Source organism: Leptospiraceae bacterium (genome assembly GCA_016708435.1).
Taxonomy (GTDB): Bacteria; Spirochaetota; Leptospiria; order Leptospirales; family Leptospiraceae; genus UBA2033.
The window spans coordinates 1-183,524 of the sequence record JADJFV010000038.1; the positions used below are offsets into that span (position 1 = coordinate 1).

At 36.1% G+C, this 183,524-nt stretch carries 154 protein-coding genes and 2 pseudogenes; 82 read left to right on the top strand and 74 right to left on the bottom strand.

Annotated features, from left to right (window positions below):
* Nucleotides 1-1,010 precede the first annotated feature (1,010 nt).
* From IPH52_27940 to IPH52_27955, 4 genes are all read left to right on the top strand, one after another.
* The gene (locus IPH52_27940) at nt 1,011-1,280 is read left to right on the top strand and encodes a TonB-dependent receptor plug domain-containing protein (GenBank protein MBK7058813.1); all 270 of its coding nucleotides are present in this window, start codon (nt 1,011-1,013) and stop codon (nt 1,278-1,280) included.
* Nucleotides 1,281-1,509: 229 nt separating this feature from the next.
* The gene (locus IPH52_27945) at nt 1,510-1,659 is read left to right on the top strand and encodes a hypothetical protein (protein ID MBK7058814.1); all 150 of its coding nucleotides are present in this window, start codon (nt 1,510-1,512) and stop codon (nt 1,657-1,659) included.
* A gap of 91 nt (nt 1,660-1,750) precedes the next feature.
* Entirely contained in the window at nt 1,751-2,110 is a 360-nt protein-coding gene (locus IPH52_27950; GenBank protein ID MBK7058815.1) for a hypothetical protein, read from the top strand.
* 38 nt (nt 2,111-2,148) lie between these two features.
* Nucleotides 2,149-3,084, top strand: coding sequence for a TonB-dependent receptor (locus IPH52_27955; protein MBK7058816.1), 936 nt, complete (start codon nt 2,149-2,151; stop codon nt 3,082-3,084).
* Between the two features lie 3 nt (nt 3,085-3,087).
* Here the strand turns inward: IPH52_27955 and IPH52_27960 are convergent, their stop codons facing one another.
* The 3 genes from IPH52_27960 to IPH52_27970 all read right to left on the bottom strand — a co-directional run bounded on the left by IPH52_27960 (nt 3,088) and on the right by IPH52_27970 (nt 7,835).
* A complete protein-coding gene (locus tag IPH52_27960) occupies nt 3,088-6,270 on the bottom strand; it encodes a PAS domain S-box protein (protein MBK7058817.1) in 3,183 nt (1,060 codons plus the stop codon).
* A gap of 177 nt (nt 6,271-6,447) precedes the next feature.
* Complete coding sequence (locus IPH52_27965) at nt 6,448-7,011, bottom strand: HAMP domain-containing histidine kinase (GenBank protein MBK7058818.1); 564 nt, start codon at nt 7,009-7,011, stop codon at nt 6,448-6,450.
* 47 nt (nt 7,012-7,058) lie between these two features.
* The gene (locus tag IPH52_27970; protein MBK7058819.1) at nt 7,059-7,835 is read right to left on the bottom strand and encodes a hypothetical protein; all 777 of its coding nucleotides are present in this window, start codon (nt 7,833-7,835) and stop codon (nt 7,059-7,061) included.
* Between the two features lie 317 nt (nt 7,836-8,152).
* Here IPH52_27970 and IPH52_27975 point away from each other — a divergent pair, with 317 nt between their 5' ends.
* Nucleotides 8,153-9,445 carry a lipid A deacylase LpxR family protein gene (locus IPH52_27975; GenBank protein MBK7058820.1) on the top strand — a complete coding sequence of 431 codons (1,293 nt, stop codon included), beginning with the start codon at nt 8,153-8,155 and terminating at the stop codon, nt 9,443-9,445.
* A gap of 205 nt (nt 9,446-9,650) precedes the next feature.
* Here IPH52_27975 and IPH52_27980 read toward each other — a convergent pair whose 3' ends face one another.
* From IPH52_27980 to IPH52_27995, 4 genes are all read right to left on the bottom strand, one after another.
* Nucleotides 9,651-10,745, bottom strand: coding sequence for a hypothetical protein (locus IPH52_27980; GenBank protein ID MBK7058821.1), 1,095 nt, complete (start codon nt 10,743-10,745; stop codon nt 9,651-9,653).
* Between the two features lie 173 nt (nt 10,746-10,918).
* Nucleotides 10,919-11,929, bottom strand: a complete 1,011-nt coding sequence (locus IPH52_27985; GenBank protein MBK7058822.1) for an LLM class flavin-dependent oxidoreductase — start codon at nt 11,927-11,929, stop codon at nt 10,919-10,921.
* A gap of 48 nt (nt 11,930-11,977) precedes the next feature.
* A complete protein-coding gene (locus IPH52_27990) occupies nt 11,978-12,562 on the bottom strand; it encodes a DUF4256 domain-containing protein (protein MBK7058823.1) in 585 nt (194 codons plus the stop codon).
* A 77-nt stretch (nt 12,563-12,639) separates the two neighbouring features.
* Complete coding sequence (locus IPH52_27995) at nt 12,640-13,749, bottom strand: hypothetical protein (protein ID MBK7058824.1); 1,110 nt, start codon at nt 13,747-13,749, stop codon at nt 12,640-12,642.
* A 434-nt stretch (nt 13,750-14,183) separates the two neighbouring features.
* On the opposite strand from IPH52_27995, the gene IPH52_28000 reads away from it, so the two are divergent.
* Nucleotides 14,184-15,866, top strand: coding sequence for a hypothetical protein (locus IPH52_28000; protein MBK7058825.1), 1,683 nt, complete (start codon nt 14,184-14,186; stop codon nt 15,864-15,866).
* Between the two features lie 56 nt (nt 15,867-15,922).
* Here IPH52_28000 and IPH52_28005 read toward each other — a convergent pair whose 3' ends face one another.
* The 3 genes from IPH52_28005 to IPH52_28015 are packed head-to-tail and all read right to left on the bottom strand — an operon-like array spanning nt 15,923 to nt 17,162.
* On the bottom strand, nt 15,923-16,486 hold the full coding sequence (locus IPH52_28005) for an SET domain-containing protein (GenBank protein MBK7058826.1): 564 nt from the start codon (nt 16,484-16,486) through the stop codon (nt 15,923-15,925).
* Nucleotides 16,487-16,513: 27 nt separating this feature from the next.
* Nucleotides 16,514-16,930, bottom strand: coding sequence for a methylglyoxal synthase (locus IPH52_28010; GenBank protein MBK7058827.1), 417 nt, complete (start codon nt 16,928-16,930; stop codon nt 16,514-16,516).
* A gap of 55 nt (nt 16,931-16,985) precedes the next feature.
* A complete protein-coding gene (locus IPH52_28015; protein ID MBK7058828.1) occupies nt 16,986-17,162 on the bottom strand; it encodes a hypothetical protein in 177 nt (58 codons plus the stop codon).
* A 419-nt stretch (nt 17,163-17,581) separates the two neighbouring features.
* Here IPH52_28015 and IPH52_28020 point away from each other — a divergent pair, with 419 nt between their 5' ends.
* The 3 genes from IPH52_28020 (at nt 17,582) to IPH52_28030 (ending at nt 19,468) form a co-directional block, all read left to right on the top strand.
* Nucleotides 17,582-18,100 carry a DUF1564 family protein gene (locus tag IPH52_28020; GenBank protein ID MBK7058829.1) on the top strand — a complete coding sequence of 173 codons (519 nt, stop codon included), beginning with the start codon at nt 17,582-17,584 and terminating at the stop codon, nt 18,098-18,100.
* A 119-nt stretch (nt 18,101-18,219) separates the two neighbouring features.
* Nucleotides 18,220-18,747, top strand: coding sequence for a dihydrofolate reductase (locus tag IPH52_28025; GenBank protein MBK7058830.1), 528 nt, complete (start codon nt 18,220-18,222; stop codon nt 18,745-18,747).
* A gap of 88 nt (nt 18,748-18,835) precedes the next feature.
* Nucleotides 18,836-19,468: a hypothetical protein gene (locus tag IPH52_28030; protein ID MBK7058831.1), complete on the top strand. Its 633-nt coding sequence runs from the start codon at nt 18,836-18,838 to the stop codon at nt 19,466-19,468.
* 5 nt (nt 19,469-19,473) lie between these two features.
* Here IPH52_28030 and IPH52_28035 read toward each other — a convergent pair whose 3' ends face one another.
* The 4 genes from IPH52_28035 to crcB form a co-directional block, all read right to left on the bottom strand.
* On the bottom strand, nt 19,474-20,565 hold the full coding sequence (locus tag IPH52_28035; GenBank protein MBK7058832.1) for a hypothetical protein: 1,092 nt from the start codon (nt 20,563-20,565) through the stop codon (nt 19,474-19,476).
* A gap of 432 nt (nt 20,566-20,997) precedes the next feature.
* Nucleotides 20,998-21,225 carry a hypothetical protein gene (locus tag IPH52_28040; GenBank protein ID MBK7058833.1) on the bottom strand — a complete coding sequence of 76 codons (228 nt, stop codon included), beginning with the start codon at nt 21,223-21,225 and terminating at the stop codon, nt 20,998-21,000.
* A 32-nt stretch (nt 21,226-21,257) separates the two neighbouring features.
* The gene (locus IPH52_28045) at nt 21,258-22,400 is read right to left on the bottom strand and encodes an MFS transporter (GenBank protein ID MBK7058834.1); all 1,143 of its coding nucleotides are present in this window, start codon (nt 22,398-22,400) and stop codon (nt 21,258-21,260) included.
* Between the two features lie 14 nt (nt 22,401-22,414).
* The gene (gene crcB / locus IPH52_28050; GenBank protein ID MBK7058835.1) at nt 22,415-22,786 is read right to left on the bottom strand and encodes a fluoride efflux transporter CrcB; all 372 of its coding nucleotides are present in this window, start codon (nt 22,784-22,786) and stop codon (nt 22,415-22,417) included.
* Nucleotides 22,787-22,864: 78 nt separating this feature from the next.
* On the opposite strand from crcB, the gene IPH52_28055 reads away from it, so the two are divergent.
* The 3 genes from IPH52_28055 (at nt 22,865) to IPH52_28065 (ending at nt 26,880) form a co-directional block, all read left to right on the top strand.
* The gene (locus IPH52_28055) at nt 22,865-23,161 is read left to right on the top strand and encodes a hypothetical protein (GenBank protein MBK7058836.1); all 297 of its coding nucleotides are present in this window, start codon (nt 22,865-22,867) and stop codon (nt 23,159-23,161) included.
* 8 nt (nt 23,162-23,169) lie between these two features.
* Entirely contained in the window at nt 23,170-26,127 is a 2,958-nt protein-coding gene (locus tag IPH52_28060) for an amino acid adenylation domain-containing protein (GenBank protein ID MBK7058837.1), read from the top strand.
* Nucleotides 26,128-26,367: 240 nt separating this feature from the next.
* Nucleotides 26,368-26,880, top strand: a complete 513-nt coding sequence (locus IPH52_28065) for a DUF1564 family protein (GenBank protein MBK7058838.1) — start codon at nt 26,368-26,370, stop codon at nt 26,878-26,880.
* A 170-nt stretch (nt 26,881-27,050) separates the two neighbouring features.
* Here the strand turns inward: IPH52_28065 and IPH52_28070 are convergent, their stop codons facing one another.
* Nucleotides 27,051-27,356, bottom strand: a complete 306-nt coding sequence (locus IPH52_28070) for a hypothetical protein (protein MBK7058839.1) — start codon at nt 27,354-27,356, stop codon at nt 27,051-27,053.
* 3 nt (nt 27,357-27,359) lie between these two features.
* The gene (locus tag IPH52_28075; protein MBK7058840.1) at nt 27,360-28,274 is read right to left on the bottom strand and encodes a DUF4349 domain-containing protein; all 915 of its coding nucleotides are present in this window, start codon (nt 28,272-28,274) and stop codon (nt 27,360-27,362) included.
* Between the two features lie 115 nt (nt 28,275-28,389).
* Here IPH52_28075 and IPH52_28080 point away from each other — a divergent pair, with 115 nt between their 5' ends.
* The gene (locus IPH52_28080) at nt 28,390-29,562 is read left to right on the top strand and encodes a HAMP domain-containing histidine kinase (GenBank protein MBK7058841.1); all 1,173 of its coding nucleotides are present in this window, start codon (nt 28,390-28,392) and stop codon (nt 29,560-29,562) included.
* Nucleotides 29,559-30,548: a response regulator gene (locus IPH52_28085; GenBank protein ID MBK7058842.1), complete on the top strand. Its 990-nt coding sequence runs from the start codon at nt 29,559-29,561 to the stop codon at nt 30,546-30,548. The genes IPH52_28080 and IPH52_28085 overlap by 4 nt, the downstream gene beginning before the upstream one ends.
* Before the next feature lie 2 nt (nt 30,549-30,550).
* On the opposite strand, the gene IPH52_28090 is transcribed toward IPH52_28085, so the two are convergent.
* The gene (locus IPH52_28090) at nt 30,551-32,299 is read right to left on the bottom strand and encodes a portal protein (protein ID MBK7058843.1); all 1,749 of its coding nucleotides are present in this window, start codon (nt 32,297-32,299) and stop codon (nt 30,551-30,553) included.
* 215 nt (nt 32,300-32,514) lie between these two features.
* On the opposite strand from IPH52_28090, the gene IPH52_28095 reads away from it, so the two are divergent.
* Nucleotides 32,515-33,453: a hypothetical protein gene (locus tag IPH52_28095; GenBank protein ID MBK7058844.1), complete on the top strand. Its 939-nt coding sequence runs from the start codon at nt 32,515-32,517 to the stop codon at nt 33,451-33,453.
* A 159-nt stretch (nt 33,454-33,612) separates the two neighbouring features.
* Here IPH52_28095 and IPH52_28100 read toward each other — a convergent pair whose 3' ends face one another.
* The 5 genes from IPH52_28100 to IPH52_28120 form a co-directional block, all read right to left on the bottom strand.
* Complete coding sequence (locus IPH52_28100; protein MBK7058845.1) at nt 33,613-34,392, bottom strand: hypothetical protein; 780 nt, start codon at nt 34,390-34,392, stop codon at nt 33,613-33,615.
* Nucleotides 34,374-35,258, bottom strand: coding sequence for a hypothetical protein (locus tag IPH52_28105; protein MBK7058846.1), 885 nt, complete (start codon nt 35,256-35,258; stop codon nt 34,374-34,376). Before IPH52_28105 ends, IPH52_28100 begins: the two co-directional genes overlap by 19 nt.
* Complete coding sequence (locus tag IPH52_28110) at nt 35,242-36,492, bottom strand: MFS transporter (GenBank protein ID MBK7058847.1); 1,251 nt, start codon at nt 36,490-36,492, stop codon at nt 35,242-35,244. The genes IPH52_28105 and IPH52_28110 overlap by 17 nt, the downstream gene beginning before the upstream one ends.
* Nucleotides 36,492-38,933, bottom strand: a complete 2,442-nt coding sequence (locus tag IPH52_28115; protein MBK7058848.1) for a transglycosylase domain-containing protein — start codon at nt 38,931-38,933, stop codon at nt 36,492-36,494. Before IPH52_28115 ends, IPH52_28110 begins: the two co-directional genes overlap by 1 nt.
* A gap of 64 nt (nt 38,934-38,997) precedes the next feature.
* Nucleotides 38,998-39,135 (bottom strand): hypothetical protein, encoded by a 138-nt coding sequence (locus tag IPH52_28120; protein MBK7058849.1) that lies wholly within the window; start codon nt 39,133-39,135, stop codon nt 38,998-39,000.
* A gap of 129 nt (nt 39,136-39,264) precedes the next feature.
* Here IPH52_28120 and IPH52_28125 point away from each other — a divergent pair, with 129 nt between their 5' ends.
* The 4 genes from IPH52_28125 (at nt 39,265) to IPH52_28140 (ending at nt 46,415) form a co-directional block, all read left to right on the top strand.
* The gene (locus IPH52_28125) at nt 39,265-41,481 is read left to right on the top strand and encodes a caspase family protein (GenBank protein MBK7058850.1); all 2,217 of its coding nucleotides are present in this window, start codon (nt 39,265-39,267) and stop codon (nt 41,479-41,481) included.
* Nucleotides 41,482-41,660: 179 nt separating this feature from the next.
* On the top strand, nt 41,661-43,439 hold the full coding sequence (locus IPH52_28130) for a hypothetical protein (GenBank protein MBK7058851.1): 1,779 nt from the start codon (nt 41,661-41,663) through the stop codon (nt 43,437-43,439).
* Between the two features lie 305 nt (nt 43,440-43,744).
* Complete coding sequence (gene eat / locus IPH52_28135) at nt 43,745-45,055, top strand: ethanolamine permease (protein ID MBK7058852.1); 1,311 nt, start codon at nt 43,745-43,747, stop codon at nt 45,053-45,055.
* Nucleotides 45,048-46,415: an ethanolamine ammonia-lyase subunit EutB gene (locus tag IPH52_28140; GenBank protein ID MBK7058853.1), complete on the top strand. Its 1,368-nt coding sequence runs from the start codon at nt 45,048-45,050 to the stop codon at nt 46,413-46,415. The genes eat and IPH52_28140 overlap by 8 nt, the downstream gene beginning before the upstream one ends.
* Here the strand turns inward: IPH52_28140 and IPH52_28145 are convergent.
* Complete coding sequence (locus IPH52_28145) at nt 46,412-46,894, bottom strand: peptidylprolyl isomerase (GenBank protein MBK7058854.1); 483 nt, start codon at nt 46,892-46,894, stop codon at nt 46,412-46,414. The two genes, IPH52_28140 and IPH52_28145, sit on opposite strands and share 4 nt — an antisense overlap.
* 148 nt (nt 46,895-47,042) lie before the next feature.
* Here IPH52_28145 and eutC point away from each other — a divergent pair, with 148 nt between their 5' ends.
* Nucleotides 47,043-47,789 carry an ethanolamine ammonia-lyase subunit EutC gene (gene eutC, locus IPH52_28150; protein MBK7058855.1) on the top strand — a complete coding sequence of 249 codons (747 nt, stop codon included), beginning with the start codon at nt 47,043-47,045 and terminating at the stop codon, nt 47,787-47,789.
* A 231-nt stretch (nt 47,790-48,020) separates the two neighbouring features.
* Here eutC and IPH52_28155 read toward each other — a convergent pair whose 3' ends face one another.
* The 14 genes from IPH52_28155 to IPH52_28220 all read right to left on the bottom strand — a co-directional run bounded on the left by IPH52_28155 (nt 48,021) and on the right by IPH52_28220 (nt 69,445).
* Entirely contained in the window at nt 48,021-49,016 is a 996-nt protein-coding gene (locus IPH52_28155) for an NAD(P)-dependent alcohol dehydrogenase (GenBank protein ID MBK7058856.1), read from the bottom strand.
* 75 nt (nt 49,017-49,091) lie between these two features.
* Nucleotides 49,092-54,851, bottom strand: a complete 5,760-nt coding sequence (locus IPH52_28160) for an AAA family ATPase (GenBank protein ID MBK7058857.1) — start codon at nt 54,849-54,851, stop codon at nt 49,092-49,094.
* Nucleotides 54,852-54,869: 18 nt separating this feature from the next.
* Nucleotides 54,870-55,607 (bottom strand): MotA/TolQ/ExbB proton channel family protein, encoded by a 738-nt coding sequence (locus tag IPH52_28165; GenBank protein ID MBK7058858.1) that lies wholly within the window; start codon nt 55,605-55,607, stop codon nt 54,870-54,872.
* The gene (locus IPH52_28170) at nt 55,607-57,808 is read right to left on the bottom strand and encodes a hypothetical protein (GenBank protein ID MBK7058859.1); all 2,202 of its coding nucleotides are present in this window, start codon (nt 57,806-57,808) and stop codon (nt 55,607-55,609) included. Before IPH52_28170 ends, IPH52_28165 begins: the two co-directional genes overlap by 1 nt.
* 285 nt (nt 57,809-58,093) lie before the next feature.
* Nucleotides 58,094-59,650, bottom strand: a complete 1,557-nt coding sequence (locus tag IPH52_28175; protein ID MBK7058860.1) for a hypothetical protein — start codon at nt 59,648-59,650, stop codon at nt 58,094-58,096.
* Nucleotides 59,647-59,826 (bottom strand): hypothetical protein, encoded by a 180-nt coding sequence (locus IPH52_28180; protein MBK7058861.1) that lies wholly within the window; start codon nt 59,824-59,826, stop codon nt 59,647-59,649. The genes IPH52_28175 and IPH52_28180 overlap by 4 nt, the downstream gene beginning before the upstream one ends.
* Entirely contained in the window at nt 59,823-61,139 is a 1,317-nt protein-coding gene (locus IPH52_28185) for a hypothetical protein (GenBank protein ID MBK7058862.1), read from the bottom strand. The genes IPH52_28180 and IPH52_28185 overlap by 4 nt, the downstream gene beginning before the upstream one ends.
* Complete coding sequence (locus IPH52_28190) at nt 61,133-64,189, bottom strand: hypothetical protein (GenBank protein MBK7058863.1); 3,057 nt, start codon at nt 64,187-64,189, stop codon at nt 61,133-61,135. Before IPH52_28190 ends, IPH52_28185 begins: the two co-directional genes overlap by 7 nt.
* A gap of 153 nt (nt 64,190-64,342) precedes the next feature.
* Nucleotides 64,343-64,963 carry a hypothetical protein gene (locus tag IPH52_28195; GenBank protein MBK7058864.1) on the bottom strand — a complete coding sequence of 207 codons (621 nt, stop codon included), beginning with the start codon at nt 64,961-64,963 and terminating at the stop codon, nt 64,343-64,345.
* A gap of 90 nt (nt 64,964-65,053) precedes the next feature.
* Nucleotides 65,054-65,620, bottom strand: a complete 567-nt coding sequence (locus IPH52_28200; protein ID MBK7058865.1) for a SpoIIE family protein phosphatase — start codon at nt 65,618-65,620, stop codon at nt 65,054-65,056.
* A 62-nt stretch (nt 65,621-65,682) separates the two neighbouring features.
* On the bottom strand, nt 65,683-66,072 hold the full coding sequence (locus IPH52_28205; GenBank protein MBK7058866.1) for a hypothetical protein: 390 nt from the start codon (nt 66,070-66,072) through the stop codon (nt 65,683-65,685).
* On the bottom strand, nt 66,009-66,815 hold the full coding sequence (locus IPH52_28210; GenBank protein ID MBK7058867.1) for a GAF domain-containing protein: 807 nt from the start codon (nt 66,813-66,815) through the stop codon (nt 66,009-66,011). The genes IPH52_28205 and IPH52_28210 overlap by 64 nt, the downstream gene beginning before the upstream one ends.
* 399 nt (nt 66,816-67,214) lie before the next feature.
* Entirely contained in the window at nt 67,215-68,654 is a 1,440-nt protein-coding gene (locus IPH52_28215) for a hypothetical protein (protein ID MBK7058868.1), read from the bottom strand.
* Nucleotides 68,655-68,857: 203 nt separating this feature from the next.
* Nucleotides 68,858-69,445, bottom strand: a complete 588-nt coding sequence (locus tag IPH52_28220; protein ID MBK7058869.1) for a PH domain-containing protein — start codon at nt 69,443-69,445, stop codon at nt 68,858-68,860.
* A gap of 279 nt (nt 69,446-69,724) precedes the next feature.
* Here IPH52_28220 and IPH52_28225 point away from each other — a divergent pair, with 279 nt between their 5' ends.
* From IPH52_28225 to IPH52_28275, 11 genes and pseudogenes are all read left to right on the top strand, one after another.
* Nucleotides 69,725-70,072 carry a winged helix-turn-helix transcriptional regulator gene (locus IPH52_28225; protein MBK7058870.1) on the top strand — a complete coding sequence of 116 codons (348 nt, stop codon included), beginning with the start codon at nt 69,725-69,727 and terminating at the stop codon, nt 70,070-70,072.
* A 10-nt stretch (nt 70,073-70,082) separates the two neighbouring features.
* Nucleotides 70,083-70,496, top strand: coding sequence for an arsenate reductase ArsC (locus IPH52_28230; protein ID MBK7058871.1), 414 nt, complete (start codon nt 70,083-70,085; stop codon nt 70,494-70,496).
* A 1-nt stretch (nt 70,497) separates the two neighbouring features.
* Nucleotides 70,498-71,539, top strand: a pseudogene (gene arsB, locus IPH52_28235) (ACR3 family arsenite efflux transporter).
* A 1-nt stretch (nt 71,540) separates the two neighbouring features.
* The gene (locus IPH52_28240) at nt 71,541-71,774 is read left to right on the top strand and encodes a TM0996/MTH895 family glutaredoxin-like protein (GenBank protein MBK7058872.1); all 234 of its coding nucleotides are present in this window, start codon (nt 71,541-71,543) and stop codon (nt 71,772-71,774) included.
* Nucleotides 71,775-71,786: 12 nt separating this feature from the next.
* Nucleotides 71,787-72,272 (top strand): rhodanese-like domain-containing protein, encoded by a 486-nt coding sequence (locus tag IPH52_28245; GenBank protein ID MBK7058873.1) that lies wholly within the window; start codon nt 71,787-71,789, stop codon nt 72,270-72,272.
* A gap of 27 nt (nt 72,273-72,299) precedes the next feature.
* A complete protein-coding gene (locus tag IPH52_28250; GenBank protein MBK7058874.1) occupies nt 72,300-73,277 on the top strand; it encodes a permease in 978 nt (325 codons plus the stop codon).
* Between the two features lie 129 nt (nt 73,278-73,406).
* On the top strand, nt 73,407-74,738 hold the full coding sequence (locus tag IPH52_28255; protein MBK7058875.1) for an FAD-dependent oxidoreductase: 1,332 nt from the start codon (nt 73,407-73,409) through the stop codon (nt 74,736-74,738).
* Entirely contained in the window at nt 74,735-75,385 is a 651-nt protein-coding gene (locus IPH52_28260; protein MBK7058876.1) for a methyltransferase domain-containing protein, read from the top strand. The genes IPH52_28255 and IPH52_28260 overlap by 4 nt, the downstream gene beginning before the upstream one ends.
* 166 nt (nt 75,386-75,551) lie before the next feature.
* A complete protein-coding gene (locus tag IPH52_28265; GenBank protein ID MBK7058877.1) occupies nt 75,552-76,904 on the top strand; it encodes a radical SAM protein in 1,353 nt (450 codons plus the stop codon).
* Entirely contained in the window at nt 76,904-77,473 is a 570-nt protein-coding gene (locus IPH52_28270; protein MBK7058878.1) for a carboxymuconolactone decarboxylase family protein, read from the top strand. Before IPH52_28265 ends, IPH52_28270 begins: the two co-directional genes overlap by 1 nt.
* Nucleotides 77,474-77,533: 60 nt before the next feature.
* Nucleotides 77,534-78,793 (top strand): 1-acyl-sn-glycerol-3-phosphate acyltransferase, encoded by a 1,260-nt coding sequence (locus IPH52_28275; GenBank protein MBK7058879.1) that lies wholly within the window; start codon nt 77,534-77,536, stop codon nt 78,791-78,793.
* Nucleotides 78,794-78,824: 31 nt separating this feature from the next.
* On the opposite strand, the gene IPH52_28280 is transcribed toward IPH52_28275, so the two are convergent.
* Nucleotides 78,825-79,193 (bottom strand): hypothetical protein, encoded by a 369-nt coding sequence (locus IPH52_28280; protein MBK7058880.1) that lies wholly within the window; start codon nt 79,191-79,193, stop codon nt 78,825-78,827.
* 59 nt (nt 79,194-79,252) lie between these two features.
* Entirely contained in the window at nt 79,253-81,427 is a 2,175-nt protein-coding gene (locus IPH52_28285; GenBank protein MBK7058881.1) for a Cache 3/Cache 2 fusion domain-containing protein, read from the bottom strand.
* 273 nt (nt 81,428-81,700) lie between these two features.
* On the opposite strand from IPH52_28285, the gene IPH52_28290 reads away from it, so the two are divergent.
* Nucleotides 81,701-85,051 (top strand): ABC transporter substrate-binding protein, encoded by a 3,351-nt coding sequence (locus IPH52_28290; protein ID MBK7058882.1) that lies wholly within the window; start codon nt 81,701-81,703, stop codon nt 85,049-85,051.
* Nucleotides 85,052-85,284: 233 nt separating this feature from the next.
* On the opposite strand, the gene IPH52_28295 is transcribed toward IPH52_28290, so the two are convergent.
* Nucleotides 85,285-86,913 carry an alpha-glucosidase gene (locus tag IPH52_28295; protein MBK7058883.1) on the bottom strand — a complete coding sequence of 543 codons (1,629 nt, stop codon included), beginning with the start codon at nt 86,911-86,913 and terminating at the stop codon, nt 85,285-85,287.
* 395 nt (nt 86,914-87,308) lie between these two features.
* On the opposite strand from IPH52_28295, the gene IPH52_28300 reads away from it, so the two are divergent.
* On the top strand, nt 87,309-88,469 hold the full coding sequence (locus tag IPH52_28300; protein MBK7058884.1) for a metallophosphoesterase: 1,161 nt from the start codon (nt 87,309-87,311) through the stop codon (nt 88,467-88,469).
* On the opposite strand, the gene IPH52_28305 is transcribed toward IPH52_28300, so the two are convergent.
* Nucleotides 88,466-89,095, bottom strand: coding sequence for a hypothetical protein (locus tag IPH52_28305; GenBank protein MBK7058885.1), 630 nt, complete (start codon nt 89,093-89,095; stop codon nt 88,466-88,468). The two genes, IPH52_28300 and IPH52_28305, sit on opposite strands and share 4 nt — an antisense overlap.
* A 436-nt stretch (nt 89,096-89,531) precedes the next feature.
* On the opposite strand from IPH52_28305, the gene lexA reads away from it, so the two are divergent.
* The 5 genes from lexA (at nt 89,532) to IPH52_28330 (ending at nt 93,771) form a co-directional block, all read left to right on the top strand.
* Entirely contained in the window at nt 89,532-90,140 is a 609-nt protein-coding gene (lexA, locus tag IPH52_28310; GenBank protein MBK7058886.1) for a transcriptional repressor LexA, read from the top strand.
* 83 nt (nt 90,141-90,223) lie between these two features.
* A complete protein-coding gene (locus IPH52_28315) occupies nt 90,224-90,514 on the top strand; it encodes a hypothetical protein (GenBank protein ID MBK7058887.1) in 291 nt (96 codons plus the stop codon).
* Nucleotides 90,511-91,905: a S41 family peptidase gene (locus tag IPH52_28320; GenBank protein ID MBK7058888.1), complete on the top strand. Its 1,395-nt coding sequence runs from the start codon at nt 90,511-90,513 to the stop codon at nt 91,903-91,905. The genes IPH52_28315 and IPH52_28320 overlap by 4 nt, the downstream gene beginning before the upstream one ends.
* Nucleotides 91,906-92,913, top strand: coding sequence for a tRNA (adenosine(37)-N6)-threonylcarbamoyltransferase complex transferase subunit TsaD (tsaD, locus tag IPH52_28325; protein ID MBK7058889.1), 1,008 nt, complete (start codon nt 91,906-91,908; stop codon nt 92,911-92,913).
* An 87-nt stretch (nt 92,914-93,000) separates the two neighbouring features.
* The gene (locus IPH52_28330) at nt 93,001-93,771 is read left to right on the top strand and encodes a CDP-alcohol phosphatidyltransferase family protein (protein MBK7058890.1); all 771 of its coding nucleotides are present in this window, start codon (nt 93,001-93,003) and stop codon (nt 93,769-93,771) included.
* Nucleotides 93,772-93,780: 9 nt separating this feature from the next.
* On the opposite strand, the gene IPH52_28335 is transcribed toward IPH52_28330, so the two are convergent.
* The 5 genes from IPH52_28335 to IPH52_28355 are packed head-to-tail and all read right to left on the bottom strand — an operon-like array spanning nt 93,781 to nt 98,882.
* Nucleotides 93,781-94,227, bottom strand: a complete 447-nt coding sequence (locus IPH52_28335) for an OmpA family protein (GenBank protein MBK7058891.1) — start codon at nt 94,225-94,227, stop codon at nt 93,781-93,783.
* A gap of 30 nt (nt 94,228-94,257) precedes the next feature.
* Nucleotides 94,258-95,787 (bottom strand): hypothetical protein, encoded by a 1,530-nt coding sequence (locus tag IPH52_28340; GenBank protein ID MBK7058892.1) that lies wholly within the window; start codon nt 95,785-95,787, stop codon nt 94,258-94,260.
* Nucleotides 95,788-95,790: 3 nt separating this feature from the next.
* Nucleotides 95,791-96,633, bottom strand: coding sequence for an amino acid ABC transporter substrate-binding protein (locus tag IPH52_28345; protein ID MBK7058893.1), 843 nt, complete (start codon nt 96,631-96,633; stop codon nt 95,791-95,793).
* 14 nt (nt 96,634-96,647) lie between these two features.
* Nucleotides 96,648-97,925 (bottom strand): hypothetical protein, encoded by a 1,278-nt coding sequence (locus IPH52_28350; protein MBK7058894.1) that lies wholly within the window; start codon nt 97,923-97,925, stop codon nt 96,648-96,650.
* A 3-nt stretch (nt 97,926-97,928) separates the two neighbouring features.
* Entirely contained in the window at nt 97,929-98,882 is a 954-nt protein-coding gene (locus IPH52_28355; GenBank protein MBK7058895.1) for a hypothetical protein, read from the bottom strand.
* A gap of 126 nt (nt 98,883-99,008) precedes the next feature.
* Between IPH52_28355 and IPH52_28360 the strand changes: the two genes are divergently transcribed.
* Nucleotides 99,009-99,695, top strand: a complete 687-nt coding sequence (locus IPH52_28360) for an ABC transporter ATP-binding protein (protein MBK7058896.1) — start codon at nt 99,009-99,011, stop codon at nt 99,693-99,695.
* Here the strand turns inward: IPH52_28360 and IPH52_28365 are convergent.
* From IPH52_28365 to IPH52_28375, 3 genes are all read right to left on the bottom strand, one after another.
* Complete coding sequence (locus IPH52_28365; GenBank protein ID MBK7058897.1) at nt 99,692-100,390, bottom strand: TrkA family potassium uptake protein; 699 nt, start codon at nt 100,388-100,390, stop codon at nt 99,692-99,694. The two genes, IPH52_28360 and IPH52_28365, sit on opposite strands and share 4 nt — an antisense overlap.
* Before the next feature lie 6 nt (nt 100,391-100,396).
* A complete protein-coding gene (locus tag IPH52_28370) occupies nt 100,397-103,690 on the bottom strand; it encodes an ankyrin repeat domain-containing protein (protein MBK7058898.1) in 3,294 nt (1,097 codons plus the stop codon).
* A 101-nt stretch (nt 103,691-103,791) separates the two neighbouring features.
* Nucleotides 103,792-105,363, bottom strand: coding sequence for an NAD(P)/FAD-dependent oxidoreductase (locus tag IPH52_28375; protein ID MBK7058899.1), 1,572 nt, complete (start codon nt 105,361-105,363; stop codon nt 103,792-103,794).
* Nucleotides 105,364-105,662: 299 nt separating this feature from the next.
* On the opposite strand from IPH52_28375, the gene IPH52_28380 reads away from it, so the two are divergent.
* Entirely contained in the window at nt 105,663-106,217 is a 555-nt protein-coding gene (locus IPH52_28380; GenBank protein MBK7058900.1) for a DUF1566 domain-containing protein, read from the top strand.
* On the opposite strand, the gene IPH52_28385 is transcribed toward IPH52_28380, so the two are convergent.
* Nucleotides 106,214-107,305, bottom strand: a complete 1,092-nt coding sequence (locus IPH52_28385) for an AraC family transcriptional regulator (GenBank protein MBK7058901.1) — start codon at nt 107,303-107,305, stop codon at nt 106,214-106,216. The two genes, IPH52_28380 and IPH52_28385, sit on opposite strands and share 4 nt — an antisense overlap.
* A 281-nt stretch (nt 107,306-107,586) precedes the next feature.
* Between IPH52_28385 and IPH52_28390 the strand changes: the two genes are divergently transcribed.
* A complete protein-coding gene (locus tag IPH52_28390; protein MBK7058902.1) occupies nt 107,587-108,435 on the top strand; it encodes a metal-dependent hydrolase in 849 nt (282 codons plus the stop codon).
* A gap of 94 nt (nt 108,436-108,529) precedes the next feature.
* On the opposite strand, the gene IPH52_28395 is transcribed toward IPH52_28390, so the two are convergent.
* From IPH52_28395 to IPH52_28405, 3 genes are all read right to left on the bottom strand, one after another.
* The gene (locus IPH52_28395; GenBank protein ID MBK7058903.1) at nt 108,530-110,509 is read right to left on the bottom strand and encodes a PAS domain-containing sensor histidine kinase; all 1,980 of its coding nucleotides are present in this window, start codon (nt 110,507-110,509) and stop codon (nt 108,530-108,532) included.
* Nucleotides 110,510-110,603: 94 nt separating this feature from the next.
* The gene (locus tag IPH52_28400; GenBank protein MBK7058904.1) at nt 110,604-112,226 is read right to left on the bottom strand and encodes a PAS domain-containing sensor histidine kinase; all 1,623 of its coding nucleotides are present in this window, start codon (nt 112,224-112,226) and stop codon (nt 110,604-110,606) included.
* Nucleotides 112,227-112,748: 522 nt separating this feature from the next.
* Nucleotides 112,749-114,662, bottom strand: coding sequence for a PAS domain-containing sensor histidine kinase (locus IPH52_28405; protein ID MBK7058905.1), 1,914 nt, complete (start codon nt 114,660-114,662; stop codon nt 112,749-112,751).
* Between the two features lie 323 nt (nt 114,663-114,985).
* On the opposite strand from IPH52_28405, the gene IPH52_28410 reads away from it, so the two are divergent.
* A complete protein-coding gene (locus IPH52_28410) occupies nt 114,986-115,321 on the top strand; it encodes an RNA-binding protein (GenBank protein MBK7058906.1) in 336 nt (111 codons plus the stop codon).
* Between the two features lie 314 nt (nt 115,322-115,635).
* Here the strand turns inward: IPH52_28410 and IPH52_28415 are convergent, their stop codons facing one another.
* The 6 genes from IPH52_28415 to IPH52_28440 form a co-directional block, all read right to left on the bottom strand.
* Nucleotides 115,636-116,574, bottom strand: a complete 939-nt coding sequence (locus tag IPH52_28415) for an SDR family oxidoreductase (GenBank protein MBK7058907.1) — start codon at nt 116,572-116,574, stop codon at nt 115,636-115,638.
* Nucleotides 116,567-117,421, bottom strand: a complete 855-nt coding sequence (locus tag IPH52_28420; GenBank protein ID MBK7058908.1) for a M50 family metallopeptidase — start codon at nt 117,419-117,421, stop codon at nt 116,567-116,569. Before IPH52_28420 ends, IPH52_28415 begins: the two co-directional genes overlap by 8 nt.
* A gap of 1 nt (nt 117,422) precedes the next feature.
* Nucleotides 117,423-117,887 (bottom strand): hypothetical protein, encoded by a 465-nt coding sequence (locus IPH52_28425; GenBank protein MBK7058909.1) that lies wholly within the window; start codon nt 117,885-117,887, stop codon nt 117,423-117,425.
* Complete coding sequence (locus IPH52_28430) at nt 117,880-118,947, bottom strand: hypothetical protein (protein MBK7058910.1); 1,068 nt, start codon at nt 118,945-118,947, stop codon at nt 117,880-117,882. Before IPH52_28430 ends, IPH52_28425 begins: the two co-directional genes overlap by 8 nt.
* 2 nt (nt 118,948-118,949) lie before the next feature.
* Nucleotides 118,950-120,713, bottom strand: coding sequence for a transglycosylase domain-containing protein (locus IPH52_28435; protein ID MBK7058911.1), 1,764 nt, complete (start codon nt 120,711-120,713; stop codon nt 118,950-118,952).
* A 125-nt stretch (nt 120,714-120,838) separates the two neighbouring features.
* Nucleotides 120,839-121,540, bottom strand: a complete 702-nt coding sequence (locus tag IPH52_28440) for a hypothetical protein (GenBank protein ID MBK7058912.1) — start codon at nt 121,538-121,540, stop codon at nt 120,839-120,841.
* Between the two features lie 163 nt (nt 121,541-121,703).
* Between IPH52_28440 and IPH52_28445 the strand changes: the two genes are divergently transcribed.
* Nucleotides 121,704-122,309 (top strand): hypothetical protein, encoded by a 606-nt coding sequence (locus IPH52_28445; GenBank protein MBK7058913.1) that lies wholly within the window; start codon nt 121,704-121,706, stop codon nt 122,307-122,309.
* A 37-nt stretch (nt 122,310-122,346) separates the two neighbouring features.
* On the opposite strand, the gene IPH52_28450 is transcribed toward IPH52_28445, so the two are convergent.
* Together IPH52_28450 and IPH52_28455 are read right to left on the bottom strand one after the other, a co-directional pair.
* Nucleotides 122,347-122,811, bottom strand: coding sequence for a hypothetical protein (locus IPH52_28450; protein MBK7058914.1), 465 nt, complete (start codon nt 122,809-122,811; stop codon nt 122,347-122,349).
* A gap of 89 nt (nt 122,812-122,900) precedes the next feature.
* A complete protein-coding gene (locus IPH52_28455; GenBank protein ID MBK7058915.1) occupies nt 122,901-124,361 on the bottom strand; it encodes a C1 family peptidase in 1,461 nt (486 codons plus the stop codon).
* 596 nt (nt 124,362-124,957) lie between these two features.
* Here IPH52_28455 and IPH52_28460 point away from each other — a divergent pair.
* The 25 genes and pseudogenes from IPH52_28460 (at nt 124,958) to IPH52_28580 (ending at nt 156,724) form a co-directional block, all read left to right on the top strand.
* Complete coding sequence (locus tag IPH52_28460) at nt 124,958-126,349, top strand: DEAD/DEAH box helicase (protein ID MBK7058916.1); 1,392 nt, start codon at nt 124,958-124,960, stop codon at nt 126,347-126,349.
* Between the two features lie 569 nt (nt 126,350-126,918).
* Nucleotides 126,919-127,203 carry a co-chaperone GroES gene (locus tag IPH52_28465; GenBank protein ID MBK7058917.1) on the top strand — a complete coding sequence of 95 codons (285 nt, stop codon included), beginning with the start codon at nt 126,919-126,921 and terminating at the stop codon, nt 127,201-127,203.
* Between the two features lie 14 nt (nt 127,204-127,217).
* The gene (groL, locus tag IPH52_28470; GenBank protein ID MBK7058918.1) at nt 127,218-128,870 is read left to right on the top strand and encodes a chaperonin GroEL; all 1,653 of its coding nucleotides are present in this window, start codon (nt 127,218-127,220) and stop codon (nt 128,868-128,870) included.
* Between the two features lie 224 nt (nt 128,871-129,094).
* Entirely contained in the window at nt 129,095-129,304 is a 210-nt protein-coding gene (locus IPH52_28475; GenBank protein MBK7058919.1) for a hypothetical protein, read from the top strand.
* A gap of 286 nt (nt 129,305-129,590) precedes the next feature.
* Nucleotides 129,591-130,184, top strand: a complete 594-nt coding sequence (brxE, locus tag IPH52_28480) for a BREX-6 system BrxE protein (protein ID MBK7058920.1) — start codon at nt 129,591-129,593, stop codon at nt 130,182-130,184.
* A complete protein-coding gene (locus IPH52_28485; protein MBK7058921.1) occupies nt 130,177-130,935 on the top strand; it encodes a hypothetical protein in 759 nt (252 codons plus the stop codon). The genes brxE and IPH52_28485 overlap by 8 nt, the downstream gene beginning before the upstream one ends.
* Complete coding sequence (locus IPH52_28490; protein ID MBK7058922.1) at nt 130,932-131,258, top strand: hypothetical protein; 327 nt, start codon at nt 130,932-130,934, stop codon at nt 131,256-131,258. Before IPH52_28485 ends, IPH52_28490 begins: the two co-directional genes overlap by 4 nt.
* The gene (locus IPH52_28495; protein MBK7058923.1) at nt 131,255-131,548 is read left to right on the top strand and encodes a DUF1788 domain-containing protein; all 294 of its coding nucleotides are present in this window, start codon (nt 131,255-131,257) and stop codon (nt 131,546-131,548) included. Before IPH52_28490 ends, IPH52_28495 begins: the two co-directional genes overlap by 4 nt.
* A 543-nt stretch (nt 131,549-132,091) precedes the next feature.
* Nucleotides 132,092-135,154 (top strand): annotated as a pseudogene (gene brxC, locus IPH52_28500) (BREX system P-loop protein BrxC).
* A gap of 317 nt (nt 135,155-135,471) precedes the next feature.
* A complete protein-coding gene (locus tag IPH52_28505; GenBank protein MBK7058924.1) occupies nt 135,472-137,151 on the top strand; it encodes a hypothetical protein in 1,680 nt (559 codons plus the stop codon).
* A gap of 132 nt (nt 137,152-137,283) precedes the next feature.
* The gene (locus IPH52_28510; protein ID MBK7058925.1) at nt 137,284-138,171 is read left to right on the top strand and encodes a hypothetical protein; all 888 of its coding nucleotides are present in this window, start codon (nt 137,284-137,286) and stop codon (nt 138,169-138,171) included.
* 1,134 nt (nt 138,172-139,305) lie between these two features.
* A complete protein-coding gene (locus tag IPH52_28515) occupies nt 139,306-139,632 on the top strand; it encodes a GIY-YIG nuclease family protein (protein ID MBK7058926.1) in 327 nt (108 codons plus the stop codon).
* Nucleotides 139,633-139,761: 129 nt separating this feature from the next.
* Nucleotides 139,762-140,856 carry a DUF1016 family protein gene (locus IPH52_28520; protein ID MBK7058927.1) on the top strand — a complete coding sequence of 365 codons (1,095 nt, stop codon included), beginning with the start codon at nt 139,762-139,764 and terminating at the stop codon, nt 140,854-140,856.
* Nucleotides 140,846-142,450 (top strand): hypothetical protein, encoded by a 1,605-nt coding sequence (locus tag IPH52_28525; GenBank protein MBK7058928.1) that lies wholly within the window; start codon nt 140,846-140,848, stop codon nt 142,448-142,450. Before IPH52_28520 ends, IPH52_28525 begins: the two co-directional genes overlap by 11 nt.
* A 59-nt stretch (nt 142,451-142,509) precedes the next feature.
* A complete protein-coding gene (locus IPH52_28530; protein ID MBK7058929.1) occupies nt 142,510-142,704 on the top strand; it encodes a hypothetical protein in 195 nt (64 codons plus the stop codon).
* Nucleotides 142,683-144,329 (top strand): PglZ domain-containing protein, encoded by a 1,647-nt coding sequence (locus IPH52_28535; GenBank protein ID MBK7058930.1) that lies wholly within the window; start codon nt 142,683-142,685, stop codon nt 144,327-144,329. Before IPH52_28530 ends, IPH52_28535 begins: the two co-directional genes overlap by 22 nt.
* A 369-nt stretch (nt 144,330-144,698) precedes the next feature.
* Entirely contained in the window at nt 144,699-145,256 is a 558-nt protein-coding gene (locus IPH52_28540) for a hypothetical protein (protein ID MBK7058931.1), read from the top strand.
* Nucleotides 145,253-145,420: a hypothetical protein gene (locus IPH52_28545; protein ID MBK7058932.1), complete on the top strand. Its 168-nt coding sequence runs from the start codon at nt 145,253-145,255 to the stop codon at nt 145,418-145,420. The genes IPH52_28540 and IPH52_28545 overlap by 4 nt, the downstream gene beginning before the upstream one ends.
* A 1-nt stretch (nt 145,421) precedes the next feature.
* The gene (locus IPH52_28550; protein MBK7058933.1) at nt 145,422-145,625 is read left to right on the top strand and encodes a DUF2791 family P-loop domain-containing protein; all 204 of its coding nucleotides are present in this window, start codon (nt 145,422-145,424) and stop codon (nt 145,623-145,625) included.
* On the top strand, nt 145,603-146,727 hold the full coding sequence (brxD, locus tag IPH52_28555; GenBank protein MBK7058934.1) for a BREX system ATP-binding protein BrxD: 1,125 nt from the start codon (nt 145,603-145,605) through the stop codon (nt 146,725-146,727). Before IPH52_28550 ends, brxD begins: the two co-directional genes overlap by 23 nt.
* On the top strand, nt 146,727-148,835 hold the full coding sequence (locus IPH52_28560) for a DEAD/DEAH box helicase (GenBank protein MBK7058935.1): 2,109 nt from the start codon (nt 146,727-146,729) through the stop codon (nt 148,833-148,835). The genes brxD and IPH52_28560 overlap by 1 nt, the downstream gene beginning before the upstream one ends.
* A 6-nt stretch (nt 148,836-148,841) precedes the next feature.
* Nucleotides 148,842-149,930, top strand: coding sequence for a thermonuclease family protein (locus IPH52_28565; GenBank protein MBK7058936.1), 1,089 nt, complete (start codon nt 148,842-148,844; stop codon nt 149,928-149,930).
* Nucleotides 149,931-151,168: 1,238 nt separating this feature from the next.
* A complete protein-coding gene (locus IPH52_28570) occupies nt 151,169-151,636 on the top strand; it encodes a protein kinase (GenBank protein ID MBK7058937.1) in 468 nt (155 codons plus the stop codon).
* A 507-nt stretch (nt 151,637-152,143) separates the two neighbouring features.
* Complete coding sequence (locus IPH52_28575) at nt 152,144-153,289, top strand: AAA family ATPase (GenBank protein ID MBK7058938.1); 1,146 nt, start codon at nt 152,144-152,146, stop codon at nt 153,287-153,289.
* Between the two features lie 390 nt (nt 153,290-153,679).
* Nucleotides 153,680-156,724 carry a response regulator gene (locus IPH52_28580; protein MBK7058939.1) on the top strand — a complete coding sequence of 1,015 codons (3,045 nt, stop codon included), beginning with the start codon at nt 153,680-153,682 and terminating at the stop codon, nt 156,722-156,724.
* Nucleotides 156,725-156,897: 173 nt separating this feature from the next.
* Here IPH52_28580 and IPH52_28585 read toward each other — a convergent pair whose 3' ends face one another.
* The 3 genes from IPH52_28585 to IPH52_28595 are packed head-to-tail and all read right to left on the bottom strand — an operon-like array spanning nt 156,898 to nt 162,245.
* Nucleotides 156,898-158,082 (bottom strand): hypothetical protein, encoded by a 1,185-nt coding sequence (locus tag IPH52_28585; protein ID MBK7058940.1) that lies wholly within the window; start codon nt 158,080-158,082, stop codon nt 156,898-156,900.
* Nucleotides 158,054-160,564, bottom strand: coding sequence for a hypothetical protein (locus IPH52_28590; GenBank protein MBK7058941.1), 2,511 nt, complete (start codon nt 160,562-160,564; stop codon nt 158,054-158,056). The genes IPH52_28585 and IPH52_28590 overlap by 29 nt, the downstream gene beginning before the upstream one ends.
* Nucleotides 160,557-162,245, bottom strand: coding sequence for an AAA family ATPase (locus IPH52_28595; GenBank protein MBK7058942.1), 1,689 nt, complete (start codon nt 162,243-162,245; stop codon nt 160,557-160,559). Before IPH52_28595 ends, IPH52_28590 begins: the two co-directional genes overlap by 8 nt.
* A gap of 651 nt (nt 162,246-162,896) precedes the next feature.
* Here IPH52_28595 and IPH52_28600 point away from each other — a divergent pair.
* The 7 genes from IPH52_28600 to IPH52_28630 all read left to right on the top strand — a co-directional run bounded on the left by IPH52_28600 (nt 162,897) and on the right by IPH52_28630 (nt 168,873).
* Nucleotides 162,897-163,811, top strand: a complete 915-nt coding sequence (locus tag IPH52_28600) for a hypothetical protein (protein MBK7058943.1) — start codon at nt 162,897-162,899, stop codon at nt 163,809-163,811.
* A 167-nt stretch (nt 163,812-163,978) separates the two neighbouring features.
* Complete coding sequence (locus tag IPH52_28605; protein MBK7058944.1) at nt 163,979-164,863, top strand: diguanylate cyclase; 885 nt, start codon at nt 163,979-163,981, stop codon at nt 164,861-164,863.
* 292 nt (nt 164,864-165,155) lie between these two features.
* Nucleotides 165,156-166,394: a response regulator gene (locus tag IPH52_28610; protein ID MBK7058945.1), complete on the top strand. Its 1,239-nt coding sequence runs from the start codon at nt 165,156-165,158 to the stop codon at nt 166,392-166,394.
* 87 nt (nt 166,395-166,481) lie between these two features.
* A complete protein-coding gene (locus IPH52_28615) occupies nt 166,482-167,120 on the top strand; it encodes a PAS domain S-box protein (GenBank protein MBK7058946.1) in 639 nt (212 codons plus the stop codon).
* A 5-nt stretch (nt 167,121-167,125) separates the two neighbouring features.
* Nucleotides 167,126-167,680 carry a HAMP domain-containing histidine kinase gene (locus IPH52_28620; protein MBK7058947.1) on the top strand — a complete coding sequence of 185 codons (555 nt, stop codon included), beginning with the start codon at nt 167,126-167,128 and terminating at the stop codon, nt 167,678-167,680.
* Nucleotides 167,681-167,900: 220 nt separating this feature from the next.
* A complete protein-coding gene (locus tag IPH52_28625) occupies nt 167,901-168,191 on the top strand; it encodes a hypothetical protein (protein ID MBK7058948.1) in 291 nt (96 codons plus the stop codon).
* The gene (locus IPH52_28630; GenBank protein MBK7058949.1) at nt 168,181-168,873 is read left to right on the top strand and encodes a transposase; all 693 of its coding nucleotides are present in this window, start codon (nt 168,181-168,183) and stop codon (nt 168,871-168,873) included. The genes IPH52_28625 and IPH52_28630 overlap by 11 nt, the downstream gene beginning before the upstream one ends.
* A 94-nt stretch (nt 168,874-168,967) precedes the next feature.
* On the opposite strand, the gene IPH52_28635 is transcribed toward IPH52_28630, so the two are convergent.
* The 6 genes from IPH52_28635 to IPH52_28660 form a co-directional block, all read right to left on the bottom strand.
* A complete protein-coding gene (locus IPH52_28635) occupies nt 168,968-169,570 on the bottom strand; it encodes a class I SAM-dependent methyltransferase (GenBank protein MBK7058950.1) in 603 nt (200 codons plus the stop codon).
* A 106-nt stretch (nt 169,571-169,676) separates the two neighbouring features.
* Complete coding sequence (locus tag IPH52_28640) at nt 169,677-170,060, bottom strand: hypothetical protein (protein ID MBK7058951.1); 384 nt, start codon at nt 170,058-170,060, stop codon at nt 169,677-169,679.
* 17 nt (nt 170,061-170,077) lie between these two features.
* Complete coding sequence (locus IPH52_28645) at nt 170,078-170,926, bottom strand: DegT/DnrJ/EryC1/StrS aminotransferase family protein (GenBank protein ID MBK7058952.1); 849 nt, start codon at nt 170,924-170,926, stop codon at nt 170,078-170,080.
* 5 nt (nt 170,927-170,931) lie between these two features.
* Entirely contained in the window at nt 170,932-172,407 is a 1,476-nt protein-coding gene (locus IPH52_28650; protein MBK7058953.1) for a hypothetical protein, read from the bottom strand.
* 7 nt (nt 172,408-172,414) lie between these two features.
* The gene (locus tag IPH52_28655) at nt 172,415-172,870 is read right to left on the bottom strand and encodes an acyltransferase (GenBank protein MBK7058954.1); all 456 of its coding nucleotides are present in this window, start codon (nt 172,868-172,870) and stop codon (nt 172,415-172,417) included.
* Between the two features lie 185 nt (nt 172,871-173,055).
* Nucleotides 173,056-173,466, bottom strand: a complete 411-nt coding sequence (locus IPH52_28660) for a hypothetical protein (protein ID MBK7058955.1) — start codon at nt 173,464-173,466, stop codon at nt 173,056-173,058.
* A 370-nt stretch (nt 173,467-173,836) separates the two neighbouring features.
* Between IPH52_28660 and IPH52_28665 the strand changes: the two genes are divergently transcribed.
* Both IPH52_28665 and IPH52_28670 read left to right on the top strand, forming a co-directional pair.
* Nucleotides 173,837-174,772 (top strand): hypothetical protein, encoded by a 936-nt coding sequence (locus IPH52_28665; protein MBK7058956.1) that lies wholly within the window; start codon nt 173,837-173,839, stop codon nt 174,770-174,772.
* 469 nt (nt 174,773-175,241) lie between these two features.
* A complete protein-coding gene (locus tag IPH52_28670) occupies nt 175,242-175,622 on the top strand; it encodes a TIGR04452 family lipoprotein (GenBank protein ID MBK7058957.1) in 381 nt (126 codons plus the stop codon).
* Nucleotides 175,623-175,731: 109 nt separating this feature from the next.
* Here IPH52_28670 and IPH52_28675 read toward each other — a convergent pair whose 3' ends face one another.
* The gene (locus tag IPH52_28675) at nt 175,732-176,253 is read right to left on the bottom strand and encodes a hypothetical protein (GenBank protein ID MBK7058958.1); all 522 of its coding nucleotides are present in this window, start codon (nt 176,251-176,253) and stop codon (nt 175,732-175,734) included.
* 141 nt (nt 176,254-176,394) lie between these two features.
* Nucleotides 176,395-177,240 (bottom strand): hypothetical protein, encoded by an 846-nt coding sequence (locus tag IPH52_28680; protein MBK7058959.1) that lies wholly within the window; start codon nt 177,238-177,240, stop codon nt 176,395-176,397.
* Nucleotides 177,241-177,630: 390 nt separating this feature from the next.
* Here IPH52_28680 and IPH52_28685 point away from each other — a divergent pair, with 390 nt between their 5' ends.
* A complete protein-coding gene (locus IPH52_28685) occupies nt 177,631-177,819 on the top strand; it encodes a Cache 3/Cache 2 fusion domain-containing protein (GenBank protein ID MBK7058960.1) in 189 nt (62 codons plus the stop codon).
* 70 nt (nt 177,820-177,889) lie between these two features.
* Here the strand turns inward: IPH52_28685 and IPH52_28690 are convergent, their stop codons facing one another.
* Together IPH52_28690 and IPH52_28695 are read right to left on the bottom strand one after the other, a co-directional pair.
* A complete protein-coding gene (locus IPH52_28690) occupies nt 177,890-178,651 on the bottom strand; it encodes a class I SAM-dependent methyltransferase (GenBank protein MBK7058961.1) in 762 nt (253 codons plus the stop codon).
* Between the two features lie 64 nt (nt 178,652-178,715).
* Complete coding sequence (locus IPH52_28695) at nt 178,716-179,525, bottom strand: hypothetical protein (GenBank protein MBK7058962.1); 810 nt, start codon at nt 179,523-179,525, stop codon at nt 178,716-178,718.
* 292 nt (nt 179,526-179,817) lie between these two features.
* On the opposite strand from IPH52_28695, the gene IPH52_28700 reads away from it, so the two are divergent.
* From IPH52_28700 to IPH52_28715, 4 genes are all read left to right on the top strand, one after another.
* Entirely contained in the window at nt 179,818-180,639 is an 822-nt protein-coding gene (locus IPH52_28700) for a phage portal protein (GenBank protein MBK7058963.1), read from the top strand.
* Nucleotides 180,640-180,663: 24 nt separating this feature from the next.
* Nucleotides 180,664-181,920: a hypothetical protein gene (locus IPH52_28705; protein ID MBK7058964.1), complete on the top strand. Its 1,257-nt coding sequence runs from the start codon at nt 180,664-180,666 to the stop codon at nt 181,918-181,920.
* A 9-nt stretch (nt 181,921-181,929) separates the two neighbouring features.
* Nucleotides 181,930-182,388, top strand: a complete 459-nt coding sequence (locus IPH52_28710; GenBank protein MBK7058965.1) for a hypothetical protein — start codon at nt 181,930-181,932, stop codon at nt 182,386-182,388.
* Nucleotides 182,385-183,524: metal-dependent hydrolase (locus tag IPH52_28715; protein ID MBK7058966.1), on the top strand; the 1,140-nt coding region annotated here is incomplete at its 3' end. The genes IPH52_28710 and IPH52_28715, both read left to right, overlap by 4 nt.

Sequence of the window (183,524 nt, forward strand, 5' to 3'; positions counted from 1 at the left end):
TTGGTCAAGGAAAAAGGTTCGGGTTTATGAATAAATTTTCTTTTCGTTTGCGGTTTATTTCCATTGCTTTTGTTCTTTCCTTCCGCAGTTGTCCGTTACTTTGCAACCAAAAGAAGTAAATTTTTGATTGATATCTTTTATACGATTGTACATATTAATTGTAGATAAAATGCAATGCTTCTTGCGTTATCAATTACAATTTAATGGATAGCTTCTTCTGTCCAAGAATGCAATCGAATAGAACAACTTCTATTATCTGCATATACACTATTATTGTCAGCAAATACTCAAGCGTTTCTAAAATGGCAGTAATTTCATATTATCCGTTTCCACTGTGAAAAGCATGTTAGCGCCTCGCTATGCATTTGCATTCTTCTTAGTCCAATTTTTAAATCTTGTAGATTTATAGAAACATGCTTGACGAATTTTTCTTCTTCTCTAAATTTTATCCATGAAAAAATCTTTAACCGAATTCTCTTATTTATTGTAATGGAAATAAATTTACTTTTATCAGGACTCACCGAATGAACACAGCCGAAATTATTCCTTTTTTTTTTGTATTCTTTTTACTCTATCCATTTTTCTCAGACAAGAAATTCTGATAAACTTTTCACACCTAAAGAGGAATTGAATAGAGAAATTGAAGAACTAAAGCAAGAAAAGAAAAGACTAGAAGAGGAAATTCGAAATCTAGATAAGGCAAAGGAAAAGAATTTACTTCCAAAAGAATCTACTTTTCAAATACAGATAAAACATATATGAAGAAGATTTCTTTAAATTGAAGACAACATTGTAATCACAGCTTCTAGAAAGTTCAGAAAGTTTCGAAGCTCCGCTTCCGTCTACGTAATTACAGATAAACAAATTCGTGCGAGAGGATAAGAACATTAGTTTATGCATTTGCGCTATGATGCCCGCTTTTGATTTTCAAATATACTTATGGCGTTTACCCTGAACTCATTCATCAGCGGATTAGTTGGAGAGAATAATCGAAACTCTGGTCTATGTAGATGGGGTTCGATAATAATATTAATGAAAATGAAGTGCTAGCAGGCACTATTCGTTTTCCGCTGAATAACGTCGCTAGAATTGAAATTGTTTCCGGTCCAGCTTCTGCTCTTTACGGTGCCAATGCTTTTAATGGAATTATCAATATCATCACTAAAGATGGAAAGACTCATCCAGGAAATCACGTTGATTTCACTTATGGAGGGTGGGAAAAAAATTTAGCAAATCCAGGATACCCGACAGCTTTTCTGCTAGAGGCAATTCAGGTGTAAACGCGTGATATACAATACAGTGTAGGTGATATTATTATAAAACTGATGGACCTAATTTTTCTAATACAGGAAGACTTGATAAGCCAGGATTCGAAAATAGAGCCAATCAAAATGATATGAATTATTTTACAGAAACAAAGGCTTGTGGTGGTGTTTGTAACCAGAATGCAAATGCAATTGGCAATTGGTGGTCTCCTACTTACAATAATTCGAAGAGGATACTTATAATTTGTCGGCAAAGTTTAGTAAAGGTGGATTTCGTTTTCAAACAGTGAATTGGCAATACCAGCAGGGCAGGGGACATTTGGAAACGGGACAGAGCAAATTGATAGCAACCAAAGAGGATTGGATACAGGAAAATTTGATTCTAGAAATTTAGCTCGACTATATGGAATCATAAAAGACCCAAAAACATTGGAACAGGAGGTTTTCATTGGGTCTCACTGGGATTTTAAAATAATAGTGTAACAGTGGGTTACCTCCATAAGTTCTCTGAGAAGCTCAATTTAGACAGTGAGCTTGTTACCCGCTCTACGCAAATTTTAAGTTCAAGCAATGAATTCTATCCAAATTCAACAGACACCTCTGCCTACTATCGTCCGAACGATGTATCTCCCTGCTGCTGGTGCAAAGGCTATTCGTGGCGCATCTGTTTACTCAAGACCGATAATAACTATCAGCTTGAAGAGAAGCTTCAATACAATCAATCTGATAAACTTTCCACTACGGCTGGTTTAGTAGTCAGACAATTTATTACTCCAAAAGATTATAACAGCTATGAAACGATTTACCTACAATACCTATTCTGGTTATATACAACAAATCTATAAACCTGTTGAAAAAATCGTAATCACAGCCGGAGTCAGACATGATATTTCAACAACCTACGGTAATGCAAACAAATCCAAGGCTTAGTTTTATCTTTAAGCCTAATAGTGATTTGACGCTAAAATTTTTATTCGGAACAGGGTTTAGAGAGCCTTCTGCAAAAGAGCTTTTTACCCAAACTGCTCAGAGAAAACCAAACCCTGCGCTTCGACCGGAACTCATGAGAGCACATGAAATCGGTGTCGGCTATCGCTTCTTTAAGAAGTATTATGTTTCTGGACAGGGATATTATAATAGAGTTACGAATTTGATTTTGGAGTTTGCTACGACTGATACAACTACTTTGAATGGAATTGTCCCCAAGAATCCCTGGCAGCAATATCAGAATTTAGGAATTGCGAGAATCTATGGATTTGAACTAGAGACTAATCTGCATTTGCTTGACCAATTACAGTTTTTTTTAAATTACACTTATACAAAAGGAGAATATGATAGGTTACCCTCTACACTTCAAACCTCACCGGCTACGACTGGAAGAGTTGGAGACAATCCAATCGAAGATTTAAATATGAGCGCCTTTAGGCAAGCAACCGTTACCCCCCAAACACCGAATGGACTTAATACTGTTCCTCGCTCAGGGCAAATTCCGAATATTGCGCCTCATAAAGTAAATCTAGGATTCACCCTGTTACCTTTTCCGAACCTTTCAATCTACACTGGCATAAATTATGTAGATATTAGACGTACCGTTTCAACTGACCCTGTGCGAACTGTGAAAGGATACGCAATGCTAAAATTAAATATTCGCTATGAAAATTTTATCTATGAAGGTCTGTATCTTCAACTTCATGTGAATAATTTGTTCAATGAACAATTCTATGATCCCGGAATTCGCTCTGCGACAGGTACATACTATCCGACCATGCATCCATTAGAGAAACGTAATATATGGTTTACGGTTGGCTATACATTTTAGAATTTACTTTTTAGGAAACTCAATTATAAACTTAGTCCCGACATTGACAGTGCTTTCCATTTTTATTTTACCGCCTAACGATTCGATTTGAGATTTAATTAAAAATAGTCCAAATCCTTTACCTTCTGGATGATTATGAAACTTCTGGTAAAGACCGAATAGCCTTTCTTTATGACGATTCACATCTACTCCAATTCCGTTATCAGTGAATGTGAGCAATAAATTATCTGCGGAGGATTTTGTATAGAGTGAAATAATTAGAGTTCTATCAGGGGCACGAAATTTGATTGAGTTTGTAAATAGATTCATAAGAATGCTTTCCAAGTAGGTTCGATTGAAATAGATGGTAGGAGTCCTATCAAAGTGAATTTCTATTACCGGTTGCGTTTCAATGAGTAAATCATTGATTTGACTGAGCACATCTTCAACCATATCTGAAAGATTTATCTCTTCCTGACTAATGGATGGTTGACTGCGAATAACAATAATTTTCTGCAAATCATTCATTGTTTTATTCAGCGCATTTGTAGATTGACCAAACCCATTGAGTATTTGCTTTAAATATTCATCCTCAATTTTAAAATCCTCGATTAGACTTAACAGTCCTAGTAGATTTGATAAAGGTGCTCGTAAATTATGAGAAATAATAAAGGAAAATTGGAGCAAATCATTGTTATTCTTTGTGAGTTCCAAGATTAGCTGCTCTTTTTCTTTATGCTCCAAATCTCTTTGTCTTTCGAGAAGTTTTCTTTCTGTTATATTCCTATGTGCAATGACAGCTCCCTTTTCTATTCCTGAGATAGGAGTTACATGCATTAGAAACCAACGCTCTTCTTCTGGTGAATGACAAGGATATTCCATGTTAAATTCTTCTAATGAGCCATTCATGACTGAGAGGATTCCTTGATTTGCCGCTTTAGCATCACTATTATCTGACGCACTGCTGCATACGTCGATATAATTTATACCTATGAAGTTTTCAGTTGTGCCATTCTCCAAAGCGAACTTTTTCCAAGCAGCGTTTACCGCTATTATGACGCCGTCAGAATTAATAACTACCATATGAGAGGAAAGTGAATTGAATACACTACTGCTCAACGCATTGCTTTTTATAAATTCGTCCTGACTCTTTTTTAATTCTTGTTCAGCAATTTTACGCGAGGTAATGTTTTTTGCAAAGCAAGCAACTCCTGTTATTTCATTTTCATGCCAAATAGGATTTAAAGCAACATCCATCCAATATGCGTTTAAATTTTCTGTTTCAGGAAAATAGAGTTCATGCTTTTGCGACTCTCCTGATAACGCTTTAGTATATAAACCAGACCAGAAATCAATTTCTTCTGAAGAAAATATTTTGGGACTTAATACACTGTCACCCTGTGTAATTGTGATTCCAAAGTATTTTTTTGTTCTTTGCACAAAAGAGTCATTAGCTGCAATGAGTCTATAATCTTTTCCTACACTCCAAATCAAATCCTCTGTGCTATTGATAAGTGCCACTTTTTCCCTGTGCTCAAATGCTTTTTGTTTTTCTAAGAATTTTCGCTTTGTTATATTACGATGAATGAGAACAACTCCATTTTCTGAGCCATACATTGGGACAACATGCAAAGCAAACCATCGCTCTTTTGTTCGTGAGTGACATGGGTATTCCATAGTGAAGTCAGAGAAAATGCCTTTCATTACTGAAAGGATACCAGCGTTAGCCACTCCAAAGTTATTTCCAATTGGATAATTGGGAATATTGGCGCATACTTCTAAATAGCTTCTACCTATAAAATTACCATTCACATCAAATTCTTTGTTTTCTTCTGCAAAATGTCTCCATGCAGCATTAACTAAAATAAGTATCCCCTGTGAGTCAATTACTGCAATTTGTTCAGACAGGGAATCTAAAACACTTGCATTAAAGGAAACGCTTTGAGCTAAAATTTCTGCTTGCGTTTTTCTGATTTTCTCTTCTATCTTTTTTTGCTCGGTAATATTTGAATGCGCTATCACTACACCTTTTTTTATGCCTGAGGTGGGTGTAACACTCATACGAAACCATCGCTCTGTGGTAGGTGAGTTACAAGGATAATCCATCGCAAACTCGGGTAAGGTTCCATTCATTACAGAGAGGATTCCTTTGTAAGCCGCATCTCCTTCGTTTACATTTGGATAATCGGAAGCTTTATTGCATATGTCAAGATAGTTAGACCCAATATACCAGTGGGTATTGTGATTTGCCCCGTTTTCTTCTGCAAACCGTCTCCAAGCAGCATTAACAGAAATAATATATCCATTTTCATCTAAGATAGCTATGTGCTCGGAGAGAGAATCAAATACACTTATATTTAAAGCGCGGCTACGGGATAACGCTTCTTCACTTTGCTTTAATTTTTCACGCAAAGCCAGATTTTCTGTAATATCGTAAGAACTCGCAAGGAAGCGAGGCTCTTCTCCTTCGCTTGTTAGCTTTCTTGAAATAGAAAGCGCATACTTTCGTTTGCCTACTTTAGGAATATCAATTTCGTATTGCTGTCCATGAGAAAATCCATACGAATACACTTCATTAATCGCATAGTTAGATACTTCTGCAACCTCTCTGGGTAAAATATCGGATACTTTTTTGCCAAGGAATTGTTCGGGAGCAGCAGCTAATCTCTCTGGTTGAAGGGTATGATAATCATACAAAACACCGCTGAGTCCGACTTCAAATAATAAATCTGGAATCTCCTCTATCGTTTTTTTTGGGCTGATCTCTGCATTAGACTCTAGTTCGTTACTTTCGGATAATGCGCGTAATACTGTGATACCTAATCGATACCAGTTTTCTTTTTGAATGTAATTATTGGAGCCTGCTCGAATGACGGATACAATTGCCTCTTCCTTCAATGATTTTCCCCAAACTAGAAATGGGATATCTGGAATTTGTTTCCTTGCTATCTTTATCGCGGCTAACGCATTAAAATGAGGCAAATTATAATTAAATAAAACTAAGTCAGGCTTAAAGGAGGTAAGTGATTTTAAGAAAGTTTTTTCGGTTTCTACTCTTTGAAAACGAGTATGGGGTAAACAATGACGAATCTCACGTTCCGCAAAGTCAGCGTCTAGAAATCTATCTTCCACAATCAAAATACGTGTTTTCATACTCGTAATTTCCTCACCTAACAATGGTTTATCCTGTTTAATAAAAATTGCCATTGTTTTTATGTATATTCTTTTTTTTAAATGCAGTTATATAAAAAAATCGTGACTATCTAAGTTTTCCGACACACTGGTAGGTTTGAATAGAAAAGCGCGAGATATAGTGTCTTGCGAGAGAATGAAAATTATTTTCATTAATTCTTTTTTCTTAGATGAGTAGAATCATTGAATTGCTTAAGTCATATCTTCTTCGTAAGGAAAGGTTACTATGAATTTGCTGCCAGCATTTGGAATGCTTTCTACGGAAATTGTTCCTTTATTAAGATGAATAAAATCTTTGCATAGAATGAGTCCAAGACCGGATCCGCTTTCTCCTTGCGTTCCTTTGGTAGATTTATTGCTATTATTCGCAAAAAGGTTAGTTAAAAAATCTCTTTGAATACCTATGCCATTATCCGCTACAATGATTTCGATAAAATTTCCTTTTGTGCTTATAAGAACTTGAATCTCTCCACCTTCCTTGGTAAATTTAATAGCGTTGGAGATTAAATTTCTGAAGATAGTTTCAATCATCTTCTCATCTAGGAATACAAAGTAATTTCTCTCACACTGAAGAGAGAGTGAAATTTTTTTAGTTTTTGCACCTGCTCGTAAGAGATCAAAAACACTTCTTATCAATTCATTGATATCAAAGCGAGATGGTTCATAGTTGAGATTCCCTTTTTGTGATTTTGCCCAGAGTAATAAGTTTTCTAAAAGAAGATATGCCTGCCTTGCGGATGCATTGATGAAATTCAAATTTTCAATTAGATTCTTTGTTGAACCTTGTTCATATTCTAATTCTATTAGTTCAGAAAGCCCAGAACTCCATTGAATGGTCCACGTAGATCGTGACCAATAATGGAAAAGAATTTGTCCTTTGTTTGGTTTGCAATTCTTAGATTGTCAGCCGTTTCTAGTAATGTTGCATTGCTATTTTCTAAATCAATTCTTTGTTGTTTTATAATTCGATCTTGCTGGAAGCGTCTAATAGAGTTATTCCACATGATAATTGTTAAGAACATTCCTATTCCAATGAAAGTAAAACCGTTCGCACGATTCGACAATAGTATGTCTGGATTATTTTGGGATAAAGATAAAGCAAAGAAAAATAATAAATAGGCAATGATAAAAATTGGAAAGGAGATAATTGGCTTAATTAGCACGGTCATCGGAATTAAAATACAAATGAGTAAGAAGGGGGTAATGGCAGATGTTACAAGCTGATCTAGCACAGTAATGGAAACACCGAAAACAATTGCCATAAAAAAAACAGAATAAAGTAAGAACTGTATTACCTCTTTCCTGAAATTATTGTTTCGTTTGTGGTAATTAAAAATAGATCCGATTGCGATAAAAAAAATCATTAGGAATAGATGCGAGAGGATAATTCCTATTCGCCAAAGGTATTCAATTTCTTTATTCGGGTCAAGATTAAGATAGAAAAGAATGATATGAAATAAATTTACAGGAATCCAAAAAATGGACATTACAGAAATATATTGAACGTTGCGATCAAATACTTCATTTGCTATAATGCTTTCATTTAGCTCGGATTTCTTAAAAAAAGTAAACCATTTCATCTTGAATATTTAGATAAAACTCCTTCACACACTCCACAGTATCGAAGCAGTGGCATTTAGAAACAAATTTCTTGTCAATGCTGTCTTATTTTTCAAAAACAGGATTGTATTCAATTCGATAAAGATTTTTTTTAGACAGGATTCACAAGATTTACAGGATGGATAATCTCGAAACCCAATTTAGCTTATGTCTGTCGCAAATGATATAGCGAATTAGTTCACCTTAGGTTCCCGAAATGCAATGCTCAGCTAAGTACTGGATTTGAATTGATATACACCTTGCCTTTTATATCAGCAGATTTAGTTTAGACAGGAAAATGCTAATTAGCTCCCAAAATAGATTTATTATTAGACTTTTATTTATAACAAGTCTCTTACTTTTTTACGTCTCCGCCATATTTGCCAATGATATGGAGAACGAAAAGAAATCTTCTAAACAAATACTTAGACTTACATGGGAAAATGATGTCTTCTTGTTAACAGATCGTGAATATACAAATGGAATTCGAATGGAATATGGTGTATATAAAAAATGGTATACTCCTTCTAGCTTTGCTCTAAATGGATTAACATCAATTATCCCCTATCTAGCCAATCCAAGTTATCACTACTCAGGAATTTCTGGACTCCAAACCTTACAGACTCCAACGAATCTAAGCCGCTCTGATATTGTTTATGGAGAAAGACCCTATAGTAGTTTGGGGCTAGCAGCAAGCAGTTCCACTGTTTGGTGGAGCAAAAGTTCTTTAGGATTGGAATTTGGTTTAGGCAAGATTGGTTCTGATGTGCAAGGCAAAAGCATTCAAACAATCATTCATAAACTTATACAGGCACCGATTCCGCAAGGCTGGAATAGTCAGATTCCAAATCGAAATGGTTTTCAGATTAATATGGATCATAAGTATTTTTGGAAGAAAGAAATTGGGTGGCAAACAGGTGTTAAACTCGGAACCTTTGATACATCACTCACAATCGGTCCTGTGTTTCGATGGGGAAAAATTTCTAGTCCTGTCTCTCATGGAACTTTATTAAATGATTCAAGTCCGATTTATCCTACGGAAGAATCGGAAATGTATTTTTGGATAAGACCACAGGTTAAATATCAATCGTTAAACACAACCTTGCAAGGCACAGGGAAGGGGCTTCCAGATTCAAGTAATCTAAATGAGTTAAGCAACTTGGTTTCTCAAACACAGCCGAACTCGTTAATCGGAAGTCCGTTGTATTCCCAAGTCAATGAAGATAGAGATGCAAATTCTATGACAAGATTTTTAGTCTATGAAGAATTATTACACCAAGAAACTTCTAAGGGATTGAATTATTTAATCTTCAATTCTGTTTTTAATGGAGGAGCTCCCATTGATTCAGGTGCGAAATCATTGATTCTTTATGATATATCAAATCACAATTTGAACCGAGCAGATTACCAATTCTTGGATTATTTTATTCTTGATACTCTATCAAGAAGTGAAACTAAAACACAAAATATTTTCTCTAAATACATTGCCTATCAATATCTATTTCGAAATGAACCGGATAATAAAAATAGCCTCGCGTTGGCTTCTGCATTACTAATAAACGAAAAGATGGAAATCAAAGATATGGAGTAGAACTAAAACATTTACAAGGAAAAATAGCAACAGGGTTTTTGTATAATAATTCAGATTGGTATTTTCAAATTGCAGCAGAAGTCTCAACTTTAGAATACAAAGCGGCTAATTCTGTATTGCCGTATTATCGCTACGCAAGTTTACAAATGGGAAAGAAGTTTTAGTTAAACGCGTTATAACTTTATTTAGAAGTAGCAACTTTGTATCAAGGGCAAGTAAACTGAAAATTCTTTGAGCCATATATTGTTTCCCATGCTGTTTTCTTTTCACTGTGAAAAACCCATTGAATTTCTTTTGCGTCAACTCTAGACTTGAGGCCATCTATGATTTGCCCCACCTTAGCAATATAGTCAGCACTATAATCCCTTGTATTAAGCATTATATTGGTAGCATAGAAATTTCCTTTCGCATAGGTTCCATTTTTAATTCCGTCGGAAATTCTAGTAATTGTTGCAATATGGTCTGCTGCAGTCGAGGTAGATGTAACTACGTTTTCACATCCACCGCCTATAAAAGTTAAGTTCTTAGATGGATCATGTGTGTAAAATTCGGATTTGGATTTTGGTTTCCAGGCACCGTATGTTTTGTCATCTGCTGTATGATTTGAACTGCCTGCTAAAACTAATGTAGTAAATTTTTTGGAATAACTCGTATTAACCCTTCCTGTTAAACTGTTCTGCATTGTTTCCCAGTCAGTTGCATTTCCAGCGGTAGCATTGTATGTAAATCCTCCAATATTGTCTGAAGGAGTTACTCCTAATAGAGTTATACGATATGCTACATCCGCATAATTCTCATTAGACTCATGTGCGTGCGCATCAACCTCGAAACCTTTATCTTCTTTGATATATCTAAGAAGATTTTTATTATTTGTATTGCTCATAACGCTTGCAGTATCATAGAGCTTTATTGCGTTTAAAAATCGCCAATCGGATTCGTAATTTAATTTTGCACCTTTAGAATAGATTGTATCTACCATAGACTTTGTCAGACTACGATAGGTGGAGTAAATTGTGCCTGGCACTGTGTCGTATATTGGATCTGGAATGCCCTCTTCACTATGAGTCGTAATGCTTACATATAAATAAGGATTTGTAGTAGTCGTTGTTGTCGTTGCCTTAGTTGAAAGTAAACCATAGACTACCAATAATTTATTCCCATTATCTTGATTTGTTTTCGCACAATTAAAAAGAAGAATACTTAGAAGGAATTGTCCAAGAACAAAGTAGCCGTTAACTTTTATAAGTGAATAAAAGTTAGATTTAAAAATTACACGAAGTATCAAAAACAAGTTTTTCATAGATACCTTTTTTAATATTTAAAAAATCGGATTCAACTAATTTATAATTATTGGAATTAAAAAAGTAGAAAAAAATTTAACTCCTTTTATTCTAAAGATAACCTATAATAAAAATAAATGTAATCCTGACTCGTGTGTCAAATTAGACTTTGTTCTTGCAAGCATTTCCCGATTTACTTTTCTAATTTGAAAAAATCTGCAATTAACTCATAAGAATGAATCTTTGCATCGTTGTCATAAACATAAGAGGCTACCATGAGTTCATCGACTTGAGTCTCATCTAAAAAGGATTCTAGATTTTTCTTGATTGTTTCTGGGCTTCCGATAAAACTATATTTCATCATTTGTAAGACAGTTTGTTTTTCGAACTCTTTCCAGGCAGTATCCATGTTTGCAATCGGAGGCTGAAGCGGTTTACGCTCATTAGTCACAATTCCCAATGCTAATCGATAAAAAGAACTCGCCAGAAATTTTGCTTCTTCGTCTGTATCGGCTGCTATTATATTTATACAGGCTAAGCTGTAAGGTTTTTGCAGTTGATCGGAAATCGTAAATCGCTGACGATATAATCTGAGAGCTTCGTGCAAATGAGTAGGAGCAAAATGACTCGCAAAGGCAAATGGCAAACCTAACATTCCAGCTAATTGTGCGCTATATGTGCTAGAGCCCAAAAGCCAAATAGGAACTTGTGTTCCTTCTCCGGGTATAGCGCGAACTTTTTGATTTTCTCCTCTTGGAGCAAGATAGGATTGTAATTCCATTACATCCTGTGGAAATCCATCTACAGAAGATTCTAAATTTCTACGAAGTGCAAAAGAAGTTTTTTGATCTGTGCCGGGAGCCCTTCCTAAACCAAGATCAATTCTTCCCGGGTATAAAGACTCCAATGTTCCAAATTGCTCTGCAATTACAAGGGGCGCGTGGTTAGGCAACATTACCCCACCGGACCCAACTCGAATTCGAGAAGTATTGCCTGCAATGTATCCAATCAAAACAGAAGTAGCAGAGCTTGCAATATTTTCCATATTATGATGCTCAGCAAACCAGTAGCGGTTAAAACCGAGTTGCTCCACACGCCTTGCCACTGCTAAACTTTTTTTAAAAGAATCTGTTGGTTTATCACCTTCTACAATTGTTGCAAGGTCAAGCACACTAACTGGAATTTCATTTAATTGTTTTTTCATTTTTTAAATACTCTTTCCTTAAGAGCGGCTAATAGTTCGTTTACGAGTTCATACTCTTAGTAAGCCTCGAAAGCCGCGAGCGGCATAATAAGATTCTGCGCCGTTATGATAGACGAATACTGTATTGTAACGACGATCGCAGAAGAGAGCACCACCGAGTTTTCTAATCTCAGAAGGTGTTTTTATCCAACTAGATGTTTTTAAATCGAAATTTCCTAGTTTTTGTAATTCGCGGTATTCTTCTTCTGTTAAAATTGCAATCCCCATTGCATCAGCCATATCAGTGGCGTTATTCTTTGGTTTATTTTCTTTTCTTGACTCAAGAGCTTCGCGGTCATAACATACACTTCTACGGTCTTTAGGACTTTCCGCTGAACAATCATAAAAAATGTATTCTTCTGTTTTTTTATCGTAACTGACAACATCGGGTTCACCGCCGGTTCTTTCCATTTCGTTTAGTGACCACAGCTTATCCGTATTAGCCTCTAATTTAGATTGGATTTTATTCCATTCCAAATTGGCAGTGTTGGCGTTTCGTTTCTTATTTTTTTCAAAACGGGTTTTTAATATATTGAGTAAATCTTCTTGTTGTTTCGGCGATAATTTCTTTGTATTACTCTTTAGCTTGTTCATACTTTTCCTATATGCTATTTCTTTACTAGTGCGTCAAGCCCATAATCGCCAAAATTTTCTATATAGGAATTTCTTTCTCACTTCTTTTTAATTCGAGTCTTTAATACTTTTACAATGGACTTATAGGATTCGATGGTAATGGGATCGGCTGAGTTTTTAATAGCGATTTCATATTCAGCAATTGCTTTTGCGTTTTCCGGTGGTTCCATTTCAGTATAAACATTTCCGATTACCGAATGGTAGTAAGCTTTGTCATAAGAACTTGTTGAATAAGAAATGGCACGCTCATAAATTTTAACAATCTCATTTAAATCTAAATCGTTTTTTGTGCGCATACTATTTGCGAGCGTATTACAATAACTAGCCTTATTGTAAGGATTAGAAGTTGATTCAATCGCCTTCTCGATGTAATCCACTCCTTTATTAAAATCTTCTTGTTTGAATTCTCTATAGGTATTAAAATAAAAATTCCCTAAAATGGAATAAATATAGGATTGTGTTTCTGAATCAGGTGTTAACTCTAATGCCTTGCTTTGATACTGTATAAATTTTTCTTCTGTATTATAATACAAATTTGCAAGGGAAGTATAATAATTTGCCTTATCTGTGTCATTCTCTGATATTTCAATCGCTTTCAAAAGATATTTTTCTGCTTCCGGATAATTGGGATAATCCTTAGCTGCGTAGAGATTTGCTAGATAAGAGTAATAGAGCGATTTATTGTAATTACTCTCTGTTGATTCAATTGCCTTTAAATAGTATTTTTTTACGTTTGCTCGATTGGTTGGTTTAATATAACTATGAACATTGGCTAACGCTGCATAATAATACCATTTATTCTTAGATAGAGCCACTGATTTTTTTAAATAGAAAATTGCTTTAGTTAAATCCTCATATACATAAGAGTTCAGATAAAGAATAGAGATTTGATTGTAAATATCAGCTTGTTTTTCTTTGTCTTTTTCTGTTTGAAGTTGAACGAGCAATCTCTTTCTCTCAATCTCTGGATTATTCGTATTAGCCGGAGTCTGTGCTATGTTTGACTTTTTTCTTTTCGTAAGCTTTGTGTGATTGTATTTGGAGAAAACTTTTGTGGTTTTCTTGTCTTTACTCTTTACCCTGGGTCTCGCTTCTAGTATGCCAAACATTACAAAAATGAGTAGAGCACTGATGAATTTATAAATCATATTTTCCCCTTTTCCTCTTACGAGCAAAGCAATCTATTAAACAAACTTATTTTTACAAGAAATAAATGATTTAATATCGGAGACATAACAAAGAAAATAAGAGGTAAAATCAAAACTACTCTAAGGATAACTCGGATTTAAGGATAGGTGTGTGTTGTCGACACAATAACCTTAACAGAGCTATGAACTGAATTTGATCTGCCTTTGAATTTAATCACAGCCAAATCGAACCAAAATCGAACCCAAATCGAAGGCAGACCGAAGGCAGGAAGCAAATAGGCAAGACAAACCACATCTTTTATCAGTGTTCATCCGTGTCCATCGGTGATAATCTTTAAATCATCCCCGTTTTTAAAAATATCCTCCACTTTTATTGAATAAGATTGCAAGGAAAATGACCGATTCTAATAGTAGATTGTAATTATTGGTATAGTATGAAAATTAAAAACCTTATTCTTCCCGCATCCTTTTTCGTGGCGTTTCTTAACCTGTTCTTCTCAGTGGTGACTATTTTTATTAGTTTTGTTTCCTATCAGAATTCGGAACGGATACTGAATTCGGAAATTCCGCTTTTTAATAGTGCCTGGGCAATTCTATTAGAAGATACTAAGATTACGGACAATGCAATTTTCTTTTCTTATGCAGGCGAGGCACAATACAAAGAAAACTATGATAACCATGTAAAGCTTTTAGAAAAAGAATTAGACTACAGCATGAAAAATTCTGGAACGCAAGAGAAAAAGATCTTTGAGAACGTGTCTTCTGTAAACGACGCACTTATTGACTTGGAAACTAAAATGTTTGACCAAGGGGCTAAGGGCAAATTGACCGAAGCGCAAGCAATCCTAAAAGCGCAAGATTACAATCAAAACAAGAAAATCTATTCAGAAGCTGTAAAAAAATTCTTTGAAAGCCAACAGGGAAGACTCTCTGATACATTAAAAAAACAAATTTCTAATTCTAGACTTTTATTCTATTCTGCTTTTGTGCTTTCCCTACTTGGACTCAGTGCGACAATCTTCATTATCCTCTGGCTGTCCAAGGGTGTAATTAAGCCATTAGAAAAAGCGGCAGAATATTCTGGCGGAATTTCAGAGGGAAATCTAACTGTTGCGATTGAAGCGAAAGGCAAGGGGGAATTTGCCGATCTATTCCGCTCTATCGGTGGACTTGTTACAAAATTCCATCAGGTATTAGAAGGAATTTTCCTTGCATCAGAGGATGTAAAATCTTCTTCGATGAATATGAAAATTGCAGTTGTAATGATGCGAGATGACTTAGAAAAGCAAACTGCTGGCTCAGAAGCGATCGCAAAAAAGATCTTTGAAATTGTAAATGCAAGTAATAGTATTACAGTGATGACGTCGGAACAAAGCAATAAGATTGAACAAATGCTTTCTAAACTAAGAGATCAATCCGCTCTAGTGCAAAATCTTGGAGATAAGACTAAGATTACAACAAGAGATACAGGAATTATTTCGAACGAACTCGATCAGGGAAAGACTTCTCTTAATACATTGAACGAAAGAATGCAGGAGATTTATAATACCACCGGTCAAATCACAGAAGTGGTTTCTATCATCAATACAATTGCAGACCAGACCAATCTTCTTGCGCTTAACGCATCGATTGAAGCGGCGAGAGCGGGAAATGAAGGAAAGGGTTTCGCAGTAGTCGCCGCAGAAGTATCTCGCCTTGCCGATCAAACAGCAGGAAGCACAAAGTCTATTAAAGATATTGTTAAAAAGAACTCTTCTCTCGTGAAAGCAGGGATGGATGGACTAGTTGAATTAACATCTATGTTCGATATGATTTTAGAGCGGGTAAAAGGAATAAACCTTAAGACCAATGATGTGAAGGGTTTGATTGAAGAATACAGTCAATTGACTTCTCATTTAGAAGTGACCATTCAAAATGTAAAAACTATTTCGTCTGAAATATTTAAGTCAACAGATGAACATTTAAAAGCAATTTCTACGATATCAGAAACAGCGAATACGATTAGTAAAGTGACCTTGCAAAACTTTACAAGACTAGATGCATTGTCGGATGATTCTAAATTCCTGGAAACAGTCTCTGAGGATTTAAAGAAACAAGTAAGCTTCTTTAAGCTTTAAGATTGTGCAGCAATTTATATTGATAATGAAATTGCTGCGACAATTGAGAGAAGATTTTAATCTTCAAATGTAAATTTTTCACCGGTTTTTAATTTGATACCTGATTTTTCCATGAAGAATCTTTGCACATCAGGGAACTCCATGAAGTGATAATTGTAAATGCCTCCGTAACTAACGTATAATTCTTCGCCTTTCTTTATATCGCGTGTCGCATAGAGACGAATGTATGGATCTTCACAATGCTTAAGAAAATGAACGTTTTGAATTTTGGTTGGTTTGCCATTTATCTTAGATGGAGCAAAATTAACTTTAGAACCATAGTGCTCTCTATTTCCGTCAATGTAAGGGAAGTTTGGTTCGTTTGCACATTCAGGCATTGTGAACATATACCAATGCTCGCTTTTTTCATGAAGAGCATTGTATTCTTTACGAGTAATTTTTTTGCCTTCGTAATGAGTTACCATTGTGTCTTTGGGTATATCTTTAGCGGCAAACAGTCCCATGCCGGCACCAGGGATATGAGATGGTTTGATAACGACGTATTCGTTATCTTCGATGCTTTTAATACTAGTTGTAGTGCAAGCATTGATGACAAGTAGTAGAGTGAGAAAAAGTTTCATTGAAATTTCCTTAAAGTTTTAATTGAGTTAGTTTGCATTCTCGCTTGGTCGATTGTCATAATCTTCATCTAAAAGATGAGAAGAAATTAAAAAGTCAGCAGTCGAGCGATTGCAAGCCATAGGAATATTATACAAAACGGCAATTCTAAGTAACGCTTTTACATCAGGATCATGTGGTTGAGCAGATAAAGGATCCCAGAAAAAAATCATGATATCAATTCCGCCATCAACAATCTTGGCTCCTATCTGTTGATCACCACCGAGAGGTCCTGAAATAAAACGATGAACAGGAAGACCTGCACTCTCAGCAATAATTTTACCTGTAGTGCCTGTAGCGGATAAGAAGTGTTTGGCGAGAGTTCCTTTGTTGAATGTAACCCAATCTAAAAGGTCTTTCTTTTTGTTATCGTGGGCAACGAGAACTATACGTTTTGTTTTTTCCATAGAATCAGACTTGGCTGATTCTATGGATTGTCAACTGTTTTGCTTTGAGGTTAGGCTAAATTTCTAAGCGGTAAGTATTCTTGTTTAGAAGTTTGTTTCCTTTTACTTCTGTGGTGTTTAAAAGTTTTCCTTCGATATTGTAATTGTAAACGGCACGAAGCATTTCTCCGTTATTCAAGGTTCCTTTTGTGAGGATAATATTTTTTCCGTCAGAACGATATTCATAATTCACGCCTTTTACCTTTCGTTTATGGAAGTGAAACTGGAATAAGAAACTTGCATGAGCCCGGGATAGGCTTTGCCATTTTCAAGATTATGCTGAATGTTTTCAAAAAAGTTTCTTGTATTGCCAGTATTCAAAAATCAGAACTTATCGAACCCGTTCGACCGGGGGGGGGGAAGGGTGGGGAGGGAAATTAAGGAGGGGATGGGAGTGTTGGTGGTGGGAGGTGGCTTTCTTGTCACCGGGAAGTGCAAAAGAAAGTGTTACTAGAAATAGGAATATTAGTTTTTTTGTTCATACTAATTTTCCTCCATGGTTCTTGCTTCAAATTTTAGATTTGAAAGGGAAAGTTTCAAAAAAAATGCGCAAAAGTGTAATTTGGCTCAGAAAATCTGCACAAGAAATTAAGTTCCTGTGCTAATACTTTTATGAGAACAAAAATTTTTTCTCCTAAAGAACGTGTCAACGACTGGAAAGAGTATCCTGAAAAGTCAACTCGGTCTACCCTATTGATCCCGGCCTGTTACATGAAACTCTTCCATAAAAGGTTGAAGGCTAATAAGCATAATCCTACGGAATATCTTTCTTATTTGCTTGAGAGTTATAGAATATTGATAAGAAATGGAGAAATTCCAGTTTACGGAAAATTAGAGACTGGTTACCAAGAAGAAGGATTGAAACTACAAAGGGTTGATTTTATTCCCAGAGGAGAAGATTGGGCGGAGATGAAATGTCTAAAAGCTTTTTTGAATCGAAGCATGACTTGGATTTTTGTCTACCTTCTAGTTTTAGATTCTTTAGATATTAAGAAGAATTTACCGGAAAAGTTCGTTGACTTCGTAGTTCCGAAGAAGGCGCATTTGCGGTTAATGGTTATTATCCTTTTATCAAGGAAAAGGAAATTATATCGAAGAATCTTGCGACATACACGGGATCGAACTAGGTAAAAAGGTTTTGATAAAAAACTAATTTCCAGACCAAAAGATTTCTACTAATTCTGTGATTTAACTATTATCTATTTACAGAACATAACCGATGATAATCCATAAATAAAAAGGGGAAGTATATGAAGTTTTCTGTTTTTATGGCTACCAGTTTAGACGGGTATATCGCAAAAAAGAATGGCGACATTAATTGGTTGATGGAAGCGGGTAATCCTGATGATCCGGAAGATTATGGTTACGCAAAATTCATTTCAACAATAGACTGCATTATAATGGGTCGAAATACCTATGAAAAAGTCTTGTCTTTTCCTGAATGGCCTTACGAAAAGCAAGTTATCGTTCTTTCCAAAACACTTAGAGATACTCCTGAAAAGATTCAGAGTAGGGTTGAGCTTTTTAATGGTAGTGTCGATGAACTGGTAGTGAGGCTAACAAATAGTAATCACTCTCATATTTATGTTGATGGAGGAAAAACAATTCAATCTTTTCTCGAAAAAGGGTATATTAGCGATTTAACTTTGACGCGTATTCCGATTCTATTAGGAGATGGATTACCGCTATTTGGCGCTTTACCAAAGGAATTGAAACTACGTCATATAGTGACAAAATCTTTTCCTTCCGGCTTTGTTCAATCTACTTATGAAATTTAGCTTTTATCTGTGAATATGTCCATTTTTAAAAAGAAAATAGTATTCATTTTACAGTGAAATAATTGTATTGAGATTTAGGTATACTAACTTGAATGTTCAAAGCTGGGGAATTTTTAAATTTGTCGAGACTATTTTTTTACTTGGAATCTTGATTAACTTATTTTCGTATATCATAAGATTTATTATCATTTATCGTAACGATCATGCGAAAATATTCTTTCGCACTTTAAAGGAAGGCTTTTCAAGGAAGCTACTTCTGCGAAATAGCCTAAATCTATCTTTACTTTTAACGTCTTTTTCTGTATTCTGGTATATGCTAAAAATAAGTGGTAGTTTAAAAATCCTTTCCATTAATGAGGCATATAGGCATAATTCGCTCATAACGATATATATTCTGTTTGCATCCATTCTACTCTTAGTCTATAGTATTGTATTATCTATTAAAAACGTATTAAAAATAAAAGAGCTAACACCAGCACTTGGTTATTTATCCTTTTGGAATTCGACGGATAATCTATTTAATGCGCTAGGTGGTGGAGTTGTATTTAAGCCTTTCACGGATATGAGCACTTCTTTCCGGAAATATTTAATAGAAACAAAACTTTCTGAGGTTCTTGTAAGTGCGCTTTTACTTGTGATTTTAGAATATGCTTATAAAATCTTACTCGTTCTAGCATTGCTATATTTGATTCAAGGTAAGATTCTATACCAATGGATTTGAAACACTTAAAGTTTTTTCATCTCTGTGACAAAAGATTTATACATTTCCTTTTCTTTTAAATCCCAACTAATTAATCCAAAAGCAGTTTCTGGATTCCATCGAGAATATTCAGGACCTTTAAAATCTGTCAAGACCCAGAAATAGCAATCGATTCTTTTGCCGATAGAATGCAGATAAATCTCTTTATAAAGAGCACCAATTTCTGTTTGAGTGATTTTTAGCCACAAGGGGCAAACACCGATTTCACTTATGATAAAAGGTTTTCTAACTGCTCTGTATTTGTGCATAAAGGAATCTATGACGCCGGCAATCGTCGGAAAATAGACATTAGCCGGTTTCTTAGCAAAATAGCAAATTGGATCGTAAGGATGAAAGTTATAAATATCAATGTATTGATCAATTCCTGCATCTATACAATCTTGGATGTAATTGATTCTTTGAAATGGGGCTATTACTCGTAAGTCATCGCCCATAAGTCCACCAAATACTGTTTGATTCTTCGGATTTATTTTTTTTATAATAGGGGCAGCAGCAGCGGCTAATTGCACGTATTCAATTGGTTCGGGATTTCTTATCCAAAAACGAAGAGTGTTTGGTTCGTTCCAAATTTCCCAAGTAGTAATGTGTTTTTTATAACGCTCTGCATTTTTCTCGCAGAATGCTTTGTAATCATCTAGAGTATCAATAGGAGATTTAAAACGAAGAGATGGAATCATACAATTGATAAAATTTCCGGGGACAAGACCTGTTAGAAGACCAAGAATTTTAATATCAGCGTTGCGAAGCTCCTCTACGAAAAAATCCATAACGGTATCTGGAATGATTTCATAATAATTAAATTCCAACCGAACCCATTCTACTCTAAGCTCTTGCAGATAATGGATGTATGTCCGTAAAGAATTTTCATCTTGATGTTTCAATACAACATTAATACCTAGCCCGGGAAATTTTTTTATTCCTATCGGTTGTTCTATTGGAGATGAAATTACTTTCTTTGTAGTTTTACTTTTTGTGGGTTTGGCAATCGCTTTGGTTTTCGATATAATTCGTGATTTAGTTGAAGGTTTTTTATTTGCTTTTTTTGAACTAGGCTTCATAACGATAAGTTTTTTATTGGCTAGTTTAAATTCTATAATTTTTTTTAAAAAAACGAAAAGACTTGTCTATGGATTTTTTTTAGAACTCTTATCTCTTATCATTATTGGAATTGATCTAGGCACGTTAAATAATTTGGCTTCCATGTCCCAAAGAGGTATTGGTAGGTTTCGCAGCATGAGAGAGACTGTCGACTCATATTCATAGAACCGCCTCTATACTTAGCATCATAGGGGACGGACAAATTCTGATTGGTAGAAAATTATGTTGAAATGAGGGGCTGTCTTCTATCATGTTATTTATGGTCAGTGTATGTATTGGAAATTCATCAAAGTTACAAGTTACTCTTTCGAAAGTTCTCTTCTATGAGATTATTTATAATGATTGTATCTCTTAATTTGACAATATTCTCGTTCGAAAGGGAAATTAAAAAATCATTCGATTTTGTAGGCAATCTCTGCACCTTTAGCGGTTAATACGAGTTCGTCTCCGACTTGTTGCATTAGCCCGTAACCCATGAGAGCATGCCAGGCATTTCGAATTTCTATTACATCGAGTCCCCAGCTTTTAATTGCATCCATAACAACTCGTTTATGCAGTTTGCTGCCTGCCTGAACATTATTTTCTTTGAAAATATTTAAAATTCTTTCCGCTGTATTCATAGAATTAGAAGTATTTTTTAAATCGATTTCTGTCATTCTTTAATTTTGGTGAAGTAAATTGAAACCAGGAAAACGCCAAAGCCAACCATGTAAAATAAACTTTCTGCTCCTAGATTCATCCAAATAAGTCCCGCTAAAGAACTTGCTATTAGCGCAGAAATACTATTTAGTCCAGAATAAAGCCCGATAGCGGAAGCAGACTCTTTGGGGCAAATATTTGTTATCCAAGCTTTGGAAATTCCTTCTGTGCTGGCTGCGAAAATTCCATAAAGGGAAAACAAGAATAAATAAAAGTAAAAATTCCCACCGTGACCCATACCTAGATATACAAGGCTAAATAAAATTAAACCAATAATAAAAGCCTTCTTTAAACCAATTTTGTCTCCCAGATAACCCATTGGATAAGAAAAGACAGCGTAGACTAAATTGTAAAAAATATAGACAAGAACAATTTGTGTATCAGAAATGCCTATTTCCTTTAGCCGCAGAAGTAAAAAAACATCAGAGCTATTTAAGAGGCTAAATAGAAGTAGCCCCAGTATTAGGTTTTTGTATTCTACCGGGCTCGTCGTGAAGAAATTCCAAAGAGAAGATTTTACTGTGCGCTTAGAAGAATCTTTTGCCTTTTCCTTTATAAAAAAGGTAAATGTAATTGCAATGGCTCCTGGGAAGAAGGCGAATAGAAATAAACCTTTGTAATTTTGTGGGAAGAAGTATAGGTAAATAAGCGCTAGACTCGGACCTACACAAGCACCAAAAGTATCCATTCCCCGATGAAATCCGAAAACTTTTCCTTTGTTTTCTTTTGTGGATTCGTCAGACAGAAGGGCGTCCCTGGCTCCGGTTCGAATTCCTTTACCTAATCTGTCGGCAGATCGAATTATGAATACCCATAGAGGCAAATTCCATGTAACCAGAAGAGGCTTTGATATGGCGCTTATCGCATATCCTATCTGAACAAATGGTAGTCGCTTTCCATAAGAATCTGAAAGTCTACCAAAGTAGCCTTTGCTTAATCCGGCTAAGGCTTCTGCAATTCCTTCTAAGATTCCAATGAATAAAACTGAAAATCCTATACTTTGCAAGTAAATTGGTAAGATTGGATAAAGCATTTCGGATGCAATATCTGTGAATAGACTTACCAGTGAGAGTATCCAGACGGAGCGGGTAATCATGATTAATTCCTCACTTATAAATACTTTGCAATGAGGTAACCAGAAGTTACCGCTACTAAGCAAAGACTTAAATTTAAAAATACATTTAGAATGGCAGAAATGAATTTCGCCTGTAAAAAGAGAGTCATAGTTTCAAGGCTAAAGGAAGAAAACGTAGTGAAGCCGCCTAGAAAGCCTATGAAAATTAATTGCCGAAAAATTGGAATTGAATCGAGGCGATGTTCATTAATAGAAAATAAAATTCCAATTATGCAAGATCCGATAACATTTACGGCTAGAGTTCCATGAGGAAAATGAATTCCGAAAATTTGATTCACAAGGTTGGATAAAAAAAAACGAGTGACACTACCTAGTCCACCCCCTAAAAAAACAAATAGATATTGCATGAATTGGATTCTCTTAGCCGAATACAATATTAGGCAATATTTTTTTTAAAATATTGAGCAAAGAGAGGAATCATCGCATTGAAGAAAATTAAAGTTGAAGGAGAAGTGAAAACCTTTGTCGCAAAGATGCAAAGGGGTTTATCAAAAGGCAAGCTTGCGGGTATCGTATTTTTTGAAGAGGAGACTGATGCGCTAGTTGTAAGATTTGAAAAATTTGGGACGAGTAAGATTTATTATAAGGTAACCAAAGCGGAAACAGGATTTGTTGCAAATTTTTTGAAGGAGAATATTGCCTTTACCCACGGAATTTTTCGCATTGATGTCGAAAAACAATTAGTAGAAATGATGCGTCGCTTCGGCGCTGAGGTTGAGTGAAATAGAAATTGCAGGAAAATTTTAAATTTGAAAGCTTTTTAGATGAATTAGAAAAAGGAATTATTAAATCACCTACTTCAATAGCGATATCTTCTGAATCAGAAAGAATTTCGTATGCTGAGCTAAATCGGAGAGTAATTAGTATTAGCTGTTACTTGAGAGATTCCGGTATTAAAAATGGAGATATAGTAATCCTTTGGATGGAAAAATCCCCTGAATATATTGAATGTCTTTTAGCTGTATGGGCAGTGGGAGCTGTTTTTCTACCATTGGATAGAAAGACTCCGATTGCGAGAGTGGAATGGATTTGTAAGGATGCAAACGCAAAGTTGATCATTATGGATAATGATAATTATGCGTCAAATCTTACTTGTTTTAATTTAATGGTAACAACGACCAAATTCTTGACCGAGCAAAGAAATACGAGTGTATTGAATGATTTCAGTTCGATGCAAAAAAAATACAAAGTTCAAAGTGATGACGTTGCGTATATTATATATACTTCGGGCTCGACTGGAAATCCGAAAGGAGTAGTCGTAACACACGAGGGGATTGTTAATTTTTTAAAAGAGCAAATCAAAGTATTTCAGGTGAATTCAAAGAGTAGGATATTACAGTATTTATCGATTGGATTTGATGCTTCGATTTCAGAGATAGGTATATCTCTATTATCCGGTGCGGAGGTTAGAATCGAATCGGATTTAAAAATCAAAGATACGGCAGGATTAATTAATGCTTTAGAAAAAGAACAGATAACACATATTTGTCTTCCACCTTCTCTATTGCCGGTTCTCGATATAGATAGAATTCCGAGTAGTTTAGAAACAATTATTATCGGTGGTGAAGTATGTCCTCTAGAGACGGTCAGAGAATGGGCAAGTAAAGTTAGAATTGTCAATGTATATGGTCCGACGGAGGCAACCGTTTGCTCTAGTCTTATCGTTTGCGAGCCTAATTGGAGTAAGCCGCTGATTGGTTATCCTATACCGAATCGGGAATTATTTATTTTAGATGAAGATTTAAAAGAAGCAAAGCAAGGAGAGTTATATCTAAGTGGGGTAGGTCTTGCAAAAGAGTATTTGCATCAAGAAAAGTTGACAGAGGAGAAGTTCTTACTTCTAAATGGAAAGCGACTTTATAAAACAGGGGATCGGGTAGTTTCTCATGGTAGGAATGAAATTGAGTTTATCGGGAGAATGGATCGACAGTTTAAGCTGAGAGGAAACTTGATTGAACCTTGTGAAGTTGAACGACTATTAGCCGCACTTCCGAGGATAAGCTTTGCTTATGTGATGAAACAGAAATTGAAAAGGGATATATTGGTTGCGTATATAGTTTTAAAAAATGAAACACCCATTGAGAGAAAAGAAATTTCCGCAATTAAGAATTATTTAAAAAAAGAGCTACCCTATTGGATGGTGCCAGAGCGCTTTGTTATACTGAACGAAATCCCACTCAATATGAATGAAAAATTGGATTTAAAAAGCTTTCCTCCTTTAGATATGTCACGTCCGTCCTATTTGCCTGAAATTAAAAGACCGATTACAGATAAGGAGCGCATACTTTGTATTATCTTCGAAAAATTGCTTTGCGTTGAGCCAATTGGTATTGATGATGATTTTTTTTTGTTAGGAGGAGATTCTATCTCGATGCTTTCGCTTTACGCTGAGTGTAGTTTAATTGGAATTACCCTCTCAGGAGATAAATTTATTCAAAAACCAACTGTGGCTGGAATTCTTGAAATGAACAAGACAGAAAAATTGGAAACAACAAGTGTGACGTTTCTGGAAAAAGAAGTAAGGCTAAAGGAAGAGTTAAATAACTTGATTCGGAATTCGAATAAAAAACAGACCAGATGTTCTAAAATTTTATTGACTGGCGCGACTGGATTTTTGGGATCAAGAATTTTGTTTGAATTGAGTCAGGATTTTGAAGCTAAGATATATTGTGTTGTAAGAAATAGTTCGGGCTTGAATCCTAAGACAAAAATTGAATCTATTCTTACCCGGCAGGGTGTTGGGATAAAGAATTGGGACAATGTTTACTTTATGGAAGGAGATATTTCAGAACCAAGACTTGGACTGTCGAGTGAGGATTGGAATTTTCTTACAATAAATATTGATTCAGTGTTTCATTTTGCAGCGGAGGTTAATCTTATTATGCCGTATGAGGAACTTAAAAAGGTTAACGTAAACGGAACTTTTGAAATACTGAAGTTTTGCCTCACGGGAAATTATAAGTTTTTGCACTATGCATCGACTCTTTCTGTATTTGTATCCTCTGACGATACAAGGGAAAAATTTTATGAAGAAGATCAATTGAATTCCATGAAAGAAGTTTATGGAGGTTATGCGCAATCAAAGTGGGTGAGTGAAAAAATAATCCATAATGCTATGCAAGAAGGCTACGAGTCGGTTAATATATATAGATTTGGATTGATAACAGGTGATTCAAAGACGGGGTTTGGAAAGACGGATGATTTTCTTATTCGGTTTTTAAAATCTCTTGCAAATCTAAATAAATTTCCAAAGATAAAATCAGAGACAATGAAAGTTGACATTACTCCGATTGACTTCGCGGCTAAGTCTTGTATTGCGTTATCGCACAGTGCGGCAAATAAGCATATATTTCATATTGCGAATCCAAAATCCCTTACGTTCGATCAGTTGTTGAATATTCTAAGAGAGTATGGGATTAGCCTTGATGAAGTTTCTATTGAGGACTACTTTGAAATTTGTAAGTCTCTAGGTGAAGAGGATTCTTATTTGTATCTATCGATTTCTCGTGGGTTGGTTCAGAGAGATGAGTTTACTCCTATTCGTACGCTCGATTTATTCCAGGCTACTGGAGTTCAATTTGATTTTGCAAATACATCTAAATCGATTCCTGATTATTTTAATAAATGTCCTGTGGCTGATAGGAATTTGATTTTTAAGTATTTGGATCAATTGGGAATTCAAGCCTAACTTAACAATTATTTCTGACAATGATTGGGCGCCTCATGGCATAATAAAGATTATGCGCAACTTAAATTTAATTTGCTGCCTTGTTTCGAATAATGCCATGACCCGGCTCGCCCTTTTACTCGCGTGAAGATGCTCGTAACCGGTTGATCCGTGGCGCATAGGAGTCGTTAAATTTTTACGTTTGCTAAAAAAAAATCATTCTTTGCGCACCAAAATGGATTTTCTGAGCCTAGTAATAGTATGAGAACTTTTATAGAAAAAAAGCAATTCAATTCCTGTAAAGATCTCAACGAACCTTCAACTAGATCTTCGTTGCTGATTCCTGCACGCAATATGAGTCTTTTCCTTGAAAAAGTGGAGAGTCATGGAGGAAGCGTTGCTCTGTATCTTTCGCACCTTTTACGACGCTATCGCTTTTTGATACAGAACGGATGTTTAGAAAAACATCCATTTGTAAAAACTGGATATCAGCAAAAACAGCAGGGTTTGAGACGTGTGGACTTCGTTCCACTCGCAGTAGATTGGGCTGAACTAAAATGTCTTAGGGCATTTTTAAATCGAAGCATGACTTGGATTTTTGTGTCTTTACTATTAATTGACTCTCTAGATTTGGATAAAAATCTCCCAGAAAAATACCTCGAATTCGTAGTTCCGAAAAAATCGTATGTGCGGCTAATGGTAAATGCCACACTTTCCAGGAAAAGGGCTTATTATGATAGATTTTTACAAATGACGAGGGATCGAACGGGGTAAATAGTAATTATCCTTAGCACAAAATCCGACAAAAACTATTGCTATTTCTTTTTCACATGAGAGCTGCGCTCGCGATGGGAGTGGCTTGGTTCTGATTGCCAAGGCTTCTCATTCTTGGCAATCAGAACGGAACCCACGGACAGCGCAGTCGGCTCACCTACGGCAAATACTCATTTTTCTCTATGAAAGTTGCCGAAGCGCCCAGAAATACCTTTTGAGTTTGGATGTTTTCTTTTATAACGTAGAGATTTTCCGACTCCAAAAAGGCTTATTATAATCCAAAAACTTTCAATAATCACGGAGGAAAGATTCCAATTATAAAAAAGGGAATAAAGAATTAACATCGCCCCAACTAAATTTATAACTGAGTAGGATAGAGAGTTCGCTTTAATTCTTTCTAATTGTAGCAGCACATAGGAAATGAGAATAAGGAAAACACCTATTAGACCGATCACATCATGTATGTCGTCAATCATATATTATTCCAGGTATTTCTTGAGCAAGTCAGGAAATATTTTTAATTTTTCAAGGATGAGGATAAATAGAAATATACCCATAGCGGCAAATACGAATAAAACCATTAGTAGCAGATAATACTTGATAGTCCATTCGAGTGCTACCTTAAATCGATGCAGAAAAATTGTGAGCCAAGATTTCTTTGCTTGTCCTGATTCTGATAACGAAAATTTAATGGTGCAAAATTCATTTTCTGTGTCGAATTCTCCGAGCTTCACTCCTAGCTTTTGAATTGACTCTTCCACTTCTAAAATTTTATTTTCCAAATTTATCAGTTCATCAATTTTTCCTCCCTTACCTTTGAAAGAGATGAGAGCAGTTCTTGTTTTTTCCAATGATTCCCTTTGTGCATTCAAATCACTGTATTCGTTTGTCTTATCGGTTTTATTTACTTGTATCGATTCTAGTCTTCCGATTTTTTTAATTTCTAAAATCATTTCGTCAAACTTATCGGGATTAACCCCTATCCCTAGATTCAAATGTCTTTTTCCTTCGAGTCCTGAACTTTCTTCGTATTGAATTAGCGCTTTAAAATTCTTGATTAACTCTCTCGTATTCTTTTCTTCTTTTTCAAATTCATTCGTGCTAGATGCCAGCGAGCCGACTTTTTCATATTTCTGATCGAAACTTTTCGTCTGAGCGGGTAATGTCAAACTTTGATTCTCTGTCTTGTAAAATTTCTTTTCACTCGCATAATTCTTCCTGATTAACTCAAACCCATTCTGCGTATTAAAACTCTGACCAGGTGTTTGCCTGACTGCATCATCAGAATATTCTACATACCCATATATTAGCCGCAGAGAAAATAAGCCTGCGAATGAAATTAGAAAATAGAGAAATATTTTTTTAAATTTAGTTTTTAGAAATTCCTTTTCCATAGCCCCAACCTAGTTTTTATTTTGTAAGATTCATTATCGTAACTCCTATGGAATCGGCTATAAAAAATCTAAATTATTTCGTTGAAAAACTTATACACCAATAAACATTAGGAGTATGCTGCCTCAAAATGCAAACTCAGGCGTTCAATTGACATTCAGCTCTCTCGCTGACGAAAAAATTAAAGAGCTCCAAGCTATCATCGATGGAATTACAGAACCGTTGATTCTAATTGATCAAAATTTCGACATCAAGCGCGTGAACCAAGCCACTTTGAGTTTTACAAATGAAGCGGGTTACAGAGATTTAACCAAGCAAAAATGCTACACTAAACTGTATGGACGAGAAAATATTTGTCCTTACTGTCCATTCCTTTCTCATAAAATGGAGCACTCCGATTTTTCAGATGTATTCGATGTAAAATCAAATCCTATTCCAGAAATTAAACGAGAAGTTCTCTTTAAATACGATGGAAAAAATCAAAATCTGAATCTTTCTTTTTTTCCACTCATCGACAAAGACGGAGCCATTTATTCTTTCGTTGAAAAAATTAGTAACATCACAAAGATCAAAGAAAAGGAAGAAGAAAATCTTCGCATGAGAAATCTCGCTTCTCTAGGTATTATGATTTCTGGTGTCGCTCATGAGTTGAACAATCCATTAACGGGCATTAGCCTCACTGTGCAAAATTTAGTAAACAATCTTTCTCATTTTGCTCCGGAGCTAATACTCAATCGCCTCGACCTAATTCAAAAAGACCTTGCTCGAGCAGCTCTCATTGTATCTGACATTATCAGTTTTGCAAAGCCCGAGCGTTCTAAATATACGTTAGCCGATCTAGTAGAGGTTATTTATAAAGCAAAAGAAACAGTTCAGAGACTCTATCCTGATTTATCTAAAAATGTTACTTGGGAAATCAATGCTGATGATGAATATATTTTCTATTTCAATCCATTTAAAATCGAACGTCTCTTTTTAAACTTATTTAGAAATTCTCTTCAGGCTTTTGACTATACTAAGGGCTACATCCGAGTAGACGTTAAGAAGAAAAAAAATTCTACCATCGTCACAATTGAAGACAATGCTGGAGGTATTCCTGAAAATGTTCTCGATAAAATATTTGATCCCTTTTATTCCAATCGTAAAGAAGGCAGTGGCACTGGATTAGGACTATCCATTTGTCACTCTATTGTTAAAGATCACAACGGTAAGATCAATGTAAAATCTTCCGATGATCGAACTAAGTTTTCCATCTCAATCCCAACTATTAAATCACAGACAAGAAAATGAAAAAAATATTAATCGTAGAAGACATCCACTCCATTAGAACCGCTATCAAAGATGTATTAGCCATTGAATACTCTGCATTTGATGCTAAAAATTATTCCGAAGCCGTTGAAATTCTGAAATCTGAAAAGATAGACCTTTTGATTACTGACATCAAGATGCCAGGCAAATCCGGTCTCGATCTAATTCGTCATGTTAGAGAGCACTATCCCGAAACTCTTTATACTCTTATCACTGCCTATAACATCAACGATTATATCAAGTTTGCTAAAGATTACGGAGTATGGAATATTATCCCCAAGTATTCTTTTTTGGATTTACAATTCATCTCCGTTATGGTTAACAAGCTATTAACCGGTGATATTTTTGGCGTCGAAAAATATTTTGACAAAGATCTAATCATCAATGATAAAAATACAGTTGGTAAATTTGAAACTCCTCCACCCAAAGGAATAGTATTTAAAACAATCAAGTCAGACAAAGAACGAGAGTTTTTATCCAATCGCATAGGAAAATTCCTAATTGAAAAAGGTGCTCCCAAAATAATCAATCAAGTCATCGAGGAACTAACGTCTAACGCTATGATTCGTGCCCCCCGCGATGAAAAAGGAAAATCAAAATACCAACTAGAACTTCCAGCACGCGATCTACTGATTAGTGATGAAAAAATTGAGCTCTCCGAGAGCGACTATTTCGAAATAGGTTACGGAACTTACAATAAAACATTTATCATTGTTACCCGCGATAAATTTGGCTCACTCAAGAAAGAAGAAATTTTAAACCGACTCGATAGACATATAAACGTCGATGAAACTACAGGACTTCCTCCCGGCATAAGCGACTCTCACGGGCGCGGACTCTATATTTGCCGCGAAGTCTCTGATAGTATTATTTTTAATATCGAAAAAGGAGTCCGCACGGAAGTAATTACCTTCTTAGATAACAATGAGAATAAGTCCTATAAGTCGCTTTCGATTTATGAAAAATGAAATTAGCCTACTACCACATACTCGACTGGGTAACTGTAATTATACGCTTTTGTCTTTGGTGCAAATGCAACTAAGATTGTAAGAATTCCTACTCGTCCCATAAACATCACAACGGAAATTACAATTTTACTCAGGTCGGAGAGACTCGGTGTGATTCCTCTTGTCAGACCTACAGTTCCGAAAGCAGACACTACTTCGTAACAAATATCTAGAAATGGAAATGGCTCTACTAGTATCATCGAAAAAATTGCGATAAAAATAATGAACAGAGACAAAACAATAGTAGCCGACGCACGCGAAATAGAAGCAGGAGAAATCGTTCTATTAAATATATCCAATCGGTTTCTTCCTCTAACTAAGTCTACTATATGTAAGGCGCTAACTGCAAATGTGCTCGTCTTGATTCCTCCTCCCGTTGAATTCGGCGAAGCTCCAATCCACATGAGTAGGAAAGAGAAGAATACCATTGGCACACCCATCTTTGCAATATCAAGAGTGTTAAATCCTGCTGTTCTTGAAGTAACTGAGTAAAAAATGGAATGAAAAATTCTCTCTGACCATGGTAGATTTTTGAGAGTATAGTTTGTTTCCAGGAAATAATAAGCAATAGCCCCTAGAAAGAAGAAAAGAATACTTACAATGATTACTAATTTAGTCGAAACAGAGAGCTTGATATGACTTGCATCGGGAGTAAATATTTTTTTTGAAATTTCGCTTACGACTGGAAAGCCAAGCCCTCCGAAAATAATTAAAACCATAATTGTCGTGAGATAGATTTTTCCTTCTATAAAAAAAGTTTCTGCTAGCCCATTTGGAAAAAGAGAGAATCCTGCGTTACAAAATGCAGAAATAGAATGAAATATCGAGAAGAAAATTTTCTCCATTCCATTTAACTTTGCTTGATTCGGTAAATAATTATACAGAAGTTGTGCTCCCACGGCTTCTATGATAAGAGTCTGAATTGCGATATGCCGGATAATCTTTTTTACTCTCCCGATTGCCTCTTCACTCAGCAAATCTTTCATAAGTAATTTATCATTTACCGAAGCCTGTCCAGCTAAAAAAATTGAGAAGAAAGTCGTCAGAGTAATAAGCCCTAGTCCTCCGACTTGAATTAAAAATAAAACTATCACTTGACCCATCGTAGTAAAGGAATCAAATATATTAATCGTAGAAAGCCCGGTTACACAAGTAGCACTTACAACTGTGAAGATAATATCAATTAACCGTAAATCAACCTTTTGTGATTTGGGTAAAGAAAGTAGGAGTGTTCCAATGATTCCAATCGATGCAAAGCTAAAGAAAAAAATACGGGAAGGATTTAGTTTTTTTAAATTATAGATTCTAGTATTTCGAACAAGTCTTGCCATATTTGAAAAAATTAGAAAAATCTGATTGATCGACAAGAAAAGGAGTGCTGTGTCCTTTGTTCCAAATTCACCTAAGTGCAGATAATTGACAATATCCTGTTCAAAAATTTTCTGTAACAACACCAGTGCTACTACCATTAGTTCAGGCTTGTGATTTTTTATATAGACAGGATATTCTTCTGTAGTAAAGATAAAGCCGATGATCTCGTAGAGTAATAGATAATTAATTGCAAATGAGTTTACAATCCAAATATAATTTCCCCATTCACGACTATAATAAAAACCATATTCGATTGTTAAAGTTGAAATAGACAAAAGCCCACAAAGAGCAAAGAGTGCGCGACTAACGTTTCTTGTGTAAATAAAATGAAATCCGTGGATTAAAGTTTTTATTTCTATGAGTTTTGCTACGATCTGATGCAACCAAACGAGAGCTTCTCTTTTTTTCCTATTTTTATTCCAAAGCATAAACGATTTACCTTAGCTTCTAATTTCATCTTCATCTAAATTAAATTGCATTTAGAATGAAATTAATTTTTCGTTTGAAGAAAAAATAATATACATCTAAGATTAATTTTATATATTCTTTAATCGCAATGGAAAACCAGATTTTAGAACAAACGCCTGATGAGGAAGACTTTTCCATTGAACTCGTTCGAGCTCAAATACATGGCGTTAATTCAACCCGAAACTTTTTAGCAAACCTTCCTGCAGAAGATTTTTTTGATCTCATAGAAAAGAATCAATCTTTTCAGTCCTTTCAACAATGGATGAACTATTACCTCTGGCTATTTCGAAGTGATCAAGAATTTCAGCAGATTATAAGTCATCCTAAGTTTCCTACAAAATTTTTACTTCAATTCATTTACTTTTCTCTTGGAAAATGGATTTCAGCCGATAACGAGCCCGATGAATTTTTTATGGAAATTGCAAATCTTTTTTCTCCTGAGAAATGCCTTCAGATTTTGATCGAAGAAAAAGTTGCCGATCTGGATGTAAATCTCGCTCTCGCTTTGATTTCCAATTTAGATGAGAGTGGAATTAATTATTATTTCGAAAGAACTGGAAATCGAGATGATGAGACAAATTTTTTCTACGATTTGTTTAGTGAACTCGAAGACTCAATGATAAAATCTTTTTTCATTAAGAATCCAGAACTCTATACACATATTCTTCAAATGTTTAAGAAAGAGAAAGATAAATCAGAAGAACATCGCATAAAGTTCGAGAGGTTTGTCGAAAAGTTTAAAGTAGATTTGGAGATAATCGATCTTACCCTCGATATAAAAGAAAAAGTAATACGTAAATTTGACATGGAGAAGGAAAAGACTTTACCATGTAGTCAAAGAGATTTAAAACGTCTCGTTGGAATTATTAATGCGCTCAAAGATAACAAAAGTGCGATAGATATAGTTCAAATCCTTTATCGACAAAAGACAATTATTGATCGAGAAGAGAAGGAACTAATAAGAAGCATCCTTACCGATGATTATCTGCGCAATATGATTAATGTTTCTGAAAATGTAAAATTGTAGTTGAAATCTTCTGATACGGATTTTCGGATAGGCACATAGAATTTGTCAAGGTGAGCCTGTCGAATCCATGACTTTATTGAGAAAGGTCGCCCGTCGACAGGCTCAGGATGACAATTAAAGTGCATAAATTATTACATTACAATTTCTTATCGCTTTAAATTAAAAGTCCTTACTACCGATCACAAAAGAGAAGTTGAAATTGGATTGGTTTTTATAAAATTGGCTTTGGTCTGAGTGCGGCAAATTGGCATTATTTTCTTTTTTATTTTTCATGTATTCGTCATAGGCATTTATATCAGAAATCATATTTGCAGCAGAAAATCCTCCCGCACACAAAACCGCAAACGCAAATCCCTGAGTCGTCTTCAAAAAATTTACATCTCCGCTGGCTCTTCCGACTAATATTGTTATACCTACAGATAAAGCTGCCGCAAATGGAAACGTTGTCAAGAAGATAATCTCCATTCTCCGTCCTCTCGTTTCTACATATGGCTCAATGTCGCGATTCATAAACTGTCGTTTCTTTTCTTTATTAATCTTATCTTTTTCTCTTTGTCTCGCGATTGCCTCTGGATTTATTTTTCCAGTAATTGGATCTATGGGCAAATTACTAATTTGCGGTTGCATCGGATTTTGAGATTGGTCGTTGGTTCTGCGAATTGAATTTTGTTGTCCCTGCATTAAGCTACTCAAATCGGGTTGTCTTTGCACATTCTTTGGAGTTACGAGTGCAGGTTTCTGAAATTTGGGAGGGAGATCATACTCTTTATAATTACCATCACCTGCTGCGTCCCCGCCTTTTTGATTTTTCATATTATAGTCGTAAGTGTCGTAAAAATCTCCTCTCTGAGCAAAAACTGGAAAGGTAAGAATTAGAATTAAAAAAAATTTATACATGTAATTAACTTTGATTAGCCTCACTAATTCAGAATTTTCCATCTCATATTTCCAGAAGGGGAAGTCCCTCTTTCAAATGAGTGTTTACTCAGCCAGAAAATAAAATTTCTTTTTGTGATCTCTGTTATTGCTCCGTCCCCGTGAATGATTTCTAAAATTTCATAGAAATGGGAAAAATGTGACAATGCTTTTTCGTAAGATACGGAAAGAAAACGAATCGCAAGCGTTAGATATTCAATGTATACAGGCTCATAAATTTTGCCTAATGTCCAATGAGGTTGTGAAATTTTTAAGTTTTGCTTGATTGGTTCAATGATATGCGAGTAGTCAATTTCATCAAATAGTTCTGAGTAGTTACGCGGTCTATCGGTATTAACCGCTTCCGTTTCAGAAAAGAATAATCCTTTGTCAAAGGTTTGCACTTCGAAATCTATAATCTCTCCATTAGCGCGGATTACATTTTTGATAGGAATAATTCGAGTAGAAAAATAAATTCTATCCGTTTCAATGGCGGGGTGTTTTACTTGCGAAGCGGATACTTTTATTTTATCTCTCAAGCTACCGCCGAGATAAGCTGCATCAATCTTGAATATATAAAGATAATTATGCCCACGGATGGAAATTTCTCTAACCAGTGAAATTTTACCTGATTCCCGCTTGGGCTTTTGTATTGGAAGCACGCTACAATTTACCATTGCTTCTGGAATGAAATTTGATAGAATTTGTAAATAAGGATAAATGTCGTTTTCTGTTAAATCGGTATTGGAAATAGCGGGTAATGTGTATTCTGCGTTCAGTAGAATATAAGGTGAATGCAGATTATCCACAAAAATAGTCAGCGGAGAATTTTTTCCATTTAGTCCTTTTAGGAATAAATTCATTTCTTTAAGACTATTTGTTTGAATCATTCTCTACATCCTTAAAATTCAGTTTTCTCAAAAGTGGCGCCCTCATTGCAATGAAAGAGACAATTACTAGGGTCATCGCTCCACCAAAAACAACAGAAGGAATTGCGCCCATAAATTTTGCAGTCACACCTGATTCAAATGCACCGAGTTCATTAGAAGAGCCAATGAAAATACTATTCACCGAAGCTACTCGTCCGCGCATATTTTCAGGAGTAAATGTCTGCATGATAGTCGAGCGCAAAACAACGCTTACACTATCAAAGACTCCGCTGAGAGCAAGTAAAAAAATGGATAAGTAAAAATAAGAGGATAAACCAAATAAAATCATACTCATTCCGAATCCCGCAACAGCTACAAGTAGTATTATTCCAGAATTTTCTTTAGGAGGTTTATAGGCTAATAGCATCGCCATGAGAGAAGCACCAAATGCGGGGCTTGCTCGTAAAATTCCTAATCCTTCCGGTCCGACTTGTAAGACTTCTTTTGCAAAGACGGGGAGCAAAGCGACAGCACCACCAAATAAAACTGCAAACATATCAAGGCTCATCGCCGCAAGCATTACTTGATTGGAAAAAACAAATTTGAATCCTGAGAACAGGCTTTCAAAAATTGATTCGCCGTGTTTTTTCTCTGGAATTGGCTTTGGTAAAATTCTAGAATAAAAAAGAATAGCGGCTAATAGCAAACAAGCATCTACCGAATAAGCAAGCTTAGCCCCTTCGAATCCATAGAGTAGTCCTCCTAGTGCAGGGCCACAAACTGCTGCCACTTGCCATGCGATACTATTCCACGCGGAAGAATTTGGATACATATGCTTGGGAACTAATTGAGCCATAAACGCTGAGAGAGATGGATTTAAAAATCCTCTTGCGATTCCACTTAGAAATATAACTGCATATATGGGATAAACAGAATTAGCCGGTAAGTTTAAAAGAGAGGTGCTGAGAACAAGTAGACAGATAGAACATAAAAAAAGAACAGTGTAACAGATTAATACTATTTTCTTTCTATCTTTTCTGTCTGCTATATGTCCTGCAAATAAAGACACTGAGATTGATGGGATAATCTCGAATAGCCCGACAAGTCCGAGAGCGAGGGGGTCGCCTGTTTTATCAAAAACTTGCCAGGCAACAACTACAGCCTGAACTTGAATTCCAACAACTGCTAAAAACCTTGCAACTACAAAGTTTCGAAAGTCCAGAATTCGAAGGACTGCATAGTTATTGTCTTTCATTAATCCGCTTTAATCTTAAATGGTTTTTTATTCTTATTAATTTCTTCGTCAGTGATTTTGTATTCATCCTGTAGAAATTCTCTAAAGTCAATCGCCTTATCGTGATCTCTATCTCCATCACATTGTCTATTCCATGGCACCGAGCGCATAACGCCATTTACCACTGCAGGTTTTAGATAGAGCGCACCACCCATTGGACAAACTCCGGGCTTCGGTGAAAGACCATTATGCGCACACACTCCACCGGCTGCAACTCCTTCAGGCATTGGATCAGTTCCATCGGGAAGTTTGAATTGCGGATACTCTCTTGTATCATACCATCTTGCATAAATTCTAGCCCATACTGGAACAGCGGTCAAGGCAGCAGTCATACCCGGACCAAGTGAGATGGAGTTTTTATCATAGCCCATCCAGAACACGGAACTGAGCTTTGGATCAAATCCACAATACCAAACGTTTGTAAAAGAACTTGTCGATCCAGTCTTTCCACCGGATACTCCATCGTATTTTGCTTCTCTGAGGGCACTCGTTGGAGTACCACCGTCGGCTACTCCTTGTAGCATCCTTCTTACAATCCAAGCTGTGCTCTCTGGAATTACTTGGATTGTGCCGTTAGCTGCTTTAGCTGCGAGTTCTTTTTGAATAATTACTTCTTTGTTAAAAATGACAGAGCCAGTTTGATTTTTTACATAGCGAACAGAAAAAGGAATTACATCTCGTCCTTTATTTGAGATAATAGAATATCCAAGTGCCATTTCATATGGAGTCAATTCCGCTACACCCAAAGCGAGAGTAGGGTTGTCCGGAAAACGACGCTTATTCGCTTTGGTAAGTTTTGACGCAAAATCAATAATAGCCTCTGCTCCTACTTTAAAGAAGATTTGCACGGATACAATATTGAGTGATAGCGCCAAAGCTCTGTAAGCCGGAACCATACCTTTGAAATCGCCTGTAGAATCTTCCGGCGCCCAGCCATGTCCGTCATCGTTCATCGTAGTAAGTGGTGCATCCATAATTCCTGTTCCACTTGAAATGACTCGCTCATTAATAGCTGCGCCATATACAAAAGGCTTAAAAGAAGAGCCAGTTTGTCGTCTTGCCTGCATCGCACGATTGAATTGATTTTTAGGAGTAAACTTTGAACCACCAACCATGGTTTGGATATAACCAGTTCCCGGCTCGATTGTAATGAATGCGCCTTCTACGTGAAGATTTTTTGTAAATACAGCCGTGCGTTTTCTAAATTCACCAACTGCCGCCGCTTCGTTTTCGATTGGAGTAAGTGCAGTCAAAATATCCATCGCATCACTGAGTTCATTTTCTAGAGTAGAACGGTAATTAGCCGCTTCATCGAACTTGCTAATTTCCATTGGAGCAACAGGGAAAATACTTCCGAGTAATCCGTATAAGCCTACAAGTTGTCCATCCACTCCCGCTTTAAAAGAATTACTTAAACCAAAAGAGGTTTTGTCATAATGAGTCAGTGCTTTTTTTACTTCGTCTTCTGCGATTTCTTGTTTGCGCAAATCGAGTGTGGTATATACCTTTAAGCCGCCGGTGTAAACTAAGTCTTCTCCCAAATCAGCAAGAAGTTGTTTACGCACATGCTCGGTAAAATAAGGAGCGCGGTCGAGTTTGGTTCCCCAAGTCGAGCGAGAAGGAGACTGGGTAATCACGATTGGCCAGTATCTCTGCCAGAATTCGTCGTGCATTGCCTGAATGCTTTCTTTTTTGAGATAACCATTTTCTGACATGAGGCGAAGTATTGTTAGATGCGCTTTCTTAGCGATGTTTGGATTTTTATAAGGAGAGTATTGAACAGGAGCTTTGGGAAGTCTCGCAAGCATTGCCGCTTCTGCCACATCTAAGTCTTGCACATCTTTCGAAAAATAAACAGTCGAAGCAGTGGATAATCCCGTTGAGCCGTGACCTAAGTAAACCAGGTTAAAATAAATTTCTAAAATTTCTTCTTTCGAATATTCTTGCTCGATTTGTAAAGTAAGAAGTGCTTCGATAAATTTACGAGTGAAACTTTTCTTAGAATTTTTCAAAATTGCTTTCGACAATTGTTGCGTAATCGTAGATCCACCCTGCTTGACTTTCAAGTGGATAAGATTGATAAACCCCGCGCGAATGATAGCTTTGAAATCAATACCAAAGTGATTGTAAAAATTATTATCTTCGACAGAAATAAAGGCATGAATGACGTGAGGCGGAATATCCTGAAAGCGAAGTAGCTCCTGGCGATGGCGATAAAGCTCTGCAAACGGAACTCCGTTCAAATCATAGAGCTTCGTCGGAGTCGTCGGCAAATAAGTAGCAAGCTTTGTTAGCTCTTCGCCCCTATCCACCTCCGACAAAATATATCCAAAAAATCCACCCGAAAGTAGTGCCCCGATGAGCAGTATAATAACAGAAGTTTTAATGCTTTTCGTATTCATATTCTTCCATTTTTCAAAATGGGAAAGACTAGGCTAGAAATTTTTAGGGTGAGGAATTGGAAGATTACCACGGATGAACACGGATTGGGAATGGTTTTACCCCAGTCACCTCGAACTGCCCCATCGTGAGAGGTCTATCTTGCTTAAAACTATCGTAGTATTGCCAGATAGATTTCTCACATCCGCCTATTTGCTTAGTCATAAATCTAGTCGCCAAGCGACGTTCGAAATGACAGTTAAAATAAATTATTACCACTCGCCAGCGCGCTCGAAATAGCAGATTCAGGAATCACTCTTGACATTTCTTTTATCGAAAATGCTTAGTGTGCGTATGAAGAATTTCAAACTTTTCCTAAAGTTCCTTTCCGTTATTGTATTTGTATTTTTACAACAGAATCCGTATCACGCAGACGATGAAAAATCAAAGCCTTGGCACGAAAAAAAACGTTATGTTTTTTTGGTTGGGATTAACAAATACAAAAATACAACCGAATTAAAATACGCGGTGAAAGATTCGAGAGAGATGTATAAACTTTTTTCGCAAGTTGGGCATTTTGATAAAATATTTATGCTGAATGATATAGATGGAAAAGTTATTGTCACAAAAGGAAAAGAAGAATCACGGGATATGCAGTATTTGCCGACGAAGGCAAATATTGAAGCGACTTACAAATCAATTCTTGCAGAGAAGCCAGATACGCTTGTATTTTATTATTCAGGACACGGATTTATTGATGGGAAGGATGATAAAAATTCTATCGCGCCGATGGATGTGGAAGTGGAGTTTGTAAAAGAGAAAGCAGTTGCCAAAAATGGAATCGTGCTAACGGAAATGGCAAATGGTTTTAAAACAGAAGCAGAGAAAGCAAAAGAAGCGGATAAAGGCAAATCTGAAATCGATCAAGTGATATTTTTAATTGATGCCTGTCGCAGTCCTTTGCCGAAAGCAGATGCAGAAGAAGCACCAACGCAAAATAAAAAAGAATTAGGCAAAGACGATAAGACAAAAGCGGCAAATTCTGGTAAGCCTGAACCAAGTAAAGAAATCGCAAAAGAAATTCCAAAAGAAGAGCCGACCAAAGAACTTATTTCCTTTCAAAACTATGGAGAAGAAATTCCGCAGATTGTAAAGGATGCAAAGGGAGTTGTGATTCTAATTGGAACTTCTCCGAATGAATCTTCTTTAGAAGATGAATCCATTGAAAGTGGAAAGTTTACCTACTATATGCGTAAGGCAATCTCTGGCGGAATACAAGACGAAACCCCTGCTGAGTATGTAACCCTTGAGAGTTTAGAATTATTTGTAAAAAAGAAATTTGATTTAGAGCAATTAGAGTATGAAAAAGTTGAAAGGGAACGCGGGAATGGCGAAATATCGCAGAGCAAACCCAAACAAGCTGTTTACAAGGTGTCAACTCAGAGAGGATTCACAGGAGATTTTTTAATCACCTACGGACGACCACCGGAATCAGAAGTGCGAGTAGAGCGCCGTGGGTATATGGACACAAGCGAAGAACGACCAGTAGCCGCTAAAGTTTTATTCAACAAAAACAAGGAGCGCTACGATTTAAAATTCTTTGCGAAGAGTAAAGACACCGGAAAATACTATCCCGAAAGTCTAGAAGGAATTTCTAGAATGAAATATGCTTTTGATAGAAATAAAATGGGAGACTTGCAAGGCTTTACAGCAGAGCAATACAACTACAACGAAGAGCCTGTTTATACACATGGACTTGAGCTTGACGAAGAAAATGGTTGGGAGTTTACTTCTCTTTATCCGCTCACAGAAGAAGATAAAAAAGACAAAGACAAAAAGAGAATCCGTTTCCAGAGGCAGAAGTTTGACTTCAATGGGAACAATATTTTACAGGAATACTTCGACGACAAAGGAAAACCAGTCGCGATTGGAAGTGCAGAGATTACGAAAACAATTCGAGCCTGGGATTATAACGGCGAAAAGACTCTCGAAGAATTCTACAATGCCAAGGGAGAACTCACAAACAACGAATACGGTTACGCCCGTTATACCGCAAGCTACTTAGGAAAAGGAAAACCGGTCTCCGAAGAATACTTTGGCTCCGACGGAAAGCTTTCCGGCAATCAAACAGGAATTGCTCGAAAAACATTTACCTATGACCCTAGGTATAAGCTTGTTAGCCAACAAAACTTTGATAAAGAAGGAAAACGCATCGGCGACAAAGACGAAGTAGCCGTTACGAATTATACTTATAACGATGCTTGTGTGAATCGGATTTGGAATCTAGAATCATCTAAGGAAATATACCAAGAATCTGACGACAAAGCCAAATCAGAACTAACCGAAAAATTCAAACGCAAAGAAGCCTACGCTGACTGCATCGAAACAGAAGTCTATCTAGACAAATCAGAAAAGTCTAAAGCAAGACCAAGTGGAATTGCCAAGAAAGAAAACCAATTCAACGACAAGGGACTAAAGAAACTAGAACAATACTTCCGCCATGACGAACGCCCTGGCACAAAGGAGGAATCTTCCGCACAGTCTATACCTACGACGACAAAGATCGAGTAACCGCTAAAAAGTATTTCGGAGAAACAAGAAATACAACTCTAGACCCTGTTCCTGTTACAGATGAAAGGGGAATCCATGAATACCGTTACCAATATGGAACCACCGGTGGAGGCAAATACCAATTTGGCTACAAGAAGGAATTATTAGAGCGCGTTACTTATTATGGAGTTGACGGCAAATTGGTATCTACCGCTGAAGGGATTTCGATTGAAGAGCATTTGTTTACTTATAATCGGGAGAGGAAGGATTATGAGGAATCGATTGTGCATTATTTAGATGAGAAGGAAGACCTTGTAAAGGGGAATAAAAGCAATTCGAAGTTTTCTATAAATGATAAAAATGGAAATATAGTTTTGAAAGAATTTTTTGGACAAGATGGAAAGTGGAAAGGAGATCACTGGGGCATTGCACGATATGTGTATAAATATGATGAAAAAGGGAATAAACTATTACAAGAAACGTATGGAACGGATGGAAAATTAGAAGTGTACGGCGATGCGCGTATTGCGCGATATGTATTTAAATATGATGAAAAAGGAAATATAATATTAGAAGAAACTTATAGAGCAGATGGAATATTGAAAGACTATATTAGCACCAAATATGACGAAAAGAGAAACGAAATATTACGAGAGCTTTATAATGCAGAAGGAAAGTTATTTTATAAATATATGTATAAATATGATGAAAAAGGGAATAAAGTATTAGAAGAAACTTATGGAGAAGATGCAAAGTTAAGAATTAAATTTGTGTATAAATATGATGAAAAAGGAAATAAACTACTAGAAGAAGCTTATAGAGAAGATGGAAAATTATTTTTTAAATACGTATATGATGAAAAAGGAAATAAACTGCTAGAAGAAATTTATAGAGAAGATGGAAAGTTAATAGATAAATATGTGCAGAAATATGATGAAAAAGGGAATAAACTATTACAAGAAACTTATGGAGAAGATGGAAATATAAAAGAACGATTATCATTAGTGTATAAATATGATGAAAAAGGAAAAAAAGTATTGGAAGAAACTTATGGAACAGATGGAAATCTAAAAGAACGATTCGTGTATAAATATAACGAAAAAGAAAAAAAAGTATTAGAAGAAACTTATGGAACAGACGGAAATCTAAAAGAACGATTCGTGTATAAATATAATGAAAAAGAAAATATGTTATCAAAAGAAACGTATGGAGCAGACGAAAAGTTAATAGATAAATATTTGTATAAATATGATGAAAAAGGAAATAAAGTATTAGAAGAAACTTATGGAGCTGATGGAAAGTTAAAAGAAAAATTTACCGTCGAGGTTGTGTATAGAGATGATGAAGAAGGAAATAATTTAGCAACGGGATACATCGACAGTGTTGCACGATATGTTTATAAATACGATGAAAAAGGAAATAAAATCTTAGAAGAACAGTATAGAGCTGATGGAAAGACAAAGTACGAATATCTAGATAATAATACTGCACGTGTGGAAATAGAAAAAGAATTTAGTGAAGAGTGGAAGCAAATCCATACTAGCCTCTTAGATGCTTTGAAAGAAAAGGAATTTAATAAAGAACTATCTACTATAGAAAAACAAATTTCTGTTTGGAAAAAAGAATATCGACATCTACCTAACTTAGAAAAAAAGCTAACAGACTCTCTCGGACAAGAAAAGGGTAAGAAGCTCTTCAATGAATATAATGACTTCGTAAAAAAATTCACCAAAGAACTCGAAAACTGCACATTACGCAAAGTATCCTACCGATACGATGGAACGTTAGCCGAAAGAAAAGAGCGCTTCGACAGATACCACCCGTTAACCACTGAGAAGCCCGATGCTAACGGAGTGCTTGAGTCGCCTGAGTATCATCTCTATTTTCCAAATCCCCGCGGGCAGTTCGAGAAGAGACTTCTTCATTTGAAGCTCGACAGGTTCTATCGTCCGGTGGGCTTGGAGTTTGAGAAGAGGTAGATATTACCTATTCCTAATTTTGGATTACTGGTTTTTTTTAAGTGTGGGTTATGCGTGTTTGCCGGAATGACCTAACCCCACATCTGTCAGATGTTGTCTGGCTATTATGGATTAGCCACTTCCGGCGAAGGCGCTGGGTTTGCGACTAAGCAAACGGGTGGAAAGGGAAGGTGCTACTTCAGAGTATTCTACGCTACGGCAGAGTGTGGGGTTAGGTCAAAAAGTCCCCCAACAACTAAAAAATCCCATTTTTTTTCTACTTGCATCACAATCCCTGATTCGAAAATCTCTCAACTGAGGTCGCTATGAGCAAATTAGAACGAAATCTGGGTCCGTTTTTACTTTGGGGACTCGGTGTGGGATATGTAATTTCGGGAATGTATTTTGGATGGAATTTAGGACTGCCAAAAGGCGGAAGTCTTGGATTTGCGATTGCGACATTTTTTGTAATGATTATGTATATCGCGTTTACGTTTAGTTATACGGAGCTTGCCTGTGCGATTCCGAAAGCCGGTGGTGCGTTTGACTACGCAAACTTGACATTAAATCATCATCTCGGGTATATTGCGGGTGTCGCACAGATTATCGAATTTGTATTTGCCCCTCCTGCCATTGCAGCGGCTATTGGTGCTTATTTCCATATTTTCTTTCCTGCTATTCCTGTTCTTACAATTGCCATTTTCGCCTATTTGGTATTTACCGCTCTTAACATTTCGGGCGTAAAGACTGCTGCTTCTTTTGAGTTGGTCGTAACGATTTTTGCAGTTGTCGAATTGCTTATATTTGCCGGTATCACCCTTCCTCATTTTCAATATTCTAATCTGGAAAAAAATCCTCTGCCCAATGGGATTGCAGGAATTTTTGCTTCGATTCCATTTGCTATTTGGTTTTTTTTAGCCATTGAAGGAGTTGCCAATGTTGCCGAGGAGGTTATCAATCCACAAAAAAACATTTTGATAGGATTTGGTTTTGCTTTACTGACACTTGTTATTCTTTGTATTCTCACTTTTATTTCTTCGGTTGGAGTCAGTGGTTGGGAAAGCATTGTTTACCCCGAAGGCTCTAGGGAAATGTCAGATTCTCCTCTTCCGCTTGCACTTTCTTTTATTGTAGGAAAAGACTCAGCTCTTTATCATATGCTGATTACAATCGGATTATTCGGATTAGTCGCATCTTTTCATGGAATCATTCTTGCATCCGGTAGAGCGACCTATGAATTCGCAAGAGTGGGTTATGCACCGAAGCCACTCGGAGTAATTAGTCCAAAGTTTCATACACCGGCTAATGCCTTGTTAGCCAATACTGGAATTGGAATTCTCGCCCTTCTTACAGGAAAAACTTCTGAGATTATTACACTTGCCTGCTTTGGTGCTCTTACACTGTATATCATTTCAATGTTTGCTCTTCTTTATTTGCATAAAAATCATCCGCATATCAAAGGGTCTTTTAAGGTTCCATTTTTTCCAGTCACACCAATCGTTGCACTCATTCTTGCCTTTATTTCCATTGTATCCCTTTTTGTTTTTAATTTTACGATTGGGATTTTCTATATTATAATTTTAAGTATTGCTTATTCTTATTTCTACTTTTATTTGAGAGGAAGGAACCATGTATAAAACAGTCGTTAGTCGAAAGACCTACCAATTTAAAAATCTAAAAGTATTAATGGCGAAAGCTACTCCTCTTCGTTCGGGAGATATTTTAGCAGGTGTTGCGGCTAACACACAAGAAGAAAGAGTGGCAGCACAAATGGCACTTGCGGAAGTTCCCCTCAAGCGTTTTTTGGAAGAGGAATTAATTCCTTATGAAAAAGATGAGGTCACAAGATTAATTTTGGATTCTCATAACAAAGAAGCATTTCAACCAATTGCCAATTTGACCGTTGGAGAATTTCGCGAGTATTTGCTTTCGGAAAATACTACTACAGAGATTTTACAGAGAATCAAAGATGGAATTACTCCTGAAATGACTGCTGCGGTTTCTAAGATTATGCGCAACCAGGACTTGATTTCTGTTTCCAAAAAATGCGAAGTCATTACTAAGTTTAGAAATACAATTGGACTTCACGGAAGGCTTTCTACAAGACTACAACCCAATCATCCAACAGACGATTTAAAAGGAATTGCAGCAAGTTTAATTGATGGACTTCTTCTAGGTAGTGGGGACGCCGTGATTGGAATTAACCCTGCTACGGATAATGTCCATAATGCGATAGAGCTTTTGAAAATGCTAGATGGAGTCAGAGAAAAATACAAAATTCCGACTCAGTCTTGCGTATTAACCCATGTAACAAATACAATCGAAGCCATTCAAAAAAAAGCACCCGTTGACTTGGTATTTCAATCAATCGGTGGAACGGAAAAAACAAATTCTAGTTTTGGGGTAAATCTTAATTTGCTCGGGGAAGCCTACGAGGCAGGACTATCGCTTAAGCGTGGAACAGTCGGAAATAACTTAATGTATTTTGAAACAGGGCAGGGGAGTTCTCTTTCGGCTAATGCTAATTATTCTCTAGACCAACAAACCTGTGAGGTGCGAGCCTATGCAGTGGCAAGAAAATTTAATCCGCTCCTAGTAAACACAGTAGTTGGGTTTATTGGACCGGAATACTTATACAACGGCAAACAGATAATACGCGCTGGACTAGAAGATCATTTTTGTGGGAAGCTACTTGGACTTCCTATGGGCTGTGATATTTGTTATACCAACCACGCAGAAGCAGATCAGGATGATATGGATACGCTACTAACTCTACTCGGAGTTGCCGGGTGCACCTTTATAATGGGAATTCCGGGAGCGGATGACATTATGCTAAATTATCAGAGCACTTCGTTTCATGATGCGTTATACGCAAGGCAAGCTTTGGGATTAAAGCCAGCTCCTGAATTTGAAGACTGGCTTTTGAAAATGCAAATCTTAGACGAGAAAATGATTCCCCGCTCTAAGACTACTGCTAAGCTATTAGCAGAATTTTAATGGTGGTGTCCACCTTCTCCATGAACATGACCGTGGTCTAGTTCTTCCTGGCTAGCGTCACGAATGCTTTTGATTGTTACATCAAAGTTAAGTGTTTCGCCGCTTAAAGGATGGTTTGCGTCAATTTGAACTTCATTTTCTTCAATGGAGGTAATAGTGACTATGCGCACTTCCCCGCCCATGTTTGCCTGTAACTGCATTCCCACTTCTAGGTTTGGAATTTGAGCAAAGTGTTTACTTGGAATTAGCTGCACGAGGTTCTCATCGAAATTGCCATAAGCTTTTTCGGGAGGAATAACGGCGTTAAACGTATCGCCGACTGATTTTCCTTCTAGAATTTCTTCAAGACCTGGAATAAGATTTCCGATTCCTTGAATGTAAACGAGTGGCTCTTGACCAACAGATGAGTCAATGATTTCGCCATCTGTATTTTTTAATGTATAGTCGATTGCAACGACTTTGTTTTTAGAAATAACCATAAAATATCCTTTCTCCACAAAAGATAGAAAGGAATCCTTGTCTTAGGTGGGTTTTTAATTCTTTATTTTTACAAAAAAATAGGATAAGGAATCTGTCATTCTCTTTTTAAATCTTGCCAACTAGATTATCCTCTCGGATGTTTAATTTATGAAGAAAGAAACTCCTCTGTCGAAGAATTTAGATCCATGGGTAAAGCTGAAACAATTCACCTCGGCTCGCATTGGGATTGGACGAAGTGGAGTTGCTGTTCCGACTGCGGAATTACTTGCGTTTCAAATGGCTCATGCTCAGGCAAGGGACGCAGTGTTGACGAAGATTGATTTTAAAAAAATTATAAGTTTTTTAAAAAAAGAAAAAATCTCTACGATTGAATTAGATAGCGCCTGTGCTAATCGTGAAAATTATCTTACTCGACCTGACCTCGGTCGGATTCTTTCTGAAAATTCCAAAACTAAAATGAAAACGAATGCAAAGACAAATAGTAAATCAAAAGTCTCTCATTCAATTTCTCTTATTGTAGTGGATGGATTGTCGAGTGCTGCCATTGAAAAAAATATCATTCCCTTATTTAATATTCTAATACCGGAGCTTCGCAAACGCAAGTTTAATATTGCGCCTATCGCTCTTGTCAAAAACGGTAGAGTTGCCATTGGAGATGAAATTTCTTTTGTGCAGAAAACAGACATTTGCCTCGTTTTAATTGGAGAGCGTCCCGGTTTAAGTTCTCCTGATAGTTTAGGAGTATATCTAACATACAAAACAAAACCTAAAACCACAGACGAGAGACGCAATTGTATTTCGAACATCCGAGAAGGTGGTATGGATTATCCATTAGCCACTACAAAAATTCTCTACCTCATAGAAGAATCTTTGCGAAAAAAATCTCCGGTGTAAATTTAAAAGATAGTGCAATAGCATCAGGAGACATTAAAAAAATTACCACCGATGAACACGGATGAACACAGATGGGTTTGCGACGGTCATTTCGAACTTCGTTATACGATTGGGTTTGGCACTTAATGTTAAGATTGAAGTGAGAAATCTATCTTGCTTAACACTATCGTTTTATTGCAAAATAGATTTCTCACGCTTACGCTGATGAAGCTGTTCGAAATGACAGCTTTTTTAAAACTCCAGAACCGCTCTATAGCGAACCTTGTTCGCGCGCACTTTGGAGATGGCTTCGTTTGCGCGAGTAGATGGAAATTTTTCGATGACTGGGGCTATTTTGTGTTTGGCGGCAATTTCTAACATTTCGTTAATCATTGCTCTTCCCCCGATCGGACTTCCCATAATGCGCAGGCGTTTATTTAAAAGCATTCCTACGTGAACGTTTGAAAGAGTGCTTGGTGGCACACCTACAAAAGTTAATGTTCCATCAGAATCTAAAAGGCTTAGAAAACGAGGCCAGTCTAGATCATTGTGGGTAGTGTTTAATATAATGTTTAGTTTATTCTTTGTGCTTTTAGGAGTTCCTACAACTACTTCGCTTGCTCCATTTTCTAGCGCAAACTTTTCTTTATCCGGACTGGTTGTAAAAACAGTTACGCGGTTACCTAGTTTTGCCGCAAACTGAACTGCCAGGTGACCGAGTCCGCCTATGCCGATGATTCCAATGTTTTGTCCAGATGTCATACCTGCATAGCGAAGTGCGGAGTATACAGTTATGCCGGCACAGAGAAGTGGTGAGGCTACAGCTGATTCTAGTTCATCTGGAATTTTAAAGCAGAAGCGACTGTCTATTTGAACATGGCTTCCAAATCCACCATGACGTCCTACAATTGTGCCTTTGTTTTTACTGCAAAGGTTTTCGTTTCCGCGCAGGCAATCCTTACATTCCATGCAAGCTCCGGATTGCCAACCAATTCCAACTCGATCTCCAACTTTCATGTGGCTAACAAGAGAACCCACTTCTGTGATCACTCCAACAACTTCGTGACCGGGGACAAGCGGATACTTTGCTATTGCCCAATCATTGTCAATCATGTGAATATCACTATGGCAAATTCCGCAGGTATGAACTTTGACTATACAGTCATTCTCGGAAAGGGAAACACTTTCGTAACTAAAATCTTTTAGCTCTGCTTGTTTTTCTAATGCGGCTAATGCTTGTATTTTCATAAATACCTCTATATAAAAAAGTAATAACTTCTATTCAGTATTTTATTAACAAACTAATTTACAATAAAAATATTGTTATACCGATTTAATCAGGATATCAGCCATTATCTGCTCCAATATTTTTGCTTTTCTATTCAATGGGTTTATCGCTAGAACTTCAAGGATAAGACTATTGGCTCTTGGAAAATTCTTTACTCTCATAAGGGCAACGATGAGTCTAAATAAGTTTCGTCTACCTGCCGGAGAGCGAAGTTTGATTAGTTCAGCATAATGAATGAATCTATCATAATTTTTCAATTTAAATAGAAGTAAAGATAGCTGCAAAAGATTTTTCTTATCGAGCGGTTGCAGCTCGATTAATTCCTCATAGGTTTTAATCAATGCTGGATAATCTTTGTTTGTCTTTTGAAATTCTAACTTTTCTTCTAACTGATTTAACAATATGAGAAATTCTTTTTCTTCTTTTTGCCTGTCTTCTTCTTTTATAAATTCTAATTCCTTAAAGCTAACACGTAACAGGGATAAATCGTCATTTAACTCACCTTTAGTTTTAATAGATAGAGAAATTTCTTTTAGATTTCCGTTGCCGGCTTCTACAGATTCTAAGAATAAATCTTCATCAAAATTTAGCACTTCTAATCCATTCTCATCTCGATCAATAATGATATCGTCTCTCCCATCTGATCCAATGATTAATACGTCACCCGCTAACATTTGAAATAAGGAAATTTGAATAGGGGAGTTAATTCCCTGTATCCCCATCTTTCTATATTTGCGTCCAACCTTTTCAATAAACTTAGCTTTCTTATTTCTATAAAGAGTAATCTTCGGATGTTCCACGTTTATAAAATATAGAACTCCATTTTCTTCGTCTAGTAGACCTAGAACGAGCGATATAAGCATATAGCCATCGAAGCTTTCAAATATTCTTTGCATTTCAAGAAAGCTATTCTTTATCCATTTTTCCGGGTAGAGATGTTCTCCTAAAGAGATGGAATGTGTTCTTTGTAAAATTGATTTGAAAACAGAGCCTAATACTAATATGCCGCCGGCTCCTTGAATCGATTTCCCCATAGCGTCTGCGTTTAGAACTACAATATAAGAACGGTTATTTAAAAAAATTCGATCTGTAGTGCAAAGATCCCCACCAATTTCTAATTCTTTGTTTTTAAAAATAAATTTCTTTTTTTGTTCGATTAAAAATTCAATTTGAACTGCATCAGTTTGAATATTATTCTTGCCAAGCGGTTCAATGAGAAGGGATGTTAAAAAATAATCTGCATCTTGCTTTTCTTTTAGAACTTGCACTTCCTTTAGCGCATGATTTAGATTAGCCGTTCGTTCTTCTACCTTAGCTTCTAGGTTTGCATACAATTCGGAATTCTCTATAGAAATGGCAATTTGAGTTGAAAGAATGCTCAAAACTTCCAATCTTTCTTTTGTGAATGCGTCTACCGTATAATTGTTTTCAAGATAGATTATTCCAATTAAACTGTCATGTCTCAATACCGGATAACACAGAATAGACTTTGGATTCCACTTTCTGAGATAAGGATCATTGATAAATAAATCTTCCTTACTTGCATCTCGAAGAACGATGTGTTTTTTTACTCTCTTTACATAGTTAATCAATGAGTAGGGAACTATATCTGGATTTACAAAGGCTTTTCCTAAAGCTGAGTTGGTGTTTGAAACTTCAATTTCTTCTTCGGCTGAATTTCCATTGGCAAGAATGAAAAAATCATCATTGTGAATTTTTATAAAAAGACCTTTCTCTGCTCCCGCATTTTCAAATAAAATTCGCATAATTTTTTTTAAAAGTTTTTCAAGAACAATTTCTTCTGCGAGTGCTTGGGATGCCTTGATGACAGCATTCAGATCAAGCAAACTTACTGGATGGGTAAACTTTGCTCGAGCGTCCATGGCGTTATCCGACAAATCACTATTAACCTTTCTACGATTTGTTTTTGGAAATAAATCTGGATATTTTTTTTCGATTTGATTCACTTTTTCAACTGAACCCCAACGACTGTATAGATAGTGGGCTTCCATCATATAGCTTCGCATAATTTTAGTTTTTCCCAAATGCATATAAAGATTCGCACAGAGTTCATTTGCGATAGCTTCCATATGCAGAAACTCATTCTTATGTGCTTCTGCGATTGCTTCATCGTATAATTTACTGGCTCGCCAGAAATGTCCACTTAGTCTAGCTAGCTCTGCTTCTACTAAAAGATATTTGTGAAGAAAATTTTCAGAGCAAAACTTACTCCAAGCTTTCATTTGCTTTTGGTATGCTTTGACTTTGGTAATGTATTGCTCTTTTTCTATAGGATCAGCATTTGTGGATAACGCGCATAATGTGAGGGAGGCATACAAATTGTATTCGCAGACAGTGTAAGTGCCCGTTGCGTACTCTAGGTATTTTTCTGCTCGCATGACTTGATTGTAAGCATCTTCATAATTCTCTTGAAGAAAAAAAATTAACATTCGAAGTGTCTTGAATATAAAGACAGTAATATAGTTATGATTTTCTTTCCATTCCAGTAGAAATTTTTGAGCATATTCGTTGATAACCTCTAGCTCCATCTTGTCTTCAGGGCTAGTTGTCATTTCCATCAGTACAATTCTTACTGCATTGATGGTATCTTTACCAATACTACTCTTTGCCTGCTTGCACAAAAGCATATGTTTTGGAATTGTATCATTTAAAATGCTCAAAAGATTTTTGCTAGTAAAGAATAAATTAATTATATTAAAAACCAAACTATAACTTAGATGTTGTAATTCTCCAGATTCTTTACCCACCTCTAAGCATTTGCGATTTAACTCGGCTGCGTTTTTTAAATGCTCTCTAAAGGGCAGAGTAAAATTAGCTACGACGCTTGCCGTCTTAGTAATTTCTGATTTGTTCTGATGCTTTTCAGCAATTTTTAATGCTAGAATAGCGAAAGCATGACCCGTCTTATAATCGTTGAATATAGATCCTAAAATGATACCATAACCTGAGAGGCTGTAAGCTTGATCTGATATTCCATTTTCCAGAATTGAATTCACTGATTTTAGGACAATGTATGTCCAGAGTTCTGAATTATATAGATAAGCCGCTGGCATTAAATTGGACATAATTTCTAAAGCTAGCTTCTTACTTTCATCTTTCATTTCCGGAGCGGATAATAATGATTCCACGGAATGCCTTCTTCGATAATGCTCTATTTTCTTAAATTCTTTTTCGGTAAAGGAAGAAATATCTTTTGTTGGGAGGATAATATCGAAATACTTCATCGCTTCCATTCCTGCATGAATGGCTTTTTCGAAATTTGAAACGGTAGTATAATAATTAATAAGAAGGCGATAGGAGTGCATAACTTCAGACAAATCATGAGTATGCTTTAAGAAGATGGAAATACTTTCTTCCATTTTTTCAAATTGAACATTTAGATAGTATAATTCAGTCAACTCTCTATAGACTTGTTTGGTTAATGAAAAAATTTCATTCCATGGATCGGAAAATTTATCAACTTGGCTTAGGGCTTGGTTTAAATAGTGAAGGGATAATTCGTATGCCGTTGATAATTTTGCTTTCTTCGATGCATTTAGGTTTAATGTGATTAACCGCTCTCGTTCAATTGGGTCCATTATTTTTTCTGATCCAATATTTAAGTGATTTGTTAAATCAAATAAAATATCATCTGAATAATTTTCTCCCCACATAATTCGTCCGATTGTAAGCTGTAAATTTTTATTTTCTTCTTCTTCCAATAATTCGTAGGCTGCCTGTTGAATCCTATCATGCTGAAATTGGTAGACTATAAGTTTTGCTTGATCTGGTTTTAAACTATTTAGTGAAAATTGATTCAATCTTTGAATCGAAGACTCTGGAAGATAGATGAAATCTTCTCGTATAAGTTCTTTTAGAGAATCCATTGTTTCTTGATAAGATTGATTGCGGATAATACTTAGTATCCATAAATCAAACGTAGAGCCAATACAAGCTGCCATTTTTAAAATATCCTGTGATTTGCTTGATTGACGCTTGATTTTGCTAATCAGAAGATCTATAATATTTTCAGAAATATTTGTATGTTTTATTTTCTCTAAGTCCCAAAGCCATTTTCCTTTTTCATGATTGGGATAAATTATTTTCTCACGTGAAAGGTCCTTCAATAATTCATTGACGAAAAATGGATTGCCAGCAGTTTTATTTAAAATAAGTTCAGAAAGATTTTTTACTTCCTCCTCGTTTGCGAAAAGGCAATCCATTAGTAATTGATTTATATCGTTTGCTTTTAGTTCTTTTAGTCGAATTGTGATTGGGTAAATTTTTTCTTTTTTCAAAGAATCAATCATATCTAGAAATGAGTGGTTTTGCGAGTCCTCGCTAGTTCTAAAACTCAGGATAATGAATATATACCGTAGCGAAGTATCAGACATTAAGTTCTTAATCATTTGAAGAGAAGCTGTATCTATCCATTGCAGATCATCTAAAAATAAAATTAGGGGATGATTCAGTGTGCAAAATACTCGAATGAAACTCTGAAACACTGAATAAAAGCGAGTGGCATTTTCCTGTGAGTCTAATGCGGCTACGCTTTGTTGTGCGCCAATGATTAATTCTAATTGTGGGATTACATCGACTACAATTTTTGCATTGCTTCCGAGTTGAGATACAATTCTACGTCGCCAGTTTTCAATTTCTTCTGAAGTCTCGGTAAGTAAAATTTGAATCAAATTAGAAAATGCCTTGATCAATCCACTGAACGGTAAACTCTTAGTAAACTGTTCATATTCTCCAGAAATAAAATACCCTCTTGCCTCAGAAATTGGTTTGTAGATTTCTTTTACTAAGGCGGACTTTCCGATACCGGCTGCACCTGTTATAACGGATAATTGTGGTTTTCCGTGCTGATACATATGATAAAACGTATCAACCAAGGATTTGATTTCATTTTGTCTTCCATACAACTTTTGAGGAATGTGGAACTCTGAGGAAAAATCTTTTTTGCCCACAATGAATTCATCCGTATTGTATTGGTTAGAACTAATCCATTCTAAATCATATAAGATTCCATAAGAGCTTTGATATCTTGTCTCTGGATCCTTCGAAAGTAATTTTAGTATAATTTTTGAAAGATCTTCCGGTATACTACTTTCAATGTTAGTAGGAGCTAATGGTTCTTTTGCGATATGACTGTAAATCATATCCATTGGATCATTTGCAGAAAAAGGTGGTTTACCGGTTAGTAAGTGATAGAAGGTTGCCCCGAGAGAATAGTAATCAGATCGGGTATCGGTCTGTCTGTTTATGCGACCAGTTTGTTCCGGTGAAACATAGGCGAGGCTACCATCTATTATTTCCTTGGTCTTTGAACTTGGGAATGCAGTATCAACTTCTAAGCTCGAGCCAAAATCTATAATTTCTACTTCACCCGTCTGTGGGTCATATAAAATGTTGGAAGGTTTAATGTCTCGATGAATGATTTTATTTTCATGAATCTTTTCTAATGCGGTTACGGCTGATTTTGCGATTTTATAAAAAGTATACAAAGGAATTTTACCTTTGATGCTTGTCTCTAGATTGTTTCCCTCTGAATTTTCGAAGACGAGAGTGTATTTGTTTTTAAACTTTCCTAATCCAATTACTTCAGCTATTCCTTTTATAGATTTAAGCTTTTCTAAAATTCGAAATTCATTTTGAAGTCGATTCAGTTCCACCTCGGTTGGATGCTCTGTGTTCAATACTTTGAGAATTACTCTTTGTTTATTTTGATCCTCTGCCCTGAAAATGGTATGTTTTGGACCTTCGAAAATAGTCTCAAGGATTGTAAAATCCATTGGTTGCATAAGAAGGAATTATTGATCCATAAAAGGGGACATTCTCTCTAGCATAATACGCTTATTATCCCCTGCTTGAATTGAAAGCAAACCACGGATAACAGCCTGTCTCCTCTCATGCTCGGTTCTTGAATAAGCTTTCACTTTGTTTGCTATTGGTAAAAAAACTAAGTTGGCAAAACCAATTCCATAGAAGGTAGCGATGAATGCAGTTGCAATTCCTTCTCCGAGAGCAGCCGTTCCTGCGCCTAGATTTTCTAATACGTGAACAAGACCCATTACAGTTCCGATAATTCCAATCGTTGGACAAAACCCGCCGGCAGTTTCGAGAATTTTAGAAGAATTCATTTCGACTTCTTGTTTTTGCTCAGACCATTCAAATAAAATATCTTCGACGGTAGAAGGATCTGTTCCATCTACAATCAAGCGAAGACCTTTCTGCGCTAGTTCATTGTCGATTTCTTCGATTTCATCTTCTAAGGACAAAAGTCCATCTCTTCGCGTTTTTTCTAATAGCTTGACGAATAATTCCATGAAGTCTAATTTCTTACTTTGATTAAAAATCAATTTGAGGATAACAAGCATTGCCTGTATTTGCGTAACAGAAAAACTTGCGATCGTTGCTCCTAGAGTGCCACCTAGTATTAAGATAATGGCGGATAATTTGAAGAAAGCGCCAATATGTGCTCCTTCTAAAAGAATTGCAATAATGACGGACAGAAATGCTAGAAATATTCCTAAGTAAGTAGTAAGTATCATTCAACGCTCCTAGGGATGAAATTTGGATTAACGGCAGGATTAACATGAACCCTGTAAGTGCTTTCTTTTAAAGAGACTAAGTCTGCTAGAAGTTTTTGCCAGATGACAGAACCGTTGTTTTTTCTTGACTCGGTCATAATAATTTCTTCGGCTTCTCTAATATTTGAAAATTGTAGATAGATTTTTGCTTTTTCGATTTTTAGATTTTTCAATTCTTCTGCATGAGCTTCCGGATTCTTTGCGTAAAAATCAATGAGCTCATTGATTCTATCGAGAGCTTCTTCTTTTTTGTTTAGACTGAGTAACATCGGATAGAGTCGTTTTATAATTTGCTCTTTGTATTTATTTTTAGTTAGTAGAATTTTCATGACAGGTATTTGTTCTTTCTCAGTCGTTATGCGCAATAGAGAATTGTATCCTGTATCTAGTAGGCTATCATCAGCTACATGAAAGCGAAATGCCAGGTTTGCCATTTGAACAGATCTATCGAAGTCGCCTATCCTGTAATAATATTCAGCATAAGTCTTGTAAGAGTTGTAGAATTTATTTCGATAAGAAATTGCTGTTTCGTTTAAAGTTCCACTCGAATAGTTAATTAGATTGGCAAGTGTATCCGCAATATCATCGTTAGCTTCAAGTCCGCGCAGTCTAGTTTCTACATGTTGGATTTCCCAACTCAAACTCTCAGACCGACTTTCTTTCTCTGTCTTGAGTAGAGGAATTGAATTCTTTGGAAAATAGATTCTAAAAAGTGGATACTCAATCGAATCAAATTCAATTAGATGATTTGTAAGGTGTCTCGAATTTTTATCTTGAAAAATAATGAACGGATAACCATTCTTATTCAGATGATACAAATAAGTCAAAGTAATTTCTAAGTTATCACCAAGTCCTAGAATAATTGTTTTATTTCTAAATGTATTCTTTTTAGGAAGTGTTTCCTGGTTTTTAAAAGGAAGGTTTACATTAAAAAAAACAAAGTTTTCTTCATTTAGACCAATCGAATTTAAAAGATAGGGAATTGGTCTTAGATTCTCGGTTTTAACAAAGTTCATTTTGTAGTCGTAGGGTAGCGGAGAAAAGAAATAAGCCGCTAGTGCAAAGCTTAAAGAAACTGTCATGAGTTTATTTAAGAAGTTAACAGAATTCAAAAATAGAAAAGGAGTCCAGACAAGTAAAATAAAACCGAAGACAAATGAATATCTAAACTCGTAGCGCAAATAATAAATATTTAGAAAATGGGTAAGAGCATACAAGGCTAAACCACCCGCAATCGACGGAAGAATAAGACTTAATTTGTATTTGCTCGGTCGATAGATTGCAATGCAGGCAGTGTCTAGAAAAAGTAAAATCCCCGCAGCCAATTCATAGCGCGATAGATGCATTGTAAGAATCAGGCTAACAATCAGTATTCCCCTACCGGCAAGATATTTCCATCTGAGTTTGGAATTTAAAAATCCGTAATGGAAAATGATATTGAAGAGCAATAGCCCCGAGCCTGTTCCTAGGATGAATGAATCCGGGGTTTTGATATTTACATAGTAAAGAATTGCATGGCAAACGAATAAAGAAAGCGAAGAATAAAAAAAGATATCATTGATTGGAAATGTCTTCGGAGTCGATCTTTGACTTGCGTTATGCGCTTTAGGGATGATAGAAAAAAGTAAAAGCTCTAGTGTCATTACAAATACAAGCGGCATAAGGTAATTTTCCGCTTTGATGACAATCGTCGGATTAAAAAAAGCATAAACGATATAACTTGTTCCGCCCGCCAAAAATCCCCAGAGTCTAAAGTTCTTTAGTCGCGCAGCAAGCATCCCCGTCACAAAAGAATTGAGACTTGCGTAGAATAAAAAAATATCCGTATAAAAAATATAATCGACTTGTAGTAGACCGGACGAATATCCATTGAGAGTAATCATCTCTGAAACTAGTAATGCCAATACAGCGTATTCTAAGTAGAGTGCGCGGATTCCATGCATTAGCCGCTTGAGTAAAAGTCCGGCAAGGAAGGCGAGTCCTAATACTAATTTGGCAGCTTGAAAGAAAACGTCTTCGTTCTCTATCTGCTTAATTTCCTGATAGGCGTTTTTAAAAAAAAGCGATCCTAAAAACCCAAGGGAAAGGCATAGAATTATATTCGGTAGGATTCGAAGACCGAAAGAATTTGCAAAAAATCGTGTGCTGCTCTTGTTCATGGCTCTAACTACAAGACTTCTATTTTATTGGTTTTTTGGAACTAAAAAAATAAACTTAGGATGGGAAATTGGGATTTTCTAGGAGGTGAATCAGAGGTTTTTTTAAAGATTACCACCGATAAACACCGAGAGCACCGATAAAAGATTCGATAGGTCCTCTGATTTGCAATATTTGTAATTTTGTTTGTATCCAAATCTTTTTTTATCGTGGAAATTTGTGCTAATCAGTTTCTGATTGGTGGATAATGCTATGGTTCATCGGTCGGTTTTCTACTTCATAAAATCTCAATCATTTCTAACACAGCTTGTTTCTTGCGGGGTAGTGCGGTCGCTGTCTAGATAGATTTGGCGAATTAGAAAGTCAAAAGAATCACGATTGGATTTGGTTCTTTCTTGTAAGCAGAAAAAGTAAATGGCGTCTGGTGTATCAATGAATACGCCGGCGTAAAATCGCTCACTCGATACTGTAGGGATAATAGCTGTATATCCAAGGTCAGTGGCTAATGGCTGTTCTACTTTTGAACTTCGAATATTCTTTCCTGGTATCCACACATGAATGTCTTTTGTAGCTATTGGTAGTTTTTCTTTCATTTCAAAATAAATACGCGAGGAAGTAAAACTTAGATACCTTGGATTTTTCAAAATCATTTTTTTACCAGAATGAAAAATGGGATGTGGGCTTGCAGAATTAAAGTGATAGGAGATGTTTGAATTCCGATCATAGACTTGAAAAGAATCCCAGAGTCTATCTAGAGAAGTGAAATCTGATTTTGTTCCATGTGTAAGCCCAGAAGAAATGCTTTCATAGGAAGAAATAAAAAAGCACTTAGAGTTCTTAACTTTCGGATAATACAAATAAGTCTTCCAAACACCGGAGCCAAGTTCAACTACTGGTGAATCTATATTGTTTGGTAAACAAAGAGTATCCCCTATGAGTGCATAAGAGTCTATTGTTATCTTATTGGCAAAGCTATGGAAGCGATTCTTTGGGATTGGATAGGACTTGTCTCTTACGCGATTGAATTCTTTTTGAAATTCGGAAACTAAATAGAAATTTTCTGTTTTAAAAAGAATCTCTCGATTGGAGTCTCTTGCATTGCTCGAATAATTGAATGAGCCGGATAATAATACTTTGCCGTCAACAATCATACTCTTATGATGAAGAAGCCCTCCTTCCGGAAAAGATTGGGTTTCTTCAATGTCTTCATTTCCATCTTTGTAAATTCCAGAACTGAGTCCGTAAAAATTATCTGCTAAATAAACTCCTTCGTCATCTACAGGAGAGTCGTATACGCCGGTCACTTGCACGCCGCGCTCGGTAGCTTTTTTAAGAGCATGACTTAAGACTGCATCATAGTGATCGAATATGAGATAGTTAATGGAGACTTTTGCGTTTTCTACTTTTTCGAGTAGTAAATCCTGACTTAGAAACCCATTATCGGGCGATCCTATAAAGGAAATTCCATTGGTATCAAGTATGGGTAGAGTCAAATTTTCATTTAAAAATTCCAGAGTGCGAGATCGATTTAGTGATTCTACGTCTAATTGTATGTAGCCGTTCCAGTCATTCGTCAAACCATAGCGCGAGAAATTTCCTGTTCCTGTGAATAATTTCTTATTATCCGCAAGTATTACTTTGATATGATGAAGACCGGATTGCTTCCAAACCTTAATGGGAAATCCGCTCGCCTTTACAAGATCATAATTTTGGTCTTTGTCTCCGACGATTTCTACTTTTACCCCTCGGCTTCTCGCTTCTTTTAATGCGGAAATGATTTCGGGGTGATTTAATGAATACGCATAGACTTTTAAAGAGAATTTTGCATTTTCAATCAGAGTCAATATAGCTTGTAATACGTTTCTCTTTTTTCTTCTTCTATGTATCGTCCCGGATAAGAGAAATAAGCCGTTACACTTCCTGTCGAATCTGAAAGTAAGCTGAGAAGTAAATTTTTATTCACAGGTTTATTCGTAGTGCAGGAGAGGAATAGTATTAGTAAGAATATATTTACTTTCAAAATATGACTCCCCCTTGCAAGAAAGCAGAAGTGCCGTCGATGAGTATATCTTTAGATGTATAGAGTTTGGACACATTGAACTGAATGAAAAATCCATCTGTATTTCGTCTATCGTATCGTATAGAGCCTGTGAGTTCAAATAGAAATGATTTTTCATAGTCCTCTTTCTTAAGCGAAATATTGCCATTAGACGCACCAGTTGCCTTTCTCGGAGTCAGATGGTCTCCTTCTAAAATAAAAAATATATCGTCGAGTCGGGCAGAAAGAAGTAGATGAGCCCAAAAAGAATTCCTTCGTCCATTGTAGGAAGCGTCTACTTTTTGTAAGCCACTAGGAGTAAGCCAGCCAGAAGGATAAAAGTTTAATTCCTGGTTTAATAAAAATGCATTGCCCGGATACGAGCCCGATCCCACAAACCCGGATTCTAAAATTTCTCCCTGCCAATTTCTTTTGTCCGAGTCGGGGATAAAAGCTTCTACTCTTGTATGAAAGAATTTCCAGTAAGACTCAAAGTAAAGACGAATCAATTCTCCTGAAATAGGAATCGACTTTTCTTTACGAACAGAATTTGACTGTGCTTTGTCGAGTCCACGCGCAAACTGAAATTCAAATCCAGAAGTAAAGTATTTGCCTCTCTTAGAGACTTGGAACATTCCATGATAAATAAAATCAGAGTCTCCTTTGGGTTGGGATTTTAAATCGTCTTTGGTTGCGTCCCCCCAATTGCCAAGATTTAGATAGGTGAATTGAAATTTAGAATAGAGATTGTCTTTGTGGTAAACAAGCGATAGCCCATGTCGAAACCGCTCTCCATTTTGAACGTTATCTGCAATATTCTTAGAAAGAAAGTATTTTTCAAAGAGGGGATATCCGCGATAAAAATCAACTAGGTATACATGGAATCGAAACTGATCGGATACCTGTGTTTCAATTCCAAATCCTTCCATTCCATCTTTCCAATTCTCTGTGAGATAGGGACTTGTCGAGAAAAGTTTTCTGCCTAGAACAAATTGAAGTTTCTTTACAGGAAGGAGCAAATAACAATTTTCCCCTAAATACAAGATGTCTTTATAGTCTTTGTCATTGAATCGTTTGTTTAAAATAAAATGCACCTTGTATCCAAAGCCTGCTTTTGCTCCCGAGAAATTTCCGTGGACTGCAACTAGGTTGTCAGAGGTTTTTGATTCCGTAGTTACAGTCTTGTTGTTTTCGAGTTTGTCCTGAGTTGTTTTTTTATAAGCAGAAATCATATCTACTCTGTATTCCGCATGTAAAGAAATGGCGGCTAATAGGAGTAATACGAATCTTACCATTTGAGAACCTCGTAGTCATACTTTCCTTCTCCTCTCTTTCCCGGCTGCAATAGAATAATTTCATCCGTCGAGACAGGAAGTGTGAATGGTGCGTGCGAGTAACGATTCCCAAACGAATGAACATGAATTCTTTCCGTGCCAATGTATTTGAAAAGATCTAACGCTTCTCCCGAAGACACTCCATTTCCGATAGTTGATGTAGTGCGAACGGTAAACACAAGAGTTGGCGCTATGCCCATTGGTTTCAAATTTAAAAGAGAAGATTCGGGATCAACTAGATACCCGCATTGTCCTGGCGATAGGTTTGTAGAGTTTCCCAGAAATGCAGGGGCGCTTACGCCAGATGGTAGATTCAATTTCTTCCTTTTAAAATAAGAGTCAATTCTATCGGGTGAGTCTTCGTCTTCGATTTCATAGTCCGCCATATCTCGATTTACCTTACTGCGGTTACAAAATAGTATCCACTCATTCTGTGGATTCATCGGGTTTGTCATTATCCCCTCGATAAAGATTCCATCTCGGTTGTATAATTTTAAGTCTGAATAGTTTTCTAATTTCTGATAGAATAAACCATTCGTAGAAAGGATACTTATGACTGGTTTTAGTAGACTTGCAATTCCAGTTTTTTCTAGAGATAGAAATGCTTCTTCTTGCGGTAAATGGGAATAAAACTTTACACTATAAGGTAAATTCAAATCAAATACAGATGCGGCTAAATAGAATCTGCCGTTACCTTGATGGTCAAATATTTCGTCGGCAAGGAAAGGCTCAAATTCATTCGAGGCTTCCGGCGTTGCAAATACCTGTCCCTGACAATCCGGTGCAATGGATATACGAAGAGGTTTAGTCGAACTTCTCCAAATAGAATTGATTCCTGAATTAGAAAAACTGGCTCTGACTTTTTGCGTAGTATTGTTATAGCCATTGTCGCGAAGGGGAAAGTATTTTACTTCCTGTAAATTCTTACCGTCTGCCTTCAAGCGAAGAGTTGTAATTTCATCGGATAAGGATAATTTGTCGCTTACAATGGAGCGTGCATTCGGAAAGCATTGAAAGTTAGATTTAGATAAAACTGTAAATACATCTAATCCCGAGACAGGAATATAAAAACGAGAAAGCTTAGTGCCAAATTGTATTTCCAATTCTAGTGTTCCATCTCCTTTGGTTCTTAATTCTACAAATTTTTCGTCTGTTAAGGAAACGGAATTTTTGTAACCACCTGCCCATAGAACTTCAGATAGTTCTCCGGATGCATCGGGCGCATTCGTATTATTAGCCTCTCCAGGACTCATGGTATGCGATACGCGATAGACTGCTTGTAAGAGATTAGGCTTTTGCTCTCTGTGATGGTAGAATTTTTCTCCACTCACATGCATCGAATAGACTTCTTTTGACATGGACTCCGAAAGAAAATTATCCTCAGCCTTTAAGCCTTTCCATAAAATCTTAGAGCTAGTCGAAGTCTGGAGGGTAATCGTGTCTTGCCACTGGAGGAAATCTAGATTCCTTCGAACTAGATTGGGAACTCCTGTCATATGCCTGCCATCTGTGATGAGCCAGTAGGAATTTGGCTTAACGATTTTACTTGCAATGGTAAATGGCACTTTTACAGATCCGATGAGTAATTCCATTATAGAAAGTTTACATTCATTAGCCCCTAGGAAGCTTAGTTCAATGAATTTACCTGTTCTATCGAGACGATTTTCCGGTCTTAAACCGAATGCATTTAACTCAGTGAGTGTAAAGTCTTCAGGCTTACAATAATTTATGTTGCTCGCCGAGCCCGCGGGAGAGCTTGGATTATTCGGATTGTCAGGATTACTCGAATTAGCCTGACTGCCCGGAACAAATGTTCCGTCTAGTTCAAGACCCGGATCGCCACATAGGTTGGCATTGCGGATAATAGAGGATGTCCACTCGCAGGAAGTGTTTACTTTTTTGAGAGAAAATTCTTCTTCTGCCCAATTGAAATTTACATTCTCCGGCAAATCCCAGGAATCCGTAAAATCGAATGCACTGAGTTCTAACTTAGAAGAGCTTTTAATATCTTTCCAGTTTGCATCTTTTAAAACAATTCCCTCTAGAGGAGAGCTTTCTTCGATGAAAAGTTTGACTGCACCCGGAAATAAAAAAGGCGAGTTTGTATCCAGGTTGATTTTTTTTCCGCCAATCGAAAGGCTAAGCATACTAATACAGCTTGGGTTGTCTTTGGAGCCCGCCCATTCGATGAACCGTTTTGTTGAGCCAGAGGCATATCCCATTGTCTCTGTGATTTGTAATTTTTCTCTGCTACAACTCGCTTCCCATGTATCGTTGATGCTTTGGATTTTAGAAAAATTAGATTGGTAAGCAGAAATGAATTCCGGGAATTTGGTAAATTCTAGAACTAAATAATGAAACTGGGAGCGTGGAATGGATGAATCGAGCGGAGGAAAAATGAGTTTATGCGCTCCGCCAATTGTGTAAATGGAGAAGTAAGGAAGAGAAAAGCTAGTTTCAATCCGATGGTCTTTGTCGCCTGCCACAGATTTGTAATTTTCAAAGCTCAAATCCATTCGCTTTTCGAGTGCGGTATGTAGGCGATTATCCCCCAAAAAGAACACCCGCGTGCCCGATGAGCTAATTTCATTTACAATCTCGGTGACACTTAAAAAGTAAAGATGAGCCTGAGTTCCTTCATCGCTTAAGAATCCATCTGGACGAACCTTTGTCTCATCGAGTTCGCTTAATGTCTCGAGAGCAGAACGAAGTAAACTTTCATTATCCGCAGTCTTCTCAATACAAAAGCCCATGCTAGGTCCAAATTCTTTAGACCGAAAGAAGTCATCCTGTGAGCGTAGACAAATGGAATTATCCGTTACCTTAAGAGAAGGTCCCCACGCCGGCGGCTGATTTGGATTTACCTCTGCATCGCTGCCAGCTCTTGCACCATAGCTAAAAAAGAAAGCCTCTGTATTTGGGCGGGTCGGAAATTCCCAAATCCTGGCTACCTTTTTGTGACGACAAGAGAAAATGAGTAAGAGTAGAAATAGAATTGTATATTTTTGCATAAGTTTCTCCTTACCTGAACTAGGTCAAGTAAGTGAAACTATGTGCAAAAAAAGTTTATAGAGTTACGCAGTTCGGCGGAAAAATAAAATCCCCTGATGTTTTAGATGTTGTTTAATTCTTTCTATGTATTCCCCTTTGCGAAAGGGGATGTTTTACTTCTTCACTTCCTTCTTCAACTCTTCTTTAATTTGGTCGCGGTTGGATTTGTTAATGAGAACAACGTTGTATGTAATGAGATACTTTGTAACTGTAGGCTCTTCTGTGCTTTTGTGTTCGAGAGTCCAGCGGGTGGCGTCGTTGGAGATAATCTTGAGTAGCTGCTGGATGCGAGTAGAGCGATCTGTGTTAATGGTTTCCATTTTGCCGGTCTTGGCGTTGAGTTTAACGGAGATTATCCCGTCATCGACGAAATCTTTTTTATTGTATTTGAGTAATTCTTCCATGATGATGGAATCTCCACCCGGGTCTGGTTTGCGCTTAATGAATTCAGATTTGCGAATTTGGCGAACCTGGTAGGATTCACTTGAGAGCACTACACGAAATACTTCGTCCGAGTTTTTGGAATCCTTTTGGAATAGTTCCGGGTCGCGAGATGTAATCTGAACCTCTTTGCCATTCTCATCGAGGATAATCTCTTTTTGCCCCGCCGGATAAAAAGTCTTTTGGTCTTTAGTGTCTTTTACTTCTTCCTTCGCTGAGCTACAAGAAATAAAACTAAAGAGTAGAATTAAGAATGAAATGTTTGTAAATGTCTTTGTCTTTTGATTTGAAATAAAACTTTGCATCTGAGATTCCTTTTTTAAAGAAATCTTTTCGAAAAAGCGATTTCACGTCAAGTCAAAAGCGGGGAAATATTTGCCACATTAGGAAATGCTTATGCTCATTAGAGATAAATCATCAATGAGAGTTCCTTTTTCTTCTAGAAGCATTTCTATTTTTTTAAGGTTTCCTTCACTTTTTTCAATAAGTTCTAAAATTGCTGTTTCATCTTCATTGATAGATCGACCTTCGCTATTAGAGCTTAGTTCGATATCATCTTTTCCGTCACTTCCAATAATCAGGATATCATTTGACTGTAGAAATTTTCGTTCAATCGGAATTGAATTAACCGAAATAAGTCCCAGTTTAGGATTTTGATTGTTCAGTTCTAAAAAACTTGCTTTGTTATCTCTAAAAAGAACTACCTGTGGATGCTCAAAATTACTGAAAAGCAAATCACGATTAGTCTCACCTATCAAACCAAAAAAAGCTGATACAATCATAGAACCATCAAATGTTAGAAATATATTATTTAATTCTAAAACTGTAAATTGAAGCCATTCTTCTGCGGATAAGTTGGATATGCCTTTGTTCTTAGCTTGCCAGAGAATATTTAAAATGGCTGTTCCAATGACTATCGCTCCACTTGCCCCTTGCATAGATTTTCCCATTGCGTCTGCATTTAGGAAAAATACATAGCGATTTTCGGCATTCTGAAAACTAAGAGTTTCTGTTATGCAAAAATCTCCACCAATCTGTCCGGACGATTTTCTAAAATGAAATTGTTTTTTTGTTTCACAATAAAATCTGTTTGAATAAGACTAGAAGAATTATTATTTCCAATGAGTGGATTTAAAACTAGAGATGTTAAAAAATAATCTCCATCTTGAAATTCTTTTAACTTAGTAATTTGATTTAGCGATTCCCTTATTTCTTTTGTTTGTTCTTCTACTTTTAATTCGAGGTTTTCATTGATTTGTTTAATTTCATCTTCTGCTTTTTTACGAATCTGTGCTTCAATAGCTCTCGAAATTAAATCTGCAAGAGAAGCCGAGAAATTTAATTCCTCTTGTGTCCAGTTTCTAAAATCACCAACGGTTTCATTGCAAATGACTCCGACCATTTTCCGTGAAGACGAATCGGAGCGTCTAACATCGATTTGATGTTCAGTGGCGTTAAATATACTTTACTAAATTCATGCGTGCTCGGGTCAGTATGCGCGTTATCCGCACCGAGAACTCTTTCTTCGGAAAGATATTTAAAATAAGCAGGAAAAACATTCGCAAAAAGTTCAGCTCCACTGGAATGAAGAGTTTGCGTTTTCTGAAATAAATCCATTGAGAGTATCGATTGATTATCCTCGGTATAAAACCATACACTTGATCTTTCGCATCCTAGAGCTTCTGTTGCTGCTTCTGTTATTTCTTTTACGGAAGCTTCTAAATCTCCACTGTCAATGGTTTCACTTTTGGTTAATTTGAGTAAGACTTCATTTTGCTTTTTTAAAGTTTCTGTTTTTGAAATGCTCGTGATTGGTTTATGCTTTCTTATTTGCGAGTAATAGTAAGTTTCCCCTTCGTAAGACACCTGGCTTGTCATTACATCAAGCTTAATAGTCTCTTTGTTTTCAGAGAAAAATTCTTTTGTGTAAGTTCTAAATTTTTTATTAGAGTTTTGCAGGGACTTAAGTATATTTAATTCATTCTGGTTTGATTCTTCACTTGCGCAATCGTTTAAACTGGACGGAAATGTTTTATAATTTAACAAACCAAGCAGGGATTGATTTGTATACTTTATTAATCCAGCCTGTGACCAGACTAAAATTCCAATTGGATTTTGAGAAATTAACTCTTTAAAAATTTCCATAACGTTATCCGCCCTGGCTATGCAAAATGTTAGAATAGATTTTACATAATTAAATTTTGGAAATCTAGTCAATAAGAATTAACTTGAAATAAAACTTTGAATGTCGATATACTCAAGACAGAGTGGTTTTCGGATAAATAGTTTTGCTAATTCTGTCACCTCGAACATACGAAGGTGAAGGGCGCAACTAAGCGCAGGGAGGAAAAATTGTGAGAGGTCTATTTAGCTTAATACTATCGTTCTATTGCTAGATAGATTTCTCCATCCACCCACTTGCTTAGTCGCAAATCCAACCGCCAAGCGATGTTCGAAATGACAGAAGACCGAAAACCATTCTGACTTTAGTATGTTTAGCTTTGTATATTCTTCCCTTTCTATTTTATAAATAAATTTAAAATCTTATCGGTGATTATCCACTTCTCTATACGGCTCATTCGGATACTTATAATTAACCGATGATTTGAAATATTCAATCGGGGTTTCACCTATTTTGCCGTAGACACCTTCTGTTTTAAAATATCTAGAGTGGAGGATTAATTCGTATTGATAGTTGTGAACGGATACTAGCAAGGCAGAAAGAAATAAGCCAACGCCTGCTAGAGTGCGAATCGGGGCTAATACAAAGTAGTCTTTTGCTTTCTCGGCAAGGAAATTCCAGAAGAGAGCAAAGAAGACTGTAAAGAGTAAGGCAGGTATAATCCAGAATTCAAAATAATGGGGCTCGATGTCTACTCCGATGAATAGAAAAAATAAAAAGTGAAGGCTAAGAATAAAAAAATTTCTTCCGTAAAAACGGGTAAGCTTAAAGAAAAAAAAGATTAGAATCAACAGAAAAACTAAGATGAAAATGGGAAGCAAAGTATGAGTAACCTCGACGGGATTCGTGAAGGAAGTCAATTGGAATTGAAAATCCGTAAAAGCATTATACTGAATCCCGTCCGTTCTCGCAAAGAATGCATCCGTGAAACCGCGCATAGAGTATTCCGGTATATACTTAGTAATCGCTCGACCATAAGGCGATCCAACCAAATAACCAAAGATCCAATTTTGAAAACTATAAAGAGCTTCGTTGTATTCTAATTGCCAGACAACACGACCACCCCAGAGATAACACCAAGCGGTCGGAATAAAACAAAATAAAAATAGAAATAAAAGGGAGACATATCTTTTTACGAGGCTAACTTCTATTTGACTGTTATCCTGTTTGACTCTTTCAAACGCAGTCGGAATTTTCAATTGAAAAATAGAATCGGGTAAGAGTAACCCTATAAACAACGCGATGCAAGAGCCAACCATGTATTCATGAAACATTACACCGGCAAATAGCACTAAGCCGGCAAGGCAGGATACATAGATAGAATACCGTGAGTGATAAACGGCAAGTCCAGCAAGAAGCATTACAAAAAGCCAACTAGCAGGATAAATTCCTGTGTCGTTCTTTGCGGCATACGATAAGTAGCCGTGCTGAAAACCAATTGCAATGGAAGCAATCAAAGCAACTAAATACTTTCGTGTGAGTAAATACAGATATAGAAAGCAAGCTGAAATCCCAATCGAAGCAAAGAGTAGGGATCGTATTCGCAAATGAAACATTAGATTTGTGCCGAGGTAATCGGGGAAGTGCTGTGTAAGAAATCTATGAAAGTAAAATCCAGTTGGCTCAAAATGAAGATGGTGAGGGTTTACGAACTGTTTGCCTACAAAGAAAGACCGGATATTATTTGTGTAAACAATCTGATCGTGGTCTAGTTGTCTTTGGAGATTTGAGAATAGAAGTAGGAAATAGACTATTCCTAAAGTAATTGCAAATACGATTGCGTAGAAAGTTTTAGTTTTCATTGATAACTATCATACTGTTGTCATTTAATGACGATAACTTAAAAATTACGACTGTCATTTCGAACATCCCTTGGTGGTTTGATTTGTGGAAAAGAAAATGGGTGATGTGAGAAATCTATTTAGCAATAAAACGATCGTATTAAGCAAGATAGACCTCTCACGATGAAGCAGTTCGAGGTGACTGTAATTCCATGTCAAAGTCCTCATTTCTTATCAAAACTAATTATCTCATTTAAAGCAAGTCTTGCCTTGCTAATAGAACGAATCTTCCAGCTTTCGCCATTTCCAAGATGCAAAGTCAAAGTGCCAATTCCGAAGATGCGGGTAATCAGAGTATCCTCAAGCTCGTGCTGGACTTTTTTCTCTTTTAGAATATGAATCTTTCTTTTGAAAAGATTACTCTCTATAAAGATAATCGTTCGCTGACTTTTGGAAAGATACATACAAGAAAAAAAATATTCCAGTAAGATTATTTCAAGGCTAATCCAGTGAAACCCAATGAGGGCTATTAAAAAATACTGAGCAATTTGCGTAAAGAAATTAGGCTCTGGAACTTTTAAATTAAATATCTTAGGAAAATGAAAAAATAAAAATCCGTCACTGAGTAGACTTGCTAACTTAGGATAAAAGCTATACCCATAAACGGCTAATCCTGTTAAGCCGACCATTAGTAAAAATACAAAGAATCTATTCGAGCGGTAAACAGTTATTTCCCCTGATGCTAAGCCTGTCCACGATTGGAATCTCGCTTCTGTGTAGGCTTTGTATTTGGATTTTATTTTTTTAAACATGTAAGTCCCATGTTTTCATTCTTGACTGCTTATAAAAAATGTAAATCAAAATATGTGTGTAGGATTGGTTAAATGCATTGTAATAGATACATCTAGTAGCAGTCCATGTTGCAGTTCATATAGCAGTTTAACTTTCGGTATAAAAATTTCTGGGTATAGGGAAACTGCAAGATGAACTGCAACTTGAACTGCAACATCGTGCAAGGTTAGGGTAATTTTATATCATGGATATTTAATTTAAGCCTTGACTTGGAATATCGCATATTTACGATATACACTATGGCTCTTAACAAGAAGAATGAATTCGATAAAGATATGATAAAATTGTCGGAGTTTGCGAAAGCGCTTTCGCATCCTGCAAGAATCGCAATTTTACAAACGATAGCAGAAAAAAAAGAATGTATCTGCGGGGAAATTGTAGAAGTAATTCCACTCGCTCAATCAACGGTGTCTCAACATTTAAAAGACCTAAAGGACGTAGGATTTATTCAAGGTGATATAGATGGTGCAAAGTCTTGCTACTGTATTAATTGGAAAAAGCTAGATGAGTTTTACAATTCTATCAATCAAGTTTATAAAAGTTTAAATAAGTATAAGAAGAATTCAAAGTTAGATTGCAAGAATTAAGGAGTTTAACATGAAAAAAATTTTAGTTTTATGCACAGGAAATAGTTGCAGAAGTCAAATGGCAGAAGGCTTTCTACGATACTTCGCAAATGGAAAAGCAGAAATTTATAGTGCTGGAATTGAAACTCACGGAGTAAATCCCAATGCAATATTGTATATGAAAGAAGCCGGAATTGATATTTCCAAACATACTTCCAATCATGTGAACGAATATGAGAAAGTTCAATTTGATTTTATCATTACTGTTTGCGATCATGCAAAAGAAAACTGTCCCTACATTCCTTCGAACGCAAAAAGATTTCATCACAATTTTTCAGATCCATCTAAGGTAAAGGGAAGTGAAGAAGAAATTGCAAATGCTTTTCGAAAAACGCGGGATGAAGTAAAAGAATACAGTAAAAAATTTATAGAGGAAAATTTATAAAATGAAATCCGATAAACAACTTTCCTTTTTAGATCGTTACTTAACTCTATGGATTTTTTTGGCAATGTTTTTAGGCGTAGGCATTGGACATTTTTTTCCTGAAACTCCGACTCTATTAAATCAATTTCAAAGTGGCTCTACAAATTTACTCATTGCATTTGGTTTAATACTCATGATGTATCCTCCTCTTGCAAAAGTAAAGTATGAAGAAATGGGAAATGTATTCAAGAACACTAAAATACTTGCCTTGTCTCTGCTACAAAACTGGATTATTGGTCCTGTATTAATGTTTGCTCTTGCTGTAATTTTTTTACCCGATAAACCAGAATACATGATTGGACTCATTATGATTGGAATCGCAAGATGTATTGCAATGGTAATCGTTTGGAACGATCTGGCTAAAGGGGATAACGAGTATGTTGCGGGGCTTGTTGCCTTCAATAGTATTTTTCAAGTTCTATTCTATAGTGTTTATGCTTATATTTTTGTTACCTATTTACCTACCCTATTTGGTATTAAAGGAGTAGAGGTTAATATCAGTATTGCGCAAATTGCAGAAAGTGTATTTATCTATTTAGGAATTCCATTTATCGCAGGAATGATTACAAGGTTTGTTCTTGTTAAACTAAAAGGAAAAGAATGGTATCAATCCAAATTCATTCCTAAAATCAGTCCAATTACGCTCGTCGCTCTTCTCTTCACAATCGTAATTATGTTTAGCTACAAAGGAAATTTGATTGTTGCAAATTCCATTTGATGTAATTAGAATTGCGATTCCGCTTCTCTTTTATTTTAGTATCATGTTTTTTAGCGCTTTTTATTTAGCGAAAAAAGCAGGCACAGATTATCCCAAATGTGTATCTCTTGCCTTCACTGCTGCCGGAAACAATTTCGAATTAGGAATTGCAGTCGCTATTGGAGTATTTGGGATTAACTCAGGAGTAGCCTTTGCTGCGGTTATTGGACCTCTCATTGAAGTTCCAGCCCTGATTCTATTAGTCAATTTTGCATTGAGTCAAAAGAGTAAGTTTAAGGAGAATTAAAATGGTAATTAAAATATTGGGCACAGGTTGCGCCAAATGTAAATTAACCCAAGAAGTGATAGAGAAGGTTTCTAAAGAATTGAATCTAACACCTACAATTGAAAAGGTAGAAGACATTCAAGAAATCATGAAATACAACGTATTAGCCACACCGGTTGTCGTTATTGACGAAGTGGTGAAAGTAAAGGGAAGAGTTCCAACGGTTAATGAAGTAAGAGAATTATTAAAAAATTAGGAGAATAAATTTATGGAAGCAACAAAAGCAAAAGAAGTTTGCCCTACAACAACGCAAGGGCTTATTAAACAAGGTGCTCTTTTAGTCGATGTGAGAGAGTTAAATGAAATCAACGAAGTTTCATTTGATGTGCCTCGCATTCTGTTAATACCATTGAGTGAACTAGAAGACAGATGGCAAGAAATTCCAAAAGAGGGAGACGTAATTTTCGTTTGCGCTGCGGGCGTGAAAAGTTTAAAAGCAACTTACTATCTTATGAATCGCGGCTATACAAATGTCATGAATATGGAGCATGGAATGGACAGATGGATAAAAAAAGGTTTTCCTACTAAAGGAAATGTCTCTGCTGTTTCAAGTCAAAACGCAGATAGTTGCTGTAGCACCTCTTCAACAGAGAAAGTAGAGAGTTCTTGTTGTGGAACATCATCTAAGGAGAAATCAAGTTCAGAATCATCTTGCTGTAGCACACCAAGTAAAGATGGGACTTCTTGTTGTTAAGGAAAATGCAACTGGAGGATATTGTTAATGTTTGACTGGATTCAGATTTTTTCTGATTGGTTAATATACAGTATCCTCGGAATGGCTCAAAATTCCAATTTAGGCAATGCTTTAAATTTCTTCGTATATGATACGATTAAGATTTTAATTTTACTATTTCTCATAACGTTCTTAATGGGTATTGTAAACGCTTACTTTCCAATAGACCGCATTCAAAATTTTCTTTCCAGACATAAAATGTATGGCTTGGAATATATTATTGCCTCTACGTTTGGAGCGGTTACTCCATTTTGCTCCTGCTCGTCTGTTCCCCTTTTCATTGGATTTATAAAAGGAGGAATTCCTTTAGGTGTCACATTCGCTTTTTTGGTCACATCCCCTCTCGTGAATGAAGTAGCAGTTGCTATTTTTTTGGGAATGTTCGGTCTTAAGACAACTGCAATCTATGTAATAAGTGGAATTTTATTGGGTGTTGTGAGTGGACTTATTTTGGGCAAGTTAAACTTAGAACCTCTCTTAACAGACTGGGTCAGACAAATCTGGGAAAAAGCAGAATCGGAAAGAGAAATCTTTGAATTAGAAAAGAAAACGTTTTTACAACGAGTGCCCGAAATTACAAGAGAGGCATTTGGAATTGTAAAGAGTGTTGTCCTTTATGTAATTCTGGGAATTGCTATTGGTGCGGCAATGCACGGTTATGTGCCAGAAGCTTTTTTTGAACAATACATTGGTAAAGATACTTGGTATGCTGTGCCATTAGCTGTTATCCTAGGAGTTCCCATGTATGCGAATGCAACAGGCATTATCCCCATCATCCAGGTTTTTGTAGCAAAAGGAATTCCTATTGGAACATCCCTTGCTTTTATGATGGCAGTCATTGGACTTTCTATTCCAGAAGCTACACTTCTGAAAAAAGTTATGAGCATTAAATTAATTTCCATCTTCTTTGGAGTTGTTACAATTTGCATTATAATTTCAGGATATATGTTTAATTGGATTTTGTAAAGAGATCGTTAGTAAAATAGCTAATCTGAAAAGAAAAAATATTTAGATTGTAAAAAAATTACGCTTTCTTTTATTTAGTTGTAATACCATATGGGGTATAGTATGTCTAATAAAGGAAAGGGGATCGAAATGACTGGTAATATAATCGAAATAAATATGAATGAATACGAGCAAAAAATCTTAAATTCTAAAGAACCGGTAATTTTAGATTTCTATTCGGATGAATGCGCTCCCTGTGATGCACTGGCTCCAAAGTATGAGGATATGGCAAATAAATTTGGTCGGGATATTAAATTTTATAAAATCTTCAGACAACAAAATAGAGAACTTGCTACCAAACTCGGTGTAACATCTAGTCCAACAGTTATTTTCTATAAAGATGGAAAAGAAATTTCTGGAAGACTTATGGGTGGAATAAAAAAAACGGAGTTAAAAGAAAAGATACATGAGTTAATTCCAAATGATACATTTAATACTATCATTTCTAAAAAAGAAACCAAAACTAAAAATGCGGATGTCATAATTCTTGGCGGAGGACCTGCGGGTGCAAGTGCCGCAATTTATGCAGCGCAAGCAAAACTAAAAACAATTATTATTGATACAGCTCTTCCGGGTGGTCAGGTCAAATCGACTCATATGATTTCTAATTATCCAGGAACAGGAAAGGCTATTGAAGGTTATATGCTTGCTCATTACATGGAAACGCAGGCAAAAAATGCAGGCTCAGAAGTGATTGGAGCTGTCGATATTACTTCTATTCAATTTTCAAAAAACGGAGGCTTACATAGAGTAGTCGTTGATGAAGAATTGGAAGTAGTCTCAAAAACTATAATACTGGCAATGGGAGCAAAGCCTCGTTTGGTAAATGCAATTGGTGAAAAGGAACTTTCTGGAAGAGGAATTTCCTATTGCTCTACTTGCGATGGAAAATATTATGATGGTAAAGAGTTGTTTGTGATTGGTGGAGGAAATTCTGCTGTGGAAGAGTCTCTTTTTTTAACCAGGTTTGCATCAAAGATTACAATTATTCAACAACTAGATAAATTGACCGCAAACCAAACTGCAATAGATAAAGTATTAGCTCATCCTAATATACAACTTCTCTATCGACAAGAACCCCGCAAATTTGAACTTCTGGATAATAACAAAATGTCGATTGAATTAGAAGATTTGAATACAGGAAAAATTAATAAACATGTTACAGATGGTATTTTTATTTTTGTCGGAATGGTTCCTAACGTTTCATCATTAGATGAGTCAATCCACAAAGATAAAGGGGGATATGTGATTGCAAACGAAGACATGGAAACAAATATTCCAGGAGTATATGCAGCCGGTGATATTAGAGTAAAAAAAATTAGGCAAGCTGTTACAGCTGTAAGTGATGGTTGCATAGCTGCTATCAATGCTGAAAAATATATTCAGAAATTTCAAGAAGAGAAAGTGGGAGCACAAAAATGAACCAATCAACAATACCTACAGAAGAATTAAAAAAGACGATTAATGTAAGATATGCAGAAGAAGCAAATAAATCCTGTTGTCTTTCTTGTGGTGGAGCATTAGATAAAGCTAATATTCAGGTTGGTGAATGCTTTGTTGATTTAGGAAGCGGAAAGGGAATGGATGTTTTAAAAGCATCTCGCGTAGTTGGCTCTTCCGGGAAAGTCTATGGAATTGATTTTACGAATGAGATGATTCAAGTAGCAGAGTCCAATAGAAAAAAATTAAAATTAGAAAACGCTAAATTTATTGAGTCCTCAATTGATTCAATTCCTTTAGAATCAGCAACTGCGGATGTTGTAATTTCCAACTGCACAATTAATCATGCAAAAGATAAAACCGCAGTGTATAAAGAAATTTATAGAATATTAAAATCAGGTGGGAGGTTTATTGTTTCAGATGTATTAGCTGACACAAAACTTCCCGATGAAGTAACCGGTAATCCAGAAGCCTGGGCTGGTTGCTATGGCGGCGCAATTCCAAAAGAAGAATATTTCAATTCAATTAGGGATGCAGGATTTACAGAAATTGAAATTCTGGAAGAATCAAAGCCGTATGAAAAAGGTGGAGTGATAGTAATTAGCTTAACAATACGATCATTTAAGTAAGGAGTAAAGTATGAAACCAATTAACAAAAAAAACGAAAAGAAAAGTTCACAAACTGTAGCACAATGTTGCGCCAAAGAATCTAAAATCATCTCTGGTTGCCACGATTAAATTTTTACGAACCATGAAGGTGAGGTGTAATAACCTTTCCTTCATGGAAGAGGTTATATGATATTATCCAAACATACATTTTTAGCAGATAGAATTAATTCAGATGATGCATTGATTCTAAATTATCTTTCTGGTTCTATTGATAAGATTGAGAAAAAGGAATTGGAAGAATTAAAAAATAGAATTTCTTTAAACAATTGGGATAATTATCATCTTTCTGATTATATGTTAGAAAGAGGTTATCTTTATTCTGATAAAGACGTAGAAGAAGATAAGATCAATGAAAAATACTTAGAGTTCATGGATGAATATGAAAAGACTGCCACTCAATTAATTTTTTCTACTTCCTATGTTTGCAATTTTAGTTGTGTGTATTGTTTTCAAGAAGAATATAATCAAAATTCTAAAACTTTGAACAATGAAATTACAGATAAATTTTTTAATTATATTGATAAGAAATTTTCGAATGAACCAGGTGGAGTATATATCACTTTGTTTGGAGGTGAGCCTCTACTGGGAGGAGAAAAGCATAAGAATCATATAATGTATTTTTTATCAAAAGCGGTAAAGTCGAATATACCTGTGGCTATTGTTACGAATGGTTATGAATTAAAAAATTATATTCATGATTTTAAATCGCTCGGAGTAAATATAAAAGAAATTCAAGTGACAGTTGATGGAGACAGAGAAAATCACAATAGCAGACGATTTACTCGCTCAAAAGAAACAACTTTTGATACAATCATGGAAGGTGTTGAATTAGCTTTAAAAAATGGATATAGAATTAATCTGAGAAGTATATTAGATAAACGAAATATAGCATCCCTTGTAAAATTAGCGGAGTATTGTGATGAAAAAGGATTTTTAGATTATCCTGCAAGTCATTTTGAAACTTCTATCGGTAGAAACTATGAATTGCATTCCTGTCAGGATACAAAACAATTATTTAGTCGATATGATATGTGGTTGGAATATTTTAAACTATCCGAAGAATTTCCTATTTTAAAAAAGTATCATAAGCCTGGATTTCATGGTATGAGAATGCTCGCAGAATCAGGAGAACTTCCCGTTCCCATTTTTGATTCCTGTCCTGCCTGTAAAAAGGAATGGGCTTTTGATGCAAATGGAGGAATCTATAGTTGCACTGCAACGGTAGGAGTTTCCAAATACCAACTCGGAAATTATTTTGAGAAAGACACTCCTTTGAATCAAGAAAAAGTTTTAGAATGGCAAACAAGAGATGTTTTAACAATGGAAGAATGCAAAGATTGTTCTGTTAGCCTTTCTTGCGGTGGCGGGTGTGCAACGATTGCAGCTAATGAGAATAACGGAAAAATTCATTCAACAAATTGCAGACCTGTTAAAGAACTTGTTGGAATCGGTTTAGAATATTATAAGATTGGAGACTAATGGCATACATAAAAGAACCTGATCGAATGAATCTATTTTCAAAAATACTCATTCGTTCCATTGAAAAATATATGGGCGCAAAATTGGAAATTGCCAGAGTATTGCTTTGGTATCCGAAAGCTGCCTTGAGTTCTATCTTACTAGAAAGCCTTATTACATTCAATGATAGGGAAGTCAACAAAAGACTATTGAAACTAATCCGAATGCAAGTTTCGATAAGTTCCTCTTGCGCATTTTGTATTGATATGAATTTTTCTGACTACCAGTTGCACAATATTTCCATTCAAGAAATTGAAACTCTCCAGGGAAAAATTGAAATAGAAAAAGTTTCTACATTTTCCGAAAAAGAAAAAGCAGCCTTAAATTACGCAAAAGAATTAACATTAACTAAAGGCAATATTCAATCGGAAACAATTCAAAAATTAAAACAAGAATTTTCGGAGAGAGCCATTCTAATCATCGCTTCCACTATTGCACAGGTCAGTTATTGGACAGTGTTGATGCAAGGTCTTGGTATTCAACCCTTAGGTTTTTTAAAAGATTGTCCTGTGATTGATTTTAAAAAATAACTATGAACTAAAAACAGTTTTTATTCTTGTCAAAAAATATATAGTTACTTAAGTAAAGCTATGGACAATAAAAACTTTTTTATATCGCATGATATCAATTATCCATTTCTCTGGGGAATGGATTTATCCCTACCAGTCATATTAAAATCAGCGCTAAATATAGATGGTGTTGATATTTCAGATGAAGACAAAGTCACTCTTCGCAGCCTCAACAAAGAAAGGCTTCTTTATTTTAGTAACCATCCATCTACAATTGAACCTCCAGTTGCATACTATGTGGCTAATGTAATAGGGTCACGCTTTTATTATATGGCTTCCCGTAACGTATTCAATTGGGGTTTCGGGATTGTTGGCGAATTGATTAAGAAAGTTGGCGCATTCTCCGTATTATCCGGTGGAGCTGATAGAGAGTCAGTCAAGATGGCAAAGTCAATTTTGGCAGGGGATAAAGGCAAATTAGTTATTTATCCCGAAGGAATGTGCTCTGGAGAAAATGACAACCTGATTCCATTTATGCCTGGTATTGCTCAGATTGGTTTTTGGGGTTTGGAAGACGCAAGAAAGAAAGAACCAAACGCAGATGTAAAAGTATTGCCAGCGTTCGTCAAATACATACTATCCGGGACAGAACAGTCTCTTTTTCATGAGATTGAAACTTCTCTCGAAGCAATCGAGCGCAAACTCAAGATTAATCCCGACAATAAAAACCTACTTCGTCGCTTTCTAACTGTTGGTCGTATTCTTTTAGAAGATGGAGAGAGAGAGTATGGAATTTCTCCAATTACAGATAAGGACTATGATTATAGAGTAGGGGCTATTCGCCATGCGGCTCTTAATCGTGCTGCTGAAAAACTAGGAATTAAGTTTGAAGCAAACGAAGATGCAATTCATAAAATCAGAGAAGTGTTTACTGTGCTCGATGGAATTTATTCTGGTCTTGGTAAGCAAACTGTAAAAATCTCTAAGCGTGATTTGGATTTTGTCCAAAAGGATGTAGATAGAGCTTATCTGTTCTTAGTGATTAAGCCTGAATACTTGCTAGCTTATCCAAGTGCAGAGCGTTTTATGGAATGGCTTTATCGTTTTGAAAATCTTCTCTTTGGTGCAACGAAACCACGCGCAAGAAGAGCAAAAGTTGTAATCGCAAAACCATTTGGTCTTGCTGAATACTATGATAGTTACAAAGAAAATAAAAAGAAGACTGTCGAGGATGTAACAGTCCGTTTGCGCAAGGAATTGGAAGGACTTCTCAAGGATTGTATTTCGCTTACGAAACCGATTGTTACACCATTTGATGTCGGCGATGAAGTAAATAAATAAGACTTCTTATTTTTGAATAAAAGGTTCTTTTTTAGAAGTTGTTTTCTTTGCGAGAGAACATTGCTTCAATTTCTTTCCAGCCTTTTTCTTTGGCTAGTTGGCGGTAATCGTTGACTAGCCGATGGCATTGCATTGCAACTTCAAACATATTAAAATTGTCTTTGCTGATTGCTTTGATTTTAGTGAATCGATTTTTAATCTGGTTGGCTAAATAATCAACCTCCTCTCTTCGCACGATTTCGTTGGATGTGCTATCTAGTAGCTTGGAGATTTCATTTTCTGAAAATCCTTCCTTTACTTTTTTTGCTTCTGCCTTGGAAGCTTGACTCGCTTCCAAGGAGGCATTGGCTGCACTATTGATAATTTCTATAATCTTTTCAGGGGTATATTCTTCTTGCATCGAAAATTCCTTCACTATTTCGTTTTATCTTGCTATAAAAAATCGTAAACGAAAAAAAATCATTTCTGGATTTCCTTGAATACATTTTCTACCTCTGTCGGAACAGAAGTAAAGTTCACTCGGAAAATGACTTGCGGACCTTCAGAGATATTTTTAGTTACCTTTGCATATAAGTCGTTTGCAATTTCTTTTCCGTTTTCATCCGCGAGTGCTACTTTTACGTTGTTGAGTTTTTCTACGGAAATAGGCGCTTCGATTTCTGCTTCTTTTCCATTCATCTTGGTAATGTATCCCAAATGAACATCCGTGCTTGCATGTTTACCGGCGAGGATGGTAAACAGAAATTGAATTTTCTTTTTGATTGGATGTAGGACTACTTCTTTTTTCTCCGGCAAATAGATATTATACTCTCCACCAATTCCACCGACTTCACTGATGATGATAGGATTCTTAACTCCCTTAGGCATTACCTCTAATTGATCGTCAACTCGAACGATAGGTCCACAGGCATCGAGTGTTCTCTGGGATACGAATGTTTGTCCGCCGACTGTATAAGATTCAATGCGAGAAGTCAAGTTTACATTACTTCCGACAACTCCATACTTAGTCCTCTTATGAGAGCCAATATTTCCTACTACGATTTCTCCTGTATTAATACCAATTCCCATTACTACTTCTGGAAGTCCGTCTTGTCGATTTTTCTCATTGACCTGTTTCATTGCTAGCTGCATTTCAATTGCACAGGCAACTGCACGCTGTGCATCATCTTCTCGAAGAATTGGGGCGCCGAAGATAACAAGGATTGCATCCCCGATGAATTCGTCAATTGTGCCCTGGTGTTTTAAAATTACGTCCGTCATTACATCCAAGTAATTGTTTATCATATTGACGCATTTCTCAGCAGGCAATCTTTCACTGATAGAGGTAAATCCTCGTAAGTCGGTCATCATGATTGTAACTTCGCGCTTTTCACCGCCGAGGGAAGTTCCTTTAGGAGATTCTAATATACTTGTAACAACGTCATCCGATAGGTAACGACCAAATGTATTTTTAATAAATTCGTTTCTTGCGTTTAAAGCTTTTTTAATTTTGTTGAGAATTAAAGCAAGACCCATTGCGATACACAAAATCACAATGGATATGGTAAGCATTAAATCATTTGTTTCTTTGATAGCTCCGATGTAATCGTCTTCTGGAACCACAAGACCAATTGTCCAATCTTTCTCAAACGTATCTGGAAATTTTTTATAAGAAGCTATGTATCGTTTGCCTTCTGTCTCAAATGTAAATTTTGTTTCTTTGGTTTCAGAAAAATGCTTATAGGAATTTTGAACGATAGGTGGATTGACTTCTAACTCAATGACTTTTCTGGAACGAAAATCTCCGTTGGGTTCTTTGATCATTGGCTGAGTTATATCGGGATAAGCCACAAGATCACCTTTTGTGTTGACGATAAATGCAATGGCTGTCTTGCCAAATTTCTTGTCTTGAATTTCTTTTCTTAAGTCTTCTAGGAAATTAGAAATTTCAATGAGGGGAATATCGAGTCCAAATATTCCCATGAGGTTTCCATCTGCACCATGAACAGGAGCTGATGCTGTAATGCCTGGAATTTTTCCTGTGCTAAAAATATAAACATCACTCCAAAATAATCCCTGTTTATCTTTTGCGCCAATATACCAGGGACGCTTTCTCGGATCGTAGTCTTCTTTTACAGTTTCTTCTTTGATAATCTTACCGCTTTGGTCTCTGTATTTCCAGGTTACCTTTGGTTCTTTTTTTTCTCGGTCTATTGTCTTAGTCGCAATGGTTCCGTCAGTTCCTCTTTTTTGCATCAAAAAGTCGCCGCGCTCATTTCCAATATTAAACATAGTGAGTTGGGGGTGGAGGATTAGAATGTTAATCATCAAGGAATTGAGACCTTGGTTGTCTAATATGGAATTGGCACCTTCTCCGGCGACTTTAGAAGATAGCTCTGTCATATCAACTGCAGTGAATAGGTAACTAGTTGTTTTTTGGATAACGCGGTTGTTAATTTGGTCAATCAAGTCTTCCGTTAAAGAAAGGATTGCTCTAGAGTTTTTGTAATAGGTAAATGCTGTAACTCCCATGACCGAAAGCACTAAAAAAGTAAGACTGAAGAAAATGATCTCAAAGCTAGACTGGTTAAACTTTTTAATAATCTTAGAGATAAGACCGGGCTTTGATTTTTTAACTGCTGGGCTATTTGTCATGAAATGAATAACTCCTTCCTGAATCAGGAAACTATATAATATATCGTAAAAAAGACCTTTCTTGGATAGAAATTAACTACTTTCGCGATTGCTAAATTCCAACAAAATATTCTCTTTCAAGCATTAAGCACTGTCTAGGACTTTCGTTTCTCTTTCAACTTAAAAATATTTTTTTGCACTTGTTATGGTAACGAAATTTTTTGATATGGTTAAGCTTATGCTATACAAATATAGAAAACAAATTATTTCCATACTTGCAGCCATTCCACTTTTATGGGGATTTATCTTCTTGTTAAGCCGGATACAGATATTCATATCGCGGTCGTTGGACCTATGTCTGGAAAAGACTCTGCCAATGGAAAATCCTACCTAGAAGGTGTAAAACTCTACGTAAATGCAATAAACGAAAAAAGTGGAGTCGATGGAAGAAAAATTGTAATCGATGTATATGATGATGAAAATGACAAAGATAAGGCAAAATTAAGAGCAGAAGAAATTGCGAAAAAGAATATTGTTCTGGCGGTTATCGGTCATAACAGTAGCTCTTGCTCTATAGCGGCAGGTCCGGTTTATCAAGAAAAGGGGATACCGGCAATTTCTCCCTCTTCAACAAATCCTAAAGTGACGATTGGGAACGAATGGTATTTTAGAAGTATTTTCAATGATAATTCACAGGGAAGATTTTTAGCAAACTACACCAAGAAAGTTTTAAAAGAACCTGTCTATGCAATCCTTCACGATGATAAAGACTATGGATCGAATTTAGCAAAAGTATTTGAAGAAACACTTGTGGCTCAAGGAATGTCTCCCAAATACAAATGGAAAATTAAAACCAATAATGGAGAAAATCCAGAACAAGAAATTATTGGAGTTGTAGAAAACTTAAAGTCTAACGGCTACAAAGGATTAATCTTTCTTGCTACTTCTCCCAAAGACGGTGCCAAGTTTGTAGAAAAATTTAAAGATGCAGGACTTTCTAATTTAATCCTAGCACCCGATTCTTTTGCGTCTAACGCATTTAAAGAATCCTTTTCTAAATTAAAAAAAGAAACACAATCACCGGGTTATTACACAAATGAGGTAATGGTGACTAGCCCTCTTATTTTTGATAATGCTAGTGAAAAAGCACAAAGCTTTAAAGACAAATACAAAGCGGCATACAAAGCAGAGCCTGATTGGAGAGCTGCCTATGCGTATGATTCTGCCCTCGTATTAGTTGATGTGATTCATCGAGCTGAATTAAAAGGTGGAAAAGAAAATCTCGCAGCAGATAGAAAAATTGTAAAAGATGCTCTGCAATCATTGGTCAATATTGACGAGGCTGTGGAAGGGGTAACAGGGTATAACTACTACGACGAAAATCGAGATTCTCCCAAACCAATTTCGATTGGTTCTTACAAGAATAATGATGTTATCTCCTCGCTGATTCAATTGCAGGCAGTCAAAAATCTAAAAGAGATTACTGATATAGAAAAATCTTTAAAAGAAGAGAAGATTATCAAGATAGATAATAATTATCTGTATATAACCAACGTTGTGTATACAGGAATCGAAATCAATGAAATCACAAAGCTAGATTTAAACACATTAACCTATATGATGGATTTTTATATTTGGTTTCGATTTAAAGGAGACATTCATCCTGAAGAAATTGAATTTCTAAATAATATAGAGCCTGTTTCTCTAGGCGAGCTAGTAGATCATGATGAAAGTGAGCAAATGAAATACAGAGCCTACCACGTAAAAGCAAATTTTAAAGCTGACTCCTTGCCCGTTCGATATGAGTTGGGCTATCATGCGTTAGGCGTGAACTTCAAGCACAAGACATTAACTAGAAATAATTTAATCTACGTAATTGATGTGATAGGAATGGGATTAAATTCTAAGAAGGGCGAAGGAAACAAAAAGAAATACCAAAACATTCTAAGTCCTGTAACAGGTTGGTCGATTGCAAATTTTTGGTCTTTTCAAGATACGCTTTCTCGTGCTTCTCTCGGTGCACCAAAGTATCTCAATTCCAGAGATGCAAAAGCAGAATACTCCCGTTTTAATTTAGGAGTTAGAATTCGTAAAAATGAATTTACCATTCGAGGGCTAATACCGGGTAACCATGCAAGTTATTATTTAAGTTTTAGTGTCCTTGTTATTCTAGGGCTTGGAATTGCTGGCAGACTTAAGATGTTTCAAAAGTATACTAACTTAAATTGGGTATCTACCACTTTATTTGTATTTTTATTCTTAATTGCCTGCGAGATTGAAGCAGTAGATTATTTACTAGATGATCTAAATACTTATTCTATTAAGATGGTGACTTTGAGTTTTGATTTACTCTGGTGGGTAATCCCTGCTATGCGCTTGAATCAAGCAATTGAAAGATTTATCTGGGATCCTCTCGAAATTAAAACTGGAAATAAAATTCCTACCGTCGTGCGGCTATTCCTGGGTATCTTCATTTATATTCTCACCTTCTTTGGAATTGTGGCGTTTGTATTTGATCAAAAGATTACTTCTCTCTTAGCTACATCGGGTGTGGTCGCGATGATTATCGGTCTTGCAATTCAGGTAAATATTTCGAACGTATTTTCGGGAATTGCAATTAACTTAGAGCGCCCGTTTAGAGTAGGGGATTGGGTAAAAATTGGCACTTTAGATGAAGGGAAGGTAATCGATATTACCTGGCGAACCACTCGAATTCAAACTAGAAATATGATTATTCTAAGCATTCCGAATAGTAAAGCATCCGAGTCGCCAATTCAGAATTTTGGATCTAAGGAAGATGTGACCGAGTTCTGGTTTACGATTCATGTTGATCCGAATGTGAATACGAAGCGTGTGCAAAAGATTTTACTCGATGCGTTGTTATCTGCTGAGGGTGTTCTTAAAAATCCAGCGCCTTACACAAGGTTAAACGAATTTACAGATTGGTCTGCCGATTATATTATTGGTTATTGTTGGAAAGATTACGGAAGAAAGAATGCGGTTCGCAAAGCTGTATTTACTAGCATATGGACACATCTCTATCGGGCAGGAATTCAGCCTGCGACACAACGTCACGAAATTCATATGTTCCGTGGAGTTAAGGCGCGAGGGGAAAAGGCTGCTTCGCCGCTTACAGTATTGCAGGAGTTGGATATTTTTTCAACGTTTACGGAGAAAGAAAAAAAATACCTCAGTGCTCATTCTACCACTCATCACTTCAAGCCAGGCGATGCAGTTGTGCATACAGGCGACACCAATCAATCTCTTTTTATCATTGCAGAAGGTGTAGTAAGTGTCCAAGCCAAATTGGAAAACGGGAAGGTATTAGAAGTAGCTTCTCTTGGTGCAGGTAACTTCTTCGGAGAAATGGCTCTCTTAACAGGAGCAATTCGAACAGCAGATATTATCGCTCTTACACAAACGAGGTTAATTGAGATTACCCGTGAGGACTTTGAGCCACTCCTAAAAGAGCATCCTGAAATTTTCCAGTTGGTTGATAAGGTTTCACATTCTAGAAAATCTGATACAGAGACACAAAAGATTCTAAGTCAGCTTCCACCGGAGCCACCTAAAGATCCATGGTATAAAATCTATATGAAGAAGGTTCAGCATTTCTTCATGGAACTAATTAAGCGGCCCGCATAATGCCTGCTGCCACAGAGGCATGGATTCGGTAAACTCACCACTGGCGCCGACACAGAGAGTTTTCGAGAGAGCCATCGCAATAGAATATTGTTTGTTTTCAGAATTTTGGGTTATTATTCAGTTATAACACGAAATTTGAATGCAAAGCTCTCTTTCACTCGATGCACATGAATAAAGTTGGAACAGTTCCATTACTCTCTGTGTCTCCGTGCCTCTGTGGCAAACAGTCCGAATTACAATCCAAGCACAATGCCACTGTAAGCCGCTAGTTCCAATTTTGAATCAGAAATAATGCGAGCACCTGTTAAGGCAAAGATAGTTTTTTGAGTAACAGGTAGCTTTATTTCTAGTTTGTTGGAACCGAAGTTCAAAAAGACAACAAGGCTTTTTCCCTCCGCATATCTACGAAATACAAGTAACTCTGGATACTCTTTATAATCCGCTACTAGTTCAAGGCTTCCTTCTTGAAACGCGGAATGCTTGTTTCTGAGTTTTAGAATTTCTCTATAGGTATTTAGAATAGAATTTTCATCTGCGAGTTCTGTTTCTACATTGACTTGTTGATAATTCTTAGAAACAGCAAGCCATGGTTTTGCAGGAGGAGAAGTAAAGCCAGCATTAGCCGCAGCGTTCCATTGCATGGGAGTTCTACAATTGTCGCGATTCATATAGACTTTGATTAGATTGGCTAGAAACTTAGGAAAATAAGCATTTTGTTGGGCAATTGGATCTTTTCCCTGCCAGTTCGGAATTTCTGTATCTTGCATTCCGATTTCCTCGCCATAATAGACGACAGGAATTCCACGAGCGGTAAATTGAAATAAGACGAGAAGCTTTGCCTTAGCATGGTCGAAGTCAATTTTATCCATATAACGCATCTGGTCGTGGTTGCCAAATACATACGTAGGAGTAAACGGATAAGGGTAAATAGCCTCATTTTTCTTTAGAATGTCCCTAAAGAACTTTGCGGAGAATTCAAAGTGAATCAATTCAAATTGAAATACAAGATGAAGCCCCTCGTTTTTATCGCCTAAGAATTTTTTTAAGATAGTATCATTGCCACTCACTTCTCCTAGAAGAAAACGATCGTCCTTGTATTCGTCAAGTAGACTGTGCACTTCCTTTGCTAGACCAAAACAATCGGGATGATTTAAAGTATGAATCTTCTTTTGAAAGAATGCTTCGTCCTGGGAATGGGCAGAAGGAATAAAATGAAGGGAGAACGGATTGTCTCTAAACTCTGCATCTTTGTAAATACTATTGAATATATCTAAACGAAATCCATCTACACCTTTGTCCAACCAGTAGCGCATAATGGCAAACATGGCTTCCTTGACTTCGGGGTTTCGATAATTTAAGTCAGGTTGAAAATCTAGAAAGTTAGCAAAATACCATTCATCTGTTGTTGCATCATAATTCCAACCGGGTTTATTAATCATGGATATCCAGTTGTTAGGTGCCTGGTCTTTTGCTTTTCCTTTTTTCCAGAGATACCAATTTCGCTTTGGATTGTCTTTACTCGATCTGGATTCTTTAAACCAGGGATGCTCGTCCGAGGTATGATTGAGCACCATATCAAATACGATTCGCATTTTTCTTTTATGAGTTTCCTGAATCAGTCTATTTGCGTCGTCTAACGTTCCAAAGATTGGGTCTATTTGGGTGTAATCGCTAATATCATAATGAAAGTCTTTTCCGGGACTTTTATAAAAAGGAGAAATCCAAATGGTTTCAAATCCTAACTCTTTGATATAATCCAGCTTTGCTATTATCCCCGCTAAGTCTCCGATTCCATCCCCATTCGTATCCAAAAAAGACCTCGGATAGATTTGATAGATTGTAGTTTTCTGCCACCACTTCATAAAATTCTCCTATTGATAGAAAAGTTTTTTAGGTAAAATAGTCAATAGGAATGTTGTGGGTTGGGTAGAAGTTCAGTCGTAATTGCCGAAGGGCGTGGGTTAATCCACGCCCTTCGGCAATTACGAATATGCCGCATTAAAGGGCTCTATCGGTATAAGACGCGATACGATGGCGATGCATCAATGTTACTATCAATGATACTGTCTAGTATACTATCAAAGATACTAAAAAAACGACTTTGACTATCTTTGATAGCATTTCTCGCACAATAGCTCGTAGTAAACTTGGTATATAGGCAACTTAAATCTTACTTCTTTTTCTAGATTCCGTAAGTCAAACAAGTGGAGATAACAAATTGCAAAGATTTTTAGTTTTTATTAGTGTCTTTAGTTTTATGATTGGCTTGGCTTATTATTATGTGGGAAATCGAATTCTGGAAGGATACGAGATTTCCTTTCCTGTAAAGATTTTATTTTGGTTCTGTATCGGCTTACTCACATTACTCACACCTGCGGCTTATCTTTCGAGTCTATTTCTAGAAGACTCCCATTGGCAGAGGACTCTTTCGTTTATCGCATTTACGAGTTTGGGTTTTATCACGATTTTGTTTAGTCTTATGGTATTTCATGATTTTTCTTTTAGTATCGTAAATGGATTTCATTGGTTCATTTCATTTTTCCGTCATGCTCCCGATATAGTGCAAGTAAGTGCAGATAGTATCAATCGAAAAGAATTTTTGCTCAGTCTTCTAAAACCTGCCGTTGCGGCAACTGCCGTTAGCCTCACCGGTTACGGACTTTTTCGCGCACTTCATAGAGTAGAAATTAAAAATGTGGATGTTCCTGTTTCCAATTTACACCCTGAGCTATCTGGATTTAAGATTGTTCAGATTTCTGATGTTCATATCGGTCCTACTATTCGAAAAGAATTTTTAGAATCTATCGTTTCTAGAATCAATGAACTAGACGCGGATTTAATTGCCATCACTGGTGATTTGGTGGATGGCTCTGTTCATAGACTAAAAGAGCATATTGCCCCACTCGGAGATTTACGATCTAAGTATGGTTCTTTTTTTGTTACGGGTAATCATGAATACTATTCTGGTGTTAATTCCTGGCTTCCTGAAATTCGAAGTTTAGGAATTAATGTATTGCTCAATCAAAATGAAATTATCCGCCACGGAAAGGCAAGGCTTATGCTTGCGGGGGTTACGGACTATAAGGCGCATAGCATTCTTCCTTCTCATGCCTCTGATCCAAATAAGGCTGCCTTTTCAAAAGAAGATTCTCATTTTAAAGTATTGCTGGCTCATCAACCGAATTCAGTCTTTGAAGCGACCAAGGCAGGATTTGATTTACAACTTTCCGGTCATACTCACGGCGGACAGTATTTTCCTGGCAATTTTCTAATTCACTTATTCCAAAAGTTTGTCGCTGGACTGTATAAGCATGAAAACACCTGGCTCTATGTTAGTAGTGGGACAGGTTATTGGGGACCACCACTTAGAATTGGCGCCCCCGCAGAGATAACGGTTATTCAATTGCGAAACAGTTAGCCTTTTGATTTTACTACGTCTTCTCGTTCTTTGGCGTGTTTTTTAATTTCTTTGTATTTTGCTTTCCATTCCGGCAAAGAGCGAACGTATTCTAAATCAGGATCTTTCTCCATATAAGGAACCGCAGTATAGCCCTTATCCACTGCTAGTAGTATATATTTAAAGGATTCATCTGCATTTTTTAAAATACTGTAAGAGCAACCTTTATTGTAAATTGCATAGTATTCTTTATCATAGCCTAAATCGATTGCAATATCATATGCTTTGATGGATTCTTCCAATTTTAAAACATTGGAAAGTGCATTCCCGTATCTATAGTATGCTTCCGGGTCAGTCGCAAATTCAAATGCTTCTTCAAATTTGACAATAGCCTCTTCGTTCTTTTTTAGCTTTAACAAAACATTGGCTTCATTTGTCAGTGCCTTTGCTCTTCCAATTGCATTTTTATCTGTCTGATCCTTACTTAATTTGCTAGTTGCAAAGTTTAGGCTTAGGTATTTTTGGCGAGGGTCTTCTGTCTTTGCTGGAGTAATTTCACTTACTTGAGAGGTTTTTTCTCCCTTAGTCGGGGCACTTCCGCATTCTATTAGAAATAAACTAATCGCAAATAGTATAAAATATTTCATAAATTCTTCCTTCTATAGTTTTAGAGTCGAAAAATATATTCGAAATAACAAATTCTGTCAAGAAATTATTTTAATCCCACCTAAAACCCTTCTAAACAACGCTAATAGAGAAAATAATCTAAGATTACCACCGATGAACACCGATAAACACGGATGGATAAATGATTTGGAATAAAATTGAAGTATGGCTATACTCAAGTTATAGTTTTTACCCCTGTCACCTCGAACAGCTTTATCGTGAGAGGTCTATCCAGCGCCTTCGTAACTATCGTTGTATTGCCAGATAGATTTCTCACGGCGCAAGCTCGGATGCAGCTAGTTCGAAATGACTGCAATAATTCCTTATCTGTGTCCATCTGTGTCCATCCGTGTTCATCTTTAATTTTTTTTACAAAAATCCTTGACATAACATATATTCACTATTACATTGTGTAGTATGAAAGAACTAACTGACAAACAAGAACTTGTATTAAAATTTATCACCGGAGTCATCAAAGACAAAGGTGTTCCTCCTACCATTCGTGAGATTGGCGATGAATTTCAAATCACCGCGAAAGGTGCTTATGATCACTTAAAGGCTATCGAAAAGAAAGGCTATCTCAAGACATCTAAAAACCAATCTCGTGCTATCGAGCTTTTACGCCATAGTGCCCAAGATGGTCTACCTGTCCGAGTAATGAGTATCCCTCTCATAGGTCGCGTTGCCGCTGGTTTGCCAATCTTCGCAGAAGAGAACATTGAAGACTATATCCCTGTTCCCGATCGTATGTCTAAGAAAGGAACTGTATTTGCTCTCAAGGTTGTAGGCGAATCCATGATAGGCGAAGGAATCAATGACGGTGATATTGCTATTATCCAGAAGAAAGAAGTCGCTCGCAATGGAGAGATAGTCGTTGCATTGATTGAAGGCGAGGCTACTCTCAAGACTTATTTCAAAGACGCTGATATGGTTAGATTAGAGCCTAGCAATAGCAAATTCAAAACGATCAAAACCAAAAAGGCTAGTATCTTAGGAAAATTGGTTGGTCTTTACAGATTTTACTAAGTTTTTGCATCTTAGAGAGACAATCTTAGTTTGTCCGTGAATTCCTATTGACAAAAAAAGGAAACTCACACACTCATGAATCAATGAAGAGTTTCCTTCTCCCTTTTTTCTTAATCCTGTGTCTTTTTTATTCCTGCGCTCCCAAAAAAGAGCAAGTTTCTGATATAGACTTAAAGCGATTAGTCGATAGAGTAGCAATGATTCGCTTGAGTCAAAACCTAGATTTCGATCCGAGCGAAGGCAAGGCTCTCAAAACAGATTTTCAGATATTCAATGAAGTCTGTGAAATCTTCCGCTTAGATTCAATACAAGCATTAGAAAAATTAAAATCTCAAAATCCAGAACTATACAAACAAATAATGGCAAAACGATGAAAAACAAAGAACGATATATATGGATTAGCCTCGTAGCTATCTTAAGTTGCTCTCTCTTTCAACCAATCGATCGAGTGAAGGCGATTTCCACAGAGGGCGAAAAGTATTTACAAATCCTTCATGAAGTAGTGGGGTTCATTGAGACTGATTTTGTCGAATCAGTAGAAGAAAAGAACTTATACGTTGGCGCCATTAAGGGTATTGTTGCAAGTCTCGGAGATCCACACTCACGTTTCATGAGTGAGGATGAGTTTAAACATTTGCAGGACGAAACTCGTGGTAGTTTTGGTGGAGTAGGACTTGAAGTCACTCATTCAGAAGGCTCGATCCTTGTGATTTCTCCTTACGATGATACTCCTGCAATGAAAGCAGGGATTCAACCACAAGATCGCATTTTAGAAATCTCAGGCAAAAGCACAGAAAAAATGTCCATTGAAGATGCAGTTAAACTCATGAGAGGTCCTGCTGGCACAAGCGTTACAATTAAAATTAAGCGTAAATCTCAAAAGGATCCATTCCCACTCACTCTCACAAGAGAACTCATCAAGATTCAATATTTGAAATCCGCCTATCTAGAAAATGAAAAGATTGGCTACATCCGATTAACCCAATTCATGGGAAGAGAAAATAATACAGGCGGTGAATTCAAAAGAATAGTCCAAGAGTTTGCAACCAAAGAAGCTCAGGGGATAATCGTTGATTTGCGCTCAAATCCAGGCGGGCTTTTGGATTTAGCCATTGAACTCTCCGATATTTTCTTAAGACCGGATCAAGACATTGTATCTGTGAAAGGAAGAGGGGAAAAGCTGATTCGTGTTTATAAATCTTTAGACAATCAAGGAAAGGTTTTAGATGTTCCGGTTGTAGTATTATTAAATGCAGGCTCTGCGAGTGCTTCTGAAATTCTAGCCGGTGCATTGCAAGACAATAAAAGAGCCATCATTGTAGGAAATCAATCTTTCGGAAAAGGCTCTGTTCAAAACATTTATAATCTCCCTTATAAGACTGGAATTGCTTTGACGATTCAAAAATACTACACGCCGAGTGGAGTTTCCATTCACAAAAAAGGAATTACTCCAGACGTTGTGGTAAATCAAATTACACCGGATAATGACGATAAGGTGCTTATTGAAAAATTGGGAAAGACTACGATTGTTCAGAATTTTGTAAAGGATAATCCCGGTTATTCGGAAAAGAACATCAAGGCATTTCAAGACATGCTTTCTAAGAAAGGATACAAGATGAATAAGACTATATCTCGTTATCTTCTCAAGAAAGAAAATGCAATCGGAGAAAAAAGTCCTGTGTATGATAGAGAGTTTGATCCCCAACTAAACAAGGCAATTGAAATATTGTTAAATCCGATTACTCCAAAACCGACTTCAATGTAAATGCTTGGACTCGGAATTGAATCTAGCTGTGATGAAACTTCTATTGGTATTGTAGAAGACGGAAAGACATTACTCAGTCTGAAAATATTTAGCCAAATCGAAACTCACGCAGAGTTTCGAGGTGTGGTTCCTGAAATTGCATCACGCGCCCATTTAGAAAAAATCAATCTTCTTTTAGAAGAAGCACTAAAAGATGCAAATCTAAGTTTGAGCGAATTATCGTATGTAGCCGTAACTTCTAGACCGGGATTATTAGGCTCACTCATGATAGGCGCTCAGCTTGCCCGTTGCATTTCTTTTGCTTGTAAAATTCCAATCGTCACAGTGGATCATTTAGAGGCACACTTAAATACTGTTCACTTAGAAAACAAAATTCCTACATTCCCTTATATCGGAGTTTTACTTTCGGGTGGAAATTCTTCTATCTTTATAGTAGAGGATTTTGGAAAAATGAAATTAATAGGGGATACTTCTGATGATGCGCTCGGAGAGGCATTTGATAAAGTATCTTCTCTCTTAAATCTACCTTATCCGGGTGGACCTGCCATAGAAAAAAGAGCATTGCAACATATTAAGTCTCTAGCGGATAAGAGTCCTTTTCCCGAACTGTTAAAAGATTTGCCTTCTGATAAAATTCAATTTTCCTATAGCGGAATTAAAACAAGTGTGATGTATTATATTAAAAAACAGGAACTGGATGAATCTAAAATAAATGAAATTTGCTACCATTTTCAAAACACGGCTTTTCAGTTAGTTGAAAAAAATATTCTAAAAGCTATCAAGCTCACTGGAATCAAAACAATTGTCGCAAGTGGTGGAGTTCTTGCTAATGAAACTCTACGCAAGCGATTACAGACAATCGCAATCAAAAGGAAAATTGAGCTTTATTACCCCGAACGAAAAGTTTTATGCACAGACAATGGAGCTATGGTTGCATCCCTGGGTTACTTTCTTTTTCAAGCCGGTAAGACTGATTCTATAGATTTTAGAGTTAGCCCCAACCGCTAAATAGAAAAATAGATTTACACTTCTTGGCTAATAATTATTCTTTCATGTGAATTGAACATTGTTTATAATTAGGGAATTAGGAGAATTATGAAATTAAAATTAAACTGGGTGCCCAATGCACTTTCTCTTGGAAATCTAACTCTTGGATTCGTATCCATGTTAATTGCATCGGAAGTTACCACTGCGAGTCAAAATAGCTCACAAGTATTCTTACTCTCTGGAATTTTTATTATCCTAGCCGCTCTCTTTGATGGCTTTGATGGAATGGCAGCAAGAGCGTTAAATGCTACATCGGCTTTGGGAGCAGAATTGGATACTCTTGCCGATTTGACTACATTTGGAATTGCTCCGGGCTACTTGACTTATAAAATGATTTTGGAAAATTTTAAATTTGACTTCTTTGGAACGGGAGAACTCTTTCCTTATGGAATGTTAGTTGCGTCTATCTTTCCAATCTGTGCCGCCTATCGCTTAGCTCGATTTACTGTTTCTCATGATCCAACGTCTTTTACTGGTTTGCCTTCTCCTATCGCTGGAGTTATCGTTGGGTTATTTCCAGTTGCGTTTCCGAATAATGTGATTTCTAGTTTTATAACGATACCAAGTTTTATTGCAGTTGCTTTGCTTATGGTGTCTAAGATACGTTATTCTAAACCACAAGTTGCCATCAGAGGAAAGTTTACAAAGGGGAGAATCCTAATTATCCTCGCAGGCTTTGGAGTATTGTTTTTCTTTTTAGGCTTACCTAAGATTCCTTTTGTGATGTATGGAATTCTAGTTTTCTATGTATCATCTGGAATCATCAGTCTTATTATTCAGTTCATTCAAGATTTTTATCCTGATGGTGAAGAAAAATAGTGTTTTGTGCTAATTCTTTTTTCTAATTTGAAAACGAACTACACGATTTTCCGGGTCAAATAAATCTCGTCCTATAAACTTATTCGGATCAGGATCTGCAATTGCTTTCATTTTATCTTTTGGAATCCCATAATCGGAAAGCAATTGCCTCACCGAATCTGCTCTATCTAACGAAAGTTTTTCCCTGTTAGGCGGTATCTCTGTCGCATCCATCTTTCCACTAATTTCTAGGTAGTATCCATCTGGACTCTTTTTTAGAATTGAATCTATTTTATTGCAAAATTTCTTACACCAGTCTTGTGCATACTCTTTCTTTAATTCAGGACGTCCTGGCATGAAACCAGAAAGAAAAGGTGTTTCTGGATAATGAATATTATCCAGAGATTGATTTTGTATATATATACATTTCAAAAAAATAAATAGAAATATTAATTTTAAAAATAAAGTCCAATTCATACTATCTCCTGGAGTTAAGTTTAATCATATCTAAAACTTATATTCCGCCGTTAAAAATGCTTCTTTCAAATAGCTTCCGGCTCTGCTGTCCATGAGCGCCTTAAGACCGTTACCCGTTTCGAAATAACCGGAACGAAACAATAGTTGAAAATCACTTAGAACATTCCATCTGAGATTCAAATTGTATTCTCTTCCCATAAAATTAGAAGTTTCCTTAGAATAAAAAATATTGTAATCACGATTGTTTTCGATAATGGGAGAACGATTTGCGTATAAATGATAGTAGCCTACAGTAAGTTCGAAAGGGCCCGGGACGATAATGTTCACAAAGCTTCCTACTTCATATAGTCCACTCATATTATTAGCGCTAAATAAGGCGTAACCACCGGTAAAATCTATTGCAATATTGGAAATTGTAAAGTCCGGGAAAATCGTTCTATACCCACCGCCCTTATAACCGGCTGGCACTCCATCTTTACTATATCCGGGACGACCGGTAGTGCCGACCCCAATTAGGTTAAGTTTAATCTCCCGATTATAACTATACGATACTTGAAAATCCCAAAGTCCACCGCTAATTGAATAATGATTTCTTTGTTGATACACTTCCTGCTCATTTGGATTTCTTACAGAGCGGAGTGCTTTCAAATTTCCATGATTGTAAATTCCATGAGCCATAATTGTGAAAGTTCCATAACGCCACTCATTAAAGATTCCCCACCAATAAAGATTTCCTGTTTCTCGAAAAAGATCAGTTTGATCATTGTCAATAGAAGAATAATTGTAAAGCTCAAGACTGTATCCGCTTGTTGGTAAGAATTTTGCCTTTAAGAAAAATACATTTACATTTTGTCTTTTATCGTTAAAACCATTTCCATCTAAATCTGCCGCAGTTCTTTCACGGGTGCGAATCCAACCACCTTCTAGTGTTAGCTTGTAACTAGGAATCCCTTTTGTCATAACTGCACCGCTTCCAATGGCAAACACCAATCTACCTAGAGCAGAAGAAAAAAATTGAATTCCATATCTAGAAGTAAAATCATATTCCTTTAGCTTAACGTTGATATAAAGAAAATTGCTCCTGAGGTTAACAGGCGTTTGCTGTCCTAGCTCACCTCCTGTTCCACTACCTAATACAGAAGGATTGTTTCTGTCGGCATTGGAAATAGACTTTCCACCAAATGTCATATCACCGATTTGAACTCCTGCAAATCCGTCGAAGTATTGAGAAGTAAAGAATTCAAAGTTAAGCAAGACTCTCGAATCAAAATAATTGAGCTTTTCATTTCTTGGAGTAAGTGTGCTTGGTTTACCTGTTAGCCGCGCTGCCGTTTCTGCGTTTAGCATTTTAGCATTGGAAGAATCCAGAGCACTTGCTTCTAGGGGAGGATTGTAATAGGGGTAGGTTGGATTCTGGCGGCTAAGCAGTGTATCCCTACTCAGTGCAAAACCGCGAAATCGCATTGTGCCAGTAATATTAAACTTTCTTTGTTGTTCTGGCTCATCCGCAAAAATGGGCATTAGAATAAAAAGAAGAATAGGAAAAAGAAAAATCTTCATGCATTAACGAACCCATGCATTATTATTGAAATACTTTTCCTTTAACCGATTAATTTGTCCTGTTCTTTTCATTTCTCTAATAAAAAAATTGGCTTCATTCAGTAGCTCTAGATCATTCTTGCGTGTATTTATGCTTAGCTGCTTTTCTACCACACTGCCTACGACCGGTTGCATTTTTATTTTTAAAGAGGGATTTCTTTGTATTAACCCTTCTAAGTAAAGATTATCAGCCACATAACAATTGATTTCATTTTCATTGAGTGCATTGAGTGCTGCTTCATCTGTTGGATAAGATTTAATGGTAACTCTTGGAAAGTTTTCCTTTGCAAATTCTAAATTGGAAGTGCTATCCTTTGCTCCCATGACTAAACCAGAAAGAGCTTTTAGATCGTATAAGTTCCTGTAGGTTTTATTTGTAACCACTTGCCCTTCTGACTCAGCGGGTAATATTGATTTGCTTACAAGAGCGCCGGGAGAGGTGGAATAATACGAATCACTAAAGCCAAGTTGTTGACCTCGTTTTATACTAGATGAATTACCAAAAGAAATATCTACTCGACCAGTTTTGATCGCACGGGCATGATCTGCAAATGTTAGAAGTGGGACTATTTCTTTTAATGTAACACCTAAGTAGTCTGCAAACGCTTTTGCTAATTCAACCTCAAAGCCAGGATAATCTGGTTTAGGGTTCTTAATATAATATGGCTCATAATCTGCACCCACGGAAACAATGATCTCTTTCTTTTTTAGAATTTTATACAACTGTGAATTTTCATCCGCAATTAAAAAACTAAAAGGCAGCGTAAATAATAAAACGAAACAAATTGAAAGGAATTTATTACCCATAATGAGTCAATAAATTATAGATTTATTGTTTTGTCGATAATATTCTGATTTTTCAGAATGAATGTATTCAGTGTCAAAAGTAAAAAGAGGCAGGTGATGAATACGATCACTCCTATAGTAGATAACAGAATGAAGAGGAGGTTTTTCATAAATCGGTATTGTAAGAAGGAAAGGCTTACAAGAATATTACTCGTCGTGGATAACTCTTCTTCTCTTCCAATATTATAATAATTTCTCACATAGAAAACAGAAAGTAATATGATCATAATAAAAAGTAAAATTCCAAATTCCGCACTATAATGCTTTTGGAGAGAAAATAATGGAATGTAAACTACATTGCCCACGAATACTCCTGCAAAAATAATGTAGAAAAAATGAAGTGCAATTTTTAAAAAAGAAGATTCCTTTTTGACTTCTACCCCAATGCCCTTGATTGCCGGTCTAGCATTGTTTTCTTCATCATTGTAAGAGGCTAGAAGAAGTGAGTTAAACTTAAATGCTGGTGATTCTGTTAATTTTAAGAAGCGATTCAATCTATAAATCAACCAGAAGAATATTTCAGTAAATGAACCGTAAATTAAAAATGCTGCCCCAAAAACAATTGCAGAAATGAAAATCGAAGAAGAAGAATTCAGAAACTCAACAAAGAGTCCGAATACAAATCCACTTAGAAGTAGAGTCAAATTGGTGTAAGCCAGAACTTTCTTTGAAAAGAAAATCTCAAAAAATCGCAAGAAAGAATGAACAATTGACATTGTCACGAGTATAAAAACACTGAGATGGAAAATAAATAATGGAACCCCAATGAAAGGCACATAGTAGGCGAGAACCAAAGACCGCGCAAGATAATAGGCAAACGTAAAGAAGGAAATGAAAAGTAAAATTCTACTTATAAAAACAGAAAACCAGGCTTCTTTTAAAATGGAAATCATTGTAGAAAAACAAAGTGCTATGATAAATAAATTTACAGCTAAACCAATCTTCTGACCGATCAAGAGACTTTCGATTTTCTCAATTGTCTTTTCTAGTCTTCCATCATTTGGAGTATACTCATCATTTACCTCTTGAAGCAGTGAATTCAAAAAGAATATTTTGAATACAATCCCTTTTTTCATTTCCAAAGTCGGAGGTTTAGCGACTGGTTCTTCTTCTAGTGGCAAAGTATCTATTTGCCGCTCCCGAACAAGGTTACCCGGGTCAAAGTCGATTGTAATATTGAGTAAAATGCTTTCCAGAGAAAAAAGAAGTATTAATAGCGAGATAAATAGAATGATTTTCTTTGTTTTATTCATGATTTATAGGAATATATAAGTGAGTATCCACGCAACAATTAAAAGACCGACAATCGCTGCAATGCCTACAGTGCCTAAGCTTAAATGAAATGGTTTTTTAGGCTTTCTGTCTTCTAATATTTCGGAATCTGGTTTTCGTTTGATAGTTGTGGCTAATGTCTCGAAGCCTGCTAATTTTACTTTAACCGTTGTTTCTTTTTCGGAGTAACGACCAAACACTCCATCGGTAATTTTAATAAGTGCGTCCACTTCAGTGGGGCTTTTTTTTATTTCAATGATAGTTGCAGGCACGGGTCGAATAATACCGCCATCGTCTTTTAAAGAGAGGAGATTAATGACGCTATTTGCTGCCTCACTATCGGGAGAAAATTTTACCATAATTCGATCACCAATTCGAAGTTCGTCAACGCGAGTCCCTGTCACGGGAGATAGAATATAAGTAAAATTAGCCACAAGGGAGCCGGGTGGAATTAACCCTTCTGCAAATTCCTTGTCTTTGTTTTTATCTGATAGCTCTTCTCTTGCTGCTGATGCATCTAGCTCATCTCTTTCAATTGGATGAAATATTGTATTGATTAAATAATCCCCTTTGCCAAGAACTTTCGATAGATTTTGTTTTAAGAGATCATTTAGTTTTTCAGAATTATCGTATTCTAAATAATACATCATTTCTACTAAATAGCTTTCTGAGTTAAATGAATTTTTGAAAGAATTGACGAGTGTCAGAGTTGCGCTTTGAACGTGATTGCCTTCAAACATGAATTTTTGAATTCGATTGACTACGTCTTTGTAAGTATAATCAGAATTAATATTGATTAATTCATTGGAATGAGAAACTAAAGTCTCGAATCTTTCAATGATGTTTTTTTGCTTATTGGCAACACCAGCAAAAACCACAAAGGTTCTTTGAATGCTATCTCTTGCTACAAATTTAATGAAGTATAAATCGCTAGGCATAATATAATAAAAAAAGGACTTATAAACAAATAAACCAATTCCTATCTAATTGGCAACTAATATTATTAAGTTTGCAAATTCAATCCCAGCTTTCAACGTGGTATGGAACTCTTTTTAGGAATTGCTATGTCCATTGTGAAAATTGAAAATCTAAAAAAATCTTATTATATTTCTGATAAAGGTGTTCCCATACTTTGGGATCTGAACCTAGAAATTGGCGAAGGTGAAATAGTATCAGTCGAAGGATCCTCTGGTGTTGGAAAATCTACGCTTCTGAATATCCTAGGTGCGATGGATGAATTCGATAGTGGTTTAGTAGAAGTATGCGGCGTGAATCTCGGAACTATCACGAACACGGAAAAAGAAAAATTTAGAGCCAATAAGATTTCCTTTATCTTTCAGCACCATCTCCTGCTGCCTGATTTTACTGCCTTGGAAAATGTTATGATTCCTCTTTTAATTAGCAAAATGAATATCATCAAAGCAAAACAGGAAGCCATTTCGATGTTACAAAAAGTAGGATTGGGAGAAAGACTAGATAGTTTTCCTTCTCAATTATCCGGTGGGGAAAGTGCAAGAGTTGGAGTAGCAAGAGCGCTCGTTTCTAAGAAACAACTGGTGTTAGCCGATGAGCCAACAGGAAACTTAGACAGAGAAAACTCCAAGAATCTAATGGGGCTTATCCTCGAACTACAAAGAGATTTGAAATTCTCTATGGTATTAGTAACACATGATATGGAATTAGCCGCAATGGCAAACAAAAGAAATAAAATGCTTTCTGGAAAATTGCAACCGATTCAAGTTACTGTCTAAATCAAATTCAAAAATTTCTCTACATCTCTGTGATTGCCGAATACTACCATAATATCCTTTGAGCGAAAGACTGTTTCAGCGGAAGGAATGCCTAAAGTTTCTAAAATCGCTTCGTCTTCTCTGCGTTTGCCTTTTGTAGCATTCTTATATCTCTTAATGGTAACAAGGAGCAAATTGTATTTTTCCTTTAACTTCACATCCATAATTGTCTTACCATTGAAAAATTCTGGAACGAGAAGTTCGGCAATTCGATATTCTTCGGAAAGAATAATACTTCCTTTTATATTTGCATGACCAAACATCTCAGCCATATTTTTTGCAGCCCGCTCTTCTGGATTAAATATATGCGTGATTCCAAGCATCTTCAAAATTCGAACATGAAGCTGTGTCTGATAACGAGCGATAATTTCTTTTACACCGATTCGCCTTAATATATCACTTGTAATGACAAGAGTTTCGAAATCATCAGCAGTGGCTAATATGACGTAGTCGAAATCTTCTAATCCCTGTGCTTCCATTGAGCTTTCATCTGTAGAATCAAGACAGACTGCATTGGTGCAGACATCTTTAATCTCTTCGATGAGTTCCATTTTTTTGTCGATAGCGATGACTTCATGTTTTTCTTCGTATAAGCATTTTACCAATTCTTTTCCAAAGTCACCTAGACCGATTACTGCAATTTTTTTTCTATTCATAAATTCCTACTGTAACAATTCGATAATTTCTTTGTATCCTAAATCTCTCGCATACGATAATGCAGTGTAACCGTGAATATCCGCAATACTGCGATCAGCACCACTTTCTAACAAAATCTTCACAGTGTCTTTGTCGCCTAAAGCCGTCGCAATCATAAGTGGAGTCAAGCTATTTTTATCCTTTTCATTTATCTCAATGACTGAATAACTCACTTGACTTTTCTTAGGAAAATCAAGTAATATTTTAAGAGTATCTCTATAGCCTTTGGTTACAGCAAGATGGAGTAGATTTGATCCGTCAAATAATTTTTCGTTTATATTGGCATTGTTCTTTAAAAGCATCCTGACAATTTCAGAATGACCGTTCTCAACAGCAAGGATAAGAGCTGTTTTGTGCTTGCGATTTTCTTCTGCAAGTCGAGCTTTTCTATCTAACAAAATTTTGACGATAAATTTATTGCCTCTCTCGATTGCCATCATGAGTGCATTATTTCCATCCGAGAATTTAAAATGGGGATTTGCTTTTTTCTTTAAAAGCTTTTCTGCGATTTCGAACTCATCGCCTTTTACTGCTGCCATAAGAGAAGAGCCGAAGTATTTATTCAAAGCATTTACATGAACTCGTTTGTCGAGTAGCATTTGAGCAATGAGCGGATGACCATACCGAGAAGCGATAGACAGCGCGTTATCCCCAGCTTCATTCTTTGCACTTGCAATTGCCCCTTTATCAAGTAGAAGCTGAACAATCTCCGCATTACCATGAAATGCCGCACTCATCAGTGGAGTGCTTCCAGTTTTCGTTTGAAAATTTATTTCTGCTTTGTAATCCACTAAAAGCTTGGCTATTTTATAGTTGCCTCTATCACATGCCGCCATTAAAGGAGTTTCCATTTCCATATTAAAAATATTTGCGTCTGCTCCTTTTTCGAGTAAGTCTTTTACCTCTGACACGCGCAGAAAGCGAACAGCAAGCTCAAGTAAAGAATTGCCCTTATCATTTTTCCAATTTAGTATTTTACCATCGAATTCTTTTTTTAATAATTCATACTGTAAAGAAGCCGTTTCTTCTAATGCTTTCTCATCTGCTACTGATTTCATAAATACATTCAGAATTTTTTCGTAGCCATTAGCCTTTGCTAAATCTAAAGCACTCATTCCTGTCTTCGCCTTTACATGAAGATCTGGATTTTTTTCTAATAGCATTTTTATAATTTCAGATTCGTTCTCTTTCGAAAGACAAATCATATACAGTGGAGTTCTATTTTCTAAATCCTTTGCATTCACATCTGCGTTATACGATAGAAGTAGTTTTACAATGCGGGGATTCTTATGCCAGGCAGAAGCATGAAGTGGAGTAAGCCCTTTTTCATTTGGTAGATTTACTTTCGCTTTAAATTCAAGAGCAATCTTAACTAGTTCAAATTGATTGTAATAGGCAGAGCTATAAAGAAAACTATCTCCCGCATAATCTTTAGTATTCGCATCGGCGCCTGCTCCTAAAAGAAGTCGAGTGATAAAAAAGTGTGACGGATAAATGAAATTATCCTTTTCGAGTCTCGCAAAATGAATAGGTTGTAATACTGCATCCGATCCAGACGAATCTTTTAGATTCAAATCGGCTTTGTTCTCTAAAAGAAATTTTGCAGATTTAAAACTTCCAAAGAAGGCTGAATGCATGAGAGGGCTTTTTCCTTTATCTCCATATTGCTCATTGATAGAAATTTCTCCAGAGTTAATAAGACTGGAAAGCTTATCAATATTATCCTCTTTAATTGCATCGATTAAAGCTTTGCTTTCCGGTTTAAAAACCCGGTCGTCTTTTATTGCGACTGGTTTTACTGGAGTGACAGGTTTTGGAGGAGGTTTATAGGCTGGATTTAGCATTTGCACAACTGCCCAGTGATTGTTTTTGACAGCGAGTGTAAGAGCCGATTCTTTTTTTCGATTCAGACGCTTTGCTTTTGCTTTATTTGTTAGGAGCAAATTGACAATATCTGCAAACCCGCGCTCGGAAGCGAGCATCATTGGGGTATTTCCTTCTTTGTCCCGAATATTCAAATCAAATTTTTGCTCAATGAAATATTGCACGGATTTAAAGTCATTGTAGAAAGCTGCGCTTAATACTCCGTAGTCTCTAAACTTCCCACGTTTCGTTTTTGTTTTTCTTTCTAGTAGAATTTGTGCAATGTCATGTTGTCGATTTTTAGAATTACGAATTGCATTGTAAAGGGCAGTTTCATAAGTTTGACTTGGCTCTTCTATATTTATTCCTTTTTCTAAAAGCAAATTTACAAGATTCAAATTTCCTTTATAGCAAGCGAGCATAAATACACTGTAGCCTTTTTGTGACTTAGCAAATAGATCAGAGCCTGCATTTAAAAGTAAGTCTATTAACTCCTGCTCTTCCGAAAGTATTGCATACATAAACGGAGTATAACCCTTATTATCCATCACATTTAAATCTGCCTTTCTTGCGATCAAAGTTTTCACTACTTCTTTTTGCTTTTTATCAATTGCGTGGACGATTGCGGTCATTCCCTCGCTATCTTTAATATTCAAATCAGGATTCTTTTCGAGGATAAGACTAATTATTTCCATTTGATCAAAGTAGATGGCTTGCATTAGAGCAGTATCACCCATAAAATTTTGAATATTTACGTTTGCATTTTTTTCCAAAAGAAATTTTGCAAGTTCAACATCCTTGCTTTCAATAGCAATATGCAGAAGTGTATTTCCATCTTTATTTCGCAGATTCAAGTCTGCATTCTTTGAAATCAAAAATTCGAATATTTCTTTGTCCTTTCTTCTCACCATCAAAACCGATTCCCCATCTTCTTTTTGGTGATTGACATTAGCCCCTCTTTCGATTAAGAGTGTTAGAATCGGTAACTCATTTGCTTTACCGGATTGTTTGTCCAGATAATTCATAAGCAGGTTGGCACCACTGATGTCTTCTTCATTTACATCAGCACCATATTCAATGAGTGTATTGATAATTTCTGTAAGATTTTTTTGGCAAGCAATGCGTAGAGCAGTTTCGTTGCGATAATTAATTGCATTGGGGTCTGCTTTTTTTTCTAGCAGAGCTTTTACAATTCCAATTGCTCCGAAATGAGTTGCAAGCATAAGAGGTGTAGTATTATACTCATTACCTGCATTTATATCTGCGCCGTTCTCAATCGCACGGTTAATATCAGTTATGCTCCGCTTTCTGACTGCTTCAAAAAGATCTTCCGTCGGTCCTGCATACAATGAATTAAGAATGGAAATAAAAAAAAGAAATCTAAAAAAAAATTGCATGTTCTTACTTTTAAGGATAGGGCTTTTCTGAAAAGTGAAAAATAATAAACCCTATCGTAACAACTCAGTGCCTCTGTGGCAATCTTTTTTATGTTGAGTTATTAGAACAATGCGGATGCTAGGTTCTTTATTACATCAAACGCATTTGCTTCTAGCTTTGTGTTATTCTGAAGCACTAAATTATATTCTGTGGGGTTAAAGGCAAATGTCTTTGTTTTGAATTCTAAAGTAAATCCAGGCCAGAGGGAAGTGTTTCGTCCTGACTTGTCCACATACCAACTATTGCAACTATCTGCCCAAACAGATTTTTTTAATCTTTTTTGTAATTCAGAATTATAAATATCTAAGACTTCTTGTTTTACATCCATGTATTTCAAATTATTTTCTTTGATGCTCTTAATGCACTGTGTTATATACTGTGCTTGCGATTCAATCATATAAATCATCGAGCTATGCGCTAGACCACTGTTCGGACCTGTCATTAAAAAAAGATTTGGAAAACCAGAAATGGTTGTGCCTAAGTAGGCTTTAGCGCCGTTTAGTTTCCATGTTTCATTTAAGCTTTGATTTTTTAATCCAATGATCTCAAAGGGTGCGCCTGTTTTGGCTCCATGAAATCCTGTTGCAGCAATGATTGTGTCTACAAAGATTTCTTTCCCATCTTTTGTCAGAATACTTTTTTCACGCACTTCTTCGATTCCAGAAGTAATCAGCTCTACATTTTTTCGCTCTAATGCTGGATAATAGTTATTAGACAGTAAAACTCTTTTACATCCAAAGAGGTAATTTGGCGTTAGCTTTTCTCGTAGCGTTGGGTCTTTGATACTTTTTTTCAAGTATTCTCTTGCTGCTTGCTCAAATGCTTTCATTAGATCGGGATTTATTACGAGTCCTAAAATTCGAATTTCTAAAATCCAGTAAATATATTCTCGATAGAGTTGTTGGGCGACAGGAAGGATACTATAGAGTAACCTCTCTTGGGCAGAAATTTCTCTGTCTGATTTTGAAATAATCCAGGGTGGTGTTCTTTGAAATAGGCTTAATTTCTTTACGATAGCTGCAATAGCCGGAACGATTTGAATTCCACTGGCTCCTGTCCCAATCACTGCGACTTCTTTTCCATTTAAGTCATAGGAATGATCCCATTTGGCTGAGTGAAATATTTTTCCTTTAAAACTATCGAGTCCTTTTATGTCCGGTAGAGAAGGACGACTGAGTCCTCCATTGCCTGAAACTACAGTGTGGGCTAAGAATGTTTTTCCGCTCTCAGTATGAACTTCCCATATACCGTTTGCTTCTTGAAAATAGATTCCTTTCACGGATGTGTTAAACTCGATTATATGACGCAAATCATATTTATCCACACAAAAATTCATATAAGCTAAAATTTCAGACTGTTCTCCGAACATTTTCTTCCAGTTGGGATTTGGTTCAAAGGAATAGGAATATAAATGGGACTGAACATCACACTCGGCACCCGGATAGGTATTGTCTCTCCATGTCCCTCCTATTGCATCTCTTTGTTCTAGAATTTTAATTGAACTAATCCCTGCTTGCCTTAACTTGATTGCCATGCAGATTCCAGAAAATCCAGTTCCGATAATGATTGTATCGAATACTTTTTTATTCTGACTGACCGAGTTTGTCTCCTGCTCTGTTTTATGTGTTGTCATTTAATACTCCTGCAAGTTTGAAGATTAGCATTGTTAAAATACTAAGTTCAATTCTTTTGAAATTATTCTAGCAAGATTTTTTAGATATGTCGCTTGAACTTATAATTTTAAACACTTTTTTGTGTAAAAAATTATAAGTTAGGACTTTTTTAAAAAAAACTACCAATGCATACCATAGTAGATTTCCAGATTAGTTACCTTTTTTAATTTTGATTTTCAGTAAATAGGTTTTGTCTCAATAAAAGATTGAATTTGGTAAAAATGTTTTACAAATTGAAGTGATTTAACATTTTATGAATATGAAATATATAATCGTATTTTTGTTCATAATATTCGGATATTCATCATTAGCCGCTAAAACTCCTAAGAAATTTACTGATTCGATTGTCTTAAAGAATGGAACAGTGTTAAACGGAATTAGAGTTACGAATACTGTTACTGTAAAAACAGAAGATGGAGGAACTATCATCTATAAGAAGAAGGATATTTCTGAAATACGAAAAGACAGTTCTGTAAAAGAGAATGAATCTGCCAAAAAACAAAGTAAAGAAGGCAGCGAAACCGCTAAGAAGGAAAGAAGTTCGCTGAATGTTTTATGGAGTGATTACCGAGGAGTTATGCAATGGGAAGATGCAATGGCAGTATGTTCCAATTTAGGAATGCGACTTCCGACGATCAGTGAACTTAGAGAAGCATTTATCAATGGAACGACGGAGGCTTGGAAGAAAGATGGGCTATTTTATTGGTCATCTACGCCAAGTGAATCCGACCATTCCTTTAACATCGGAATTAGTAACGGACATTTATTTGTGGATGATCGAAGTTTTGTAAATGATGTTCGATGCGTGCGTTAGTTTCTTTCTTTTTTCTCTCTGTATTCGCTTGGTCTGAGCCCCGTGACTTTTAAGAAATGAGAGTTAAAAGTTCCCTTTGAGTTAAATCCAACTTCATAGGCAACAGAGAGAATAGAACGTTTAGTATCCGCAAGTAAGATTTTTTCGGCTTCGGCGATGCGATAGGCGTTAATGAATTCGTTAAAATTTTTTTTGTATGTTTCGTTTAAAATGCGAGAGAGTTGATGAGGTGTTATGCTCAACTCTTCTGCGAGAGTATTGAGTCTTAGTTCATCATCGAGATAAATTTTTTGTTCTAACATAAGCTCATCTATTCGCTTGCATACGACAGCGACATTGACTTCTGTTAATAGGGTAGTCTCATATTTTTTTTGTTTAATGTCATTTTGCAGAGAAATAAAAAACTTCGGATACTTTGTATCAAATACATAGATTAAAATTATAGTAATCGTTAGAATGCAAACTCCGAGAGAAAAGATCGGCTGAATCTGCAATAAAAAACCAATGCAAATTAATATCACACCAATAATAGGGATAATCAAGATTATCCAGACAAACTTAGTATAATTGATTTCAAATCTAGTAGTTATTCGTAAAAACATATAACCCATATAACCAAAGTATGATAAAATATGGATCATTGCTAGAATATAGAGTAGTTTATAGGGAGTGATGCTTGTTTCATATAATGCTTTTTGTATTAAGGATTGTTTTAATTCTATTGGAAAAAGAAGAAAAATTAAATCAAACACAAGAGCAATGTCCGCAGGTATTAGATGATAGCGAAGATAAATTTTCTTATCACTCGTAAAATCAGTCACCGCAATTCCAAGGTTTAATATCATCGGACCGATGGCTAGAATGCTAGGTATAAAACTAAACGCGAGGTTGGGGTATTTTAATATTAGCCCCGTTGCATAGAATCCGAGGCGAAGCTGAATAAGTCCCAAAAAAAAGCCAATAAAGAATAGGTTGCCTAGTGACTTCGATTTTTCCTTTTTAGAAATCTCAAGCAAGGTAAGTAAGAAACAAAGTCCGGTTCCAAACTGTATAAAAAAATGACTGAAGTCTTGTAGTATCTGATTCATGATTTTTTTTAGATGCACATTTTAGAATACCAATCAATTTAAACTGGATGAATCCTATTGATTAAGATTACTTAAATGAATACTTAAAAAAGCAAGCATTAGTTCCTTTTTTGGAAGTCAGTAATAAAATAAAAATCGTTCTGAATTATAATTCGAGACTCATTTTTTTGTAAGCAATTATAATTTACGCCGACAAAGTTATTTTTTTAAAGTAAAATAATTGCAATATCAATAGATACACCGGTGTTCATCGGTGGTAATCTTTTTTGTAGGAGGAAATTATGGGTAGCACAGGATCAATTAAAGTAAGACATGTAGATTTTGGATTGGGAAAAGAAATTCCGAATAATTGGTTTAAGGGAAATTTTTTGATAACGCATTTTGTAAATAGTTTTCATTTAATTTTTCCCGATGGAGAAAAATATTTTATTCGATCCGTGAAAGCACAAGAGGAGTTCATTCACGATCTAGAATTAAAAAAAAGAGTAAAGGCATTTGTTGCACAAGAAGTCATTCATGGAAATGAGCACAAAGTTTTTTGGGAAACTCTAAAAAGACAGGGTTATGACATAGACAGTTTCTTAAATTTTTATAATACTACCGCCCATGATTATCTCGAGCCAAGTCTGGAAAAACTATTCGGAGTAAAACACGCATTAGCCGTAACAGTAGCCCTAGAGCATTTCACTGCTAGTCTGGCTGAGTATGCTTTCAATGAGTTGAACGAGTTAGAAGGCGTTTCGGAAGATATGCGTCAAATGCTTTTATGGCATGCCTCTGAAGAAATCGAGCATAAAGCGGTCGCCTTTGATGTTTTAAAAATGGTAGATGATAGTTATTGGCTGCGAATGAGAGGCTTGATTCATGCAACCATCACTCTCAGTCTTTACTCGATTATTGGTTTTATTTTATTCATGCTTCAGGAAATTAAGAAGGGAACGGTGATTAGCCCCTATGAGTTCTGGGAATTCTTCACTCATTTTATTTCTCTTGCTCGGACAATGGCAAAAGAAATCGTTCACTATATGAATCCTAGCTTTCATCCCGACCAAGTGGCAAACGAGCATTTGGCAAAGTATTTTTTTGATAAATACCAGGTAGAGAAAGTGAAGTTAAAAGTGGCAGTTTAAGATTTGCCACAGAGGCGCAGAGACACCGAGTAATTGATTGCTTAAATAAAAAAAGAGAAATTCCGAACCTCTCTGCGTCTCTGTGGCAAATAATCTAAGCGAGCGGCAAAGTGAAAGTAAACGTGCTGCCGACTCCGACTTCACTTGTCACCGAGATTTTACCCCCTAGCATTTCTACGAATTCTTTACAAAGAATCAGTCCAAGGCCTGTGCCTTTTTCATTTTCTGTTCCTCGTTTACTAAATTTAGAATCTATGCTAAAAATCTTTTCGATATTTTCTGGCTCAATTCCGACACCTGAATCATTGATTGAAACTTCTAGGAAACCATTTTTAGATTCAGAGGATACTATTATTTTGCCGTTGGATCGCGTAAACTTAATTGCATTGGTTAGTATATTTCGAAGAATTGTGCTTATCAAAGACTCATCTGCATAAATAAGATCAGAACTGGATAGCTTTTGTTCTATACTAATATTTTTGTTAATTGCATTTGGATTTACAATTGGGATTGTTTCAGACAAAAGAGAATTAAAAGAGATCGTTTCATAATTAACGATGATTTCCCCTCTTTGGGATTGTGCCCATTGTATTAAATTATTGATTAACGACAAGGCTGAATTAGAGGAGCTAATAATCATTTGACTGTATTTCAAAAAAAGAGAATCCTCTTCCTTATTACTTAGCCTAAACTTAGATTCCATGAATTCGGAGAGAGCTTTAATGCCAGCGAACGGATTACGAAGATCATGCGCAATTATGTTAAACAATTTATCTTTAGTTGCATTTAGAAATTCTAGTTCCTGTGTTCTTTGCTGAAGAAATAGTTCTGCCTTTTTGCGAGCCGTAATGTCTACAAAACTAACCACGATTTCAGATATTTCCCCCTCTTTATTTAGAGAAGGAAACCCATTGACTGATAACCATAAAATTTCCTCGGCAGAATGATGATGGGTTCCATATATATTATTCTTGATGGGCTTTTTTGTTTTTAAGATTCTATTCACAGGGTATTCTTCTAGAGATAGCTGATTGCTATTTGAATCTAGGCAATTCCATAAAGAAGCAGTCAAGGGCTTGCCATCCATTTGAGACTCACTAATGCCGAGCAGTTCAACGGCGCGAGTATTATGCATTTTAATTGATGTATCAGGATAATAAACAACTACGCCAGCCTCAATATTTGTAAGTAATCCGCGATATCTCATTTCACTTTCCAAAAGACTTTCCTGTCCCTTCTTGAGATCAGTTATGTCTAAAACAAGCGCATAAAATCCATTAACCTCTCCATTGGAAATGTCTGGGATGTATTGAACATAAATATAAGTAACCTGTCCATTTGGTTTGATGAGAGTTCTTTCGAATCTTTGCTGTTCTCCTTTTAATGCACCTATAATATATGGCTCGTTTGCTTGAAATAATTTTTCGCCTAGTAAGTCTTGTATGTGGATACCTTGCATTTGCTCCATAGTGCGACCAAACCAGGTAAGATAATGTTTATTGGAAAAAGCACATTTTAAATCGGATGTCCAGTAAGCAACCATCCCCGGAATATTATCCGTTATAGCTTTAATAATATTATGATTTCGTCTGAGATCTGCTTTTGCTCTTTGCAGCTCTGCATTTTGAATTTCTAGTTTTTTCTGATTTGCTCGAAGTTCTTCTTCTATTTGTTTTCTTGCTGTGATGTCTGTTTGTGACGAAAAGTATTGAGAAATATTTCCGTTGGAATCTCTTAATGGAACAATGGTAGTGGCTACCCAGAATATGCTTCCATCCTTAGCTCGGTTTCTGATATCTCCGCACCAAGTTTTTCCATTTTTCAAATCAGAATACATATTTATAAAAAAATCTTTAGGGTGATAATTTGAGTTAATGATGCGATGATTCTTTCCTATAATTTCTTCCTTCGAATATTTACTAATTTCACAAAACTTGGTGTTTGCGTAAGTGATTGCTCCAAAAATATTTGTATTGGAAAGAATTGCATGTTGGTCAATAGCGAATTGCCGCTGAGATTCAAATAATCCATTTTCCAATGTGTAGTTTGCTGATTCATTTTCGTAATTTCTCATTTTGGTCTCCTATGGCTAAATTTAACTATTGTATTTTAGATTAAGATTCAAAATATTTTTTCAATAAAGAATTGTATGTCAAATGAATTTTTAATTATTTTTGAGCTAGAGGCAAAGTGAAAGTAAACGTGCTTCCAATTCCTACGTTACTTGTTACCCATATTCTACCCCCTTGCAATTCTACGAATTCTTTACAGAGTATGAGTCCAAGACCAGTTCCTTTTTCATTATTCGTTCCTAAATTGCTAAATTTGGAATCTATTTTAAATATTTTTTCTAGGTTTTGCGGATTCATTCCAATTCCAGAATCATTAACAGAAACTTCGAAGAAGCCATCTTTGTTTTTTGTGGATACTACTATTTTGCCATTGGTGTGAGTGAATTTAATTGCATTGGTTAGTAGATTTCTAAGAACTGTAGTAATCAGGTATTCATCCGCATAGACAATGTCTTCTTCTGTTAGATCTGTTTCGATAGAAATATTTTTATTAAATGCATTTCCGCTTACGATTGGGATGGTAATAGAGACTAAGAAATTAAAAGAAACTTTCCTGTGGTTAACAGCAATATTCCCAGTTTGTGTTTTTGCCCATTGTGCCAAGTTATCTATGAGAGAAAGCGCTGATTTTGAGGAGTTGAAAATCATATGCGTATATTTTAGAAATATGGATGCTTGTTCATTATTATTTTCAACCAGCGATGTCTGCATTATATCAGATAGGGACATGAGTCCTGCAAATGGATTACGCAGATCATGTGCGATGATATTGAAGAATTTGTCCTTTGTTTTGTTTGTTTTTTCCAATTCCTGAGTATAGGTTTGTAGTGTAAGCTCGATCTGTTTTCTCTCGCTGATGTCTATCATGGCGATAAGATATTGTGCCATACCATCGTTATCCGTAAAACTAACTAATTCTAACTGCACCCAGAAAATTGTCTCGTTCTTTTTTTTCATTCTAACCTCGAATGATTTGGGATTGCCTGTTTCCTTAACATTTTTAAGAAAGAGATTAAGCATATCATGTTCTTCTGGCAGAATAAAATCATAAATTTTCAGTTTAGTTATTTCCAGATGAGAATAATCAAGCTTACCCATAAGAGCAAGATTTGCTTCTTGCAAAGATCCATCTTCATTGATAGTGCAATAACCAATTGGGGCTAAGTAGAATATATCCAAATAACGGGAATGCATTAAATACATTTCTTTTTGTGCATGGCGCAATTTATCATTTTGTTCTTTTAATAATTGTTGGCTTGTAAATAATTCTTCTTCCATATTTTTTCTATGGGTGATATCGGTTCTAGATGCAAAGTATTCTAAGATATTTCCTTCTTTATCTTTTATTGGAACAATGGTAGTGGCTACCCAGAATATACTTCCATCTTTAGCTTTGTTTCTGATTTCTCCTCGCCAAATCTCTCCTTTTTTTAAAGTGGAGTATAAATTTTCGAAAAAAAATTTTGAGTGGTATCCTGAGTTTATGATGCGGTGGGATTTGCCGATTAATTCTTCTCTTGAGTATTTACTAATCTCGCAGCATCGCTCGTTGACATAGAGTATATTTCCTTCTAAATCTGTAGTTGTAAGAATGGAATGCTGGTCAATAGCTGATTGGCGCATCAGGACTTTATTGATAGCTTTCTGTATATTCGCTAAGTCTTCTAAAATGATTGAATTTTCTTCTAATAAACCTTCTAAGTATTCTATAGTTTTCATGTCTTACCAGTTATCCTTATATTACGACTTGTCATTCTTATAATCGAAAGTAAAAAAAGAAAGAAACCTATGATAAACTGTCGTTTTAAAGTAATTACTTGTCTATTAAAAAAATAATTCCGCTTAAAAAATCTTAAATATGGAGTTTTTTTTATGTAGCTTCTTGGAACCTTGCAATGTTTTAATCGTAGCAACTAATCTCTACTTGATTTTCCTTAACTTAACAGAATTCGATGGCTATTCTTTCAAAATATCGAATAGCAGTTCTCATTCACTCATATAGCATAACGTTACCCATATCTTTTTGTTCTAAGTGAAATATTCAAAGATTACCACCGATGGACAGGCGAAGGCGTAGGTCGCGAATACTTGGAGCGAAGGGGGGAAGAGCACCGATAAAACGATACGATATTGATTTAATAATCGTGATTTGGTATGAATCCATATCGTTTTTTTATCGTTCTTTTATCAGTGTTAATCGGTGGTAATCAGTTTCTTATTATTTGTGGGTAACGTTATGACTCATTTAGCGAGGGGTAAACTAAAAGTAAACCTGCTTCCGATTCCGACTTCACTTGTAACCCAGATTTTACCACCCTGCATTTCTACGAATTCTTTGCAGAGGATTAGTCCAAGTCCAGTTCCTTTTTCTTTGTCGGTTCCTAGTTTGCTGAATTTGGAATCTATTCTAAATATTTTTTCTAGGTTCTTAGTTTCAATTCCAACTCCTGAATCGTTCACAGAAATTTCCAAGAAGTTATTCTTACTTTCTGTGGATACTATTATTTTACCGTTAGGATGAGTAAACTTAATTGCATTTGTAAGAAGATTTCGAAGAATTGTGCTCACTAAGGATTCATCTGCGTAAATTCTATCCGTTGTCGCTAATGCTTTTTTGATTGCAATATTTTTCTTAAATGCGTTTCCACTTATAATTGGAATTGTATAAGAGAGTATATAATCAAAAGAAATATTTTCAGGTTTAACTTTAATATTTCCTGTTTGCGCTTTTGCCCATTCCATTAAATTCTCAAGTAAGGTAAATGCAGATTTTGCGGAGGTTTGAATCATTTGCGTATACTTTAAAAATTCGGATGACCTTTCGTTGTTATCTCGTGTAAGCTCTGCTTCTAAAATTTCGGAGATTCCTGTAATTCCAATGAACGGATTACGAAGATCATGCGCTATGATATTAAAAAATTTATCTTTTGTATTGTTTAAAATTTCCAGCTCTTGAGCGTGTTTCTGAAGTGCTTCTTCTGCTTGTTTGCGCTCGGTAATGTCATTTGCTGCGCCAAATATTTGTTTGACCGAACCATCGCTTAGTCGTTTGTATATAATTTCGGTGCTCTCGATCCAATGCCAGAGACCATCTTTACTTTTCATTCTGTATTGATGAACTATTTGTGCATTGTCTTTAGTGTTTTTATATAGTGGATAAATTTTTTCTATGAATGCTGAACGGTCTTCTGGGTGCATCAATAAGAAAAGAGCTTGGCTCCCAAAACCTTGGATTTCATTTCTTGAGTATCCGAGAATTCGCTCTATACCTTCGTTGCTAAATACGTTTCGTCGTTCGATAATATCGTGGATATAAAGTATGCTAGGATTTAGATTTAATAAAGACTCCACAAATTTGCTTTTCTCAATCATCTCGACTTCCATTTTTCTTCGCTCGGTAATATCAATGAAGCTAATTACGATTTCAGATATTTCGTCATCTGTTTGGAAAACTGGAAAGCCATCAGCCGAAACCCAGATGACATCATTAGCCGCTCGTTCAATGCCAAATATTCTATTCTTTATTGGTTTTTTTGTGAATAGAATTTCATTCACAGGGTATCTATCTAACGGTAATTGACTATTATCCTCATATAAAAATTTCCAATATGGGTCATTTGCCTGTTTACCTCGCATTTGTCCATCGTCTAATCCTAATAATTCGGAAGCCCTTGGATTATTCTTTATAATGGAAGTGTCAGGCGCATGAACGATCACTCCTGCGTCAAGATTGGCTAATAGACCACGATATCTTTGTTCACTGATACGCATTGCCTCTTCGGCTTGTTTTCTTTTGGTATTGACGATTCGAATTGCAAAGTATTGATCAATGATTCCTTGTTCATTTTTCAGTGGAGTAATCATTGTGGATACCCAATAGTAGCTTCCATCTTTTGCGCGGTTTCGAATATCACCTTGCCAGACTTCGCCTTTTGTAATTGCAGAATACATATCTTCAAAAAATTCTTTTGGATGATAACCTGAATTGATAATGCGATGATTGCTGCCAATTAACTCTTCTCTTGTGTATTGGCTAATTTCACAGAACTGATCGTTGACGTAGGTAATCGTTCCATTCAAATCCGTAATGGCAAGGATTGCATGTTTACCAATTGTTTTTTTGTAGTGGTCTGAAATATTATCATCGCCTATCATTCGTAAATTATGTATCAGAATCCTTTAAAAGTAAAGAAAATTTTGGTGGATATGTAAATAAAGGTATTCCTTTTCATTCGTAGCGGCAAATTACTGTTTGACAATAAAAGAGTGAGATTATTAATGGTAAACAGATTTGGATTTTTTGTTTCAGCATTGATTATTGTTTCTTTGAGTATTTGCATTTATCTGCCTCTTCTCTCACAGTTCTCGTTAAAAAGACAAAAAGATTTTACAGCAGGGTTTTGATTTTTCTTGTCTTAACATTAAAAATTTCCGCTTTTCTATAATTCTCCAGACCAAAAAATTTTAAGGATTTAAATATGAATATTTACGTAGGCAACTTAACATACGAAGCAACAGAAAATGATGTAAGACAACTTTTTGAAACATTTGGAGAAGTTACATCAGTAAAAATTATCACAGACAAATACACTGGTCAATCTCGTGGGATTGGATTTATCGAAATGACAAATAAAAAAGAAGCGTTAGCCGCTATCAGTGATTTAAATGATAAAGAACTAAAAGGCCGTGCTTTAAAAGTAAACGAAGCTCAACCTAAAAAAACATATGATGACAACGGTGGCGGTGGAAACCGTGGTGGTGGATATGGCGGCGGTGGTGGAAGAGACCGTGATCGTGGTCGCAGAAACTACTAATCGGTAAATTAAGATTTGCCACAGAGGCACTGAGACACAGAGGTTTTTATTTAATCTTTTTGTTTTAAGCCTTGTAAGAGTCCCTGTTTCATTCGTGAGATAGGGACTTTTTTTATTTTGTTGTCATCACTGATATTTTCTGCTTATCGCTATTGTAAGTTAAGGATCTATACAGTCATTTCGAACATCGCGTGTCGGCTGGATTTGCAACTAAACAAATAGGTGGATGTGAGAAATCTATCTGACAAAAATGCGATAGTTTTAAGCAAGATAGACCTCTCACGATGATGCAGTTCGAGGTGACAGGGGTAAATCTACTTCTTAATCTCACCCTGGAAATACTTGATTGTTCTTTTTAAGCCTTCTACTAAAGGAACAGTAAATTTATAACCGAGCTTTTCTTTGGCAAGAGAGAGATCAGGACGACGGCGAGCAGGATCATCTTGAGGAAGAGGATTGTAAATAATTTTAGATTTTGATTTAGTGAGTTTGATTACAAGCTCTGCTAATTCTTTTACTGTAAATTCGTCCGAATTACCGAGATTAACCGGTCCGGAAAAACTATCCTGGTTCATCATAGCAACAATTCCATTGACTAAATCATCTACGAAACAAAAAGAACGAGTTTGACTTCCGTCTCCATAAATCGTAATGTCTTTGCCGGATAAAGCTTGTACGATGAAGTTACTTACTACACGACCATCATTTGCAAGCATACGAGGACCGTAGGTATTAAAGATGCGGATAACACGGATATCCACTTTATGTTGTCTATGATAATCAAAGCAAAGTGTTTCAGAAATTCTTTTTCCTTCATCATAGCAACTTCGAATTCCAATCGTGTTTACATTTCCCCAATAGGTTTCTTTTTGCGGGTGTTCGAGTGGGTTTCCGTATACTTCACTAGTGGAGGCTTGGAGGATACGCGCTCTTACCTTCTTGGCAAGACCGAGCATATTCATCATTCCTAAAACGTTAGTCTTAATCGTTGAGATTGCATTGTATTGGTAGTGAACGGGAGAAGCAGGGCAGGCAAAATTATAAATCTGATCTACCTCTGCTCTAAATTCATTTACAATATCATGTCTTATCATTTCAAAGTTTGGATTTTTCAATAGGTGTTGGATATTTTTTTTTCTTCCCGTGAAATAATTGTCAACGGATAATACCTCGTTGCCTTCTTTTAAAAGCTTCTCACATAGATGAGAACCAATAAATCCTGCTCCGCCTGTTATTAGAATACGTTTACTCATGCTCTTTCATTCCTTCTTTCTTTAATTGTGTTGCCCAGTCTTTGTCTAACGGTTTTCCGTTTAGATCAAGACCTCTAGATAAAAACCATTGTGCCACATCGGGCTCTACTTTGGCTTCTGCGAATTGTCTTTTTAATTTACTCATTCTTGCAAAGGGGTCTTTCTCTGTAAAAGTTTTTTTTACAAGAGTTCCTAAAATAAATAGACTAATCGATGACCAGATGACTGCGATTAGAATGCCAAATTCTTTTAGATTTAATCCAAATAGCTTTTCTTTTTTTCCAAGAATCCAACTCGCTAAAATTCCTGCATCTGTATGATGGATGTGATTGGTGAAGTCTACAAGATCATAAATACTGTAAAGAGATACACTTGTGCCTAAAAATATTAATGTGAGAGAAGAAATTTCTCTGCTGGTAAATGATAAGATAACAAAGATTATCCCAAATCGAATTCCGGTGTTATAGGTAAAATCATGATTAGCCGAATAGAAATGTGTGAATAGAATGAGAAAGATTCCAACAAATCCTAAGAATTGTTTTGCATGTTTTTTATCAAATCCTCTATTTAATAATACTCCACCGAGTAGCGATGAACCGATATAACCCGCTGAGACTACGAATAAAAAGGAAGCCTGCATTTTGCCGGAGATAACTGTCTCTCCTGTTTCATTTCCATGGATGAATATTCTTTCGACTACACCGCCGGTGAGAAGGGCAGCAGAGGCATGACAGATTTCATGGAATAATACAATAACTGCTTTTAGGTAAGTCATTGCCTGGAAATTCCAGAAGGCTATGAGTGTTAATATAATAGATAAAAAGAAAATTATTTTCTGCGATCTCATCCTATTCTCCCACTCCTACGTGAATTGGGTCATAGGTAAAATAATAGTATCCCCCATTTTTATCTGTCAGTTCAATATGATGGGATTTATCCTTTTTAAAAAAGAGAATGGATTTTACAGTGAAACTTCCATCGGCAGTATGTAATTCCGGATTGACAATCTTTTTTGTTTCATCCACAAACATCAAATTTAACTCATTTTTCTTGGCATTCTTATCGTGAATAAGTTTAATTGTCTCGGAAAGTTTTTTGTCTAGGTTATAGCAATCTACTAGTTCAATGTTCTTGTATTGGATAACATCACTTAGCTTCACACGACAGAGTCTATGTGATTTTAAATTGAGCTTTATCTTAAAAGGTTTTCCCGTAAGATAATAAAACGGAAGTGGATTTCTTTCTTCCACACCAACTAAACAAAATGGAATCAAGAATCCAATTAAAAGTAATTTGTAAAATAGTTTATTCATTGATTACCTTCAGTGCTTTTGGATAAAACGGATCCTCTTCTTTTTCAGAAAGGTTTTGGAGAGAGCGCTTTACTGATTTTAAATTCTTTTTGTTTTTACAGTATAGATTTAGAATTTCATCTGATTCTTTCTGAATTCTGATTTTAGTTTGTAAGATAGAGCAGGCTTCCTTTTCTGAGCCTACAATAAAAAGAGTTTTAGCGGCTTCTAGCATTTCGCCTGCGAGAAATCCTTCTTCTTTTTTTGCATAAGTCGCGCTCATATGAAAGTAGCGGATACTTTGTCTATACTTCTTCTTATTTCGAAGGTAAGTTCCGTAGAAATAAAGAATATCGGATTTTTGTTCTTCTGTTAGGGAACTGATAGACGCAGCATCTTTTATTGCTTTCTCTACACTTGTTGCTGTTGTAGAAACTTTTGATGCTTTCATTATATAAGCCAGTTTTAAAACGGGGTTAATATCGGGTATCTCCGAAATCAAATAGGCTAATGTGTCCAAGTCGCCGGTATGGAATTTAATCGTGAAGATGTATTGTAAAAGATACGAACTTGGATAATAGTTGTATATACTGAGTAATTCTTTTCGTGAATTTTCATCTCTTCTAAGAGCAATTCCAATCATTTCTAAAAATGCTGACTCGTCTATTTTTAACTTCAAAGAAATATTTCGAACTAACTGGTCTGTTTTCTTTTGTCTTGCCTTATCAGGTGGATATTTTGAATTAAAGATAAAAATCTCTTCAAAACGATTGAATTTGATGTATAGAAAGAAAAGCCGATTGATCGTATTTCGCTCTATTTTTTTTGAAATATCTTTTTGTTCTAAAACTTTCTCGTAAAGATTTATCGCAAGCACAGGAGAAATTTTTTCTACTCTATACGCTTCATTGTAAATGCTTGTAGATTCTTTGGCAGCTAATTGAGTTAAACTAAGAGTAGCTGCTCCCAATAATATGAAGATTGATCTTGTCAGTTTTAAGTAAGATAAACCTCTCACAAAACTCAATTGTATTGCGGAAAATGCAAATATCCAAATGTTCGAGGTGACTGTATTTCGCATTACTACCTTATCTTTGGAACATAGTCGTGTGAGAGTCTGCAAGTCCCACTCGGTCTTCCCTCTTTTGTGAATAACTCGGAAACTCTGTCCGGGCACGCATCTGCGGCTAATAGTCCTGATTCTCTACACACAACTAAACGAGTTGCTTTCTTTGTAAAATTAAATTTTTCTTCTGGAACTATCTTTAAGTCTTTGATTTTTTTTCCGATTCTTGCCCAGAGTGGTGCTGCAAGTTCTGCACCCATTCCACTCTTACCCATGCCGTATGACGCATCATCATATCCGATCCAAATCGCCATTGAGAGATTCGGCTTTGTTCCAACAAACCAGGCATCTATATTATCGTTAGTAGTTCCTGTCTTTCCTGCGATTTCACCCGAGTAGCCGTATTTTCGAATCCCACTTGCATTCGCACTTCCTTTCATTAAACTAACCATTACCTCGGCAGTATCGGAAGCGATTACTCTTCGCTCTTCTGGAATTTTTAATTGGAACTCATCTCGATCTAGATGTTTGTAAATTTCTTTTCCTTCCTGATTTAGAACTCGTGAAATTAGATAAGGTCGTTTGATGATTCCATCATTGGAAAAATTTCCAAATACAGTTGCCATTTCTAAGGGAGAAATTTCTAGAGAGCCAAGAGTTACCGAAAGATCATTTCGATAGCGTTTGTTTTTTTCTGCCGGGTCGGGAAAGAAAAACGCAGAATAGTATTTTTCTAAATTAGCGAGTCCCATTCTTTCGCCAATCTGCACAGCAATTGTGTTCTTTGATTTAGCTAAGGCGTCGCGTAAATTCATTTCACCTTCGTAGGCAGAACCGAAATTATCCGGTGTCCATGTTCCCTTTCCATCAGGTGATGAAAACATGATAGGAGCGTCTAATAACACAGTAGCCGCATTGAATATTCCTGAGTCGATAGCCGATGCGTATAATACCGGTTTGATGGAACTTCCTGTTTGTCTTCTCATCTGGACAGCGCGGTTGAATTGATTCTTGGAGTTAAACTGTTCTCCACCGCCATGCATAAATAAAACAGCGCCTGTTGAAGGATCGAGTGCAATCACAGCAGCTTGCAATTCATCGGATACTTCTGTGTTATCCGGTGCAGTCTTAATTTTTACACGCTTGATTTTACCTTTTTCTTTTAGGTTGTTTAAATGAGCAGCCACTTCATCGGAAAGAATTTCTTGGATTTCCTGAACCAGCGTGGTTTCTACAGTGTAGCCGCCGATGTCATATATATTGATATTGGGATCTAATGATTTTAGAAACTCCCGTATATGCTCTGTTACAAAAGGAGCTTTATCATATCTACTTCCAAATACAGTCTGTGTAGAAGGCGTTTCTAGAGTCTCATAGAATTTATTTATCTTATTCTGAAATCTTTCACTGATAATGTTTCTACCTTCAAGGGTATTTACAATTACCCGTACACGGTTTTCCGAAAGCTCTCTATTTTTAAAAGGAGAATACCTGTTAGGCGCAGAAGCAAGCGAAGACAGTAGAATCATCTCCATCGTTTTTAATTTATCAGGAGTTTTGTTAAAATAATACTTGGCTCCGTTTTCAATTCCAAATGCACCATGACCAAGATATACTTGATTCAAATACGCTTCTAGAATTTGATCTTTGGAAAGTTTGGATTCAAGGGCTATGGCTACGAGTGCTTCTCTGAATTTACGACTGATACTTTTTCGTCGGTCTTTAATCAGAATACGGGCGAGTTGCTGGGTAATTGTAGATGCACCCTGAATATAGCGCATATGGATTATATTTTTATAAGTAGCACGCATTAAGGCAAAATAATCTATACCGCCATGCTTATAAAAATTTTGATCTTCTACTGAGAGGATAATCTTAATTAGCTTAGGTGGATAATCAGTTAGCTTTAAGTTCCCGTCTTCTTTTGAAAGATTTCAGAGACAAGGACTCCATTGCGATCTAGAATTTTACTTGGCTTATGACGATTTAACTCAACTAAGAGTCCATCTACTTCTCCCTTTACTTCATCGTAGCTATTCTTGATTGGAATAATAATGGAAATGCAGAGGAGTATAAATACTGCACTCGCTAAGAAAAAACGATATTTCTTAGCAAACTGAAAAAATGAATTGGATGTAAATTTTTCAGGCAAATGAAGCTTTTGCGCTAATTTATCAAACCATGTTTCCTGTCTTTTGAGTTTAGGAATTGTAAATTTATTGATTTCGATGAGCGGCTTACTGACAGCATCCCCTACGGATATGATTTGGGTGTCTTGCAAAAATATACTTTCGTATTTTTTGTATTCTTCTTCGGTTAAGCCTTGTTCTGCTTCTTTCTTTGCCTGTAATTGAGTTTCTACTTTTTCTTCAGGTTGAATTAACAGTCCCTCAGAAGAGTCCTCTTCTTCTACTTTAACCATGGTCTCATGCTTACATTTGTAACATGTAATCTTATAAGTTCCAGGTCTATTCGGAAGAGTAGAAAGCTTTGATTTACTATGGCAACTCTCGCAAAAAAAACTCCCGTCAGGCAGTATTCGCTCGTTAAATAGAGTTTTCACGCATACATTATCGACGTGATAGGAAAATTCCGTTAGAATATACATGGGGTAGAAAAGATTTTACCACCGATAGGGATTTGCGTGTTACCTGTCACCTCGAACCTCGCTTGGCGGTCGTGGCGATAGCCGGTGGACTTCGAGCGTTCGAGGTGACAGTAAAAGGCTTGTCTCTAGATTGCGCTTAGTAAAAATCTAACCAAGAGGATATATGGAATTTGTTAATAAAGTAAGGGGATTATATATTTCTGGAAGAGCGATTCGCACACTCGTTGAATTACTAGGTGAGTCGAAGCCAATTGGAGTTAAGATTATGAAATTTCATAAGATTACAGATGACCAGGCTCCGGAAAAATTCTTTATCAATCCAGATGAATGGTATGACTTAGATAGATTTCTTTTGGGAATGAAAGACATTCAAGAAAAAGTAGGCGAAGAAAAAATACGTCAGGTAGCCAATGCGACTATTTATCATGCACCACTTCCGAGCTTTGTTCAGGATATTGTTTCCTCACTCAGACATATGGATAGAGCCTATCAGCTTAATCTTTCCCGTGATGGAATTAAGACTATGCACGATGATGCCGTTGCAAGCGGTAAACACCTAGATGTCGCTGGAAGGATTCTTACTGAACGAATTCCTGGAATTAATAAAATCATTTGCACTAGCACAACTTGTTTTCCTACCTTTTATGAACTCGGCTTGATAGAAGGTTTTGCTCGAAAATTCCAATCGAACGCAGTGGTTACTCTCGATAAGACGAAACCCATGAAAAAATACAACGCTGACTCAAATACTTTCGTTGTGATCTGGTAGGAATTATATTTTAAAGAAGAAATTTCCTTCAATCTTTCTAACCATTTAGTTTTTTAATAAAATCTATAATTTTCTTTATAGAAAGAAGTTGAGAATTTGAAATATCTTTTAGAGTATATCTGATCTTTGATTTTTCGTTTCCGATTTGGATCGTGAGATCGTTAAAACTGATTCCTACCTTTTTCTTAGTTTCTTCGTCAATGTCTCGCTCTATCCCGAGAGGATTCAATGCTAAAAACTTTTGTAAAATTGCTATAGCTTTTTCCTTCGCAATGACCTCGTCTATGGACTTTTGGTCAGAAGGAACTCCATCAATATATTTTCCTTTGTACTGATAATTCAAATGCAAACTATTACCTTCATTCGTCAAGATAACATTCAAATTTGATTGATAGAGAGGAGACACAGGACCGGAAGATTCTTTCAATTCGATTTTGATAGGAATTAAATTTCCGTTTCCTTCAAATAACTTTTCAATATTGTTTTCGGTAAATTCCGACATATTATTTCCTTTTTGTGATTGATGTGATTATTAAATATTTGCAAGCCTAGGCTTACAAATATTTAATAAATTATTTTTTTGCTCCAATATTACTTTGGAACTAAAGCTGTAAAATCAGGATCGGATTCTGCCAAAACCTTTTTAGGTATATAGCAATAACCTTTATCGCCCCATTCTACACCCCAAGAGTTCTTCACAATAAAGTAATTTCCCTTGTATCCTACGATCAACATGGAGTGACCTCCGTGCTGTCCCTTCGGAGCTTCTGACTGACGGAAAATTCCGTCTCTTCCGATTTCCATGAAAGCATCTCCCGTATTCATTCCAAATTCTACAGGATAACCTTTGCTAAGGACTTTTTTTACATCGTCGATACCTATTGCAACAGGAGAGAGCTTAACTTTAAATTGTTTAGCATTCTCATCCATTTCGTCATCACTTGCTTCTGGTTCTTCTGCATCGTTTGGCCATAAACTCGCACTACAAATACCTATTTTTGCAATGGTTTGTGCTGGCTCTGAACCGCCTACTGTTCCATCAGATATGAAAGCATGTGAATAATCTTGGAAGTCTCCCTGGAATTCTTGGAATTTCATCATTGTATAACTGCAAGCCAACTCTTCGTGTTTTTTTCCTGCAATGATTCTGAGCATTTCATAACCATGAGTGGTTGCAAATGCTTTACAACGGGAAGTTTGACCTTGGTCACCCATAGGACTGCAATATTTGCGTAGATCAACACAATCTTTAGAATTTAGATTGTCCAATTCTTTAGGTAATTTGTCCGGTTTGCGCTTCTTGCCTCTTTTTTGAGGAGGGTCTACTACATAAATATCTTTCGTATTGAAATCGTTACCGTATGCTTGAACCAAAGCAGCAAGAGCTTGCGGAGTTAAAAATCCTTGTGGACTAACTTTGCCTTCTTTTTTAAAAAATTTTACCGAAGAGAAAGAGGATTCTGGGCTTGCAGAGGCAAGTTTCTGTTGGTATTCATTCGTTTCACTTTCGTCAACAATATCATATCCATCTTTTTGCATCCAGTCATTGAAAGATTCACCGAAATATTCGTTTTCACCAAATAATTTTTCACCGAATTCTTCATAGTCTTCATTGGTCCAATCCCCGGAGTCTTCATCAAACCAATCATTGTCAATGCCTTCATAGTCATCCCGAGTTTCAAAAACTTCTTCATCATTTAACTCAGATAACTCTTCGCCTTCTTCATCAGAATCATCGTCTTCTTTATCGGACTCGTCATCTTCTTCATCGGAATCATCGTCTTCTTTATCGGACTCGTTATCTTCTTCATCAGAATCATCGCCTTCTTTATCGGACTCGTCATCTTCTTTATCAGATTCCTCATCTTCTCCATCAGAATTTTCATCTTCTGTATCAGAATCATTTTCCTCGGATTCATCGTTGTCCGATTCTCCCTCTTCTGCATCATCAGAGTCATCTCCGGCATCATCAGAATCTTCATCATCTGTTCCAAAAAGTTGAAGATCTATTAAATATAATTCCTTATCTTCCATTAAATCGATGTCTTCCATTATTTCTCCTAATAGCCGAATTTACGAACCATGTGTATATTTCGGATTTGAATTTTCTTTCTATGGATTTCCAATTCACTTCTTATTTCTAATTCCCCCAAAATTCTAATAGTAAGAGGTATATTTTCTATGAGCGGCTAATTGACTGTAAACTGCCCAAGTTATTCTTAAACCGCGTAAAATTTTAAACAAATTAGCGTGTGCAATGTGGAAACCAACTATAATCGCCATAAGAAAAAAAGTGCTAGCTTTGTCTAGTAATTACTTTCCTGTCTGGTTTATAAGAATCGTTTTCAATACTGGGTATTTACAAAATTTTAAACCTTTAATAAATAAGTTCCATGATTGTTCTAGAAGGGATAATTCTGAATATTCAACAAGAAACAGTAAAATCCTAGGTTAGGTCACTTCAACTACCAGTTCATGTTGCAGTTCTTCTATCAGTTCATCTATACTCTTAAAACTCCATGACTATAGATAAACTGCAACATGAACCGCAAGATGAACTGCAACGAGGGGATAAGCGTAGTAAACCAAATCGAGAATTCGCCTTGAAATTGAGCTATCCCTGTCGAGGTCGAGTGAAAACATGACTTATGACATTTAAAAGCTTAAATATAATCGATCCAATCTGTAAAGCCTTAGAGCAAGAAGGATATACCACACCTACACCAATTCAAATTCAGTCAATTCCTGCAGCGTTAGAAGGAAAAGACATTCTCGGTTCCGCACAAACAGGAACAGGCAAGACTGCCGCTTTCGCAATACCAGTATTACAAAAATTACAAGCTCGTCCCAAGACAAATATCTATGGTGGAATCCAAGCTCTCGTATTAGCGCCTACTCGTGAGTTGGCGGTGCAAATTGGAGAAAGCTTTAAAGTCTACGGCAAATTTGCCTCACAAAAATACGCAGTGATTTATGGGGGAGTTTCCCAGAGAAACCAAGAAGCTGTCCTTAGAGGAAAGATTGATATAGTAGTAGCAACTCCCGGAAGACTTTTAGATTTAGTGAATCAAAAAATTGTGAAGCTTCATGGAGTCAATATGCTCGTATTAGATGAAGCAGATAAAATGCTAAGTATGGGTTTTATTGATGATGTGCGCAAAATCATTGGTAAACTCCCACCAAAACGTCAGACGCTATTCTATTCAGCTACGATGCCAAAAGAAATTCAAAGATTAGCGGATGAAATTCTAAAAGATCCACTTCGCATTGAAGTAGCAAGAGTTTCTTCTACCAATGAAAACATTGAGCAAGAACTTTTCCAAGTAGATAGAGGCAATAAAAATCAGCTTCTAATGCACTTATTAAAAGATGAAGCATTTTCTCGTGTATTGGTTTTTTCTCGAACCAAACACACTGCAAATAAAGTAGTAAAAGAATTAAATAGAAATTCAATTCAATCGGATGCGATTCATGGAAATAAAACACAAAGTGCCAGACAGAAAGCTCTTGATAGTTTTAAGAGTGGGAAATTACGCGTATTAGTCGCTACTGACATTGCTTCTCGCGGAATTGATGTGGATGAAATTACACATGTGATTAACTACGAATTGCCGAACGAGCCTGAAGCCTATGTGCATAGAATTGGAAGAACAGGAAGAGCAGGGGCTATTGGAAAAGCAATTTCTTTTTGTGACAAAGAAGAAAGACATTATCTTAAATCCATTGAGCGTCTAGCAAAAAGAACGATTCAGGTTAATGCCGATCATCCGTTCCCGTTTGGAAGTCCTGTTCCTAAAGCAGAGCCCGGCTCAAATGATAGACCACCGAGAGATCCTAGAGATAGACGTGGTGGTGGTGCAGGCGGAGATAGGCGACCAAGAAAGTCAAATGCAAGCAATTCAAATGGTAATTCCAATGGAAATGGTGGTCATAAAAAAGAGGGCGATCAAAATAAATCACGCCCGTCTTCTAGTAAGCCAAAAGGAAAACAAAAAGATTTGGCTTTTTCTTTTAAGAAAAAAGGAAATCGAAGTAAATAAATTGGTTCAGAGGCAAATCATGATTAGTCGGCATTAGAATGCTGGACTAATCTCATGGCTGCTTCCTCCGCTTCCACCACTGCTACTTCCGCCACCGGAAGAGCTGCTTCACCTCAGAACTTCTACTTCCGCCCGAACTGCTACTGCTTCTAGAGGAACTTGTAGAAGATCCGCTTCCCCCGCCACATTTTCCGTTGCAATCGCTTTCGAGAATTTGGCAGAAAAGGAAACCCAAGATTTTGTTATTTTGAGGAACTGTATTGTCAGTAAAAAGTAGGTAGCAGGCATAGGCATTTGTTTTACAGTTATTTCTACATGAATTGACTGAGCCACAGGTATTAAAAACGGATAAGAAAAGAACGAATACTATTAATTTTGACCACATACCGGTATGTTTGGCACATCTTTCAAGAAAGGCAAGCAAAAGTCTAGAATTGAGTTTTTTTATAAATTTAGCACTCTCGACCTTTAAGTGCTTGACGATTTTGTAGCTCTATTTTATCATGGCTTCATAAATTAGCACTCTTAAATAGGTAGTGCTAAATACGAATACTAAGGAGTTAAAAAATATGGCTATCAAACCACTTGGCGATAGAGTTTTAATAGAGCCTAAATCAGAGGCTGAAGAAAAAATTGGAAGTTTATATGTTCCTGACACTGCAAAAGAAAAGCAACAAGAAGGAAAAGTAGTAGAAGTAGGATCCGGACGTTACGAAGACGGAAAGCTTGTTCCTATCGAAGTTAAAGTAGGGGACACTGTTCTTTACGGAAAATATTCCGGCACTGAAGTTAAACAGGGCGGAAAAGAATACTTAATCGTAAGAGAAAGCGATATTCTCGCAGTAGTAAAATAAGGAAGGAATAAAATATGTCAAAAGTAATTGAATACAACGAAGAAGCCCGTAGAAAACTATTAGCAGGTGTAAACAAACTTGCAAATGCAGTAAAAGTAACTCTTGGTCCTAAGGGACGTAACGTAGTTATCGACAAAAAATTTGGTGCTCCTACTATCACTAAAGACGGGGTAACTGTAGCGAAAGAAATCGATTTAGAAGATCCAATCGAAAACATGGGCGCACAAATGGTAAAAGAAGTATCTACCAAAACCAACGATATCGCTGGGGACGGAACTACTACTGCTACTATTTTAGCACAAGCTATAATCACTGAAGGCTTAAAGAACGTAACCGCTGGTGCTAACCCAATGGCACTCAAACACGGTATCGACAAAGCTGTAACCGCAGCAGTTGAATACATCAAATCTAAATCTGTAAAAATCGAAAACAAACAAGACATCGCAAACGTAGGAACTATTTCTGCAAACAACGACAAAGAAATCGGTAACCTAATCGCTGATGCAATGGACAAAGTAGGTAAAGACGGTGTAATCACTGTAGAAGAAGCTAAGTCTATCGAAACTACTCTTGATGTAGTAGAAGGTATGCAATTCGACAGAGGATATGTTTCTCCTTACATGGTAACTGATCCTGAAAGCATGACTGCTACTCTAAACGATCCGTTTATCTTAATCTATGACAAAAAGATTTCTTCTATGAAAGACCTTCTCCCAGTTCTTGAGAAAGTTGCTCAAAGCGGCAAATCACTCTTAATCATTGCAGAAGAAGTAGAAGGCGAAGCTCTTGCAACTATCGTTGTAAATACAATCCGTAAGACAATCTCTTGCGTTGCTGTTAAAGCTCCTGGATTCGGAGATAGAAGAAAATCTATGCTCGAAGACATCGCTGTGTTAACCGGTGGACAAGTTGTTTCTGAAGACCTCGGTATGAAACTAGAAAACGCTGACCTCAAAACTCTTGGTCGTGCGGCTAAAGTAACTATCGACAAAGAAAACACAACGATCATCGAAGGCAAAGGAACTCATAAAGACATCCAAGGAAGAATTTCTCAAATCAAAAAACAAGTAGAAGATACTACTTCTGAATATGATAGAGAAAAACTCCAAGAACGTCTTGCTAAACTTGCTGGTGGTGTTGCTGTAATACATGTAGGTGCTGCTACTGAAGTAGAAATGAAAGAGAAAAAAGCTCGCGTTGAAGATGCATTATCCGCAACTCGTTCTGCTGTTGATGAAGGTATCGTAGCTGGTGGTGGTTTAACACTATTACGCGCTCAAGCTGCTGTTAAAGCTCTTAAACTTGAAGGCGACGAAGCTACTGGCGCAAAAATTGTATTACGCGCTCTAGAAGAACCAATTAGAATGATCACAAACAACGCTGGTCTCGAAGGCTCTGTAATCGTTGAAGAAGCTCGTGGTAAAGAAGGTAACATCGGTTACAACGCACTCACTATGGTATGGGAAGACCTTATCAAAGCTGGTATCGTTGATCCTGCTAAAGTAGTTCGCTCTGCTCTACAAAACGCAGCTTCTATCGGTGCAATGATCCTCACTACTGAAGTTACTATCACAGACAAACCTGAGAAAGACGGTGGTGCTGGTGGTGGAATGCCTGGTGGTATGGGCGGAATGGGTGGTATGGGAGGCATGGGCGGAATGATGTAGTATAATCGGTCGGTTCGACTACGCTCACCGACCGGATACTCCGCATTAGTCTAATGCTATGAAGCCTCATCGGAAACGGTGGGGCTTTTTTTTGTGTTTGTTGGAGGGGGGGTGGTTTGGCTTTCTGATTTTATGTTGTCTTTTGGTTTTGTTTTAGATTTTTTTTGTATTGTTTTTTAAAACGGTTTCTGATGAAGTATGTCTATAATTATTGAGAGGAAAAAATGACAACTTATCAACTAATCATGACTATTCTTGCGCTTACATTTTCAATTGCTGGTTTAATTATAACCGGATTGAGGATAATAAAGAATGGTGTTGTAAAGGAATTAAAAGAAGAAAATGAAAGTCACTTTAAATCTTTAGAAAAATCAATTGATAATTTAGGAATGGAAGTAAAGAAGATTCGAGAGCTAAAGGAAATTCATCAATAATGTTCTTGGATAAAGTATTGTTTTTTCTCTTTGCTCTCTTTATTGGAGTTATCGTATCAGCAGTTTTTTTGCTGAAAGAAATGGAAGTCTATTATTCCTTGTTCATCACAACTATAACAGTAGCAGGTTTTCTTCTTTCTTTATGGTCTTTTTTTAGAAGTAAAGATTGAATTGTCATAGGAAGTAATGAAAGCTTGTTAATTACCTAAAAAAATCCTAGTGAATCTCTTTTTTTCTTGCGGATTATATCCTATTTTGTCTGGTTGTAAGTTTAAAATATTTCCAGATGAAAACTATAACCTACAATTTTACCACACATCACTTGGATTTATACCTGTATTATCGCATTTTAGTCGCAAGGCTTGGTGAATCTGAGCGATTTCAATGGTGGGATAAGAATTTAGATGCTACTGATTCAGAAGGTGGTGGCGCTTTTTTTCAGAAACTTCTACCGGATGATAATCCTAGCGTAGGTTATCTTTCTGCTGTTGAAGCTCCTATTGAATCGGCAAAAGCATTGGAGCTTTCTCGAATCCATCAAGCAAATAACCAAGACATTTTCCTTTCTCTATTTTTATCTCCGCCTGAATTAGAATCTATACTTTCTGATAGATGGTTTCATTGGAAACGATTTCCGAATGATATTCCTGCACAGGTTGCTCGTGTTTTGGACTCGAGTGCGGGAAAAGAGCGATTAGTCGAAGAATTTAAACTCACTACCAAGGATTTACAGAAGCCTAAGTTTGAAGGGACAAGTTTTGGTCTCAAAGTCTTGGATAAGATTTCGGAAAAGAATCAACTTTCTATTGAGAACGTTTACCCCTTGTTAGCCTTGATTGTGTTAGAAAAAGGGGATTGGGTTTTTCCTTACCATGAATGAAGTTATGGGGCAAAATTCATTTATTATTACAAAGCCTCATTTTCATTTGCTGAAAATCAGCTCGCTTCCGAGTGAAACAAAAATCTTTATCGAAAGATATCCATCTGATGGTAAAAGTATTTCTAAAGATCAAATCATTCGCGAGAGATGGTTTGGAAATAAAAGCGATGCGAGAATTAAAAATATAGTCCAAGTATTTCATTCGCGTTTTTTAATATTTCAAAATGCTTTTTCTTTTTTAAAATCTAACTTTACTCTCTTTGGAAATGCTGATTGGAAGTGGATAATTCTAATTCACCTCATTGTCACCGATCCAAATATTCGATGGTTTGCTTGTAAATTTTTACCCACGATTTCAGAGGGATATGAATTTTCTAAAGACCAAGTTGCTCGTGCTATCGAGCCATTGATGGGTGAAAATATTCGTGCTAATACCAGGATTACGTATTCCTCTAAGCTCATTGGTGCTTTTAAATCTATTGGTTTGGTTAGCGGCAAATCAAAATTTGCCAGAGTTAGATTAGAGTATTCTCCGCTTGGTTTTTACTATGTATTGTATTTGTTACAATCCATTCAGTTTGATTTGAATTCATTGCCATCTACCGATATTTACTTAGGATTTTTTAAAGATAAAGATGATTTGCGCTCTGGACTCGATAGACTTGCTGCAAAGGGGTATATCTCTGTTAGCTGGTATGGGGACAGTCCGAGCATTCAATTAAAGCAAATACAGGGAGTAGTGTATCTATGAATAGTGATCTTACCAAAAGACTGAACGATTTAAAGAAAGACATTATCCATCCAGAAGGAATGCAAGTAACGCAATCTCAGAATTATCCGTTCTCTATCTTTGTCTATTCTCCTGAAGAAGAATTTATAATGAGAGCAAAGTTTCAAGAACTCATTTTGGATATAAAGAAAAAGGACATTCAAATTTTAGAAATCAATTTAGCGCATGAATGCATTGAGCTTGCGAAAAATCGAGTCGATGATTGGTCGATTGAAGAAATCATCCAAAGAGAAAAAGATTTTTTGAAGACGATAAAGACTTTAACGATCCATTTCAACTTGTGAATGATCTGTTTACTCCTATTTTAGAAAGTGAAAATGGTATTTCTAAATCCATAATTGAAAAAATAAATTTGTTTAAAGAAAATCTAGAAGGACGTAAAGGTATTGTGTTTATCACTAGAGCCGGATTTTTGTATCCTTTTTATCGGACTTCTTCTCTTTTGAAATTTTTAACCAACACGAAGGGGTTACCTGTTATTTTCCTCTACCCGGGAACTAGAACGTCTGACACTTCTCTCAGTTATATGGGCGTTATGAGTCCTGATTCCAACTATAGACCAAGGATGTATTGATATGAAGATTAAAGAATTACTCGCGCGTGACATTACTGCTACCATTGATCCGGTTATTTATTTTCACCAGAAAAATCCAGAGACTCTCGCTCGTGAAGTCGGTGAATATGTAATCACAAGTAAAAATGATCGGGAAGAAACAGGGATTCATGAACAGTATGTGAAGTTATTAAAGGCAATGTCTTCTTCGTTAGGGACGGATGAGAAAAATCCTGCTTCTTGGATATCTGGTTTTTTTGGTTCGGGTAAATCGTCGTTTGCCAAGCTTCTTGGTTTGTCATTCGGTGAGATAAAACTTCCTTCGGGTAAACTTCTTTCGGATGCTCTTATTGAAAGAGATGATACGGCTAACGCTCATGAGTTCGGGAAGGTTTGGAAAGAGTGTAAGGAAAAATTTGGAAATACGATTGCGGTTGTGTTTGATATTAGTGCAGAGGCAAAATCTTTAGAGCTTCCTTCGTCTGTGATTTATAGACAGATACAAGTAGAGCTTGGATATAGTAATAAAGAAGCTGTGGCTAGGTATGAGTTGGCGCTACAAAAAGAAGGGAGTATGAGCTCTTCTTACAAAAATACCGAGAGCATTATAAAAATGAATGGAAGAACGAAAAAGATAAATCTAAATCACCCGACGAATTTTCTTACATCTATCATTTACTTTATCCAAATGAATTTCCTAGACCAACGGATTGGTTTAAGACGCATTACAATAATCAAGCTCTCAAGGAAGTAGAGGCAATCCGAAGAGCTGCAAGTGACATCAAAGACATGATTGAGATAAGTCATCCAGGTAAGCGGCTACTCGTTGTTATAGACGAGATGAGTCAGTTTATTGGAAAAAACACAGACCGAATGCTCAATCTGCAAACCTTTGTATCGGAGATTGGTTCTTTGTCTGGAAATCCGATTTGGCTTTTTGTCACTGGACAAGAAAAGCTAGAAGACAATGTTCCAGGTATTGAGATTTCTAAAATGCAAGATCGTTTTCCTGCCAAGTTTAGAGTTCACTTACATAAGACGAATGTGAATGAAATTGTAAGAAGAAGAATCTTAAAAAAATCGGACGATAAAAATTCTCATTTAAAAACGCTTTTTAACCAGGAAACAATTAGCAAAATTAAAAACAACGGCTACAACTCCGAGCAAGTTACGCAAGAGGAGCTAATCGACTTTTACCCCTTGCTTCCTTCTTATGTGCCACTTCTACTTGAGATCAGTCAGTCGATTAAGTTTTATTCTGCGAAGGCGCAGGCGGACTCTGCTTCTGTGCGAAGTGTGTTGCAAACGATTTATGATTTGTTTAATAGTGAGAGAACCAATTTCAAAGACAAAGAACTTGGCTCACTTGTCACCATGAAGGACGTGTATGACATCATCGGCTCGGCTCTTGGGTCTGAGATTGCTCTTACGATTGACAGCATTACCAATCGACTGAGTCACGAAATGCCTCATGCGGTTGACATCGCTAGAATCATTGCTATTCTCGAAATGAATTCTGAGAAAGAGCCTGTGACCCGCGAGCTTGTCCAGAGAATGCTTTATTCTCATGTGAATGAGCCTGCTTCTAAAGAATTGATTACGCAAGCACTAGAGAGACTTGATAAAGAAAATTTTATCTACCTTGAGGATAAACGGGGTTACCGCATCAAGGATACGGTCGCTCAAGAATGGGGGAAAGACAAAGCACGATTAGCCGTTAGCGAAGAAGAGATTAGTTTTTTGGTGAATCAATTTTCTAATGAAATATTTGAGTCGATGGCTAGACCTAAGATGTTTGATATACCGATAGAGTTAGAAATTTCTCACAAAGGAAAAGTAGAAAAGAATAAGCCTCTTCCTAAAGTTCGTCTAGACTTACACTATCGTGCGGATGGGCTTTATGATGCGACTAAGGACTATTTTATTTCCGAAAGTCAAAAAGAATTTCCGAATAATTATTCAAAGGAGCGGTTTATACTGTTTGTCCCCGGTGATACCGATAAATCGGACTCTCTTGCTAGAATGATTTTGCAATCGGAGAAGATGTTAAATTTACATAAAGGAAATCTTAGTAAAGGAAAACAAAAAGTATACGACGATGAAAAACGCAAAGTAGAAAATGATAAAGATAGATTTAAAAAAGAACTCTTACAATGTTGGGGATCTGGTAAATTGTATTTTCTAGGAATAGAGTTTGTGTTTAATTATAACAACTCTAGCGATCAATTTCTTGCCAAGGTAAGACAACAATTAGAAAGTTATCTTCCAAAAATCTATACACGATTTAGAGATGCACAGGTAAACGTTACGCAAAGAGAAATTGAGAAATTGTTTGAAACAGAAATCATTTCTCCTTCTCCTGCGTTACTCGATGGAAGTGATGGACTTTCGATATTGACAAGACAAGCGGGGAAATACGAACCGATAGCCGATAGAGGTATCCCTCAGAGGATTTTAGATTTTATCAAAGACAAGGTAAGTGTGAAGGGTGAATTTTTACTTGGTTACTTTGGATCGCAACCGTTTGGTTATCCGCAAAACGTAATACAAGCTGTAGTCGTGGGTCTTCTTCGTGCGGAGACGATTAAGATCAAACAAGCAAATGGACGAGAGGCAACGAGTTACAAAGACGAAGGAATCAAAGACACGCTGTTAAATTCTTCTAGCTTTAAACAAATTGAACTTCAGTCGAATCAGGATATTGAAATAGGTCCGAGGGATAAAAAACAATGCGCTGAATTTTTTGTAGATGTTTTGGGTTTCGCGGGTGTAGCCGTTGATAATAATAGCATTCACGAAGCAATCTTTAAACATTTTCCAAGTCTTGTAGAATCGGTTCTGGACTTAAACAATCGAATTAGTAAGCTAAGTTTGCCCTTACCCGCAGAGTTACTTGACCTTCATCGAAATCTAGATCTTTGTCGAAGGGATAAATCGGTTGCAGGCTCTGTTAAAATGCTAAAGAATTTACTCCCCGAATTAAAAGAAGGAATTTTACTCTTTCGTGAGGCTAAGACTTATTTTACTCCTGAGAGTGAAGAGAGGATTCGTAAATTTATCAATCTTAAAGAGCATGAGATTCGCCAACTCAGTGAAATCGAAGAAGACTTTGCTCTAGAAGAAGACATTCAAAAAATACAAAAGAAATTAGGCTCTGATAAACCGTGGAAGGATTTGGCTGACTTAGTTTCTTCCTACGACGCAATTCAAACTGCTTATAAAGAAATTCGTCTGGGAATAATCACACGTAACCAACAAGAAGTAGAATCTGCCTACTACCAAGTTCAAACTAGAAGAGGCTTCGACTCATTATCCGACAACGAAAAACAAGAAATTAAATCTATCTTAGAATCTTCTTTACAATCGCAAGACAGTGGAAGTCTCTATCCTACACTTCTTTTTATTCGTAACCTAGGAAATCAAATCGAACGAGACAAGGCTCGCGCCAATGACTTGTTAGATGAATTCCTACATCGAAAAGAAGTGAAGCTAGAAATTCGAAAGGTTACTCACAATTTGACCAACAAAGATATTTCTACCGAAGAAGACCTTCGCAAAGTTTTATCTGAACTGGAAAGTAAATGTCTTTCTGAACTTGGGAAAGGATATTCGATTAGGTTGGTATAAATCCCCCTTGCCCCCTGGGGGGGCGGGGGCCAAGGGTGTGGAGAAAGGGGGTAGTAGTTTTAAGTGGGGCTTTTTACTATTTCTTCTTTTTTACAAAAAGGATACGATGGATATGATATGGATGTAAGACAGATGAATGGATTTTGGAAATCACAATTTGTGATATCCAATTATGACAAAGAGATTGGGGACTGGTTTAACCTACCTGCAGCGCTGAGCGGGGGTTCGTTTATGGTTTGCTTCGTATTATTTTTTCTTTTACAAAAATGGATACAACTTTCACAATACCCCCTTTTGCAAAGGGGGAACGGGGGATTATGAACTCTAACGATAGAAAAAAACTGAAATCAGAAGTGGCAGCGCTGAAAGCTGGGCTTATACAATCGTTTACGGATTTTGCGACTACTAAGTATTATCTGGGGATTGCAAATGAAGAGAAGAGGACGCGGGAACTAAGAGAAAAAAAGCCTGTGGAGTTTCAGGAGTGGAAGCTAATACAGAGTAAGCTCGCGACTACTGGAATGAGTTTAGAGGAATACATCATTGAAAGAAGTTATACTTACTTGAACAGGACTTTTTTTCTGATGCGTCTTGAGGTGTTGGGAATTCAAAAATACCAAGTGTTTAAAGGGTTAAAAGCGTCTGATGGTTGGAAGGAATTTAACGAATTCTGTCCGAGTTTATGTAGGGAAGTGGATGAAGGGTATTTGTTTCTGACGAGACAGGTTTCGGACTATTATGCGCGGGAGCTGCCTGGGTTATTTCTAGATGACTCTGCGGATAGAGCGTTTGGGATTCCGAGGCAACTTATATTTACCCTCTACGAGACTTGGAATGAGGCGAGTCTTGCGAATGCGTTTTTGGATGATACTACTGCGGGTTGGATTTATCAGTATTGGAATGATCCTGATAGAGAAGCTATCAACGAACGAGTCAAAGACAAAGGCAAAGTGGCGGGAAAAGAAATTGCCTCGGCGACACAGCTTTTTACTGAGCGTTACATGGTGGAGTGGTTACTGCAAAATAGCCTCGGTAATCTATGGCTTGCGATTTGTCAAAAAAACAAATGGGATACAACGGCGGTAAAGAGAATTGAAGAGTTAAGAGTGAAGAGGGAAGAGCATAATTTAAAGATTGAAAGGAAAATTATCTCTGAGGATACTCCTCTTCCGATAGGAGAGGACGAAGAAGAGCATTGGAAATACTACTTAGAAAGAGAATTAACCAAAGACGAAGTAGAATCAGCGATAGTGTCAATCAAAGAGGCAAAGCTCTTAGATCCAGCGTGTGGGTCGGGGCATTTTTTGTTGTATGCGTTTACGTTACTGTTTTATCTTTACGAAGAAGAAGATAGAATCAAGGCTAATCTGGATAAGGCGCATAAGCCACTTACAAAGTCAGAGATTGCAAAGTCGATCTTAGAAAACAACTTACACGGAATCGACCTCGACCCAAGAGCGGTGCAGATAGCGGTGGCGAGTCTTTACACGACAGCAAAGAAACACGGCAAAATCCGATTATCCCGCATCAACTTAGTCGCAACAAGACCGAGCATCGGAGCAAACACAAGCCCAAAGACAGTAGATGCATTCATAGAGCAATTCTGCACAGAATCAAAAATTCCAACTGAGATGGCAAAGTCTCTTATCACAGTCCTAGGAAAATCAGACGTGCTAGGCTCACTTCTCCAAATCCGAACCGAGATCAAAACAGAGCTAGACAAACAAGGATTATTCGCCCGCGAAAGCGAATCAACAATCTACACCAAACTAGAAGAATTCGTAAACAACCACGACCAAGGCAACGACCTAGGCATCTTCACCCTAGGCACCCAACTCACCCGCGGTCTAAGACTCCTTAGACTCCTCGACGCAAAGTATGACGTGGTTGTGGCTAATCCGCCTTATTTGTCTCAAGTCAAGGTTGATGAAGATGCAAGTATTATATTTATAAATGGTGCAAATGAATTATATGAATCTATTTATTTATTGTTTTAAGAATAGATTAAAGAAAGGCGGATTCTTTGCGCTCCTAACAGCGCATAATTTTCTTTTCATAGAAAAATTTACAAAATTAAGAATGTTCATACTGGAAAATTATACGTTAGACATCTTGGTTCAATTAGGTGTATGGACGTTCAAAGATTTAACACAAACTGGGTTCTTTGCGTTGTCACATGCTTTATTCTTAGAAATGAAGCAAATCAAAAAGAAAGTATGTTCTTTAGAATTGGTAGCGGCAACTTTCGACAAGACCCATATTACAAAGAACCGTATCTTCTCAATCAACCGCCCAAGCGCATCTACCACTTCGACCAACGCAAGTTTGCCGCAATCGAAGGAAGCCCAATGATCTACTGGTGGACAGAAAGTTTCCGCAACTGGTATCTGGGCGCGGATAAGGTGGGGGATGTTGGGGATGTTAAAACTGGAACAAACTCCAGAAACAATGATAGGTTTTATCGAGTATTTTGGGAGCTTTCAATTAAAAATATTTTTATTCGTTTAATAGATGAAGTTTTAGTCAAAAAATATTTTAAATTTGTCCCTCTAGTCAAAGGTGCTGGAACCAGAAGATGGTTTGAACCATTAAAAGATTGCATTTTAATTAACAATGGTATCAATCAATTTATCGAGATACAAGAAAATGCATGGAAATTAGGAGGTGGAGGTGGCGTACAGTCTCCAGATTATTATTTCAAACAAGGAATTTCGTATAGTTACATAGGGGCGAGTGATTTATTTTGTCGAATAAGGAAATATCAATCCGCATTCGATAAAGCGGCATCTTCAATGTTTCCAGATAATCCAAAGAAATTACAAGTAGCTCTTTCTACACGCGTAGTCCCTTATGTAAGTCAGTCTATCAATCCAACGATTAACAACCAAGTTGGCGACATCAAGAATCTTCCCATTCCTGTTGTAGAAAATTGGCAGGACTATATCGAGCGAGCGAGGGTGTTGTATGACGAGGAGTTTTCGCGGGATGAGACTAACGTGGAGTATTTGTATGGGTAATCGTCACGTTCGATACGCCACGAAAGGATGTGGCTACTCAGTGACCAGTCTTTGTCGATGTAGCCTCGTGAAGGTTCGGTCACTGAGTAGTGTGTAGAAGGAAGGTTGTGTATAAAGAAAAGCCACGTATCGAACGTGACCATTCCTGTTGTAGAAAATTGGCAGGACTATATCGAGCGAGCGAGGGTGTTGTATGACGAGGAGTTTTCGCGGGATGAGACTAACGTGGAGTATTTGTATGAGTAATCGTCACGTTCGATACGCCACGAAAGGATGTGGCTACTCAGTGACCGGTCTTTGTCGAGGTAGCCTAGTTAAAGACTGGTCACTGAGTAGTGTGTGGAGAAGGAAGGTTGTGTATAAAGAAAAGCCGCGTATCGAACGTGACCGGACTTTTTTGTAGAGAGAAATTCTATTGGTCTTTGTAGTTGGAGTATAAGTAAAGGTTCGGTCACTGAGTAGTGTGTGGAGAAGGAAGGTTGTGTAAAAAGAGAAAGCCGCGTATCGAACGTGAGCGTTGTATGACGAGGAATTTTCGCGGGATGAGACTAATGTGGAGTATGTGTATGAGTAGTCGTCACGTTCGATACGCCACGAAAAGATGTGGCTACTCAGTGACCGGAATTTGTAGTTGGAGTATAGTAAAAGGTTCGGTCACTGAGTAGCGTGTGAAGTAGAAAGGTTGTGTAAAAAAGAAAGCCGCGTATCGAACGTGAGCGTTGTATGACGAGGAATTTTCGCGGATGAGACTAACGTGGAGTATGTGTATGAGTAATCGTCACGTTCGATACGCCACGAAAGGATGTGGCTACTCAGTGACCGGAATTTGTAGTTGGAGTATAGTAAAAGGTTCGGTCACTGAGTAGCGTGTGAAGTAGAAAGGTTGTGTAAAAAGAGAAAGCCGCGTATCGAACGTGAGCGTTGTATGACGAGGAATTTTCGCGGGATGAGACTAACGTGGAGTATGTGTATGAGTAATCGTCACGTTCGATACGCCACGAAAGGATGTGGCTACTCAGTGACCGGAATTTGTTGTTGGAGTATAGTAAAAGGTTCGGTCACTGAGTAGCTTAATTCTTATTAAGCGTATCGAACGTGACGTATGAGAAAGAGCAGTATAAGGAGAAAAAGTCTATGCCCTATATGTATATATTACAATGTGCGGATGATTCTTATTATACTGGAAGCACGTGGGATTTAGAAAGAAGATTGGAAGAGCATAAGTCTGGCGAAGGTGCCAATCATACTTCTAAAAAACTTCCTGTGGAGTTAGTTTATTATGAAGAATACGATCGAATTGATGATGCTTTTTATAGAGAGAAGCAAATTCAAAAATGGGTGAGAAAAAAGAAAATTGCTTTGGTGGAAGGTAGACTTCATGATTTGCCAAAACTTGCGAAAAAGATTTTTAGTAAAAAGGTCACGTTCGATACGCCACGAAAGGATGTGGCTACTCAGTGACCGGATTTTCTGCAGGTAGAATAGTAAGAAGACTGGTCACTGAGTAGTGTGTGGAGTAGAAAGGTTGAGTATAAAGAAAAGCCACGTATCGAACGTGACGCGGAGTATGTATGATGGATAACAAAGATTATGCGTAAAAAAGAAAACAGAAAGCAAAGAGGTAAAGAAACAAAGGAAGTTGTATTTCCACTTCCTGAGACTAATATACATTTGCCCAAAGGTTATTCTGAATTTATTAGAGAAATTAAAGATAGGATTTCGAAGAAACGGGTAGAGGCAGTTATTGCTGCAAACAGTGCAATGATTGTGTTATATTGGGAAATTGGAAATGCAATTTTACAAAGACAAGAAAAGGAAGGATGGGGAGCCAAAGTAATTGATAGAATGTCTTATGACATAAAAAAAGCATTTCCGGAGCTAAAAGGATTTTCTCCGAGGAATTTAAAATACATGAGAAAGTTTGCTAGTGCTTGGACCGATTTTGCATTTGTGCAACTCTGCGTTGCACAAATTCCATGGCGGAGCAATATAACATTATTAGATAAAATTTCTGATATAGAGATAAGAAAATGGTATGCAGTTAAAACTTTAGAAAATGGTTTTGGAAAAGATATGCTTGCTTTTCAAATTGAATCGGAGTTGCATAAAAGACAAGGCTCTACTGTAAATAATTTTAAGACAGCTATGCCGCCGCTAGAATCAGATTTTACATCCCAGCTTTTCAAAGACCCCTATGTTTTTGATTTTTTAGGAACAGATGACTTACGCTTGGAAGCAGAATTGGAGCAAAAGTTAATCAGTCATATTCAGAAATTCTTATTGGAACTAGGACAGGGATTTTCTTTCGTTGGTAGGCAAGTTCATCTGGAGCTTGGCGATCAAGACTTTTATATTGATTTATTATTTTATCATTTGAAACTCAGATGCTTTGTAGTTGTGGAATTGAAAGCGGGAGAGTTTAACCCCGGTTATGTGAGTAAACTAAATATGTATTTGAATGTTGTAAATGAAACCATGCTCCACCCAGACGATAAGCCAAGCATTGGTTTACTGCTAGTAAAATCAAAAAATAAATTAGTCGTGGAGTATTCCCTTTCCGGTTATACAAATCCAATCGGTGTAGCAAACTGGGAAAGTAAATTGAAGAAATCATTACCGGAAAATTTAAAATCCAGTTTACCTTCCATAGAAGAAATTGAGAAGGAATTAGAAAATGAAACCTAACATACTTAAAGACAATATGAATCATGTTCTTACGATTTCTCTAATCGTTCCGTCGGAGGAGTTTGAATTAAAAGAGATTTTGATTCGGGCTGATATAGACCGCGATGTGTTTAAGACATTTGATGAGGCTACGGTTAAAGCCATTCAAGAAGAAGTGGGATTATCCGCTGGGTTACTTCCCAAGCTGTCCGAGAGGCAAATTGAAAGTATGCGGATTGGTGAGGAAGTTTCGATTGAGAAGTTGGAAGATATTCCTAGTGTTGATTCGCAGGCGTTTGGTTCTTATTTTGCGGATGTGTATCTAAATGGGACTTATAAATGGGAAGCGGGTTATGTGGTCTATAAGGCAAATGGGGTCAAAGATCGAGATAAGATTTTGAACCTGGAAGGTATGTCGCGTGAATTTCTTTTACATCCGGAGACGATTGTTAAGATTAGACGGCATCTCGGTATTATCCGCAAGGTGGATAGAGTTGAGCAGTCTATGCGGCATCTGGGTTTTACTGTTGGAGTGCTGCTAGGTCGGTTTGATGCACAGACTGGTGGACTTGTGGACTTGGCTAGTGAAAGGTTAAAAGAGAAAAGTTTAGAGCGGGAGGAGAATGCGCCTAAGCCGCTTAGTGGTGGGATGTATTTTACTAGTCTTGCGGATTTGCGAAATTCTATTGGATCGAGTGTGAGTATGGTGGATGGTAAGATTATAGAGAGAGCAAAAGACGTGTTAGTCTATAAATTGGGTGAGGTGAAAGCCAAAGAAGTTTGGGATGAAATGGAGATTGCTCTTTTGAAAGACTGTGACGCATCTAGTAAAGGAATGGATTGGGTTAGTTTTTTTCGGGAGCATTATTTTGATCTTCATATTTCTAAGTATGAGAATCGTCCTATTTATTTTCCTTTGTCGAGTGCGAAGAGAAATTTTGTTTTCTATTTTAATATCCATACCTGGACTACAGGGACGTTTGCCTTTATCCTCTCCGATTTTTTAAATCCTGACTTGAACGCTATGAAAGCAAGACTTGATAGCATCCAAGAAGCAAAGACAAAAGCAAATTCTACTGAGGCAAAACAACTCGATAAAGACATCCTTCAATTAGAAAAGTTAGTTTTGGAGTTAGAAGAATTTCGAAATACATTAGATGTTATTAACACGAAAGGGATTGACACAAATCAGTTGGAAGCAAAAGTTCCTTACGTTATGGACTTAGACGATGGCGTTATGGTGAACTCTTCTGCTCTTCATCCGCTTCTTAGCCCTCAATGGAAAAAGCCAAAAGAAATCTGGCAGGGTATTTTAAAACCACAGGGCAAAAAAGACTATGACTGGTCGCATCTTGCTATGCGCTATTTTCCAAAACGAGTCTTCGGCAAATGTAAAGTAGACCCTTCTCTTGCAGTTGCTCATTCTAATTATGGAATTTATAAAGATAGAGATTTGTTTAAAGAGCTTCACCCGGAAGCCGCTAAGAAATGGGAAGAGAAAAATTCTTCCTCAGCGGATACTTCTAGTAATCCAACACCTATGCTGGAAGGCTTTGCTTCTGCGATGCAAACCAAGAAAAGATTACCACGGATGAACACGGATGGACACAGATGAATGGTTCGACAGGCTCACCATGACAGCATTGTCAATTAAGATGACGAGAGGAGTAAATTATGAGTATACTTTATGAGGCTATTAGTTCGTTTATTGATTTGAAAGTGAATCGGGAGTGTTTGGTTTCCTGGATTGACAAAGATGCTTTGTTTACTTCGTATATTGACTTGCTTGATGAAGAAATAAAAGCGGGAAATAAAAATACAAATTGGTTCGGTTTCAGGGATCTTTTTTGGAATCTATACTTTCGCTAAACGAGCTTATGCAAGATACAAAGAAGCCGGATTGTCTGGTTTATATTCCTTACATTGGTGCGGATAATATAGATAAGACTCCTTTTTTAGAAGTCCTCAAGTCGTCGATTTCGATTCCCTCTGATGTGAAGGAATTACTCGACCAAGTGAGTGGTGGTTATCTGTCGCCCGATCAACTTAGAAAAGTTAAGTCGAGTCTACCTGCTAACTTCCAACAATTGGAGTCTATTCTATCGGGGGATAATTTGGATTTGTCGATCTTTGAGAGTCCCAAGTCTGTTATCGAATTTGCTAAAAATCTTCTCTCAAATAAAACTACCCTTTTAGATAATGTAGAGAAACATCCGAAAGGAACTCTATTAAAAATGGAAAAAGGATTTGAGAAAACGTTTGGGTATTTTACTGATCTTACTAAAAAAATATTGGGAGAGAGAGACGAGATTGCAGCAAGGACAAGTGAAGATCATAGCATCTTTCGCCTACCGCTTGGTTTTTTTCTTTTAGGTAGAGAATACGTAATGGACTTACAAAATTGTAAGCCTTATTCGGAAGACCTCGTTCGATTGCAAGAGTTAGGCAAACTATACTTACCCGCTATTCAAGAAGTATTAAATCATCTTAGAGATAATGAGCCTTCTGCGTATCATGACCTTTCGAAAGAAATTCAAGGACTGGGTATATTCGGTGAGGAAATTGAAAAGAGAAGTTCTAAAGAACTTGGTTCGATTGATACTTTTTATTTTGAAGACACGGTTCATCAAACAGAGGCATTTCGCTTTCTGAATGGCTATCAATATGAAAAAGCAATTTTACTTCATCGAGATAGACAAAAATCTTTTTGGAAAAAAAATGACCCGCGCGTTTCTGAGTTTTGGAATTGGATAGAGCTAACAGCTAATCTGGCAGATAGCATTACAAAAACAAAACTTTCTTTCCAACAAACAAAATCGCTAGAAGAGGCAATGGAGCGTTATTCGCAAGAATTGTATAAGATTGATAGAGAGTATCGAAGCTTTGGTAATTCCACAGAGGCTCTTATGCAGTCTTCGAGTCAGAACTACAAGGAAGTATCCAATGTTCGAAAGCTGATTCGATTGGAATATTCTGATTGGCTGAATTTAATCAATCATCATTACCAAAGTATTTGTAAGGCTAATGGCTTTTTGCCTACACAGTCTAGACTCCAACAGAGATTCTTTTATCATAATTTTGTGAGTCCACTTCTAGAGCAGGGAAAAACGGCTGTCTTTTTTGTAGATGCTATGCGTTATGAGATTGGGGTTTTGTTAAATGATAAATTACTCGAAGCGGGAATCAAGTCTGTGATTACTCCTATCTATGCGGAGTTACCTACGATTACCTCTGTTGGTATGAATGCGTTAGTTCCTTCAGAGAAGCAAGGTAGCTTAGAGCCCATTTTGGATAAAGACAAAAAATCCATTCGTGGTTTTAAAGCGGGCAATCGACAAGTATCCTCTGTAGAGGACAGACGATTGATTTTAAAAGAAATAAGCCGACGAAATGTAGAGTGGATTACACTAGATGAAATCCATCGCAACTACAAAGAATTAGAGCCTAAACTCAAATCGAGTCAAATTCACTGTTATCCACTCTTTAGAAATTGATGATGCGGGCGAAAATGGATTTTTATCTAAAGGATTTGATTTCTTTGAAGATACGATTTCTAAAATAAAAATTGGAATTGAGAGACTGAGAGAATCAGGGTATGAGAATTTTTCTATTGTTTCCGATCATGGTTTTATCCAATATGAAATTGACTCGGAGCATTCTAGGTCAAGGAGTGAGAGTCCTGTCAGTTTTCGTGGAAGAGGCGTTATGTGATTCAGGAAGATAAGATTACTTCTCCTGAATATTCTGGTGTCAATGGATTCTTTACTCTATTTACATTCTCCATATGACTTAGTTTTTTTAAAAGAGCCTAAAGTGTTTAAGGACGCACCTACAAACAAGGGTTTCTTTCATGGTGGAAATTCTTGCAAGAGCGGATAATCCCTGTTATTACCATTTTGAGTGACTCTAAAAAACAAACACAAATCCCACAAGTCAAGTATGAAATTGAGGCAGAAATTAAACTGAGTAGAGATAGGCATAGTTTAGAACTGCAAGTTGTTTCCAAAAATGACAATGTTTTATTTAAAGAAAATCAAGTTTTGCTCCTTGAATTACACGAAGTAGAAAATGTAAGAATTCGAATTCTACAATCCAATACTGTTAAATTCTTTACCAATGAAGTCGAAGTAGAGCCTAATCGTAAGTATTCACTTGAGTTTGAAGTGATTACTCCAAGTGAATTTGTATTTCAGGAGAAAGCTTCTGTTCGAATTTGGAGTCCCTCTCTGAAAAGTAAAATTGAGCCTTGGATTTCCAATGTGAAAATTCCACTTCGAGGGAACACAAGTGCAAATGTGGAAACAAAAAAAGAGACTGTAATGGAAAAGTGGAGAAAGAGGCTGTCACAAATCTTCCTGCCAACCTGGAGAGTGATATACAGATTATCCTCAAGACCCTCCTTTCGTCTAGCTCAGGTATGATTACAGAAATAGGAATTCATCGAATCTTTGCAGATCCAAGAAAATCAGCAAGAGCTTTACGGCAATTCTCTATTTTCCTCCAAGACCGTTCGAATGAGTTAGAGTTTTCTGTTTCTATTGAATACAGTGGAGAAGGGAAAATTTATAAACTAGGTAATAAATAAAATGAATGACAATACAAAGAAAATGATTTTTGAAGAGCTTCGAAAAGGCACTGTTCCAGAAGAAGGGCATCAGGCATTTGCAGTGGGAATTGAGCCTGTATTGAATGAGTTACAAAGGAATATGGAATCGGTATCTACTGGAGATAAAAAGGAAATATCAAATTTCTGCGAGGCAATTATGGGTGTGGAAAACTTTTATTTCTAAATATGCACTCTCTCTTGCTCGGGAGAAAGGTTTTGTTACTTCCTTTGTTGTTATTTCGCCTAACGACACTCAGTTTCATAATTTTCAAGTTGTCTATCATAAAATCTGTCAGAATTTTCAAACGGAGTCTTCTAAGTCTGTTGGCGTATTGGCTGATGCACTCGATAGATGGTTTGGTAGAATTGAAGATGCTTTGATTCAAACGGAAAAACTAAGTTATGACGATCCCAATTTTGACCAATCTGTGATTCGCCGCTTTGAAACAGAATTAGTTAGTCTGTTAAAGGATGATGTCTCGCAGGACTTTATCTCTGTTATCCGCGCTTACTTCTTTGCAAAACAAGAAGGGGACATTGCTAAGTCCGGTCAACTGCTTTCGTGGTTGTCAGGAAGTCCTAACGTTAGTGCACAGGCTAAGAAGTCTGCTGGTATCAAAGGAGAAATAGATTCAAAAACGGCACTTACTTATTTGAAGGGAATACTAAGTATCCTCAATAGTGCGGGTTACAAGGGTCTTGTGATTGTTCTAGATGAGATGGAAACAATTCTAAGAGAGAGGCGAGATGTAAGAGAAAAGTCGATGACGGGGCTTAGGCAAATCACAGATGCCGTTGAGAGTTTTAAAGGTTCTCTTTGGATATTTACGGGAACAGAAGAATTTTTTGATTCTCCTAAAGGTGTGAAAGGTTTGCAGCCTCTCTATGATCGGATTGGTTTTAAGAAAATTGGGGAATTCGTGAATTTGAGACAACCTCAATTAGAATTAAAACCTTTAAAAGAGGATAGACTTTTAAATATTGCTATTCGGCTAAGAGATATTTACCCCACTGAAAATAAAACAAGAATCAATCAAAAACTAGACAATGATTTTTTAGAATTGTATGTAAAGAAAGTTACAGTAGGGTTTGCGGGGCAAATCGGAGTTGTCCCTAGAAATTTTATTCGTGATTTAATTAACCTATTTGATATAGTTTCTGACAATGAAGAGTTTGATCCAGCGAAAGAATTAAAAATTCCAGACGTTTCACAGGAAGAATTAGAAAGAGCTTCTACTTTAGCCGATGATTCTGAGGAATCTCCTTATATAGAGGTAAGTTTTTAATGACTGCCTTTTCCAGATTTCATCCGAGACTCCAACAACAGATTGTAAATGTTCTAGGTTGGTCAATGCTTAGACCAGTGCAAGAGATTGCGGGTAATACAATACTTGACGGGAAAAACTGTGTTATCCTCGCTCCAACTGCGGGTGGAAAAACGGAATCTTCTTTCTTTCCTGTGATTTCGGAAATTTTAACAAATCCAAGCGAGGGGATACGGGCTATTTATATTTCTCCCCTCAAAGCACTTCTGAATAATCAGGAAGAGAGAATCGAAGCCTATACTAAGATGGTTGGGATTTCCTCTTTTAAATGGCATGGGGATGTAAATCAATCGGAGAGAAAGAATTTCATACAAGAAGCTTCCGAAATTTTACTGACTACACCTGAATCTCTAGAGGCGATGCTTGTATCGACTAAGTTTCCTAGTCAAAAGTTGTTTGCGAACTTGGACTTTATTATCATTGACGAAATACACGCGTTAGCCTCTGTTGATCGGGGCTCTCAGCTTATTTCTATTTTAGAACGGATTAAATTCAAAAGTAAAAGAGACTTTCTTCGAATTGGTCTTTCGGCTACTGTTGGTAATCCGCGCGAGATTTTAGATTGGATGCAGGGTAGTTCTCTGAGAGAAAAGGAGATGGTTGATCCGCCGCGCGAGCCTTCTAAGAAAAATCTATCCATTTTCTTTAATGAAAATAATCCTGAACTTTTAAAAGAATCAGCAAAGCTTACTAAAGAGGGAAAGAGTTTGGTATTCTGTGATTCTAGATCCACTGCTGAATTCTTTGGAACCTATCTCGGCAAACAAGGAATAGACGCTCATGTGCATCACTCTTCTTTATCATTGGAAGAAAGGCAGAGAGCTGAATTAAAATTTGCTAAGAGTAGTAATTCTTGTATTGTTTCTACTTCTACTATGGAGCTTGGAATTGATGTCGGTGACTTGGATAGAGTCTTACAAGTAGAAGCTCCTAGTAGTGTTGCTTCTTTTTTACAAAGAATCGGTAGAACCGGAAGAAGGGCTGGCTCTATTGCTACTATGTCTTTTTTAATTGAGCAGGAGGAGAATTTATTACAAGCAATTGCTCTTGTAGAACTTGCTCGTGCGGGGTGGGTTGAGAAGGTAAGATTTTCCAATCGTATGTGGCATTTGTTATTACAGCAGATAATGGCGATTTTGCTTGAGTATGGTGGAATTAGTCCTGATTCTCTGAGAGAAATTTTATCTAAGCCATACGCATTTTCTGGAATTTCAGTGGAGGAATACGAAGGATTTATACATTACCTAATAGAGAAAGAGTTTATCTTTTTTGCAGACGGGCTTTATTCTATTGGAACAAGTGCGGAAGAGGAATTTGGAAGACGAAATTTTATGAAAATTCTTTCTGTCTTTCAATCTCCTGTTGAATTTCAAGTTGTCACTCTCGCTGAGAGGCTTCTTGGTAGTATCCAAAGAGACTTTGCTGAAAAATTAACTCCGAATGAGAGTAGTTTTATTCTTGGTGGCAAACCGTGGTTAGTCAGACATATTGACTGGAATGGTCTTCGCGTGATAGTGGAAACTGCACCTGCAGGAGCGAAACCTAAATGGTCTGGGTTTTTACCTAGACTTTTGCAATATGAAGTGTCAAGGAAGGTAAGAGAGATTATCCTCTCTTCTGAAGAGTATCCTTATTTAAACCCGAATAGCAAAGAAAAACTGCAAATGATTCGAGAGTCCAATAGAAGTATTCTAACTGGAACGGAACCAATTATTTTTGCGGATGGTCAAGATACGATTATCTATACTTATGCAGGTGGGTATGTAAACTTTACTTTGCGATTTGCTCTTATGCATGAATTGAAAGTGGAGATAGTTACTTCCAATGAATTTATAAAATTTAAAAAAGGTTCTGTTAAAGTGGAAGAAGTTGTTGAGTTGTTTCACAAATTGAAAGATCCTTCGTATTGGGAAGCGGATGAATTAAGAAGTAACCTGGCGAAAAATTTTCCGAATTATAGAATTTCGAAATTCCAACAATACCTTCCTGATAAGTATTCTAAAGAGATTTTGGGGCAAATCCTTTTAGATGTTGTGGCTACTCTGCGTTATCTGAATGAAGTATTGTAATTTTCTATGACCACCAAACCCTCCGGCATCTCAACGCCAACATACAACTCTATCCTAAAAGACATCTCCCTCATCTACGAAAACGCACAAAGTGAAGGAGATGGGAATTGGAACAAAACGACATTATTCGCACATTGGAAGATTGGAGAAAGGATAATCGAAGTCGAACAAGGACAAAAAGAAAGAGCGGCTTACGGCGATATGGTGCTCAAACAATTGTCGAAGGATTTGAATCGAAAATTCGGGAAAGGATTTTCTGATAGGAATCTTCGTTATATGAGAAAGTTCTACCAAGTGTATAAATTGAAGGAAGTGAAAACGCAGTTATCTTGGAGCCATTATCGGGAATTGTTGCTTTTGGATGATTCTGCTGTTAGATTTAAGCTAGAAAATCAGGCGATTAAGGAAGGGTGGTCAAGGGACGATTTACTAAAACGAGTTAAACTTGCCTTAGCCGGTAAGAGTGAAAAAATAGAAGTTAAAAATAAAAATGAGCCAATAAAAGACAGGTTGAAACGACCATTGATGAAGCTGTATTTATACCGCAGTTTGCAAAAATTTTCGTCAGATTTGGAACCGACGGTTCCAAATCTGGATTTAGGCTTTTCAATTCGTTTAAAGGTTAATAAGAGTTATGCGCTAATATCTAATAACGGGAGTGATTTGAGTAAACTCAAAGTAGGCTCAGTGATTGAGTCGAGGAAGAAGGGTAGTTCTTATTACTTTGAGCCAGTCTCTAGCAGCAAAGAGATGTTTACCTACAAGGCTTACTTGGAGCGAGTCGTTGACGGGGATACTTTGCTTGTCAATATTGATTTGGGCTTTTCGGTTTTCATTGAGCAACGACTGCGGCTACGAGGATTAGACGCTCCTGAGCTTGGGACAAGTAAGGGCAATGCCTCGAAGAAGTTTGTTGAGTCGAGGTTGAAGGATTGTGGTTTTTTGATTATTAAAACTCACGGCTCGGACAAATACGATCGTTATTTGGTGGATGTTTTTTATTTAAAAGGTGAGGATAATGAGGATAAGGTTCTGCGGGACGGGATTTTTTTGAACAATGAGATATTGGAAGAAGGATTGGCTTTGTTGGTGTAAAATCCCCCTCTTTCCCCCTTTCGCAAGGGGGATGTTAGTATTAGCCGCTACAGCGGAAGTTCAAAGTTTTTGTAAGAACTCAGAAAAGGTCTTAAATGGAGCATTGGCGAAGTGTTAACGCGAAAGAGCCTGAGTCCGCCCCCATTTCTGATGGAAATGTCTAGCAGACCTTCGCTCCTTCCGCCTGAAGGGCTAACGGAGCTTCGTCGGGCTTTCTTTTCTTTCTTGCTTACTTCTTTCTTTTCTTTTTTATCAAACTGCGACCGAGCGGTTTGGAGTTTGCGCATATTCTCGCGCAAAGGGGGGAAGAAAAGAAAGAAGTAAGAAGATAATCATCCCCCCACGGGAGTGGAGATAATAAAGATCACCCTCGCTGGGAAGCGGTAATAAAAAATAATCCCACTATGGGAATAGAAAGTAAAGAGAATCTCAAAAGTGTGGTTCGATACGCTTGCTCGGATGCTGCTACTTGGTTGGTGAGCTTGTCGAATCCACACCAACCGAGTTGTAAAGTAAATGGATAATAAGGGTTAACCTTATGAAAAGAAAGTCCGACAACGACGATGCGTTAGGGATCGAACGGTGTCATCTTTTTTAATCTTTTTGAAAAAAGATGACAAGAGTGAGAGCCCGACGCGATAAGTCGGTGAAGTTAAGCAATCATGCAGATGATTAAGCAAAAGGAAATAGTCGCGGAACGCCCAGACAAAACGCAGCATCTATCGGTGCAATGATCCTCACAACCGAAGTTACTATCACAGACAAACCTGAGAAAGACGGTGGTGCTGGTGGTGGAATGCCTGGTGGTATGGGCGGAATGGGTGGTATGGGAGGCATGGGCGGAATGATGTAAATCATTCTCGTTCGTGTCGCGCGATGTAGTAAGGACTTGATGAATCAAGTCCCTACGTTAGTCGCTAACGCAAGCCTCACTGGAAACAGTGGGGCTTTTTTTGTTTCTATAGCAAAAATATCGCTCTTATCGAACGGTGATACATCTCACCATAAATAATTCTTTTCACTTTAGTTCGGTAATTTTTTCTAAATGACAGGTGGACTTTATTTTGTTAAAATGATGGTATCTTTACTTGGGTGTTAAAGTAAGGGAATTTTTAGTCTAAAGCGTAAACGAAAGAGTCAATTGCTAAAGACTATCTTGGAATAAAAAATGATTCAATTGCCAGGCTATCAGATTCTTGAAAAATATATGAAGGCAAAAAAATGCAATCTTTAGGGGTATGCATGAAAATCGCTCTGTAATTATAAAGTCCACTTCGTTTGGCTCAATTGCGAGTAAGGAAAACAATCAATTAAAATTTGAATACGAAATTCTAAGTAATTTTCAAAGTCCAAATATTATAAAACCAATTGGATTAGAACAATTTGGAAATAAAGTCTTTTTAATATTGGAAGACATTCATGCTAACTCCCTGGTAGAATTAAGAAAAGAGGATAATATAGATTATTCTGTATTTCTTGACATTGCTCTAAAAATTCTATCTGGACTTTCGGAGATTCACAAACAAAACATCATTCATCACGATATAAAGCCTGAAAATATAATTTATAATTTTCAAACAAAAGAATTGCGAATCATTGATTTTGGAAGCGCAAGTAATTTAAGGAAGCAAGATTCGGTTACTTTCGGAAATTCTTTAAACAGTAAAAATCTTCCCTATCTATCACCAGAAAAACTGGAAGGATGAATCGAACGGTAGATTATCGAACAGACTTTTATTCTTTAGGAGTTACTTTTATAAATTAATAACTTCTAAATTACCATTTACAAATGAACGCTCAATCGAAATGATTCACTCTCATCTTGCCATCACTCCCATTTCCCCTATGAAGTGTCTAACGTTCCAAAGATTCTTTCTCGAATCATTATGAAGTTATTGGAAAAAATCCAGAAGAAAGATATCAAAGTTGCTTTGGGGTAATTCATGATTTACTTCATTGCAAAAAAATTTTAGAGACAAAAGGAGAAAGTTATCTTCGCACAGAGTTGTTTAAGTTGGGCAAGGGAGACTTAACATCTATTTTCGAATTCCAGAAAAGTTATACAGAGAGAAAGCGAAATTTTAGAATTATTTTTACAGTTTAAAAGGTTGAGTCTACGGCAAATCAAAGATAACCTTGATCAGCGGCTATTCAGGTGTAGGCAAATCATCTCTGATACAAGAAATTTATAAACCTATTACTGCTTCACATGGATATTTTTAAGTGGGAAGTTTGAGCAGTTTAATAGAAATATTCCATTCAGTGCAATCATTCAAATTTTTACTAAAATAATTCAAAATCTTCTAGGAGAGAGCAATGAAAGCATAGAAGTATGGAAAAGAAAAATATTAACTGCACTTGAGGCTAATGGCAAAATCATCACGGATATTATTCCAGATCTAGAATATGTCATTGGAAAACAACCAGATTATCAGGAACTAACGGGGCAGGAGAACTTGAATAGATTTTTTATCGTATTTAAAAAATTTATAAATGTATTTACTGCCAAAGAACATCCAATCGCAATCTTCATAGATGATATGCAATGGGCTGATAGTGCATCTTTAAATTTACTCAGTAATATATTAAAAGATTCTAATATGCGATATTTCTACATCATGCTTGCCTATCGATACAATGAATTGAATTCTACTCATCCTTTCTCTCAAATGCTCATTAATTTAAAGGAAGAGGGTATTCAAATTGAAGAAATCCATTTGCAGGCTCTAAAAATTGATAGCGTTGCAACGATGCTATCCGATACATTACATCTTCCAACTAACAGAGTTAATCTTCTCGCTACAATTCTATTTCAAAAGACTTACGGGAATCCTTTTTTCCTTGTAGAGTTGCTCAAAATGTTATATGCAAATAAAAATATCTATTATGATGAAAATAAGAAAATTTGGAAATGGAATATTGAAGAAATTAAGAAACTTCAAATTTCTGATAATGTTATAGAGCTTTTGATTCATAAGATTCAGACATTACCAAAAGATGCACAATACCTTTTAAAGCTTGCTTCCTGCGTAGGAAATATTTTTGATTTAGAAACATTAGCAATTATCAGTAATCGTAAACCAAATGAAATATTATCAATACTTAAAGTTGCCATCGAAGAGGAGTTAATCAAGATTATCCAAAACAATCATCAAATCTTATTTAATGTAAACGATGAAAATAAGGATATTATTGGAATAAGTTTTCAATTTCAGCATGATAAAGTAGAGCAAGCCTGCTTTGAAAAATTGACATTCCAGAAAGAAATCGGATACGGTTTACAATTGGTAACCTCCTTCTTGATGCGGATTTGCTTTCTGAGAATGATGACAGGTTATTTGAAATTATCGGTTATCTAAATTCAGGGTATCATATTATTACGAAGGAAGCAGAAAAATGTAATCTCTTAGAATTAAATCTTAGAGCATCCCTGCAAAGCAAAATCTTCAGCGGCATACAATGCATCCCTTGAATTCTTAAGTATTGCCATTTCATTATTTTCAGAGAAGTATTGGATTGAGAAATATTCACTTGCATTCACTTTATTTTCGAATACTCGGAAACTATTTATCTAACGGGTAATTTGGATTTGTCGATTGAAACGATTCTAGCAACAATTCCAAAATGTATAAATGATATTGATAAAGGAAAATTTTACAATCTGTTGTTAATCATCTATTCCATTCAGGGAAATTTTAAAGCCTCCTATGAGATTATGATTAAGTCTTTATCAATGTTTGGAATTGAAATTGGAAGGAAAAGACAGTAATGAATTATTTTTAAATGAAGTAGAAAAGATAAAACAAAAAATGGGAAATAGATCTTATTCTGATTTAATTCATCTTCCTTTGAATGAAGATCCAACTCAAGAACTGATTAATACAATCTTAATTGGTTCTGCTGCGACTACCTATCAGTATGTTCCCCAACTATTTCCATTCCTTGGTGCAAAACTAGTGAATATTTATCTTGAATATGGAAATATGAAAGATTCTTACGGTTATTCTGCCTATGGTATCGTAGTGGGGGCTTTCTTTGGTGATTATCGTGCGGCTTATCAATGTATATCGTTAGCTTACGATATAAGTATAAAATACAATAATCTTTCTTCTAAAACAAAAGCATCAAATATATTGGCTAATTATGGTAATCCTTTCGCGCATCCGCTTAAGCTTTCCGAGAAAATTAATCTAGCTGGAATTAATTCAGCTTTAGATTCCGGGGAATTTGAGCATGGAGGCTATTGTCTTGCAAATCATCCTGTAATTCTATTCCTAGAGGAGCCTCTTATTAAAATTAAAGATCTGCTACCCGAACAATTTTCTCTTGCGAAAACTTTTAATCATTCTATCGCATTCGATATTTTAAAATCTGTAGAGTTTATTTGTGAAATTTTAATCGAGGAAGCAGAAGATGAGAAAGAACTCTTAGAGAAAGAGAAAGTATTTGTCGATTCTTTTTCAGAGAAAAATGCTAATTGGCCTTTCGCGATTTACAAAGTAATAAAGCAATTCTCTAACTTTTGTATGGGCTTATACGAATTATGTTTGCAGGAAACAGATGAGGTAGAAAAACTTCTTCCTTATATCAGTGGAACGCCCTATGTTGTGGAGCATAAGTTTATTCAGTCTTTGGTTTATACAAAGCAATACAATTCTTTATCGGAAGTAGAAAAGAAAATTTGTTTAGAAGCGTTAAATAAGAATTTGACGCAAATGAAAGTTTGGGCAAATTCTTGTCCTGAAAATTATTTGCATCAAGTTCAGTTAATAGAAGCAGAGCAGTTTCGTATTAACGGAGATCTATGGAATGCTCTTAACTTCTACGATTTGGCAATTGAAAATGCTAAAGATCAGGGCTTTATACAAAATGCAGCGCTTGCAAATGAGTTGGCCGGTATAATACTATTAGACGCTGGTAATTTTAAATTAGCCGCACCTTATTTGATAGATGCTTTTAATTTGTATGAAGCATGGGGCGCAAACAAAAAACTTTTTCTCTTAAAAGAGAATTATTTTGTCAGGCTAAAGGAGTTAGAGTTCTTGAAGATAGGTTCTGCCTTCTATAAAGCCTATAAGTCTTCTGAAGATATTTACTCCACCGATGCAGTCGAACAAATTGATTTACAAACAATGATTCAGGCTACACATGCAATTTCTAGCGAGAAGGACTTTGATTTACTATTAAAGATTGTAATGAGAATTCTATTGGAAAATTCCGGTGCAGATAAGGGCGTGATTTTAACCGTTGATAATCAACAGGCAGAAATTAAATTCGTAAATGAACTTGCCTGTCTTATTCTAAATCATGAATACAAATTTAATAAATCAAAAACTACTGAGCTTGCGAACTCTGTTTTAAACAGTGCCTTCAGAACAAAGCAACTAGTCTTATTGGATAATGCGTATATGGATGGGATATTTACAAATGATCCTTATATCCAGAAGAATCATTCTAAGTCTATTCTTTGTTATCCGATATTTAACCAGAACAAAATTCGTGGGATTGTTTATTTGGAGAACACTTTAGCGACTAACGTATTTACAAAAGACCGAATTCATATTTTAAATTTATTGTCAACACAGATTGCCATATCCATTGAAAATACAAAGTTTATAAAACAATTAGATGAGTCCAAGAAAAAAGCAGAAGAAGCAAATGTGATCAAGTCTAATTTTATAGCAAACATAAGCCATGAAATTAGAACTCCAATGAATGGAATTATGGGAATGAAGTCTTTACTCGAAGGAACAAATTTAGACGAAGAACAACGAGAATATTTGCGCAATATCGGTGTTAGCTCTGAATCTTTGTTAGTCATACTAAATGATATTCTTGATATTTCAAAAATTGAATCAGGAAAAATAGAAATTGAAAATATCTCATTTGAATTAAAGCAATTAGTAGAAGATTCGATTAATGTAATAAAAAGCCGCATTACAGAAAAAAAATTGAACTTTGAATTTCAGTATGATCCTGCCCTTTCTAAATACATTATTTCGGATATGGCAAGGTTACGGCAAATTCTTATTAACCTTTTAAGCAATGCTGTTAAGTTTACCTTTTTCGGGAAAATTGAACTTTGTGTTCAATTGATTGGAAGAATGGATAAATATATTATAATAGAATTTTCGGTAAAGGATACAGGGATTGGTATTGAAGAATCGAAATTGGAAAAAATATTCGAACCTTTTATTCAAGCGGATAATTCTATTACCCGAAAATATGGAGGAACTGGACTAGGACTTTCTATTTCAAAGAATCTTGCCAATTTATTAGGAGGAGAACTTAGTGTTAAATCAGAATTAGGCGTTGGAAGTATTTTTACACTTCGGATGAAAGTTTTATTTCATGATAATTTTGAATCTATTTCAAATTCTGAAAAGACATTGCAGGCAACGGAAGAAGAGTCTACTAAAAAGATTTCTATTTTATTAGCAGAAGATAACTTAATGAATCAAAAAGTAATTGTTCGATTGCTTCAAAAAATGGGATTTGACGTAGACTACATTGCGACCAATGGAATAGAAGCAATCAATATCTTTTATGAAAAGCAAATAGATATTATCCTCATGGACATTCAAATGCCAGAAATGGATGGAATAGAAGCAACCAAGTTTATAAGAAGTAAATTCCAGGAAATAAAACAACCCATCATCATTGCCCTGACTGCGAATGCAATGGTTGGTGATCGAGAAAAATACATTGAAGCAGGAATGAATGATTATATCAGTAAACCCGTTACGCCTAACGATTTAAAAGAAAAGCTGACTTTCTGGAAAGGAAAAGTGTGATTTGCCACAGAGGCACAGAGACACGGAGAGTTTTGTAAAGAGTTTGGTTTTCAAAAAAATAATTATTAGACAGGATTAGTAAGATTGATAGGTTACAAAGAGAGTTTACTTGTGCACATAACTCCTTTGTCATTTCTCTGTGTCTCAGTGCCTCTGTGGCAGATATTTAATTTTTAACTCACAGATTGAACGACTGTTCTTACTAGTTCGGGGATAACAGGGAGTAAGTCCTCGGGGGATTGAAAGTGTCGGGCGAAGGTTGCTTCTTTTTGGAACAAATCAAAGTAGTCTTGCTTTTGGGAGTCGATGTTAAAATAAATCAATTTAATTCCCGAGTTGATTACTTCGCGCATTGCGATGAGAGTGTCGTCTAATGCGTCTTTGCCGGAGTAGTTGTCTGCACTCGGTCTACCATCTGTTATCAAATAAAAATATTTCATCTCTGCATTACTTTCTAAAAGAGTAGAGTGAATATAACGTATAAAATCTCCATCTCTATTGGCAGAGTCAGACACAAAAGAAGAAACAGACTCAATCGTTTCAGCCTTATAAATATTGGTCGAAGTTGCAGAGTTAAACGCGTATATGTTTACATTCTTTGTGATATAAGATAGTGCCTGTGCAAATATCATCGCAAATGCTTTTTCAATATCTAGGATTGTATCATACTGCATCATCTCTTTAGGCGTAAGATCAAGCATGATGACAGGCATTCCATTTACCATTTTAGGAGTTCCCGTCTTGTTGATTGGTTGAATGAGCATATCCGTCGAGCCACTAATATCTAGACCAATGATAATTTCTACCGAGCGAGTGTTCTCTCTAAAAATATCTAAGAACTCAACAGAGCCAATACGAGAAGGGTCACTTAAAATTTCTATGAGCAACTCCATATTTAACTCTCCTTCAAACGAAGAAGTGTCCTGCATTTCTTGCACTGTAGGAAGAAGAGCGGATAATTCCCGTAATACTTGCTGTGAGATATACTGCCACTTTCTAAATTTCTTCATATAAAAAGAATCAATATCTCTTACTCTAAATTCTTTTAACTCGGTCAGTCTAGTTCTAGACTTTGTCTTGGGGTCAATCGAGTATATCCGCTTAGTGCGAGGCTTCGGATTTTTCTTTTTGCCTTCTTTCTTTTGTGGTTCATCGTCTTCGTCTAAATCAGAATCGGAGTCTTTTGATTTGCCTTTATCTTTTTTTCTCTTTTGATTCTCTGCTATTAAATCATCTGCCTTGGTGCGATGCGACAAATCAATAGTGCCCGCTTGTGAATACTGTTCCCCTAATTGCTCTCGTAAAATGTCTTCTTTGTATTGCTGAATTTTATTTGTAAGACCGGGTGCTAATTGCAAGACCTTCTTCGTCTTCCATTAATTCCGAGAATACCGGCAATTTATTTCTCTCTAAGAAAGCTCTTGGATTTTCATTGTATTCTTTGTAGAGTGCATCTAACTCTTCCTGGTTAAGCGGTCTTTGCCCCTCGCCGTTTTCAGACTCAAAAGAATGAAGTCCCGTTGGAAAATATTCAGGGGAAGCAAGACTTGCAAGGGCTGTATCAGGCCAGTATTTTAAAATTTCATAAAGCTCGCGCGATACCGGATAGGCAGAGAGTGGATTTCCAATATCAATTGACTTTAGTCTTGTGATAAAATATTCTACCATGTCTTTAAGATTACTAAACCTTCCCGAATAAAGACCTGAATTCATCAATTCAGAAATTGATTTTTGATAACTCGCTTGGCTCTTCGCAAGATCGTTGTTACCCGCTGCTTCATCCATGATGTAAAAAACTAGATTCATCGCTAGATTTTCAGGATTGCGTAGATTCATAAAGGTGAAGTATTCATTCATTGTATGAAGGAGTTCTTCTATTTGTGGATGTGCTTTGATTTTTACTAAGAAGGATTCAATTCTAAAGTCTTCCATCGCGTTCATGATAATTCTAAACAGGCTTGGCTTTTCTAATTTTGAAAGATAATACGACAAATCAAATTTAAAACTACCCCCGATGATATGTCCGCATTCATGCAAGGCTAACGCGATGTATATCGTTAGATTTCGATTCTGTTCAATTGGATGAAGTGGATCGGAAAAATAACTGATGAACGGAGGGAGAAATATCGATTTGCCGTCGGTATAGGCTCCTAAGTCTCCTTCTAGAATTGAAATAGAGCCAACGAGTGGCAGGACAACTGCGTGCGCGTGAGGGGAAGCAATTTCTAGACTGATGCGATACCAATAGTCAGGAAGAATAGCTTCATTCATTCTCTCAGGCGCAGTCTTAAATACTTCCATGAAAGATTCATAGTAAGGAATGAAATTTTCCTTTGAAATGGTTTCTAACGCAGTATAAAGATTATCCTCCATCTTAATACTGATGGCAGCGCTTTCTAATTCTTTTAAACCAAACTCATATTCGGTAAACTTAGCATAGAAGGGGAGGTGGATAATAAAACGTAGCCTTTCTAGGACTGGATTGTGAATGAGTGTTATGTCTTTGAGTCTACCCTTAGCCGCTAGAGGAATTTCATCTAAGTATTTGCAGATATAAGCATGATCGTCATCGCAATACCTTGTCATCTTCATGCCTCTCTCATTTTTTACCTGACCGAGTGAAATAAAAATATACTCATAAAAAGTAAATCGCATGAATTCTAGTTCTACTCTTTGCGAGTTTGTTTCTTTTTTTAACCAATCAAAGAAAACACTTCTTCGCTTCACAAAACTTCTATCTACTTTTAGGGTAAGTAAAAGTCTTAATACAACTTTATAGAGTTTAGTTTCAAACTTTTTAAACTCCATCTCGGCTACAGCATTGATTATATTCTTGATGAGGAATTTCTGAGTAGCCGCATCTTCTCCGTAATAATCGCGAATCGCTAAAAACGGAGGAGAATTTAAGATTGTAAATATCTGGGGGATTTTGTATTTATTTAGACTTAAGGTTGCATCCCAGACAAAGGATTGCATTTCATTTTTCGGATTCCCATAATTCTGTAGAAATTGTTTAAACTCTTTTAGTTTATCTTCGGGGAGAATCTTCATTACCTCCCAGAGAGACAGGAGTCTTTTAAATATTTCTCTTTCATAACTCGACTTTGCACTCACTGTCTTCTCAGGATAACGAGTAGAAACCAACCGAAGCAATTGCAAAAAGAAAAGAGGATTCTTTAGATTCTGAAAGGCTCCGAATAGTTCCATTGTAAATTCTTTCCAGGCAGATTCATTTACTGAAGTAAAAATAAAACGATAGACGACAGGGTCTAAGAAATACTTTGTCATTTCCATTGTATCATTTATATTGCGAGCGGCTAAGAAGTAGTTGACTAACTTATTTGCTAAGTCCTGGAATACTTCTTCAATTGGTTTGTAATTAGTTCTAAGTAAGAACCATCTATCACTCGAGCAATAGCTTAGATAATCACTCAGTAGCTCTGGCTTTTGTTCGCCTACTGCAAAGAAACCTCTCTCGAATACTTCGTATCCTTCTTTGTCAATGGGGACTACATAAAAGACTGACTCCATTTGCCTGTATTCTTTAGAAGACATACTGTTTGCAATCTGACTTAAAGTAGAAGGAGGGATTTCTAGAAGACAACGTCTAAGGATAGTTTTTAATACTCCCTCTAATCTACCGGGTGAAGAGCTTTTTCTGCGGGTTAGAAATTTCTGAAATCCTTCTTCCTTTAATAGCTCTTCAAGGAGGTAAAGACGATTTTCCTCAAATAGATCGCTTGCAACTAGGTAAAATAATTCAACTGCTCCCGAGAAATTATCCGAGAGAATTTTCTTTGTTTCGGGAGAAAGTAGACTTGCTAGTTTTTTCTTATCCATTTTGACGAAGGAGTGAGTCGGTAAGCATTTTTGTATTGTATTTAGCTGTGTCTGCGAATAGTCTCATATTTTTAGCAATGAGAGAGACTAGCGAATAAGTGGTATTTTCCCGTAGCTTTTTATTTCTAAACTGTCCGTAGCAGATTTGATCAATTACAATTCTCACAGCATAAGACTGCGCCAAATAACGATTCCACCCTCTGTTGATTAATTCATAATAGGACTTGAGCGCTGCCACTTCAATACGCGTAGAGCTTTCATGTAAACTGAGTAGCTCTAAGTCTTCTTTTTCTTTTAAGTCCGCAAGACCGATTTTTTTTAAGAGCGGAGACTCTCCCGTATGCGCAAGAGAGAGAAGTAACTCGGTAAACCTTGAAATCATTCTGGCTAATTCCTGCTCGGAGAAAGCGTTAGCTGCTAGAGTCTCCAAGTCTTGCTTTTGATTGGGAGAATTCGATTGGAAAATGCTTGTCTTATCGTAACATCGGTAGATATAAGCAGGAGTTTCTTTCTCTGCGGCTCCGGTAAAGAAATCATACCAGGAAATTTTTCCATCACTCGCTTCTTCTCCTCTGTAGAATTTTAAATTCTCACCGACTGCTCTCCAATCCAGTTTAATTCCAAACTGTGAGTCCATTATCTTTGTTCCGGGTAATCCTGATTTGGCTTTACTCGAAGCGACTAGGGCTTTAAAGTCTGCGCTCCATCTATCATAATGTAAATGCACAAAGCGATCCGCAACCGATTCTTCTAAGTCTCTAGATACCATATTATTTGTCGGATTATACGAAATAGCCCCCCAGAAACCTTTTTGGGCTTGGATCATCATTCCATCCATTCTATCTATTGCGGCTCTGTCATCAAAAGCAGAGTTCATTCTTTTTTGCACATCTTCTTTTAATAGATTAAATTCATCTCCGTAAAAGATTGTCCCTTCAAGCATAGCACGAACGAGTGGTCCGTTTTCCTGTGCGGTTACACTGACTCCATCTTGCGAAGTAAGAATCGGAAAAGAAATAATATGAGACTCAGTAGTTCTAGAAGAGCAAGTCTTTGTATAAACTTGTTTCCCAAGTATATTTGAAATTTCTAATATACTTTGTGTTTTACCTACACCCGGCGGACCGTCAATCGCTACATGCAGTCCTAATTTATAAGCAAGCAGAAGTCTCTGGAGTTCGTCGAGTCCTTCGTAGCTTACTTGGTTTGCGACATAGAATTTTTTATCACCTGTTCCATTGCTAGATGCTTTTGGTTTAGCGGATAACACTAATTTATCGCGAATACTCTCTACTCTTTTCTGAAAGGATTTTTCGGATTGGAGAGAAGTTCTTTGAGCTATGATATCTAACGCTTTTTTCTTATCCAGACTAGCTTTTGCGAACTCGGCTAGAAGTAATTCCATGCCTGATTGAACCAGATTCTCATCCGAGAGTAACGCAGAATATAAATACAAAACCATATCCTGCACGTCTTTAGCGTCACCCGGTAGATACAAGGACTTTGCGGCTAGTTTCCACGAATTTGTCCATTGACCTAAAGTTTCAGTGGGAATATTTAATTCTCGAACGCTATTTACAAAGCTTTTCTTTTCTGTGATCTTAACAGTCTTGTCTGTGGAAAGAAGAGTCAGAATGTTTTTCAGAAATATCTCCTGTTGCATCGGTTTGTCTAAATTCATTCCTCGATTTATTATTTCTTTGTCAATTTTGTCTAGGAAAATTCAATTACCGTGTTGCAACCTGAAACTGATTACTAGGCGAAGGTCGCGAATACATGGAGCGAAGGGTGGAATTAACACTGATAAAAGAACGATAAAAAACGATATGAATTCATACCAAATCACGATTATTAAATCAATATCGTATCGCTTTATCCCGTATAACGGAGCTCTCGGTGGCAATCTTTAAGAGTCCTGTCAGAGAATAAGCATCCTGTTTAATAATCGATTGACTCAAAGGATAGGAGTTGTTGCTATAGTAGTATTGCCCCTAAAACCATGACTGTAAGAGCTACAAAACCCCAAAAATCGAAGAAGTCGACTACGGATGCTACTGAAGCATTCGATTTAAAAGAGATTTTACAGAAAATGCCAATGTTTTCTACATTGACTCCTGAGGCATTAGATTTAGTCATCAAAATCTGCCAAAAACGAAAGCTTAAAAAAAACGAAGTCCTATTTAAAGAAGGGGACGCAGGTGATTTTGCCTATATCATTGAAACCGGCAAGATTGAAATTTATACAGAAATGTCAGGCGATAAAGTTATCTTTGCTACAAAAGGTGGTGGGACAATTATTGGAGAGCTTTCGCTTTTAGATAAAGCTCCTAGAATGGCAAGCGTTAGAGCCATTGAACCATGTAGAGTAGTTGGAATTGGAAGCAAAGACTTTATGGAGCTTTTGACTACTCAGGCTTCTATTACAAATGGAGTATTACAAGACGTAGTCGCTCGCTGGAGGCAAAATGAAGGTATCCTCAAGAATCGAGAGCGCGAACTCCAACAAGCCAAACAATTAATTGAAGATCAAAGACAAAAGTCAGAAGAGCTACTCCTGAATATCCTCCCCAAAGCCGTCGCAGATGAATTAAAAGTAAAGGGAGCGACCCAACCGCTTCATTATGATTCAATTACTGTTATTTTTACAGACTTCAAAGGCTTTACCAAAATAAGCGAACAGATGAGTCCGGAAGAATTGGTCGGACAATTGGATTATTTCTTTTCTGCTTTCGATGGATTAGCAGACAAATACAAATTGGAAAAACTAAAAACGATAGGCGACGCTTATATGTGTGCCGGGGGGATACCAACGGTTAACCGCACTCATCCGGTAGATGCCTGTCTCTTTGCTCTTCAAGTTCAATTTATCATGCAAGAAACAAAACGTAAGAAGTCTGAGCAAGGTCTTCCCTTCTGGGAATTACGTTTAGGAATCCATACAGGTCCCGTTGTTGCAGGAGTGATTGGAAAGAAAAAGTTTGCTTATGATGTTTGGGGGGATGCTGTGAATACGGCTGCTCGAATGGAATCAAGTGGAGAGCCTGGTCGAATTAATATTTCCGGTAAAACCTATGAACTTGTAAAGGATTTCTTTGACTTTGATTATCGTGGAAAAATCGAAGCCAAGAACAAAGGCAAGATTGATATGTATTTCCTAAACAATATCAAGAAAGAATTTTCTGCCGATGAATCAGGCAGACTACCAAACGATAAATTCTGGAAGCTATACAATAAACGCTTTTGTTAATTCAAAAGAAAAACAAAAATACTCAGCCTTTTCTTTGAAGAAAAAAGGGATCAAAGTAACTCACGCTCAGCGCTGGGAACGTAACCCTGCGTAAGGTGAATAAACAGAAAATACTTGAAACTATGAACCTAAAATAAGTAAGAGTAGAATAGAATATATTCAATTCCATGAAACAAATATTAGTAGTCGATGATTCTGAAACTAGCATCTTATATCTTCAATTAATTTTACGTGACTATGAAGTGATCTTTGCTTTAAATGGCAATGAAATGTGGGAACGGCTAAATGAAAGTAGCCCCGTATTAATTTTAATGGACGTAATGCTTCCTGACGCCAATGGCTATGAATTAGTAAAGCAACTATCAAAGACTGAGAAATATAAAGACATTCCAATTATTTTCCAAACAGCTAAGAGTTCTGGCGATGATTTAGAAAAGGGATTCGAGTCAGGAGCAGTAGACTATATTCGAAAACCGGTAGACAAGAAAGAACTTAAAGCCCGTGTGAAGTCTGTTCTGAAAATAAAAGAGCTTGAAAATGAACTGTATCAAAAATCGATTACGGACTATTTGACTGGAATTTACAATAGAAGACATTTTTTTGAAATTGCAGCAAAGCATTTAAGTTTTTGTCAAACTTTAAAAAAGAATCTAAGCATTGCCCTTTTAGATATAGATTTTTTTAAAAAGATCAATGATACTTATGGTCATGATGCAGGTGATTTTGTTTTAAAAAAATTCGCAGAGATTATTGGACAAACAAAGAGACCTAATGATATTCTGGCTCGATATGGTGGAGAAGAGTTCATTTTATTGTTCTTTGAAACTGATAAATCGGAAGCTCTAAAAATTTTAATCTCCATTCAAAATGCAATTGTAAATAAAAAAATAGTATTCCATGAATTTGAAATTGAATGCAAGTTTAGTTGTGGTTTAGTCGACTTACAAGAATTTGCCGATATGCCTCGAATTGACGATCTTATTCGGGATGCGGATAAAAGAATGTATACTGCAAAACTAACTGGAAGAAATAGAATTATTTATGAAGGCTGAATCTCCACTAAACTATTGACTTGAAAGATAGCCTTATTATTTTGATTAATATTGAGAACAAGTTGCATTATATATAAACTATAGAAAATATTTGACGACAGCTATCTATTTATTTAAAAAGAAAATGAGACGTATTTATTCTATCTTAGCCATTTTGCTAATTGAAAGGTCACATTTAAGTTAGGATTCTAAAGAGGATAATGTTTCAGTATTATGAAAAATACTAGTTGATATTTGGTGCAAAATATCTTACCTAGAAATTGCATAAACTCTTAGTGTGAAGGACATATGTATGAGAAAGAAAATTCTTTTAGTAGATGATGATGAAATATTTCTTGAATTCATTAAAAATGCATTGGAGAAAAAAGACTACGAAGTCTCGACAGCAGATAATGGGGAGGATGGACTCAACAAATTTAACAAAAATTCTTACAATCTTGTAATTACCGATATTTATATGCCTGTAATGGACGGTGTGCAATTTATAAATAATCTTTTATTATTCGAAAATAAACCCGTCATTATCGCTCAATCCGTCCAGTCCGATATGCACTTAGTCATTGAACTCATGCAAAATGGAATCTATGATTATTTGCTCAAGCCTTATAACATTACCGAATTATTTTTAAAAATAGAAAAAGCCTATGAGATGGCAGAGCTAAGAATTCTAAAAGAGAATTTGGAAAAAGAAAGAGAAATTCGAAATGCCCATATACTGAATTGGAATAAATGGAAAGAAAATATTCTGAAACGGGATCAAGATAAAATTGATGGAAACTTAATTGGGAGTATCCGCACTTCTTTTAGTCAGGGAACAGGGATAGGAACGCTCTTATCTACAATTGACATTCTAGAAAGAAAATCGAAAGAAAAAGAAAACCATTACGAAGTCAATAAATCATTGATGAAAATTCTATTTGAAAATGCGAAGAGTGCTACTCGCATCATTGAAGTATTAGATGAAATTGATAGAATTCAAACTAGTGATTTGGAACTTGAAAAACATTGTATTTCGGATGTGTATCGGATATTAAATACTGCTTCGATCCAATTAAAAGACTTTGAAAAATTAAAAAATCAAACTCTTGTTATGTGCGAAAATAAATTTAGATACTTCTCCTCCCAGGTCAATATCAATCCTGATTATTTAGAAAAAGCTTTCAAAGAATTGCTTTTGAATGCAATTAAGTTCTCAACAGACAATAGCAAAATCTATATCCTTTTTGAAGCGAAACAAAACAGTATACTCATTTCTGTTTTGAACACTCCTACACATGAAGGAGATATTTATGGAATTCAACCTGAATATTCTAATATTATATTTGAACCATTTTTTAGAATTACAAAATTAGTTTATGAGTCCATTCCTACTTTGGATTTTGGGCTCGGTCTTACTATGGTAGATAAAATAATTCTAAGACATAACGGAAAAATCAGAGCGAACAATCTACGTAGTTACCTGGATACAAATGAGGATGGATCCCCCAGCACCCTTGTGAATTTTGAAATCGAAATTCCGATTTCAAAATAACACGAAACGGTTATAGTTTACAAAATTTTAGCCAATTAAAATTCATAGAGACAATTAAAATCTTGTTTGAGCTCATTAGAGGAAACTATGAACTATTTAGATAAATCAAAAGAAGAACTGATTCAAGAAATACAGGTATTGCAGCAAGAAAAGAATTTCCTGAAGACGTTTTATGAAGACAAAGACAGACAAGTAGATACGCAGCTTAAAGAAAGCGAAGAAAAATTTAAAACTATTTTCGATAAAAGTTTATCTGCTATGATAATCGCAGATGATCTCGGCAATTATTTAGCTGTAAATCAAGCTGCCTCGCAACTCTTTGGTTATTCAATGAGTGAGTTTGTGCAAATGAATGTTAGAGATTTAATTACTGTCAGTGATCCAAATGCCAGCGAACGATATAAGGAGTATATTAGGAAAGGCGAAGAGATTGGTGAATTTAATTTTATTTCCAAAGACGGTATTCCTAAAATTGTTCAATACCAAGCAATTCGACTGAAACCCAATTTTAATTTAAGCATTTTGATGGAAATTACCAAACTTAAGCAAGTAGAGCAAGAATTAAAAATAAATATGAAAAAGCTAGAATCTCTAAATAATACAAAGGACAAATTCTTTAGCATTATAGCGCATGATTTGCGTAATCCGTTCGCAGGAATTATAGGTCTTTCAGAAGTCGCAGTAACAAAGCTAAGAGAAGAGAAAAAGAAGAATCAGAACTTCTGAAATATATGGAGTTAATTTGCGCGGCCGGTAAATCTGGATTTGATTTATTGGAAAATTTGATGAAGTGGGTAAAAACTCAAACCGGAGAAATTGTTTTTAATCCAGAAAATATTTCTATGAATTATCTAATCTCTCACGCTATTGCAATCACCGAAGGAAATGCATATAACAAAAATATAACAATACAGAGTCAACTATCCGAAAATGATATAGTCTTTGCAGATCAGTCTTTAACGAATACAATTCTTCGAAATCTTCTTACAAATGCTATTAAGTTCACCCATTCTAACGGAAAAATTACAATCTCAGCAAAAGAGAAAAATGATTTTTTTGAAATTTCAATTTTGGATTCAGGTATAGGTATTGATCCAGCGAATTTACAAAGAATTTTTATTTTAAATTCCCAGAGTAGTAAACTCGGCACAAACAAAGAAGGAGGAACAGGGCTTGGACTCATTCTATGCAAAGAATTTGTAGAAAAACAAGGTGGAACTATTTGGGTAGAAAGTGAACTCGGAAAAGGAAGTAAGTTTACTTTCACTTTACCAAAAGGAAGATGAAAAAAGAATAATGAGACTGTATAGTTTACAGATAATTAGCTGCTTGCAATGAGAAGTGAATAAGTAAAAAGATTTACAAATCTTAAAGTTTTCTTCATCTATAGGAAGATGCGTTTTAGTAAGGTTATTGATTAATAAAATGAGAGTATTTCAAAACATAAAAAAGATTCCTATCAGCAAAAACATTCTGACTTTGATTTCAATAAACTTGGTAATAACCTTGATAGGATTAGAAGTTTTATCGTTGGCTTTCTTTTGGTTTCAAGAGAAAAGTTTTTATTATAATAACACCAAGCCTACACAAAAAGTTTTTTTAGAATTGGAAAAATCTGGATTCAATCTAAATGACTCTATCGGTGGAAGTCTTCATCCTTTTTTAGGTTATGTAATAAGACAAGGCATGAATCCATTTAAAGAATTTGGAATTAATGTAAACAACTATGGAATGTATTCCAAATTCGATTACCCATTTATAAAATCTAATCAGAATCAATTTATAATTGGTACATGAACATTTATTTTTATTAAAACAGGGATTAGAATGTTGGGAATTTTATCAAAGTAAAGTAAAAGAGTGTGATACGGAAATCGAAAAATTATTAAATGAATTAACCAAAGACAAGGATAAACACGATTCTTTAAACCATCCTAAAAAAATAAATAGTCACAATAAACCCGAAATAGAGGATTTGCATGGTAAGCTGCTGATGTTAACTAATGGAGTGGATATTAGCGTATTACCCGGACTAAGTGATTTAAGTTTTATGCAAATAATTTCAGAATTAGGAATCAATATGGATAGATGGAAAAGTTCAAAACATTTCGTATCATGGTTGAATTTAGCTCCGAGTATTAGTTCTTCTGGAAAGTCAAAGAAGAAGAAAAAGAAGAAAGGATTTAATTATGCAGGTCAAATATTTAGAGAAGCCGCAATGCGCGGTGGGAATAGCAAGTTTTTATCAATAAGCAGTTTCTATAAAAGAATCAGAGCAAGAAGTGTAGCTAAAGTTGCAAATGTCGCAACGGCAAGAAAGATCGCAGTATTATTTTACAACTTATTAAAACATGGACTGAATTATGTAGAAGAAGGAATCGAGAAAGCTGAAATGAAATTCCGAGAACGCTCAATCAAAAGTATGGAGAAGAGAGCGCTGGATCTCGGATTAACGGTCATCTTTCAAACGATTAAGTAGCTGGTTCGTTTATAGCTTGGCTGATGTACCATAGCTCTTTTCCTGTCATATAAGGTTTGTTGAATGGGATGTGGGACATGGATAATTGATTCTATTATTTTGTTGAAACAGCTATTATATGAATATAAGGAATTCTCAAAATATCGTGATGGATATAAAATGAGGTATCTGGAAAAGTATCTTTGAATAGAGTCTTATAATCCTCTTCCTTGCGGATGAATTGACCTCTATCTTGAAGAATAATCTTTCTTGCTATCCAAGATTGGTTGGAAACAAGGATATTATCAAATGAAACGAATCTTCCAGCTTCTTTTAATGCTTCCCTCGCAGTATGGAATAATTTTTTACAAGATTCATCAGGGAGATGATGAATCAACCCACTTGCGAGAACAAGATCGTAATAGTTTTTGTTTTTAAGATTAGAAGATTCAACTAGCTCACAATTCAGGTTTATTTTCGGATTTTTTCCATACAATTTCTTTGCATGATCTATGTATATTTTAGAAGCATCATAACCTTCGTACTCTACATCACCTAGATATGGAATGATAATTCCTATTCCACAACCAATATCCAAGACCTTCATATCTTGAAATGGCTTTAGGTATGTAATTACGAAAAATTGACGACCTTTTTTTTCTCCAATCATTTGATTGAATAGATTGAAGATAGATGAATAAGATAAAATTTTTTTCATGTTTTTAAATTTGATGATATATACAAAACATTCAAAGAAACTTACTGGTAAGAATTTTTAGTAATAATAAGACTTCTACGAATAAAAGTCAAATAAAAAAACCATTTCATATTATTATCTTATCTTGAATAGATTTATAAATTGTCTGATACTTTTCAAACGAAATCCAATTATGAACAGGTATAAATACAAAACTCTCTTTTAATCTTTTTGCATTGGGTAATTCAACTCCCTCTATGGATGCTAGATTCATTAGGTTTGTTGCACCTGTTTCTACTCCATTTCGGAATAATTCATTCCTTACAAAATCTAAATCCTCTACAGGAATAACATACTGCCAAAATGTATGTCGCTTATTATTTTGTGATTCGGTAAGATTCAAGAATGAGTTCTTTCCCAAAATACTTTTTCCTGCTTCCACTGCAATTGATATGTCTTTTAATCGATTAGTAATTAGATCATCGAGGTTATCAAGCTGTATAGAAATCATCTCACATTGAACACTTGCTATATCTTCGAAATAAAAATCTGAAGTTTATTATGAATAAAATACTTAATTCTAGCTCCAAGTATCTGTTCAAATTTGTTGCGATTGAACTTTTTAATCAACCAGAGTAATGGATATACAAAAACTGAAAAAGGAATTCTATTTAAGCTTATATTCCAAACCAATGTTGTTTGAATTATCCTAGCTATTCGACGAGGATTAGGTTCTATATACTTAGAGACTTCTGATTCTAATAATTGTACTAGCTCTTTATCCTTAGTTGCAACGAAAGCACCATTGTATCCATCTACATATTTAAGGAGAGATGCACTGTATATAGATGCGTATCCAAAAGAACCTAAAAATTTACCATTATAACTTGCAGAGATATTGTGAGAAATATCCTCTATTAAAAGAGTATTATTCTCTTGGCATATACTAGCAATTTCCTCAATATTGGGAACATATCCAAATAAATAGGTTAGAAGAAAACAAGGAGGTTTTGTTTTCAGCTTAGTTTTAAGATCATTTAAATCTACACAGAAAGTTTCTAATTCAATATCGACAAAAACAGGTTTATGTCCTAAGGTTTTGATAACTTCCAGCATAGGACCAATTGTAATAGGTGTGACAAGTATTTCACTGTTCTTTGGAAGATTCAGTGAAACTAATATTGCATGAAATGCAGTCCTCGCATATGGAAATAATACAACATTATCGTAATTAAACTTCTTACTAATTTTTTCACACAAATTTTTCTTTGTATAGAATTGGCGTCTCGCAATTCCTTTAGGATTTACTAATGAATGAAATAAATAAACTAAATCCTCTCTTACAGAATGTCTTATTGATCCTCGGCTTATTGGCATTATTTTTATATATCCTTACTTAAATTATTCTTTATCCACTGCATAGAAACCCTATATGAGTTTGCTGCTATAAGTAAAGCTACAGTGCTACCTGGTATTTCTGGAAAAGAGGAACTATCAATCAAGTAAACATTCTTCAATCCATAAACTTCCCCATTAGGATAGGATTGACCTTCTTTGGGTGATAAACTCATAGGTATAGTACCACCGTAATGCCAACCGCCAAGTTTATTTCCTCTAAAAAAATCTGCTATTTTATTTCCTAAAGGTATGGGTAACATTTTAAGACGGTTCCAGTTTTTTAAGACTGATTTAAGAATCGAACTTTGATATTGAGTATTATCCATTGATTGTTCTTGCTCCTGAATTATCATTGAATATCTTAATGAACCATCAGATGATTCATCTGTATTCATTTTTATCAAAGTAGACTTTCCAATTTTAGAGTGTACAACTGAAATTGCAAAGTAAAATGTATTCCTAAAAAGTTGTGCTAGAGCACCTTTAAAAAAAGGAAGCTTATTAGAAATTGCTTTAATTATTTGCTCGTTAATCGCAGTAATTTGAGTGTGGGACCATGTATAATTGGTGGCTTTTGAATTAGTTTCCATAAAAAATTCTGGAAGATTAGCATCTCGCCTGATTCGAATCTCCTTTTCCAGTGTGAAACCGATTCTTATAAATGCATTTATATATCCTACTGGTGATTTTAAATAGTATTCACGAGTTCCTACACCATACAAACTTCGATCTACAATACCTGTGGTATTTATGCAACCTGCCCCAAGAAATACTGAGTCATATTCGCATGACAATTCTTGTAAGTGATCCTGGTTTTCATATAAGAGTTGTAATTTATTTCCCATTTTCTCTATCTTTATAACATAAACAGCTGATTTATATACTATTCTTCTATCCAATTTCAAATCATTAAAAAAAGTTGCAGTGCTAAATATCTTTGCCGTCTCTAAGTTTTCCTCGGTTTGTTTTGCTAAAGCAATTCTTGAGTATCCTAAAAGGGTGTTGTCCTGTTCTAAACTTTGATTGTTATTTAAATTCCCATTACTTGGATATAATGGAAATTCTTTTTGCAATTCATCATCCTCATATAAAAGATTAAATTGAGAAAGTACTGCTCGATAGTCTTCTGATCTAGGTCTACTTGCTTCTGGCCAATCAGTTAAATCTTGATCTTTAGGATAAAAAGTTGCTCCACTATATACTGTACTGTAACCACCTAAAGCATGACTAGAGCAAATTCTCTTAGAATCTAGTTTAATACTCCATCGATTGTCATTAATTCCATAGCAAAAATATGAACCTTGCTGAGTTTTAGCATTTGGAACTGCTATGTCTGGTTGATCAATAAATCTTGTTTGAAGTCCTATATCAAATATATGTAACTCTAGATTTTTTTCTTTTGATAGTGCTAGTGTTGCACCAAATCCTGCGAATCCTGTTCCAATAATAGCTACTTTCATTTTATTTCTATAAGATAGGGCGAGGAATATCTTTAATTTTTTTACATGGATTTCCTGCGTAGAGACTATAAGATTCCGTATTTTTACTTACAACAGATCCTGCACCTATCATACAATTTTCTCCGATAACAACTCCAGGTAAAATTGTACAATTAGCCCCTATCCATGATCCATCAGATATTTTCACATTCTTTACTTGGTTGTATATTTTACTTAGGTAACTATTTGAAGGTGTTGCTGTATGTGTAAAAATTACTGTATTGTGTGAGATTGTAACTAGATCTCCTATCTCAATCATTTCAGCATAATTTGTATCACATATTACATTAAATCCAATATAACAGCCTTTACCAACCTTTACCCCACATAGACGCAAGAGATAAGCCCTCATATTTGAAAAAGGTATTAAAGACATCCCTACCATCATTAAATACCTTCTAAGAGCGGCTATTATTAATATCATTTTTTTTTAATTCATTCATTTTCTATTCTACCTATTTGTGCCTGTTAAACCATCACCTGAAATATTTTTTTCCCAGAGACTTCCTCTTCCTTCCAAGCACTTGTAAATTCTTTATCTTTATTAAAATTAAATACAACCAAATAACCAGTCTCATGGTTTCTGCTATCCAAATATCCTGCCAATTGTTATAAGCCTTCGCTATGATAGCTCTCTTCATACCACAGTTTGAGTTCAATGATATACTCTTTTTTATTAAATGTGACAATCATATCACTACGGCGTTCATAACTATGTTGTGGCTCCAGATAGTATAATCCAGAGCCGTTGATGATGGGTTTGATAAATGAGATGAGTAAAAGCCTACCATGTCTTTCATAAAATTCTAAATCTTTTTCTGAATAAGTGTTCTTGATAAATTCCTGAAATTTAAGTAAAGTTTTATGAATATCTAGATTTCCAGAAGTATCTAAATAATTGCTCTCAAAGTGGTTCTGATTTTTTAAATAATTAGCAACTTCCAACTTGGAAGATATATAATTGTATAAGAAGATTTCAAAAATCTTATTCGCTATTGCTATCTTTCTAGTAATTTGCATTTCACTTCTCCCATTACTATCTCCTATTCTACCCCAAAAATTAAAAGCTTAAAACAAAATCGGATTGCGTTTCTTTCATAATAAGGTGTTATGAAAGAAACTGGGTAAAATTTTTTATGCTCAAAATCTTAACTAATCTTACTGAGTAGTTCCATACTTCCACAGGGTCTACCTGTAAAAAGTAGGAAATGTGTAAGAATGGAGATAGAGGAGATATTGGGATAACGATGTTTATATTCTTTTTCCCGACTAAGTGCAGGTAGACCCTCGGCTTTAGTTTATTTTCTTGATACGATTATCTATCTTGTATTTTTCTATGATTTTTTTTCCGTTCTTCTTTCTTGGCTACCTATCGGTTGAGGGAGTTTATTTGCATGAATTAAAAACCCAAAGCCTAGCTACCGCATTAAAAAAACTTCCTGAGTATTCTAATAAAGAGATAATAGTTTTATCCTTTGCAATTCAAGGAACAAAACAACCTCAGCAATTATTGTCTTTGAATTATTTTTTATCCATTGGACAAAAATTTGACATGGTAATCAATATTGATGGATTCAATGAAGTGGCTTTAACATTCATGAACAATCGAGAAAAAGTTGAATTATCTATGCCATTGGCAGATTTAACTTTGCCGCTGATAAATATGGCTAATCATACTTTGTCTACAGAAGAGATGAAAGCCATGATTCAAATCAATCAAATAAAAAATGATTTAAAAGCAAGCATTGCTAGATCAAGTAATTGCTGGTTTTCTTTGTGCTATTTAGTTACCTCTACTCAGACAAAATTTTTAATTAATTCCTATCAGAAACAAGCACTTGGATTTATTTCAGCAAGAGCTATTTCGTCGAGCAAGTCTGAAAATACCGATCAGCCTTCATTGATTTATTATAATAGACTAAAAGAAAAATTACCTGATTTTCTCGTGATTGAAAAAAGTGTGGCAATTTGGAAAGACTCTTCTTTATTTATGCACCAAATTACCACAAACAACGGTATAAAGTATTTTCATTTTCTTCAGCCAAATCAATATTATCCCACCAATCATGTTTTTAGTGAGAACGAAAAAAAAATTGCATTTTATGCTGATTCACCCTATACAGAAGGTGTTATAAAAGGCTATCCAGTATTAATCTCTAAAATCTCAGATTTAAGAAGTCTACATATAAACGCATTTAATATGGTGAATATTTTTGACTCTGTAAAAGATGATGTCTATATGGATAGCTGTTGTCATTACAATGAACAAGGACAACAAATAGTAATTGATTTTATTGCAAATTCAATCTTATCCACTCATCACTAGATAAAGATTCAATAAAATGACAAACCAAATGCATTTTGGATTGGAGATTCAATAGCAAAATCATTAAATCTGATTTTAATTTGGAACTGCGTAATTTCATTGCCACAGGATGTGATTTATTGAACACATCTTATATACTCATTCCCATCTCTAACATCAAAGAAAGTATTGGTATAAATATTCATCCTTATCCCTTTAATTCAATCATCGGTTTCTTCCTATTTCTTGGCAAAAAGACATTCAGTTTATATGCTCAAATACGATCGGTTTTCGGATTCTTAATCCTGTAAATCCTGTCTAAAAAAAAGAAACAATTTGACAAAATAAAAACCATAAAATTCTATAGATACTATAGGTATTTCTTCTCTAGTAAAAGCAATGAAAAATACAAGTAGATTTTTGTTGTTATAAATAGGCGAATGAGTCTATGCATTAGAGAGAAAACCAAAGTATATGGGAGAATATTTTTATGAAAAAAACACTAAGTATTATTTTGGTTCTGTTTGTATTGGGACAGTGTGTTATTTTGGATCCATTGGGTTTAACAAATGATCGTATCAAAGGCTCTGAGGCAGCAAGTCAAATTAGAAGCGCAGCCATAACCCAAGATCTTCTATTAGGGATTGTCCTTATTGGAAGACCAATTATTTCTGTATGGTCTATTGTAGCAGATAAGCTAGCAGGAATCGATTCTGGAGCTTATTATCTAAAAAGTGATGTAAATAAATGCGTAAGTGATATTAAGGGCTTTAAAGGTTTTGTTCTTGGCTCTACTCTCACTGTTCTTACTTCGTGTAAACTAGACAAACCAGACGGAATACTTCTTGGTGATCCATTACCAAAACTATAAAATCTGATTTTGTTATATCGCAAAAGATTATACCTTTGCGATATAACAGTCTTAATCGCTAAACTCGAAGCTATAGGAGTTACACTCAATTAGCCTTGAAAGTAATAAATCATTTTACAAATTCCTTTAAATCAATTGCAGCTACTTTGATACATCGTTCAATGATTGCATCTAGTTCTTTCATGTTATTCGGTCCACTTTCTCCATCATGCATACGAGAAGTTGTGCCAACTCTACCATAACCATTTACGAAGAAAATATTTTCAAAACTAAGATCTAATGATTGATTTGAATAGCCCACTGTAAAGATAAAGTGACAACTCCCAGCAGTCGGCATTACATTTATAGGATTATACCCCATTCCTAACACGAACATCAATCTTTCATTTTCTTCTTTCTTTGTGGATAATCCCCGTTCACCGTATCTAAAAGTTACCCAGTCTGTTATGTTTTTTTTCCAAGTCTTAGCATCTTTTTTATATTCAATTTTATCTGCAAAGATGCGTTGTTCTGTTGGTAATAGTGTTGCACAGGATAAATTCAATAGTAACATTAGAAAGATAAAACTTCTAAAAATGAAGTTTATTGAAGTCGTATTTATACAGTTGCTTAATTTTGTTTTCTGATTCATAATAATTTCCTTTTAGCAATTGAAATAATTTAATCTCAATTGCTTCTTCAACTTTAGGAAATGCGAACAGAAAAGTAAACTATACTTTGTATGACCGAGAAAGCGGAAAACGGTGATTTTACTCACCGATTAAGCAAGAGGTTAGCGAATACAACGCACATGTCTGGCAACATCTTTTGTGAAGGATTCTATTTTGCCATTGTCCACAAAGAAATAATAGGCTGAGTCGCTAGAATATTCATCTGATGTCCAATAGTAAGTTCCTTCCGTTTTCCAGGGCTCTAGTAGTTTTACTTTAAACGCTTTTTTTAATTCTCTTCTCTTTGGTAATCTCATTTGAATGCTAGCACATTTTGCTTTTGCATCACTCCAATTCAAATATCCCTGATAGGGACTCCATTCTTTTGTCTTCCCTGTAATTTCTTCTAAGGGACTTGTGACTTTAAATTGACCTTCTGCCCATTGACCACTTAGCTTATTTCCTTTTGCAAAAGTATAAATTCCTTTTCCATGTCTTTTTCCATCTTTCCACTCTCCAACATAATTTTCACCATCTGAATAAGTATACGTTCCAATTCCGCTTGGCTTCCCGTCTTTGAATTCGCCTAAATATTTATCGCCATTTAAATGAAAATAAGTTCCTTCTCCATTTCTTAATCCATTATCGTATTCACCGATGTATTTATCGCCATCAGAATAGGTGTAAGTTCCCTCTCCATTCAGATTGCCATCTTCAAATTCCCCGACATACTTATCTCCATTTACAAAAGTATAAGTTCCATCTCCTTCTTTTTTTCCGTCCATGTATTGACCGGTGTATTTATCGCCATTCGCATAAGTCCAAGTTCCTTGTCCATTTTGACAATTCCCTTCGTTGCAGCAATCTTTGCAGTTTTTAAATTCAGCAGAATCTTTGGACTCTGCGATTAGCCCTAAGCCTATTAAGACTAGGCAAATGATTAGGATTGGTATAAGTTTAGTTTTCATTCCTTTAAACTATTTTGAATGAATTTCTTGTAAATCCTTTTTACGAGTTTAGTTTAGTTGCACAGGCATGGATTCGGTTCACTCAGACTGAAGCCGTTATTGCAAAAGAATAAACTGGCAGAATGAAAACAAACAGTAGTTCAAACAGTAGTTCTAATTTTTAACTCCACAATCTAATTTTTAACTCTACAATCTAATTTTTAACTCCACAAACTAATTTTTAACTCTACAAACTAATTTTTAACTCTACAAACTAATTTTTAACTCTACAAACATAATTTTTAACTCTGCAAACTAATTTTTAACTCTGCAAACTAATTTTTAACTCTGCAAACATAAATTTTGAAATAAAATTGAAATTTTAGCTCAAAAGTTCAATAATTCAGACAAATAACTCTGTGGGAAAAGGGCTTTTATGTTGGCGCTCGATTCATTGGAATTGATATTACGAAAGATTTAGAAGACTTAAAATCTAAGATTCGAAAAATAAAAATTGGTGAGACCGGTTATAGCTATGTGATGAGTTATAACGAAACGAATAAGGCTGAAAGGAGTCTGCTACACAAGAACAAAAAATAGCCATTGCTGAAATATTAGAAGCTGTTTCAAGGATGAATGAAATGGAATTCTTTAAGATATAAAATGAGTTTTATTTTTCTGCTATGACTAGCATTTCGTAATCATCTTTTCTAAGCTTATCTTCACGCGAAAATGCTCCAAGCTTTGCGGCGAGAATCACAATGGTTTTAAATCCAAGAGATTTTAGTAACCATGTAATTTCGGATGGAATATAATATCTTTCATTGCACTGTAACTCTTTTTTATTTCCATCATCATCTTCAATGATTGTAATATTATCATCTCGAAATGTCATAAGATCAAACGTATTGTTGTGATAGGTTGCATTTCCTTCTTGCTTGCTACCTTCCAAGAAAGATTCAATGGAATGAAAGATTGGAAATAATCCATTGAGTGTGGTAAATATCAATTTGCCTTTTGGCATAAGTGCGTTAGCCGCATTCCTTAGAATTTCAAAATTCATCTCATCCGTTTCCATTAAAGGAAAAGATCCTTCACACAGCATAATCACAAGATTGAATTGATTTTGAAAGGTTAATTTTCTAGCATCTTGTTTTTGAAATTCGATTTGTAGATTGTTTGCTAACGCTTTTTCTTTTGCTCTCTCTAATTGAGACTCGGATAAATCAACGCCTAATACATTGTAACCCCTTTTAGCTAATTCGATCGAATGCCTTCCTGTTCCACAACCAATATCTAGAATTTTAATTGACTTATCAAAATTAGCCTCTTTTTCCAGGAAGTCACATTCACCAACTGTTCCTTGCGCAAAACCTTCTTTGTCATACTTCTTTCCATAATTTTCGAATAGAGCTTCATACCATTGTTTCATTGCATTCTCCTTTCCGCTAATTGCACTTTGAACCAGACAGGTGAGTGGACTTTTTCTTATTCAGTCAGTCTGATTCTACAATGTCTTTATTTAGACTATAGGCTTGAATTATTAAAAAACCTAAAGTGGCAAATACTCCACCGAACATAATGAAAAGTTCCGCTCCATAGGCTGCGGAGGTTTCTCCTACATATACCATATAGAGTAGAGGAGCGATATATTGATTGGCAAATAAGGCAGAGAAGATCATTTGATTTCCCGCCCCACCTTTTAAGAATTGCCATAGAAATAAATTTTTATTGGCTAATACAGTAGATGCAGCTAAGCAAGCCATGAAGCACATTTCCAAAATAGAAATCCCAACTCTAGGATCAATTCCCATACTTAGATAGGTTGGATTTTCAAATAAATGTCCGATCAAACTGAGTTCTCCAGGAACCAAGGCTAGATGAATCAATATATCATCTAAGATAAAAACATTTTTAGGAGTCTTACGCAAATACACAAGAATCTCATAAATACTAAAAAGGAAAAACCCTAAAGAAGTAAACATAGAAGTCATGACCAGCGAAGAAGTCGTATTGATATGCACTGTAGGAGCGGACATTAACATCAAAAGGGAAGAAAGATTTCCCCCACCCACGATCATTAACAAAGCTACATTGACAGTAAAAGGCCAGAGAGAGAAATACCTTGTCGCCAATCGAATTCCTACGATAAAAAACAAGGATATGGCAGTGAATATCGACATAACCGGTCCATTTGGGTTATAAAACAAAGGCATTCCCAAAGCCCATGCTATAATCACGACCACTGATCCCCCAAATATAATAAAATCTAAAATCCTAGCTAATTTCTCTGAATACTTTTCCATACGATTCTCCAAATGCCTTTTTGAATCAAAATAGAATTCCAATTTCTCCTGTCAAAGGTTTAATTGTAAACCTTGACAATCTCCATTGAATGCGAACGATTGAAATGGTTTTATCAACTTGACAATTTTTAATCCAAGATTTCCTTAGAAGAGAGGCTAATCTATTTTATTTTCAAAGAAAACAAACGGTATAAAACTTTTTACGGATGCAGGGAACGGACTCTATTCATGGGGTGGAGAGATATATAAATCTGATACAGTTAGGTATTGTATACGACCTTACTCAAAAGCAGTGGGAAAGCTCATTCCAAAGTATATAAAAAACGGGAATGATAGCAAGATCCAGCACGCATTTCCAGAGACTTATTTAAAACTTTTACTCACAGACCCAAATCCTTATATGAGTGGTCAGATGTTGCAAGAAAAAATGGCAGCACAATTAAAACTCAACAATAATGCGTTTTCCTATATTGTGCGCGATGAATTTGGTCATGCAAGAGAAATATATCCTCTTTCCGCAGCCGGTGCAGAATCTATATACGACAACGGCATATTGTATTTAAAATTTATTTTAATCAACGGCGAATTAGTTACCTTTCCCTATTCGGATATCATTCATTTGAGGCAAGAGTTTCACAATAATGAAATATTTGGAGATAGCCCCATCGAAATACTAAAACCGTTATTCGAAATAGTGAAAACTCCTAGCAAAGGTTTTTTTCATACAATTAAGAAAAAGGGAATGCTTAAATGGTTTTTAAACGATAAAGGTGATATAAAGAAAAGCTCACAAAACCAAAAAGCGAAAGATTTTAAAAAGTTATATTTAAGTCCTGATAAAGAAATAGGCGATGCAAAATTAAACAGCAAGCTTGAGGTTACAGATGATTATCTACTTAGTGAGTTGCTAAAGGATGAGATTACAACAAAAATTTACAACCTATTTGGGACGAACGAGAAAATTATTCAATCTAGTTTCACATCAGACGAATGGCTAGTCTATTACCAATCAGAGATTGAACCAATCGCAAAACAATTGAGTGATGAATACACAAGAAAGCTTTTTTCGAGATACGAAAGAGAGTGCGGCAATTCAATAGTATTCACATCTTAAAATATGAAATTTTTTTTCCTTTGTATGCTTCTATCTATCGAATTATTTTCTCAGGAAAAAATTCCTGTATTGAATCAGGTATTTCCGGCTGCATCTAAAGAAGGTCGTGAAAAATACAAAGCAGAAATGTTAGATAGCATCTCCTCCGAAATGACTGCTTTTCAAAATAAAAAGAAAGAATCTGTTGTAAAGAAATCTCTTAATGCTATGAGAATATTAAATTATCTCGAAGAGGATGGTTATAATTATTTAAAGCTTGCCTTGAAAGAATATCCTTCCTTTTCAGAGGGTTTCTATTCCGATGTTTTGGAAACAATCTATACTCTTTACCGAACTGGATTTGATGAAATAATGGAAAATGTTTTTTTAACAACTAAAAGCCCAAAGCATTTCGCCGTTGCAGTGAATTATAAATTACGTTTAAATCCAGATCAGAATCTGGAATATTTGAATACTCTTAAATTCAAATTTAAAAATTCGGATACTCACCCAATACTTAGAATTCTTTCTAAGTATTTAGAAATTTCTCCCGCGGAGTATTTAAAAAAACGCCCTCCAATCGCAGAATTATTCTCGAATGATTACGGAGAAGACACCTATGTTCTTTTTAGTCTACAGAGGTTAAATCGTGATTATCCGGGACTTTGTTTTATTAAAAAACCGGATGGGACTTTTTTACGTAGAGTGGATGGTTCCATATTTTCCGCATCACAATTGGCAAGGTCTGTTTCTGATTTGCCTTCTTATATAACAAATGGAAATACACCACAGGGAATTTTTTCTATCCAAAATATCATTCCTCTTAGAAATGAAGAGATAGGACCAACACCTTCTCTTATTACTGCTCTACCGATTGAGATTTCTACAGAAAAGTATTTTCATAAGAAAAAAAATGGTAAATGGAATTTGGATTCTTATTTGAGTCTTTTGCCTGATTCATGGAAGGATTATTTTCCAATCCAGGAAGCATATATCGCCGGTGAGATTGGAAGAAATGTAATCTTTGCACACGGGACTACCGTTGATACTGAATTTTATAGGGATTACAGCTATTATCCGAATACTCCGACAAAGGGTTGTTTGTCTTCCAAAGAAATATGGTCAAAGAAAGATGGTAAATGCATTTACAGCGACCAAATCCTTTTAGTCAAAGCGATTCAAAGTATCGGAAAGGCAAAAGGATTTATGATAGTAGTAAACCTTGACGCGAAGGAAATGCCTGTTAGCCTCGATGAAGTGCTAATGGATATTCTAGAAGCAGAAGAAAAACCATCACTGTAGCTTTTAAGAATGAATAGACGCGAACTCATACAACACATCCGCCAAAGACTTGGACAAAGAAATCCAAATAGCTTTAGGCGTGGAATTACTCTCACTGTAATAGGACTCATTCATTTGCTCTTTGGCTTTTTTAGTTTATTGATTAGTATTGCTCGAATGTTAGTCATTGGAATCAAAGAGCCTTTTCTTTTTTCCCAATGGATTGGTATATACAATGTATCCTTTGAACTGAGTCCTATGCTTTTATGGATTTCCGGAATCGGTATACTTCGTGCAAAGCGATGGGGTTTTGTGATAGGATTGTTCTGGGCTTTTCTTTCTATTCTTTTTTACGCATTACTCTCTATTATCCGCAAGTTTTATTGGGGAGATTTTTCGGCTCCTTTAGGTTGGGGAAGTTGGATTGTAATTTATTACTCCATTGCATTTATTTTAGCAGCCACAGTATCTTTGAGGAAAAATAAATGACCCCGATTGATCATGCGGCTTGTGGATTAGCAGCGGGTGCGATTATGGCTCCTGCAATCAAAAAAATTTTTAAAGTCCCCTTTCGCTCGCAGTATATTGTCGCAATGATTGCTGCCCTATTTCCTGATATTGATGCAGCCTCTTTACTTTTTAGTCATGCCATCTATTATGGAAAAGAGTGGTATTCCCATCATTTCTTTTTTCATTCTTTTGCGGCTGCTGGTCTAATGTCTTTTTTATTTGCATGTATTTATATTTGTGGGGCAATCACGATACGTGGACTTCGTAATCTTACAAGAAGAGATAAGATACCACTTGAACATAGAGTATTTAAATTTTTTGGAATGTTTATTGTATCCTTTTCCTGTTACTGTGTGCATTTTCTCGGAGATTTACCAACACCTCCCGGACCCTGGAATGGAATCGCAATGTATTGGCCTTCTAATCAAATGGCTGGTGGATGGAGTAAGATTAATTGGCATAATTGGTATATCATCTATCTTTCCATTTCTTTTCTTGTATTCTTTATTCCGACTGCAATCGTTGCAGGAATTTTTTCCTCTGTAAAATCTAAATACGCTCAGTGGATTAGTAATATTATCCGCACTGCAACAGTCCTACTTGCGATGCATTTTATTTATCAGACCTATACATTTATTGATAAAAACAACTTCAAAGAAATGGGTGCTGCTAAATGGGATTCTTTGAATCGTTCTCTGATTCCAAAAGAATACATGAAAAATGCAGATGAGTATTTTGGAAAGAGCACAGTTTTTTGGCGCAAAGAGCTTTTTAATAGAGATGATTTTATTAAAATGGGAAATGCAATTCTAGCTTCCATGGAATCCTTCCATGAATTTTTATCTCCGAAAATATCTGTAGTATTGCCTTCTAGCTCTTTTGAAAAGGACATGATTTTTTATCGAAGGTTACAATCTATTTCCACTGGAATGGATGATTTACAAGAAGGAGATTTTCGCGTGTGGTATATTCGGGATTCTCTACCTGCTGGAGATTTTTTTAATAAAGGTTTTATTTTATACTATGATTCTATTATAGATAAATTTTATCTTCAAATGACAAACTCGTGGATGATTCTATTTAAAATTGAAGAGCGTGATTCCGATGGGAATGCA

Bases quoted from the DNA above. Each gene is read 5' to 3' on its own strand.
- IPH52_27940 (MBK7058813.1), top strand. From the start codon at position 1,011: ATGGGGTTCGATAATAATATTAATGAAAATGAAGTGCTAGCAGGCACT.
- IPH52_27955 (MBK7058816.1), top strand. From the start codon at position 2,149: ATGATATTTCAACAACCTACGGTAATGCAAACAAATCCAAGGCTTAGT.
- IPH52_27960 (MBK7058817.1), bottom strand. From the start codon at position 6,270: ATGGCAATTTTTATTAAACAGGATAAACCATTGTTAGGTGAGGAAATT.
- IPH52_27970 (MBK7058819.1), bottom strand. From the start codon at position 7,835: ATGAAATGGTTTACTTTTTTTAAGAAATCCGAGCTAAATGAAAGCATT.
- IPH52_27975 (MBK7058820.1), top strand. From the start codon at position 8,153: ATGCTAATTAGCTCCCAAAATAGATTTATTATTAGACTTTTATTTATA.
- IPH52_27980 (MBK7058821.1), bottom strand. From the start codon at position 10,745: ATGAAAAACTTGTTTTTGATACTTCGTGTAATTTTTAAATCTAACTTT.
- IPH52_27985 (MBK7058822.1), bottom strand. From the start codon at position 11,929: ATGAAAAAACAATTAAATGAAATTCCAGTTAGTGTGCTTGACCTTGCA.
- IPH52_27990 (MBK7058823.1), bottom strand. From the start codon at position 12,562: ATGAACAAGCTAAAGAGTAATACAAAGAAATTATCGCCGAAACAACAA.
- IPH52_27995 (MBK7058824.1), bottom strand. From the start codon at position 13,749: ATGATTTATAAATTCATCAGTGCTCTACTCATTTTTGTAATGTTTGGC.
- IPH52_28000 (MBK7058825.1), top strand. From the start codon at position 14,184: ATGAAAATTAAAAACCTTATTCTTCCCGCATCCTTTTTCGTGGCGTTT.
- IPH52_28005 (MBK7058826.1), bottom strand. From the start codon at position 16,486: ATGAAACTTTTTCTCACTCTACTACTTGTCATCAATGCTTGCACTACA.
- IPH52_28010 (MBK7058827.1), bottom strand. From the start codon at position 16,930: ATGGAAAAAACAAAACGTATAGTTCTCGTTGCCCACGATAACAAAAAG.
- IPH52_28020 (MBK7058829.1), top strand. From the start codon at position 17,582: ATGAGAACAAAAATTTTTTCTCCTAAAGAACGTGTCAACGACTGGAAA.
- IPH52_28025 (MBK7058830.1), top strand. From the start codon at position 18,220: ATGAAGTTTTCTGTTTTTATGGCTACCAGTTTAGACGGGTATATCGCA.
- IPH52_28035 (MBK7058832.1), bottom strand. From the start codon at position 20,565: ATGAAGCCTAGTTCAAAAAAAGCAAATAAAAAACCTTCAACTAAATCA.
- IPH52_28040 (MBK7058833.1), bottom strand. From the start codon at position 21,225: ATGAATACAGCGGAAAGAATTTTAAATATTTTCAAAGAAAATAATGTT.
- IPH52_28045 (MBK7058834.1), bottom strand. From the start codon at position 22,400: ATGATTACCCGCTCCGTCTGGATACTCTCACTGGTAAGTCTATTCACA.
- crcB (MBK7058835.1), bottom strand. From the start codon at position 22,786: ATGCAATATCTATTTGTTTTTTTAGGGGGTGGACTAGGTAGTGTCACT.
- IPH52_28065 (MBK7058838.1), top strand. From the start codon at position 26,368: ATGAGAACTTTTATAGAAAAAAAGCAATTCAATTCCTGTAAAGATCTC.
- IPH52_28070 (MBK7058839.1), bottom strand. From the start codon at position 27,356: ATGATTGACGACATACATGATGTGATCGGTCTAATAGGTGTTTTCCTT.
- IPH52_28075 (MBK7058840.1), bottom strand. From the start codon at position 28,274: ATGGAAAAGGAATTTCTAAAAACTAAATTTAAAAAAATATTTCTCTAT.
- IPH52_28080 (MBK7058841.1), top strand. From the start codon at position 28,390: ATGCTGCCTCAAAATGCAAACTCAGGCGTTCAATTGACATTCAGCTCT.
- IPH52_28085 (MBK7058842.1), top strand. From the start codon at position 29,559: ATGAAAAAAATATTAATCGTAGAAGACATCCACTCCATTAGAACCGCT.
- IPH52_28095 (MBK7058844.1), top strand. From the start codon at position 32,515: ATGGAAAACCAGATTTTAGAACAAACGCCTGATGAGGAAGACTTTTCC.
- IPH52_28100 (MBK7058845.1), bottom strand. From the start codon at position 34,392: ATGGAAAATTCTGAATTAGTGAGGCTAATCAAAGTTAATTACATGTAT.
- IPH52_28105 (MBK7058846.1), bottom strand. From the start codon at position 35,258: ATGATTCAAACAAATAGTCTTAAAGAAATGAATTTATTCCTAAAAGGA.
- IPH52_28110 (MBK7058847.1), bottom strand. From the start codon at position 36,492: ATGAAAGACAATAACTATGCAGTCCTTCGAATTCTGGACTTTCGAAAC.
- IPH52_28115 (MBK7058848.1), bottom strand. From the start codon at position 38,933: ATGAATACGAAAAGCATTAAAACTTCTGTTATTATACTGCTCATCGGG.
- IPH52_28120 (MBK7058849.1), bottom strand. From the start codon at position 39,135: ATGACTAAGCAAATAGGCGGATGTGAGAAATCTATCTGGCAATACTAC.
- IPH52_28125 (MBK7058850.1), top strand. From the start codon at position 39,265: ATGAAGAATTTCAAACTTTTCCTAAAGTTCCTTTCCGTTATTGTATTT.
- eat (MBK7058852.1), top strand. From the start codon at position 43,745: ATGAGCAAATTAGAACGAAATCTGGGTCCGTTTTTACTTTGGGGACTC.
- IPH52_28140 (MBK7058853.1), top strand. From the start codon at position 45,048: ATGTATAAAACAGTCGTTAGTCGAAAGACCTACCAATTTAAAAATCTA.
- IPH52_28145 (MBK7058854.1), bottom strand. From the start codon at position 46,894: ATGGTTATTTCTAAAAACAAAGTCGTTGCAATCGACTATACATTAAAA.
- eutC (MBK7058855.1), top strand. From the start codon at position 47,043: ATGAAGAAAGAAACTCCTCTGTCGAAGAATTTAGATCCATGGGTAAAG.
- IPH52_28155 (MBK7058856.1), bottom strand. From the start codon at position 49,016: ATGAAAATACAAGCATTAGCCGCATTAGAAAAACAAGCAGAGCTAAAA.
- IPH52_28160 (MBK7058857.1), bottom strand. From the start codon at position 54,851: ATGGATTTTACAATCCTTGAGACTATTTTCGAAGGTCCAAAACATACC.
- IPH52_28170 (MBK7058859.1), bottom strand. From the start codon at position 57,808: ATGAACAAGAGCAGCACACGATTTTTTGCAAATTCTTTCGGTCTTCGA.
- IPH52_28185 (MBK7058862.1), bottom strand. From the start codon at position 61,139: ATGGTAAGATTCGTATTACTCCTATTAGCCGCCATTTCTTTACATGCG.
- IPH52_28190 (MBK7058863.1), bottom strand. From the start codon at position 64,189: ATGCAAAAATATACAATTCTATTTCTACTCTTACTCATTTTCTCTTGT.
- IPH52_28200 (MBK7058865.1), bottom strand. From the start codon at position 65,620: ATGGGAAAATCTATGCAAGGGGCAAGTGGAGCGATAGTCATTGGAACA.
- IPH52_28205 (MBK7058866.1), bottom strand. From the start codon at position 66,072: ATGGTCGGAGTCATTTGCAATGAAACCGTTGGTGATTTTAGAAACTGG.
- IPH52_28210 (MBK7058867.1), bottom strand. From the start codon at position 66,815: ATGGAAATTTTTAAAGAGTTAATTTCTCAAAATCCAATTGGAATTTTA.
- IPH52_28215 (MBK7058868.1), bottom strand. From the start codon at position 68,654: ATGAAAACTAAAACTTTCTACGCAATCGTATTTGCAATTACTTTAGGA.
- IPH52_28220 (MBK7058869.1), bottom strand. From the start codon at position 69,445: ATGTTTAAAAAAATAAAATCCAAATACAAAGCCTACACAGAAGCGAGA.
- IPH52_28225 (MBK7058870.1), top strand. From the start codon at position 69,725: ATGGCTCTTAACAAGAAGAATGAATTCGATAAAGATATGATAAAATTG.
- IPH52_28230 (MBK7058871.1), top strand. From the start codon at position 70,083: ATGAAAAAAATTTTAGTTTTATGCACAGGAAATAGTTGCAGAAGTCAA.
- IPH52_28240 (MBK7058872.1), top strand. From the start codon at position 71,541: ATGGTAATTAAAATATTGGGCACAGGTTGCGCCAAATGTAAATTAACC.
- IPH52_28245 (MBK7058873.1), top strand. From the start codon at position 71,787: ATGGAAGCAACAAAAGCAAAAGAAGTTTGCCCTACAACAACGCAAGGG.
- IPH52_28250 (MBK7058874.1), top strand. From the start codon at position 72,300: ATGTTTGACTGGATTCAGATTTTTTCTGATTGGTTAATATACAGTATC.
- IPH52_28255 (MBK7058875.1), top strand. From the start codon at position 73,407: ATGACTGGTAATATAATCGAAATAAATATGAATGAATACGAGCAAAAA.
- IPH52_28260 (MBK7058876.1), top strand. From the start codon at position 74,735: ATGAACCAATCAACAATACCTACAGAAGAATTAAAAAAGACGATTAAT.
- IPH52_28265 (MBK7058877.1), top strand. From the start codon at position 75,552: ATGATATTATCCAAACATACATTTTTAGCAGATAGAATTAATTCAGAT.
- IPH52_28270 (MBK7058878.1), top strand. From the start codon at position 76,904: ATGGCATACATAAAAGAACCTGATCGAATGAATCTATTTTCAAAAATA.
- IPH52_28275 (MBK7058879.1), top strand. From the start codon at position 77,534: ATGGACAATAAAAACTTTTTTATATCGCATGATATCAATTATCCATTT.
- IPH52_28280 (MBK7058880.1), bottom strand. From the start codon at position 79,193: ATGCAAGAAGAATATACCCCTGAAAAGATTATAGAAATTATCAATAGT.
- IPH52_28285 (MBK7058881.1), bottom strand. From the start codon at position 81,427: ATGACAAATAGCCCAGCAGTTAAAAAATCAAAGCCCGGTCTTATCTCT.
- IPH52_28290 (MBK7058882.1), top strand. From the start codon at position 81,701: ATGGGGATTTATCTTCTTGTTAAGCCGGATACAGATATTCATATCGCG.
- IPH52_28295 (MBK7058883.1), bottom strand. From the start codon at position 86,913: ATGAAGTGGTGGCAGAAAACTACAATCTATCAAATCTATCCGAGGTCT.
- IPH52_28300 (MBK7058884.1), top strand. From the start codon at position 87,309: ATGATTGGCTTGGCTTATTATTATGTGGGAAATCGAATTCTGGAAGGA.
- IPH52_28305 (MBK7058885.1), bottom strand. From the start codon at position 89,095: ATGAAATATTTTATACTATTTGCGATTAGTTTATTTCTAATAGAATGC.
- lexA (MBK7058886.1), top strand. From the start codon at position 89,532: ATGAAAGAACTAACTGACAAACAAGAACTTGTATTAAAATTTATCACC.
- IPH52_28315 (MBK7058887.1), top strand. From the start codon at position 90,224: ATGAAGAGTTTCCTTCTCCCTTTTTTCTTAATCCTGTGTCTTTTTTAT.
- IPH52_28320 (MBK7058888.1), top strand. From the start codon at position 90,511: ATGAAAAACAAAGAACGATATATATGGATTAGCCTCGTAGCTATCTTA.
- tsaD (MBK7058889.1), top strand. From the start codon at position 91,906: ATGCTTGGACTCGGAATTGAATCTAGCTGTGATGAAACTTCTATTGGT.
- IPH52_28330 (MBK7058890.1), top strand. From the start codon at position 93,001: ATGAAATTAAAATTAAACTGGGTGCCCAATGCACTTTCTCTTGGAAAT.
- IPH52_28335 (MBK7058891.1), bottom strand. From the start codon at position 94,227: ATGAATTGGACTTTATTTTTAAAATTAATATTTCTATTTATTTTTTTG.
- IPH52_28340 (MBK7058892.1), bottom strand. From the start codon at position 95,787: ATGAAGATTTTTCTTTTTCCTATTCTTCTTTTTATTCTAATGCCCATT.
- IPH52_28345 (MBK7058893.1), bottom strand. From the start codon at position 96,633: ATGGGTAATAAATTCCTTTCAATTTGTTTCGTTTTATTATTTACGCTG.
- IPH52_28350 (MBK7058894.1), bottom strand. From the start codon at position 97,925: ATGAATAAAACAAAGAAAATCATTCTATTTATCTCGCTATTAATACTT.
- IPH52_28355 (MBK7058895.1), bottom strand. From the start codon at position 98,882: ATGCCTAGCGATTTATACTTCATTAAATTTGTAGCAAGAGATAGCATT.
- IPH52_28360 (MBK7058896.1), top strand. From the start codon at position 99,009: ATGTCCATTGTGAAAATTGAAAATCTAAAAAAATCTTATTATATTTCT.
- IPH52_28365 (MBK7058897.1), bottom strand. From the start codon at position 100,390: ATGAATAGAAAAAAAATTGCAGTAATCGGTCTAGGTGACTTTGGAAAA.
- IPH52_28370 (MBK7058898.1), bottom strand. From the start codon at position 103,690: ATGCAATTTTTTTTTAGATTTCTTTTTTTTATTTCCATTCTTAATTCA.
- IPH52_28375 (MBK7058899.1), bottom strand. From the start codon at position 105,363: ATGACAACACATAAAACAGAGCAGGAGACAAACTCGGTCAGTCAGAAT.
- IPH52_28380 (MBK7058900.1), top strand. From the start codon at position 105,663: ATGAAATATATAATCGTATTTTTGTTCATAATATTCGGATATTCATCA.
- IPH52_28385 (MBK7058901.1), bottom strand. From the start codon at position 107,305: ATGAATCAGATACTACAAGACTTCAGTCATTTTTTTATACAGTTTGGA.
- IPH52_28390 (MBK7058902.1), top strand. From the start codon at position 107,587: ATGGGTAGCACAGGATCAATTAAAGTAAGACATGTAGATTTTGGATTG.
- IPH52_28395 (MBK7058903.1), bottom strand. From the start codon at position 110,509: ATGAGAAATTACGAAAATGAATCAGCAAACTACACATTGGAAAATGGA.
- IPH52_28400 (MBK7058904.1), bottom strand. From the start codon at position 112,226: ATGAAAACTATAGAATACTTAGAAGGTTTATTAGAAGAAAATTCAATC.
- IPH52_28405 (MBK7058905.1), bottom strand. From the start codon at position 114,662: ATGATAGGCGATGATAATATTTCAGACCACTACAAAAAAACAATTGGT.
- IPH52_28410 (MBK7058906.1), top strand. From the start codon at position 114,986: ATGAATATTTACGTAGGCAACTTAACATACGAAGCAACAGAAAATGAT.
- IPH52_28415 (MBK7058907.1), bottom strand. From the start codon at position 116,574: ATGAGTAAACGTATTCTAATAACAGGCGGAGCAGGATTTATTGGTTCT.
- IPH52_28420 (MBK7058908.1), bottom strand. From the start codon at position 117,421: ATGAGATCGCAGAAAATAATTTTCTTTTTATCTATTATATTAACACTC.
- IPH52_28425 (MBK7058909.1), bottom strand. From the start codon at position 117,887: ATGAATAAACTATTTTACAAATTACTTTTAATTGGATTCTTGATTCCA.
- IPH52_28430 (MBK7058910.1), bottom strand. From the start codon at position 118,947: ATGCGAAATACAGTCACCTCGAACATTTGGATATTTGCATTTTCCGCA.
- IPH52_28435 (MBK7058911.1), bottom strand. From the start codon at position 120,713: ATGCGCTATATTCAGGGTGCATCTACAATTACCCAGCAACTCGCCCGT.
- IPH52_28440 (MBK7058912.1), bottom strand. From the start codon at position 121,540: ATGTATATTCTAACGGAATTTTCCTATCACGTCGATAATGTATGCGTG.
- IPH52_28445 (MBK7058913.1), top strand. From the start codon at position 121,704: ATGGAATTTGTTAATAAAGTAAGGGGATTATATATTTCTGGAAGAGCG.
- IPH52_28450 (MBK7058914.1), bottom strand. From the start codon at position 122,811: ATGTCGGAATTTACCGAAAACAATATTGAAAAGTTATTTGAAGGAAAC.
- IPH52_28455 (MBK7058915.1), bottom strand. From the start codon at position 124,361: ATGGAAGACATCGATTTAATGGAAGATAAGGAATTATATTTAATAGAT.
- IPH52_28460 (MBK7058916.1), top strand. From the start codon at position 124,958: ATGACATTTAAAAGCTTAAATATAATCGATCCAATCTGTAAAGCCTTA.
- IPH52_28465 (MBK7058917.1), top strand. From the start codon at position 126,919: ATGGCTATCAAACCACTTGGCGATAGAGTTTTAATAGAGCCTAAATCA.
- groL (MBK7058918.1), top strand. From the start codon at position 127,218: ATGTCAAAAGTAATTGAATACAACGAAGAAGCCCGTAGAAAACTATTA.
- IPH52_28475 (MBK7058919.1), top strand. From the start codon at position 129,095: ATGACAACTTATCAACTAATCATGACTATTCTTGCGCTTACATTTTCA.
- brxE (MBK7058920.1), top strand. From the start codon at position 129,591: ATGAAAACTATAACCTACAATTTTACCACACATCACTTGGATTTATAC.
- IPH52_28485 (MBK7058921.1), top strand. From the start codon at position 130,177: ATGAATGAAGTTATGGGGCAAAATTCATTTATTATTACAAAGCCTCAT.
- IPH52_28490 (MBK7058922.1), top strand. From the start codon at position 130,932: ATGAATAGTGATCTTACCAAAAGACTGAACGATTTAAAGAAAGACATT.
- IPH52_28505 (MBK7058924.1), top strand. From the start codon at position 135,472: ATGAACTCTAACGATAGAAAAAAACTGAAATCAGAAGTGGCAGCGCTG.
- IPH52_28510 (MBK7058925.1), top strand. From the start codon at position 137,284: ATGGACGTTCAAAGATTTAACACAAACTGGGTTCTTTGCGTTGTCACA.
- IPH52_28515 (MBK7058926.1), top strand. From the start codon at position 139,306: ATGCCCTATATGTATATATTACAATGTGCGGATGATTCTTATTATACT.
- IPH52_28520 (MBK7058927.1), top strand. From the start codon at position 139,762: ATGCGTAAAAAAGAAAACAGAAAGCAAAGAGGTAAAGAAACAAAGGAA.
- IPH52_28525 (MBK7058928.1), top strand. From the start codon at position 140,846: ATGAAACCTAACATACTTAAAGACAATATGAATCATGTTCTTACGATT.
- IPH52_28530 (MBK7058929.1), top strand. From the start codon at position 142,510: ATGAGTATACTTTATGAGGCTATTAGTTCGTTTATTGATTTGAAAGTG.
- IPH52_28545 (MBK7058932.1), top strand. From the start codon at position 145,253: ATGATTACAGAAATAGGAATTCATCGAATCTTTGCAGATCCAAGAAAA.
- IPH52_28550 (MBK7058933.1), top strand. From the start codon at position 145,422: ATGAATGACAATACAAAGAAAATGATTTTTGAAGAGCTTCGAAAAGGC.
- IPH52_28560 (MBK7058935.1), top strand. From the start codon at position 146,727: ATGACTGCCTTTTCCAGATTTCATCCGAGACTCCAACAACAGATTGTA.
- IPH52_28565 (MBK7058936.1), top strand. From the start codon at position 148,842: ATGACCACCAAACCCTCCGGCATCTCAACGCCAACATACAACTCTATC.
- IPH52_28570 (MBK7058937.1), top strand. From the start codon at position 151,169: ATGCATGAAAATCGCTCTGTAATTATAAAGTCCACTTCGTTTGGCTCA.
- IPH52_28590 (MBK7058941.1), bottom strand. From the start codon at position 160,564: ATGGATAAGAAAAAACTAGCAAGTCTACTTTCTCCCGAAACAAAGAAA.
- IPH52_28595 (MBK7058942.1), bottom strand. From the start codon at position 162,245: ATGAATTTAGACAAACCGATGCAACAGGAGATATTTCTGAAAAACATT.
- IPH52_28600 (MBK7058943.1), top strand. From the start codon at position 162,897: ATGGCAAGCGTTAGAGCCATTGAACCATGTAGAGTAGTTGGAATTGGA.
- IPH52_28605 (MBK7058944.1), top strand. From the start codon at position 163,979: ATGAAACAAATATTAGTAGTCGATGATTCTGAAACTAGCATCTTATAT.
- IPH52_28610 (MBK7058945.1), top strand. From the start codon at position 165,156: ATGAGAAAGAAAATTCTTTTAGTAGATGATGATGAAATATTTCTTGAA.
- IPH52_28615 (MBK7058946.1), top strand. From the start codon at position 166,482: ATGAACTATTTAGATAAATCAAAAGAAGAACTGATTCAAGAAATACAG.
- IPH52_28620 (MBK7058947.1), top strand. From the start codon at position 167,126: ATGGAGTTAATTTGCGCGGCCGGTAAATCTGGATTTGATTTATTGGAA.
- IPH52_28635 (MBK7058950.1), bottom strand. From the start codon at position 169,570: ATGAAAAAAATTTTATCTTATTCATCTATCTTCAATCTATTCAATCAA.
- IPH52_28640 (MBK7058951.1), bottom strand. From the start codon at position 170,060: ATGATTTCTATACAGCTTGATAACCTCGATGATCTAATTACTAATCGA.
- IPH52_28645 (MBK7058952.1), bottom strand. From the start codon at position 170,926: ATGCCAATAAGCCGAGGATCAATAAGACATTCTGTAAGAGAGGATTTA.
- IPH52_28650 (MBK7058953.1), bottom strand. From the start codon at position 172,407: ATGAAAGTAGCTATTATTGGAACAGGATTCGCAGGATTTGGTGCAACA.
- IPH52_28655 (MBK7058954.1), bottom strand. From the start codon at position 172,870: ATGATATTAATAATAGCCGCTCTTAGAAGGTATTTAATGATGGTAGGG.
- IPH52_28660 (MBK7058955.1), bottom strand. From the start codon at position 173,466: ATGCAAATTACTAGAAAGATAGCAATAGCGAATAAGATTTTTGAAATC.
- IPH52_28670 (MBK7058957.1), top strand. From the start codon at position 175,242: ATGAAAAAAACACTAAGTATTATTTTGGTTCTGTTTGTATTGGGACAG.
- IPH52_28675 (MBK7058958.1), bottom strand. From the start codon at position 176,253: ATGAATCAGAAAACAAAATTAAGCAACTGTATAAATACGACTTCAATA.
- IPH52_28680 (MBK7058959.1), bottom strand. From the start codon at position 177,240: ATGAAAACTAAACTTATACCAATCCTAATCATTTGCCTAGTCTTAATA.
- IPH52_28690 (MBK7058961.1), bottom strand. From the start codon at position 178,651: ATGAAACAATGGTATGAAGCTCTATTCGAAAATTATGGAAAGAAGTAT.
- IPH52_28695 (MBK7058962.1), bottom strand. From the start codon at position 179,525: ATGGAAAAGTATTCAGAGAAATTAGCTAGGATTTTAGATTTTATTATA.
- IPH52_28705 (MBK7058964.1), top strand. From the start codon at position 180,664: ATGCTTCTATCTATCGAATTATTTTCTCAGGAAAAAATTCCTGTATTG.
- IPH52_28710 (MBK7058965.1), top strand. From the start codon at position 181,930: ATGAATAGACGCGAACTCATACAACACATCCGCCAAAGACTTGGACAA.